This window comes from Halomonas sp. B23F22_20, from assembly GCF_043496985.1.
Lineage (GTDB): Bacteria > Pseudomonadota > Gammaproteobacteria > Pseudomonadales > Halomonadaceae > Halomonas.
This window is the reverse complement of sequence record NZ_JBIEKH010000003.1, coordinates 1-219,155: the sequence shown is the minus strand read 5'-3', so window position 1 is coordinate 219,155 and position 219,155 is coordinate 1. Positions and strand designations below refer to the sequence as shown.

The window sequence follows — 219,155 nt, the reverse complement described above, 5'->3', positions numbered from 1 at the left end:
ACCGACGTGACACGCCTGAGCTACGAAGACGCTGACGGCAACAGCCACACCGTGGCGACGCTGGAAGACGACGGCCTGCGCTTCTCGGGCAACGACAACAGCACCACCGCCGACGGCTACGTGACGCATCATCTGAACGAAGAGATGCAGATCGTGGGTGGCGCCAATGCCACGAATGCCGATGGCACCGACTCCGATTACTCCTCGGACAATATCCGCACGGTGGCCACGCAGGACGGCGGCATCGAAATACAGCTCGCCGAGTCACCGACTTTCGGTGGCGACCTGACGGTGGAAGGTGACACCTACCTGGGTGACAACTTCGAGGTGGTCAACAACGAGGCGTTCTACGACGGCCCGATCACCGAGAACACCCATATCGTCAACAAGGAGTACGTCGACAACCAGGGTGATGCCAGCGAAGGCGGTGGCTTCGGCCTGGCCGATGCCGGCGACGCCGAGGTCAAGCAGGACCTGGGCGCGACCATCAAGGTCTTTGATCCGGACGGCGACATCACCACCACGGCTGACAACGCCAACGGCGAACTGCTGCTGGGCCTGTCCAGCGACCTGAGTGTCGGTGGCCCGGGTGAGCCTGGCGAGCCAGGTGAAGACGGCTATATCGGTGTCGACGGCGCCGACGGCGTGGCCGGCGTGGGCATCGACGGCTCGGACGGCTCCATCGGCCTGACCGGGTCGGCGGGTGCCGACGGCGTCAGCCCCGAGCTGACCATGCGCCCGACCATCGAGCCCGGCGACGTAGTGGCCGATACCACCGACGTGACACGCCTGAGCTACGAAGACGCTGACGGCAACAGCCACACCGTGGCGACGCTGGAAGACGACGGCCTGCGCTTCTCGGGCAACGACAACAGCACCACCGCCGACGGCTACGTGACGCGTCATCTGAACGAAGAGATGCAGATCGTGGGTGGCGCCAATGCCACGAATGCCGATGGCACCGACTCCGATTACTCCTCGGACAATATCCGCACGGTGGCCACGCAGGACGGCGGTATCGAAATACAGCTCGCCGAGTCACCGACCTTTGGCGGAGACCTGACGGTGGAAGGTGACACCTACCTGGGTGACAACTTCTCGGTGGTCAACAACGAGGCGTTCTACGACGGCCCGATCACCGAGAACGCCCATATCGTCAACAAGCAGTATGTCGATGGGTTGGAGACCCACTACTACAGCGTCAACGATGGCGGCACTCAGCAGGACAACTACGCCAACGATGGGGCCGAGGGCGTAGACTCTCTGGCCGCTGGGGTGGCGGCGTTCACCGGGGCTGAGCGCGCTGTGGCGCTCGGCTACAACACCAGTGCCATTGGCGTGGACAGCGTGGCCATCGGCCAGTACGCCAGTGCCACAGCGGAGGGCTCGGTGGCCATTGGGCGTGATGCCACCGCCAACGGTGGCAAGGCGGTTTCCATCGGCTACGGCAATACCGCCACGGGTGATGGGGCGGTGGCGATCGGTGACCCGAGTACTGCCATCGGCGACGGTGCCCTGGCCTTGGGCAAGGATAACTATGCCGAGGGCACCGGGGCCGTGGCCTTGGGCAATACCAACACCTCCGAGGGGGATGGTGCCCTGGCGATCGGTGACACCAACATCTCGAGTGGCAATGGCGCTATCACCATGGGGGTCAACAACCAGGCCATCGGCGAGGGTGCTGTGGCCATGGGTAACGACAACCTGGTGAGCGGTGACGGGGCCTTCGCGGTGGGCAACAACGCCACCAGCGGGGCGCTCGATACCCTGGCACTGGGGACCCAGGCCTCGGCTACGGCCCAGCATGCCATGGCGCTGGGCAATAGCTCCGAGGCTTCGGGATTGAATTCCTTCGCCGCTGGCAATACTGCCGTGGCATCGGCAAAAAACTCGATGGCTCTCGGTCAGATGTCGCTGGCCACGGGGCTGCGTGCCTCGGCAATCGGGCTTGAAGCCGTTGCCTCGGCGGAAGGCGCCCTGTCGGTGGGTACTCAGACTGAAGCCAGCGGATTACGCAGCACGAGCATCGGCAATCGAAGTGTTGCCGCCGGTCAAGGCTCATCGGCCATAGGTTCGAATGCCGATGCCCAGGCGTTCGGTAGCATGGCGATCGGGGCTCGATCCACGGCGATGCATGAACAGAGCATCGCCCTGGGCGGCGCTTCCCAGACGGTGAGAGGACCGCAGGACGACTATGTCGCGTACGGCCTGGACGCGCTGCAGACCTCCAAGGGTGAACTGGCCATCGGCCAGGTCGCCGTCTTCGACGAGGATGGCAACCAGCTGACGGAGCCGGGTGAGCGTCAGATCACCGGCGTCGCGGCGGGCAGTGCCGATACCGATGCCGTTAACGTCTCGCAGCTCAAGGCAGTTAACGAAACGGCCAACGCCGGTTGGGACCTGAGCGCCCAGGACGGTACGGCCAGCAACGTGGCGCCGGGAGGCGAGGTCAACCTGCGCAATGCCGATGGCAACCTGACGGTAACGCAGGCGACCAACAACGGCCGGGAGGAGGTGACCTTCGACCTGGCCAATAGCCTCGAGGTGGACAGCGTGACCACCGGTGACAGCGTGATGGATACCGATGGCCTCACCGTCGACGATGGCGCGGGTAATGTGGTCACCACCACCGCTACTGGCACCACCGTGACCGACGGCACCACCACCACCGAGGTCACAGCCGGTGGCGTGACCAGCGGCAACATCACCGTGGATGGCAGCAGCAACAAGATCACCGGTGTGGCTGATGGCGACGTCAATGAGACCAGCACCGATGTGGTGAACGGCAGTCAGCTGTGGGAGACCCAGCAGGCGCTCGAGGCAGGACAGGTGCACTACTACAGCGTCAACGATGGCGGCACTCAAGGCGGTAACTACGACAACGACGGTGCTGACGGCAACAACGCCATCGCCGCCGGCGTCAATGCCTCTGCCACGGCGGATGGCGCCATCGCCATGGGCGACGGTGCCACGGCCAGCGAAGCGAATAGCGTGGCGATCGGTGCGGGCGCGACAACCGAAGCTGCGGTTGGCACGGCCGATATCACGATCGGTGGTCAGACCTATGTATTTGCTGGTATCTCGCCGATTGGCACCTTCAGCGTAGGCTCTGCGGGCGCCGAACGTACCATCACACATGTGGCTGCGGGACGTGTGACGGCAGACAGCACGGATGCCGTTAATGGCAGCCAGCTGTATGCCACCAACCAGGCTGTGGGAGGGATCGACGATCGCGTGACCAACGTTGAGGGTGATATCACCAATCTCGACGGTCGGGTGACCAATGTCGAAGGTGATGTCACTCAACTGGACAATCGGGTGACCAATGTCGAGGGCGATATCACCAACCTCGGCGATAATCTCGCAGAGCTTGATGACCGTGCCGTGAAGTACGACATCGAAGAAGGCAACGTCAACTACGACTCGATCACCCTGGCGGGGGATGACGGTACCACCATCACCAACGTGGCGGACGGTGATGTTTCCGAGGACAGCAGCGATGCCGTCAACGGTAGCCAGCTGTGGGAAGTTCAGGAGCAGCTCACCACCATCAACGAGGGGGGCAGCAAGTACTTCAAGGCCAACTCCGAGGCGGCAGCTGCCCAGGCGGAAGGCGCCGAGAGCATCGCCATGGGGCCGGAAAGCGTGGCTCAGGGCGATCACAGCGTGGCAGCCGGCGATGGCGCGGTGGCCGAAAGCGAAGGTGGAGTGGCCCTGGGGGCCGGCTCCCAAGCGACCCGCGAAGGGATGAATGGTGCAGAGGAAGCCTTCTCGGGTGAGTCCGTGGCATCGACCCAAGGAGCGGTTTCGGTCGGTAGCGAAGGCGGTGAACGCCAGATCACGAACGTGGCGGGCGGCACTGAAGCCACGGATGCGGTCAACGTTCGCCAGTTGGAAGCGGTACAGGCCGGCGCGGTGAACTACGACCGCAACGAAGACGGCAGCCTGGACTACGGCTCGGTCACCCTGGGCCAGGAAGGCACGCCGACGCAGATTCACAACGTCGCCGCGGGTGAACTGCCGACGGATGCGGCCAACGTGGGGCAGCTGCAAGCGTTGAACCAGCAGTTCCAGCAGCAGATCGGTGGGCTCAACAATCGCATCAAGGATGTCCATGATCAGGCCAATGCAGGCACGGCGAGTGCGATCGCGGCGGCTTCCGTGCCCCAAGCGTATCTGCCCGGCAAGAGCATGATTTCTGCTGGTGCGGGTACCTATAACGGTGAATCGGCTGTCTCGGTGGGGGCTTCGCGCCTCTCCGATAACGGGCGCTGGGCGGTCAAGCTCAACTTCACCGGGGATTCGCAGGGCAACTTCGGTGCCGGTGTCGGTGCTGGCTTCCACTGGTAATCACAGGGATATCGAACATGCATAACAGTATTCGACGCAACATGGTTCGAGCCCTCGGCATTGCCGGCTTGACGGTGCTCGGTCTGCAGGGGTGCGCAACGGAAAACGCTCGGGAAGGCATGGCCTTCCCGGACCCAGGCGATGCTTGGGTCGAGGGTGGTACCTATGCCAATCTCGATAACTTGCGCAAGATGCGGGTGGGGGCTTCCAAGGACCAGGTCCGAGACTTGCTGGGGAGCCCACACTTTTCTGAGGGATTGATCGGCGTTCACGAGTGGAACTATGTGTTCCACTTGCCCCAAGGGGATGGCTCTTATCGAGTTTGCCAGTATCAGGTGAAATTCGATAACGACATGCTGGCCGAGGGGCTGCATTGGCGGGATGGAGAGTGCGCAGCATTGCTCGAGCCTCCATCGCCCGAGGCACCGCCTGAGCCGCAACGCATGACGCTAGCGGCAGATACGCTGTTCGACTTCGACAGCAGCGAGTTGACCCACGAGGGGCGGCAGGAGGTCGTCGCGTTAGCCGAGCGGATACGCGAGGCCTTCGCCTCTCCGGACATCGTCGTGACTGGATACACCGATCGAATCGGTAGCGAAGCCTATAACCTGACGCTTTCCGAGCAGCGAGCCGCTTCGGTGCGCAGGGCGCTGATCAGTCAAAACGTCTCACCCAGTGCGGTGCGTAGCATGGGGCTCGGGGAAGGGCATCCAGTCGTCGACTGTCCGGCTTCCCGCGTTACGCCGCAGGTCAAGGCCTGCTTGAGGCCGAATCGTCGAGTTGAGGTGGAAGTAACGGAACGGTAGCTGCTTTGATCGCCCATAACGCGGCCCCTCTACTATCGGGGCCGTGTTATGGCGAAGTCGATATTAGCCCTTGGGAGCATGCAGTGTCGCAAGAAAGCGGGAGGCGAGAGAGGGGAGCACACACCGGCCAATGTAAGGCATAGACCGGTGGTCCCGATGCATCAGGAGACTGGTAGCGTCTGGGTGTGCGGGTAGCGGATGGCCTGATGGGCGGGCATGGGTTTTCCGAAGTAGTACCCTTGCAGGCCGTGAATTTCGAAGTCCTGGAGCAGTGCCAGTGAGGCTTCTGACTCGATGCCTTCGAGAACGACCTTCTTGCCTAGTCCATTGAGCAAGGCCAGTATCCCTTCCAGGAGTCTAAGATCGAATGTGTCAACGGCGGCAGACATGACGAGCGCGGGGCTGATCTTGACGATATCGATAGGAAGCATTCTCAAGTAGGACAGGCCTGCATAGCCACTCGCGAAATCATCCAAGGCGAACAGCATGCCGGCACGCTTGAGACGGTCGAGCCGCTCGGCAACTAGATTCAGGTTTCGTATGGCCGAACTTTCCAGAATCTCTATTTCAATGCCACGAGCGCGCTCTTCATCATCGAGTAGCCAGCCCAGCATGCTTTCGTAAACTTCGTTGCGTTCGAGCAGGTGTCCGGGAAGGTTGAGGCTGATCGTCAGAGAATCGGGATTGCCCAGTTTCCGCATGAACCCTGTTGCGGTATCCAGCGCCCACATGAAATGCTCGTGTGACGCCAGTTGTGCGCGTTGCATCGACGGTAGTTGGGCGGGGCACAAGGCCTCGCCGGATGGCGTGACGGAGCGAAAAAGGCCTTCATACCCGATGAGTTGAAATGCACTCTCGACGAGCTGCACTTTAGGCTGGTAAAAGAGATGGGGCGTTGTGGACATCTGGTGTTCTTCGCAGACCCGTTGATAGAAGCTCGTCGAGCATTCCTATTCTTTACCCTAGCGGTGGAAGGTCTCAAGCCGAGAGGCATGAACAACAGTGACGTATCGAGTGACAACACAGGAGGGTAGCCAGATTTAATTGGCAAGGGCTGACACGAGGCCATGTCCTACCTGTTATTTAATCCTAGAACTGTCCCCTTGAGGCTGATGATGCCGTGGTGTTGGAATTTCCCCGAGAGGCCGAGCGCTCATTCGGGGAAACCGCTCGTGTCTCGGGCTCCAGGCAGGGGGGCCTCGGAGAGCACAAGTGCATCCGGATCTCACCAGAATGGCACGGCCGGGTTGAATTATGGGTATAAATACCCTCATGATAGCGAAACTCTCACACTAGGAGCTGCAATCCGATGTTCATTGCTATCCTCGAGGACGATCCTGTGTGTCTCCAGCAGCTGTCCAGCTTGCTGCTTGTGGCGTCAGAACAGAGTGAAAAGCACCGGATCGCTGGGGGTGGCGAGCGGGAGTGGCAAATCGACAGCTACCGGAATGCCAGGGACTTCATGCGTGGTGCCAAGCGCAATACCTATGACCTTGTGCTGCTCGACTGGATGCTGCCGGATATTACAGGTATCGAGGTCCTGAACTGGGTGCGTGAGTATTTCCAGTCCCCCCCTCCCGTGATTATGGTGACCAGCCGGGATGCCGAAAAAGATGTCGTCGAGGCTTTGATGGCGGGTGCGGAAGACTTCGTCAGCAAGCCATACCGTGGCGGGGAGCTTATTGCGCGAGTGCTGACGACGCTGAGGCGTTTTCAGGTAAGCGATAAATATCGCCATGAGCCTTTTCGGCAGGGTAACCTCACTATATATCCTAAGGATGAGTCCATTTCTGTCGAGGGAAAGGCCGTCAAGCTGACCAATCAAGAATATCGCTTGGCTTTACTCCTGTTGCGTAACCTGAATCATCCTCTGAGCCGTTCTTATCTTTATGAAATGGTGTGGGGGCAGGAAGACAGTCCGATGACCAGGACGTTGGATGTGCATATTTATCGGCTCAGAAGAAAGCTTAGCCTCAACAAGGAGAATGGGTGGAATCTTTCATCTGTGTATCGTTACGGCTATCGTCTTCAACGCACTGACGAAGAGGTACCGGCCTGATATAGGATGCATGCCTTGATGAATGATCAAGTTCTCGCATGTAAGGATGCGAGAATGACAACGGTCAGTGGTGCCGGGCCTTCTCGTGGCATATCGTATTATGTCGAGCCCTCTTCCGGATGAACGGCGGTCGTTCACGCCGAACAGCATAACCGTTGGTCCCTTGTTTGCTACCCGTAAGGCCTCGGAGGGAAGAGGTCTTCGCGTGTGACAGCCATATCGTCGACACCGGACGAGGCCTGGGCTCTCGGTGTTCTGCCATTGGTCGATTTGGTGGGCATGCGCGTCGTGTTCAGGTTTCTTGATATCTTGTGGGGAGAGCGATTTTTCGTTTCGTTGCTGCAAGTGGTTTTTCTTTTGTCGCTTGCTTCAGGGGTGGGGCTAAGGTGTTGAGTAAGGCTTTTCTATAGCGGCCGTTTTTGAAGTTAAAGTCCAAAATGTTTGTTAGGCCGGCATGAAGGCATGAACGAATGGTTGGTTGAACAGCGCTTGGCTTCTCTTGGGGGGCGGCTTGGCAGTGAAAGAGATTTTATGTTTCTTGAAGTTCGAGTTTTGCGTATGTGTGGTGAAGAATATTTGTTCTGAGGGTGGCGCTGGAGGAGTTTCCTGCGTGATGGTCTTGTCCATCATGAAAAAAGGCCTGGCGTGTGCCAGGCTAAAGCAGGGAGCCATGGTCCAAGGGGGGTAGGACTCATGACATATACAATGGTAATTTATAAGGTGCAGTCTTGTTAATGTGAGAATTGTGAACCAGTGTTAAATGCGGCAATTTCTAGTGCGGTATGTATTGTTGTCGGCGTGAGCCAGGGGCAGCTTTCTTTTATGTTCCGCGTAGACTTTCATTGGTGCTCGTCAGGCTAGCGTCTTGTGAGGTCCGGCATTCATGAGTCGGCGTCCTTGTCGGAAGCTTGCAGATGGTTGATTGAGGGGGCTGCCCATCGGGCAGGCCCCAGGCTGCCTTCCCCCTACCTGAGCCTGCGCCGAGGTCTCGGCTTGGGTCGCTGTGACGCTGAACGGGAGCGCCTCGGTGATCCGTAGGGGTCAGCCGGCCACGTCCAACTTCTCGCGGGTCGTGCGGTAGACGCTGTCGAGGTGTGACAGCATGGCGCGTTCTGCGGCATCCGGGTCGCCGGCGCGTAGCGCCTCGACAATCCGGCCGTGCTCCCGATAGCTCTGCTCGATGGAGCCTGTCTCCACCATAACCTGGCGGCGAATGTTTAACCCGTAGGCGTACAGCTCTTCCGAGTAGCGCAGCAGGATGTCGTTGCGAGCATATTCCGAGATCAGCTTGTGGAAGTTCTGGTCCGAGAGCTGGAAGTGCACCGGGGAATCGAACAGCTGGCTTTGGGCTTCCAGTAGCCGATCCAGCTTTGTCAGGCCGGCGTCGTCGATGTAGCGGGCGGCGCGCCGGGCGATCGCCGCCTCGACGACCAGGCGACTCTCGAAGACGCTGTCCACATCGTAGCGATTGACCTCGGCTTCTTGCCGATGGCTGGGATGATGCTGGAAACGTTCGATGACCGCCTCGTTGGCACAGATTCGTGACTTGCTGCCATGTGAAACGTTGGCCAGGCCATGTGCCGTCAACTGGGCCAACGCCCCTCTAACGGTTTCCCTGCTCACCCCGAACAGCTGCGCCAGCTCACGCTCGCTGGGCAGTTCGTCCCCATCCCTCAGCAGTCCTGTCAGTACCATGTCGGTTAGCTTGTCGGCCAGGATTTCTTTCTTGGTCCGGCTTTTCAGTGCCTGTTCGTCGGCAAAGGCCCGTAGCGTCATGGGTCTATCCTCATCAGCAGTCTACAACTGGTATGGAGTATATACCAATCATGACGGTCCTGACGCCATGATCCGGATTGTGCGTTGGTCGCATGCCCACCCTGCGACTTTGGTCATAGCTGGAGTGATACATGCTTGACCGGCAAGCGGGGGCTGTCTAACTTCTAATACGCCATCTGGTCCGGTGGGCGTACCAGCAAACCAGAAGGTTCAAATAATGCCAACGACAAACCGCAAGCTCACAGGAGTCGTCATGTACAAGAAGCTACTCGGTCTTTCCGCACTCGGCCTCGCGATCGCCTCATCTCAGGTGCAGGCCGACGAGATCGTCTTCGCTATCGGGGGGACGCCGCAGAGTCTCCAGGGGCAGACCGCCCAGGAGTTCACGCGTCGCCTCCAGGAACGACTCGGCGACGAGCATCAGGTAGAGCTCTATGACAGTGCCCAGCTCGGCAACGAGCAGCAGCTGGTGCAGAAGCTTCGGCTGGGCACCGTCGACCTGGCCGCCATCTCCTCGATCATGTCCTCGATCGACGCCAAGTTCGCTCTCTTTGACATGCCCTTCCTGGTCAAGGATCGCAACCATCTCAAGCGTATTGATCAGAACATCGTCATGCAGGACCTGGCCGATAGTGCCGCATCCAAAGGGCTGAATATCGTTTCCACCTGGGAAAACGGCTTCCGGCACATCACCAACAACGAGCATCCGATCGAGACGCCCGAGGATTTGGACGGGTTGAAGCTACGCACGCCTCAGAGCGAGTGGCGCACCATGATGTTCGACACCTGGGGCGCGAACCCCACGCCGATGGCCTTCTCGGAGGTGTTCGTGGCGCTACAGACCGGTGTGGTCGATGGACAGGAGAACCCGCTCAGCAATATCAACGGCGCCAAGTTCCAGGAAGTGCAGGACTACCTGTCGCTTTCCAACCACGTCTATTCGCCGATCTGGCTGACCGCCGGCCAGGGTAACTGGGAGAAGCTGCCCGAGGATGTACGCACCGCCATCACCGAAGTTGCGGCCGAGACACAGGATTGGGCTCTGGCCAAGGGCGCGGAACTCGACGGCAACCTGATCGGAACCATGCGCGAGGCCGGCATGGAGATCAATCGTGTCGATCGCGATGCCTTCGTCGAGGCCAGCGCTCCGGTCTACCAGGCCTATGCCGACCGTGTCGACGGCGGTCAGGCACTGATCGACCGGGCCATGGCGCTGGCCGAGGAGTAAGTGGCCATGCCGATGATATCGGGCGCCCAGCGGGCGCCCTTCCCATCCCACACCGAGGAGAGTCCGCCCATGCTCTTGCTGGATCGTTGCCGACTCGGCCTGGAGCGTCTGCTGGAAGCGTTCACCGTGGCCCTGTTGCTGGCCCTGACCGCCATCGTGCTGGGTGCCGTGATCTTTCGTACGGTGGGTAGCTCGATCCCCTGGTACGACGAGGTCGCATCGGTGGGGCTGGCCTGGCTGAGCTTCTACGGTGCCAACCTGGCGGCCCTCAAGCGAGCCCACATGGGCTTCCCCGGTCTGGTCGCCAAGGCGCCGCCCCCAGTGCGTACCACTCTGTTTCTGTTCTCTGAAGTCATCGTGATCGGCTTCTTCCTGGTCGTAGGCTTCTACGGCTATCGGGTGCTCGATGTGCTGGCCTGGGACACCCTGGTGGCGCTGCCCGCCGTTCACCTCAATGTCACCCAGTCGGTGATTCCCATCAGCGCCGCGCTGTTCATCCTCTGCGAACTGCTTAGCCTGCCCATGGCCTGGCGCAAGATGCGCAGCGGCGTGAACAGCGAGGAAGAAGAGATCGAGGCCGCCATCCGTCAGGCCGAGGACGACCTCAAGGAGCACCGCGCATGATTCTGCTGATCATCATTGCCGCCCTGTTCGCCCTGGTGCTGATCAACGTCCCCATTGCCGTGGCCATCGGCGTGGTCGGTGTCGTGGGCGTCTACTTCAACATGGGAGCCGACGCACTGGTCAACCTGCCGCTGACGCTGTTCAACGGCGCCACCAAGTTTCCGCTGATCGCGATCCCGCTGTTCATCTTCGCCGGGGCGCTGATGAACACCTCCGGCATCTCCTTGCGCCTGATCAACCTGGTGACCGCCATGGTCGGTTTCGTGCGCGGTGGACTGGCGATGGTCAACGTCGGCGTGTCGCTGTTCTTTGCCGAGATCTCAGGCTCGGCGGTGGCCGACGTGGCCGCCACCGGCTCGGTGCTGATCCCCGAGATGAAGCGCCGCAAGTACCATCCCGACTTCACCGCCGCCATCACCTCCTCTTCGGCGTCGCTGGCGATCATCATCCCGCCGTCGCTGTCGATGATCCTCTACGGCGCCATCGCTGACACTTCCATCGTCAAGCTGTTCGTGGCGGGTATCGTGCCGGGCCTGCTCGGTGCCCTGGGGCTGGCCGGCGCCTGCTATTACTACGCTGTGAAGTACGACCTGCCCCGCGAAGCGGCCTTCTCGCTGGCCACCCTGGGCAAGGCGTTCCGCGAGGCCTTCTGGGCCCTGCTGCTGCCGGTGATCATCCTCGGTGGCATCTTCGGCGGCTTCGTCACCGCCACCGAGGGCGCCGGCATCGCCGTGCTCGCCGCCCTGCTGATCGGCGGGCTGGTCTATCGCGAGCTGAACCTCAAGATCCTCTACCGTGCGGTGATCGAGGGCGTGGTCCAGACGGCAGTGGTGATGCTGCTTGTGGCTACCTCGGCGGTATTGGGGCTGTTCCTCACCGAGATGCAGCTGCCTCAGCAGCTGGCCCAGCAGATCACGGCCATCACTCAGGATCCGGTGCTGGTACTGGCGCTGCTCAACGTGTTGCTGCTGCTGCTCGGCATGTTCCTGCATGGTGCCGCTGCCATCATCCTGGTGGTGCCCATCGTCATGCCGCTGGTCCAGCAGATCGGCATCGACCCGATCCATTTCGGCCTGATCCTGACCCTCAACCTGGCCATCGGCCAGCAGACGCCGCCTGTTGCCTCGGTGCTCGCGACGTCCTGCTCCATCGCCAAGACCGATATCTGGAACACCACCCGCGTCAACCTGCCGATGATCCTGGTGCTTTTCATCGTGCTGATGCTGGTCACCTACGTGCCGGCCATTCCCATGACGCTCGTTAACCTCTTCTACTGAACCGGAGTCCGTTCATGACAAGCACACGTCCCGTCATCGCCGTCACCCTGGGCGACCCGTCCGGCATCGGCCCGGAGCTGATCGCCAGGCTGTTCGCCGAGCCCCCGCTGTTTGCCGACGTGCATACCGTGCTGGTAGGCGATCGCTGGCTGTGGCAGGAGGGTCAACGCGTCGCCGGCCTCTCGCACCCGTTACCCGAGGTTTCGGGCTTCGCCGCCGCCCGCGATCACGCCGGGCCGGTCTTCCTGCCGGTCGACAGCGTCGCCGAGGGCGAGGTCGGCTATGCCGAGGAGACCGCCGCCGGCGGCGCCTCGGTACTGGCGATCCTCGATCGTTGCCTGGCGGCCGCCCAGGCCGGCGAGGTGGATGCCATCTGCTTTGCGCCGCTCAACAAGCTGTCGATGAAGAAGGGCGGCCTGCAGCACGAGGACGAGCTGCACTTCTTCGCCGAGCGGCTGGGTGTGGAGGGGTACTTCTGTGAGTTCAACACCCTGGGCAGCCTGTGGACCTCGCGGATCTCTTCGCATATTCCGCTCAAGGACGCCGCCCGGTACGTCACCAAGGAGCGCATCGTCGCCGCCAGCCGGCTGATCCATGACTCCCTGAAGCTGGCCGGCTTCGATGCCCCGCGGATCGCCGTGGCGGCGTTCAACCCCCATGGCGGCGAGGGCGGCACCTGCGGTCGCGAGGAGATCGACGTCATTGCGCCTGCCGTCGAGGCGTGCCGGGCTCAGGGATACCCCATCGACGGCCCTTTCCCTGCCGACACCATCTTTCTCAAGGCCCGCGACGGCGAGTACGACGCCATCGTCACCATGTATCACGACCAGGGGCAGATCGCGATCAAGCTGCTGGGCTTCAAGCAGGGCGTCACCGTCCAGGGCGGCCTGCCGATTCCCATCGCCACGCCGGCCCATGGCACCGCCTTCGACATCGCCGGGTTGGGCAAGGCCGACGTGGGGCCGACTCGCAACGCCTTCGAGATCGCCTGCCGCATGGGCGCCAATCTGCGCCGCCAGCGTCTCGCCGACGCCGCCACCCACGCCTGAACCTCTCCGTACAAGGAACACCGCACATGAAGATCAGCAACGTCCGCACCCGCATCTTCGAATGGAAGGGGCACACCGTCCCCCCCACCGCCCACTTCTGCTCCAATGCCATGGACGAGCTGTGGGACAAGGGCGATTCCATGGGCACCTTTCGCTTCCACGGCTGGACCACCGTCGAGATCGAGACCGACACCGGCTTGGTGGGCCTCGGCAACGTGGCCCTGGCGCCGCGTATCGCCAAGGCCATCATCGACCAGTACCTGGCGCCGCTGGTGATCGGCCAGGACCCGTTCGACTACGAGTACCTATGGCAGCGCATGTATCGCTCCACCCATGCCTGGGGCCGCAAGGGCATTGGCATGGCGGCGATCTCCGGTGTCGACATCGCCATCTGGGACATCATGGGCAAGGCCGTCGGCCAGCCGGTGTTCAAGCTGCTCGGCGGGCGCACCAAGGAGAAGATTCCCTGCTATGCCTCCAAGCTCTATCGCACCGACCTGAAGTCGATGCAGGAGGAGGCCCAGTCCTATCTCGACCAGGGCTTCACGGCGATGAAGATGCGCTTCGGCTATGGCCCCAAGGATGGCCCCGCTGGAATGCGCGCCAATCTGGACAGCGTCGCCGCGGTGCGTGAGGTGATCGGCGAGGACGTCGACCTGATGCTCGAGTGCTACATGGGCTGGAACCTGGAGTACACCAAACGCATGCTGCCGAAGCTGGAGCGTTTCCAGCCGCGTTGGCTGGAGGAGCCGGTGCTGGCCGACGACATCGACGGCTATGCCGAGCTCAACCGGCTGACCAGCATCCCCATTTCCGGCGGCGAGCACGAGTTCACCCACTATGGCTTCCGCCAGCTGCTCGAGAAGCGTGCCGTCTCGGTGGTGCAGTACGACACCAACCGAGTCGGCGGCATCACCGCGGCGCGCAAGATCAACGCCATCGCCGAGTCGTTCAGCGTGCCGGTGATCCCTCACGCCGGCCAGATGCACAACTATCATCTGACCATGGCGACCCTGGCCTCGCCGATGGCCGAGTTCTTCCCGGTCCACGACGTCGAGATCGGCAACGAGCTGTTCTACTACCTGTTCGAGGGCGACCCTGAGCCGGTCGACGGCTTCCTCGATCTGGACGACGAAACCCCGGGCCTCGGCCTCACGCTCAACGAGCGTTACTTCGACCAGTTCCATATCACCGAGTGAGGCCCCGGCCATGCGACTGATCCAGTATCTCGAGGAAGGGCAGCCGCGAGCGGCCCTGGTGGAGAGCGACGACGCGGTGAGGCCGATTCGCCTCGCCGGCGGCACCTACGCCCTGGCGCGGATGGCCATCGCCAGCCGGCAGTCATTGTCGGCGGTGATCGAAGTGCGGCTCGATGATGACCTGATCGACTATCAACAGCTGGTCGACGAGCGCCGCCTGCTGCCGCCGCTGACCCACCCTGACCCGGCCCACTGCCTGGTGACCGGCACCGGTCTCACGCATCTCGGCAGTGCCGACACCCGCTCGGCCATGCATGCCCAGGCCGATGAATCCGAGCTGACCGACTCCATGCGCATGTTCAAGCTCGGCGTGGAGGGCGGCAAGCCGGCCGCCGGCGAGGCCGGCGCCCAGCCGGAGTGGTTCTACAAGGGCGACGGCGACTGCGTGGTGGCCCCCGAGGCGCCGATGCCGGTGCCGGCCTTCGCCGAAGATGCCGGCGAGGAGCCGGAACTCGCCGGGCTCTACGTCATCGGCGACGACGGCCGGCCCTGGCGCGTCGGCTACGCCATCGGCAACGAGTTCTCCGATCACGTCACCGAGCGTTTCAACTACCTGTGGCTGGCCCACTCCAAGCTGCGCCACTGCAGCTTCGGCCCGGAGCTGTTGATCGGTGAACTGCCCGAGCACCTCGAGGGCAACAGCCGCATCGTGCGCGACGGCGAGACCCTGTGGGAGAAACCGTTTCTCACCGGCGAGGCCAACATGGCCCACAGCGTCGCCAACCTCGAGCAGCACCACTTCAAGTACCCGGGCTTCCGGCGCCCCGGCGACGTCCACGTGCACTTCTTCGGCACCGCGACGCTGAGCTTCGCCGATGGCATCCAGACCCGCGACGGCGATCGCTTCGAGATCGCCCTGCCGGCCTTCGGCCGCGCGCTGCGCAACCCGCTGGCGTTCGAGGCCGACACCACCGATACCCCCGTTCAATCCCTGTGACCTCAGGAGGCCCCATGACCCTGGAAGGCAAGCAACTGATCGGCCAGCAGGCCGTGACCAGCGACGGCAAGCCGATCCACGCCGTCGACCCCGCCACCGGCGAGACCCTGTCCCCGGCCTATCCCGCCGGCGGCCAGGCCGAGGTCGAGCAGGCCTGCGACCTCGCCTGGGCCGCCTTCGATAGCTACCGCGAGACCGGCCTCGAGGCCCGCGCCGCGTTCCTCGAGACCGTGGCCGACGAGATCGAGGCCATCGGCGATGAGCTGATTGTTCGTGCCATGGCCGAGTCCGGCCTGCCACGCGCCCGGCTGGAGGGCGAGCGCGGCCGCACCTGCGGCCAGCTGCGCCTGTTCGCCAACGTCGTGCGCGCCGGCGAGTGGCTCGACGTGCGCCTCGACCCGGCGCTGCCCGAGCGTCAGCCGATGCCGCGGGTCGACCTGCGCCAGCGCCATATCGCCCTGGGCCCGGTGGCCGTGTTCGGCGCCTCCAACTTTCCGCTGGCGTTCTCGGTGGCCGGCGGCGACACCGCCTCGGCACTCGCCGCCGGCTGCCCGGTGGTGGTCAAGGCCCACGCCGCCCACCCCGGCACCTCCGAGCTGGTCGGCCGCGCCGTGCAGCGCGCGGTGGCCCGCTGCGAGCTGCCCGAGGGCGTGTTCTCGCTGCTCTACGGCTCCGGCCGCGAGCTCGGCCAGGCGCTGGTGCGCGATCCGCGCATCAAGGCGGTGGGCTTCACCGGCTCGCGCAGCGGCGGCACCGCGCTGATGCAGGCGGCCCAGGCGCGCCCCGAGCCGATCCCGGTCTACGCCGAGATGAGCTCCATCAACCCGGTATTTCTGCTGCCCGCCGCCCTGGAATCTCGTGGCCAGGCGCTGGGCGAGGCCTTCGTCGGCTCGCTGAACATGGGCGCCGGCCAGTTCTGCACCAATCCCGGCCTGGTGATCGCCGTCAAGGGCGAGGCGCTCGATGCCTTCGTGGCCGCCGCCGGCGAGGCGGTGAAGGCTTCCGCGGCCCAGACCATGCTGACCCCGGGCATCTTTGAGGCCTACGTGCAGGGCGTCGACGGCCTGGTCGCCAGCAGCAAGGCCCGCGAGGTCGCCCGCGGCGCCGCCGGCGAGGGCCCCAACGCCTGCCAGACCGGGCTGTTCGTGGCCAGCGCGCCGGACTTCATGAGCGACGAGGCGCTGCAGGCCGAGGTCTTCGGCGCCACCTCACTGGTGGTCGAGTGCGCCGACCTCGACAAGGTCAAGCGCGTGGCGGAATCCCTGGAAGGCCAGCTCACCGCCACCCTGCAGATGGACGACGGTGACCTGGACGCCGCCCGTGCGCTGCTGCCGACCCTGGAGCGTCGCGCCGGCCGGGTGATGGCCAACGGCTGGCCGACCGGCGTCGAGGTGTGCCACGCCATGGTCCACGGCGGCCCGTACCCGGCTACCTCCGACGCGCGCACCACCTCGGTGGGCAGCGCGGCGATCCATCGCTTCCTGCGCCCGGTGTGCTACCAGAACCTGCCCCAGGGCCTGTTGCCCGAAGCGCTGCGTGACGGCAACCCGGCCGGCGTCAGCCGCCTGGTCGACGGCAAGCGCGAGGTCTGAGCGCTCCCATCGCAAGGTCCAACAGTCCGGTCATTCGGTTTTGTCTGCCGGCGGCCATCGGGGGATAATGGCGGCTCCACTCTCGACCGGTACGCCAGCCATGTCCGATGCCGACCGCCGCCGCGCCCCCCGGGCGGCCCACACCCGTCGCGAGCCGATGCGCCGTGCCCGCGAGCCCCGGGCGAACGTCGGCGAGGTCGTCTACCTGCCGGTGGTGACGGTCAACGAGACCGGCGCCTTTCTCGATTGGGGCCACTCCCGGGACCTGCTGCTGCCCTTCGGCGAACAGCGCTTTCGCCCCACGGTGGGCCGCCGGGTGCTGGTGATGATTCAGGAGGACGACCGCGGTCGCCCCTTCGCCAGCCAGCGACTCGACCGTTACCTGTCCGATCACGCCGAGGGCCTGGCCGCCGGCAGCGCCGTGGCGCTGGTGATCGCCGATCAGACCGATCTGGGCTACAAGGCGGTGGTAGACGGTCGTTTCTGGGGCCTGCTCTACCATGACGACGTGACCCGGCCGCTGCGCCGCGGCCAGCGTCTGGACGGCCACGTGAAGCGGGTCCGCGACGACGGTCGCCTGGACCTGTCGCTGCTGCCGCCGGGCCCGGCGCGGCTCGACGTGGTCGGCGAATCGGTGCTCAAGGCGCTGCGCGAGAGCGGCGGCTACTTGCCGCTTTCCGATGCCAGCCCGGCTGGCGAGATCAAGGCCCGGCTCGGGGTCAGCAAGAACGCCTTCAAGCAGGCCATCGGCCGGCTCTACAAGCAGCGCCGTATCGTCATCGAGGCGGGCGGCATCCGCATCGCTCCCGGTGGCGGTCAGGATTGAGCATCTTGGTCTCCGCCATGGCCGTGCGGCATACTGCGAGCCATCATTCCCCGCCGGACCGCTCCGGCGCAGACGAGTAGACCGATGAGCCAACGCCCCCTCAAGGTCGGCGTGGTGATGGATCCCATCGCCGACCTCAGCTACAAGAAGGACACCAGCCTGGCCATGCTGTGGGCCGCCCAGGACTGCGGTGCCGCGCTGTACTACATGGAGCAGGAGGACTTGTTCCTGCGCGATGGCCGGGCCCACGCCCAGCTGCGCGAGCTCGAGGTGTTCCGCGACCCCGAGCGCTGGTTCGCCCTGGGCGAGGTCGCGTCGCGTCCGTTGGCCGAGCTCGACGTCATCCTGATGCGTAAGGATCCGCCGGTGGACGGCCACTTTCTGAATGCCGTGCACCTGCTGGGCTTCGCCGAGCGCGAGGGCGTGCTGGTGGTCAATCCCACCCGGGCACTGCTGGAGTGCAACGAGAAGCTGTTTGCCCAGCAGTTTCCCGAGTGCTGCGCGCCGACCCTGGTGTCCTGCCGCGAGACCGAGCTGCGCGCCTTCCACGCCGAACACGGCGACGTCATCCTCAAGCCGCTCGACGGCATGGGCGGCAGCGGCATCTTTCATGTCCAGCCGGACGGCCGCAATCTGGGGGCGATCATCGAGACCCTCACCGAACAGGGGCGTCGCCAGATCATGGCCCAGCGTTACCTGCCGGAGATCAAGGATGGCGACACACGCATCCTGCTGGTCGACGGCGAGCCGGTGCCCTATGGCCTGGCTCGGGTGCCGATGGCCGGCGAGACTCGCGGCAACCTGGCCGCCGGTGGCCGCGGCGTCAGCCGCGAGCTCACCGACCGCGACCGTTGGCTGATCGCCCAGGTACAGCCGATGATCCGCGAGAAGGGCCTGATGTTCGTTGGCCTCGACGTGATCGGCGACTATATCACCGAGATCAACGTGACGAGCCCGACGTGCGTGCGCGAGATCGACGACCAGCGCGGCACCGACATCGCCGGCCAGCTGATGGATGCCATCGAGCGTCGTCTCGCCGAGCGCCGCCGGAGCTGAGTCGGGAGGGCAGCATGACCGCCCCCGTCAACGACCCGATGCGCTACGTGCCGGTGACTCGGCCCTACCGCTACTGGTTGGCCTGGGCGGCGTCGCTGCTGCTGCATCTGGTGGTCATCGGCGCGGTGGCGAGCCGTCAGTTCGCTCCGGCGCCACCCGAACGCACCGGTCTGGATGTGGTCTTGGTGAGCCGACCCGCCGAAAGTCCGGTGGCGGCGGAGGCGCTGGCCGAGGCCGCGCAGCTTGCCGCCGGCACCGCGGCTGAAACGCCCCCCGCCGAGTCCCGCGCTGCCCCGCGGGCCCGGCCGGCCGCGACGCCGGCGACGGTCCCGGCCGGAGCGCCGGCCACCCCGACCGAGCCCGACGTGGCCGCTCGACCCGAACCCGAGGTGCGGCCCGAGCCGAGTGCTCCGCCTGCCGTCGAGCCGGAGCCCCCGCCAGAACCTCTGCCGGAAGCCCTGCCGGAACAAGAGGCCGTTGAGGCCGCTGAATCCCGTCCCAGTGTGGCCCAACCGGTAGCGACCGTTGCGCCTGCGGCAACCGACACTCCCGTGTCGGGGCGCGACCTACTGGCGCAGGCCACGGCCAGCATCCGCGAGCAGGGGCTGTCCGCCGACTATGCCGGCGACGCCTCTGGGGCAGCGCGGCCGGCGGCCCAGCAGGCCGCCGAGGCTCGCTATATCGATGATTGGACGCGGCGGGTCGAGGATTACGGCAACCGGGTCCATCCGGCGCCGCCTGAACTGGAAGGCCAACTGCGCATCCGGGTGGTGATCGGCCGCGACGGTCAGGTTCGGCGAGCGGAAGTGATACAATCCTCGGGACATTCCGAACTCGACCAGGCGGCCCTGGACACCGTCCACGGCGCGGCGCCCTATCGCCCCTTCGATGCGGGCATGGGCGATCTGGACAGCTTGTCCATCACTCGCATCTGGCGGTTCGGTGAAGGTAACGATTACGGCGTGCGCTAGGCTCCGGAAGGCGGCGCGCGCTGACATTTTGCGGACCGCGCCGGTGGCGCGCCGCATTCCGCTGGGGAGCTCCATGCAAAGCTTGAAAAATCACTTCCTGATGGCGATGCCGCACCTGGAAGATCCCAATTTCGCCGGCACCCTCAGCTACCTCTGCGACTACGACGACAAGGGCACCATGGGGGTGATCGTCAATCGGCCTCTGGAGCTGACTCTCGATGCCCTGTTCGAGCAGCTCGAGCTGGAGTGCACCGGCAGCCCGCACCTCAATGCGCCCGTCTACTATGGCGGCCCGGTGCACAAGGATCGCGGCTTCATCCTGCATCAGGGCGACAGCCAGGAGTGGGACTCGAGCCTTCAGGTGGCCGATGACATCGCGCTGACCACGTCCATGGACATCCTCCAGGCCCTGGCCGAGGGCCGCGGTCCGGAGAAGTTCCTGGTCTGCCTGGGCTGTGCCGGTTGGGAATCCGGCCAGCTCGAGCAGGAGCTCAAGGACAACGCTTGGCTGACCGTGGAAGGCCGCGCCGACATCCTCTTCGAGGTGCCGCCGGAACAGCGTCTGGGGGCCAGCGCCAACCTGCTGGGGATCGATCTGAACCTGATGACCCGCGAGGCGGGGCACTCCTGATGACGGGAACGGACTTTGTTTGCTCGGTGTGCTCGCCGGTCGGGTGCCGCATCGTGGAGCGATGCCGATGAGTGGCAGCGGCCAGCGTTTGATCCTGGGCTTCGACTTCGGCACCCGGCGCATCGGCGTGGCAGTGGGCAACGAGCTTACCGCCAGCGCCAGGGCCCTGGAGCCGCTGCCGGCTCGCGACGGTATTCCCGACTGGGAGCGTGTGGCGCGACTGGTGGACGAGTGGCGGCCGGACCTGTGCGTGGTCGGCCTGCCGCTCAACATGGACGGCAGCGAGAGCGTGATGAGCACCCGCGCCCGCAAGTTCGGCAAGCGTCTGTACGGCCGCTACGGCATCCCCTGCGAGATGGCCGACGAGCGCGGCTCCACCCGCGAGGCCAAGAGCATCGCCCGGGAGGCGGGCCATCGCGGCAACTATCGCGACGACAGCGTCGACGGCCTGGCCGCGGTGTTGATCCTGGAAGGCTGGCTGGCCGACCGGGAAGGGCTGCCGCGCTAGGCCGTATCCGGCTCGTCACGATACTTGGCCACGAAATCCCGCACCTCAATGCAGGTGAACGTCTCGATGAAGCCGGCAAGCGTCGCGGGGCGCCGGAAGCGTTGCTCGAAGCGTTCCTCCGCATCGCCTTGGCCCCGCACCACGCAGGCACGGTAGTGATCGCCCTCGCGGCAGACGTTGACGCTGGCGGGGCGAGATGCATCACGCTTTTCTACCTGCAGCTCTCGCCTGCGCTCGAGCAGCTCATTCAGGGCCCGGCCGCCTGCGAGCTCGGCCGGCGAGGCCCAGAGATCCTGGTCGCGATCACCGTAGCGGAACAGCAGCAGGGCTGGTAACGAGGTGAAGATGACGTTGGCCAGCAGCCAGGTGAGCTCAGTGCCGGAGGGCGACGTCGTGAACAGTAGCCAGATGTTGGTGGCGATGCCGACGACGAGCACCCCGGCGAAGGGGCGCCAGGTTCGCCAGCTCATTACCTGGCGGCCCAGCAGATAGCCCCATAGGCCGATGAGGGTCACCGCGCCGATGGCCAGCTGTAACAGCGAGAGCGGCGTGCCACCCCCCATCACGACAGCGAGAACACCGACCGCCAGCAGCACGGTGTAGAACATCGCCAGCAGAGCATAGGCACGTTGCAGGTTCATCGGCTTGATTCTCCCCTGTCGCTTGCGCTTCCAGCCTGACCGATCGGCTGTCTTTCTGCAGCGTAGGCGAAACTCGTCGACCGAGCTCAGAGGGCGATGCCAACGGTGCTCAGCTTTCCCTGTCATCCACGCCGACGGTGCTGGGCACGAACCAGGGCACGTCGCGCATGTCCTTCTCGACCAGGTGGTCGACCTGCAGCAGGGTGGCGAAGATCGCCATGCGCATGGTGAGCCCGTTGTCGGTCTGGCGGAAGATCGCCAGGCGCGGGTCACCGTTGAGGTCCACGTCCAGGTCGTTGGCATCGGATCGGCTGTCGCGAGGCAGCGGATGCATGACGATGGTGCGATCGTTGCAGCGTCCGTCCATGAAGGCCTTGTCCACGGTATAATCTCGCGACAGGCTGAAACCCTCGGTCATCTCGGCGGTGAAGCGCTCCTTCTGGATGCGCGTGGTGTAGACCACGTCCGCGTCGGAGAAGTCGTCGGCCAGGCTCTCGCGGACCTGCACGTCCAGCCCCTGACGCGCCACGTGCTCGATCAACGAGTGCGGCATTTCCAGCCCCGGCGGGGCCACCAGGGTGACGCGCATGGGAGCATAGAGGGCCAGCAGCTTGATCAGCGAATGCACGGTGCGCCCGTACTTGAGGTCGCCGGTCATCAGCACGTGGGCTCCCTTCAGCGGCTTGCCCTGGCGGGCGAACTCCTTGTGGATGGTGTAGATGTCGAGCAGCGCCTGGCTGGGGTGCTCGCCGGGGCCGTCGCCGCCGTTGATCACCGGCACGTTGGTGGCACGGGCGAACTCGGCCACCGAGCCCTGTTCCGGATGACGCATGACGATCGCATCGCAGTAGCCGCTCATTACCCGGCTGGTGTCGTAGAGCGACTCGCCCTTGGCCATGGAAGAGAAGGTGAAGCCGGTGGTGTCGCAGACGCTGCCGCCGAGCCGGCAGAAGGCGGCATGGAAGCTGACTCGGGTACGGGTGCTGGCCTCGAAGAACAGGTTGCCGAGCACCGCGCCCTCCAGCACCCGGGTGACCTTGCGGCGCTGGGCGACGGGTTCCATCCGCGCCGCCACGCGCATCAGGTGATCGACATCGTCTCGGGACAGGGAATCGACGGAGAGCAGGTGAGAACTCATGCGCGGGCCTCGGCTGGCGATTGGGGTGGAGATGGTGCCTTAGTTTACTCTCCGTGGTGCCTGGCTTCAGCCTTCTCCATCGAGCAAATCCCCGGCAATCTCACCGATACGGCGTACGGCCGCCTCCAGCTCGGCGGTCGGGGAGGCCGCATAGCTGAGTCGCAGGCAATGCCGATACTTGCCGGAGGCCGAGAACATCGGGCCGGGCGCCACCTGAAGGCGCTCCGAGGCCAGGCGCTCGTTGAGTTGCAGGCTATCGAACCCCTCCGGCATCTCCAGCCACAGCTGGAAACCGCCCTGGGGATGGCTGATGCGCGTCGCGGCAGGGAAGTGGCGTGCCACCCATTCGATCATGATATCCCGCTGGCGCCGGTATCGGCGGCAGATCTCGCGCAGGTGGCGCTGGTAGCGGCCCTTGTCGATAAAGGCGGCGACTGCGCGCTGAGGCGGGGACGCCGAGGCGCCGGTCGACACGTATTTCTCATGCAGGGCCTGGTCCCGGTAACGGCCCGGGGCGATCCAGCCGACGCGCAACCCCGGTGCCAGCGTCTTGGAGAAGCTGCTGCAGAGCAGCACCCGTTCCTCCTTGTCGAACGCCTTCAGGGCCGGGGGGCGAGGGCTGTCGAAGGCCAGATCGCCATAGATGTCATCTTCGATGATGGCCACGTCATGGCGGCTGGCGAGTGCCACCAGGTCCCGCTTGCGGTCGTCGGGCATGGTATAGCCGAGAGGGTTGTTGCAGGTCGGCGTGACCAGGATGGCGCGCACCGGCCACTGCTCCAGCGCCAGTTCGAGTGCCTCCAGGCTCATGCCGAGGCGTGGATCGGTAGGAATCTCCAGCGCTTTCAGCCCATGGGCCGCCAGGATCTGCATGGCGCCGTAGAACCCCGGTGAGTCCACGGCCACCACGTCGCCGGGTGAGGTGAGGACACCCAGGGCGATGGCCAGGGCCTCCTGGCAGCCGGTGGTGACCAGGACATCGTCGGGGTGCAGCAGACAGCCCGAGGCCGTGGCCAGGCGTGCAACCTGCAGGCGCAGCGCCGGATCGCCGGCCAGACTATCGTAGCCGAGGTGGCGAGCGTCAGTGGCGTGGTAACGGTCAGACAGCAGCTGAATCAGCGGCCTGAGTGTCGCGGCATCCAGGGCCGGCGTGCCAGAACCCAGTCGGTGCAAGGGCTGAAAACCGGGAACCGGTTCGACGATCGTCAGTACCTGATCCCATTGCGATACCTCGAGCGGGCGCTGGGCGGGGCGCGAGACCCTTGGCAGCTGCTCCAGGCGGCGTTGTGGCAGCACATAGTAGCCGGAACGAGGGCGCGCCTCGGCCAGCCCCGACTCCTCCAGGCGCGCGTAGGCGGCCTGCGCGGTGGTGATGCTGATACCTTGCTCACGGCACAGGGCGCGAATCGAGGGGAGCCGGTCGCCAACCGGGTAGATGCCTTGGGCCATGCGCTGGGCGAGGAGGTCGGCGATCTGCTCGTAACGTCTGGGAGCGCTCATCGTTCGGAGTTCCAGGAGTCGGCGGTACAGAGAGAGGTATTGCTTGCGGTACAGTGCCGCCAGCGGCAAATTTGTACCGCATATAAACTTATATCCTGAATCTGTACCGATCAAGACGCCGGACTTAGCCTGTTGAAACACTCGAGTTCGACAGGAGCCCGACCATGATCCGCAATCCACTGAAGGCCTGGGTGCAGGCATGGCGTCGCCAAGCCTTTCGGCATCGTACCCGCCGTCATCTGAGCCGTCTTGATGAGCGTTTGCTCAAGGATGCTGGCATTAGTCCGGCTCAGGCTCGATGTGAGGCTGGCAAGCCGTTCTGGCGGCGCTGAGTCACTGAGCATCGGGTCTTACCCCTGCCGCGCCAGGATCTTGCCGTCTTCCGGCGTCGGGCCGCACTCGCTGAAGATCCGCTTGTGGCAGGTCTGGCAGGTTCCCGGATCCAGCCCCGGGGCGATGGCGGCGATGGCGGCTTCGGGCGTCTCGAAGAAGCGCCCTTCGCCGAGCCGACCCAGGTCGCCGCGGCGACGCAGCTCGTCCAGCACCGTGCCCTTCAGCGAGCTGATCATCAGCTCGCCGCCCTGGTCGCGCAGCCGCCGGGCCTCCTGGAGCAGCATCTCGGTGCCGGCGGTGTCGATGAAGTTGATGCCCTTGCCGATGATCAGCATTCGGGTGCCCGGTGCAGCGCTGAGCGCCCGCAGGCGGCGCTGCACGTGGTCGGTGGCGCCGAAGAACAGCGAGCCGTCGATACGCAGGATCTTCAGCTGCGGGCACTGGGCGAGGTCGTAGCGCCGGACGTTGCGGATATGGCGGCGCGGGTGATCCTGGCGTGGTGCCACCTCCATGACGGTCGGCCGCGAGGTGCGCTTGAGATAGAGCACCAGCGACAGCAGTACCCCCACGTAGATGGCGAACTCCAGCGCCACCAGCAGGGTAGCGGCGACGGTGGCCGCCAGGATCAGCGCCTCATGGCGGCTGGCGCGTACCAGGTGGGCGATGTGGTGGCCATCGATCAGGTTCCAGGCGATCAGCAGGATGCCGCCGGCCATGGCGGGGAGCGGCAGGTAGGCGGTGATGCCCGGGGCCAGCACCAGGATCAGCGCCAGCAGGGCGGCGGCGAACACCGACGCCAGTGGGGTGCGGGCACCGGCATCGTAGTTGGCGCCGGAGCGGGTGAAGGACCCGGAACTGGCGTAGCAGGAGAAGAAGCCGCCGACGATGTTGGACAGCCCCTGGCCGATGAATTCCTGGTTGCCGTCGATCACCTGCCCCGAGCGCAGGGCGATGGCGCGGGCGATCGAGACGGCCTCGATCAGCCCCAGCAGGGCGATGGCGAAGGCACCGGAGGTCAGGGTACGCAGGCTGTCCGGCGACAGCTCCGGCAGCGACAGCGGCGGCAGGGTACCGGGCAGGGCGCCGACCAGAGCGACGCCGTGCACCTCGCCGTCCAGCAGCCAGCAGGCCAGGCTCCCGGCGGCCAGCCCCAGCAGCAGGTGCGGCGCGCGGCGGTGGAGGCGTCGCACCACCAGTGAGGTCACCAGCGAGATCAGGCCGATGGCCAGGGCGTAGGGGTTGGTCTCGGGCAGCGCCCGAATCAGCTGCGTCAGTTCCACCAGGAAGCCCTGACCGTCGACGGCGACGCCGAGCAGGTGCTTCATCTGGCTGGTGGCGATCAGGATCGCCGCCCCCGTCGTGAAGCCGATCACCACCGTGTGGGAGATGAAGCTCACCAGGCTGCCTAGTCTCAGCAGCCCCATGCCTAGTTGGATGACGCCGACCAGCAGGGTCACGGTCAGCGCGGCGGCGAGGTACTCCGAGGGCGACAAGGCGCCCAGGCTGCCGACCACGCTGGCCAGCACGATCGACAGCGCCGCGGTGGGCCCCGAGATCATGTGCCAGGAGCTGCCGAACAGCGCGGCCACGCTGGCGGCGACGATGGCGGAGTAGAGGCCGACTTCCGGCGGCAGGCCGGCGATGAAGGCGTAGGCGACCCCCTGGGGTAGCACCAGGATAGCGCCGGTGAGTCCGGCCATCAGGTCGGCGCCGAGCATCCGGCGATCGAGGGCATGGCTCCAGCTCAGGAAGGGCAGAAAACGCGAGGGTCTGGGCGCCATGGGGAAAACCTCGAGATATGCATGAGGGAGGCCAGCCTAGGGAAAAGCTGTCATGCTGGAAAACAAAATTTTTTGGGCCTCATGAACAGAAAAACCGAAGGTGGCTCCCATGGACACCCAACTACTGGAAACCTTCCTCGAGGTCGGCCGACTGCGCAACTTCGGCAGGGCCGCCGAGAGTCTGTGCGTATCCCCCTCCACGGTCAGCGCACGCATCCGCCAGTTGGAAGAGCACCTGGGGTTGGCGCTCTTTACCCGCGGCCATCATCGGATCGACCTGACGCCGGCCGGAGAGCGCATGGAACGCCACGCGCGCTTCATTCTCGGCGCCTGGGAACGGGCCTTTGAAGACACGGCGCTCAGCGAGCGGCATCAGCGGCGCCTGGTGGTGGCCGGGGTCGCCAGCCTGTGGGACATCTTCCTGCAGGACTGGCTCACGGAGATCTATCGCGCCCATCCGACGCTCGGGCTGCGCGCGGAGGAGAGCACGCCGCTGCGCGTGGTCGAGAAGCTGGAGCAGAACATGATCGATGTCGGCTTCCTCTACGACACGCCGCGCCTGCGCGGAGTGGGGGTCGAGGAAGTGGCTAGCATCCCGCTGGTGATGGTCGCGAGCCGGTCCGGCATCGAGGCCGAACGGGCGGTCGGCGACGGCTATATCCGGGTGGAGTGGGGGACAGCCTTTGCCAGCGTCCACGAGAGCCGTTTCCCCCAACGCCTGCTCGCCCGGGGGCGGGTCAACAGCGGGCGCATCGCTCTTAACCTGCTGCTGGAGTGCGGCGGGGCGGCCTACCTGCCGCGGGACATCGTGGCCCCCTGGTGCCGCCGCGAGCGGCTGTTCGTGGTCGAGGACGCGCCGACGATCGAACTCAAGGCTTACGTGGCCTATCACCTGCACGGCGAGCACCGCGAGCTTATCCGAGGGCTGCTGAAGCGGCTGCGGTGAGCGAAGGGCGCCCGGCGCTCCGGGGTGGTAGAGGGTTTCCGAGGAGGCGAATGTGCCTTACGCCGCCGACGGCGCCGTCTCGGTTTGCCAGCGTCGCAGTTTGAGCGCGAAAGCCAGCCCCAGCACGAAGAGCCACAGGCCGGTCGCGGCGAGCAGGACCTCGGCCCCGGCCAGTCGCAGCACCACGCCACCCAGGCCGACGCCCAGCGATTGGCCGAGGAACAGGCAGCCGGCAAACACCGCCATGGCGGTGCCTCGGGCGCTGGGAGCCATCTGGGTGGCATGCGTTTGCAGGGTGCTGTGCAGCATGTAGAACCCCAGCCCCGCGCTGAAGGCCGCCATCGCGGCCGGAAGCGGCAGCGGGGCCAGCGCCAGCCCGGTGAAACCGGCGCCCATCAGGCTACCGCCGAGGATGGCCAGCCCGACTTCTCCCAGGCCGCTCACCAGCCGCCTGGCCAGCATGGCGAACAGCAGGCCGCCGGCGCCGAACAGTGCCACCATCAGTCCTGCCTGAGTCAGTGTGACGCCGAGCCGGGCATGCAGGTGGCTGGCCACGAAGGCCAGGGAGCCGAAGGCGGCCGTGCCTTCCAGAAACACCAGCACCAGGATGCATCTCGCCCTCGAGATGGCCAGGATACCGGAGAGGCGGGCGATGAAGCTGACTCGCTCCAGGCCGCCCTGGTGCGCTGTCTTCACCGCCGGGCGCCGACGCAGGGCAACGAGCATGCCGCCGCCGACCAGCAGGAACAGCCCGGTGAGCAGCAGGAAGGCCGAGCGCCAGCCGATGGTCTCGGCCAGCCAACCCCCCAGGGACTGTCCGGCGACCAGGCCCAGCACCGTGCCGGAGAGCATGTGCACGAGCGTGACCTGGCGTCGTTCGTAAGGCACGTTGTCGCCGACCCAGGCCATGGAAAGGGGAATGATGGCGGCCGCGGTGGCGCCGTTGAGGGTGCGAAAGATCAGCAGTGCCGGCAGTGACCCTGCCAGCGCCGAGCCCAGGGCGCCGATCGCGCAGGCCAGGGTTGTCAGGCCGATCACCCGTAGCGCGCCATAGCGGTCGCCGAGCGGGCCATAGACGAGCTGCATCACCCCGTAGGCGATGGCGAAGGCGGTGATGTTCTGGGCGACCTCGGCCACCGGGCGGTCGAAGGCAGTAGACAGGGCGGGAAGCATGGCGTCGGTAAGCCGCATCGAGGCCATGCTGGCGAAGCCGGCCAGCGCCAGCAAAGGCACCCAATAGCGTGTCATCGGCATGCTCATCGTGTCTGCGTGCCGGCAACGGCCGGTACATCCGTTCGACGCGATCTGGCCAGGCAGACGTAGGCCGCCAGGGCCAGCACCCCGGACAGCCCGATGGCCAGGGCCATGGTGTGTGAGGTGCCGTCGTGGAACTGGCCGACCATGGCCCCGCCGAGGGCGGCGATGGTCATCTGCAGGAAGCCGAACAGCGAGGAGGCCGAGCCGGCGCACTGCGGGTTGGGCGCCAGGGCCCCGGCCATGCTCTGCGGCATGACGATGCCGAAGCCGATCATGTAGACGATGTGCGGCAGGATGATGGCCCAGGTGGTATGGACGCCGAGCAGCGCCAGGGCGGCCATGACCACGCCGCCCAGCGCGCATAGCAGGGTGGCGCGTGACAGCAGTCGGTCGCGCCCCAGCCGCCGGCTATAGCGCCCGCTGAGCATGCTGCCGGTGAAGAAACCGCCGACGATCAGCGTGAACAGCACGCCGTAGAGCCCCGGCGATACCCCCAGGTATTCGATCAGCACGAAGGAAGAGCCGGACAGGAAGGCGAACATGCCGGCGAAGGCCGCGGCGTTGGTCAGCGTGTAGCCGACGAAGGCGCGCTGGCCGAGCAGCATCCGGTAGTTGGCCAGGATGGCGCCCGGAGCGATGGACTGGCGTTGCTCGGCGGGCAGCGACTCGGGCAGCCACCAGGCCAGGATCGCCAGCATCAGCACCGCGTAGATCGCCAGCAGCCAGAAGATCGCCTCCCAGCCGAACACTGCCAGCAGCCCCGCTCCGATCACCGGCGCGAGGGCCGGCGCGAGGGCCATGACGCTGCCCATGTAGGAGAGCACCCGCCCGGCCTCGACCGGGCCATGGATATCGCGCACCGCGGCCCGGGCCAATACCGGCCCGGCGGCGCCGCCCAGCGCCTGCAGGAAGCGGCCCAGCAGCAGCCATTCGGTGCTCGGCGCCAGGGCACACAGCAGGCTGGCCACCAGAAAGAGGCCGAAGCCGGCGATCATCACCGGGCGGCGCCCGAAGCGGTCGGAGACCGGCCCGCAGATCAGCTGGGCCAGGGCGAAGCCGGCCATGTAGAGGCTGAGCGTGAGCTGGATTCGCTCGGGGCTGGCGCCGAGCGCCTCGGCCATGGCCGGCATGGCGGGCAGGTACATGTCGGTGGCCAGCGGCCCCAGTGCAGTTAGGGCGGCGAGCACGGCGACGGTAGCGGCGGAAGTCGGTCTCAGCACGGTGGCTCCTCGGTGAGTGAACGATCACCAACGGCGACGGGCGTCGCCAAGGCCACGCCCGTCGTCGTCGGGGAGGCACCGACCGGTGCTTCCTTAGCCCGCTTATTGTACCTCAGCTCGCGTCGGGCTGCTCCTCGGGGGCCGCTTTCCGGAACGCCTCCAGGGCCCGGGCATTCCCGGCGATGCGCCGGATCCGTGGATAGGCCGAGAGATCGCATTCGAAGCGCTCGGCGTTGAACACCTGGGGTACCAGGCAGATGTCGGCCAGGGTCGGGGCGTCGCCGTGGCAGAACTCGCCGCTGCCGGCCTCGCGGCTGAGCTGGGTCTCCAGGGCGGCGAACCCGTCATGGACCCAGTGCCGGTACCAGGCCAGCTTGGCCGCGTCGTCGACGCCGAGCTCGCCTACCAGATACTTGAGCACCCGCAGATTGTCGAGCGGATGGATCTCGCAGGCCACCAGCTGGGCCAGGGCACGCACCCGAGCGCGATCGGCGGGGTGTTCGGGCAGCAGCGCCGGGGTCGGGTGGCATTCCTCCAGATACTCGCAGATCGCCAGCGACTGGGTCAGCCGCAGCCCATCGTCGGTCTCCAGCACCGGAACCAGGCCCTGGGGGTGGCGCACCAGATGGGCCTCACCGCGCTGTTCGCCCCTGACCAGGTTGACCGGGGCCTGGTCATACGCCAGACCCTTGAGGTTCAGCGCGATGCGCACCCGGTAGGCGGCCGACGAGCGAAAATAGCCGTAGAGCGTCGTCATTTGCCTGTCTCCTGGGACTTACTTGTCCTGATATTGCACGACCTGCTGATCGATGGCGCCGAAGATGCTCTTGCCGTCGCGGTCGAACATCTCGATGCGCACTCGGTCGCCGAAGCGCATGAAGGGGGTCCTGGCGCTGCCGTGGAGGATCGTCTCGACCATCCGCACCTCGGCCAGGCAGCTGTAACCCACGCCGCCGTCGGCCACCGGCTTGCCGGGGCCGCCGTTGGCGTCAGGATTGGAGACGGTGCCGGACCCGATCACCGCGCCGGCGCCCAGGTAGCGGGTGCGGGCGGCATGGGCGACCAGCTCGGGGAAGCCGAAGATCATGTCCGGGCCGGCCTCGGGGGCGCCGAACTTCTCGCCGTTGAGGTGCACGGTCAGAGGCAGGTGGACGCGGCCGTCCTTCCAGGCCTCACCCAGTTCGTCCGGGGTCACGCAGATCGGCGAGAAGCTGGAGGCCGGCTTGGCCTGGAAGAAGCCGAAGCCCTTGGCCAACTCGCCGGGAATCAGGCCGCGCAGGCTGACGTCGTTGACCAGCATGATCAGCTTGATATGGCCGGCGGCCTTCTCCGGGGTCACCGCCATCGGCACGTCGTCGGTGATCACCGCGATCTCGCCCTCGAAATCGATGCCGTGCTCCTCGCTGATCGCCTCGATGTCGGCGCCCGGGGCCAGGAAGCAATCGCCACCGCCCTGGTACATCAGCGGGTCGGTCCAGAAGGTTTCGGGCATCTCGGCGTTGCGCGCCTGGCGCACCAGCTGGACGTGGTTGAGGTAGGCGGAGCCGTCGGCCCAGTGATAGGTGCGCGGCAGCGGCGAGTGCAGGGTGCCGTGGTCAAGGTCGAAGGCGCCCTCGGCGCGGCCCTCGTTGAGCGCTGCGTAGCGCTCTTCCAGGCGCGGGGCGAGCGTGTCCCAGTGCTCGATCGCCTGCTGCAGGGTGGAAGCGATTCCGGTGGCGCTCACGGCACGGGTCAGGTCACGGGAGACCACGATCAGTTCGCCGTCGCGGCCGACGTTCAGGGTAGCCAGTTTCATGGAGGCGGTCCTCTTGTCGTCGACGAGGCTTTTGGCCTCGTCAGTGTCAGGGTGTCAGGGCGTGTTCGGGTCGAAATGGGCGCGCAGGGTCGACCAGACATCCACGTAGTCGCGCTGGCGGAAGTCGGCGGCAAGCGCGGCCTCGGTGGGGTGGAAGACGTAGCGGCTCTCGAACATAAAGGCCAGGGTGTTGCCCTGGTACTGGGGCGTCAGCTCCGCCTTGCTGGCCTTCTCGAAGGTGTCGGCATCGGGCCCATGGGGCGACATGCAGTTGTGCAGGCTGGCGCCGCCGGGCACGAAGCCCTCCGCCTTGGCATCGTACTCGCCGTGGATCAGGCCCATGAACTCGCTCATCAGGTTGCGATGGAAGTAGGGCGGGCGAAAGGTGCCTTCGGCGACCATCCAGCGCGGTGGAAAGATCACGAAGTCGATGTTGGCCGTGCCCGCGGTGTCTGACGGCGAGGTCAGCACGGTGAAGATCGACGGGTCCGGATGATCGAAACTCACGCTGTTGATGGTGTTGAAGCGTGCCAGGTCGTACTTGTAGGGCGCGTAGTTGCCATGCCAGGCCACCACGTCCAGCGGTGAGTGGTCGAGCCGGGTACTCCAGAAGCGGCCGGAGAACTTGGCCACCAGCTCGATATCGCCCTGGCGGTCCTCGTAGGCGGCCACTGGCGTCAGGAAGTCGCGCGGGTTAGCCAGGCCGTTGGCGCCGATCGGCCCCAAGCCAGGCAGCTCCAGCGGGCTGCCGTAGTTCTCGCAGACATAGCCCCTGGCCTGAGTTTCGCGAGAACCGTCGCTACCCCCGGCCAGGCGCACCTGGAACTTGATGCCACGCGGGATCACTGCGATCTCGCCGCTGCCCACTTCCAGCTCGCCGAGCTCGGTGCGCAGGCGCAGGGTGCCTAGCTGGGGCACGATCAGCAGCTCGCCGTCGGCGTCGTAGAAGAAGCGCTCGGTCATGTCGCGGTTGAAGGCGTAGACGTGCACCCCACAGCCGCTCTGGGTGGCGGCGTCGCCGTTGACGGCGACGGTCAGCAGGCCGTCGATGAAGTCGGTGGGCGCCTCCGGCAGCGGCGCGGGATCCCAGCGCATCTGGTTAGGGTCGGCGGCGGGGCGGGCCGGCGGCGCGGTGGCCACATGGCCCGCCTCCAGCGGCCGGTAGGCGCTCTGCACCACCGAGGGGCGGATGCGATACAGCCAGCTACGTAGGTTGTGATGGCGCGGGGCGGTGAAGGCCGACCCGGATAGCTGCTCGGCATAGAGGTCGTAGGGGCAGCGCTGGGGCGAGTTCTGGCCTTCGGGAAGCGCGCCGGGCAGAGCCTCGGTGGCGACGTGGTTCCGGAAGCCCGGCTGATAGTCGAGCGATGTTGTCATTCTTTACGACCTCCTGGGCAAGATGGTTTCAAGTGAAACTATGGCAAGGCTAGACCCTGTTAGTTTCATATGCAACCATTTCTCGGCCCTTCCCGAACCGACTCACAGAGTGATGCCCATGCCCATCGACGATGCCGCGCCGACGAGCTTCGATCTCGACCGTTTCTTGCCCTATCGCCTCAACAGCCTGGCCGATCGCATCAGCCAGGCCCTGGCACGCCTCTATGAGACGCGCCACGACCTGAGCGTGGCCCAGTGGCGGGTGCTGGCCTGGCTGCATCACCGTGAGCAGTTGACCGCCAAGCAGATTCGCGAGGCCACGCGCATGGACAAGGCGCGGGTATCCCGGGCGGTGCAGGCACTCGAGGATCGCGGGCTGATCCGCCGGCGGCCATCGCCCGAAGACCAGCGTCGTCACGAGCTGCGGCTTACCGAGGCGGGGTTGGCGCTGCTGGAGGAACTGATTCCCGAGGCGCGGGCCTGGGAGGCGGAGCTGGTCGCGCCGCTGTCGGTGGAGGAGTATCGTCAGCTGCTCGAGTTGATGAGCAAGCTGGAGGGGCAGCTGGAGCGGCTGGAAGGGGGGTGAGGAGAGGGGCCCGGCGGCGCCGCCGGGCCCGGGTCAGGCCAGGGCCTCGTCGTGGGCGGGGATCCGGCCGCCCAGCCGGGAAGTGATCTCCTCGGCGGCGTCACGGACCTGCTCGCCGAGCTCGGTGAGACGTTCCTCGGGAATCCGCGCCATGGGGCCGGAGACCGAGATGGCCGCCAGCGGAATGCCCTGCTCGTCGTGGATGCAGGCGGCCACGCAGTGCAGGCCGATAGCGTGCTCTTCGCGATCGCAGGCGTAACCCTGGCGGCGGATCTCGGCCAGGCTTTCGCGTAGCGCGACGGTATCGTGGATGGTGTTGGTGGTCACCCGCGCCAGGCCACGCTCGTCGAGCACCCGCTCGAGCTCGTCGTCGGGCAGCCATGCCATCAATGCCTTGCCGACACCGGAGGCGTGAAGCGGGGCCCGTGAACCCAGGCGGGTGATCATGCGCATCATCTGCGGCGACTCGCTCTGGGCCAGGAACACCGCGGTACTGCCATCGCGCACGCCGAGGTTGGCGGTCTCGCCGGTCTGGGCGGTAAGCCGGCGCAGGAAGGGCCGGCTGGTGCCGACGAAGTCGCGGGCCTCGAGGAAGCTGTTGCCGATGCGAAAGGTCTTGACGTCGATCTTCCACATCCCCAGCTCGTTGTCCTGGGTGACATAGCCCTGGCTTTGCAGGGCCTGGAGCAGCCGGTGGGTAGTGGAAGGGGCGAGTTCCGCCTGTTCGGCGATCTCCGACAGCGCCAGGCCGCCGGGGCTGCCCGCCAGGCGCTCCAGCAGGTTCAGCCCGCGCACCAGGGACTGGCTGTGGCCGCCACTGCTCTTGCCCGATGCCGGTCGTCCCGCCGTTCTGCGCTTGCCTTCGTTCACCTCGTCGTCTCCCGCGTCACTGCCGCTGTTGAGTCATCAGCATACCGTTTCGTTGCCGTTCTGTCTCGCTTTCGGAAATGGTTTCCAGACCCGTCTTTGGTGGTAGGGACGTCCGCCAGACCCTTCGGTTGGCTTATCATCTATTGCCCGCGTCGTTATTAAGGGGAGTGGCAATGCCAGACGACGAGCAGAAACAGGGAAATGAAGGGCATCAGGACGAGTTGACCGAGCTGCTGGTTCGGGCCGCCGTGCTGGTGATCGACGACGAGCCGGGCATGCGCAATTTCCTGGTGAAGACGCTGCGTCTGTATTGTCGTGAAGTCGTCGAGGCCGAGAATATCGAGCAGGCCGAGATCTGGATGCGACAGATGAGTTTCGACGTGGTCTTGCTCGACAATGTCATGCCTGGGCGCAATGGTATCGAATGGCTGGGAGAACGGTATCGCCAGGGAGCTATCGCCGACACCATCGTGGTCACGGCCTATGCCGACCTGGATACCGCCATCGAGGCCATGCGAGCCGGCGCACGTGATTTCATTCTCAAGCCGGTGCGTTCCAACCAGGTGTTGAATGCCGTCCGTCGCTGCATCGAGTTGGGGCAGCTCAAGCGAGAAAATGTCTTGCTGCGCCATGAGTTGCAGAGCATCGATATCTGGCGCCGCCGCCGCAGCGAGCTCATCGGCGACTCCGAGGAGATCGAAGAGGTGCGTCGAACCCTGGGGCGGGTGGTCAATATGCCGACGCCGGTTCTGGTTTGCGGTGAGTCCGGCACTGGTAAGGAAGTGGCGGCGCGGCATCTGCATGCTGCGTCGGAACGCGCAGTTCATCCCTTTGTGGCGGTGAATTGCGCGGCGATTCCCGCCGACATGCTGGAGACCGAACTGTTCGGCCATACGCGCAATGCTTTCGCTGGTGCCGAGGGATATCGCGAAGGGCTGCTGGTGTCCGCCCAGGGAGGTACGGTCTTTCTCGATGAGATCGGGGAGCTGTCGGCCGCCGCACAGCTGGCGCTGACGCGAGTGCTCGAGGATCGCAGCGTGCGGCCGGTGGGTGGCGAGCAGGAGGTGCCGCTGGACCTGCGTTTCGTGTGTGCTACCTCCAAGGATCTGCTCCGTGAAGTGGCCGAGGGGCGTTTCCGGGAGGATCTCTATTTCCGGGTCAATGTCATCGAGATCAAGATGCCGCCGTTGCGGTGTCGTGGAGCGGATACCCTGGCACTGGCCGAGCTGTTCATGTCCGAGATCGCCCGTCAGCTTGGCCTGGCGCGCCTGGAAATCGACTCCACCACGCGAATGGCCATTCTGCGCCATCGTTGGCCGGGGAATATCCGGGAGCTGCTGAACTTCGTCGAGCGCTCCTTGATCTTTGGTCGCTTCCCGCTTGAGACGCTGGCGCCACCACCCGAGGCCGAGATCGAGACGCTCGAGGCCGTCGAGCGACGCCAGATACTCGATGCTCTGGAGGCGACTCATGGCAACCGTGCCGAGGCCGCCCGGCGGCTAGGTGTTTCGCGCAAGACCGTGGATCGAAAGTGCGCCGCCTGGGGCATCTGACATGAGGCGGGTGCTGCCATCCTGGACACGGTCGGTGCGCGTGCGATTGCTGGTCATCGCCCTGTTGCCGATGCTGGTGTTGCTGCCTTTGTTGCTGGGCATGGCCGTATGGCGTTGGTCCGGCAAGGTGGATGACTTGCTGACGGTAAAGGTCAATGGCGATCTGACCATTGCCCATCAGTACATAGCGCGGTTACGCGAGAATTTGGGAGGACGCATCGAGTCGCTGGGGGCATCCGTTGCCTTCGCCGATGGCATGGCGCAGCCGGGCCCCGCGTCGGATTTTCTCGAGCGCCGACGCCGTGCGCTTGGGCTCGACGTCCTGTACGTGGTCACGCGCCGTGGGCGCATCATTCCATCCGGCACGCCTTCCGCGCCGGATTTTAAGGCTCGTGCCTGGCCGGTGGTGCGTGCGGCGCTCGATGGCACGACCCGGAGTGCGGTCGATGTCTTCGATAATGCGCAGTTGACGGGGCTGTCGCCCTTCCTCGCCGAGCGTGCGAGGGTGCCGATCGTGCCGACACGTGCAGCGGTGCCTACTTCCCGCAGCGTGGTGGAGAGCGGCATGATGCTGCACGCGGCGGCGCCGGTCCAACTGCCGAGCGGCCAGCGCGCGGCCCTGGTCGGCGGGCAACTGCTGAACCGCAACCTCGACTTTATCGATACCATCAATGATCTGGTTTATCGCGATCGCAGCTTGCCCGAGGGTAGCCAGGGCACGGCTACCCTGTTTCTCGATGATGTCCGGGTGTCGACCAATGTGCGCTTGTTCGAAGGTGAGCGTGCACTGGGCACCCGGGTCTCGGCAGAGGTCCGATCACAGGTGCTGGAACGGGGCGAGGTCTGGCTCGATCGTGCCTTCGTGGTCAATGACTGGTATATCTCGGCCTATGAGCCCATCGTCGACAGTCGCGGCGAGCGGGTCGGCATGCTCTATGTCGGTTTCCTCGAGGCTCCGTTTCGCGAGGCGCGAACCTCCAGCACCATTCTCATTGCTTTGCTCTTCCTGGCGATCACCGTTATCTCGGTGCCGATCTTCCTGCGCTGGGCGCGACGCATTTTCCGTCCGCTGGAGCGCATGAACGAGACGATCGGACGCGTCGAGGCGGGGGATTTCGGGGCTCGCATCGGTGCGGGCGGCGGTCATGGCGAGATCAGCCGAGTGGCCCGCCATCTCGATGACCTGCTCGACCAGGTACAGGAACGAGATTGTCGCCTGCGTGGCTGGGCGAGCAAACTGAACGCCCAGGTCGAGGAGCGCACCCGTGATCTTCGGGACGCCAATCGCCGTCTGGAGCGCACCACCGAGCAGCTCGTGATGTCTGAGAAGCTCGCCGCTGTCGGCGAAATTACCGCCGGCGTCGCCCACGAGATCAACAATCCCGTGGCGGTCATCCAGGGCAATCTGGATGTTGCCCGCCAGACGCTCGGCTCAGGGGCCGACGAGGTCGCTACCGAGTTCGACCTGATCGACGATCAGGTACACCGCATTTCGGCGCTTGTCGCCAAGCTGTTGCAGTTCGCCCGGCCCGGTGAGTTCTCGGGATCGGCCAATCGCCTGGTTCCCTCCGAAGTGATCGATGACTGTCTGGTGCTGACTCGCCACCTGTCGAGAAAGGCCGAAATCGCCGTCGAACGGGATGATCGCAGCACGGCGGCCATCCTGGTGGAACGGACTGAGCTGCAGCAGGTCATCATCAACCTGGTGGTGAACGCCCTTCATGCCATGCCCGAGGGCGGCACCCTGACCCTGGAAACCGAGGATCGCGACGTCGAAGGCGTACCGGGAGTGGCGGTCCTCGTCACGAATACCGGGAGAGGAATGGCGCCCGAGGTGCTCAAGCATATCTTCGATCCCTTCTTCACCACTAAGCGCTCCCAGGGCACGGGGCTGGGACTCTCGATCAGTCAGACGCTCATGGCCCGCGCCGGTGGCTGGATTGAGGCGGTGAGCGAGCAGGGTGCCGGAAGCCGGTTTACCGTCTGGGTGCCCTCTTGTCCGTGAGAAGGTCAGAATGTCCCGTTTCGCCGTGGTCGTCCGGTGGCATCGAGAACAATTCGGCCACATTCATGCCGGCTCAGGTGCAGTGATTGCGACAGGATGTCCTTGTATCTCTCTGATAATAAAGGGTTTTTGTTTGACGCCGATGGGGCGGAGTCCCATTCTTCCGTGGGTGTGACGGCTTGTCGCATCACGACCTTCAAGCGCGCTCGAGAAGGACGCGCGGTCAACATGGGAGACACTACAACAATGAGTAACGCCAACTCTCGCGGCATATTCTCCTTCCTGCTGAAGGAGCACATCGTCGCCAAACCCGGGTTCAATCGCTGGCTGGTGCCGCTGGCCTCCATCGCGATTCACCTTTGCATCGGGTCGGTGTACGCCTGGTCTGTCTTCAATCCGGCCCTGACCCGGCAGCTCGGGGTATTGGCACCGGCCGCCGGTGACTGGAACTTATCATCCGTCGTCTGGATTTTTTCCGTGGCCATCTTCACCCTCGGGCTCGCTGCAGCGTTCGGCGGCAAGTGGCTCGAGGAGGTCGGGCCACGCATGGTCGGCGTAGTCTCCGCCTTCTGCTGGGGCGGGGGCTTCCTGGTCGGTTCCGTGGGCATTGTCAGTCATCAGCTCTGGCTGATCTATCTCGGCTATGGCGTCATCGGTGGCTGTGGGCTGGGACTGGCCTACGTCTCGCCCGTCTCGACCCTGATCCGCTGGTTCCCCGACCGGCGGGGCATGGCAACCGGCATGGCGATCATGGGCTTTGGGGGCGGCGCCATGATCGGGGCGCCGCTGATCGGCTACCTGCTGAACACCTTCGCCGAAGCGCCGACCTACCTCGGCGGCGTGGATTCCGTGGAACTGATGACCGAGGCGGGGCGCCGTTTCGCCGAGACGGCCAATGGCCAGATCGAGGTGGTCGTTGCCTCGGCGGCCCAGGCTGCCGAACTGCCGGGCGGAGGCGAAGCCGGTGTCTATGCGGTGGGCACGGGAGATACCGGGGCCGCGTCGACCTTTGTCACCCTCGGGGTCGTCTATTTTGTCATCATGTTGATCGCGTCCTTCAGTTATCGGGTGCCGCCGGTGGGCTGGAAACCGGAGGGCTGGACACCGCCGGATAAACAAAACGCTAGAAGTATGATCACCAGCCACCACGTGCACATCAATCAGTCCCTCAAGACACCGCAGTTCTGGCAGATGTGGGTCATGCTGTGCTTCAACGTGACCGCGGGGATCGGAGTCATCGGCGTGGCCAAGACCATGATGACCGAGATCTTCGGCTCCACGATGCCGGGTATCGTCACGGCATCCTTCGCCTCGGCTTATGTGCTGATGATTTCGGTCTTCAACATGGTGGGGCGCTTCTTCTGGGCTTCAACATCGGATTACATCGGCCGCAAGAATACCTATCACTGTTTCTTTGTTCTGGGCACCTTGCTTTACATGTCGATTCCGTTTCTGGCCTCGGCTGTCAGCAGCAACCCGAACATCATATATCTGTCCGGCTTCTATGCGGCGACCATGGTGATCTTCACCATGTACGGAGGTGGTTTCTCGACCATTCCAGCCTATTTGGCCGATGTCTTCGGCACCCTGCACGTGGGCGGCATCCATGGCCGCATTCTCACCGCCTGGTCGACCGCCGGCATCCTGGGGCCCTTCGCTATCACCTTCCTGCGTGACATGTCACGTCACAACGCCATCACCGAGCTGGTCGCCAAGGTTGATCCCGCGGCGTTCCGAGAAGCCTTCGGCGCGCCGGTGGCTCAATTGGAGGCACTGGTGGAGGCGAACACGGTCACTATCGCGCGATTGATGGAGATCGCACCGCCTGGGACGGTGGATCCGACGTCCAGCCTCTACAACACCACCATGTATGCCATGGCGGCATTGCTGATGATTGCCTTTCTGGCCAACCTGTTCATTCGTCCGGTGGGGGAGCGGCATCATGTGGAGAACACCCATCCAAAGGTGGCGCCAGCACGGTAGCAGCATCGCTTGTCAAGGCGCGTGAAACGGCATGACACAAGACGGGGCCTCGCATGTGCGAGGCCCCGCTGCGTCGAGAGTGTTGGAGGATGGCCGTTCAGACGTCGTCGCGGAAGGTGCGGTCGTGCTTGGGCAGCACCAGGTTGAGGATGATGGCGCACAGCGCGCCGGGGATCAGCCCGGACTCGATGATCGCCCGGACGTTCTCGGCGAGGCCGGCGTAGAGGCCCTCCTGGGCGGGCAGGCCGATGGCCGCCGACAGCGACACGCCGATGATCACCATGTTGCGCTTGTTGAAGTCGATATGGGAGAGCATCTTGATGCCGGCGCTGGCGATCATGCCGAACATGATCAGCACGGCGCCGCCCAGCACGGCATTGGGGATGCTCGAGATCAGTCCGCCCAGCTTGGGCAGCAGGCCGGCCAGCAGCAGGAAACCGCCGCCGATGGCCACCACGAAGCGGCTGACCACGCCGGTGAGCGCGACCATGCCGACGTTCTGGCTGAAGCTGATCTGCGGGAAGGCGTTGAAGACGGCGGCGAACACGCTGGCCAGGCCGTCGGCCATCACCCCGCCGGAGAGTTCCTTGTGGGTAGGCTCGCGGTCCATGCCGCCGGCGGTGGTGCCGACGATGTCGCCGATCGACTCGGCGCAGGTCACCACGGCCAGCAGCACGACCGGGATGATGGCGGCCAGGTGGAACTCCAGGCCGATGGTCAGCGGCATGGGCAGCGAGACCCAGTCGGCGGAGACGATCTGGCCGAAATCCACCAGGCCGAAGGCCATGGCGGTGAAGTAGCCGATGACTAGCCCGGCCAGCGGGGCGGCCTCGGACCAGATGCCGCGGCCGAACTGGTGCAGGCCCAGGGTGACCAGCAGCACCAGGGTGGCCAGCAGGATGTTGTGTAGCGCACCGAAATCCTCGGCGCCGAAGCCGCCGCCGGCGTAAGCAAAGCCCACCGGCATCAGCAGGGTGCCGAGCATGATCACGAAGCTGCCGGTGACCACCGGCGGGAACAGGAAGCGGAACCAGGGCAGGAAGAGCCCCACCAGGGCCATGGCGACGCCGCCGCACAGCGCGGCGCCGAGCGCCGCCGGCAGCCCCATGCCCACGGCGATGGGGATCAGCACCGGCACGAAGCCGAAGCTGGTGCCCATGACGATCGGCAGCCGGGCGCCGATGGGGCCGAGGCCCAGCGACTGCACCAGGGTGGCGATGCCGGCCACGAACATGGCTGCCTGGATCATGAAGGCGGTCTGGTCCTCGGGGAGGTCGGCGGCGCCGGCGATGATGATCGGTACGGTCACGTTGCCGACGAACATCGCCAGCACGTGCTGAAGCCCTAACGGAATCGCCCGGCCGAGCGGCGGCATGGCATTGACGTCGTGGGTACTGCGCACCTTCGGCGCCTTGGCCTCGGTGGCGGTATCGGGTGTCGACATGGGTGGTCTCTCCTGTTGTCGTTGTTGGAAACCCGTTCGAACTAGACGGCGCTGCGTAGCGCCTTGGCAGCCTGGTCATGCCTGGCCAGCAGGGCGTCGAGATCGACGCCGACCGGCCGGCCCTCGGTCACCCGCCACTGCCCGGCGACCATCACGCGGTCGGCGCGGTGGGCGCCACACAGCAGCAGGGCGGCGATGGGATTCTCCGCGCCGGAGAAGCGTGGCTCGTCGAGGCGGAACAGTGCTAGGTCGGCCTGCTGGCCGGGCGCCAGGCCGCCGATGTCGTCGCGGCCCAGGCAGCCGGCCGAGCCCTGGGTCGCCCAGCGGATCACGTCATCGTGAGTGACCCGGCTCGGGGCGTAGCGCAGCCGCCCCAGCAGCAGCGCCTGGCGCATCTCCTCGGCGAGGTTGGAGTGGTCGTTGGAGGCGGAGCCGTCGACCGCCAGGCCCACCGGACAGCCGGCGGCTTCCAGCTCCAGGGTGCGGCAAAGCCCCGAACCCAGCACCATGTTAGACGACGGGCAGTGGGCGATGCCGGTGCCCGCGGCGCCCAGTCGAGCCACTTCCTCGTCGTTGAAGTGGATGCCGTGGGCCAGCCAGGTGCGAGCGGACAGCCAGCCGGTGGCCTCCAGGTAGTCCAGCGGGCGCATGCCGAACAGCCGCTCGCAGTAGGCGGTCTCGTCCTCGGTCTCGGCCAGGTGGGTGTGCAGGCGCACGTCCTTCGCTTCGGCCAGGCTGGCGCTCTCCTGCATCAGCTCGCGGCTCACCGAGAACGGCGAGCAGGGTGCCAGGGCGATGGTGGTCATGGCGCCGTCGCCGCGCTGGTGATAGGCATCGATCAGCCGCGCGCTCTCGTCGAGGATGGTGGCCTCGTCCTGCACCACCGACTGCGGCGGCAGGCCGCCGTCATCGCGGCCCACGCTCATCGAACCGCGGGTCAGGGCAGCGCGTACGCCGAGGCGCTGGGCGGTTTCCACCTGGACGTCGATGGCCTGGGCGAGGGCGCCGGAGAACACGTAGTGATGATCGGCCACGGTGGTGCAGCCGCTCATCAACAGCTCGACCATGGCCAGCTCGCTGGCCACCGCCAGCTGCGACTCGTCGAGGTGGGCCCAGACGTCGTAGAGGGTGGTCAGCCAAGGAAAGAGTTCCTTGTTCAGCGCCGGTGAATAGGCTCGCGTCAGGGTCTGATAGAAGTGGTGATGGGTGTTGACCAGGCCCGGCAGCAGCACGTGATCCGAGGCGTCGAAGCTCGCGTCGACCGGGGTGTCGGGCGTGCCGCCCGCGGGCACCGCCTCGACGATGCGCTCACCGCGCACCACCACTCCGCCGGCGGCGCTGGGGTCGCTGCAGGCGCGGGGATGGCGGATCCACAGGGTCTTTGCGTTCTCGGTCATGATTGTCCTCCTGAAACGCCGCCGGGGGCGGCAGGGTGGACAAAGGGTTACCCAAGTCTGGTCAGGACCGGAGCCTTGGTTCAGGTGCCTTTGTAGTGTTGTGTACGACGGTGTGTCGTGGATGAATCAAGGATTGTGTACAAAATGAGAGGGTTTTGCGCGACTGTCAAGGCGCAAGCTCAACGGCGTTCGTCGGTCGTCTGCTCTCGGGCAAGTGCCGCGGCCTTGAGCCGGCTCAGGCGGTCGCCGAACAGATAGGCGCCCAGTGCCACCAGGATCAGCGCGGCGCCGATCAGCATCGAGGCCGAGGGGCGTTCCTGGTTCAGCAGCATGCCGAGGCCCAGCGCCAGGATTGGCGTGATCAGGGTCACCAGGGCCACGGTGGCGGCGTGCAGTCGCGAGAGGATCAGGTAGTAGCAGAGGAAGCCGATCAGTGAGCCGAACACCGCCAGGTAGAGCACTGCCCAGCGGCCACGCTCGCTGAGCGGGATAGTCAGCGGCTCGCCGCTGGTCAGCCACAGGGCCAGGAAGCAGGGCAGGCTCAGCGCCAGGGCGCCGACGGTCTGTTCCAGGGGGCCGAGGCCGGCTGCCACGCGCTGCACGGCGATGCCGCTGCCGCTGAACAGGGTGACCGCCGCGAGCATCATGACCAGGGCGCCGAGCTGACCGCCGCCCACGCCGAGGCCGTCGAGGAATACGACGCCGAGCCCCACCACGCCCAGGGCACAGCCGAACCAGTGCCAGCGGCGCAGCTTGCGGGCCCCGGGCAGCGCCTGGAGGATCAGCCCCGAGATCAGCGGGGCCATGCCGAACATCACTGAAAGCAGCCCCGAGGGCAGCTGCTGAGAGGCGTGATAGCTCAGTGCCATGGCGCCGAACACCCCGGGGACCGCGGCCGCGTAGCTGGCCAGTGCTCGGCGGTCGCGGCGAAGCCCTCGGCGCAGTACGGCGAGGATCAGGGCGCCGGCGACCAGGGCGATCAGCATGCGCAGCATCACGCTGCCGATCGGCGCGCCGGCCTCGGCGCTCCACTTGATGCCCAGTGGCGTGGTGGCCCACACCAGTACCACGATGAGATAGGCCGGTCCGGTCGGCATGGCGTCATTCCTGAAGCGAAGGGGGGATGGCGAGCGATGTATCGCCAGCTCATCATTATCGCGAAAAAAACCGCCGCGTCGATGACGCGGCGGTGGTCGAGGTCTGGTGCCGTGCGAACGGCCGGGGCGGCCTCAGCCCTCGTAGCTGGACTCGGAGTAGAGCACCCGCACCCGCTTGGTATGGGCGACCTGGCTCAGTGCTTCCAGGGCCTGGGGACCGTAGTCCTTGTCGACGTCGATGACCACGTAGCCGATGCGCTCGTTGGTCTGCAGGTACTGGCCGAGGATGTTGATGTCGTTCTCGGACAGCACCTTGTTGATCTCGGACATCACGCCCGGCACGTTGTCGTGGATATGCAGCAGGCGATGCTTGCCCGGGTGGGCCGGCAGCGCCACCTCGGGGAAGTTGACCGAGGTGATGGTGGTGCCGTTGTCGGAGTAGGTGACCAGCTTCTCGGAGACCTCGATGCCGATGTTCTCCTGGGCCTCCAGGGTAGAGCCGCCGATGTGCGGGGTGAGGATGACGTTGGCCAGGCCGCGCAGCGGGCTGACGAACTCCTCGTTGTTGCCCTTGGGCTCCACCGGGAAGACGTCCACCGCGGCGCCGTTAAGGCGGCCGGCCTCGAGGGCCTCGGCCAGCGCCTCGATGACCACCACGCTGCCGCGGGAGGCGTTGATCAGGATGCTGCCCGGCTTCATCAGCGCGATCTGCTCCTCGCCGATCATCCAGCGGGTGGAGGGCAGGTCCGGCACGTGCAGGCTGACGATGTCGGCGCGGGCCAGCAGCTCCTCGAGGCTGCCCACCTGGCGGGCGTTGCCCATGCCTAGCTTGGTGACCACGTCGTAGTAGATGACGTCGAAGCCGAGCGATTCGGCGAGCACCGAGAGCTGGGCGCCGATGCTGCCGTAACCGACGATGCCCAGGGTCTTGCCGCGTGCCTCGTGGGAGTTCTTGGCCGACTTCAGCCAGCCGCCCTGGTGGGCACGGGTGCTCTTCTCGGGGATGCCGCGCAGCAGCATGATCGATTCGGCCAGTACCAGCTCGGCCACCGAGCGGGTGTTGGAGTAGGGCGCGTTGAATACCGGGATGCCGCGCGCCAGCGCCGCGTCCAGGTCGACCTGGTTGGTGCCGATGCAGAAGCAGCCCACGGCCACCAGCTTCTCGGCGGCGTCGAAGACGCGCTCGTTGAGCTGGGTCCGGGAACGGATGCCGATGAAGTGGACGTCGCGGATCTTCTCGATCAGCGTTTCCTCGTCCATCGAGGTCGGCAGGTGCTCGATGTTGGTGTACCCGGCGTTGAGTAAGTTATCCACCGCGCTCTGGTGGATGCCCTCGAGCAGCAGGATCTTGATCTTGCTCTTGTCCAGGGACGTCTTGGCCATGGTCGAATCAACCCCTTCTTAGGTGTGCGCCGCTTGCGGTTCAAGGTGGGGGAGCGATGGAACCCGCCAGGTCGCGGAGGCCTGGACCGGTGCCGGCTCGAAATGAGGCCACATATGTTACCACAGCCGCGGGGCGCCAAGATGAAAATGCTGCGCTGCCGATATGAGGCGCTTGCATGACACACCCCGGCTCGCGTGGCCTGGGCCGCGATCCTGACGGGGCAGACGACCCCCGGGGGAGAGCGTGTATACTGTCGCCCTCATGGTGGGAGCGACCGACGAGGAAAGCCATGGCGGAACAGCACAGCGAGCCCCGAGACGAGGCCGCCCCGGCGGACTTCGCTGCGACCGTCGAGCGTCTGGAGGCGCTGGTGTCGCGGCTGGAGTCCGGCGAACTGACGCTGGAGGGCTCGCTTGAGGCCTTCGAGCAAGGCGTGCGATTGACCCGCGACGCACAGCGCCGCCTCGACGAGGCCGAGCTCAAGGTTCGCACCCTGACCGAAGGCGAAGACGGTGGCATGGACCTCCAGCCTTTCGCCCCGCCCGCGGAGGATGATGGTGAACGCTGATAATCTGGCGGCGCGACTGGCCGCCGATCGGGCGCGGGCCGATGCCACCCTGGAGCGCCTCTTCGCCGAACGCTCGGCGCCGTCGCCGCGTCTCGAAGCGGCGATGCGCCACGGCGTGCTGGTGGGCGGCAAGCGCCTGCGGCCGGTACTGGTGTACGCCGCCGGCCGTGCCTTGGGCGCCGACGAGACGGCGCTGGACGCACCGGCGGCGGCGCTGGAGCTGATTCACGCCTACTCGCTGGTTCACGACGACTTGCCGGCGATGGATGATGATGACCTGCGGCGCGGTCAGCCCACGGTGCATCGGGCCTATGACGAGGCCACGGCGATCCTCGCCGGCGACGCCCTCCAGGCGCTGGCCTTCGAGGTATTGGCCACGACGGCCCATCCGCGGTTGCCGGCGATGATCGCCTCCCTGGCCCGCGCCGCCGGCCGAGATGGCATGGTGGCGGGACAAGCGCTGGACCTGGCCGCGGTGGGCGGCCACCCTGACGTGACGGCGCTGGCCACCATGCATCGCCACAAGACCGGCGCGCTGATTCGCACCGCAGTCAGGCTGGGTGGCCTGGTCGCGGTAGCCGAGGACGACCCGCGGCTGGTCGCTCTGGAACGCTACGCCGAGGCCATCGGTCTGGCCTTCCAGGTCCACGACGACGTGCTCGACGTCACCGGCGACACGGCGACCCTGGGCAAGGCCTCGGGAGCCGATGCCGCCCGCGACAAGCCGACCTATCCCAGCCTGCTGGGGTTGGAGGGCGCTCGGGCCCGGGCCGCCGAGCTGGTCGATGAGGGCGTGGCGGCACTGGCGCCGATGGGCGATGCCGCCGCGCCGCTGGCCGCACTGGCCCGATACATGATCGAGCGTGACCACTGAGGAGGCCCATGTCGGCTTCCCTGACAGATAGAGTCTTCATGAAGCTGTTCGATGACATTCCGGTCGAGCGTCCGGCGACGCCGCTGCTCGACACCCTGGAGACGCCGGCCGCCCTGCGAGCCATGGACGATGCCCAGCTCGCCCAGGTGGCCGACGAGTTGCGCGCCTACCTGCTCTACAGCGTGGGCGTCTCGGGCGGGCACTTCGGTGCCGGCCTCGGCGTCGTGGAGCTCACGGTGGCGCTGCACCATGCCCTGGAAACGCCCTACGACCGCCTGGTGTGGGATGTCGGCCACCAGGCCTATCCCCACAAGATCCTCACCGGGCGCCGCGAGGCGATGATCGGGATCCGCCAGTACGGCGGCCTGGCGGCCTTTCCGCGGCGCGCCGAGTCGGAGTACGACACCTTCGGCGTCGGCCATTCCAGCACCTCGATCTCCGCGGCGCTGGGCATGGCGCTGGCCGCGCGCACCCGCGGCGAGAAGCGCCGGGCCTGCGCGGTGATCGGCGACGGAGCGTTGACCGCCGGCATGGCCTTCGAGGCCCTGGCCCATGCCGGCCACGTCGACGCCAACCTGCTGGTGGTGCTCAACGACAACGAGATGTCGATCTCCGAGAACGTCGGCGGCATCGCCAGCTATCTGGCGCGGATCCTGGCCAGCAAGCCCTATACCAGCATGCGTGAGGGCGGCAAGAGGGTGCTCTCGCACCTGCCTGGGGCCCTGGAGCTGGCGCGGCGCACCGAGGAACACATGAAGGGTATGGTCAGCCCGGCCACCCTGTTCGAGGAGATGGGCTTCAACTACATCGGTCCCATCGACGGCCACGACCTGGCGACCCTGACCCAGACGCTGCGCAACATGCGCGACCTGGAGGGCCCGCAGTTCCTGCACGTGAAGACCCGCAAGGGGCGCGGCTTCCTGCCCGCCGAGGCCGACCCCATCGGCTACCACGCGATCACCAAGTTGGAAAAGAACGAGCCGGAAAAGAACGGCGACACCCCGCCGCCGCTCAAGCCCTCCACGCCGCCGGCAAAGAAAAAGCAGAAGTACTGCAACGTCTTCGGCGACTGGCTGTGCGACATGGCGGCGGCCGACGAGCGGCTGATCGGCGTCACTCCGGCGATGCGCGAGGGCTCGGACCTGATTCGCTTCTCCCAGGAATATCCCGAGCGCTACTACGATGTGGCGATCGCCGAACAGCACGCCGTGACGCTGGCCGCCGGCCTGGCCTGCGAGGCCATGAAGCCGGTGGTGGCGATCTACTCCACCTTCCTGCAGCGCGGCTACGATCAGCTGATCCACGACGTGGCGGTGCAGGAACTGGACGTGACCTTCGCCATCGACCGCGCCGGCCTGGTCGGCGAGGACGGGCCCACTCACCACGGCGCCCTGGACCTGTCCTACCTGCGCTGCGTGCCGGGCATGGTGGTGCTGGCGCCGGCAGACGAGGCCGAGTGCCGGGCCATGCTCAGCGCCGCCTACCATCATCCGGGGCCCGCCGCGGTGCGCTATCCGCGCGGCACCGGGCCGGGCGTCGAGATGCCCGAGCACCTGGAGCCGCTGCCGATCGGCGAGGCGCAGCTGCGTCGCCGCGCCGGCAGTCAGGGCCCGAAGATCGCGCTGCTGGCCTTCGGCAGCCTCAATGGCCCGGCCGCCGAGGTGGCCGAACGGCTCGATGCGACCCACCTCAACATGCGCTCGGTCAAGCCGCTGGACCGCGAGGCGGTGCTGGCCGCGGCCGCCGACCATGACCTGCTGGTGACCCTGGAGGAGAATGTGGTGGCCGGCGGCGCCGGCAGCGGCGTGGGCGAGCTGCTGGCTGCCGAGGGGCTCGGCGTCGCGCTGCTGCAACTGGGCCTGCCGGATACCTTCGTCGAGCACGGCAAGCCGGCGGAGCTGTTGATCGAATGCCGCCTCGACGCCGAGGGCATCGAGGCGGCGATTCGCCGCCGGCTGGGGAATGACCCCGCCGCCACGGAACAGGGAGAGACGCCATGATGATGGCCATTATTATCGGTGCGCTGCTGGGCCTGTGGATCGGCGGCCCCCTGGGGCTTTTGATCGGCGGCGGCCTCGGCTACTGGCTGGTGCAGCGCCTGCGCAAGAGCATGCTGGGCAAGCTGGCCGGGGTGCAGGCGCAGTTCCTCGAGTCGACCTTCGCGGTCATGGGCTGCCTGTGCAAGGCCGATGGCCGGGTCTCCGAGGACGAGCTCGAGGCCTCGCGCAAGCTCTGGGATCGCCTGCGTCTCGGCGAGACCCAGCGCGCCAAGGCGCGGGCCGACTTCACCCGTGGCAAGAGCGCGGATTTCGATCTGGACGCCGAGCTGGCCAAGGTACGCCAGATCGTCGGCTCCCAGCCGGCCCTGCGCCAGGTGTTCCTGCAGGTTCAGCTGGCGGCGATCGCCGCCGACGGACAGCTGCACCCCGCCGAGCAGGAGATGCTGATGCGGGTGATGCGCGGGCTGGGCTGCTCCGAGGCCGAGATCGCCCAGATCGAGGCGATGCTGCGCGGTGGCCCCGAGGCTGCGGGTGACTCGGGCCCCTCCCTGGAGGACGCCTATCAGGTGCTTGGGGTCTCGGCCGAGGCCAGCGACGCCGAGATCAAGAAGGCCTATCGGCGCCTGATGAGCGAGAATCACCCCGATAAGCTTGCCGCCAAGGGCATGCCCGAGAGCATGCGCGAGGTCGCCAAGGAGCGTACCAGCGAGATCGGCAACGCCTACGAGCGCATCCGCAAGGCTCGCGCCACTGCGGCCTGATCGCGCCGCGTTCCACAAGCACCCTCCTTACCCTCTGAATTTCCAGAACTCTCCCCCAGGCGCCGTATCGCGGCGCTTGCGGTATTTCGGCCGCGGCTTGTGGGGATGTGACATTGCCCTTGCCGGAGCGCCCCGGGGCACCTAGGATGCCCGGCTGCTCTACGCCGTAGCCGCTTACTGGGTGGCCGGGCGACGGCGATGCGGGGCCCCGGATATCCCGGCGGTGACCGACATGCATTCTCTGGAGATTCCCTGATGTCATTCGGAGCCTTTTCCCTGCTGCCGCCCGTGCTGGCCATCGTGCTGGCGTTGGCGACGCGCAACGTGATTCCGGCGCTGTTCTGTGGCGTCTGGCTGGGCGCCACCATGCTGGCCGGCGGCAACCCCGCGGCCGGCCTCTACGCGAGTTTCGGCGACTTCATCATCCCCAGCGTCGGCGACGAATGGAGCGTCACGGTGCTGATCTACTGTGGCCTGTTCGGCGTCTTGATCGGCGTGCTGCAGCGCACCGGCGGCGCCCAGGCCATCGCCCGCTCGATCTCCGCCCGGGTGGCCTCACGGCGTGGCGCCCAGGGCGCGACCCTGGGGCTCGGGGTGCTGATCTTCTTCGAGGACTACTTCAATGCCCTGACCGTGGGCAGCGTGATGCGCCCGATCACCGATCGCATGCGCGTCTCCCGGGAGAAACTGGCCTATATCGTCGATTCCACCTCGGCACCAATGTGCCTGCTGGGACCGGTCTCCACCTGGGTGGTGTTCGTGATGGGCCTGATCGGCACTCAGCTTTCGACCATGGAGATCGATGGCTCCGAGTACCTGATCTACCTGTCGTCGATTCCGCTCAACTTCTACGCCTGGCTGGCGCTGGGGCTGATCGTCTTCCTGGTCGTCACCCAGGGGGATTTCGGCCCCATGGCCCGGGCCGAAGCGCGGGCCCGAAGCACCGGCGAGGTGATGGCCGAGGGCGCTAACCCGCCCTCCGGTCACGAGGTCGAGGAGATGGCCACGGTGCCGGAGCACCAGGCCCGCAAGCGCAACATGCTGGTGCCGATCGGCGTGCTGGTGGGCATGATCCCGCCGCTGTTCCTGTGGACCGGCAACTTTCCCGAGAATGACCTGGTCACCGCGGTGGGCGAGGCCGACGGCGGCCAGTCGATCCTGATCGCCACCTTCGTGGCCGTGGCCGTGGGGCTCACCATGGGCATGGCTCAGCGGCTGTTCGACTTCCGCGAGGCCATGGAAATCGTGGTCGATGGCATCAAGAGCATGACCCTGGTCTACATCATCCTGACCCTGGCCTGGTCGATCGGCAGCGTGACCACCGAGCTTGGCACCGCCGACTACCTGGTGACCCTGGCCGAGGCCAGCATCTCTCCCAGCCTGGTGCCGGTGCTGCTGTTCTTGATCGGCGCCCTGGTGGCCTTCACCACTGGCACCTCCTACGGCACCTTCGCCATCCTGATTCCCATCGCCATGCCGGTGGCGGTGGCCATGGACCTGCCGCTGGCGCTGGCCATCGCGGCGGTGCTTAGCGGCGGCATCTTCGGCGACCACTGTTCGCCGATCTCGGACACCACCATCCTGTCCTCGGCGGGCTCGTCCTGCGACCACATCGATCACGTGCGCACCCAACTGCCCTATGCGGTCACTGCGGGCCTGGCCGGGATCCTGGCGTTCTTCGTCGCCGGCCTGTCCGGCAGCGCCCTGATCGGTGGGGCTTCCGGCGCCGTCGTACTGGTGGCCACGGCCCTGGTGTTGCGCCGCGTCTGGGGCGAGCCGGCCGAGCGGCGGGCAGTGCGGCAGCCCTGATTGCCCGGCGACACGAGGCTCGCGCCACTGCTTGAGCCGGCTCCTGGCGCGGAAAACCATGCGCCATCGCAAGAAGCCCCCGACCTCGGTCGGGGGCTTCTTGCATTCGGCGCGCCGGCGGCGCGTTAGCTGCCGCGGTAGGTCGAGTAGCCGTAGGGGCTCAGCAGCAGCGGGATATGGTAGTGCTGGTCGGTGTCGTCGACCTCGAAGGGCACCGGGATCTCTGGGAAGAAGGTATCGGTGTCGCGCTCGGCGAACCAGTCTCCGGTCTCGAAGGTGACGCGATACAGGCCCGGGGTGAAGGGCTGATCGTCGGGATAGAGCGCTGAGATGCGGCCCGACTCCGCCGTGGTGCCGGTGGCCAGGGTCTCCCAGCCGCTCTCGGTCTGCTTCTCCAACTGGACCTCGACGCCCGGCGACGGCTGGCCGGACTGGATATTGAGCACGTGCACGCTCAGCGGATTGTCGGCGGCCAGGACCGGGGCGGCGGCGCACAGGCCGAGGGCGGCGATCAGCGTTCGGGATAGGCGCATGGAAGGCTCTCCTGTGGTGATGGAGATGCCAGCCTGACAGCGTCTCGCCGTCGCCCTCCTGTCGAGAGGATTACGGCTTTGTAATGGGCATCGTGGCCGTCTCCCGCTAGCCTGTCCCGGTATTTGTCGAGGACACCGTGATGCGTATTCTACTGGTGGAAGACGAGGACAAGACCGCCGACTACCTCGCCAAGGGGCTCGGCGAGTCCGGCTATCGGGTCGAAGTGGCCCGGGACGGGCTGGATGGCCGGCACCTGATCGAGGAAACCGACTTCGATCTGATCATCCTCGACGTCATGCTGCCGGGGCTCGACGGCTGGGAGCTGCTGCGGCTGATTCGGCGCCGCAGTCAGGTGCCGGTGCTGTTCCTGACCGCGCGGGACGCCGTGGAGTATCGCGTCAAGGGGCTGGAGCTGGGCGCCGACGATTACCTGGTCAAGCCCTTTTCCTTCGTCGAGCTGCTGGCCCGGGTGCGAACCCTGCTGCGCCGGGGCCCGCCCCGCGAGCGGGAGCGCTTCCAGGTGGCCGATCTGTACATGGACGTGCTGAAGCGGCGGGTGACCCGCGGCGAGACGCGGCTTTCGCTGACCAATCAGGAGTTCGCGCTGCTGCAGCTGCTGCTCGAGCGCGAGGGCGAGGTGCTGTCGCGGACCCTGATCGCTTCCGAGGTGTGGGGGATGAACTTCGACAGCGACACCAACGTGGTCGAGGTGGCCGTGCGGCGGCTGCGGGCCAAGGTCGACGACCCCTACCCCTGCCGGCTGATCCATACCGAGCGCGGCATGGGCTACGTGCTGGAGGATCGTAGCTGATGCGAGCGCCGTCCTCCCTGTCGCTGCGGCTATCGCTGCTCTTCGCCCTGGTGACCATGGGGCTGCTCGGGGGCCTCGGCGCCTATCTCTATCACGCCCTGGGCGAGCAGATCGCCTGGCGCGACGACCAGATGCTGCAGGGCCGCCTCGAGCGCATGGAGGCGCTGCTGGATGACGGCGAGAGCATCGCGGCGCTGCGCCGCCGGCCGCTGCTCTACGCCAACATGATGGGCAATCGCGAAAGCCTGCTGTGGATACTCGACGCACAGGGCGCGCCGCTGATCGAGGTCAATCCGCCGGGCCTGCCGGTGCCCGAGCTTTCGCCGGCGCCGATGGGGCGCCTCGGCGAGCACCCCGCCGTCGAGGCGACGCGCCTGGCCTGGCGCAGCCTCGAACATGAGGGGCGACGCCTGACCCTGGTGGCCGGCAAGACGCTCGACGAGCGCGAGCGGATGCTGGCCGCCTATCGGCTGCGGCTGTGGTTCGCCATGGGAGCGGGGGCGGTACTGGCCTGTGTGCTGGGCTGGGCCGTCGCTCGGCGCGGGCTGCGCCCGGTCAGGCGGCTGGCCGATCGTGCGCGCACGATCGACGTGGCGCACCTGCATCAGCGGCTGGAGGCGAGCGACGAGACGACGGAGCTGCGGGATCTAAGTGGTGCGCTCAACCAGATGCTGGCGCGACTGGAGGAGGGCTTCGCCCAGCTATCACGCTTCTCCGAGGATCTGGCCCACGAGATGCGCACGCCGCTGGGCAACCTGCTGGGGGCGACCCAGCAGGCCTTGCAGCGTGAGCGCGCGCCGGAGGAGTACCGTCAATTGCTGGGCTCCCACGTCGAGGAGTACGAGCGGCTGTCGCGCATGATCGAGACCATGCTGTTTCTGGCGCGCACCGAACAGCCGTCGAGCACGCTGCCCCGCGAGGCGCTCGACCTGGGGCCCCTCGTCGATCAGCTGTGCGACTACTTCGAAGGCATGGCCGAGGACGATGGCCGCGAGCTGGTCAACCGCACGCAAGGGCGGGTGACGGCCAATCTCGACCTGCTGCGCCGGGCGCTTGCCAACCTCATCGACAACGCGCTGCGCCATGGCGGCAGTGGCACCGAGATCCGCCTGGTATCGCGGTCGGAGGTCGGACGCCTCCGCATCGGGGTGATCAGCCACGGGACGCCGATTCCCGATGCGGAGCGGGAGCGGCTCTTCGAGCGCTTTTATCGCGGCGATCCGGCGCGCTCGCGGCCGGTGGGTACCGGTGGCCTGGGGCTGGCCATCGTGCGTTCCGTGGCGCAGCTGCACGGCGGGGAGGCGTGGTGCGAAAGTGATGCGGCCGCCACCGTCTTCTGGCTGAGTCTGCCAGCGGACGGCGGCGGCCGCGTCTGACCAGGCCGGCCCGTGAGGGGGCGGCCATGCCTTCGATCCGGCGCTATCAGCCCTGCGTCGCCTGGCGGGCCAGATCGATGGCGTCGTCGCTGGCGACGATCTGTGTCGCCTGGGGCTGGGCGTTCAGGCTCAGGCGGGCCTGGGCCATGGCCTCGCTGCCACCCCAGTCGGTCTGCGCCTCGCGGGAGACGCTGTCGGCGACAGTGTGCTGGGATGCGGGCGCGGCGGACAGCGGCTCCTGGTGAAGCTGTAGTGCCCGCTCGGTGGCCGGGTCGGCCTGGGCGGCCAGGGGCAGGGCGGCGAGCAGCAGGCTAGCGGTGATCAGCTTGAGTTTCATGTGAGATTCCTTCGTCTGGCGTGTTCGATAGCGATAACAGTAATAGCTGGCTAACAATTAGCAAAGCCAAACGATGCTATAGCGTCGATAACGCCTGACTATGTCTCGGTCGGGTGTGGCGCCTCAGCCCGGGTAGGGCAGAACGTCGGTGACCACGGCGGCGTAGTGGCAGGCGCTGCCGCCCATCACGCACAGGTGCCAGGCGGCGTGGTTGAAGGGGATGGCGCGGACCGCAAAGAATACCAGTCCCAGGGAGTAGGTCAGGCCGCCGGCGACCAGCAGGCCGATACCGGTCATTGACAGGGCGCCGTCGAGTTCGCCGGCGGCGACCAGGATCAACCAGCCCATCAGCAGGTAGATGGCCATGTGCAGACCGCCCAGCTTCCAGGGACGCCATAGCTTGAGGGCGATGCCGGCGACGGCGAGGGTCCAGATCACTGCCAATAACGGTTCGCCGAGGGAGTCCTGCAGGTTGACCATCAAGAAGGGCGTATAGGTACCGGCGATCAGGGTATAGATCGCGCAGTGATCGAGTAGCCGGAAGGCGCGCTTGAGGCCGGGGTGGCGCGTGCCGTGGTAGAGCGTCGAGGCGGTGTAGAGCAGCACCAGCGTGCTGCCGTAGAGGGAGACGGCGGCAGTCTTGTGGGGGCTGACCGCCAGGTCGCGGCTGCTGATGGCGACCAGCGCTACCATCCCGGCGACGCTCAGCAGCGCTCCCACGCCATGGCTGACGCTGTGCAGCAGCTCCTCGAGAAGCGAATAGTCGGGGTCGCCGGGGTGCCGAGCCATGACGGATCCTCCCTTTGTGCTTCGACGTCGGCGTCGAAGCGGAGGTTCCCGTCAGTCGGGACAGTCATCCAACGCAGGGGGAAAGCAGGGGCATCGCGTCGGCCCTGAGCGATACCGCTCCCTCCGCTCAGGGCTTGTTGCGTTCGATATCCACGTCGCTGGCCTGCGTAAAGTCGCCCAGCACCATCATGTGTCCGAGCTTGCCGGCCTTGGTGGAAAGATAGTGCTCGTTGTGGGGGTTGAGGCCGGTGGTCAGCCCCACGCGCTCGCTGACCTCGACGCCTGCCCGGGTCAGGGCATCGACCTTGCGCGGGTTGTTGGTCATCAGCCGCAGTGCGCCGATGCCCAGGTGCTCGAGCATCGGCAGGCAGAGATCGTAGCGGCGCAGGTCGGCGGCGAAGCCGAGCTGTTCGTTGGCTTCCACGGTGTCGGCACCCTGGTCCTGCAGGTGGTAGGCGCGGATCTTGTTGAGCAGGCCGATGCCCCGACCCTCCTGGCGCAGGTAGAGCAGCACCCCGCGGCCTTCCTCGGCGATGCGCTTGAGCGCTTCCTGGAGCTGATAGCCGCAGTCGCAGCGCATGGAGAACAGCGCATCGCCGGTCAGGCATTCGGAGTGGACTCGGCCCAGCACCGGGGTGCCGTCGCCGACGTCGCCCAGGGTCAGCGCGATGTGGTCCTTGCCGGTGGCTTCGTCCTCGAAGCCGTGCATGGTGAAGGTGGCCCAGGGCGTGGGCAGCCGGGAGGCGGAGATGTAGCGAATCGTCACGATGTACCTCGATGCATGACCATGGCGTGGCCGATGGATATGTCCGCATTCTATCAGGACGATGACGGGCTCACGAGCAGCCCGTGCGGTGTCGATGGGGTACAATGTGGCCCACATTTCCCGTGGATGAGCGCCCGCATGGAACTCAACAACGATCGCCTTCTGCGCGCCCTGGCGCGGCAGCCCGTGGACCGCACCCCGGTGTGGATGATGCGCCAGGCCGGCCGTTACTTGCCGGAATACCGCGAGGTGCGTGCCCAGGCCGGCAGTTTCATGGACCTGTGCCGCGACCGTGATCGTGCCTGTGAGGTCACCCTGCAGCCGCTGGAGCGCTATCCGCTGGATGCCGCCATCCTGTTCTCGGACATTCTCACCATTCCCGACGCCATGGGGCTGGGGCTGTACTTCGAGACCGGCGAGGGACCCAAGTTTCGCAAGCCGGTGCGCAGCACCGAAGCGGTGGAAGCACTCAGCGTGCCCGATGCCGAGCGCGACCTGGACTACGTGATGAACGCGGTCTCGACCATTCGTCGGGAGCTGAACGGCCGGGTGCCGCTGATCGGCTTCTCCGGCAGTCCTTGGACGCTGGCCACCTACATGGTGGAAGGCGCCTCGAGCAAGGACTTCCGCCACGTCAAGGCGATGCTCTATGACACGCCGGACACCATGCACCGGCTGCTCGACACCCTGGCCCATGCGGTGACCGACTATCTCAACGCCCAGATCCGCGCCGGCGCTCAGGCCGTCCAGATCTTCGATACCTGGGGCGGGGCGCTGTCCACGCCGGCCTATCTGGAGTTCTCGCTGCGCTACATGGAGCAGATCGTCGCTGGGCTGATTCGCGAGCACGAGGGACGCAAGGTGCCGGTGATCCTGTTCACCAAGAACGGCGGCCAGTGGCTCGAAGATCTGGCGGCGACCGGCGCCGATGCTCTGGGGCTCGACTGGAGCACCGAGCTGGCCGGTGCTCGACAGCGGGTCGGCCACCGGGTTGCCCTGCAGGGCAACCTGGATCCCAACGTGCTGTTCGCCCGGCCTTCGGCGATCCGCGCCGAAGTGGCCCGCATTCTCGACAGCTATGGCGAGGGGCCGGGCCACGTGTTCAACCTGGGGCACGGTATCAGCCAGTTCACCGACCCGGAGCGTGTCACCGCCTTTCTCGACGCCCTGCACGAACTGAGCCCGGCCTATCATCAGCGCATCGCGCATGACTGACCCCGGTTGGCTGCGGCGCTGGCATGACCGCCGCCGGCTGTGGGCGGTGCTGGCCGCGGTGGCGGCGCTGTTGGTCGCCTGGGGCAGCCTGATGCCGGGCGACGAGCTACCCGATGCGTTGTCCTGGGACAAGGCCAACCACTTCCTCGGCTATGCGGTCATCGCCGGGCTGTTCGGGCTCGCCGGGCTGCGACCCTTGACGGCCTTCGCCGCCGGCTGGGGATTTGGGGCAGTGCTGGAGTTCGCCCAGCTACTGGTTCCCGGCCGCGCCGGCGGAGATCTCGCCGACCTGCTGGCCAACGCCCTGGGAGCGGCCTGCGCCGTCCTGGCCCTGGCCGGTGTGCGCCGGGGCTTTCTTCGCGCGCCGTCTTAGGCTACCTTGCCGGCCGCCAGCCTCGCTGGCGGCTTGGTCTTCCCACTCGTTACCCTGAGGGTCCACGATGAGCTCCTCTCTTGATTCCGGCCCCGATGCTGTCCTCGGCTCTGGTTCCGGCTCCGGCTGGTTCACCGAAGTCTTCGATAGCCACGGCAGCGCCTTCTCGCTGAAGGTCACCGAGAAACTGCACGAGGTGCAGAGCCCGTATCAGCACCTCGAGGTCTATGCCACCGAGACCTACGGCAACCTGATGGTGCTCGACGGCTGCGTGATGCTGAGTGATCGCGACAACTTCCTCTATCACGAGATGATCGCCCATCCTGCGCTGTTCACCCACGCCGCTCCGCGGCGGGTGGTGATCATCGGCGGCGGCGACTGCGGTACCCTGCGCGAGGTGCTGCGTCACCCCGGCGTCGAGAAGGTCACCCAGATCGACATCGACGAGGAAGTGACCCTGGCCGCCGAGCGCTTCTTCCCGTCGCTCACCGCGTCCAACGACGATCCCCGCGCCGAGCTCATGTTCGCCGACGGGGTGCAGTGGATCGAGGAGGCGGGCGACGAGAGCGTCGACGTGCTGATCATCGACTCCACCGACCCGGTGGGGCCCGCCGAAGGGCTGTTCAAGACCGACTTCCTGCGCCGCTGTCATCGCGTACTGCGCCCCGGCGGCGTGCTGGTACAGCAGAGCGAGTCGCCGCTCTATCACAGCGCTAACATCATCCGCGAACTTCGTCGTGACATGCGCGAGGCCGGCTTCGACAGCGTAGCCACGCTGCCCTTCCCGCAGCCGGTCTATCCATCCGGCTGGTGGAGCGTGACCCTCGCCGGCAAGGCGCTCGACGTCACCGCGTTCCGCGAGACGGATGCCGCGGCGCACGAGTTGCCGCTCGACTACTACACCGTCGAGGCCCATCGCGGCGCCCTGGCGCTGCCGCCTTTCATGCGTCGCTTGTTGAATGAGTGAGCCGGTTCTCTCGATAGCGAACGGATGACAGCGACGAACCCCGGCCAAGGCCGGGGTTCGTCGTTTCGAGCGAAATGTTGTCACAGCCGCGGCTCGTTGGCGGGCGCCGGTTCGGCGTGTCCTCCGGCCAGGTCCAGGCTCGGTTCGTCCTGGCGGCGACGCGGGGCCTGGCGCGCGACGCGGGCCGGGCTCAGCACCGCATCCTCGCCGTCGATCTCGCGCCCGCCGGCGGTCCAGGCATGCTCCTGGTCATGGACCGCGGGGCGGCGTTCGACCGAACGGGTGACCACGGCGCCGGGGGCGAAGCCCGGGCGCTGGGCCGCCAGGTGATGAGGGAGCAGCCACAGCTCGGCCAGCAGGCGGGTGGCGACCATCGCCAGCAGCATCACGCCGCCGCCGAGCGCCAGCTGGGGCCAGGCCGTCGCCCAGTCGGTATCGGCCAGCCAGGGCGTGCGCGGTGCCAGCCACAGGCCGCCGGCGGCCAGCAGGCCTAGCTGAATGGCCGCGTGGCAGAACAGCAGGGTAGAGCGCGGCAACGGTTGCCGCGGGAACAGGAAGTGGCGCATGTCGTGTCCTCCGGGGGTCGGCCTTGGGGATGCCGCTCGCTGTTGTCGGGGCTCCGTGCCGATGAGTCGGGCATCCTACCCCAGCCGGCGGTCGCGCGGCAGTGTCCGCGGATGCCGACGCCAGGTGTCGCCGTTTGACGCTTGAGAGGGGCTTGCCAATGCTGAGAGAGTGGGCGAGGGAGCCCCTCTCGCCCCACATCCCTCAAGGAGCGACTATGACGACCTATATCGTGGTGGCCGATGCCGCCAGGGCGCGGGTCTTCACCCGTGACGCCCTCAAGCTCGAAGAGAAGGACAGCCTGGTGCATGCCGAGGGCCGCCTGCACGAAGGTGACCTGGTGACCGACCGCGAGGGCGACGTGCACGAGTCGACATCCACCACCGCGCGTTCCTCCGGCGGAGAGAGCGTGGCGTCTGCCCATCACGAGACCCTGTTTGCCCGTGAGGTGGCCGATCGTCTCTATCGGGCCCGGGTCGACAATACCCTGGAGAAGCTGATCCTGGTGGCGCCGCCGCGCTTTCTCGGCCTGCTGCGCAACAAGCTCGATGCCCCGACGGCCAAGCGAGTCATCCACACCCTCGCCAAGGACCTCACCAAGGCCAGCATCGAGCACATCCAGGAGGCGGTGAGCGACCTGCGCTGATCGTCCGGCGACATCCGCGAAGCGAGGTCGATCCCGGGGCGTCAAGTCGGCGGGCGGCGTGCCGATAACACGAATCCCTTGTCCCGATTCGCGAGTGTCTTCCATGACGATGCTTTCCCCGATGCGCGGGGCGGCCCGCCCGCCCCGCGCCCCCCTGGCGTCTGCCTGGCCCCCCTTGCCCCATCATCCTCAATCGCGGGAGGCCGGCCATGCGCTTTAAGTCGTTGCGTACCCATGTCGCGCTGCTGGTCGGGCTGTGCATCCTGACGGTGGCGGCGGTGCTGGTCGGCTATGCGACCTGGGCCGGCTCACGCTCCCAGTCCCTGGTAGCGCAGCACGCCGGCGATCTGATCGAGGCCAATGCCCGACAGCGCCTCGAGGCCCTGGCCGAGGCACGCTCAGAGGCGATCCGGCGCCAGCTCGAGGGCGCCCTGGGGGTGGCCCGCGGCCTGGCCGACACCAACGCGCTGATGGGCGAGCGTGATGACGAGGAGCGGGCCCGCCTGACCCTGGGGCGTCGCGAGCTGTCCAATCTGGCCCGCGACGCGGTGGCCGAGCACCCCGACCTGCTGGATGCCTTCATCGGCTGGGAGCCGGATGCCTTCGGCCCCGATGACTACTTCATCGACATCGAGGACGGCGGCTACGGGCCCGACGGCCGCTTCATGCCCTGGTGGTATCGCACCGCCGATGGCGACATCGAGGTGCTGGCGCTAGGCGACGGCATGGAGAGCGAGACGCGCAACGCCCAGGGCATTCGCGAGGGCGAGTATTACCTGTGCCCGAAGGAAACCCGACGCACCTGCATCATCGATCCCCACTACTACGACTACGGCGGCGAGCGGAAGCTGGTGACCTCGTTCAACGTACCGATCCTGGTGGACGACGAGTTCCGCGGCATCGCCGGCGTGGATCTGGACGTGGAGTTCCTGCAGGGCATGCTCGCCGAGGCCAACCAAGGGCTCTACGACGGTGTGGGCGAGATGGTGCTGGTAGCCTCCCGTGGCGTGGTCGCCGCGGCCACCGACGCCGATGCCTCCCTGGGCGAGCTCGCTGCCGATACCCTCGACGAGACGCTACAGGCGCCATTGGCCGCGGCCCGCGACGGCGAGTCGAGCTATCGTTTCGACGAGGATGCTGGGCGCTTCGAGCTCTATCGGCCTTTCACCATCGGCGACACCGGCGAGCGCTGGGTGCTGGCGATTCGCCTGCCCGAGCAGGCCGTGCTGGCCGGGCTGCATGGCCTGGAGGCGCGGTTGGCCGAGCAGCGTCGGGCCGATTTCTGGGGCATGACCCTGGTGGGCTTGCTGGTCGTCGGCCTGGGCCTGCTGGCGAGCTGGCTGATGGGCGGCAGCATTGCCAGGCCGCTGCGCCTGCTGGCCGAGCGCATGCGTGACATCGCCTCCGGTGACGGCGATCTGACGCGGCGCCTGCCGGTGCGCGGCCGCGATGAGACGGCGCGATTGGCCATCGAGTTCAACGCCTTCGCCGACAAGGTCAACGACGTGCTGGTCGACGTTCGCGACAGCAGCGAGTCGGTGAATGTGGCCGCCACCGAGATTGCCCAGGGTGGCCAGGACCTGTCGCGGCGCACCGAGAACGCCGCTTCCAGCCTGCAGCAGACCTCGGCCTCCATGGAGGAGATCACCGGCACCGTGGAGCACACCGCGGATGCGGCGCGGCAGGCCAGCGGCCTGGCGGCGTCGGCCAGCGAGGTGGCGAGCCGCGGCGGTGCCGCCATGGGCCAGGTGGTGGAGACGATGCAGGGCATCAGCGAATCGTCGCGCCAGATCGGCGAGATCGTCACCCTGATGGACAGCATCGCCTTCCAGACCAACCTGCTGGCGCTCAACGCCTCGGTGGAGGCGGCCCGGGCCGGCGAGCAGGGTCGCGGCTTCGCGGTGGTGGCCGGCGAGGTACGCCAGCTGGCCAGCCGCAGCGCCGAATCGGCCAAGCAGATCCGTGCGTTGATCGACACCTCGGCCAGCCGCACCGAGGAGGGCGAGCGCCAGGTGCGCGCCGCCGGGAACACCATGGAAGAGCTGGTGGGAAGCGTTGCCCGGGTGGCCGATGTGCTGGGCGAGATCACCGCCGCCACCGGCGAGCAGCGCGACGGCATTGGCCAGGTCAACGTGGCGGTCTCCGAGCTCGATAACATGACCCAGCAGAACGCGGCGCTGGTGGAGGAGTCGACCACCGCCGCCGAGCGGCTCAAGGAGCAGGCCGACCATCTCGCCGAGCTGGTCGGCGGCTTCACGCTGAAGGCGCGCGATGCCTCGGCGCCGGCCCTGCCGGCGGACCGCCCCCGGCGGGCCGAGCTCGCCCTGCTGGAGGACTGAGCCCAGCCGGCCGCGGCACAGGGACGTGCCGCATGGCCGGTCAATAGTGGGGCAGATCGAGCTGGTCGCTACGACGGATGCCTTCGGTCATCTGCCGGCATAGCTTGAGGAACTCGCGCATGCCGGGCGCTAGGTACTTGTGCCGGTGCCAGATGAAGGCGAACTGACGGCTCAGGTCCAGGTCGGGCGTGGGGATCGGCACCAGGCTGCCGCGGCGGAAGGCGTCGCGCAGCGCCAGTCGCGATACGCAGCCGACGCCCAGGCCGGATTCCACGGCGCGCTTGATGCCCTCGGTGTGCTCGAGTTCGAGCAGGGTATTGAAGCGCCCGCGACGATGCCGGGCGGCCTGTTCCAGGGTCAACCGGGTGCCGGATCCCTCCTCACGCATGATCCAGGCTTCCCGCAGCAGCCGGTCGAGCTCCACCGGGCCTTGGCCGGCCAGCGGGTGACGCGGGGCGCAGAACACCGCCAGCTCGTCCTCGACCCACGGCTGGGTGATCACGTCCTCGTCCTCGCACTGGCCCTCGATCAGCCCCAGGTCCAGTTCGTGGTGCCGCACGCTCTCGATGATGGTGCGGGTGTTGCGCACCTGCAGGCGGATGCGGCTGCCCGGGTGCTGTTGCATGAAGTCGCTGATCAGCAGGGTGGCCAGGTAGTTGCCGATGGTCAGGGTGGCGCCGACGTCGAGGGTGCCGATGCCCTGCTGGCCGCGCAGCAGCTCCTCGACTTCCTCGGCGCGATCGAGCAGCGCCACCGCCTTTGGCAGCAGCTGGAAGCCCAGGGCGTTGAGCTTGAGCCGCTTGCCGATCCGGTCCAGCAGCCGGCAGTCGAACTGGCGTTCGAGCTCGGCCAGGGCGGTGCTGGCCGCCGACTGGGACAGCGACAGGGCGCGGGCGGCATGGGAGACGCTCTCGTGCTGGGCGACGGCCACGAACACCTCGAGCTGGCGCAGGGTATAGCGCATCCGGCAGGCTCCGATCTGGTTTATCCGTATTATAGATAAGCTTTATCCATACAATCCATTTAACAGATATCTCGCCGTCTCTTAGAATCATCTGCAAATACCGATCGACGCAATTATGCGTTTACGGAATATATGTTTTCGGAATAGACGGGAGCCGGCATGAGCAAGTTCGCCCTGGAAGAGGTCCTCAGCGTTCATCACTGGAACGACACCCTGTTCAGCTTCAAGACCACCCGCGAGCGCAGCCTGCGCTTCAAGAACGGTCAGTTCGTGATGATCGGCCTGGAGGTGGACGGCAAGCCGCTGATGCGCGCTTATTCCGTCGCCAGCCCCAACTACGAGGACCACCTGGAGTTCTTCAGCATCAAGGTGCCGGACGGTCCCCTGACCTCGCGTCTGCAGCACCTCAACGTCGGCGACCAGATCATGGTCAGCCGCAAGCCTACCGGTACCCTGGTGACCGACGACCTGCTGCCGGGCCGCAACCTCTACCTGCTGTCCACCGGTACCGGCCTGGCGCCGTTCATGAGCCTGATCCAGGATCCGGAAGCCTACGAGCGCTTCGAGAAAATCGTGCTGATCCACGGCGTGCGCACCGTCAGCGAGCTGGCCTATGCCGATTTCATCACCAAGGAGCTGCCGGCCCACGAGTACCTGGGTGAGGAAATCAGCGAGAAGCTGGTCTATTACCCCACCGTGACCCGCGAAGAGTTCCACACCATGGGGCGTCTGACCGATCACATCCGCACCGGCAAGCTGTTCGAGGATACCGGCCTGCCGGCCCTGGACCCGAAGCAGGATCGCGCCATGATCTGCGGCAGCCCGGCGATGCTCGACGAGACCAGCTCACTGCTCGACGAGCTGGGCTTCAATATCTCGCCGCGCATGGGCGAGCCCGGCGACTACGTGATCGAGCGCGCCTTCGTCGAGAAATAACCCGGCAGCGCCGGGAGCCGTAAGCCCTGAGCTGTAAGCTGTAAGCTGTAAGAAGAACCCCGTCTGGCAGATGCCAGATGGGGTTTACTATTTCTAAGCTCTGCGCTTACGGCTTACGGCTTACGGCTTCGAGCTTCTGGCCGGGCCTGCTAGAATCCCCGCCTTCATTCCCGTCACAAGGCGCCGCCGTGCTGACTCTGCTGGCCGATCGTGTCGCCAGGCACCTCGAACGTTCTCCCAGGTCGCCCAAGTACCTGTGCATGCGCGATGCGATCATCGAGCTGATCGTCGAGGGTCGGTTGGAGGAGGGCGCGCGCCTGCCCACCGAGCAGGCGTTGGCCGAGGCGCTGCCGCTGAGTCTCGGCACGGTGCAGAAGGCGCTGCGTGACCTGGTGGAGAGCGGCGAGCTCTATCGTCAGCGGCGCCTGGGCACCTTCGTCGCCGGCGGTGACCATCGCCGCGAGATCACCACTCCCGCCTTTGGCTTCCTGCGCCCCGACGGCGCCCGGGTGCGCATGGTGTTCATCCGCCTGCTCAAGCGCGAGCGCTTGAGCCGCCAGGGGAACTGGCGCGAGATCCTGGGGCCGTGCGAGGAAGGCCATGTGCGGCTGGTGCGCCAGGATCGCATCGACGGCGCCTTCGACTGCCATACCGAGATCTACCTGCGCGCCGACATGGCGGCGCCGCTGCTCGAGGTCGAGGCCGAGGCGCTGGAGCACGAGAGCGTGCTGCCGCTGCTCGAGGCTCGGGCCCGGGTAACGGTCAGCCATGCCGAGAATCGGGTACGGCTGGTGCGGCTGCCCAAGCCCGCGGCCCGGGTCATGCTGCCCGACCAGGCCGATGACCCGCCGCTGGGGCTGCGCCTCGAGACCTTCTATCGCCTGGCCGACGACACCACCGTGGCCTGGCAGATCATGCACATTCCCGCCAACGATTATCGTCTCTCCCTGCGCACCGAGCTGCGTTAGGTTCTGTACGAAAACTGTCTGCGCTCGCCCATACGGCGTCAAAAATCGGCTCAAAGTACTCATTTACAACGCGTAAACTCCGTCTTTTCGCCGATTTTTTCCTTGTCTGGCCATCGCTCGCCGACTTTTCGCACAAAACCTAGGCAACGCCCACCGGTCTCTCGAACTCGCTCCCATGCCGCCTGCCTATGCTGTAGGCAGGTGACGCTGTCGTTGTGTCGATCCAATACTATATAGTATTTGACAGCCGACCCGGCGTGCCTATACTGGCGCCAAGGATCATATAAAAAACTCCGTCTCAAATAAGAGATTCGTCAGGGATGAACCATCCCCCGACCGATGAGGACCGAGCCATGAGTTGGACCACCGTCTGCAAAACCGATCAGGTACAGGAAGACTTCCCCTATTCCGCCAAGGTCGACGGCAAGGAGATCGGCGTCTACGTGCTCGACGGCGAGTACTACGCCCTCGAGGACGTCTGCCCCCACGCCTATGCCCTGCTGTCCCAGGGCTTCGTCGAGGACGGCCAGGTGGAGTGTCCGCTCCACGAGGCGACCTTCGACATCAAGAGCGGCAAGTGCCTGCGCGAGCCCGCCGACCGTGACCTCCACGTCTACCCGGTGCGGATCATCGACGACGAGGTACAACTCGAGACCAGCGAGGAGAGCTGAACCATGGCCCAGCAAGACTACAACCCCCAACTGAAGCAGTGGCAGCGCATCATTCCCTCCAGCGAGCCGGGCCAGGGCCACATCGAGGCGCCGGGCGGATTCGCCAACCCCGTGTGGCAGACCCGCGCCAGCGCCCCGGGCGCCTTCGAGCATGCCCTGGTGTCGGCCCTCGAGGAGGTCTTCGCCGACGGCGCGACCGAGCTGGACGCCGTGGTCGAGGGCCTCAACGCCCGCCATCGCCATGATCGCAACGGCCAGGCCTGGACCCAGGAAAGCTTCCTTCAGGAGATGGCGGTGCTCGGGCAGTGATCCGCCCGGGGCGCGTCCCCTTGCCAGTACAAGACATAACGAGGTCGAGACATGACTAGTGCATCCTCCGTCGACACCGCCGTCCAGGACTATCTGGACAGCGGCCTGCGTTCCCTCTGGTATCCCGTCGCCGCCAGCTGGGAGGTCGGCAGCAACCCCGTCGGCATCACCCGCCTGGGCGAGAACCTGGTGCTGTGGCGCGGCTTCGACGGCACCCTGCATGCCGTCGAGGACCGCTGCCCCCACCGTGGCGCCCGCCTGTCCAAGGGCTGGAACCTGGGCGATCGCCTGGCCTGCTGGTATCACGGCGTCGAGGTCAACGGCGAGGGCGAGGTCTGCGACGTGCCGGCGATCAGCAACAGCCCGCTGGTCGGACAGGCTTGCGTGCGTCGCTATCCGATCCAGGAGGCCCATGGCGCCATCTTCGTCTACTTCGGCACCAGCCCGGACGAGGAGCCCGGCGAGCTCGAGCTGCCCGAGCAGCTGACCGACGGCGAGACCTACGGCCATTTCCTGTGCACCGCCACCTGGAAGTGCAACTACCAGTACGCCATCGACAACGTCATGGACCCGATGCACGGCACCTACCTGCACTCGGACTCGCACTCCATGGCCGAGGGCGACCGTCAGGCCGAGATGGTGCTCGAGCCCACCGAGAGCGGCTTCATCTTCAAGAAGACCGGCCAGACCGGGGTCAACTTCGACTGGGTGGAGTTCGGCAACACCAATGCCCTGTGGCTGCGCCTGTCGATCCCCTACCAGCAGCGCTTCGGCCCGGGCGGTCCGTTCTGGATCGTCGGCATGGCGGTGCCCGAGGACAAGGAGCACACCCGGGTGTTCTTCTGGCGGGTGCGCAAGGTTGACGGCTGGCAGCGTCAGGTGTGGCGCTTCTTCTACCGCACCAAACTCGAGCAGCTGCACTGGGACGTGCTGGAGCAGGATCGCATCATCCTCGAGAACCTGGCCCCGCAGGCCCGGACGCACGAGAATCTCTACCAGCACGACGTGGGCCTCTCGCGGCTGCGCCGGGTGATGTTGAAGATGGCCAAGAAGCAGCTGGCCGAGCGCCAGCAGGCGGCCTGACATGGCCGAGATGCTGAAGGGCAAGCGGATCCTGGTGACCGGGGCCGCCCGCGGCCTGGGCCGCAGCGTCGCCGAGGCCGCCGCCGCCGAGGGCGCGCGGCTGGTGATCAGCGATATCCTCGAGACCGAGCTTGCGCAGACCGCCGAGGCGCTGCGCGAACGTGGCGCCGAGGTCGAGGCGCTGGTCATCGACCAGGCCGATCCCGCCTCCATCGAGGTGGGCATGGCACGGATCGCCGAGGGCGGTGCCCTGGACGGGCTGGTCAACAATGCGGCCATCGCCACCGGCGTCGGCGGCGAGACCATGATGGACTACGACATGGCCCTGTGGGACCGGGTGATGGCGGTCAACGTGCGCGGCACCTGGCTGATGACCCGCGCCGCGGTGCCTCTGCTCGAGGCCGGCGGCGGTGGCCGGGTGGTCAACCTGGCCTCGGACACCGCCCTGTGGGGCGCACCCAGGCTGATGGCTTACGTCGCCAGCAAGGGCGCGGTGATCTCCATGACCCGCTCCATGGCCCGCGAGCTGGGCGAGCGCCGCATCGGCGTCAACGCCGTGGCCCCGGGGTTGACCCACTGCGAGGCCACCGAGTACGTGCCCCAGGAGCGCTACGACTACTACGCCCAGGGGCGCGCCCTGAAGCGCGAGCAGCAGCCCGACGACGTGGATGGGACCATCCTCTACCTGCTCTCGGATTGGTCGACCTTCGTCACCGGCCAGGTGATCCCGATCAACGGCGGCTTCGTCTTCAACTGAGGTGGTGCACATGGCAAGCGATATCCAGCACATCGTGGTGATCGGCGGCGGCCAGGCCGGCGGCTATGCCTGCAAGGCGCTGCGCGGCGAGGGTTTCGAGGGCCGGCTGACCGTGGTCGCCGACGAGCCCCACGACTTCTACGAGCGGCCGCCGCTGTCCAAGGGCGTGGTCACGGAAAGCGAACCGCTGCCGCGGCTGTTCCCGAAAGAGAGCCTGGCGGCGCTCGACATCGACTGGCGGCGTCCGCGCCGGGCCGTCGAGATCGACCGCGCGGCCGGCGAAGTGGTGCTCGACGACGGCGAGCGGCTGCCCTACGATCGCCTGTTGATCGCCACCGGCAGCCGACCGCGGCTGCCGGTGGCCGAATGGGCGAGCCTCGCCAACGTCATGACCCTGCGCACCTGGGACGACGCCACCCGACTCAAGGCCAAGCTCGAGGGCAGTCGCCGGGTCGGCATCATCGGTGGCGGCTGGATTGGCCTCGAGGTCGCTTCCAGTGCCCGCAAGCTGGGCGTCGAGGTGGATGTCTTCGAGCGCGCCCCGGCGCTGTGCGGCCGCAGCGTGGGGCCCGAGGTGGCCGAGGCGATCCGCGAGCTTCACGAGCGCCACGGCGTCGGCCTGGAACTCGGTCGCCAGGACATCGCCCTGGACGAGGAGGATGACGGCCGGGTGAATGTCGTGGCCGATGGCGAGCCCCGGGAGCCCTACGATCTGGTGGTGGTGGGGACCGGCGTCGAGATCAACCTGGAGCTGGCCCGCGAGGCGGGGCTTGCCACCGAGCAGGGCATCGTCATCGATGCCGCCGGGCACACCTCTGACCCGCGGATCTTCGCCGCCGGCGACGTGGCCCAGCACCCCCACCTGGGGCTCTGCCTGCAGTCCTGGGCCTACGCCCAGAACCAGGCCCGAGTGGTGGCCGACGCCATGCTCGGCAAGGACGCCCACTACGACGAGCCGGCCTGGCTGTGGTCCGACCAGCACGGCGTCAACATCCAGATCCTCGGCGTGCCGAGCGGCGAGCTGCACTGCGTGGTGCGCCGCGATCCCCAGGGGCCGGTGTTCTTCTACCTGGACGACGAGAATCGCCTGGTGCAGATGGTGGCCTTCGACCAGCCGCGCGCCATCAAGCTGGGCAAGCGCTGGCTGGCCGCCGAGCGCGTGCTCGACCCCGAGGCGCTGGGCGATCCTGACTACAACCTGATGCAGCTGCGCTGAACCGACCGTCCCTGACGACACAACGATAAGGTGAACCGATGTCCGATACCGCCGCCCCGGCCTTGACGGCCGGGGCCTCGCCCGATGCCGGGGCATCGAGCGGCGCGCGGCGCTGGCTGGTGCCCCTGGCCCTGCTGGCCTGCGTGATCCTGTCGTTCTTCGACAAGATCAGCGTCGCCGTACTGATCTCGAGCCCGGCCTTCCAGGCCGACCTGGGGCTCGTTGGAGAGTCGACCAAGCTGGGCCTGCTGATGACCGGCTTTCTGCTCTCCTACGGGGCCTCGTCGATGTTCCTGGGCTTTCTCGGCGACATCTTCAGCCCCCGCAGCTGTCTCTACGGCATGCTGATCCTGACTGCCAGCATCATGGCGGTGATGGGCTTCGTCGACGATTACGGCTTGATGCTCGGCCTGCGGGTGCTGCTGGGCATCGCCGAGGGGCCGATGTTTGCGGTGGCCTATACCATCGTCAAGCGGCTCTTCCCGCCGCGCGAGCAGGCCCGAGCGACCATGCTGTGGCTACTCGGCACGCCGATCGGCGCCACCCTGGGCTTTCCCTTCACCATCTGGGTCATTGACCAGTTCGGCTGGCGAGCCAGCTTCTTCGCCATCGCCCTGCTGACGGTACCGGTGATGCTGCTGGTCTACCTGGTGTTCCGGCGCCTCGACGTCAGTACCCGCTCCCCGGCGCTGCAGCACAGCGACAAGCAGCACGTGCCGCTGGCGACCCACCGCGCCGCCACCGGTCGGCTGCTCAAGCGCTGGACCTTCTGGTCGATGTGCCTGTTCAACGTCGCCTTCCTGGCCTACCTGTGGGGTCTCAACAGTTGGCTGCCCACCTATCTGGTTCAGGACAAGGGCATCGATCTCGACCAGGCGGGGATTTTCTCCTCGCTGCCGTTCATCGCCATGCTATTGGGCGAGGTGATCGGCGCCATCGTCTCCGACCGCTTCGACCGGCGCGCGCTGATGTGCTCGATCGCCATGCTCGGTGCGGGCCTGGGGCTGGCGATGGTGCTGTCCATCGAGGACTCCAACTGGGCGATGATCGCCGCCATGTCGTTCAGCGCCGCCATGTGGGGCGTCGGTGCGCCCAACGTCTTCGCGCTGCTGGCCAAGGCCACGCCCTCCGACGTCAGCGCTACCGCCGGCGGCATCTTCAACGGCCTGGGCAACTTCTCCGGCGCCTTGGTGCCGGTGCTGATCGGCGCGCTGATCGTCGCCACCGGTGACATGACCGCCGGGCTGATGTTCATGATGGCCATGGCCTTCCTCGGCGCCGTGGTGCTCCTCCCCCTGATTCGCCGCTACTGAGCGGCCGGCGCCGCCCCGTTCCGGGTCGGCGCCGCCCTTTTCGTACGCATCCTGTTGATTATCCAAGGGTCGTTGATCGGCCTCTGGCGACCGCTCGGGCGACGTTTGACAAAGCTCGACGGCGAGCCTACATTGCTATCATCAAATAATAAACAAAGTTTCAAATATGGCACGCCAAGCGGCGCGCCGTCTGGGATGGCAACAAAGGTAATAACAGCATGACAAGCCTGAAGATCGGTATCTGCGGCGGGGGTGTCGGCGGTCTCTGTGCAGCTCTGGCGCTGCGTCAACAGGGCCACGAGGCCATCGTCTTCGAACGTGCCAAGCAGTTCCTGCGCATCGGTGCCGACGTCAACCTGACCCCCAACGCCGTGCGTGCCCTGGATCGCCTGGGCGTGGGCGAGGTGCTGCGCGAGACCGCGGCGCGTCCGACCCACCGCATCAGCCGTACCTGGGACACCGGTGAGGAGACCTCGCGGCTGCCCATGAGCGAGGCCGCCGAACAACGCTACGGTGCCCCGCAGCTGACGATCCATCGCGGCGACCTGCTCCAGGCCCTGGAGAAGGCGTTGCCCGAGGAGGCCATCCGGCTGGGCAAGCAGGCCGAACGCATCGAGCAGGGCGAGCCGATGCGCATCCATTTCGCCGACGGCACCAGCGAGGAGGTCGACCTGGTGGTCGGCGGCGACGGTATTCACTCCGCCGTGCGTCGCGAGCTGTTCGGCGCGGACCAGCCCGAGTTCACCGGCCTGGTGTCCTATCGCTCGGTGGTGCCGCGCAGCGCGGTGCCGGAGGTCGAGAATCTGGACGCCTTCACCAAGTGGTGGGGTCCGAGCGCCGACGTCCAGGTGGTGGTCTTCCCGCTGACCCGCGGCGAGGAGGTCTTCGTCTTCGCCACCACCCCGCAGGACGACTGGCGCGAGGAGTCCTGGACCCTGCCCGGCGACGTCAATGAGCTGCGCGAGGTCTACAAGGACTTCCATCCCGACGTGCGGGCCCTGCTGGCCGCCTGTGACGGCGTGACCAAGTCGGCGCTCTATGTGCGCGAGCCCATGGAACGCTGGTCGGTGGGGCATGCCACCCTGATCGGCGACGCCGCCCACCCCATGGTGCCCTTCATGGCCCAGGGCGCGTGCATGGCCATCGAGGACGCGGTAGTGCTGTCGCGCTGCCTGGAGGGCGTCGACCGCGCCGGGCTCTCTGCGGCGCTGGAACGCTTCGAGTCGGCCCGCAAGGAGCGTACCGCCAAGGTACAGCGCGGCTCCCGGGCCAACGACTGGCTCAAGGGCGAGGGAAATGCCGACTGGGTCTACGGCTATGACGCCTGGGGCGTGGCGCTGGCCTGACGCCAGCGACTGCTCCCGAACGCTTCAATAACAACATCCGAGGAAATCCCCGCATGACCAAGAAGCTCCTGACCACGTCCCTGCTGGGCCTGTCCCTGGCGACCGCCGCCGGGGCCGCCCAGGCCGAGGAAATCACCCTCAACGCCGTTTCCTTCACGCCCAAGAGCGCGGTGGTCTCCCACGGCTTCGAGGCCTTCGTCGAGGCGATCAACGAGAAGTTCGACGGCGAACTGCAGATCAACTGGCGCGGCGGCCCCGAGGTGATGCCGCCGTTCCGCCTGGCTGACGCCGTGCGCAATGGCTCCATCGACATGGCGCTGACCAGCCCGAGCTACTATTCTGGCCTGGTGCCGTCGGCCACCGCCTCCAACCTGTCGTTCAAGACCTATGACGAGATTGCCCAGACCGGCTACCTGGATCTGATGACCGAGATTCACGCCGAGCGAGGCCTGCACTACCTCGGCGAGATCCCGGCCAGCCCGGTGAAGTTCTTCCTGTTCTTCAAGGAAGAGGTTGGTGGTCTCGACGACATCGCGGGCAAGCGCATCCGCGTCTTCCCGACCATCCTGCCGTTCGTCGCATCGCTCGGTGCCGAGCCCCTGGTGTTGCCCATGGGCGAGATCTACACCGCCATGGAGCGCGGCGTGATCGACGGCTTCGCCCAGAGCAACCTCGGCTGGGTCGACCAGTTCGAGGACGTGGTCAATTACTACATCACGCCCTCCTACTACCGGGCCGGCTTCAACGTGCTGGTCAACCCGGAGGCTTGGAGCGAGCTGCCCGACGATCTTAAGGGCCGCCTGCAGGCCTACCTGCGCGATGAGCTGGCACCCGAGATCGACGCCAGCTGGGACGAGATCATCGCCGACGGCTATCAGCAGATGGACGATGCCGGCTTCCAGGAGGTCGAGCTGACCGGTGACGACGCCGACCAGTATCTCTCGACCGCCATCGAGGCGGCATGGGACAAGCTGGCCGAGGATGTGGATCCGGAGCTGCATGCCGAGCTCAAGGCCATGCTGGTCGACTGATCGACCCTGCGTCCCCGGCGTCCTCTCCCCCGGATGCCGGGGCCCGACCACCTTTCGGGACCCCCGCTATGGATGACTCCCTTTCCGTCTCGCGCCCATCGTCTTCGGCGTTCATGCGCGGCGTCAGCCGGCTGAACCTGTGGCTGGCCTGGCTCAGCGGCCTGGTGCTGGTCGCCGCCACCGCCCTGGTGTTCCTGGAGATTCTCTCTCGGGTGCTGTTCGACCACTCCCTGGTCTGGGTCATCGAGCTCAGCGAATACTCGCTGCTCTATATGACCTTTCTCGGCGCACCTTACCTGCTGGAGAAGCATCGCCATGTGGCCATCGATCTGATCACCGACGCCCTGCCCGAGTGGCCGCGGCGCGTGCTGGTCGGCGTGCTGTGCGCCCTGGCGGCGGTGGCCTGCGGCTACTGCACCTGGGTCGGCGGCCTGGTGACCCTCGACCAGTTCGAGTACGGGATGCGCGAGACCACCCTGATGCGACCGCCGAGCTACCTGATCACCATGGTGTTCCCCCTCGGCATGCTGCTGCTCACGATCCAGTTCGTGGCGCAGACCCTCGACAGTTTCAAGCGCTGAGCCCAAGGCCTGCGCATAGACAATACTCCCCTGGAGGCTGATATGGACTGGTGGCTGACGCTGCTCCTGCTCATGGGTCCGCTCCTGCTGCTGATGATGCTCGGCATGCCGGTGGCGTTCGCCTTCCTGGTCGTCAACCTGGTCGGTGCCTATGTGCTGCTGGGCGGCATGTCGGGCGTCGAACAGCTGGTGATCAACACCACCGGCGCGCTGACCAGCTTTACCCTGGTGCCCATCGCCATGTTCATGATCATGGGCGAGGTGATGTTCCGCTCGGGCATCGCCAACGACCTGCTGGATACGCTGGATAAATGGTTTGGAAAACTTCGCGGAAGACTGGCCTTCATGGCCGTCGGCGGCGGGGTGCTGTTCTCCACCCTGACCGGCAACAGCATGGGATCCATCGCCCTGCTGGGCTCGAGCCTGGTGCCGGAGATGGAGAAACGCGGCTACAAGAAGCCGATGTCGCTGGGGCCGATCCTCGGCTCCGCCGGCCTTGCGATCATGATTCCGCCGAGCTCGCTGGCCGTGGTGCTGGGCGTGGTGGCCGAGCTGCCGATCGGGCGCCTGCTGATCGCCATCATCCTGCCGGGCCTGCTGATGGCGGTGCTCTACACCGTCTACATCCTCGGTCGCTGTACCCTGCAGCCGGAGGTGGCGCCGTCCTTCGACGTCGCGCCCACGCCGATGCGGGTCAAGCTCGAAGCCGGGGTTCGCAACATCCTGCCGATCGGTGTCATCGTGTTTGCCGTGGTCGGGGTAATCTTCCTGGGCCTGGCTACGCCTACCGAGGCGGCGGCCTCCGGTGCCGTGGCCACGGTGCTGCTGGCGCTGGGCAAGCGCCGGCTGAGCCTCGACATCTTCAAGAACTCGATGTTCGAGAGCGCCGCCATCTCGGTGATGGTGCTGCTGATCGTCGCTGGTGCCATCGCCTTCACCCAGCTGCTGTCCTTCACCGGGGCGACCTTCGGCCTGATGGACGCGGTGCTCGGCCTGCCGTTCGGCGACAAGACCATCGTGCTGGCCATGGTACTGACCATCGTGGTGCTGGGCATGTTCATGGGCCCGCTGCCGATCATGATGATCACCCTGCCGATCTTCGTGCCGGTGGTGGAGCAGTTCGGCTTCGACCCACTGTGGTTCGCGGTGCTGTTCCTGATCGCCATCGAGACCGGCTCCACCTCGCCGCCGCTGGGCGCCGCGCTGTTCGTGATGAAGGCCGTGGCGCCACAGGGCACCGGCATGGGCAGCATCTACAAGGCGGCGGTGCCGTTCCTGGTCTGCGACTTCCTGGCCATCGCCATCGTCTTCGCCTTCCCCGAGATCGTCACCTGGCCGGTCGGCCTGATGTTCGACTGAGCCGGCGACCCCGAGCGAGGAGGCAGAGATGCGACGCCCGAACTTCATCGTCTTCATCACCGATCAGCAGCGCGCCGAGCACCTTGGCTGCTACGGGGATCCCACCGTGCGCACGCCACATCTGGATGGTCTGGCCGCGAAGGGGGTGAGATTCACGCGCTTCCACGTGGCCACGCCGATCTGCCAGCCCAACCGGGCCTGCCTGGTCACCGGGCAGCAGCCGTCGGTCAACGGTGTGCGCCAGAACGGCATTCCGCTGGATCTGGACAGCGTGACCTTCGCCGACGCGCTGCGCGGGGCCGGCTATCGCACCGGCTACATCGGCAAGGCGCACTTCCAGAACGTCACCGACATCCCGGCGCCCGAGCGGCGGCAGGGCGGCGAGGGCGAGACGCTGCCCGACGCGCTCGGGCACAGCCTGCGCCGCCAGCGCGACGGCGACGCCTACCGCTGGGAGGTGCGCCGGCGCTGGGCCGAGACGCCGGACCTCGAGCTGCCCACCCCCTATTACGGCTTCGACCACGTGCGGCTGTGCATCGGCCACGGCGACCAAGTCGAGGGGCATTACAGCGGCTGGCTGCGTGAGCGGCATGCCGATCCCGATGCGGTGCGCGGGCCGGCCAATGCCCTGCCGGACGCGAATATCAGCGCGCCGCAGTGCTGGCGTACGGCGCTGCCCGAAGGCGCCTATCCGACCGCCTACGTCGCCGACCAGGCCTGCGCCTTCCTCGACGACCAGGACGACGAGACGCCCTTCGTGCTGGTGGTGTCCTTCCCCGACCCGCATCACCCCTTCACCCCGCCCGGGCGCTACTGGTCGATGTACGACCCCGACGAGGTAGTGCTGCCGGCCACGGCGGAGCGCTCGGTCGAGGCCATCGCCGACCTGCCGGATTCGGCCCTGGCGGCCTACCGCTGGGGCCGCGACGAGCCCGACAGCCACTGGCCGCTGAGCCTGTCCGAGCGCCAGCTGCGCGAGATCATCGCCCTCAACTACGGCAGCATCTCGATGGTCGACGATGCCGTGGGCGAGGTGCTGGGCCGGCTCGACGAGCGGGGGCTCGCCGACGACACCGTGGTGGCCTTCACCTCGGACCACGGCGACTACATGGGCGATCACGGCACCGTGCTCAAGCTCGGCCTGCACTTCCAGAGCGTGGTGCGGGTGCCGCTGATTTGGCACGACCCGCGCTCGCCCGAGCGGGGCGGGCGCGTCTCGGGGCGGCTCGGCAGCGCCATCGACCTGGCGCCGACGCTGCTGCAGCGGGCCGGCCTGAAGACGCCGGTCGGCATGCAGGGCCGCGACCTGTTCGACGCACAGCGGCCGGCGCCGCCGGTGTTGATCGAGGATGCCGGCATCCAGGTATTCCGTGACGGCGACGCCGACAGCGGCATCACCACCCTGGTCACTGAGGACTGGCGGCTCAGCCTGTTCGAGGGCGAGGCGGGTGGCGAGCTCTATCACCTGGCCGAGGATCCCCACGAGACCCGCAACCTGTGGGGCGACCCGGTCCACCAGGACACCCGGATGGCGCTGCTGGAGGCCCTGGCGCGACGCATGATCGAGCTGCGCGACAAGCGACTGTCGGCCACCGCCAGGGCCTGATCCGCCCCTTGCTCGCTCCTTGGGCGTCCGGGCGCGAAAACGGCCCGGGTGAGCGGATTTTTTCCTTATTAATATCAGATAGTTGAAGGCTCCTTCTGACGCTTCCAACGGACCTTGACAAACAGCGGTCCGACGTCTATCTTCATTCTGTATCAAATAAGAAATATAGTTTAATATTTGAAATTACCGGCGACGCCGAGTCGCCAAGGGAAGCCGAGGCGCAATCGGCTCCCGGGTCCCGATCCGGTATCGTAGGCGCAAGGGCGCCAGGGCTCAGAGAGGAGCCCGCCAGCCGGCGCGGAAACCGACCCACACCAAGAGGCGATGACGCGATGAGCGACACCGAGAAGGACGCAAGGAAGTACCTGATCCCGGGCCTGGAGCGCGGCCTGATCATCCTGATGGAGCTGAGTCGCAGCCACCGGGAGATGAGCTTCGCCGAGATCGTCAAGTGCGTCGATATCCCCAAGGCGACGGCCTATCGCGCCATCCAGACGCTGGAATACATGGGTTTCATCCGGCGTCACCCATCCACCGGGCTGTATTCGCTCGGGGTCAACGTGCTGCGGCTCGGTTTCGAGTACGTCGCTTCCCTGGACGTGGTCCAGGTCGGCCAGCCGGTGATCGAGTCGCTGCGTGACAAGACCGGCTGCTCGAGCCATATCGCCATCCGCGACGGCCGCGACGTCATCTATGTGGCCCGGGTCAGCGCTGCCAACGCCACCGTGCGCCGGGTCAGCGTCGGCACGCGGCTGCCGGCGCACCGCACCTCCCTGGGGCGGATGCTGCTGACCGGCCTGAGTCGCCAGGAGTTCGAGGCGCTCTACCCGGAATCGACGCTGCCGGACGCGGAGCCCGGCGCTCCCGCCGACCGCGAGGCGCTGTGGCAGCTGGTTCAGGAGGATCGCGAGCGCGGCTACGTGATCGCCGAGTCCTTCTTCCAGTTCGGTATCTCCTCGATCGTCTACCCGCTCTACAACCATGACGGCGAGGTCGAGGGCGTGGTCAGCATCATGGTGCCGGTGCACGAGATTCCCGAGCAGGACCGCGAGCGCCTGCGCCTCGAGGTTGCCGAGGCGGCCAACGGCATCTCCAACCTGCTGGGCTACCAGGGCAGCGCCGGAGGGCAGCGTCAGATGAGATGAAGACGCCCTGATCCAACCCGCCGGACGCTTAGTCATTCCGCGTCCGGTTCGAGCCAACACGGCAATCAGACGACTGTCGCGAGGCCTTTGCTTCGCGAGCGGGGACCCTTTGTGTCCGTGACATCGCCCAGCGTGAGGGTCGACGTCACACAGAAGCAGGAGATCGACATGAATATCGTGGGTATCGAAGCATTGGAGTTCGGCGCCGAGGACGTCGAGGCCGGCAAGCAATTCGTCGAGGACTTCGGTCTGGCGCCGGTCGACGGCGAGGCGGGAGCCGCGACCTTCGAGACGCTCAACGGCGCCCGCCTGTCGGTCCGCGCCATCGACGACCCGGCGCTGCCCGCGGCCTTCGAGGAGGGCTCGACCCTGCGTCGCATGACCTGGGGAGTGGCGAATCTCGAGGCCCTGGAGCCGCTGCGCGAGCGCCTGCGCGACCAGCCTGGCTACGTCGACCACGGCGATCGTCTGGAATGCCGCGATCCCAACGGCCTGACGGTGTGCATCCGGTCCACTCGGCTGCACGACGTCGAACTGGAGGTCACGCCGATCAACCAGTGGGGCGACATGCAGCGCGTCGACCAGCCGAGCCCGGTCTACGAGCGGGCCACTCCGGCGGGCATCGGCCATGCGGTGTTCTTCGTCGACGACCTGGAGGCCAGCGAGCGCTTCTACCGCGAACTGCTGGGCTTCTCGGTCTCCGATCGCTACATCGACCGCGCCGTCTTCCTGCGCATGCAGGCGCGTGGCGGCCATCACAACATCTTCCTGCTCAAGCTGCCGCACCGCGGCGCGGGCCTCAACCACGTGGCCTTCACCGTGCGCGACATCCACGAGGTGATCGGCGGCGGCCTGGCGATGAACCGTCGCCAGTGGAGCACCTTCATCGGCCCCGGCCGCCACCCGATCTCCTCGGCCTACTTCTGGTACGTCAACAGCCCGCTGGGCGGTGCCTTCGAGTACTACACCAACGAGGACTACCTGACCGAGGCCTGGGTGCCGCGCGAGATGCAGCACTCCCTGGAATCGTTCACCGAGTGGGCCATCGAGGGCGGCATCGACGCCGAGACCCGGCGCCAGAAGAAGGCCGACGCCTGAGCCACGGCCGGGCCCCGGGTCCGGCCGATCGAGCAGCACTCAAGTTTCACCATCGAGGCCGGTCGCCTGCAGGCGGCCGGCACGGGGACCCCTCGTCCTGAATCCGGCCGTCGGCCGGGCGACACGCGCAACGAGGCCTCCCCGACACCCAAGCGCGATCCCGAGGAGAGACACCATGTCCGAACAGTTCGCTACCTGGAGTAAACCCGACGATCTGTCCTTCGAGGACTGGATCGAGTCCCGCATCGCCCGCTTCAAGGGTCGCAAGTACGACTGGAACGCCCTGAAGTTCCAGGCCGACTTCGATCCCAAGTATCGCCGTGCCCAGATGCGCTACATCGGCACCGGCGCCACCGGCGTGGCCAACGACACCAACACCATCCCGGCCGAGCACTTCACCTTCTCGACCATGGTGCTGCCGTCCAAGTGCGAGGGGCCGCTGCACGTGCATGACGACGTCGAAGAGGTGTTCTTCGTCCTCAAGGGCTCCATTCGCCTGTTCCTCAAGGATGGCGACCACTACACCGAGACCGTACTCGGGGAGCGTGACGTGGTCTCCGTGCCGCCGGGCATCTACCGCGGCCTGCTCAACGAGAGCGAGGAAGAGGCGCTGATGTGCGTGATGCTGGGTACGCCCAAGCCGCAGATCCCGACCTATCCGGACGATCATCCGCTGTCCAAGGTCAAGCGCAACGGATGAGTGGGCCGGCCATGACACCCCAGACCCTGGCGCTCGACGCCGGCCTCCAGGCCTACCGCGAGACCGGCGAGGGCCCCGCCATCGTGCTGCTCCACGGCATCAGCTCCGGGGCGGCCTCCTGGGCGCCGCTGGCCGCGCACCTGGCTGGCTATCGGCTGCTGGCCTGGGACGCCCCGGGCTACGGCGACAGCCAGCCGCTGGCCGCGGACGAGCCCACGGCGGCCGACTACGCCGCGCGCCTCGAGGCCTGGCTCGACGCCCTGGGCGTCGAGCGCTGCGTGCTGGTCGGCCACTCGCTGGGGGCGATGATGGCCAGTGCCTTCGTCGCTCGGCGGCCCGAGCGGCTGGCCGGGGTGATCCTGGCCGACCCGGCCCTTGGCTATCGGGATGCCGACGACGCCAAGCGCGACAGCGTCTACCGCAGTCGCTGGACGATGCTGGTCGAGCAGGGCCATGAGGCCTATGCCGCGGCCCGTGCCCCGCGCCTGCTGTGTGATGGCGCCGATGATGCCGATGTCGCCCGGGTCCGCGAGGGCATGCAGCGCCTGCACGTCGAGGGCTTCGCCCAGGCCTGCTGGATGCTGGCCAATGACGCCCTGGAGGGCTACCTGCCCGAGGGGCTGCCGGTGCCGGCCACGGTGCTGTGCGGCGACGAGGACGCCATCACCACGCCCGAGGCCTCACGGGCCCTGGCCGAGCGCCTGGGGCTGCCCTATCGCGGCCTGCCGCGTGCCGGGCATGCCAGCTACATCGATGCGCCCGAGGCCTTCGGCGCGGCCGTTGCGGCCTTCGCCGGGCCGCTGCTGGCGACATCCACCCGGAACTGAGACGAGGACGACACCATGAGCTTTATGATCGAAGACCGGGTGGCGGTGGTCACCGGCGGATCCTCCGGGATCGGCCTCGAGGCCGTACGCCTGCTGCTGACTCATGGCGCCCGGGTGGCGCTGTGCGGCCGCAACCCCGAACGGCTCGAGGCGGCCCGCGCCGCCCTGGTCGAGGAATTTCCCGCCGCCGAGCTGCTGGCCGAGACCTGTGACGTGCTCGACGAGGCCTCCTGCCAGGCCTTCGCCGAGGCGGTGCGCGGCCGATTCGGCGGCGCCGACATGCTGATCGCCAACGCCGGCCAGGGTTACGTGGCCCATTTCGACGACACCCCGCGGGAGGCCTGGCTGTCCGAGGCCAACCTCAAGCTGTTCGGGGTGATCAATCCGCTGAGCGCCTTCCGCGAGCAGCTGGCGGCGTCCGAGATCGGCTCGCTGACCTGCGTCAACTCGCTGCTGGCCCTGCAGCCCGAGCCGCACATGATCGCCACCTCGGCGGCGCGGGCGGCGCTGCTCAACATGACTCACTCGCTGTCCCACGAGCTGATCGGCGACGGCATCCGGGTCAACTCCATCCTGCTGGGCATGGTCGAGTCCGGCCAGTGGCGCCGCCGCTTCGAGCAGCGCGACGACACCTCTCAGAGTTGGGAGGAATGGACCGGCGCCATTGCCGCCAAGCGTGGCATCCCCATGGGTCGCCTGGGCCGCCCGCAGGAGCCGGCCCGCGCGCTGGTCTTCCTGGCTTCCCCGATGGCTTCCTTCACCACCGGCGCCGCCCTGGACGTCTCCGGTGGCTTCAACCGCCACCTGTGACGACATGGAGAACCCCATGACCAAACGACTGATGATGATCGGCTACGGCGCCATGGGCAGCGAGGTGCACCGCCTGCTGCCCGAGGGCCTGGAACTGGCCTGGGTGGTAGTGCCGGAGGCCTTCGCCGCCGGGGTGCGCGACCGCCTGGCCGGCCAGGCCGAGGTGCTGACCGCCATCGACCAGTGCGCCGCGCGTCCCGACCTGGTGGTGGAATGCGCCGGCCAGCCGGGCCTCGCCGAGCACGGCGAGGCGGTGCTGCGCCGCGGCCTGACGCTGGCGGTGGTGGCCACCGGTGCGCTGTCCGACGAGGCGCTTTACGAGCGGCTCGCCACCGCGGCCCGCGAGGGCGGCGGGCGCATGCAGCTGCTGTCCGGCGCGGTGGCCGGCATGGATGGTCTGTCGGCGGCCCGCGAGGGCGGCCTGGACGAGGTCACCTACGAGGCCTGCAAGGCGCCGCGCAGCTGGAAGGGCAGCCACGCCGAACAGCTCGTCGACCTCGATGCCGTCGCCGAGAAGACGGTGTTCTTCGAGGGCGACGCCGGCGAGGCCGCGCGGCTGTTCCCGGCGAACTCCAACGTCGCTGCCACCATCGCCCTGGCCGGCGTGGGCATGCGCGACACCCGGGTGAAGCTGACCGTCGATCCGGCGACCACGCGCAACACTCATTGTATTCATGCCAGGGGCCGCTTCGGCGAGTTCACCATCGAGCTCAACGGCTACCCCCTGGAAAGCAATCCCAAGACCTCGACCCTCGCCGCCCTGTCGGTGGTGCGCGCCTGTCGCCAGGCGCTCGAGCCGGTCTCGTTCTAAGGGAGGTGTCCGAGATGACTCTGAAGATTTTCGTTGCCGGCGAATGGCGCGAGGGCCGCGGCGACCCCATGGTGTCGCGCTTTCCTGCCGACGGTTCGGTCAACGCCGAGCTCAATGCCGCGAGCCTCGACGACGTCGAGGAGGCGATCGCCGCCGCCGACGCGGCCTGGCGCGCCCCCGCCTGGCGCGAGCGCCTGCCCCATGAGCGGGCCGAGGTGCTGTATCGCGTCAGCGACCTGATCCGCGAACGCCTCGACGAGCTCGCCGCGCTGCAGACCCGCGACAACGGCAAGCCGCTGGCCGAAGCCCGTGGCCTGGTCGCCAGCGCCGCCGGTACCGCGCGCTACTTCGCGGCGGCCTGCGAGACCCTGGAGGGCGAGCTGCCCACCCGTCGCAACGCCGAGTTCCTGACCCTGAGCCAGTACGAGCCGCTCGGGGTGATCGCCGCCATCACGCCGTGGAATTCGCCGATCGCCAGCGAGATGCAGAAGGTCGCCCCGGCGCTGGCCGGCGGCAATGCCGTGGTGCTCAAGCCCGCCGAGGCCACCCCGCTGATGGCGCTCAAGCTCGCCGAGCTGTTCGAGGAAGCCGGCCTGCCCAAGGGGCTGCTCAGCGTGCTGCCGGGCCGCGGCCGGGTGATCGGCGAGGCCATCGCCCGCCATCCCAAGGTGCGCAAGATCTCCTTCACCGGCGGCACCAGCACCGGTCGCCACCTGGCCCACGTGGCCGCCGACAAGCTGATCGGCACCTCCCTGGAGCTGGGCGGCAAGTCGCCGACCATCATCCGCGAGGACGCCGACCTGGAACAGGCGGTGAAGGGCGTGGCCTACGGCATCTTCAGCTCCGCCGGCCAGGCCTGCATCGCCGGCTCGCGGCTGTTCATCCACCGCAGCCGCTATGACGAGGTCATGGCGCGTCTCGAGACCATCGCCCGCGAGCTGCGCGTCGGTCATCCCGAGACCCCGGGCGTGCACCTGGGGCCGCTGATCAGCGAGGCGCACCGCGACGGCGTGGCGGCCTACGTCGAGCGGGCCCGCGAAGAGGGCGGCCGTATCCGCGTCGGCGGCGTGATTCCCACCGAGGGCGAGCTGGCCGCGGGCAGCTTCTATCCGCCGACCCTGATCGAGGGCCTGCCCCACGACAGCGCGGTCTGCCAGGAGGAGATCTTCGGCCCGGTGCTGGTGGCGCTGCCCTATGACAACGAGGACGAGTTGGTGGGCCTGGCCAACGACAACGTCTACGGCCTGGCGGCCGGCATCTGGAGCGCCGACTACCGCGCGGCCCTGCGCCTCGCCGACCGGCTCGAGGCCGGCACGGTGTGGATCAACACCTACAAGAAGTTCTCCATCTCGACGCCCTTCGGCGGCTACAAGGAGAGCGGCCTGGGCCGCGAGAAGGGCCGCCAGGGCATCCAGGCCTATATGCAGCAGAAGAGCCTGTACCTGGGCCTCGACGCGAATCCCAACAGCTGGTGCGACTGAGCGCCCACGGTTACAGAGGAAAAGCATCATGACGACCATCACCGTGGGCGAAGCCGTCGCCCGCACCCTGGAAGCCCACGCGGTCTCGGCCGTGTACGGCGTGATCTCCATCCACAACCTGCCGATCGCCGACGCCATCGGTCAGCGCGAGCGGGTGCGCTTCGTGCCCTCCCGCGGCGAGGCCGGGGCGGTGACCATGGCCGACGGCCATACCCGCGTCGGCGGGCTCGGCGTGGCCCTGACCAGCACCGGCGCCGGTGCCGGCAATGCCGTGGGCGCGATGCTCGAGGCGCTCAACGCCGGCACCCCGCTGCTGCACATCACCGGCCAGGTCGAGAAGGCCTACCTGGATCGCGACGCCGGCTTCATCCACGAGACCCGCGACCAGATGGGCTTCCTCGAGGCCTGCTCCAAGCGTGCCTACCGCGCCTGCACCCCCGAGCAGGTGGTGCCGCTGCTGCATCGCGCCATCCAGGAGGCGATGACCCTGCCGCGCGGTCCGGTGAGCCTGGAAATTCCCATCGACATCCAGGCCAGCCAGGTCGAGTGGATCGAGACCGCGCCGGCGTCTCCTGCCGCGCCGGCCCGGGTCGCCGACGCCGAGGTCGACGCCCTGGCCGAGCGGCTGCTGGCCGCCAAGCGGCCGGTGCTGTGGATCGGTGGCGGCTGCCTGGAGGCCGGTGAGGCCGTGCGTCGCCTGGCCGACGCCGGCATTCCGGTGGTCTCCAGTACTCACGCCCGCGGCGTGTTGCCGGACAGCCATCCGCGCAGCCTGCGCGCCTTCCACAGCGCTCCGGCGGTGGAGGAGCTGTTCGCCGCCAGCGACCTGATGCTGGTGGCCGGCTCGCGGCTGCGCAGCAACGAGACCCGCACCTACTCGGTGGCCCTGCCGAGGCCGCTGGTGCAGATCGACGTCGACCCGGCGGCGGCTCACCGCAACTATCCCGCCGATGCCTTCCTGTGCGGCGAGTGTGGCGACGTGCTGTCGCGCCTGGCCGATCGCCTGGGGGGCAAGCGTGCCCCCGACGCCGAGGTCGACCGCGAGGTCGCCAAGGCCGTGGCCGCCGCCGAGCGAGCGCTGCGTGACCAGGTCGGCGAGTACGCCAAGCTCTGCGACGCGGTGCGCGAGTCGCTGCCTGCGGACGGCATCTTCGTGCGCGACATCACCGTCTCCGGCAGCACCTGGGGCAGCCGGCTGCTGCCCATCGAGCGCCCGCTGACCAACATCCATTCGCTGGCCGGTGCCATCGGCCAGGGCCTGGCCACCGGCATCGGCTGCGCGGTGGGTGGCGAGGGCCGCAAGGTGGTCACCGTGGTCGGCGATGGTGGCCTGATGCTGATGGTCGGCGAGCTGGCCACCCTGGCCCAGGAAGGCCTCGACATGACCCTGGTGGTGATGAACGACGGCGGCTACGGCGTGATGCGTGGCATCCAGGACAAGTACTTCGAGGGTCGCCAGTACTACAACGACCTGCACACCCCGGACTTTCAGGCCATGGCCGATGCCCTGGGCCTGCCGCGCTGGAAGGTCGGCCACGGCGACGACTTTCAGGCCGTGCTGGCCGAGGCCGTGGGCCGTGCCGGTCCGGCGGTAGTCGAGGTGGACATGGCCAGCGTCGGACCGCTGGAGTTCGCCGGCCCGCCCCAGAAGACCCTCTACTGATGCATGGCGTCACCGGTCAGCCGGTGACGCCTCATACCACCAACGCTGCCGATGGAGGAGAGGCGAGGGAACATCGAGAGAACCTGAACGAAAAAAACAATTTTTTAGCTTCCGTTTCATAACAACGAATCAAGAGAGACTCCTATGCAAGCCAAGAAGACCCTGATGCTGGCCCTGCTGCCGGCAGGATTCCTTGCGGCCCAAAGTGCCTATGCCTTCGACGTGGTCGAGGCCGGTCAGCCCGTCGTCACCGGCGAGCCGAGCCGCGTGGGCGCGCCCTGGAACCACCGCAGCACTTTCAACATTCCGGGCACCAACACCGATGTGGCCTTCGGCGGCTACGTCAAGTTCGACGCCCTCTACGACTTCGACTATGACCTGGGCGAGATCACCGACCCGCTGGCCGCCGCCAGCGAAGCCAACGCCACCGACGGCAAGACCACCTTCACCGCCCAGGAGACGCGGCTGAACTTCCGCACCCAGACTCGCTTCGGCGACGAGATGCTGCGGACCTACTTCGAGGGGCACTTCGCGCCCGACAACAAGTTCAACCTGCGCCACGCCTACGGCGAGTACAACGGTTTCCTGGCGGGCCAGACCTGGACCAACGCCATGTTCTTCCTGGGGACGCCGCGGATTCTCAAGCTGGGCGGGCCGATCGGCTACGCCACCGGGCGCCCCGAGCAGGTGCGCTACACCTACCAGTCTGGCGCCAACACCTTTGCGGTGGCCCTGGAAAACCCCGAGTCCTCGATCTCCGATCTCGGTCCCGGCGGCGCCGCCGACGAGAACACCGAGCTGCCGGACCTGACCATGCGCTATCGCTACAAGCGCAACTTCGGGATCTCCGGGGTGGTGCGTCAGTTCTCCTCCGACTCGAAGGTGAGCGGCCAGGACGAGAGCGCCACCGGCTATGGCGTGATCGCCCAGGCGGCGCTGCCGATGGGCAGCACCACCCTCAAGGGCAACATGATGGTGGGCAGCGGCCTGGGCGGCTATCTGGACTACGTGCCGGCCTCGGGCGCCAAGTTCCGGGCCCCGGACGCCTACCTGGACGCCGACGGCAATCTCGAGACCGTCGACCTGCAGAGCTACGGCATCTCCCTGGACCACCAATGGAACGACGCCTGGATGAGCTCCATCGGCACCTCGGTGGTCAGCCAGGACCTGCCGGACGATGCCCCGGCCTTCCAGGGCATGACCGACACCGTGCAGTTCTCCCACGTCAACCTGATCTGGGACGTCAACTCACGCATGACGGTGGGCCTGGAATACCAGTACGTCGACCTGGAGAAGATCAGCGGCGACGAAGTGGACGCCAGTCGGCTGCAGGCCAGCGCCCAGTTCCACTTCTGATCGCTCGTACCCCCTTTTGACCTGGCCTTGCCTGTTGAAAGGCGAAGGATTTGCCGGCCCCCGTGGCCGGCTTTTTTGTGCCTGCCATCCGGCTGCGCCGGGAGCTGTAAGCCATAAGCGAGAAGTGCGGCGCTGCACGCCTGGAAGAACCGGGCTTCGCCCGGAGCGTGAAGAAGGAATAAAAAAACCCTCCGAGGGGATGTCTCGGAGGGTTTGACGTTTCATGGGAGGAGTTCATGCTGCCTTCGAGCTTCGAGCTTCGAGCTTCGAGCTTCGAGCTTCGAGCTTCGAGCTTCGAGCTTCGAGCTTCGAGCTTCGAGCTTCGAGCTTCGAGCTTCGAGCTTCGAGCTTCGAGCTTCGAGCTTCGAGCTTCGAGCTTAGACGGCGTCCTTGTCCGTTTCGCCGGTCCGGATGCGGATCACCTGTTCCAGGGCGGTGACGAAGATCTTGCCGTCGCCGATCTTGCCGGTATTGGCCACCTGGGTGATGGCATCGATCACCTGCTCTGCCATGGACTCGTCCACGGCGACCTCGAGCTTCACCTTGGGCAGGAAGTCGACCACGTATTCGGCGCCGCGATACAGCTCGGTGTGGCCCTTCTGGCGACCGAAGCCCTTGACCTCGGTGACGGTGATGCCCTGGACGCCGATCTCCGAGAGCGATTCGCGTACGTCGTCGAGCTTGAACGGCTTGATGATGGCGGTCACCAGTTTCATGGTCATGTCCTCGCGTTGTCCGTATCCGATGGCGACGCTCGCCATCCGTCTGGGGTCATTGTGCCAGAGCATACACCCGCTGCGGGCGGAAAAAAAAATGGCCCCGCGTGGGGGCCATCTTCGTGGGGCGTCGTGAGTGGGTCACTGGGGACGCGGTGTCATGGGCTGGGGCTGGCCCAGGCCTTCGGAGCGGCTGCGGCCGGTACCGCCGCTGTGCACCTTGGAGGTGGTGAACTCGGGGTAGGCCTCGAGCCCGCACTCGGCCAAGTCCACGCCTTCGTATTCCTCTTCCTCGCTGACGCGCACGCCCATGATCGCCTTGATGATCAGCCACACGACCAGGCTGGCGGCGAAGACCCAGGCGAAGATGCCGACGATGCCGATGAGCTGCGGCCCGAAAGAGGCGCCGTCGTTGGTCAGCGGCACCGCGAGCACGCCCCAGATACCGGCCACGCCGTGGGCGGAGATGGCACCGACCGGGTCGTCGAGCTTCAGCTTGTCGAGGCCGACGATGGCGACCACCACCAGCAGGCCACCGATGGCGCCGATCAGGGTGGCCCCCAGGGCGCTGGGCGACAGCGGGTCGGCGGTGATGGACACCAGGCCGGCGATGGCGCCGTTGAGGGCCATGGTCAGGTCGGCCTTGCGGAACCAGGCCTTGGCCAGGATCAGCGCGGCGATTACCCCACCGGCGGCGGCGGCGTTGGTGTTCACCAGCACCTGAGCCATGTTGTTGGCCGAGCTCACGTCGGACACCTTCAGCTCGGAGCCGCCGTTGAAGCCGAACCAGCCCATCCACAGGATGAAGGTACCCAGGGTCGCCAGCGGCAGGTTGGCGCCGGGGATGGCGAAGATGCTGCCGTCCTTGCCGTACTTGCCCTTGCGCGGGCCGAGCACCAGCACGCCGGCGAGCGCCGCGGCCGCGCCGGCCATGTGCACGATGCCGGAACCGGCGTAGTCGGAGAAGCCAATCTCGGACAGCCAGCCGCCGCCCCAGGTCCAGTAGCCGGACACCGGGTAGATGACACCGGTCATCACCACGGCGAAGGCCAGGAAGGCCCACAGTTTCATGCGCTCGGCCACGGCACCGGAGACGATGGACATGGCGGTGGCCACGAACACGACCTGGAAGAAGAAGTCGGCGCGCATGGAGTAGTAGGGCGCATCGTCGCCGCCGGCGGTCACCGCCTCCACGGTATTCTCGCCGCCGAGCAGGAAGCCCAGATTGGGCAGAATGCCGCCCGCGGGGCTGGAGTACATCAGGTAGTAGCCCAGCAGCAGGTACATGGTGCAGGCAATGGCGAACAGGGCGATGTTCTTGGTCAGGATCTCGGCGGTGTTCTTGGAACGTACCAGCCCGGCCTCGAGCATCGAGAAGCCGGCGGCCATCCACATCACCAGGACACCGCAGATCAGGAAGTAGAAGGTGTCGAGCGCGTAGCTCAGCTCGGTCAACTCACTCATGACGGTCACTCCTCATGAAAGGGTAAGGGCGGTCGGCTTAGACGGCGTCGGCGCCGCGCTCGCCGGTCCGAATTCGGATGACGTCCTCGAGCGGGGTCACGAAGACCTTGCCGTCGCCGATCTTGCCGCTGTTGGCGGCGCTGCAGATGGCATCCAGCACGGTGTCGAGCCGGCCGTCGTCCACGGCGATCTCGACCTTGACCTTGGGCAGGAAGTCGACCACGTATTCGGCCCCCCGGTAGAGTTCGGTGTGGCCCTTCTGGCGGCCGAAGCCCTTGACCTCGGTGACGGTGATGCCCTGCACGCCGTTGTCGGCGAGCGCCTCGCGCACGTCGTCGAGCTTGAAGGGCTTGATGATGGCAGTGATCAGCTTCATCCCGGATCTCCCCTGTTGGATGAGCGCGGTTCTCGCGCCGCGCAGTGGATGTGCATGTCTGCCATGCTGCTGCTTAAACCATGCCACTTTTCCTGATATCACTTTTATTTCATTGGTTTGTGAGGCGGCGGGGAGGCCGCGGCGCTTCGCTGGTGCAGACTGGTCATGGCCTTTTGCACCGTTCTGGTGCTTGTGCGCCGTTGGGCTGCGCTATCCGGGGGCGAACCTTGTGACGCGCCGGGAATGCGTCCACCGAGTGGCTTGCGTATCCTTGTGGTCAGCCCCCTACCGTGAGGAGAAAGAGCATGGTCAACCAAGACCGCATCGGCCGTCTGGCCCAGCAGATCGGCGAACGCCTGCAGGGCGCTTCCCAGGCGCCGGAGGAAGTGCAGAAGGGCATTCAACAGGTGGTGCGCGGTGCCTTCGATCGCCTCGAGCTGGTGTCGCGGGAGGACTTCGACATCCTGATGGATGTCCTGCAGCGCACTCGGGGCCGGGTCGAGGCCCTGGAGAAGCAGGTCGCCGCCCTGGAGGAGGCGCTGGACGCGTCGCGTTCGGGCGGAGAGGGCACGCCGCCGGCGGTCGGCGAGGAGGCGGCCATCCCCGCGGACCGTCCCTTGTCGACGCCCGCGGAAGATGCCGGCGCCAGCGAAACCGACCGCTAAGGCGACGAGCGGTCCCCGCTGCGCTGGACTAGCCTTGAGGGCAGACAACGTGCGAGGGACCGCCGATGACCCTGTCGATCGTGCGCACCCGGGCCGGCCTTGGTCTCGAGGCGCCCGAGGTGCTGGTGGAAGTCCATCTGGCCAATGGCCTGCCCGGTATCACCCTGGTCGGGCTGCCCGAGACCGCGGTCAAGGAGAGCCGCGAGCGGGTGCGTAGTGCCCTGGTCAATGCCGGCTTCGACTTCCCGCTGCGTCGCATCACTCTCAATCTCGCGCCCGCCGATCTTCCCAAGGACGGCGGGCGCTTCGACTTGCCCATCGCCCTGGGGCTGCTGGTCGCTTCCGGACAGATTCCGCCGGAGGCCCTGGCCGATACCGAGTGCGCGGGGGAGCTGGCCCTGGATGGTGCACTGCGCCCGGTGACCGGCGTCTTGCCGATGGCTTTGGCCACCCGCCGCGCCGGACGGCGGCTGATCGTGCCGCAGGCCAACGCCGACGAAGCGGCGCTGGCCGGAGAGCTCGAGGTGCTGCCCGCCGAGCACCTGCTCGAGGTAGTGGCACATCTGCTGGGGAAGACACCGATCTCGCCCCATCGGGCCTCGCGGCCACCCGCGAACCCTCGGGCGACTGCCGATCTCGACGAAGTGCGCGGCCAGCACCAGGCGCGACGCGCCCTGGAGGTCGCCGCGGCCGGTGGCCACAATCTGTTACTGGCCGGCCCGCCGGGAACCGGCAAGACCATGCTGGCCAGTCGCCTGCCCGGCATACTGCCGCCGCTGACCGAAGACGAGGCCCTGGAGGTGGCGGCGGTGCGCTCGGTGTGTGGCATGCCGCTGCGCGAGCACTGGGGCCAGCGCCCCTTTCGCGCGCCTCATCATACCGCCAGCGCGGTGGCCCTGGTGGGAGGCGGCTCGCGGCCGCGTCCCGGCGAGATCTCGCTGGCCCACCAGGGAGTGCTGTTCCTCGACGAGCTGCCCGAGTTTTCGCGCCAGGTGCTCGAGGTCATGCGCGAACCCATGGAGTCGGGGCGAATTCATATCGCCCGTGCCAATCACGAGCGTCGCTATCCGGCGCGTTTCCAGCTGGTGGCGGCGATGAATCCCTGCCCCTGTGGCCATCTCGGCGATCCGCGCCAGGCCTGCCACTGTACCGCCGCGCAGATCCAGCGCTACCAGGCGCGCCTCTCCGGCCCGTTGCTGGATCGCATCGACCTGCAGGTGGAAGTGCCGGCCCTGCCGCCGGCGCAGTTGACGTCACGGGAAGCCGGCGAGTCGTCGGCCGCGGTGCGCGAGCGGGTATTGGCGGCCCGCGAGCGCCAGTGGGCGCGCGGGGCACTGAATGCCCACCTGGGCGGGCGCGAGCTCGAGGCGGCCTGTGCGCTGGGCGGCGATGATCGGGCCTGGCTGGCCGGCGTGCTGGAGCGGCTGCAGCTCTCGGCGCGGGCCTTTCATCGGGTATTGCGGGTGGCACTGACCCTGGCCGACCTGGCGGGGGAGCCGCGTCCAGGCCGCGAGCAGCTGATCGAGGCCATCGGCTATCGTCAGCTCGATCGCCTGCTCAAGGGGTGAGGGGCTTGGCCGAGTCACGTCATGCCTCGAGCCCAGGGAAATGGTGCTGTGCTGCCCGCGCGCGAGGCATGTCGAATTGTTCCAGAAGGTTGGCAAGTCTTGACAGGATGACACCTTTATCTTTCGGACTCGTTCCCTAATGCTTCAGTCGAGTCAGCCAATCGGCCACCTGAGCCCGCGCCACAAGTTCGGCGTTTTCCACAGCGGTTTTCATCACCTTTCCCAGGGGAATGCCAGGCTCATGAATGCCAGGCCGACATCTCGGGTGGGTGGCGATCAAAAGCCCATGGAAGGGGGCGGAAGAAATGGAGAGTCGCATAATGAACAATCCTTTCCGGTCAATCTTCGACCGCCAGAAAGAGGCCTTCTTGACGGACCGTTCCAAGTCGCGCGAGTGGCGGCTGGATCAGCTGGCAAGGATGGAGCGCATGCTGCTGGATCACCAGGATCGCTGGTGTGAATCTCTCTACGAAGATTTCCGTAAACCGGCCTTCGAGCAGCGGTTCGAGATCACGGTGCCGATGGGCAATATTGCCTACTATCGTGACAACCTCGATCGGCTGATGGCGCCGGAGGAGGTGGAGATTCCAGAAGGCCTGGCCAAGCTGGGACAACGCGGCGTGATTCGGCGGGAGCCCTATGGTGTCACCCTGGTGATCGGGCCCTTCAATGCCCCCATCCTGCTGCTGCTGGACCCGGCCATTGCCGCGTTGGCGGCGGGCAATCCGGTGATCCTGAAGCCCGCGAACACCACGCCGGCTACGGCGGCGTTGTTCGCCGAGCTGATACCGCAATACTTTGCTTCCGAGGATGTATCGGTGGTCACCGGCGGGCGCGAGCAGATATCGGCGCTACTGGAATTGCCCTTCGACTTCATCTTTTTCACGGGCAGCGCGACGGTGGGCAAGATCGTCATGCGAGCCGCGGCCGAGCATCTGACCCCCGTGCTGCTGGAGCTGGGAGGGCAGAATCCGACCATCGTGGACTCGACCGCCGATCTCGATCGCGCCGCTGACGCCATCGCCTGGGGCCACAATGCCATCTCCGGGCAATGGTGCATTGCGCCTGGTTTCGTCTGCGTGCATGACAGTGTCGCGGAGGCTTTCGTAGAGAAGCTGAAGGCTTCGGTGACGCGGATGTACGGTGAAGATCCCGTGAAAAGCCCCGATTTTGCACGAATGATCAGCGAAAAGGATGCGGCTCGGGTTCAGTCCTACATCTTGCCGGAAAAGACCGTGCTAGGCGGTCGCTCCAATCAGGCAGAACGCTATGTCGAGCCTACACTGCTCTATCCGTCTGACTGGTCCGATCCTGCGATGCAGCAGGAGATATTCGGCCCGGTACTACCGATCCTACGCTTTGACGATCTGGAGGCGTTGATCGCCCGCCTGAAGACCCGGGATAAACCTCTGGCTGCCTATATCTTCAGTCAGGATGAGGCGACGATCGAGCGATTCCTCCATGCGTTCTCGTTCGGTGGAGGCTGCGTGAATCTGACCAATCTGCACTGCTGGGTTGGCTCACTGCCCTTCGGTGGCGTCGGGATGTCCGGCATGGGCAAATATTATGGCAAGGCGGGGTACGAGGCGCTGAGCAATGCCAAGTCTCTGCTGATTTCACCGGCCGACAAGACGCTCGACGTCTACCCGCCCTACGCGGATAAGGATATCGACGCCATGCTGGCGCCATTCTCCTGACGCCCTGCAGCGGCCCCTTTACCCGTGAGCCACGCTCGGCCAACGGGCCCGACGCACGGTGCACGAGGTCTACAGGGCCGTGGCGTCCAGGGCGCCGTCCAGCTGCGATTGCCACAGCGGGGTCTGGCTGCCGGGGCGTCTCAGGGTCAGCTGCAGGCGGTAGGGCAGCAGGGTGCGGTCGGACAGCGTGAGCTGCGGTCCGGCGGCGATCAGCCGGCTGTCCAGGCGCCATTGGTTGGCGCCGGCCCCCTGGGAGAGCGATGGCTGCCAGTCGAGTACCTGGGGGCTCTGGTTGCGGCCCAGCAGGGCACGGGTCAGGCTCTCGAGCAGGCGATCCTGTGCCACGCCCAGTTGGGCGTCGACCTCCGGCATCGCCAGCAGCAGTACCTGGTCAGTGGCGGGACGTGGCAGGGTGGGGGCCGCCACTACCGCCTCTGCGGCTCGCTCGCCCAGGCCAAACAGGGCCTGACGAACCGTCTGCGGGCGTTCCGGAGGGCCGGCAGCACAGCCGGCGAGCAGCAGGATAAGCAGCAGGGTCAGCGCGCGAGATGTCATCGGTAGCTGGCTCCCGAAGGCGTGATGTCGTGACGCTCCTCCAGGCCAGCGATGAAGCGCTCGAGCTCCTCGAACAGCACACGGCGGATCGGCTCGGCCTCGTTGACCAGATGGTGCCTGGCCTCTGGATGGCGATGGATCTCGGCCCGCGGAAACTTGCGTGCCAGGACCTCAAGGTTCCACTCCCAGTCCACCGTCAGGTCCTGTTCTCCCTGCAGGATCAGCGTCGGCAGCTGGCTGGCCGGCATGGCCAGCAGCTGGGGCATCCAGCGTCGCATCGCGTCCACCCATTCCATGGCTAGGCGGTCCGGCTGCAGGGGATCTCCCTCGCGCAGGAAGGCGGCGAAGTCGCTGTCGGTAGAGTTCTCGCGGAAGCGGCGGGGAATCGAGCGCACGAAGGGGCCCACCAGGCGGTGGAGCCAGCTCGACTGGGTCCAGCCCCAGGGGCGCACCAGCGGCGCCAGCAGGGCCAGGCCGTTCCAGTGGCCGTCATCGCCTCGGCGCAGGGCATCGGTGGCCAGGATCGCCGCCCCGGTACTCTGTCCGATGCCCAGCCAGGGCCGCGGGGCCAGGTCGCGAACCGCCAGCTGGGACTGCAGGCTGCGCAAGCAAGCGCCGTATTCGTCGAAGTCGGCGATGGTGGCACGGGCACCGCTGGACAGGCCATGCCCCGGCAGGTCCCAGAGCACGACCTGCCAGCCGCGTTCGAGCAGGCACTCGAGCAGGTGACGATACAGGCCCAGATGGTCATAGTAGCCGTGAACCACGAAGATGGTGCCGCGCGGAGTGGGTGGACGCCATACTTGGGTCCACAGGCGAAAGCCCTGCGCGTCCACATATCCCACATGGAGACCGACCCGCTCGGCCAGCAGGGGCGCCAGGCCATAGTGGCCCAGATAGCCCTGTAGCGGGGTGCCGGACGGGTCGGCTGGCGCAATGGGCCCCAGGGCCTGTAAGGGGGTGAAGTCGCTCATGGGATCCTCCGCAATGCCTGCCCATGCTAGCGTTCCGTCATGATGGTCGCCAGCGTGATGACGAGCGGCTCATCCAACGCCAGGGTCTCGTCTATTGGTCTAGTCTGCGGGGTTGTTCGCAGGCTTTGGGTTTACATGTGGAAGTATTTTCCACAAAATTGTCATTACGCAGTCACCTTTCCCTGTCCGGCTGTTCGGTGCCAGGGGAGCGCCGAAACGCCCTGCATAGGAGAACGACCCATGACCCAACGCATCACCCGCCACCGCCTGCAGGTGGCCGCCGAGCTGGACCGGTTCATCAACGAGCAGGCCTTGCCGGGTTCCGGCATCGATCCCGAGGCCTTCTGGGCCGGCGTCGACGCCCTCTTTCATGATCTGACACCGAAGAACCGCGATCTGCTCGCCGAGCGCGACCGTCTGCAGGCCGAGCTCGATGGCTGGCACCGCGAAAACAGCGGCCCGGTGCGCGACATGGCGGCCTATCGCGGCTTCCTCGAGCGTGTCGGTTACCTGCAGCCGGCGCCCGCCGAGGTGGCCGTCACGACCGTCAACGTCGATCGCGAGATCGCCGTGCAGGCCGGTCCGCAGCTGGTGGTGCCGGTGAACAACGCCCGCTATGCGCTGAATGCCGCCAATGCTCGCTGGGGCAGCCTCTATGATGCCCTCTATGGTACCGATGCCATCGGCGAAGAAGACGGCGCAGAGAAGGGCGATAGCTTCAACCCCAAGCGCGCCGAGAAGGTCATCGCCTACGCCCGGGGCGTGCTCGATCGTGCCGCACCGCTCGCCACCGGCTCCCATCGCGAGGCGGTCAAGTACGCGCTGCGTGACGGCCACCTGGTGGTGACCCTGGAGGGCGGACGTGAAACCGGCCTCAAGGAGCCAGGCAAGCTGGTCGGCTACCTTGGCGACGCGGCGGCTCCCTCTTCGGTGCTGCTGGTCAACCATGACCTGCATCTGGAGATCCAGATCGATGCCGGCCACCCGATCGGCAAGACCGACCCGGCCGGGGTCAAGGACGTGATCGTCGAGGCCGCGCTGACCTCGATCATGGACTGCGAGGACTCCGTGGCAGCGGTGGATGCCGAGGACAAGGTCGGCGTCTACGCCAACTGGCTGGGCCTGATGAAGGGCGACCTCGAAGAGCAGATCGAAAAGGGCGGCAAGAGCTTCACTCGCAGGCTGGCGGCGGATCGTACCTGGACCACGCCGGATGGCGGCGAGGTCACGCTGCCCGGACGCTCGCTGCTGTTCGTTCGCAACGTCGGCCACTTGATGACCACCCCGGCGGTGCTGGATGCCGAGGGCAACGAGCTGCCGGAGGGGATTCTCGACGGCATCGTCACCAGCCTGATCGCCATCCGCGATCTGCAGAAGGGCACCGACGAGGCACGCAACTCCCGCGAGGGCTCGGTGTACATCGTCAAGCCCAAGATGCACGGCCCGGCGGAAGTGGCCTTTGCCAACGAGCTGTTCGGGCGCGTCGAAGACCTGCTGGGCCTCGAGCGCGATACCCTCAAGATGGGCATCATGGACGAAGAGCGCCGCACCTCCGTCAACCTCAAGGCCTGCATCAACGAGGCTACCTCCCGGGTGGTGTTCATCAACACCGGCTTCCTCGACCGCACCGGCGACGAGATGCACACCGCGATGCAGGCCGGTCCCATGGTGCGCAAGGGCGACATGAAACACGCCGCCTGGATCGGCGCCTACGAGCGCAACAACGTCCAGACCGGCCTGGCCTGCGGGCTGCGGGGCCACGCCCAGATCGGCAAGGGCATGTGGGCCATGCCGGACCTGATGGCGGCCATGCTCGAGCAGAAGATCGGCCATCCTAAGGCCGGTGCCAACACCGCCTGGGTGCCGTCACCGACCGCCGCCACCCTGCACGCCCTACACTACCACCAGGTCAGCGTGACCGACGTGCAGCGTGAGCTGGAGGCCCAGGGTGAACCGGACTTTCTGGATGACCTGCTCAGCGTGCCGGTGGCCGAGTCCCCGACCTGGAGCGACGAGGACATCCAGCAGGAGCTGGACAACAATTGCCAGGGCATCCTCGGCTACGTGGTGCGCTGGGTCGAGCACGGCGTCGGCTGCTCCAAGGTGCCGGACATCCACGACGTGGGCCTGATGGAAGACCGCGCTACCCTGCGTATCTCCAGCCAACACGTGGCCAACTGGCTGCATCATGGCGTGGTGGATGCCGATCGCGTGCGAGCGACCCTGGAGCGCATGGCCAAGGTGGTTGACGACCAGAACGCCGGCGATCCGGCCTATCGGCCGATGAGCGCCGACTTCGCTGCCTCGAATGCCTTCCAGGCCGCCTCGGACCTGATCTTCAAGGGCCTCGAGCAGCCCTCCGGATACACCGAGCCGCTGCTGCATCACTGGCGCGCCGTGCACAAGGCGGGATAATCGGCTGCGGGCTGCGGGCTGCGGGCTGCGGGCTGCGGGCTGCGGGCTGCGGGCTGCGGGCTGCGGGCTGCGGGCTGCGGGCTGCGGGCTGCGGGCTGCGGGCTTATGCCCCGGGCTTCGATGAGCCCGAGGTAGGGGCTTAGACTGAGGCTCGTGGCTCGTGGCTCGTGGCTCGTGGCTCGTGGCTCGTGGCTCGTGGCTCGTGGCTCGTGGCTCGTGGCTCGTGGCTCGCGCCGACTGTGCGCGGGCGTTGGCCTGGGCTATCTTGGGGCCATCGTCGACTCGCCGCAGGGAGTGCGCCCATGACCGTGATGACTGCCGCCGCCATCGAGGAATTCCTCGACGAGGTGTTTCCCCAGCGTGCCGGTACCATCGAAGGCGTCGGCGACTGCCGCGCCACCATGAGCCTGGCCATCGAAGACGAGCACTTGCGCCCCGGGGCCAGCGTCTCCGGACCGACCCTGATGGGACTCGCGGACGTTTGCCTCTATGTGGCGATACTGGCCCAGATCGGCCCCGAGCCGATGGCGGTCACCAGCGATCTGCACTGCCGCTTCCTGCGCCGTCCGAGGGGCGATCGTGACCTCATCGCCAATGCCCGATTGCTGAAGCTGGGGCGGCGGCTGGCGGTGGGTGAGGTGCAGCTCTTCTCCGACGGCGAGGAGGAGCCGGTGGCGCTGGTCACGGCCACCTATGTGTTGCCGGACGCTGATTGATGCCGCCAGGCAGTGGCGGCCAGTGCCAGCCAGCCGCCGATCAGCAGCCCGCCGCCGAGCGGCGTGATCGCCCCCAGCACCTTCACGCCGGTGAGTGCCAGGGCATACAGCGAGCCTGAAAACAGTCCCGTACCGGCCAGCCACAGGCTCAGGGTCAGGCGCTGGCCGGACAGTGGCTGGCTGGCGCGCCAGGCGAGCACGCCGAGCATCGCCAGCGTGTGCCAGGCCTGGTAGCGCACAGCGGTTTCGTAGACCACCATCAGCCGCGCGGACAGCGTTCCGTTCAAGGCGTGGGCGCCGAAGGCCCCGGCCATCACCATCAGGGCGCCGCACAGCGCCACCACCAGCCACCAGCCTCGATCCCGCATTGCGTCTCTCCGGTCGTCTCACGCGCTTACCGTACCCGGGCGGGCCTCGAGGCGCTACAATATGGGCCCGCGAAATCGCAGCCCCGGAGGATGCCATGCAGATCCAGCTCAATGGCGAGTCCCGCCACCTGGAGGCCGAGGCCTCGGTGGCCCAACTGGTCGAGACCCTTGGCCTGGCCGGACGGCGCATTGCCGTGGAGGTCAACGAGGAGATCGTGCCCAGGAGCGCCCACGGCGAGACGCGCCTGGCCGACGGTGACCGGGTGGAGATCGTCCATGCCATCGGCGGCGGCTGAACCGCCGGCTGCTGAGACCCTTGCACAGGAGCACAACAAGATGACTGACTTCTTCCAGGATGCGCCGCTGCGCGTCGCCGGCCGCGAATTCGCCTCGCGCCTGCTGGTGGGGACCGGCAAGTACCGCGACTTCGACGAGACGGGTGAGGCCATCGCCGCCAGCGGGGCCGAGGTGGTGACCTTCGCCGTGCGGCGTACCAATCTGGGGCAGGACGCCTCGGCGCCCAACCTGCTCGACGTGGTCTCGCCGGATCGCTACACCCTGCTGCCCAATACCGCCGGCTGCTACACGGCCCAGGATGCGGTGCGCACTTGCCGTTTGGCCCGCGAGCTACTCGATGGCCACAACCTGGTCAAGCTCGAGGTACTGGGCGATGACACCACCCTCTATCCCAACGTCGTGGAGACCCTGGCCGCCGCCGAGACCCTGGTCGACGACGGCTTCGACGTCATGGTTTACACCAGCGACGACCCCATCGTCGCGCGTGAGCTGGAGCGGATCGGCTGCTGCGCGGTGATGCCGCTGGGCTCGCTGATCGGCTCCGGTCATGGCATCCAGAACCCGCACAACATCCGCCTGATCATCGAGCAGGCCGGCGTGCCGGTGCTGGTGGACGCCGGCATCGGCACCGCTTCCGAGGCTGCCCTGGCCATGGAGCTGGGCTGTGACGGCGTGCTGATGAACTCGGCCATCGCCCATGCCCGCCAGCCGGTGTTGATGGCCGGTGCCATGAAGCAAGCCGTCCAGGCCGGCCGTGAGGCCTTCCTCGCCGGGCGCATGCCGCGCCGCCAGGGCGCCGATCCGTCCTCGCCGCTGGCCGGGCGCATCAACGCCTGATGCCTCTTTCTTCCTGAGTTTCGACCTTCACGAGTTTCGACGCCGCGCATGAACGACGAACAGAGCCCCGACACCTCCTCGACCACCGGTCCCGAGAGTCCCGACGCCCCGCTGCATCGCCGTGGCATCAAGAGCTACGTGCTGCGTGCCGGGCGCATGACCGCCGCCCAGACCCGCGGCCTCGAGGAGGTCTGGCCGCGGCTGGGGTTGACGCTCGCCGACGGCCGCCAGGATCTGGAGGCGCTGTTCGGGCGCCGTGCGCCGGTAGTGGTGGAGATTGGCTTCGGCATGGGCGCCTCGCTGATCGAGCAGGCCGAAACCCATCCGGATACCGACTTCATCGGCATCGAAGTGCATGCCCCCGGCGTCGGCAAGCTGCTCGACGAGGCCGACAAGCGCGGCCTGACCAACCTGCGGGTCTATCGTGAGGACGCTTTGGCGGTGCTCGAGCAGTGCCTGCCGGCGGGCAGTCTCGCGACCCTGCAGCTGTTCTTTCCCGACCCCTGGCCGAAGAAGAAGCACCACAAGCGGCGCATCGTCCAGCCGGCCTTCGTCGAACTGGTGCGTACCCGTCTCGCGCCCGGTGGCACGCTGCACATGGCCACCGACTGGGAGGCCTACGCCGAGTGGATGGCCGAGGTGATGGCCGAGGCCCCGGGTTACGAGAACACCGCCGCCGCTGACACCGCGCCCTACGTGCCGCGTCCCGAATTTCGCCCGTTGACCAAGTTCGAGAAGCGCGGCGAGAAGCTTGGCCACGGCGTGTGGGACCTGATCTTCCGTCGCGTCGACTGACTTTCCCGACCGGCGTTCAGCCCCGGCGTGTCGTCGGGGCGCTCGGCCTGACCACGCGCCGCGGCTTGCGCCGCACCGTCGGGCTGGCAGTAGCGACATGACCGCCGGCACCCCGGCCGTGCCGGCGGCCGCTCGCCAGGGCCGCTCCCGCTCCGAGCAGGCCCATGGCCATGCCGACGATACCCAGTGCGCCTGGCCACTCGCCGAACATCAGGGCCGTGGCGGCGAGCGTTGCGGCCGGCGTCAGGGCGACCAGGGCCGCACTCTGGCTCACCCCGAAGCGCTGCAGGCTGGCGTTGAAGAAGCCGTAGCCGCCGAAGGTGGCGAGCACGATCAGCCAGGCCAGCACGGTGAGCGTCTCCACGGACGGCCGCGGGGCCGGCAACCCGTCGCCGCGCCACAGGGCAGCCACTCCGAAGACCGCGGTGGCCGCCGCCAGTTGGGCGGTCAGTCGCACCGACATGGGCAGGCTTGCCGGTCGCCCGGCGCTCAATACGCTGCCCAGGCTGACCGCGGCCACCGCCAGCAGCGGCAATCCGTAGGCCCAGAGTGCTGCGCTGCCGAGACCTTGCAGGTCATCCACCACGCTCAGTCCCGCTCCTAGGGTCGCCGCGGCTAGCCCCAGCCACTGCACCGGCCGCGGACGCTCACCGAGCAGTCCTCCGGCCAGCAGCGTTGCTGCCAACGGCTGCAGGGCGCCGATCAGCGCTGCCACTCCGGCGCTTACCCCGCTCTCTATCGCCAGTAACATGGCCAGCAGGTAGCCGCCCACCGTGAGGCTGCCGACCAGTGCCTCGAAGCCCAGGGCCCGGGGGCGCCAGCCCCCCCCGTTCCGTCGACCGGTCGCGGCAAGGGCCCACGCGCCGGCCAGCAGGGTGGCCAGGGCGAAGCGCCAGGCGTACAGCGACAGCGTGGGCGTGTCGACGGCCAGGGCTAGCCGGCTGCCCACGAAGCCGCTGCTCCAGCACACCACGAAGCCCAGCGCGACGCCGAGGACGGCCAGGTATCGAGGCTGCCGGAAGCGCGGGAGTCGAATTTGTGGTATCGCCAGCATGGGGTTGCCTCCTCCTTCGAGCTTGCGGGAGCGAGTCTGGACCGGATAACGTCTTCAGAGAATCGAAACTTTTTTCATCGAGAGTTCAATATGGCTGAAGTCTCACCGCAAGCCCTGGATCTGGAGGCCCTGCGCAGTTTCGTGGCGGTGGCTCGTCTGGGGTCGTTGGCCGCGGCGGCGGCGGAGCGTCATCGCACCGTCAGTGCCCTGAGCATGCAGATCAAGCGCCTCGAGGCGCGTCTGGAGAGCCGGCTGCTGGTGCGCGGCGCCCGCGGCATGACGCTGACCGCCAGCGGCGAGGCGCTGCTCGGAGAGGCACGGGAGCTGCTGCGCCACCACGATGGCCTGGTGGCACGTATCAGCGGTCGAGGCCTGACGGGGCGGGTACGCTTCGGCATGCCGGAGGACTATGCCAGCCGACTGGTGGGTCGCCTGCTGCCGGATTTCCTGGCCCGGCATCCCGACGTGGTGCTGGAGGCGGTGACCGCCACCAGCGGTGAGCTGGCCAGGCGTCTGGAGCGTGGCGAGCTGTCGCTGATCGTGGCCCTGGATCGCCCCCACCGGCTGGTCGGCGGTGAGCCGCTGTGGCGGACCATGCCGGTATGGGCCGGTGCCCGTGAGCTGGCGCTGACGCCGGATGCCCCGCTGCCGCTGGCGCTGCACCCGGTGGACTGCCCCTATCGACAGCTGGGTGTCGAGACCCTGGAGGGCAGTGGACGGTCCTGGCACGCGGTGTTCACCAGCACCAGCATTCACGCGGTGGAGACCGCGGTGGAGGCCGGCCTGGCGGTGAGCATTCTCGAGCGCGATCGGTTGACGCCGGCCATGCGTGAACTCGGCGAGGCCGACGGGCTATCGCCGCTGCCCGGCTGTCAGGCCGAGCTGCACTATGGACGCCGGGTGACCGCGGCCTCCTGGCCGGCCGTGGAGGCGCTGGGCACGCTGATCAAGGCGCGGCTGGGCCAGCGCGAGTGAATAAAAAAAGGCCGCCATGTCGGCGGCCGAGGCACTCCCCTGAGGGTATCGCAAAAGAAAGCCGCCCTGGGCGGGGCGGCAAGAGACCGTGACTAGCAATGAGAAGGAGAAACCGGCGCGAGGCACTGGCTGGGCCCCGTCCGGGATGGCGCCTCATCAACGCCATGCAGGTAAGGTAAATCATTCTCATCTCATTGGTCAATACAAACGAGAATTTTTTTTATTTATGCCGTGGCGTTCTCGCAACGGCTTCCCCGTAACGAAAAAGCCGCCCCAGGTGGGGCGGCAAGAGACCGTGACTAGCAATGAGGAGGAGAATTCCCGCAGGAGACTGGGTCGGCTCCCTTGGGCCATGGCGCCTCATCCGCGCCATGGCCTCAAGGTAAGTCAGGCGGCGGCGGACTGTCAATGAAAACGAGAATATTTTTTATTTAGTCAGGCGGCCAGGCGTAGCCACAGGGGGAGGCTGAGCATGGCGAACAGCGTCTGGCCGGTGATCAGGGCGGCCATCAGTTCGGCATCGCCGCCTAGCTGGCGCGCCAGGATATAGGCCGACGTGGCGGTGGGCAGGGCGGCGAAAAGCAGCGCCACGTCGCGGCTGATCGGGTCCAGGCCGAGCAGTAGTGCGATGCCCAGCACCAGCGCCGGCAACACGGCCAGCTTGATCAGGTTGGCTGCCCAGACGCCGGCATCGCGGCGCAGCAGGGCCTGCGGACGCAAAGCGACGCCCACCGCGACCAGGCCCAGTGGCAGGGCCGCTCGGCCTAGCAGGCCCACCGCCTCGCGGCTCCAGCCGGGTAGGCCGAGGCCCGAAAGGTTGAGGGCGATCCCGGCCAGGCAGGCCAGAATCAGCGGATTGCGGGCCAGTGCGGCGAGGCTTTTCCCCATGCCGCCCGCGCCGAGAGTGCCGGCGGCCAGGAACGTCAGCACGCACAGTACGTTGACGACCGGTACCATCAGGGCGACGGCTACTGCCGCCACGGTGGCGCCGGCTGGGCCATGCAGGGCGGCGGCACCGGCCACGCCGACATAGGTGTTGAATCTCAGGGCTCCCTGGAACACCGAGGTGAAGGCTGGCGTGTCCAGGCCCAGGCGATGGCGCAGCGCCCAGAGTCCGGCACCCAGCACCAGCATGGCGCCGAGAAGCGCGAGAGCGAGCCGCGTGACCGGTACGGCTTGAATGTCGGCTTCGGCCAGGGTGGCCAGGAGCATGGCGGGAAACAGCAGGTAGTAGATCAGCCCTTCCAGGCGCGGCCAGAAGTCGCCGCCCGGCCAAGGGCCGCGGCCCAGGATCGCGCCCAGCAGGATCAGCAGGAATAGTGGACCGAGGGCCCCCGCGACGCCTTCCATGACGTTTCCTCCTCGATGGGTGGTAGGCCTGGGGCCTCAGTCGCTGTCGGGGGCGGCCTGGAGGCGGTCGAGCATGGACATCAGGGCTTCGACCTGGCTGCCGTCGCGGGAGTCGTGCAGTGGGTCCAGTTGCCAGGCGCTCTCGGCAAAGCCCCACCAGTCCCAGCAACCTTTTGGGTTGGCCAGGCTCGGCTCCGCCTGAGGGTAGAGCACGATTCTCCGCTTGTCGGCGGCCCGGGCGTTGAGGCCGCTGTAGCGAACGAAGCGCTCGTCGCCCGCGGCGGCGCTCATCTCGCAGCCGTGCAGGGCGATGGTGACCGGACAGCCGCCGGCCTGGCAAGCCTCGGGAATGAACACATAGCCGGCGTCGGCCAGCCCTCGGGCGTCCTGTGCCGACTGGTCGAAGCGTACCAGCCGGCCGGCCGTCACGTCGGACTCGCTCTCAGGGCCGCCGTGCAGCCAGGTCATGGCCTCGGTGGCGAGGTCGCGGTCGCAGGCCAGCAGGTGGCCACCGCCGCCCTTCTCACAGTCGGCCAGGGCGGCCGTCGGTGCCCGGGTGTCGGCGCCCACCGGCCAGCCGTGGGCGGCGTGCCCGTCACGCACGACACGCAGCTGCTCGTCGGGCGAGGCCAGCCAGCCGTTCAATTGCTCGATCAGGGCGTCGCTCAGCGTCGGGTCGACGATGCGGTCGCTGCCGCCATGCCAGACGAAGGCGCGCAGCCTGGCCAGGGCCCCGTCCGGGCCGGCCAGGTCGCGTGCCTGGTAGCCCTCGTGACGGGCTTCGATGGCATCCAGGTCCGGTGGGCCCAGGCGGGTGAACATGCACTGGCCGAGTGCCAGGCCAAGCTTTCCTTGGGCACAGCCCCAGGGGCCGGCGGCCACCACGCCCAGCCCCGCGAAGCGCGAGGGCCAGGCCACGGCCAGTTGGGCGGCCATGTAGCCGCCGGAGGAGACGCCGATCACGCTCGCCGCCTCGCGACTGGCAGCCAGGGCGGGCAGCGTGCCCGGCGTTTCCTGCGCCTGAAGCGCGGCGGCCGGCCCCAGGCAGAGGCCGGCCGCCAGCAACGCGGTCTTGAGCGTCATGCGCGTTGGATCACCCTTCCCCGTTGTCGCCTTGTGCCTCGTCGGCGGGGGTGACGTCGAGCAGTTCGACCTTGAACACCAGGGTCTCGTTGGGACCGATCGGGCCCTGGCCGCGGGCGCCATAGGCCAGATCGGCGGGGATCACGACTTCCCAGGTGTCGCCGACGCTCATCAGCTGCAGGGCTTCCTGCCAGCCTTCGATGACCTGGCCGACCCGGAAGCTGACCGGCTCGCCGCGCTCGTAGGAGCTATCGAACACGGTGCCGTCGATCAGCTTGCCTTCGTAGTTGACCTCGACGGTGTCCTCGGCGCCCGGAGTGGCGCCGTCGCCGGATTCGAGCTCGCGATACTGCAGGCCGGAATCGGTGACGGTCACGCCGTCCTGCTCGGCGTTCTCGGCCCGGTAGGCCTCGCCTTCGGCCTGGTTGGCCTCGGCGCGCTTCTCGGCCTCGGCGGCCTGCTTTTCCATGGCCTGCTGCTGGAAGGCTTGCATGGTCGAGGCCATTTCCTCGTCGGTCATCTCCAGCTCCTCGCCGGCGAAGACGTCCTGGACGGCTTGGGTGAAGGCGTCGACGTCGAGATCCTCGACGTCCTGCTGGATGCTCTTGCCCAGCGTCGCGCCGAGGCTGTAGCCGAGTTTCTCTGCGTCGGTCTCGGGCGCGGCGAGGGCCAGCGGCGCGGCGGTCAGCAGAGCCGTCAGGGATGCAGTGGTCAGCAGTCTCTTCATGAAAATGCCTTGTGTTCTGGCGTCTTGGCGCCAAAGTGGATGGAGTCCTTGGGACTCTAACAGGGCCGGGTCGGTTCCGCACCCGTCACGATGAGGCGGAGCCGACCCGGCTGGGGGAAGAGAAAAGAGGGAAGTGTGGGCTCAGACGACCAGTGTCGGGCAGTGAGCCGATCCCGCCACACGCTGGGAGACGCTGCCCAACAGCAGGCCCTTGTCGCCGTTGGTGCCCTGGGCGCCGATCACGATCAGGTCGCAGTCACGCTTGCGGGCGAAACGGACGATGGTCCGCGAGGGGCGTCCGCCCTTGACGAAGGCGCGCACCTTGTCTGCAGGCACGCCGAGTTCTGCGGCATGGGCCTTGGCCTGCACGGCGACCTCGGAAGCATACTCCTTGAGAGCATCGTCGGGGATGTCGAGCTTCTCGGGCCGGACCATGGACAGCGAGGCCTCGAGCAGGCTGTGATGCTTGAACACGCACAGAATATACAGTTCGGCGCCGGTGAGCTGCTGGAGGGCAATGGCCTTGTCCAATGCCTTGATCGCGCCCTTGGAACCATCCACCGGCACCATGATCCGTTTGAACATCATGACCTCTCCTCTAGGTGTCAGGGTCAGCCGCTGAAGGCCACGTCGCGCAGGAACAGGGCGATCTGCGGGAACATGATCAGCAGGGCGGCGGCGAGGATCAGCAGGAACACGAACGGCGGGGTGCCCTTGATCACGTCCAGATAGGGCCGCTTGAAGATCGCGATAGCGGTGAAGATGTCACAGCCGAAGGGCGGCGTCGCCGAACCGATGGCGACCTGCAGGGTGATCAGGATCCCGACCAGTACCGGGTCAAGACCGGTGGCTTCGATGGCCGGCGCGAATATCGGCGTCAGCACCAGGATGACCACGATGGGGTCGACGAACATGCAGGCCACGAAGAAGGCGATGCAGATCGCGATCAGCACCCCGGTGGGGCCGGCCTCGTTGATGCCCACGGCCTCGAGGATCGCCTGGGGGATCTGGGCGAAGGAGATGATCCAGGAGAAGCCGTTGCCCACCGCCACCAGGATGAACACCACCGCGGTGATTAGGCCGGTGGACTTGGCGATGGCGTAGATGTCGTTGACCTTCAGCGAGCGGAAGACCACGAACTCGAGCAGGATGGCGTACAGCACGCAGGCTGCGGCGGCCTCGGTGGGGCTGAAGATGCCGCCGTAGATGCCACCGACGATGATCACCGGAAAGCCCAGCGGCCATAGTGCCATGCGCACCGCGCCGAAGCGCTCGCCCCAGCTGGCCTTGGGTTCGGTGGGCACCTTGCGGATTACGGCATAGGCCACGCAGTAGAGGGAGAACATGCACAGGATCAGCAAGCCGGGACCGATGCCGGCGATGAACAGCTCGCCGATGGAGGTGCCGGAGATGACCCCATAGATGATCATGCCGATGCTGGGCGGGATCAAGAAGGCGATATCGCTGGAGTTGATGATCAGCGCCAGGGTAAAGGAGTCCGAGTAGCCGGCCTTGAGCATGCGCGGACGCAGCGGCGAGCCTACCGCCACCACGGTGGCCTGAGTGGAGCCAGAGACGGCCCCGAAGAGAGTACAGGAGGCGGCGGTGCTGACCGCCAGCCCGCCCTTCACGTGGCCGATGAAGGACATCACCATATTGATCAGGCGCTCCGCCGACTGACCGCGGGTCATGATGTCGGCGGCGAGGATGAACATCGGTACGGCGATCAGCGAGGCCGGTCGGATGCCCGCCATCATCTGCTGGATCAGGGTCTCCATCTGACCCAGGCCGTTGAACATCATGAAGAAGCCTATGACCGCCGCGGTGATCAGCGGGATCATCATCGGAAAGCCCAGCAATAGCAGGGCGATCATGGTTACTACCATTATTGTCGTCATCTTGCTTTCCCCCGGGCAATGCCCTGCGTCAGACTTCCGTTTCCGTATCCTTGTAGCCGTCGAGCACCGAGGTCGACAGGTAGACGTCCCGCGACGTCATGTTCTTGATGGCGGTGAGCAGGTACTGGATGCCGGTGATCAGAAAGCCAAGCGGAACCCAGATGTAGATGATGAAGATGGGAAAGCCCAATGCCGGCAGGATGCGTCCCTTGTCGTAGAGATCGAGAATATAAAGCACCGAATAGTAGAGCAGGAAGAACATCACCAGGGAGGTGAACAGCGAGATCGTGATCATCAAGGCGCGGCGACCGCCGACCGGCAGGGCATCGTAGATCGCCGACATGCGGATGTGGCGACCGTGACGCGCCGCATAGCCGATACCGGCGAAGGTGATCATGATGATCAGGATGCGGTTGACCTCACCGGAGAAGAAGATGCTTTCGCCAAGGGCGAAGCGACCGATGACGTTGGCGATGGTGTTGAAGGCCATCAGCAGCACGCCGACGGCCAGGATGACCGACTCGACCTTGCTGATGAAGGTGTCGATGACGCCGAGAAAGCCTGGCAGGCCCGAGCGATAGTGCTTTTCGGAATCTTCTTCAGTCATGGGCTTACTCCCTTTCAGCGGATATGGCGACGAAGCGACGTCCCTGTCGAGCAGCGTAATGGCTCGTCGCCATGCCGAGCACCTGCCGGGTCAACGTTGGGTGAACGTTGCCGCCGGTGTTGGAAACAAATCGGGGGCAGCCAGGCTGCCCCCGTCACGACGATCTGTGGGATCGCGCTTAACCTTCTTCTTGCTGCACGGCCTCGAGGTCGGCCTTGAACTGCTCGAGCAGTGCCGCACCGTCTTCGCCGGTCATCTCGAGGAACTCTTCCTCGACCTGCGGTGCGCGCTCCTTGAAGGCATCGATCTGCTCGTCGGTCAGGCGGGTCACGGTGACCTCGTCGGAGGCTTCCTGGATCTTGGCCAGGGATTCCTCGGCCAGGCCTTGGATGTGCTCGATGGTATGGTCATAGGCCGCGTCGGTGGCGTCCTGCACCAGCTGCTGATCCTCGTCGGACAGCCCTTCGTAGAAGTCCATGTTGGCCATCATGGCGGTGGTGAACCAGCCGTGACCGGTGAAGGTCAGGTTCGGGGAGACCTCATAGAGGCCGCCGGACTCGATCCAGAAGATCGGGTTCTCCTGGCCGTCGATGATGCCGGTCTGAAGGCCGCCGTAGACCTCGCCCCAGGGCAGCGGAGTCGGGGTAGCGCCGAAGGCGTTGTAGGTCTCGGCGAGCAGCGGATTGGTCATTACGCGGATCTTCTTGTTATCGAAGTCCGCGGGCTCGGTGATCGGTTCGTCGGCGGTGACCACCATCTCGCCTTCTGGATACATCTGCAGCAGCTTCAGGCCGTGCTCGGCGTAAAGCTCCGGGAACATCTCGTTGATGGCTTTGCTCTCGTCGAAGAACTCGAGCACGGTGTCCATGTCGGTCGGCATCAGATAGGGAATGAAGAAGATCTGAGCCGCCGGGATCAGGGCGCCGGTGAAGCCGGGTGACTGGTTGACGAACTGCAGGATGCCGTTCTGGGTCTGCTCCATGATGTCGTCGGACTCGCCGAGCTCACCGAAGCGATAGACCTGAACGCTGTGGTCGGAGTTTTCTTCCACATAGCGCTTGAATTCCTGGGCAAACACGTCCTGTACATCGCCCTCGTACTCCTCGTGGGCGTAACGCCAGTTGTCCGAGTAGGCGGCGGTGGACATGCCGAGCATCAGGGCGCCGATGCCGGCGGTGGTCAACAGCTTGTGTGCCTTCATTATTACGCTTCCTCTGCAGGTATTGTCGGCGAAAGCGGGACGATTCGCGCGACGAAACGAAGGTTTTGTTTTTACAGTGTTTATTCAGGCTAGCCGGCAGATTAGGAGGGGTCAAGCTGGGCTTTTAACCTTCTCAACGCCGACAGATGTGATTTTTTCTGTTGCCGTGTGCAAAAAGGCAGCACATTTTCTAGTGAGACTTCCCGGGAGGGCAGGCAGTGCACGGCGTTGCCGGCAAGACTGAGGGCTTCCAGCCGGACCAGGGCCTCGCGCTCGGCCGCAAGCTCGGCGTCCTTGAGCCGCTGGCGCAATGCGGCGACACTCTCGCGTTTGCCGGCTTCCGCCTTGAGGCGGCGGCGCAGCCGACGCAAGGGGACGGTGACCTCGTCCTGCCACTGCCTGATCGCCTCGGGAAAGTCGCCGGCGGCCAGGCCATGGCGAAACAGCCATAGCCGCCACAGCAGCTCGAGTACGTCGACGCCGGCGTCGTCCTGCAGGTGCAGGCAGGCGGCTTCCACGCCGGGGCGGCCATAGAAGGCCAGGGCGAAGTCCCAGAGCGGATCGGCCGCCAGCCGTGCCCGCAGAGTCGCCAGCAATTCGGTAGAATCGGACTTCATGATTCGGCTGTCGTCACGGCGGCGGCCCTATGCCTTCCTGTGGAGCCTTCATGATTGCACTGCGCCAAGTTTCCCTGCAACGCGGCACCCAAGCGCTGCTCGAGAACGCCGACCTGACCCTGCACGCTGGCCACAAGGCGGGCATCGTGGGTCCCAACGGGGCCGGCAAGTCGAGCCTGTTCGGCCTGCTGCGCGGCGAATTCGCCCCCGATCGCGGCGAGCTCGAGATGAGCGGCGGCCAGCGCATCGCCCACATGGCCCAGGAGGTCGAAGCGCTCGGACGCAGCATCCAGGACTACGTACTGGACGGCGACCGGTCCCTGCGCGAGGCCGAGGCGGCGCTCGAGGCGGCCCAGGCCGCCGGCGAGGCCCATCGCGAGGCGGAACTGCACGGCACTATCGAGGCCCTCGACGGCTACAGTGCCCCGGCCCGGGCCGCCCAGCTCCTGGTCGGGCTGGGCTTCGAGCAGGCCGACCTGTCCCGACCGCTGTCGGACTTCTCCGGCGGCTGGCGGATGCGCGTCAACCTGGCGCGCACCCTGTTCATGCCGTCGGACCTGCTGCTGCTCGACGAGCCCACCAACCACCTGGACCTCGATGCGCTGCTGTGGCTCGAGCAGTGGCTGACTCGCTACCCGGGCACCCTGCTGTTGATCTCCCACGACCGCGACTTCCTGGATGCCGTCTGCGATCACATCGTGCACTTCGATCGCCGCTCCCTGGTGCTGTATCGCGGGAACTATACGACCTTCGAGCGCACTCGCGCCGAGAAGCTGGCCCTGCAGCAGGCCGAGGCGGCCAAGCAGCAGGCGCGCAAGGAGGAGATCGAGCGCTTCGTGGCGCGCTTTCGCTACAAGGCCACCAAGGCTCGCCAGGCCCAGAGCCGGCTGAAGATGCTCGAGCGCATGGGCGAGATCGCCGTGGCCCACGTCGACTCGCCTTTCCACTTCACCCTGCCGTCCGCCGACCGCACCTCCCATCCGCTGCTGGTGCTGGACGAGGCGCGGCTCGGCTATCGCGGCGAGGAGGGCGAGGCCGTCCAGCTCGAGGGCGTCGACCTGACGCTTCAGCCGGGCCAGCGCATCGGCTTGCTGGGCCCCAACGGCGCCGGCAAGTCGACGCTGATCAAGTCGCTGACCGGCGAGCTGCCACTGCTCGGCGGGCGCCGGGTGCCCGGCGAGCACCTGGCCATCGGCTACTTCGCCCAGCACCAGTTGGAAGGGCTCGATCTCTCGGCCACGCCCTTCCTGCACGTCCAGCGGCTCTCGCCGCGGGCTGCCGACCTGGATATCCGCAAGTTCCTGGGGGGCTTCGGCTTCCACGGCGACGACGTCTTCGCCGAGGTGGGACGCTTCTCCGGCGGCGAGAAAGCGCGTCTGGCACTGTCCTTGGTGGCCTGGCAGAAGCCCAACCTGCTGCTGCTCGACGAACCCACCAACCACCTCGACCTGGAGATGCGCGAAGCGCTTACCGAGGCGCTGGCGAGCTTCGAGGGCACGGTGATCGTGGTCTCGCACGACCGCCACCTGCTGAGGGCCACCGTGGACGAGTTCTGGCGAGTCGCCGATCACCGCGTCACGCCCTTCGACGGCGACCTGGACGACTACCGGGCCTGGCTGCGCACGCGGCTCGAGCACGAGCGTCGCGAGGCGCGGGCCGACAAGGCCGAGCGCCAGGAGGCCGCCGAGACGCCCAAGGAGGATCGCAAGGCCGCGCGCCGGGCCGCCGCCGAGCTGCGCGACAAGCTGCGTCCGTTGAAGCGCGAGCGCGACGTCGCCGAGCGCGAGATGGACAAGGTGCAGGTGTCGCTCGCCAAGGTGGAGGCGGTACTGGCCGATGCCGAGCTCTACACCGACGAGGCGCGCAAGGACGAGCTTACCGCCCGGCTGGCCGATCAGGCCGAACTGGCGTCCCGGCTCGGCGAGCTGGAGCAGGAGTGGCTGGCCGCGGAGGAGGCCCTGGAGCGGCTGCAGGCCGAACTCCAGGACGGCTGATCGAGGATCAGGAAGAGGTGCGGGCTTCCCCCAGCGGCGCGGCGCCGTCGCTCTCCTCCTGCATCCTGGCGGCGATCGCCTCGCGTTCGCGACGCTCATCGGCGAGGCTCTTGCGGGGCAGAGCCAGGTTGAGGCCGACCGCGACCAGGGCGGCGACGACGATCGGCGAGCCGCCGATGATCAGGCGCACCAGCTCCGGAAAGCCGGCGATGGCCTCCGGCGCGGCGTAGAGCCCCAGGCTCAGGGCCAGCGCCAGGCTGGCGATGGTAATGTTGCGCGATGACAGCTCGTCGCGGGTCAGCAGCTGGATTCCGGTCATGGTGATCATGCCGAACACCGTGATGGTGGCGCCGCCGAGCACCGGGTAAGGGATAGTGGTCATCAGCGCGCCGACCTTGGGCATCAGCCCGGCCAGTAGCATGAAGCCTGCCGCCAGCGCCAGCACGGTGCGGCTGACCACCTTGGTCATCGCCACGATGCCCACGTTCTGGCTGTAGGAGGCGGTGGGCAAGGCCCCGAACAGCGAGCCCAGAGTGGTGCACAGGCCGTTGCCCAGCAGCCCGCCGGCGAGCTCCTTGCGCCCCAGCTCGCGGTCCAGGCCGCCCACGGTGGTGGCCGAGAGATCGCCGATGGTCTGCACCGAGTTGATCACGCAGATGATCACCAGCGAGACGATGGCGGCCGGGGGAAATTCCAGCTCGAAGGGCAGCAGCCGCGGCGGGCTGAACCAGGCCGCCTCGCGCACCGGCGCGAAGTCCACCATGCCCATCGCCAGCGCCAGGCCATAACCGACCAGGATGCCGCAGATGATCGCGGCGAGCTTCAGGAAGCCGCGCCCGAACTGGGACAGCACCAGCACCACGGCCAGGGTCACCATGGCCAGCAGCCACTGGCGCGGCTCGCCGTATCCCGGCTGGTCGATGCCGCCGCCCATGTAATTGACGCCGATGTCGTAGAGCGACAGGCCGATCACCAGCACCACGGTCCCGGCGACCACCGGCGGGAAGAAGTGGCGGATGCGCTGGATGCCCAGCCCCACCAGAATCATCGCCAGCCCGCCGATTACCTGGGCGCCGAGAATGCCCTCGATGCCGTACTGGGCGCCCACTGCGGACAGGGTCGGCACGTAGGCGAAGCCCACGCCGAAGATCGCCGGCAGACGCGCGCCGAAGCGATGCACGCCATACAGCTGGAGCAGCGTGGAGAGGCCTGAAGCGAGCAGCGATATCTGGATCAGTAGCAGGGTGTCGGCGAGGCTCGCTCCGACGGCGCCGGCGACGATGATCGGCACCGTCACCGTGCCCATGATCATGGCCAGGATGTGCTGGAGGGAGAGCGGCAGGGCCCGGGTCAGGGGCGGGCGCCCCTGGAACTCGAAGACCGAGGTGGTGTGGTTAGGCATAGGGGACAATCACCGCTTGTTTTTGTACACAACTTGAGGCGGGCATTGTCCACTATGCGCAAAATATTTCCAAATTCTGAGACTAAGACCAAAGGAGGGGGGCGTTGGCGCCCGGGCCGGCGGGGCTAACGGCTCTCCAGCAGGAAGGTTACCGGGCCGTCGTTGACCAGGGCTACCTGCATGTCGGCGCCGAACTCGCCGGTGGCGACCCGCGGCCAGGCGGCGCTGGCCCGCTCGACCAGGTAGGCGAAGAGTCGTTCGCCCTCGGCCGGCGGCGCGGCGCTGGAGAAGCTCGGGCGCAGGCCCTTGCGGGTATCGGCGGCCAGGGTGAACTGGGAGACCAGCAGCAGACCTCCTTCGGCCTGCTGAAGGTTGAGGTTCATCTTGCCTTGCGCATCGGAGAACACGCGATAGTGCAGCAGCTTGTGCAACAGCCGCTCGGCCTGCTGCTCGTCGTCCTCCTTTTCGACGCCGACCAGCGCCAGCAGGCCGTGGTCGATGGCGCCGGTCTCGCGGTCGTCGACCGTCACGCTGGCATGGCGAACGCGCTGGATCAGGGCTTTCATGGCACTTTCCCTCTCTTTCCGCCCTCGGCGGCTGGCAAAAGCCGGCAGCCTAGCACGCCCGGCTTCAGCGCCCCAGCAGGTCATCCCGGAAGTCCTCGCCCAGCGGCGCCTCACCGAGCCAGATGCCGAACAGGGCGTCGGCCAGCGCCGGCTCCGCTCCTTCGTAGAGCGGGTCGCCGTTGAGCGACAGGCGCAGGGTCTCGTCGTTCCAGGTCAACGCGTAGCGATCGCCCGGTGAAACGTCCCGGTAACGAGCGTTGAAGGCCGACAGCGCCGGCTCCAGTGCCTGGAACTCGGCCGCGCCGAGCTGCTCGCGCAGGGTGTCGCGGGTGACCTCGGCGAAGTCGTCGGCCTCTATGGCGTGGAAGTACTCGAGCTCCAGGCGCCGGGGGACGTTGGCCGACTGCGGCGCGGGCCGCGGATAGCCCCTGGCCTGGTAGTAGGCGCCGGCGTAGGCGTCCCAGATCATGTAGCGGAACAGCCCGTGGCCGATCAGTTGGAAGGGGCGTCCGTTGACCTCCTGGGTCGCGGCGAAGCGGGCCCCCTTGACCGAGACCTCGGCGACGGCGGGCGTGGCGCCGAGGGTCAAGGTCAGTAGCAGGGCGGCGAGGGGGAGATGTCGAGTCGGCATGGGCGGTCTCCTTGGCGGATGCACTTACCTATGCCGACATCGTCGTTATGTAAAGGTTCTGTATAGGGTGTGGCGCTACCAGGCTCGACACAGCATGATGTCGCAGTGTGGCTCGGCCAGCAGGCGCTCGGTGATCTGGCTCTGGCGGCCCAGCTGGCCGCGGCTGCCCAGCGCCAGCAGGTCGGGCGGCTGGCGGCGCAGGCGCGTCATCAGCACCTCCAGGGGGTCGCCCTGCTCGAGTTCGAGCTCCAGCTCGGGGACATCATCCAGCTCGCTCATCAGCTGCTCGGTCTCCTGCTCCAGGTGGCGGCGCAGCTTGGCCACCTCCTGGTCCCGCCAGCGGGCATAGTCGCTGTCGGAGCCCAGCTCGCGTTCGCCGGGGATGTTCCAGGCGTGCAGCAGGGTGAGCCGGCCCTCGGGGAAGCGTTTGAGGGTCTCGCGCAGGGTGTGGCGGCAGGTCAGCGAGAAATCCACCGGTACCAGGATGTCGTGCCAGGCCTGGGTGGCGGGATGGCTTACCGAGAGTACCGGGCAGGGCGCGCTGCGCAGCACCCGCGCCAGGGTAGTGCCGCCGACCAGGTCCGGTTGGCCGCGCTTGCGGTGAGCGCCGAGGACGATCATGTCGGCCTCGCGCTCGTGGGCCTCGCGAATGATCTCGGCATAGGGCGAACCGGCCACCGTCTGGATCAGGCTGGCCGGCTCCGACAGGGCGTAGTCCTCGCGGATATCGGTCAGGGTGGCGGCGATGTCCGCCACCACGGCCTCCTCCAGGTCGTGAAGGACCCGCCGAGGCAGGTAGGGGTCGAGCACGTGGACGATGTCGAGCCGGGCGCCAGTCTCGTTCGCCAGCCGAATGGCGCGGGCGAAGGCGGCGCGGTTCTCGGCGGAGAGGTCACAGGCGAACAGCAGGGTGCGGGACATGGCACAACCCTCGTACGGCCGGAAGATGACCGTTTCAGGATGGGCGCCCCCGGCTTCCCCTGCAAGCAGATCTCGCTACCACAAGGCGTGGAAGTGATGCACCGGACCGCGGCCGTGGCCCACTGCCAGCCGGTGGCTGGCGTCCAGGGCGGCGTGCAGCCAGCGCTTGGCCTCGCCGATGGCCTCGACGATGGCTGGGCCCGTGGCATCGGGGGGCAGGTGAGCGAGGTGGGCGGCGATGGCCGAAGACAGCGCGCAGCCGGTGCCGTGGAGGTTGTCGGTGGCGATGCGCGGCGCCGGCAGCCACTGGCTGCCCTCGGGGGTGGCCAGCAGGTCGGGGCAGGATTCGCCGCTCAGGTGGCCGCCCTTGAGCAGCACATAGGGGGCTTTCAGGGCCTGGAGGCCGGGCAGCATGGCCTCCATGGCGTCCGGGCTGCGCGGCGCCTCTGCCTCGAGCAGTACCGCCGCCTCGGGCAGGTTGGGCGTGATGACGTCGGCCAGCGGGACCAGGATGTCGCGCACCGCGGCGATGCCCGGGGCGTCGACCAGCACGTCGCCGCTCTTGGCCACCATCACCGGGTCGAGTACGATCCAGCGCGGTCGGCGCCGCTCGAGCGTCTCGGCCAGGGTCTCGGCGACCGCGCGGTCGGCGACCATGCCGATCTTCACCGCATCGATGCGCACGTCGTCGAGCAGGTTCTCGAGCTGCTCGCCGATCACCGCCGCCGGTACCGGGTGCACGGCCGCTACGCCGCGGGTGTTCTGGGCGATCACCGCGGTGATCACGTTGGTGGCGTAGGTGCCCAGCGCCGAGAGGGTCTTGAGATCGCCCTGCAAACCCGCGCCGCCCGAGGGGTCGGAGCCGGCGATGGTCAGGGTATGGGGGATGGGAGACATGATGTTGTCGTCTTGTGGCGTGAATCCGGCGACTAGCATACGCCAGGGGGGCGCTCGACGGCCATGCTGAGCCTCTTTATGATCGCCCTGGCCAGCGCCACCCTGCTGCCCGGTGGCTCGGAGGCCTGGTTGGCCCGACAGTGGTGCCAGGGTGGCGCGCCGCTGGCGCTGTGGGCGGTGGCCACCGCAGGCAACGTGCTGGGCAGCCTGGTTAATGTGGGGCTGGGGCGATATGCCCTGCACTACCGGGATCGGCGCTGGTTTCCGGTCTCGTCCACCGCGCTGGCGCGGGCGGAACGTTGGTATCGCCGTGGCGGCGAGGCCAGTCTACTGCTGGCCTGGACGCCGGTGATCGGCGACCCGCTCACCGTGCTGGCGGGAATCTTCCGGCTGCCTTGGTGGCGGGCTGCGCTGTGGATCCTGGTCGCCAAGGGCGGGCGCTATGCCGTGGTGCTGGCGATGGCCGAGGCCTGGCTGGCGTCCTACTGCGGCTAACCCGCCGCCCTTGACGCAAAAGGGCCGCCCGAAGGCGACCCTGTTCTTCCCTGCGATGGGGCCTGCTGGCTTACTCGGCGGAGGTGGTGTCGCCCTCCGGATTGCGGGCGTTGTAGTAGGCCTGCTCGGAGATGGCGTGGTAATTCACCACCTTCTCCTGGAAGGCGCTGTAGGACTCGTAGATCTTGCCTGCCATCTCGCTGGACTCGGCGAGTTCGGCGACCACGTCCGCGGAATGCTCCTTGGCCTGGGCCAGCACGTCGTCCGGCAGTCGGCGCAGCTCGACGTCATGCTCGTTGACCAGGGTCTCGAGGGCGTCGTTGTTACGCGCGGTGTATTCGTCCAGCACGTCCTGGTTCACGTCGCGGATCGCGGTGCGCAGGATCGCCTGGAGATCGTCCGGCAGCGAGGCCATGGCCTCGTCGTTGACGATGGCTTCGAACATCACCGTCGGCTCGTGCCAGCCGGGATAGTAGTAGTAGTCCGCGGCCTGATGCAGGCCGAAGGCCAGGTCGTTGTAGGGGCCGATCCACTCGGTGGCGTCGATGGCGCCGGATTGGAGGGAGGTGAAGATCTCGCCGCCCGGCATGTTGACGATAGCCACGCCCATGCGGCTCATGACCTCGCCGCCAAGCCCCGGCATGCGCATCTTGAGGCCGTCCAGGTCGTCGACGGAGGTGATCTCCTTGTTGTACCAGCCGCCCATCTGCACGCCTGAGGCACCGGCGGCCATGACGCCGACCCCGAAGTCGTCATAGAGCTCGTTCCACAGCTCCAGGCCGCCGCCGTAGTGTAGCCAGGCGTTCATCTCCTGGGCGTTCATGCCGAACGGCACGGCGGCGAAGAACTGGGCCGCCGGCGCCTTGCCTTTCCAGTAGTAGGAAGCGGAATGGCCCAGCTCGGCGGTGCCCTCGGCGACGGCGTCGAACACCTCGAAGCCGGGTACCAGCTGGCCGGCACCGAACACCTCGATGGTCAGCCGGCCGTCGGACATCTGCTCGACCAGCTCGGACAGGCGTTCCGGACCCTGGCCGACGCCGGGGAAGTTCTTCGGCCAGGAGGTGACCATCTTCCACTCGAAGGTGTCCTGAGCCTGGGCGGCGCCCGAGACCAGCATCAGGCCGGCGGCGGCGCCGGTGACGGCCATGGCGAGTGCTTTCGGTTGCATGCGTTTCCCTCTCTTGTGTGCCTTGTCGGGAGTGGCCCCGCGGGGCCGGGCGACCCGGGAGGACGCCCTGCCCTCCCGGTGGTTGCGGATTGCGAGTCACTATAGCCGCCCCGCCGTGAGCGGGGCGCGACTCCATTCCACGCTGTGCTTAGAACACGCTCGGCAGCCAGGTGGCGAGCTGTGGGAAGAACGACAGCGCGATCAGCATGGCCAACTGCAGGGCGATGAATGGCATCACCCCTCGATAGATGGCGGAGGTGGGCACCGACTCCGGGGCCACCCCGCGCAGGTAAAAGAGCGCGAAGCCGAACGGCGGCGTCAGGAAGGAGGTCTGCAGGTTGATGGCGATCATGATGCCCAGCCAGATCGGGTCGAGGCCCATGGCCAGCAGGATCGGGCCGACGATCGGCACCACCACGAAGGTGATCTCGATGAAGTCGAGGATGAAGCCGAGCAGGAAGATCACCAGCATCACGATCAGGGTCGCACCGACCACGCCGCCGGGCATGCTGTCGAACAGATGGGTGACCAGCTCCTCGCCGCCGTAGGCGCGGAACACCAGCGAGAACAGCGCCGCGCCGATCAGGATCAGGAATACCATGGTGGTGACGTCGACCGTGGAGCGCAGCACCTCCTTGAGAGTAGCGAGGTCCAGGCGGCGATAGCCCAGGGCCAGCATCAGGGCGCCGAAGGCGCCTACCGCCGAGGCCTCGGTGGGCGTGGCGAAGCCGCCGAGGATCGAACCCAGCACTACCACGATCAGTACGATCGGCGGCACCAGTCCCTTGAGCAGCAGCAGGCCCAGGCCGCCCTCATGGCCGAGCTCCTCCATCAGCTCGCGGCGATCCACGGCCGGGGCGGCGGACGGCTTTAGCCAGGCGGTCACGGCGACATAGATGATGTAGAACACCACCAGGATCAGGCCGGGCACCAGGGCGCCCATGAACAGGTCGCCGACCGAGACGGTCTTGGGACTGAAGATGCCCATCGACAGCTGCGCCTGCTGGTAGGCCGAGGACAGCACGTCGCCCAGCAGCACCAGGGCGATGGAGGGCGGGATGATCTGGCCCAGGGTGCCGGTGGCGCAGATGGTGCCGGTGGCCAGTGGCACGCTGTAGCCGCGCTTTAGCATGGTGGGCAGCGACATCAGGCCCATGGTCACCACGGTAGCGCCGACGATGCCGGTGGAGGCAGCCAGCAGCATGCCGACCAGGGTCACCGAGATGCCCAGGCCCCCGCGCAGCGAGCCGAACAGCAGCGCCATGGCCTCGAGCAGCGTCTCGGCCACCCGGGACTTCTCCAGCAATACGCCCATCAGCACGAACAGCGGCACCGCCAGCAGCGTCTGGTTGGTCATGATGCCGTAGAGACGGTTGGGGAAGGCGGCCAGGTAGCCGCCGTCGAAGTTGGCGTCGATGCCCAGTGACTCCAGGCCGAAGCCCAGACCGGCGAAGGCCAGCGCGGTGCCCGCCAGCGACAGGGCGACCGGATAGCCGAACATCAGGACGGTGCAGATCACGGCGAACAGCACCAGTGGCATGAACTCCAGCATCACAGGTGCTCCTCGTGGTGGTCGGGGGTGTCGGCGTCGGGGTCGAGGCGGCCGGTGATGATGAGTACCTTGCGCCAGGCTTCGACCAGCCCTTGCAGGATCATCAGGCCGGCGAACATCGGGATCAGCGTCTTGAGCAGGAAGACCGCAGGAATGCCGCCGGTGTCCGGTGAACCCTCGAGGATCGCCCAGGACTTGCCCACATAGCCCAGGCTGGACAGGATCACGAAGACCATGAACGGCAGCAGCAGGCAGAGCGTACCCAGCAGGTCGACCAGCGCCTGACGCTTCGCCGTCATGCCCCGATAGAAGATATCCACCCGCACGTGGCCGTCATGGCGCAGGGTGTAGCCGGCGGCGAGCATGAACACCGCGGCGTGCAGGTACATCACCGACTCTTGCATGGGAATGCTGTTGACGCTGAAGGCATAGCGCAGCACCACGATCAGGAACTGGATCAGCATCATCACCAGGACCAGCCAGGACAGGCAGCGACCTAGCCGTTCGGAGAAACGGTCGAGCCGGGCCAGCAGGCTCGGCAGCTCGTGGGATTGGGGCATGGGCGAACGCTCGGAGTTGCAGTGTCGTCTTGATGATAGCGCGGTGTGGTTACACGGCACTGACGACTATACGGCAATTCGCAAACGCCTGTTACAGCGCGGCGGTCGACATTGGTCTTACCCCTTGCCCAGCGAGGCCAGGCAGGGCTGGGGGAGGTGGATATCGATGGCCACTGGCAGGTGATCAGAGAACAAGTGGTCCAGCACCTCGACCCGATCGGCCTCCAGGGCGTTGGAGAGCAGGATGTGGTCCAGGGCGCGGCGGGGCTGCCAGGAGGGGTAGCTGAGCGGTGGGCGGACCGGATGCAGCGGCAGGGAGTCGCGGAACCGCGAATGGGCGTGGATCTGCTCCGGGGTGCAGTTGAGGTCGCCCATCACTACCACATGGCGCAAGGGCTGGATCAGTTCGCTGAGGTAGTCGAGCTGGCGCACGCGGCCACGATGGCTCAGCGCCAGATGGGCGACGAAGACGTGCAGGGCATCGGGACCGTCACCGAAGCGGGCGTGGATGGCGCCGCGGCCGGGCAGGGGGCCGGGTAGGCGGTGCTCCTCGACGCGGGCCGGGGCCAGCCGCGACAGCAGGCCATTGCTGTGCTGGGCGACTCGTCCCAGGTTGCGATTGAGCTGCTGGTAGTGGTGAGGAAAACCGGCCCGGCCGGCCAGGTACTCCACTTGATTGACGTGGCCGGAACGGAAGCTGCCACCATCCACTTCCTGGAGGCCGACGATATCGAAGCCCCGCAGTACCTCGCTGATGGCATCGAGGCGCTCGCTGCGCCGTGGGTGAGGCAGCAGGTGCTGCCAGCCCCGTGTCAGGTAGTGGTGATAGGCCGAGGTCTGGATGCCCACCTGGAGATTGAAGGTCAACAGCTTCAGGTGGCCCTTGCCCCGGAGTCGACCTCCATCCTCGGCCCGAACGCTCATGTCACTCCGACCGCTCGTCGCGGACCTTGTCCACCAGGGCGCCGGCGATCTTCGGCATGTTGTCGAGGCTCCCGGCGCTGCTCGGGGTCACCACATAGCGGCCGTCGACGATAAGCGCCGGCACGCCCATCAGCTGCATGTTGCGCATGCGGGCATGGGCCTGGTTGACCTGGGACTTGACGCCAAAGGAGCCGAGAGCGTCCAGAGCCTCCTGCTCGCTGACCCCGTACTCGCTGAAGAAGGCCGCGATGTCCTTGTCCTCTGTCAGCTGGGCACCCTGTTCGTGGATGGCGTCGAAGAAGTCGGCGTGGAGGTCCTGCTGGATGCCCAGCTCTCGGGCGGCGTAGAAGGCCGTGGCGTGGCGGTTCCAGGCCCCGCCCATGGTCGCCGGCATGCGCTGGAAGACGACGTCCTCGGGAAGCTCGGCGACCCAGGCGTTGAGGGTATCTTCCATGGCATAGCAGTGTGGGCAGCCGTACCAGAAGGCCTCGGTGACCTCGATCTTGCCGTCGGCGACCTGGGTCTTTACCGGCTCGTCGAGCACGCTGTAGTGCTGACCGGCGACCAGATCGGCGGCGGAGGCGAGGGTGGACAGGCCGAGGCCGGCCACGGCGACCAACAGTGACTTGAACATGCGGGGAGTCTCTCCTTGAGTGGGATATGATCCGGAAACCGTCGTTCGGGGAACGGCGTTCGCGGCCTTGGAGTCGTCGGCAGGCCGCTGGGTTCCCGAAGACAGCGAGGGCGGCACGCGGCCGCCCTCGTCCATTGTCCTGGTGTCAGTGCAGGCCGTGGACGTAGTTGGCCACGGCGTTCATGTCGCGGTCGCCCATCTTGGCAGCGATATCACGCATGATGGCATTGGGGTCGTTGGCTCGCTCGCCGGCGGCGAAGGCCTGCAGAGTCGTGACCACATAGTCACGCTGCAGTCCCGACAGTGCCGGGTAGGCGGCACTGCCGATGCCGCTGCCGGTCGGCGAGTGGCAAGCGGCGCAGGCAGGCAGGCCGCTCTCCAGGTCGCCGGCGCGATACAGCTCGCGACCTTGCTCGACGAGTTCGGGGTCGGGATCTGCCTGGCCCAGGGCCGGCTCCATGTCGGCGAAGTAGGCGGCCACGTCCCAGGCATCCTGGTCGGAGAAGTCATCCACCTGGCCGGCCATCTGCGGCACGCTGCGGCGGCCATCACGGATGTCCATGATCTGCTTGGCCAAGTAGGAGGCCTGCTGGCCGGCCAGGTTGGGGAAGGCGGGGGAGATGCCGATGCCGTTCTGGCCGTGGCAGGCGGCGCAGACTCGGGCCTTGTCGCGCCCGGCGGCGGCGTCCGCGTCTGCCAGGGAGGCGGCGTGGGCGGCGCCGGTAGCGCCCAGGAGGATGACCAGGCTTGCCAGTAGCTGTCTCATTGCGAATCCACAGTGCCGGTTGTTATTGAGCGGTCGGGTTCGCCGGCCGATGCCGGTCGCTGGCGGCGCACGCACGGTGGTATACTGCCGGCCCGGCCGCAGACCGAATCGACTGCAGTATATAAAGGAACACCGGTGCCGTGGAAATGCAACCCGCGGCGACCTTGATCGACGTCAGGAACCCCGCCATGTCGCGCCTCAACTACCAGGCCGCCCGCTTTCTCACCAGTGCTCCCACCCTGGCGAAGTGCCCGGCCGACGCCGGGGCCGAGGTCGCCTTTGCCGGCCGCTCCAATGCCGGAAAATCCAGCGCTATCAATGCCCTGACGCGCCAGAAGGCGCTGGCTCGCACCTCCAAGACACCGGGGCGGACGCAGCTGATCAATTTCTTCTCGCTGGACGAGGGCGACGAGCATCGCCTGGTGGATCTGCCGGGCTACGGCTATGCCAAGGTCCCCGAGCAGGTCAAGCGCGAGTGGCAGCATCATCTGGCCGACTATCTGCGGCGGCGCGCCTCGCTGCGCGGCTTGGTGCTGTTGATGGATGTGCGTCATCCACTCACCGAGTTCGACCAGACCCTGCTCGGCTGGGCCGACGAGGCGGACATGCCGGTGCAGATCCTGCTGACCAAGGCCGACAAGCTGAAGCGCGGGGCCGCGAAGAGCGCCCAGCAGCAGGTGCGTTCGCGGCTGCGCGAGTGGGAGGACCTGGTGACCGTACAGCTGTTCTCGGCGCTCAAGAAGGAAGGCATCGAGGAGGTGCATCAGCGCCTCGATGACTGGCTTCTCGCCGAATCCCGGTAAAAACGGACTGCGCTTGGCCAGGCGGCGGCGTTAACCGCTGCCTTGGAATGCTCATTTACTGCTCGTCAACTCCGCTTCTGCGGCGTCGGTTGCCTAGCCTGGCCGTCGCTCGCCGCGTTTTTCCTCGGGGTGCCCGGTTCCCACGCGGATCACTCCCGCCCCAGCTTCTCCAGCAGTGCCGGCAGCTCGCGGATATGCGAGAGCCGGTGCACGCCGGCCGGCATTGCCTCGCCGTGGGGCGTGTCGCCGGCGATCCAGGCCGCCTGCATGCCCAGCCGCACCGCCGGGAGGATGTCCTCCTGCCAGGAATCGCCGATATGCATCGCCCGCTCGGGAGTGGCGCCGAGCTTGGCCAGCGCCATTAGGAAGCTGCGCGGGTCCGGCTTGGGGGCATGCATCTCGCCGGCGGCGATCGAGACCTCGAAGTGGCGCGACAGCGGCAGCCGATGGAAGGCCAGGTTGCCGTTGGTGATCGAGGCCAGCCGGTAGTGCCGGCCCAGCTCGGCGAGCATCGGCTCCACCTCCGGATAGGGGGAAACGCGAAGGCGCAGGGCATGGAAGCGTTCCATGGCCGCCAGCGCCCACAGCCACGAGGCCGCACGCGGCAGGCCGAACTCCTCCAGCAGCGCGTACAGGGCCTGTTCGCGAATCCAGGTGAAATCGCCGCGGCGCAGCGGATGGCGCTCGGCTAGCTCGCGCCGGCGGCGCTGATAAGCCTCGATCGGCAGGCGCTCGGCGAAGCGTCCCAGCTCGCTCTCGTCGCGGGCGGCCAGCCATTCGGCGATCCGCTCGTCGAGCCAGTCGTAGTGTCCCTCTTCGGTGAGGGCCATCACTCCGTGGTTGTCCCACAGGGTATCGTCGAGGTCGAAGGTCAGCGCCTGGAGGGGGTGTCGGGAAGAGGGTCGTGTCATGAGGAAGTGTCGCTGTCGTCGGGCCGGCGGCGGCGTGCCCGGGGATGGGCGGCGTCGTAGCCGGCGGCCAGGTGCTGCCAGTCCAGCCGGGTATAGATCTGGGTGGTCGAGAGATGCGCATGGCCGAGCAGTTCCTGGACGGCGCGCAGGTCCTGGCTGGACTCGAGCAGGTGACTGGCGAAGGAGTGGCGCAGCCGGTGCGGATGCAGGTGCTCGTCCAGGCCGCGCGCCCGGGCTTGCTTGACCAGTCGCTGTTGAATCGCCCGGTGCCCGAGACGTCCGCCGCGGGCGCCAACGAACAGCGCCGTCTCGCCGTCGCTTGCCAGGGCGCCGCGCACGCCGAGCCAGGCGTCCAGAGCCTGGCTGGCCCGCCGCCCTACCGGCATCTGGCGAGGCTTGGCGCCCTTGCCGAGCACCCGTACCCGTTGGGCCTGAAGATCGCTCAGGTCCAGCGCCGCCAGCTCGGCGAGGCGCAGCCCGCTGGAATAGAACAGTTCCAGCATGGCCTGGTCGCGCACCGACAGTGGCGAGCCGTCGTGGGGGGTATCGAGGAAACGCGCCAGGGCATCCACGTCCACCGGCCGTGGCAGGTCCTTCGGCGCCTTAGGCGTGCGGACTAGGTCTGCCGGGTTGTGCGCCAATCGCCCATCGCGGCGCAGCCGCTCGGCGAAGCGGGCGATCGCCGCCCGCCGCCGAGCCAGGCTGCGCGGTGCCAGCCCGCGGGCCCGCTCGCCGCCCAGGAAACGGCGCAGCAGGGCGACGTTGAGTGCGCCGCCGTCATCTATCCCCTGGGCGTCGAGGAACTCGAACAGCGCCGCCAGGTCGCGCCGGTAGGCGTCGATCGTGGCCGGGCTGGCGGTCTGGGCAAGCTCGGCGAGGAAGGCCTCGACCTGGCGCATCAGGGGCGTGGTGTCAGCCATGACGCGGCGGGGCCAGGCACACCAGCAGCCGGGCCACCACGTCGCCGACGTACTCGGTGAACAGGGTGTCCATGCTGGCGCGGAAGTGGTCGGGGTCGGGGCTGGCCAGCACCAGATAGCCCAGCGGCTCGCCCAGCGTCAGGCGTGCCAGGGCGCAGGAGCCGGCCTTGTCGGGAGGCGGTGCGTGGGGCAGCAGTCGCTTCCAGTCGGTGGGCGTGAGTCGCGCACAGCGGCTGACCCGTCCATCGAGCAGCGCGCCCAGTCGTTGGGCGGTGTGATCGTCGAGCACGTGGCGGGGCGCCTGGGGCGGCCGTGGCTCGTTGTCGGTCAGCGTGGCCGGACACCACAGCGCCAGCGCCGGGGTCTGGAAGCGCTCGCTGAACTGGGTCGCCAGCGCCTGTCCCAGGGCATCGCCGTCCTCGGCCTCGAGCAGCGCCAGCACCAGCTCGCGGGTGCGCCGGTACTGGGCCTCGTTGTGGCGGGCCGACTCGAGCAGCTGCTCGAGCCGCCATTCGGCCTGCTCGGCGCGGCTGCGCAGATCGGCGACCAGGCGCTCCAGCAGCGAAGTGGCGCCCCGGGCCTCGGGGTGCGGCACCCGGAGCTGCTGCAACAGGCCCTCGCGGCCGACGAAGAAGTCCGGGTGGCGGGCCAGCCACTGGGCGACGACGTCGGGATCCAGGGTCTTGCGCGGCTCGGGGGCGGCATGGCTCATGGGCATGTTCTCCTCTGCGTTGGGCGCGCGATTATTTTAGCGGCACGCGTCCCTCGAAGACCCGCGCGGCGGGTCCGGTCATGGTCAGATGGGCTTCGCCGCCGGGCCAGGCGACTTCCAGGTCTCCGCCAGGTAGATGCACCGTGACCGGGCTCTCGAGCCAGCCCAGGCGGATGCCGGTGGCCACCGCGGCGCAGGCGCCGGTGCCGCAGGCCAGGGTCTCACCGCTGCCCCGTTCAAAGACGCGCAGGCGAATTTCATGAGGCGACACCACCTGCATGAAGCCGGCGTTGACTCGGCGGGGAAAGCGCGGATGGTGTTCGATGGCGGGGCCGAGGGTCGCCACCGGGGCGCTGTCGGCGTCGTCGACTCGCAGCACCGCATGGGGATTGCCCATCGACACCACGCCAACCTCGAGCGATTGGCCCTCGACCTCGAGTCCATGCAGCAGGCGGTCCTCGTCGGCCTCGAAGGGCAGGGCGTCGGGGGCGAAGCGCGGCCGCCCCATGTCGACGCGGACCCGCTCGTCATCCTCGACCACCAGGGTCAGGGGGCCGCCGGCGGTCTCGACGTGGATCTCGCGCTTGTGGGTCAGGCGCTGGTCGCGCACGAAGCGGGCGAAGCAGCGGGCACCGTTGCCGCAGTTCTCCACCTCGCTGCCGTCGGCGTTATAGATTCGGTAGCGGAAATCCATATCCGGGTCGCGAGGCGGCTCCACCACCAGCAGCTGGTCGAAGCCGATGCCGAAGCGCCGGTCGGCCAGCTCGCGGATCTGCTTGTCGCACAGCCGCGCACGCTGGGTGATCAGGTCGACCACCATGAAGTCGTTGCCCAGGCCGTGCATCTTGGTGAAGTGCAACAGCATCAGGGCGTCTCCGCGCTGTCGTCGGGCAGCGTCGCCTCGCCGGCCCACAGATCCTCGAGCCGCTCGCGACGACGCACCAGGTGGGTGCGGTCGCCGTCCACCATCACCTCGGCCGGGCGTGGGCGGCTGTTGTAGTTGGAGGCCATGACGAAACCGTAGGCGCCGGCGGAACGCACCGCCAGCAGGTCGCCGGCGGCGATGGCAAGTTCGCGATCCTTGCCCAGAAAGTCGCCGGTCTCGCAGACCGGCCCGACCACGTCATAGATGCCGGTCTCGCGCTGCGCCGTGGTGTCGACCGCCAGGATCGCCTGCCAGGCCTGATACAGCGAGGGCCGGATCAGGTCGTTCATGGCGGCGTCGACGATGGCGAAGTTCTTCGTCTCGCCTGGCTTGAGGAACTCGACGCGGGTCAGCAGTACGCCGGCATTGGCGGCGATGGAGCGGCCCGGCTCGAACAGCAGGGTCAGCCGCTCGCTGCCCGGCCAGCGCGACAGCCGCTCGAGCAGCGCGGTGGCGTAGTCGAAGGGCTGCGGCGGGCGCTCGTCGCGGTAGGTCACGCCGAGGCCGCCGCCCAGGTCGAGGTGTTCGATCTCGATGCCGTCTTCGCGGAGTCGCTCGAGCAGCACCAGCAGCCGGTCCAGGGCGTCGAGGAAGGGGGCGGTATCGGTGAGCTGGGAGCCGATATGGCAATCCAGCCCCACGACACGGATGTGCTCCAGACTCGCGGCCTGGCGATACACCTCGTGGGCCTCGTCCACCGGGATGCCGAACTTGTTGTCCTTGAGCCCGGTGGAGATGTAGGGATGGGTGCCGGCGTCGACGTCGGGATTGACCCGCAGCGAGACCGGGGCGACATTGCCCATGCCTCGGGCCACCGCGGCGAGGCGCTCGAGTTCGGCCCGCGACTCGACGTTGAAGCACTTGATGCCTATCGACAGCGCCCGCTCGAGCTCGTTCTCCTCCTTGGCCACGCCGGAGAACACCACTTTGGCCGGGTCGCCGCCGGCCACCAGCACCCGCTCCAGCTCGCCCACCGAGACGATGTCGAAGCCGGCGCCAAGCCGTGCCAGCAGGTTGAGCACCGCCAGGTTGGAGTTGGCCTTCACCGCGTAGCAGATCAGGTGCGGATGGCTGCCCAGGGCCTCGGTGTAGGCCCGGAAGTGGCGCGCCAGGGTGGCCTTGGAATAGACGTAGCAGGGGGTGCCGAACTCCTCGGCCAGGCGCGGCAGCGGCACGTTTTCCGCGTGAAGCACGCCGTCGCGATAGTCGAAATGGTCCATCTCAGTCGTCCTCGTCGGCGCTGCGGGTGTCGTCGGCGTTGGCATCGTTGCCTTGGGAATCGTCGTTGCCCTGGCTGTCGTCGTCCTGCTGGGCGTCGCGGGGGCCGTAGCGCTCGGCCGCGGCCTCGTCGCCGGGCAGGTAGAGCGGGCCCTTCTGGCCGCAGCCGGTCAGCAGCACGAGCGTCAGCAAGGCGAGGGGCGCGAGGCGGCGCATCAGCCCTGGCCTCCCTGGGCACCGGTGGCGTTCAGCGCGGCCAGGGCGTCGCGGGCACGCTGGGCGGCGGCGCGCACCTGGTCCGGGGCGGTGCCGCCGATGTGGTTGCGGGCGGCCACCGAGCCCTCGAGGGTCAGCACCTCGAAGACATCCTGCTCGATGACGTCGGAGAACTGACGCAGCTCCTCGAGGCTCATGTCGGAGAGGTCCTTGCCTTCGCGCAGCCCGAAGGCCACGGACTGGCCGACGATCTCGTGGGCATCGCGGAAGGCTACACCGCGGCAGACCAGGTAGTCGGCCAGGTCGGTGGCGGTGGAGAAGCCCTTGCGTGCGGCCTCGCGCATGTTGTCGGCCTTGGCCTCAATGGCCGGCACCATGTCGGCGAACGCCTTGAGGCAGTCCTGAACGGTGGCCAGGGCATCGAACAGCGGCTCCTTGTCCTCCTGGTTGTCCTTGTTGTAGGCCAGCGGCTGGGACTTCATCAGCGTCAGCATGCCCATCAGGTGGCCGTAGACCCGGCCGGTCTTGCCGCGCACCAGCTCCGGCACGTCCGGGTTCTTCTTCTGCGGCATGATCGAGGAGCCGGTGCAGAAGCGGTCGGGCAGGTCGATGAAGTCGAACTGGGCGCTGGTCCACAGCACCAGCTCCTCGCTCATCCGCGACAGGTGCATCAGCAGGGTGCTGGCGAAGGCGGTGAACTCGATGGCGAAGTCGCGATCGCTCACGGCGTCGAGGCTATTCTCGGCGGGGCGGTCGAAGCCCAGCAGCTCGGCGGTCACGTGGCGGTCGATCGGATAGGTGGTGCCGGCCAGTGCCGCGGCGCCGAGCGGCAGCACGTTGACCCGCTTGCGACAGTCGAGCAGGCGCTCGTGGTCGCGGGACAGCATTTCCTGCCAGGCCAGCAGGTGGTGGCCGAAGGTCACCGGCTGGGCGGTCTGCAGGTGGGTGAAGCCGGGCATGATGGTGTCGGCCTCGCGGTCGGCCAGCGCGATCAGCCCCTGGCGCAGCCGGGTCAGCTCGGCGGCGACGGTGTCGATCTCGTCGCGCAGGAACAAGCGGATGTCGGTAGCGACCTGGTCGTTGCGCGAGCGACCGGTGTGCAGCTTCTTGCCGGTGATGCCTATCTTGTCGGTGAGCCGCGCCTCGATGTTCATGTGCACGTCCTCGAGCGCGACCGACCACTCGAAGGTGCCGGCCTCGATCTCCGCCTGGACCTCGTCGAGGCCGGCCAGGATGGCGTCACGCTCGTCCTCGGTGAGCACGCCGACCCGGGCCAGCATGGTGGCGTGGGCGCGCGAGCCCTGGATGTCGTGGTGGGCCAGGCGCCGGTCGAAGTCGACCGAGGCGGTGAAACGGGCGACGAAGGCGTCGGTGGGCTCGCTGAAGCGACCGCCCCAGGACTGGTTGGTGCTGGTGTTCGTCGGACTTTGGCTCATCGGGCTGACATCCTGCATGACTGAAGGTGGGAGTGAGGCGGCGGGCGGCGCCGGCTTGACATGGCGGAAAGTGTACCAGAGTCCGGGTGCCAGGCGAGGGACGCCGAGCTGCGTGGGACGCGGCGATTTTTCCTGGCCTCCCGGGTCCTTTATGATGACGGAACATCAGAGATCACCGGGCGCCCGCGCGAAGGCGCCGGCGCAACGAACCGGTACGGGAGAAACACGTGCAAGCCATGACAACGCTGCGTATCGCCACCCGCAAGAGCCAGTTGGCCATGTGGCAGGCCGAACACGTCCGCGAGCGCCTGATGGCGACGCATCCCGGCCTCGAGGTAGAGCTGGTGGCGATGGCCACACGAGGAGACAAGATCCTCGACACGCCGCTGGCCAAGGTCGGCGGCAAGGGCCTGTTCGTCAAGGAGTTGGAAGAGGCGATGCTCGACGGTCGCGCCGACATCGCGGTGCACTCCATGAAGGACGTGCCCATGCATTTCCCCGAGAGCCTGGGGCTGTCGGTGATTCTGGAGGGCGCCGAGCCCACCGACGCCTTCGTCTCCAACCACTACGCCTCGCTGGACGAACTGCCCGAAGGTGCGCGCATCGGCACCTCCAGCCTGCGCCGTGGCCTGCAGATGCGCGAGGCGCGTCCCGACCTGCAGGTACTGAATCTGCGCGGCAATGTTCAGACCCGACTCGGCAAGCTCGACGACGGCGAGTTCGAGGCCATCCTGTTGGCGACCTCGGGCCTCAAGCGCCTGGGACTGGCGGATCGCATCACCATGGAGCTGCCGCCGGAGGTCTGCCTGCCGGCCTGCGGCCAGGGTGCGTTGGGCATCGAGTGCCGCATGCACGATGCCGAGCTGATCTCGCTGCTGGCGCCGCTCGACGATTCGGCCACCGCCACCCGAGTGCGCGCCGAGCGTGCCATGAACACGCGTCTCGAGGGTGGCTGCCAGGTGCCGATCGCCGGCCATGCCATATTCGAGGACGATGGCCAGACCCTGTGGCTGCGTGCCCTGGTCGGCAATCCCGAGGGCACCGAGGTGCTGCGCGCCGAGGGGCGTGGCTCGATCCACGAGCCCGAGGCGTTGGGCATCCGGGTCGCCGAGGAGCTGCTGGACATGGGCGCCGGCGATATCCTCGCCGAGGTCTACGGCGCCGGCTGATGTCCATGGCGCCGGTACTGATCTGCCGTCCCGGCCCTCGGGCCGCGGCGCTGGCCGAGGCCATGGCCGCGCGAGGCTTTGCCGTCGAGCACGGCGAAGCCATGGCGCTCGAGCCTTTGTCGGAGGATGCGGCGCAGCGTGCTGCCTGGCTGGACTTCGACCAGTTCCGTCGAGTGGCGGTGGTCAGCCCCTTTGCCGCCGAATGCATGGCCGAGGCCCTGGATCGCTATTGGCCGCAGTTGCCGGTCGGCATCGACTACTATGCCGTAGGTGCGGCGACGGCCGCGACGCTGCATCGGGAGCTGGGCGTTCGCGTGCACCTGCCGCCGGCCGGCGTTGGCGACACCAGCGAGGCATTGCTCGCGCTGGGATCTCTGCAGCGTCTCGATGAACAGCGAGTGCTGCTGGTGGCGGGCGAGGGCGGTCGGCCGTTGCTGGCCGAGACGCTCGCCGGGCGGGGCGCCCGTCTCACCCGATTGGCGGTCTACCGACGCCGTCTGCTCGAACCCGCTGAGCCGCTGCGGCAGCGATTGACCGCGGGTGACTACCGGGCTCTGGTGGTCACCAGCGGAGAAATCCTCGAACATCTGGCAAGATGGTGCTCGCACACCGCCTTGCACCAACCGCTAATCGTGTCCAGTACCCGGTTGGCTACACTGGCCGGCACGCTGGGGTTTCGTCGCCCCGTCGTGGCGTCTGGGGCCACGCCCGCTGCGCTGGCAGACGCCGTGACCAAGGGAGACCCGGAGAAGGCCGATGTCGATCATGACGATCTCGAAAAGGGCTAGCGACAGATGAGCAAGCAATACAACGATCAGGACGAACAACAGACGCCCTCCGGCGCTCAGCCAGACGCCGAGGCGGCGAGCCAGGGAGGCCAGTCTGAGGCAGGCAAGCCGAGCGGCTCGTCATCGAGGCGATCTCGGCGTCGAGGCAAGGGAGGCAGTGCCTCTCAGGCCAAGGGCGGCGAAACGACGGGCCAGACGGCGTCATCTTCCTCGGCCGCCACTGCCACGTCGGAAAAGGCGCAGGAGAGTGAAGTGGCATCGACCGAGGCCACCAGAGACGATAGTTCCGCCAAGGCCTCCGGCACCTCTGAGTCGACCAAGTCGTCGGGCAACAAAGGCGCCTCCGCCACGAAAGCGACGGGGAACAAGGGCGCGGGTGGCAAGACCTCGTCAAGCGGGTCAGGCGGCAGCCAGGCGGGAGCTGCGTCCGGCGGGGGCGATGGCCAGTCGCGCGGCAAGGGCGGCGGCAAGGCCGGTGCCCTGGCGCTGGGACTGGTAGTCCTGTTGGGTGCCGGGGGCGTCTATTTCGGCTGGCAGGTCTGGCAGCGACTGGATGCCCAGCAGCAGCACCTGGCCGCGCTACCCGAGCAGCCCGCCACCCAAGGCGCGCTGGACGACCTGGCGAGCCGGTTGCAGAGCGGGCAGAGCGAGCGAGCGTCAGCCATCGAGGCGCTGCGCGGTGAATTCTCCGACTATCGTGCCAGTGTCGACCAGACCCTCGACAAAGTGCTGGAGGACTTGTCCCGACAGCAGCAGACCGACGAGCGCGACTGGCTCCACGCCGAGGCCGCCTACCTGCTGCGCCTGGCCAATCAGCGCCTGCAGCTCGAACGTGACGTCGAGGGAGCGGCGGCGCTGCTGCGCACCGCCGATGCCCGTCTCACGGAAGCGGACAATCCCGCACTGATGCCGGTGCGCCGCGAGATCGCCTCCGAGCTGGCCGCCCTGTCCTCCGTGCCCCGGGTCGACCGCACCGGTCTCTACCTGGCGCTCAATGCCCAGCAGGAGCAGATCGCCAGCCTGCCGCTGGCCCAGGACATCGAGGAGATCGCCGCCAACTCGACCATCGAGGAAGCGCCCAGCGGTGCCTGGCAGCAGCAGCTGGCGCGCTTCGGCCAGGAGCTCAAGGACCTGGTCACGGTGCGCAAGCATGACGAGGCCATGGAAGCGCTGATCTCGCCGGAGCAGGAGTCCTACCTGCGCCAGAGCGTACGGCTTATCCTCGAGCAGGCGCAGCTGGCGCTGCTCAAGGAGGAACAGGATCTCTATGAGGCCAGCCTCGACAAGGCATTGACCCTGATCCGCGGCTACTACGACACCGATAACGGCGGCGTTCAGGCGGTGCTGTCGCGGCTCGAGGAACTCGAGGCCCGTACCATCCGTCCCGAACTGCCGGATATCAGCGGCTCCCAGCAGGCGCTGGCGAGCTTCATCGAGCACCGCTTCGAGGCCGGCACTGACGGCCAGGGAGATGAGGCATGAGAAAGCTGATTCTGCTCGTGGTCCTGGGCCTGGCGCTCGGGGCCCTGTTCGGCCAGTTGATGATGTCGGTGCCCGGCTACTGGCTGGTGCGGGTGGGCGATACTTCGTTCCAGACCTCCTTCTGGTTCGGTTTAGTGCTGTTGCTGGCCGCCTTCATCGTGCTGCACTTCGTGCTGCGCCTGCTGATGCGCATGACCCGGCCGGTGTCACGCTTCAAGGTGTGGAACAGCCGCTCGCGCAACCGCACCGCCATGCGGCGTACGGTGCGTGGCCTGGTGGCACTGGCCGAGGGGCGTTGGAAACGCGCCGAGAAGTCGCTGGTCAAGGCCGCTGACGACTCCAGCACGCCGCTGGTCAACTACCTTTCGGCGGCCCTGGCGGCCCACTATCAGGGCCGCTACGAACAGGCCGATACCCTGCTCAAGCGCGCCCACCTGAGTACCGAGGGGGCCGATACGGCGGTCGGCATGATGCAAGCCCAGCTGATGCTGGATCGCCAGCAGTACGAAGAGGCCCTGGCCATCCTCACCCGCCTGGATCGCCACTTGCCCAACCATCCCCAGGTGCTCAAGCAGCTCAAGCAGGCCTATATCAGTCTCAGTGACTGGGACGGCCTGCGTCGCCTCACGCCGCGGCTGGGCGCACAGCAGTTGATCTCTCGAGAGGAGCGCGAGCAGCTCGAGCTGCAAGCCTATCGCGAGCTGATCTCCCAGGAGGCTCGTCAGCCGGGTGACATCGAGCGTGTCCGCAACCTCTGGGCCGACATGCCCGATCATCTGCGCACCAACGTCGAGCTCATCGTGCTCTATGCCGAGGCCCTGGTGCGCGGCAACGAGCAGGGCATCGCCGAGCGGCTGCTGCGTCACTCGCTCAAGGAGCAGTGGGATAACCGCCTGGTGCTGCGCTACGGCCTGCTCGAGGTGGATGCGGCCCGTCAGCTGGTGGTGGCCGAAAAGTGGCTGCAGGAGCGGCCCAATGATCCGGACCTGCTGCTGACGCTGGGTCGCCTATCGCTGCGTAACGCCTACTGGGGCAAGGCCCAGGAGTATTTCGAGGCTAGCCAGCGCCAGCGTCCCAGCGGAGTGGTGTGTGCCGAGCTGGCGCGGCTTTATGCCAATCTGGGCGAGCACAACAAGAGCCAGCTCTACTATCGCCAAAGCGTCGAGCTGCTCGACAAGTCGCTGCCTTCCCTGCCCCAGCCCACCGAGCCGGAAGACACCCTGGCGCGAAGCAACGGTACGCGCCAGGCATCCTGAAGGCATCGAGCCGACGCCAGAGATCGAAAGACGAGGCAAGGAACAGGGGGCTGCCGAATGGCAGCCCCCTTCGCGTTGCCGAGGTGTGGGTGTTGACCGGCGTCCGACTCGCGCGGTCTCGATGGTGGGCCTTCGAGGCAATGTCGTGGGCGAAAGCATGGCGTGGGTGTCGACGTTTTGCCCGCCTTATCCTCCAGTGGTGATAGGGCAACTCTCGCCCGGGCGGCGCAAGACCCTTGCCTCAAGATCCATACTCGAAGCCCGAAGCCCGAAGCCCGAAGCCCGAAGCCCGAAGCCCGAAGCCCGAAGCCCGAAGCCCGAAGCCTCAAGAACGACAACGCCGGCCCGAAGGCCGGCGTTGTTCCACGGAAGTGGAGGGGCGTCGTTAGCTACGCGATACCCCGGGACTGGTATCCTCCACGTGGAACGGTGCCTCGGGATCGACTTCCAGGTCCGTTTCCTTGAGAGCCTCCTCGGGCGGGGCCATGCCTTCATGGGTCGCCTGATTGCGAGCCTCATAGGCGTCTGCCCCCACCGGCATGGACTGGTAGTGGGTATAGATGCTCGACAGCATCAACTTGCGATCCTTGCGCAGCTCTCTCAGCAGCACCACGATCATCAGATAGAGGATGAAAGTGAAGGGCAAGGCCGCCAATACCGATGCTGCCTGAAGCCCTTTCAGCCCGCCCGATGCCAGCAGCGTGAAACAGATAGCAGCCATCAACACTCCCCATAGCACACGCTTGAACAGCGGGGGATTGATGGAACCGTTATCGGTCATCTGCGCAATGATGTAGGTGGCCGAGTCGGCGGAGGTGACCAGGAAGATGAAGATCAGCACCATCGCCATGATAGACAGCAGCCCCGAGAAGGGCATCAGGTCGAACATCTTGAACAGTGCCACGGTGATGTTGTCCTGAGTGGCTGCGGCCAGGCCCAGGCCGTCGCTGGCCAGTTCCATATGAATGGCCGTGCCGCCGAACACGCCCAGCCACAGGCACGCGAGCAGCGGTGGCACGAACAATACGCCGAAGACATACTCCTTGATGGTGCGCCCACGCGAGATGCGTGCCACGAAGGTTCCCACAAAGGGAGACCAGGCGATGACCCAGGCCCAGTAGAAAACGGTCCAGCCCTGTGCCCACTGGTTGTCATTGTAGGGTGACATGCGCAGGCTCATGGCGAAGAAGTTCTGCAGGTAATCCCCCAGGCCCATGGTGATGGTCTCGAGAATTTTCAGCGTCGGGCCGGTCACCAGCACATAGAGCATCAATAGAATGCACATGATCATGTTGAGATTGGAGAGGCGCTTGATGCCCTTGTCCAGTCCCGACCAGGTCGACAGCATATAAGCGCAGAACATGCAGAACAGAATGATGAATTTCCACAAGGCATTTTCTGGTGTGCCGAAGACCGCATGCAGGCCACCATTGGTCTGCAACACGCCAAAGCCGACGGAAGTAGCGACCCCCATGACGGTGGCCACGACGGCAAATACATCGAGGGCACCATTGAAGTAGGGCTGTATAGTGGGACGCTTGGCGGTCAGTGGGCGCAGGACGACCGACACCAAGCCAGGTTGGTCTTTGCGGAATTGATAATAGGCAATGATCAGGCCCACCAGTGCGAAACCGGCCCACTGATGAATGCCCCAGTTGAAGAAGGCGTACTGGATGGCATAACGGGCCGACGCCTCTGTTTCACCAGGCATGTCGCCATAGGGTGGGGCAATGTAATGGGTCATTGGCTCGGCCATGCCATAGAAAACCAGGCCAACGCCGAAGCCTGCCGCCAGCAGCATGCTGACCCAGGAGAAGAAGCTGTATTCCGGCCGTTCGTCCTGTGGCCCGAGACGTACCTTGCCGTACTTGCTGCAGGCAAGGCCGATCAAGAAGACCACGATAAAGAACACGGAAAGAAGATAGAACCACCCGAAAAGTTTGGTGGCACCAGTGAGCAACTTGTCGGCGACTTCGCCGAACCCGGTGGGGAATATGGCGCCTAAAGCTACCAGCACCAGAATAATGCCAGCAGAGACATAGAAGACCTGCTGACTCTGTCCTTCTTTTTGTTGCATATCGCCTTCCTGAATTATTATCAATGACGTTTATTGGAAGGCCTGTGCAGCGCTGCTCCGGCATTGATCCCGTACTCGGACTCTCCGTGTCATGAGATCCTGCTCGGGGGTCAATTCCGAGCAGCCTTTGCAGACCCATTGTTGCTTGGTATCCCTCGGCACCGGCAAAGAGGCGCCCAAAGACCGCTCAAGTGGAGGGCTGCAATACCCTGCTAGAGCGCGACTTCGAGTCGATTATAGTCATCAATGCCTCCATGCCTAGTCACTCGCACTGTACATGACAGTATTTGCATGACTTATGCTCGAATTTCGCCTAATGGCGTAAGTATTCACCTACGGTTTTTCGGAAAAATGTCAGATATCCGCTCGCTCAAAGCTATTTTTCGATGCCGAGTCTGGCGTCGACCTTTGACGCCGGTGCCGATCACTTGGATGTAGGGGGGATGAACATGTCCCTGACCGACGTCCGGATATCGATCCCAGCGTTGAGCCGCCGGGAGGTGGCAGAGGAGCCCCGAGACTTGGTGTGGAGGCGCTTTCAGAGGGGGCGGTCAGTATTGAAACGGAAATCAGGCGCTGAAAAGCACAAGGGGGCTGCCGAGTGGCAGCCCCCTTGGGGTGGCGGGATGGAGATGGCGACGTCGTCAGCCTTCGTCGTCCTGGTTGTGTACCTCGGTGGGAGACGAGGTGTCGGCAGGGGCGAAGCGGTCGTCCACGGGATCGCCGTGTTGCCGTGGCTGGCCGGCCGGGCTGCCGTCGATGGTGAAGTTCTGCTGCATGACGCGCAGGTTGGCCGGCGGCGCGGCGCCTTCCTTGTCCGCTCCGAAGTAGAGGGTGGTGTGCGGGAAGGGAATCTCGATGCCAGCGGCGTCGAAACGCAGCTTGACCAGCCGGTTGTAGGCGCGGCCCACGGCCCACTGGTTGCCCGGAGTGGTCTTGATGCGCACTCGGATGTTGACCGAGCTGTCGGCCAGGGCGATCACCCCGGCCACCTCCAGCGGCTCGAGCAGGTTGATGTTCTGCTCTTCGTCGGCGGACAGGTCGTCGAAGGCATCGCGCAGCGCCTGGATCGCTTCGTCGATATCCTCACGGTAGGCGATGCCGTACTCGCCAACGTGATAGGCGAAGTCACGCATGTAGTTGGAGACGGTATCGACGCTGGAGAAGGGCACGATGTGATAGGTGCCGCTCAGGTCGCGGATGCCCACGGAGCGGATGCTCAACCGCTCGGCAGTGCCGGTGATGCCGCCGACGGTGATCACATCGCCGGTATTCATGGCGTTTTCCACCTGGATGAAGACCCCGGTGATGATGTCCTGAACCAGCTTCTGGGCGCCGAAGCCGATCGCCAGGCCCAGTACCCCGGCGCCGGCGATCAGCGGACCGATATTGATGCCGATCTCGGCGAGCACGATCATCGCCGTCAAGGTGATCAAGACGATGGCCAAGGCGTTGCGGAACAATGCCAGCAATGTCTGGGCACGGGCCGTGGGGACGCCGCTGCCGGTCTCTGGATTGAGCTTGTGCTCGATCAGGCTGGCCAGGCCCAGCCAGACGGTGGCGGCCACCACCAGGATAACGAACACGTTGATCAGCTTGCTGACCAGGCCGCGGCCCGCCTCCGAGGCATACCAGCCGGCCAGATCGAAGGCGCCCCAGGCGCTTAGGACCACCATGATGACGGCGATCAGGATCACGGCGCGAATTGCCCTCAGGGCGCTGGGCACGTAGCGATTGAGGCGCGGCTCGAGCAGCGGCAGCTTGCGCCGCAAGTCGTCACCCAGCCGGATGCGCCGGCCAATGGTCTGGGTCAGGAAGGAGGACACCAGCATGCCCACCAGCACCGCCACCAGCGTCTGCAGGGTGGCCAGTAGCACAAAGGGCAGGGCATCCTCGGGACGCGTCAGAGTCAGCACCAGCACCATCGAGAAGTAGGCCAGGGCGAACAGATGCCAGGTACGGGCGAACAGTTGCAGCGAGACGCGGCTGGCGGTCATGGTCGTCTGTCTCGCCTTGTGGTTCAGGGCGTCGCGCAGACGCTGGCGGTTGCGCAGCACCACGGTCACCGCGTAGGCGAAGGCGCCGAGCATGATCAGGTTGCCCACGGCGGCGCCGAGAGTTGGCGACAGATAGGCGTTGACCAGTGGTACCACCACCATCAGGCCGTAGCCGGCCAGGCCGATCAGTCGTGCAATCCAACGGTTCCAGTAGGAGGCATCGGCAGCACTGATGGGCAGCAGCCGCAGGCCCTCGTAACGCGAAGCGAACAGCATGCGTACGGCGGCCTTGAGCAGCTCGATGACCAGGAAGGCATTGAGGAACAGCGAGGCGCGAGTCGTGAGGTCACCGCTTTCGCCAACCGCAAAGGTGGCCACCAGGTTGCCGCCCACGTAGGCCAGGGTTACGACCAGCACGTCGATCAGCGCCGCCAGGCCCACGCTGAGCACCAGCCGCAGCAGCGGCTGCAGTCCCGGGCCATTCAGCGACCACTGGCTGAGCCGGGTGAACAGCGACCGGGCGAGACGACGAATAGCGACGAACAGCGCGAACGTCGCCAGGATCACCAGCCCCAGGTTGATGGTGGCACTGGTGAAGGCTGCCATGTCGAAGGTGCCGTCGGCGAGCCCGCCGCCGAACAATCGGCCAAGGGTGTCGACCAGGCGGCTGAACTGGTTGCCCAGGTCGCCCGCGACATGGCTGGTGGCTTCGGCCAGCCGGCGGGGCAGGGAGGGTTCGTTTACTGCACCGGCGGCTTGTGGCGCTGCGGTGTCGGCCTGGGCGCGCAGTTGGTCGATGAGTTGCTGGCGCGTCTCGGGATTCTCGAGCAGCTCGGCCAGGGTGGCGTTGGCCGTCTGCTGGGACTCGGGCGTCTGTGCTTGCAGCGGGCCCGAAGCCAGCAACAGGCAGGCCAGCAGCCAGCCACTGACCAGGGTGAAGAGTCGTCTGTGATGCACGCGATTGGCCTCCGTGTCTGGGCGTGGATGGGTGTCGGTCGTTGATCTTCCCAGTCTGAACCGGGAGCGTCGAGCCCCGGGCGATATTGCAATGGTGTACGAAAATTGTACATATGTCGAAAGTTGTGTCATTTTAATCATAAGGCATCGAATGATGCCCCCTGCTAGGCAAGCATTTCCTGACGCCATCCGCCTGGATGGCGTTTTTTTGTGGCCAGTGCCGTGCTCCGCTAGCATGGTGGCGAATTGGCAGGGAGACACATCATGAGTGTCGGCATCGTCAGCCTGGGACTGGTGGCAATGGGGGGCGCGCTGGGTGGCATGTCGCGCCTGGCGATGAGCGAGCTGGCAGGGCGCTGGCTCGGTCGAGCCTTTCCGTGGGGCACCCTGGCGGTGAACGTGCTGGGCTGTCTGGCGGTCGGCGCCCTGGCGCCGGCCCTCGACTGGCCGATGACGACCTCTCCGGCCTGGTTGGTCCTGGCGGTCGGTGGGCTGGGGGGCTTCACGACGGTCTCCTCCTTCAGTCTGCAGACGCTGAGCCTATGGCAGGAAGGGCGTCACGGGCTGGCTGCCACCAATGTGATGGCCACGTTGCTGGCGGGGCTCGCCGCGGCGGCCCTGGGCTGGTGGTTGGTGGGTGGCAACGCATGACGAGCTGGCGGAGCTATCTGGCGGTGGGCCTGGGCAGCGGCCTGGGAGCGCTGGCCCGACATCTGGTCGGGCTGGGGCTGATCAAGGGGCTCGGCAGCGCCTTCCTGTGGGGTACCTTGGCCGTCAACCTGGTTGGTTCCTGGCTGATCGCCGCTTTTGTCGCCCGGGCGGCGCACCGCATCTCAGGCCGTGCCGCCCGTTGGCAGCCCTTTCTGGTGGCCGGGTTCTGCGGCGGTTTTACCACCTTTTCGCTGTTTGGTCTGGAGACGCTCTATCTGCTGGAGACGGCCCGGCCGGGCCTGGCGCTAGCCTATGGCTTGGGCAGCGTGCCGCTGTGGCTGGCCGCCGCCTGGTGGGGGCAGAAAGCCGGGCGCCGCGCTTCATAGGCGCCCGGAGATGCGCCGCTAGATGCCGCCGGGCGGTACCGGCCCGACGGCCCCCTTCTGGTCTCAGGAAGAGGCCTTGCGGCGCTTGCTCCTGGGTTTGGCGGGCTCGGCGGCCGGGGTGTCCCGCGGCGCGCTGCCCTGGCCCGGGAAGTGTGCCCGCACCAGGTTGAGCAGGCCCTGGGTGGAGCCATCGAAGTCCTGGCTGTGCTCGTCGATGCGTTCGCTGATTTCGCCGGCGATGCGCTTGCCGAGCTGTACGCCCCACTGGTCGAAGGAATTGATGTTCCAGATCACTCCCTGGACGAACACCTTGTGCTCGTAGAGCGCGATCAGCGCGCCGAGGTTGCGCGGCGTCAGCTCGTCGAGCAGCAGGGTGCTGGAGGGACGGTTGCCGGGGCAGCTGTAGGGGTCTAGATCGCTGCCCTTTTGACTGCCCTCCATGAAGGCGTTGGCCTGAGCCAGCATGTTGGTCAGCAGCGCGAAGTGGTGATCCTCCACGCCTGGCTCCGGCTTCAGGGAGGCGATGAAGTCGATCGGTACGTAGCGGGTGCCCTGGTGGAGCAGCTGGAAGAAAGCATGCTGGCCGTTGGAACCGGTCTGCCCCCAGACGATCGGCCCGGTTTTGTAGTCCACCGGGTGGCCGAAGATGTCCACCGACTTGCCGTTGGACTCCATGTCGAGCTGCTGGAGGAAGGCCGGTAGCTGATGCAGTGCCTGGTCGTAGGGCACGATGGCCTGAGTCTCGGCGCCGGTGAAATTGATGTACCAGATACCGATCAGCGCCATCAGCACCGGCATGTTGGCGGCGTTGGGCGCGGTCAGGAAGTGCTGATCCATCTCATAGGCGCCCTCCAGCATCTCCATGAAGCCTTCGAAGCCGATGGCCAGGGCGATCGGCAGGCCGATCGACGACCACATGGAGTAGCGGCCGCCGACCCAGGCCCAGAATTCGAAGACGTTCTCCTCGCGTATGCCGAACGCCATGGCCGCCTTGCGGTTGGTGGAGGCGGCGACGAAGTGGGCGCCGACGTCGGCGTCCTCGCCGGCCTGCTCCAGGAACCAGCGCCTCGCAGTCTTGGCGTTGAGCAGCGTTTCCTGGGTGGAGAAGGTCTTGGTGGAAACGATGAACAGCGTGGTGGCGGGGTCGAGCCCCCGCAGCACCTTCTGGATGTGGGCGCCGTCGACGTTGGAGACGAAGTGGAAGTTCAGCTCCGCATGGCGGTATTTGAGCAGCGCCCGGCAGGCCATGTTGGGGCCCAGGTCCGAGCCGCCGATGCCGATGTTGACCACGTCCTTGATGCGCTCGCCGCTGTAGCCCTTCCATTCGCCGCTGCGTACCGCCTCCGAGAAGCGCTGGATCTGCTCGCGAGTGCGCTGGATTTCCGGCATCACGTCCTGGCCGTCGACCATCAGCGGTCCCTCGCCGACGTTGCGCAGGGCGGTATGCAGTACCGGCCGGTCTTCGGTGACGTTGATGATGTCGCCTGAAAACATCTGCGCGCGACGCTGCACCAGGGCCGAGTGATCGGCGAGCTCGAGCAGCTTGTCGAGCACGGCGTCGGAGATGTGATGCTTGGAGTAGTCGAGGAACAGGCCTCCGACGCGCAGGCTCATCTTGTCGAAGCGCTGAGGGTCGGCGGCGAAGTAGTCGGCGATGCGGTCACCGGCGGTGTCGTCGTGGAGGCGCTTCAGAGCCTGCCAGGTGACGCTGCGAGTAAGCTGGAACATGCGGAGTATACCTCGTCGTGGTCTTGTTCTCGGCGGTCAGCCGGTGCGCTGCGAGATCCAGCTCCCGGCATCGGGAATGGTCATCTCGAAGTCGCGGTCGAGCCAGGGGGAGCTGAGCAGGAAGTCGGCGCTGGCCGGATTGCAGGCCACGGGAAGGTTCCACAGCGCGGCCAGGCGCAGCAGCGCCTTGACGTCGGGATCATGGGGCTGGGGAGCGAAGGGATCCCAGAAGAATACCAGCAGGTCCAGGGCCTGCTCGGCGATCCGTGCGCCGATCTGCTGATCGCCGCCCAGCGGGCCGCTCATCAGCGCCTCCACCTCCAGCCCTAGCTGGCCTGCGATACGGCGGGCAGTGGTGCCGGTGCCGATCAGTTCGTGGCGTGCCAGGGTGTCTCGCCAGCGTTCGGCCCACTCCAGCATCTCCTCCTTCTTGCCGTCGTGGGCAATCAGGGCGATGCGCTTGCGGGCCGGCAGGGTGCGGCGGACGTCGCGCCGCGGGCGTGTGTCACTCATGCTGGGCTTCCACCTCGAGAATCCGCAGGGTATTGGTGCCGCCGTGGGCGTTCATGTGGTCGCCGCGGGTGAGGATGACGTGATCGCCCGGCTCGGCGATGGCGCGCTCCACCAGCAGCGCCATGGCCCGGTCGTTGAGCTCGTCGGCGCTCATCTCGCTGGTGTCGAAGGGCAGCGAGATCACCCCACGATACAGCGCCATGCGCCGCTGGGCGACGGGGTTGTGGGCCAGCCCGACGATCGGCAGCCCCGAGCGAATCCGGGAGGCGATCAGCGGCGTGTAGCCGGTGGACGTCATGCAGGCGATGGCGGCCACCCCGGTCAGGTGGTTGGCGGCGTACATGGCGGACAGCGCGATGGTCTCGTCGATCCGCGAGAAGCCCTCGTGGATACGGTGCCCGGAGGACTGGGCGATGCGCTCGCGCTCGGCGCCCAGGCACACCCGCGCCATGGCCTCCACGGTCTCCACCGGGAAGTCGCCGGCGGCGGTCTCGGCGGACAGCATCACCGCGTCGGTGGCGTCGAGCACCGCGTTGGCCACGTCGAACACCTCGGCGCGGGTCGGCAGCGGCGCCTCGATCATCGACTCCATCATCTGGGTGGCGGTGATCACTGCCCGGTTGAGGCTGCGGGCGTGCTTGATGATGCGCTTCTGGGTGCCGATCAGCGCCTCGTCGCCGATCTCTACGCCGAGATCGCCGCGGGCCACCATCACCGCCTCGCTGGCCTCGATGATGGCATCCAGCGTGGCATCGTTGGCCACCGCCTCGGCGCGCTCGAGCTTGGCCACCAGGCCGATTTCCTTCCCGGCCTCGCCCAGCAGCTCGCGGGCCTCGACCATGTCAGCGGCGCTGCGCGGGAAGGACACCGCCAGATAGTCGACGCCGATGGCCACGGCGGTCTCCAGGTCGGTCTTGTCCTTGTCGGTCAGTGCCGGGGCGGACAGCCCGCCGCCCTGCTTGTTGATGCCCTTGTTGTTGGACAGCTCGCCGCCCACCACCACGGTGGTGTGGATGGCGCTGCCGTCGACTTTCACCACGTCGAGCACCACCCGACCGTCGTCGAGCAGCAGGCGGTCGCCGGCGGCCACGTCATCGGCCAGGTCCTGGTAGTCGCAGCCGACGCGCTGGGCGTCGCCGGCCTCGCGTCCGAGGGCCACGTCGATGACGAAGGGCGCGCCCTCGGTGAGGCTGACCTTGCCGTCACCGAAGCGGGCGATGCGGATCTTGGGCCCCTGGAGGTCGCCCAGGGCGGCGACGCTGCGCCCCTGGCGGGCGGCGATTTCGCGCACCGCGGCCAGCCGGCGGCGGTGGTCGTCCGCCGAGCCGTGGGAGAAGTTGAGGCGCACCACGTCGACGCCGGCGGCGATCATCGCCTCCAGCACGCCCTCCCGGTCGCTGGCGGGGCCCAGGGTGGCGACGATCTTGGTGCGGCGGACGGGGGCGGTGCGATCAGACATGCCGATTCTCCTGTGAACGCGGGCGGGTGCGTCGAGCAAAGAGACAAGATAGCGCAATGGTGGTGATATTACGAAACTATGCGCCTTCGACCAAAGTCTATCCGCTATCAGGTGACGTACCGAATTTAGGGATAACTCCTTTATTAAAGGCCATTTTACTCGGGTGGCGTCAGGGTGGCGAGTCATGACGTGTTGTAAAATTACTAAAAAATACCTTGTCTCACGATCGATCCTGAGCCACATTGGGGGAAAGACGAGCCGTCGGCCCGCTTGTTCGGTCGATGCACGGCCCGGTGAGGGCATGCTGTCCTTCGGCTCGACCCCTTCCCAATCCGACAAGACGGCAACAGGTTCGAGAGGAAGACGCCATGACACTCAAGATCGCCATCAACGGTTTCGGTCGCATCGGTCGCAATGTATTTCGCGCCCTCTATGAGGGTGGATATCGTGGCCGGGTACAGGTCGTCGCCATCAATGACCTGGGCGATCCGGCGCTCAACGCCCATCTGCTGCGTCACGACACCGTGCACGGCCATTTTCCGTTTGAGGTCTCCCATGACGAGAGCAGCCTCACGGTCGATGGCGACCGTATCGAGATCATTTCCGAGCGCGATCCGGCTCAGCTTCCCTGGCAGCGCCTGGGCGTGGATTTGGTGATGGAGTGTACCGGCCTGTTCACCAAGCGTGCGGACGCGGGCAAGCATCTCGAGGCCGGCGCCGGCCGCGTGCTGGTTTCGGCGCCGAGTCCGGATGCCGACGCCACCGTGGTCTTTGGCGTCAACGAGGACGTGCTGACCGCTGCGCACAAGGTGGTGTCAAACGCCTCCTGCACCACCAACTGCCTGGCGCCGGTGGCCAAGGTGTTGCACGAGACGGTGGGCATCGAGAACGGCCTGATGACCACGGTACATGCCTACACCAACGACCAGAACCTGTCCGACGTCTATCACAAGGATCCCTACCGGGCGCGCAGTGCCACCCATTCGATGATCCCGACCAAGACCGGGGCCGCCGCGGCGGTGGGGCTGGTGCTGCCGGAGCTCAACGGCAAGTTCGACGGCCTGGCGGTGCGCGTGCCGTTGATCAACGTCTCGCTGGTGGACCTGACCTTCACCGCGAGCCGCGACACCACCAAGGAAGAGATCAACGCCATCGTCGCCGAGGCGGCTCAGGCGTCGCCGGTGCTGGCGGTCAATGCCCAGCCGCTGGTGTCCATCGACTTCAACCATGATGCCAACTCGTCCACCTTCGATAGTAACCACACCCGTGTGAACGGTCGGCTGGTCAAGGTCATGGCCTGGTACGACAACGAGTGGGGCTTCTCCAACCGCATGCTGGATACCGCTCTGGCGATGCACGCCACGGGCTGATCCTCCGCTGGATGCCGCACCGAACGACGCCGGGCCATGTGAGTGGCCCGGCGTCGTCGTGTCTGGAAGTCGTCACTCGATGCCGCTTCGGTCGAGGGTGACATGCTCGATCAGAGCTGACGCCGCCAGCGGCTTTCGATGGTATCCAGCTCTGCCGGCCCGTAATACGCGTTGTCGTGGCCACCGTAGTAGGCCCAGAGTTGATCGCCGAGATCGAAATGCCACCACTCGCTTGGCAAGTTGGTGAAGCCCTGGGCAAGCATGGCGTGATAGAGCAAGCGCCGGTTTTTCCGGGCCTGGTGACGCCTATCGCTTTCTCCCGGCTCGATCTCCAGCGCAGCGGCATGCGATGCAGGAACGGCTTCATCGAACAGCGTGCCCATGTCCAGCGGCAGGCCATCGGCGTCACACAGGGTCACGTCCACGGCGCCGCCGGTCAGATGCGGGCTGGGCGCCATGGGCGCGGTGCTGGGTTGAGCAACGAACTCGCGAGTGCGCTCCAGCAAGGCTTGATCATCCAGTTCGGGATGATGAGCCTGGATAGTAGCCTGTAGGGTGTCGAAGAGGTATTGCTGGACCCGCCAGGGGCGCCAGCCATCCAGCACCAGCAGGCTTAATTCCTCGGGCAGAGCGCGAGCCACCGCCAGCAGGCGCCGATAGACGCCCTCGCGAACGTAGCACTCGTTCACGGCACCGGGGATACCCATGCGGGCATAGGCCGGGAAGACCTTGATAGGGGGCGGCGCGAGGCTCATCGGTACCAGCGGCTCGTCGCACTCGACGATTGGCTGGCGACCGATCGCAGCCCAGTCGTGGGGTGGGTGGGGCGGGATCGGTGGCAGGTGGTCAAACATGAGGGGCTCGCGTCTGGTAGGGCGTTGCCATCATATCGCAGAGGCGTGGTGTGTGAGTACGAGCCACCAGATGTGAGGGTCGACGTGCTGTCGGTGATCCTTGTGCCCGAAACGAAAAACGCCACCCGGGTGTGGGTGGCGTTTCTCTGGTGTTGGTGGAGGCGGTGGGGATCGAGCCCCTGTTGTCCGAGAGAGGGCCGACACGTGGTCGGGCGATCCTTGTGCTTGAAACGAAAAACGCCACCCGGGTGGGTGGCGTTTCTCTGGTATTGGTGGAGGCGGCGGGGATCGAACCCGCGTCCGCCGACACTCGCCCATCGGCTCTACATGCTTAGTTCCGTCATTTGCTTTAACGTCGCTGGCTCCGACGGGCAGGATCCAGAAACGCGATTCCTCTAAGATTTAACGGTTGACGCGAGGACGGAGCCAACCGCGATCCCATCAGTCTGAGCTCGTGCCCTTTGGCGATGAATGGGCACATCGTCGCCGGGTAGGACTAGAAGCTAGCGGCGTTTAAGCTGCCAGCGCGCCCTGAGCGTAGTTGTCGTCGTTTGCGACTATTTAATCGTGATGTTGGATTTACGAGATACATCACGCTCTCGGCATGCACCTCAGGGGTTGTCATCGGCGTCGAAGCCATGTCGCCCCCGTAACGTGACCATCTTATCAGGATGGTCGGATCTATGACACCTCAGCCGCGGTTTTGTTCGCGCATGATGCGACCCTTCTGGCGCTGCCAGTCGCGGTCCTTCTCGGTGGCCCGCTTGTCATGCAGCTTCTTGCCGGTCACCAGCGCCAGTTCGCACTTGACCAGATTGCCCTTCCAATAGAGCTTCAGCGGTACGCAGGTGTGGCCCTTGTCCTGGGTGCGCGAGAAGATCCTGGCGATTTCCTTCTTGTGCAGCAGCAGCTTGCGTGTACGGGTCGGGTCGGCCACCTCGTGGGTGCTGACCGTGTTGAGCGGCGTCACGTGGCTGCCCAGCAGCCAGGCCTCGCCGTTCTTGACCAGGATGTAAGTGTCGGTGAGCTGCGCCTTGCCCGCCCGCAGGCTCTTTACCTCCCAGCCGGACAGCGACAGGCCGGCCTCGAAGGTCTCGTCAATGTGGTATTCGAAGCGGGCCTTCTTGTTGAGGGCGATGACGTTGTTGCCGGGACCCTTGCCCTTGCCTTTCTTGCTGGCCATGGAACCTCGTGTCTTTGCTTGCCGGTGGCGGCCTGCTCCCTCCGATATGAGGGGAAGCGTGATACCATTCAAGGCCGAAATAACCGCTCATGATACGCCTTGGGCCCCTTGAAGTCAGCGGAGAGGTCAATGCCAACGGTCAATCGGTCCGCCTTGGTGCGCCACACCCCTCAGGAGATGTTCGATCTGGTCAATGATTTCGAACGCTACCCGGAGTTTCTGCCCGGCTGCCGTCGTGCTCGGTTGATCGAGCGTGATTCGTCGCATCTGGTTGGCGAGATGACGCTGGGCCGCGCCGGCATCGAGCAGAGCTTCACCACGCGCAATGATCTGCATGAGCCCGAGCGAATCGAACTGTCGCTGGTCAATGGGCCCTTCAAGCGGCTGCGTGGCCGATGGTTGTTTCTGCCTATGGGAGACGGCGCCTGCAAGGTGAGTCTGGAGATGGAGTTCGAGTTCGCCAGCCGGCTGCTGGGCATGGCCTTCGGCAAGCTCTTCCAGCAGGTCGCCGGTCAGTTGGTCGATTCTTTCACCCGCCGCGCCGACGAGCTCTATGGCCATGGCCGCTACTGACCAGCCCACGCTGAGGGTCGAAGTGGCCTTTGCCCTGCCACACCGGCAGCGTATCGTCGTGCTGTCGGTGCCGGAGGGAACCACGGCGCGGCAGGCGGTGGCCTTGGCGAGGCTGGAAGAGCAGTTCCCGGAACTGTCAGTAGCGACATTCGCCGAGGCTGATCTGGGCATCTTTGGCAAGGCGCTGCGCGATCCTGATGCCCATGTGCTGCGCGAGGGAGATCGGGTCGAAGTCTACCGTGGGCTCGAGGTCGATCCGAAGGCGGCGCGGGCGGCCAGGGCCGCCCGCGCCAAGCAGCGCTGATCCTGAGGCGTCGAGACTACTCTTCTTCGCTGGGCGACACATTGAGCAGGTTGCCGGGACTCTCGTCGGGGCTGTCAGAGGGGCCGATGCCGCGCTCCGAAATCAGTGCCGGCGGACGCGAGAAGTCACCGTGATGCTCGACGGAAGCCAGGCGATTGCCGTTGAAGGTCAGCGTAAGGCGGCGCTGTTCGACGCCGCCGTAAGCCTCGTCCAGGCGATAGACATAGTCCCACTGGCTGGCATTGAAGGGCGCCTCGAGCAGCGGGCTGCCCATCAGGTCGATGACCTGCTGGCGGCTCATACCGGGGTGCAACTGGTCGGCCATGGCGGGCGTCACCAGGTTGCCCTGGGCCAGGTCGCGCTTGTAGACCCCGAAGTAGCTGCAGCCACTGATCAGTGTCAGGGCGAGGGAAAGGGTGACAATTCTGCTCAGCTTTTGCATTTGCGGCCATTCTTCACTATCGTGGTTTCGGTCGATCATAACCGACCCTACCCGATACTGCGAAGAGCAACCATGGCCGACCAGAACCATGAACTGCGCAAAGCCGGTCTCAAAGTGACCCTGCCGCGCGTCAAGATCCTGCACATTCTCGAGAACGCCACCGGTCAGCATCACCTGAGCGCCGAGGATGTCTACAAAACCCTGCTGGACTCGGGCGAGGACGTGGGGCTTGCGACCGTCTACCGCGTGCTGACCCAGTTCGAGTCCGCCGGCCTGGTGACGCGTCATAACTTTGATGGCGGCCACGCGGTCTTCGAGCTGACCCAGGAAGAGCATCACGATCACATGGTGTGCCTGGACAGCGGCGAGATCGTCGAGTTCTTCGACGAGACCATCGAGCGTCGCCAGCAGGAAATCGCCGAAGAGCATGGCTACGAGCTCGTCGACCATGCGCTAGTGCTTTACGTGCGGCCCAAGGGGTCCAAGGCGACTCGCCAGGAACTGTCGCACAAGAAGTGACCGGCATCGCCGATGCGAGACATGACGGCCCCGATCCTGAGGATCGGGGCCGTCTTCGTTTAGGCGCTGTTGAAGTGTTCAGTGGCGAGGGCGCTGACTGGCGTCGAGCATTTCCCGGGCATGGGCGAGGGTCTGGTCGGTCAGCTTCATGCCGCCGAGCATGCGAGCCAGTTCGCCGACGCGCCCGGCCTCATCGAGCAGCGCCATGCGCGTCAGAGTGGTGTCATCCTCGGCCTGCTTGGCGATGTGAAGGTGTTGGTGGGCCTGGGCGGCGACCTGGGGCAGGTGGGTCACGGTCATCACCTGACCGTTCGCGCCCAACCGACGCAGCAGTTGGCCGACGATCTCGGCGGTGGCGCCGGAGACGCCCACGTCCACCTCGTCGAACACCAGGCTGGGGATGGTGGAGTGCTCAGCAGCGACCACCTGGATGGCCAGGCTGATGCGTGACAGTTCGCCGCCGGAAGCCACCTTGGCCAGAGGGCGCGCCGGCTGTCCGGGATTGGCGCTGATCAGGAAGCGCACCCGGTCGAGTCCTTCGGGGGACGCAGCCTCGCGCTCGCCAACCTCGGCGGCGAAGGTCGCCTTGCCCATGGCCAGGAAGGCCAACTGATCCTGCACCGCGGCGCCCAGGCGTGCGGCGGCCTCGCGCCGTGCGGTGCTCACCGCCAGCGCCTGCTCCCGCCAGCGTACTTGCAGGGTTTCCGCCTCGGCGGATAGCGCCTCCAGGTCGTCGTCGCCGCCGTCGAGCTCGGCGAGCTCTTCACCGAGGCGCTGGTGCAGGTCGACCAGTTCCTCGGGCGGCACGTGATGCTTGCGTGCAATGCGATGCACCTCACCGAGGCGTTCCTCCACCCAGGCCAGGCGCTCGGGGTCCAGCTCGACACCGGCGGCGAAGTGGCTGAGTTCGCGGCCGGCCTCCTCGACCTGGATGCAAGCGTCGCCAAGCATCGAGAGAACTTCGGCCAAGGCGCCGCGCTCGCTACCGGGCAGGGCGGACAGTCGGCTCACCGCCTGGTTGAGCAGCGGCAGGGCGCCGCCGTTCTCGCCATCACAGCATTCGACGGCGAGCTGAGCCTCGCGCAAGCGCTCCTCGGCATGGGCCAACTCTTCCTGCTCGGCCTCGAGCCCTGCCAGCTCGTTCTCGGCCAGGGCCAACTGGTCGAGTTCCTCTACCTGGTAGCGCAGCAGCTGGCGACGGGCACGCTGTTCGTCGCCATCCTCGGCCAGCCGCTTCAGGCGGCGACGCACCTCGCGCCAGGCATGAAAGGTTTCGGCCAGTTCGGCCACCGTGTCGGCGTGACCGGCGAAGTCATCGAGCAGCCGCAGGTGCGTGTCCTCACTGAGCAATGCCTGATGGGCATGCTGGCCATGGATCTCGATGAGGTGTCCACCGAGGGCCTTGAGATCCGCCACCGTGGCGGGCTGACCGTTGATCCAGGCTTTCGAGCGCCCGGCGCGCGTCACCACACGGCGCAGCAGGCAGTCGTCGGCGGGCAGTTCGCGCTCGGCCAGCCAGGCGCGTGCGGCGGGCAGGAACCTGATGTCGAAGCGGGCGCTGAGGTCGGCGCGTTCGCGGCCGTGGCGTACGCTGCCGGCGTCGGCGCGCTCACCGAGGCAAAGCCCCAGGGCGCCGAGCAGGATGGACTTGCCGGCCCCGGTCTCGCCGGTAATGGCGGTCATGCCGCCGCCGAGCTCGAGCTCCAGATGGTCGACGATGGCGAAGTCACGAATGGCGAGCTCTGTCAGCATGGTGCCTCCCGGTGGCCGGTGCGGAACGACTCTCGAAACTACTGGCTATTCATCCACTATCTTGTGCGTTTATACAGTAGTCGAGGGGGCGGAACAACGCACGGTCCGATTCCCGTGGCCCATCTCCCTTGAGATCGCTGCGACCAGCCCCATATACCTGGCAACATCGGTTTTACATCGACATTCAGTCCTGCAGGCGGCCCAGGGCCGCCGGTGGGCATTCAGGAGAACAGCATGGCCAAAGACCCGCAGACCCCGCTGGACGACGAGCTGGCTCGCCAGCAAGACGAAGCCGATACCCAGGTCGAGCTGGAGCCTGTCGAAGGCGAGCTGGAAGACGCCGTCGAGCAGGCCGAGCAAGGCGCCGAGCCGGTATCGGACAACCCGGAGGCCGAAGTGCTGGCGGCCAAGGTCGAGGAGCTCGAGCAGGCCCTTAGCGACGCCAAGGACCAGTCGCTGCGTGCCGCCGCCGAAGCTCAGAACGTGCGTCGTCGCGCCGAGCAGGAGACTGACAAGGCGCGCAAGTTCGCGCTGGAAAAGTTCGTCAAGGAGCTGCTGCCAGTGGTCGACAGCCTGGAGAAGGCGCTCGAGGCCATGGGCGAGGATGCGACCGAGGCCCATCGCGAGGGCGTGTCCATGACCCTGAAGATGCAGCTCGACGTGCTGGACAAGTTCGGCGTCGAGGTGGTCGAGCCGGCCGGCGAGCCCTTCGACCCTCAGTATCACGAGGCCATGGCCATGGTGCCGAACCCCGAGCTGGAGCCTAATACCGTGATGGACGTCATGCAGAAGGGCTACCTGCTCAACGGCCGCCTGGTGCGCCCGGCCATGGTGGTGGTCAGCCAAGCCGCGGAGTGATATTTCGCGGCCAAAAGCGACCGAGGCCCTTGAAAAGGCGTCGAGGGCCCCCAGATAGACGGCAACCCCGCGGCAAACGCCGCACATGAACGAATTGGCAACCGAATTTTCGAGGATTTCCTATGGGACGCATCATCGGTATTGACCTGGGGACCACCAACTCCTGTGTAGCCGTGCTCGACGGCGATCAGTCCAAGGTGATCGAGAACGCCGAAGGCGCGCGCACCACCCCGTCCATCATCGCCTACACCGAGGACGGTGAGACCCTGGTGGGCCAGGCGGCCAAGCGCCAGGCGGTCACCAACCCCCAGAACACCCTGTACGCCATCAAGCGCCTGATCGGTCGTCGCTTCAAGGACGACGTGGTGCAGAAGGACATCAAGATGGTGCCCTACACCATCACCGAGGCCGACAACGGTGACGCCTGGGTCGAGGTGAAGGGCAAGAAGCTGGCACCGCCGCAGGTCAGCGCCGAAGTCCTGAAGAAGATGAAGAAGACCGCCGAGGACTACCTGGGCGAGACCGTCACCGAGGCGGTCATCACCGTGCCGGCCTACTTCAACGACAGCCAGCGTCAGGCCACCAAGGATGCCGGTCGCATCGCCGGCCTCGAGGTCAAGCGCATCATCAACGAGCCCACCGCGGCGGCGCTGGCCTATGGCATGGACAAGTCTCGCGGAGACAAGACCATCGCGGTCTATGACTTGGGTGGCGGCACCTTCGATATCTCCATCATCGAAGTGGCCGACGTCGACGGCGAGACCCAGTTCGAGGTGCTGGCCACCAACGGCGACACCTTCCTGGGCGGCGAGGACTTCGACCTCACGCTGATCAACTACCTGGTCGATCAGTTCAAGGCCGATAGCGGTATCGACCTGTCCGGCGACAACCTGGCCATGCAGCGCCTCAAGGAAGCCGCCGAGAAGGCCAAGATCGAGCTGTCCAGCGCCCAGCAGACCGAGGTCAACCTGCCCTACATTACCGCTGACAACACCGGTCCCAAGCACCTTAACGTCAAGGTGACCCGGGCCAAGCTGGAAGCGCTGGTGGAAGAGCTGGTGACCCGCTCGCTGGCGCCCTGCAAGACCGCGCTGGCCGACGCTGGGCTGTCCGCCTCCGAGATCGACGATGTCATCCTGGTCGGTGGCCAGACCCGCATGCCGATGGTCCAGTCCAAGGTCGCCGAGTTCTTCGGCAAGGACGCCCGCAAGGACGTCAACCCGGACGAGGCCGTGGCCGTGGGCGCCGCCATCCAGGGCGGTGTGCTGGGCGGCGACGTCAAGGACGTGCTGCTGCTCGACGTCACTCCGCTGACCCTGGGGATCGAGACCCTGGGTGGCGTGATGACCCCGCTGATCGAGAAGAACACCACCATCCCGACCAAGAAGACCCAGACCTTCTCGACCGCGGATGACAACCAGACCGCCGTGACCATTCACGTGCTCCAGGGTGAGCGCAAGCAGTCCAGCGGCAACAAGTCGCTCGGTCGCTTCGACCTTGCCGACATTCCGCCGGCGCCGCGCGGCGTGCCGCAGATCGAGGTCGCCTTCGACCTGGACGCCAACGGCATCCTCAACGTGTCCGCCAAGGACAAGGCCACCGGCAAGGAACAGTCGATCGTCATCAAGGCCTCCAGCGGCCTGTCCGAGGAAGAGATCGATCAGATGGTCCAGGACGCCGAGGCCCACGCCGACGAGGATAAGAAGTTCGAGGAACTGGTGGCCCTGCGCAACCAGGCCGACGGCATGGTCCACGCCGCTCGCAAGACCCTCGAGGAAGCCGGCGACAAGGCCACCGAGGAAGAGAAACAGGCCATCGAGAGCGCTGCCTCCGACCTCGAGGAAGCTCTCAAGGGTGACGACAAGGACGACATCCAGGCCAAGCTCGACAAGTTGACCGAAGCCTCCGGCAACCTGGCACAGAAGATGTACGCCGAGCAGGGCGAGGCCGCCCAGGGCGCCGACGCCGCGAGCGAGGCCGGTGCCAAGCAGGAGGAAGACGTGGTCGACGCCGAGTACGAGGAAGTCAACGACGACCAGAAGAAGCAGTAAACCACGACGCCTGAATCAGGGATGACGCCAGCGCGGGGGGATGACTCCCGCGCTGGTGTTTCCGCAGCAGCGTCGCTACGGAGGCGGACAGACACATGTCCAAGCGTGATTACTACGAGGTGCTGGGCGTCGAGCGAGGGGCCGACCAGAAGGACATCAAGAAGGCCTACCGGCGCCTGGCCCAGAAGTTCCACCCGGATCGCAATCCGGACGACGAGACCGCAGCCGAGAAGTTCCGTGAGGTCTCCGAGGCCTACGAGGTCCTGACCGACAGCGAGAAGCGTGCGGCCTACGACCAGTTCGGCCATGCCGGCGTCGACGGTCAGGCCGGCGGCGCGGGCGGCTTCGGCGGCGCGGGAGCCGGCGGCTTCAGCGACATCTTCGGCGATGTGTTCGGCGACATCTTCGGCGGGGGCGGCGCGCGACGCCATCCCAATGCCCCGCAGCGCGGCAGCGACCTGCGCTACAACCTCGAGCTCGATCTCGAGGACGCGGTGTCCGGCACCAGCGTCGACATCCGCGTGCCGCGTCACGTGGAGTGCGAGCGCTGCGACGGCGACGGCGCCGAGCCAGGCTCCAGCAAGGAGACCTGCCCGACCTGTGGCGGCCACGGTCAGGTGCGCATGCAGCAGGGCTTCTTCGCCGTGCAGCAGACCTGCCCGACCTGCCACGGCAGCGGCCAGCACATCAAGGTGCCGTGCCATGGCTGCCACGGCGAGGGCCGGGTGCGCGAGACCCGCACCCTGTCGGTGAAGATCCCGGCGGGCGTCGACACCGGCGACCGCATTCGCCTCAACGGCGAGGGCGAAGCGGGCATCAACGGCGGGCCGCCCGGCGACCTCTACGTGCAGGTGGCCATCAAGCCGCACCCGATCTTCGAGCGCGAAGGGCGCCACCTGCAGTGCGAGGTGCCGATCAACTTCGTCGACGCGGCCCTGGGCGGCGAGCTCGAAGTGCCGACCCTGGACGGCCGGGTCAAACTCAAGATTCCGCCCGAGACCCAGACCGGCAAGCTGTTCCGGCTCAAGGGAAAGGGCGTCAAGCCGGTCCGCGGCGGCCCCGCCGGCGACCTGCTGTGCAAGGTGGTGGTCGAGACCCCGGTCAAGCTGGGCGAAGAACAGAAGGAGTTGCTGCGCCGCTTCCAGGACAGCCTGGAGGGCAGCAACAGCCACCACTCGCCGAAGAAGACCAGCTTCTTCGACGGCGTGAAGCGGTTCTTCGAGGACATGAAGCCTTGAACTAACTAGGCGTAGACGTGTACTTATAAACCTCCATCACCTAGCGGTGACGGGGGTTTTTTTATACCCTATATACTAAGTTCCTATACAGTTAAAGCCTGCTTCTTGGTGGTGTTTGATAATGTATGAAAATAGCCAGCATGTATATTTCTTGAGGGCAGAGGATTTTTATAGAATACCATCCTCAGCTAGAGGGGTATATGCGTGGTATATAGCGCCACCTTCTGATCTTTCAGATAATTATCTCGAAGAAGTTAATAACTATTATTCTTCTATACATGCTGCGGCCATGGGTGAAAAGATTTCAGGCTCAAGGTACTCGGTTGAGATAAAGCGCCAGCCGATTGGTATCACAGAAGCTGTTTTTAATAACTCTGTTCGCAAAAAGCATGTTGAGACGGCGCTAAAGTACCTATGTGAGTTTACGGCTCCTTTGTATGTCGGAATGGCTGTAGGTCAAGATGGAATTAGGGATAGGATAAAAAACGAGTTCCTTAGCGTGGAGTTTAAAAGGAGGTTTGTCTCTCTTGCTGAAAAGGCTGGGGTATCCCTTGATTTTAACTTTGAGGATTCTTTAATAAAGTATTTGGATGTTGACGAGATGTTGGGAGGTGATGCTGGTGAAGAAGAAGTGAAAAATATATCTGGGTTTTTAGAGGTTGTTAGTTTTTGGGCAGAGTTTCCGGCACTTAATGCAAAGAAAGGGAATTGAAGATGAGTGATGATATGACGAGTGAGCTTTCAGAGGAACTGGACTTCGGAAATGTTCACGAAGAAAAGTTTTCAGAAGACTACTGGTGCTCCTACACAAAGCAGAATATAAATGCTCAAAATGATGTCCATGTTTTTATTGGAGCCTGCCCGGTTGAGCAGCTTAAGAAAAACAAAGATATCATGCTGGTGGATGATTTAAGAGGTGAAGAGCTCTGGGGGATGCATAAGATTGTTCAAAGGAATATATCAGTTGAAAGAGTAGATTCGATAGTAAAGGAGTATTTGAGGACTAAAAACAAGCCTATAAAGTTTTTCCCTGCCATTACAGTGGTTCTTTTGCCTGTTGAAAACAATCAGCCAAAAGAGTATTACTCTAATGATGAAGAAGGCTTTTTAAGCATTGATGGTATATATGCGAAGAATCCGCAAAAAAATGTTGGTGGGGTTTTAAAGAACTTTCCAGCCAAGCTGAAATGGTCAGTAAATAAAATTGCTGCCCTAGTGGTTGATGGGCAGCATAGGGTAAAAGCGGTTAGAGATTATTACGACACGTCCGGCCAAGGAGCTGGGTCTGAGAATAGTCTTCCAGTAGCTTTTGTAGTATTTGATAACAAACATGATTTGTCGGTTATTGACTCAACTAGGCAGCTTTTTATTGATATAAACAATACTCCTAAGCGGGTTTCAGAGCAGAAGTTGATATTTATAGATGATAGGAATATTCTAAGAAGATTGACAGCTAAAACGCTGGGTGTCTTGGATGCTGGGGATCAGTCAGATGATCCATATCAAGAGTTTGAAGATAAGCAATGTTTTTTTGATACGGGTGATGTGAGTTTTCTTAACAAGTATCTTGTGGGTGAGGATGGAAATGACGATGAAGAGTTGAAGATTAGATACAGAAGCCATGACTCTCTTTTCCCATGGGAAGTCACTCATATAATGACTTTGCATGAAGAGGTCATAAAAAAAATACTGCTTGCAGATAAAGAAATAGTTGATGGGCTCCCGAGCTTAAGAAAGCTTTCTAGAATAATTCATAGAAATACTGGGAGTTTTGTTGAAGCTGCCGCTGCAGATGATCTTACAGATGTAAAAATAAAAAATAAAACGGATGACTTGAGAAGTAAAGGTTTGCCAGAGGGAGAGGTGGAAGTCCTTAGAAGGCTGATGTACATCAATCAAGACTTTAGGCAGCAACTAGAGCTTGTTGATAATGATGCTGAGGGGGCTTCAGAAGAGATCGATGAAAACAAGGTGAGGTTGGAAAGAGCTTTAAATTCCGAGAAGTCTTTTGAGTACCCTGTTAAAAGTGCAATGGAGATTGCTAACGGAGAGACTAAAAAAGTCATTGAGATTGTTGCCGGAGTGTTTGGGCGCCTCAAATTTGTTCGTGAAATCAATGATCTTTTTTTCAATGGTGATTCTGGGGTTAGCAAGACTCAGTTGTTTAGATATGTGGCTCACTCCAAGCAAAAGTATTCTGGCTTGGCTAGTAGTGAAAATGAAAAAAGAGCCATCTCCCTTGAAGGTTTTTTTGAATCCAATGACGTGGCGGATAAGGAGGCTGACGCCCTACGTGCTAAAACTCAAGAAATGCTAGATAAGAAGAATGATAATATTCTTTCGATGTTGGTCGGGCAGCAGGCTCTTTTTGGGTGGCTGGCACTTAAAGATAATGAAAACAGAGGTAATCTAAGCTTTCTCCATGAAAACTATTGCGGTTTAGTGGATAAAGTCAATAGTCTATATGACAGTGGATTTTTTTCGAAAAGTAAAAAGTTGTCTTTGTCCTTGTTTGGTGAGGAGTTTAAGTTTTCTGCTTTTGAAGGGCTTTTGTTGAAAGGAGAGAGGATGGCGCCAGGAGCTAATAATGCAAAAAAAGCAGCTTATTTTATAGACATGGTATGTAATGGTAGTTGCAAAAGAAAGCAGGTCGAAGAAAGTCCGGCAGGATCAGTGAGGCAGTTTGAAAATATAATAAAAAGCATGGGTAGCCGAGGTTATGGTTTCTTTTCAGACAAAAAGAATGTGCAGGAAATTAGCGAGGAATTAATCTCTACTTTTGACATTTCGCAGTTAATAAGAAGTGATGATGTTGAAAAATTAAATTCTGAGGATGTGACAATTGCAGTCAAGGAGTCAATGGCCAAGAAGGCACTTGGAGCACTTATGTTAGAAAAAGTTGTTGATGAGTACTATCCAAGTGCTAAGCTTCCAACTAGTTAGATAGTCCAGATTCAACATGAAGAGCAAAAAGGATTGCATGCTCATCTGGAGTTCTGTCTGGGTATTTGTTTAGCAGTATGGTTTCAGTTGCGGTCTGGCTTTCACCTAGCCAGACCGTTTTTTCTAGGTGCATTTTGCCCGGCTCGATGTTCTGGGTAACCTCTAATTCTTCGCCTCTTTCGATGGATCGCCAAAAAAGCAACCTCGAGGCAATGTTGGTTGAAAGTCCTGTGACGGCTTTTTCTCGTTTTAGTCGCTCTTCTGCTTTTTGTGTTATTGAGAATCTATTTGGCAGCATCAGAAGTATCCTTCTTTGATGAAAGTGTTTCCCGAGGTGTTTGAGTAATCTAGCTCATGCTTCTTTGAAATGGAGTTCTTGAAAGATAATGGTGCTTCGTTTAAGCGAATTTCTGTGTCGGTTGATAAAATTACTACTTGATGGCTGGCACTAGGGAAATAGTTGGCGATAAGGTTTTTGCGATGCTTTGAGTCGAGCCGCCCTAATGGCGTGTCAATAATAATTGGCAGTCTGCGTCCAGATGTTTTCCCCAGAGCTTCTAACATTGCTGTCGCATAAACTTGCTTCTCACCAGCCGAAAGCTGTTCACGATCTAGCTGTCGCCCGTCGGCATAAGCGAGTTCGACACTAAATGTCTCCGGGTCGATTTTAGGTGTCAGACCTTGATGATCCTTGCGAGCAAGGCGAATAAAAGATTCGTAAAAGTAGTGCTCAAGCTGGCTGACTTTATTCCTCTTCGCGCGATCAGCATAGTCATTAAGCATGTTGCGAAGCGTTTTAGCTATATCGATAGCATGCGCATTGTCGGACTGGCGCTGATGCTCTTCTTCCAGCTTCCGAAGCTTGCGGATACAATCCATCGCATCGCGCAGCTCACGTTTCGCCGTCTCTCGCTTCTCTTCGATTTGGTTGTTGAGCCGACCTTGTGTCAGCGTGGCCTCATGCAGCTGCTGGTACAGCGGTTTGATTCGTTCCTCATCCGGTGTGCGCTCGAGATTGGCCGCGCACTCACTGATTTGGTGACGAAGTGCTTCCAGCTTCTCTTCTAGGCTGTCGACTTCTTCTTTCTGCTTTGGGGCCTCGACGGTAATCTGATGGCGAAGCTTTTCTATCTCGCTATCAGACAGATCATGCAGCATCTCCACCCTCTTTGGGGGTTTAAGGTGCTTGCCAAAAGCCTTTTCAATGGCATGGTCGAGCACGGCTTCTTGACCGGAAAGTGCTTTCTCGAGCTCTTTTCTCAATGCTTTAGCTTGTTTCTTAGCCGCTCGGTGTGTCACCAGCTGCTTACGATAGGCGCTTTCTGCATCGAGCTGTGCCAGTAGGCCTTTGAGTGTTTTGGGGGCTAAAGAGAGTGGATAAAGCGAGCCCTTAAGAGTACGAATACGGCTCCTGATGCTTTCCTGTTCAGCGAGCAGTCGCTCCATCCGCTCTTTTTCGGTCGCTTGGTTCTCGTACCAAGCGCCACCATGAGCTTCAATCTTTTGTTCCAACTGTGAAATTTCCGCATTCAAGTAATGCCGTTGGTCTTCTAGTATCCCCTTGGCGTCAAGCGAGCGCTCGTAGCTTTCGTAGTATTGATGATATTTCTTCTCTAGATTCTCGGCTTCCTCACGAATGGCATCTGGCAAACGCCCCTTGGAGTGGTTACGGACGTAAACACCGAGATCGGCGCGCAGCTTATTGACCAGATCAAGGCCAAGAAGGCGCTGGATCGCATCGCTAAGAGCAGCGTTACCCTTAGACTCCGCCAGTTCGGAAATCTTTTCGCCATCGAAGAAGAAAAGGTCTGCAATCCCATAGGGAATTAGATCATTCAGAAAACTTTGGCTCTGTTCGGGTGAGAGGTTGGAAAGCACCTCATCATCTCGTGTGATCTGCAGGTTTTCACTAATGGCACCACTGGTGTCGCGGAACCAGCTACGTACGATGTCATAGCTATGTTGTTCACCCGCAGTGCTATCAGTGAAAGAGAGCCGAACATAGGCACTATTGGGCACACGGCCATCACCACTCGGCTTATGTATGCTGTCGGCTAGAAAACGGTGGTAGGTTTCAGTGCCTACCTTCGGTCCGAGAATACGGCGACCATATAAGGCGAGGCGGACTGCCGTCAGAATCGAGGTCTTTCCGGCACCATTGAGTCCGCCAAACAAGATGATGGGCTTGTTTTTGCCGGTCTCGTTCAGGGTTAGATCAATTTCGTGGTCACCCTTGTAGACCCTGAAATTGCCAAGTCTTAGTGTGTTCAGGATCATTAATTCAGCGCCTCGTATTGCATTTCAAGGCCTGCCAAAAGCTCATCGTAGACACTCTTGGCGTTGCGGACCTTGCCTTGGTATTTCTCGTTTTCCTGAAAAAGGTCTGTTGCTTTCGATTTCGCAGAGCCCATGTTGTGGAGTGTCATGGCCGCTTCGTGCTTCTTGGCATGCAGTGTGCCGAGATCCCCCCAATCCTGATTCAGCAAAGTATCAATACGCTTGAATACGCCATGACGCTTGCTGAGGCCATCCAACGATTGCTCAAGCTGCAGGAGCTTGACGGCGAGGTCTACCGGTGCGCCATGCTCAAGGCAGGCGGCATTCAGCGCCTCTGCATCCTGTTGGGTTAGTACGCCGGCAGAATCCTGCATCCAGTCGAGCTTGTAACCGTACACGCTGGCATAGATGGCAGGCATGGCATCCAAGGCATCTGGCTCATTCGGGTCATTAAGCCATTCCCGGCGGATATGCTTCAGCTCATCCTCATGGATAAGGCGAATCGGGTTTCCGCCATCGTTCAGGTTCTTCTGTATTTCAAGAAGCTTCTTGAGCCATGCTTGGCGGTATGCCATCCAATAGGGGCCGGGGATGACCTTCTTTTCAACGGTGCTGTCGTCATCGATTTGCCCACGAGCGTACTGAACCTTGCCCGTACGGCGCTTATGGTTACGGTACTTCGACTTGTTGTGTGGCAGCGTGGTCCGGTATAGCAGGTCACGGAAGGCCTTGAGACGCTTCATCCACAGCTCGCCGGATTCGATCAGCCCCTCCATTGCCCGGTCCTTGGTGACGACGGTGCAAGTCCAGCAGCCGAATCGAGAGTTTCCGCACGAGGGTGTCTTGGTGTCGATCACGATGGGGCATTCTCCAGCGTTCGAGTCTTTGTAAAGCTCGAAAAGCTGGTGGTGAGTCCCGCCCCAGGGCGTCGGCGCGCCTAAGAGATACATCCAGACCTCATCGAAGGTCCAGTCCTCGATGGGCATGTAGGTATAGGCGCCCGGCAGGGAGGAATGCTTGGAAAGCAGTGAGCCATCTACTTTGTGCTTGGCTATTACCTGGGCACGAGATGCGCTTTCCTGGCTACGAGCGCCAAGTACCACGACGACTTCGCCGTGCCGAGTGACCTTGTCCAGGATGAAGCTGCTGACGGGGTCAATTTTCATCCGCTCCGTACACCAGCGGAAGCTTTGGGTGGGCGCGGGATACCCCTTGCCCAGAAGGTTTACCCAAAAGGTATCGTTCGGCTCCGGTGTCACCTGATGGCCGGAGAAAGGTAAACCCTGTTCTTCCGCATTGTTATTGATGCGCTCCAAGGTGGAGGACACCATGTCCACAACGATGGGTGTCTCTACCAGCGTGTCAGAGCTGACGACATAGACATGTTTGTGTCGCTGCTGTGCAGGTAGCTTCTCGATCGCCGTATAGATCAGCGACAAAACGGCCGTTGAGTCCTTTCCACCGCTGAAACCAATGACCCAAGGGCGGTCATCTTCCAGGTATAGGCTCTGAACCTCGGCTACTAGGTCCGGCAGGGGGCGGCCGGCGATACTTTGTTCCGCCAGCATCTCATCCTGGCTGGCAAAAAGCGTGGCTTCGCTCATGGTGTTAGTGCTCCCTCGAGCTCGTTCTGCTTCTCGGTCAGCGGTATGCTCAAGCGTTGCTTGAGATAGCAAGCCAGCAGTTCGACAGATGTGTGTGATTTGGAAATACGGCCATCTCGCAGGCAGCGACCTTCCCACTCCGGATTAGTCCTGCACCAGTCCACATGCGCCAACGGTTGTAGGCGTTCGGTATACCACTCGATGCTCGGTTGTTCTGTCTCGTGACGAAGCGGGGTGCAGCATACAGCGAGTGCTTGCAGGAAAACGCCATGCGCATGGATGGTGCCCTGGCGAAGTTGCGCTGGCAGCTGTGGATCATGGATGGCATTGAGCCATCCCGGCATGACCTGGCTCGCGGCCACCCAGAAGGCGATGCAGTGAACATGTTCGTCTGCTGTGGCATCGTCTCGCTTCCGCTTGTCGAGGAATCGCCAGCTCGCGCTCTTGATACTGCTTAAGGTAAAGAGCTTGCGAGATCGCAACGGCAGCGAGCTTTTTTCTACGTCGGTTAGGGCCTTGAAGCAGGGAACTTCTTGCATGACGCACCGAGCAAGCTCGGAAGCCGCGTCTCGCTTATCGAAGAGGGTGTTCAAGGATGTGTTGGGCCGAATGGCATGCCGGTTCAGGTCGGCAAACATCTGTTGGCTGCGTCTCAGTCCCTCGTCGATGAAGAGAAGCACCGGGATGCTGTCATGGCCTAGCTCCCGTTTCTTCGTTACCGCACGTTCAATCGCAGCACGGCGATGCTGGCCGTCGTTGATCAGGAGCCGTGCCTCGCGAGGAATGCGCAGCGTGCCTACGAGGGGTACGAGCTCATCTCCGCTCGGGGTGAACTCGGCCTCTTGATCTAGCGAGGCCGTCAGCGCCGGGAGGATGTAGTTCTCGTGGTTCTCTGTGAGGTAATCCGTGAGCTCGGGAATGCGTCCCAGGTTGATGGCACGCTGGGCTCGCTGCTCTGGTGGTAGCCCGGAATCGTCGTAGTGGAACAGCCGTGGAATCAGCCGCAAGGGACACATGATGGTGTAGCATGCGCGCCCACCCTGCATCCCACGTAGGGCAGGGAAGTCATGCGTGGCCACGTCTGATGAGCTGGTCTGCATCATTTTTACGTCAAAATAAGCGTAAGAGTACGTTGATTTTAACGTACAGCCCCCGTGTTCGCCTAGGTGCTCATGCTGTCATGTGTAAGGTCGCCAAGGTGATTGTGCCGGCTGCGTCACAGGTAGCGTTGCTGTACTTAAATACAGTTTATGAGCTCTGGGCTCGCGTATCCAGGCTTGTGCGTTTGTGTGATCTGCAGGGGGGATGAGAATCGTTCCCGATTCTGCTGTGCCGTGTTAGGCTTCCGGCTTATCTTGAGCTTGAGCTGGGCACTGTGTCCTGCTGCTCATAGATCGGCCTCAGTCGCTCGGCCAAATGACGTCGGTGTCTGGTCAGAGATCGATCACGCTCGCTTTTCTTGAAAGACTCGCAAGGATATTCATGGATAACGCCACGGATCGGCCACTGGCCGGCATTCTACTCCGGCTGCTGTCGGGCATCCTGTTCACGGGCATGATGGTGTGCGTCAAGGCGGTGAGCACTGAGGTGCCGCTGGGGCAGACGGTGTTCTTCCGCTCGGCCTGCGCGCTGCTGCCGATCGTGATCTTCATGGCCTGGCGGCGGGAGTTCCCGAGGGCGCTGTCGACCCGGCGCCCGCTGGGGCATCTGCTGCGTTCGGGGCTGGGCGCGGCGGCGATGTTCGCCTCCTTCGCCGCGGTGGCGCGGTTGCCGGTCGCTGAGGCGACGCTGCTGGCGCAGCTGTCTCCGGTGGCCATGGCGATAGGCGGCGTGCTGCTGCTGGGCGAGCGCTTCACCCTGCATCGGGCGGCGGCCTTCGCGCTGGTGCTGGCGGGCGTGGCGGCGCTGGTGGTGCCCGACCTGGGCGAATCCCGGGGGCAGGTGCTGGGCTACGGCCTGGGCGTCCTCGCCGCGTTACTGACGGCCGGGGCGCTGGTCACGGTGCGGCGCATCTCGCGCACCGAGACGGCCGCCTCCATCGCCTTCTACTTCGTGCTGGTCACGGCCCTGGCGGGGCTTGCCACCTTGCCGCTGGGCTGGGTGGCCGTATCCGGGGAGACGCTGGCGCTGCTGGTCATGGCGGGGCTGTTCGGCGGTGCCGCCCATATCTGCATGACCCTGGCGCTGCGCTATGCCGAAGTCTCCCGCCTGGCCCCCTTCGAGTACGTGGCACTGGTCTGGCCGGTGCTGGCCGACCTGCTGATCTTCGGCCTGGCGCCATCCAGCGGCTTCCTGGTGGCCCTGCCCCTGGTGCTGGGGGGCGCGGGCCTGGCGGCGCTCGAGGGGCGTCGCTTCAGACGGCCGCTTCGACAATGAGCTGGGGCTCGCCCCTCGAGCAGCGTTCGATGCGGGCGGCCACCCGGTAGACGCGATGCAGCAGCTCGGGGGTGACCACGTCCTCGGTCGGCCCGCAGGCGATCAGCTCGCCGCGCTTGAGGACCATGGCCTGGTCGGTGAAGCGCAGCGCCTGGCCAAGGTCGTGCAATGCCGCGATCACCAGCATTCCGCGTTCCTGCGCCAGTCGGCGCAGGATCGACAGCAGCTGGATCTGGCGATGCAGATCCAGCGCCGAGGTGGGCTCGTCGAGCAGCAGGATCTCGGGCGCCTGTACCAGCGCCTGGGCGGCCCCGACCAGTTGTCGTTGCCCGCCGCTGAGGTCGCCGATGTCGCGCTCGCCGAGGTCGGCGATGCCCAGGTCATCCAGGGCGCGGTCGACCTCGGCCATGTCGTCGGTCTGGACCTTCAGGCGGCGCCCCTGCATGCGTGCCAGCAGCACGGATTCATAGACTGTCAGCACCGCGTTGGCGCCGTTGTCCTGAGGCATGTAGGCCAGCGGGCGATCCGTGAGGGCGCCGTCGATGCGCACCGAGCCGTCGCCCTCGAGTAGCCCGAGGATGCGGCGGAAGAGAGTGGACTTTCCCGCGGCATTGGGGCCGAGCAGGGCCACCACCTGGCCGCCCGTGAAGCTGGGCGTGCTGATCTCGGAGAGAATCCGGCGGCGGCCGTAGCGGGCCGACAATCGGTCTAGCGTGAGCGTTACCATGAGGCCTTCTTGTGGCTGAGGACGAGGAACAGAAAGAAGGGGATGCCCACCAGCGAGGTGATGATGCCGATGGGAATGATGGTGCCGGGCAGGATGATCTTCGATAGCACCGACCCGACGGAGAGAATCAGCGCGCCGCACAGCGCCGCCCCCGGCAAGAAGAAGCGCTGATCCTCGCCCAGCAGCAGGCGAGCGATATGCGGCCCGACCAGGCCGATGAAGCCGATGGTGCCGACGAAGGCCACGGCGATGGCGGCCAGCAGCGAGACCAGCACCAGGACTTCCAGGCGAAGCCGGCGGGGCTTCACCCCCAGGCTCTCGGCCTTGGCGTCGCCCAGGCGCATGGCGGTCAGTGCCCAGCCGTGGCGGGCCAGCAGCGGCATCACCACGGCCAGCACGCCAAGCGCGATCCACAGCTTGGGCCAGGTGGCCTTGGTCAGGCTGCCCATGGTCCAGAACACTACCGCGGACACCGCCTGCTGGCTGGCGAAGAACTGGATCAGCGCCATCAGGGCGTTGAAGATGAACACCATGGCGATGCCCAGCAGCACGATGGTCTCGATCGTCACCCCGCGCCGCATGCTCAGGGCATGGATCGCGAAGGCGGTCAGCATGGCCATCACGAAGGCATTGATCGGAATCACGTAGTCGACCGCGGCGGGCACGATCGCCACACCGAAGGCCAGTGCCAGGGCGGCACCGAAGCTGGCGCCGGCGGAGATGCCCAGCGTGAAGGGGCTGGCCAGCGGGTTGCTGAGGATGGTCTGCATCTGGGCGCCGGCGACCGACAGGCTGGCGCCCACCACCAAGGCCATCAGCGCCACCGGCATGCGGATCTCCCAAAGGATCACTCTTGCCTGCTGGCTGACGGCCTCCGGGGTGAAGAGGGCGGCTACTACCTCGCCCAGGCCGAAGCGGGCCGGACCCAGGGCCAGGTCGACGCATAGGCTCAGGCAGAGGGCCAGCGTCAGGGCGGCGAGGATCAACTGGCGGCGCAGCACCAGGGCGCGATAGAAGCCTCTTCCCCGGGGAGCGGGGGACGCGGTGTCGGTGGTCGAGGCATTCATGCCGGCCTGCATCCTAGCGGTCCTTCAGCGAGAGCCAGTAGCCCGGGGCGTAGTCTACCGGCAGGAAACGCTCGTGCAGCGTCTGCAGGGTGGCCTCGGGATCGAGATCGGCAAACAGTTCCGGATGCAGCCACTTGGCCAGCCGCTGGACGGCGACGAAATAGTAGGGACTGTTGTAGAACTGGTGCCAGATAGCGTGGAAATTGCCGGTCTCCACGGCCTCGATGCCGGTCATGGCGGTACGCTCGGTCAGTGCCTGGAGCTTGGCCCGGGCGGCGTCCATGTCGGCGCCGGGCCCCACGCCTACCCAGGCGCCGCCGGGCACATAGGCGTCCCAGTTGCCGCCGGTCACCACCACGTGTTGCGGGTCGGCGGCGATGATCTGCTCGGGGTTCAGCGTGCCGAAGGTGTTGGGAATGATGCCGTCGGCGATGTTGGTGCCGCCGGCGATCTCGACGTATTCCCCGAAGTTGCCCGGGCCGAAGCTCATGCAGCATTCCTCGGAGTAGCCGCCGGCGCGGTCGATGAAGACGCGCGGGCGCTCGGGATCGGCGGCAGCGATCGTCTCGGTGACGCGCGCCATCTGCTCCCGGGAAAAGGCGATGAAGGCCTCGGCATCGTCCTCCTCGCCCAGCAGCTCGCCCATCAGCCGCATGGAGGGGATGGTGTGCGCGAGCGGCTCCTCACGAAAGTCCACGTAGACGATGGGGATGCCGAGCTCGGCCAGCTTGTCGTCATAGCCGGCGTCCTCGGTGGCCGTTCTGGCCTCGAGGTTCATCAGCACCACATCCGGCTCCAGCGCGGCGGCCTGCTCCACGTCGAAGGTGCCGTCCTTGAAGCCGCCGAAGGTCGGAAGCGCCTCCATTTCGGGAAACTTCTCGGCATAGGCAGCGTAGTTGTCCGGGTCGGCCTGGGAGAAGTCCTCGCGCCAGCCCACGACATGCGCGAAGGGGGCGTCGGGCTGCAGGGCGCCCAGCAGGTAGACCTGGCGGCCCTCGCCAAGGATCATGCGCTCGACCGGGGCGTCGACGGTAACCTCGCGGCCGGCGACATCGGTGACGGTGATTTTCTCGGCCAGGACGGCCGAGGATGCGAGGGCGAAGGCCGTGCCGCCGACGGCGTTGAGCAGGGATTTCAGCATGGGGGATCTCGTTGATGGCGGTGCTGCGAAGACCGGGCGCGTCTGGCCGGCACGGAGGAGCGGATGCCTCTCGCCGTGTCTCTGCGTGTGTTTTCCGGAAGGCCCTGTCGCCAGCTTTTCTCGTTCGTCCTTGCGTATCGTTACTATTCGCAAGCGGCGGCTAGTATGGCCGATTCGTCAGGCACCGTCGAGACGGCGTCTACAGCCAGCCGGTGCGCCGGAAGCGCCGGTAGAGGGCGCCGCATGCCAGCCCCATCATCAGCAGCGCCAGGGGATAGCCGTAGCGCCAGTCGAGCTCCGGCATGTGGGCGAAGTTCATGCCCCAGACCCCGGCGAGGATGGTGGCCACGGCGAAGATCGCCGCCCAGGCCGCCAGGCGCTTGTGCACCTCGCCCTCGTCGATGGCCACCATCGACAGGTTGACCTGGATCGCGGTGATGATCATCTCGCGTATGGTGTCCACCGCCGCCTCGAGGCGGTGCAGATGGTCGTAGACATCGCGAAAGTACTCGCGGGTCTTGCGGCAAAGTGCCGGCACCCGGCCGCCGAACAGGTGGCTGACGGCGTCGCCCAGCGGCATGGCGGCATGCTTGAGCTGCATGGTCTGGCGCTTGAGCTGGTAGAGGCGCTCGAGGCTGGTGCGTGCGGAGCCGCGCACGAAGATCTGGTCCTCGATGCTTTCCAGCTCCGCCTGCAGCGCCTCGACCACCGGGAAGTAGCGGTCGACGACGGCATCCAGCAGGGCATAGAGCACGAAGGCCGGGCCCTGCTTGAGCAGCTTCGGCTCGCGTTCGCAGCGGCGGCGCACGGCGGTGAAGCCCTGGCACGAGCGCAAGCGTACCGAGAGCACGTAGCCGGGGCCGGCGAACACCGCTACCTGTCCCGACTCCAGCCGCTCGTCGCGCATGGTGATCATGTGCATGATGACGAACAGCGTCTCGCCGTACTCCTCGACCTTGGGGCGCTGCTCGCCGCGCAGGGCATCCTCGATGGCCAGCTCGTGAAGACCGAAGATGTCCTGAAAGGGGGCCAGTTCCTCCGGGTCGGGGTCGTGCAGTGCCACCCACACGAAGCAGTTCGGTCGGGCCATGTGCTCGGCGACCTCTTCGGGCCGGATGTCGCGCAGTCGGCGCCCCTGCTCGTAGGCAACGCAGTTGACGATCATGACGCTTCCTCCCTGTCGTGAACGGAGCCTCCTGCTAGAGAGCATAGCCGTCTCGCTACGTCGAACGCGTGGTTGTCGGCATGGGGCTGGCGCTGGGAGGGGGCGACGTCATAGGCTGGAGGCCCATGACCAAGGAACACGGAGTCCGATATGCCGATTTCACGTGCCGAGATTGCCACCGAATCCGGCGACAAGCTGATCAACCGGCTCTGCAAGCACTGGGCCCACAAGCTGGAGGTTGAGCAGAGCGAGGGCGAGGGGCGGGTGACCTTCGACGCGGGGAGCTGCCTGATGCGGGCCGAGCCCGGCAAGCTGCACGTGGCCGTCGAGGCTCTGGACGAAGAGGCCCTTGATCGACTCGAGGGCGTGGTGGCCAGCCACCTCGAGCGCATGGCCGGCAAGGAATCGCTGGAGATCGTCTGGGAGAATTGACGATCGAGCGGTCGTCGGCGCGCGGCGCCCACCTCGGCCTGCTGGCGTGGTCGGTGCTGGTGGGGCTGTCATTTCCCGCCGTGGGACTGCTCAGCGAGCTGCCGCCGCTGTCGTTGACCGCACTGCGTTTCGCCATCGCCTGCCTGGGGCTGTGGGGGCTGGTGCGTCGAGCGCCGGACTTCTGGCCCGGCTGGCGAGCCCTGCCGTGGTTTGCCGCCATGGGGCTTTGCCTGGCGGGTTTCTTCGGTGCCATGTTCTGGGCGGCCCATCATGCCACGGCGCTGTCCATGGCCACCCTCTACGTCAGCGTACCGCTGCTGGCCTATGGCATGGGGCTGGGGTTCGGCGTTGAGCGACTGTGCTGGCAGCTGCCAGCGATTCTCGCCCTGGGCGCGGTGGGTGCCCTGGGGCTGGCCGCGGCGGAGGCCCTGCAGCGCGGCGGCCAGTGGCAGCTTGGGATGGGAGAGGCCGTCTTCTTCCTCGGCTGTGTGTGTTCGGCACTCTATCCGGTGCTGTCGCGGCGCGGCCTGGTCAGCGGCCGGCTGCCCGCCTCGGCGGCGGTGCGCACCTTCTGGAGCCTGGGGCTCGGTGGCCTGCTGATCGGGGCACTGGGGCTGGCGGTTGAGCCGGTGGGCCGCCTGGCGGCCATGACCTGGCGCGACGGCCTGCTGATCGTCTACCTGGGGCTGTGCTCCAGCGCCCTGACCTTCTGGCTGATGCAGCGGGCCACTGCGGTACTCGGCCCGGGCACCGTCACCGCCTACGGCTACCTGGTGCCTTTCGTCTCCATGCTGCTGCTGTTCCTCGAGTCGCCGTCGCGCATCGGCTGGGTCTGGCTGCCGGGCAGCGCCCTGGTGCTGTTGGCCATCGTCCTGCTGCTGGTTCAGTCCTCCGCGCCCGCCGAGTCCGCTTCCGGCGCGCGACGAGACGGCTGACAGGCGGCGTCGAGCTCGGCATACAGAGCCGCGGTATCTCCGGCGTGGCGTCTCGAGAAGTGAAAGGGCACCAGCTGCGCCACGCCGGCGGCGGCGGCGATCTCGCCGCAGGCCCTGGCGGTGAGGTGGCCGGTGTCGCGAGCCTGGTCCGCTTCCCGTTCGAGGAAGGGCGCCTCGCAAACCAGGGTGTGCGCCTCCCGCGCCAGCGTCACCAGTCGCTTTCGATTGTCCGGCGTGTCGGCCAGGTCGGTGGCGTAGACCAGCCGCTGGCCCGGCGAGACGACGAGCAGCTCGGTAGCCAGTTCGCCCGCGGGGCGCACTTGGCCGCCGGGCAGGGCGATCGGTGCCTCGGGCTCGCCGGCCAGTACCCGGCGCTTGAGCTCGCCGAGCCACGGGCCCGGAGAAACGCCGCGGGCCGCCAGTTGTTCCCGGCGAACTCGGGCATGCGCCGCGGGCTCCAGGGCGAAGGCGAGCACCGGCGTGCCGTGATCCAGGGTGACGGCACGCACCCGGAAGCCTGGCTCGGCGAGCAGCACACCGTCAGGCGCGGGGGCGTCGGGCAGCCGACGGGTGTTGCGGCCGGCGATGACGATCCAGCGCTCGAGCCGGGCGCCGTGCAGTTCGGCGACCTCGAAGCGCGGTGCCTTGTCGCCGACCCGGTCCCACAGCACGCCGTCGACCTGTGCCGCCACGTGGCCGGCGAGCCCCGGCGGGCCGAATAGCCGGCAGGGCGGATAGTCGCCGATTCGCGAGCGCAGCAGCCAGGGAAAGCCGCCGATGTGATCGAAATGGGCGTGGCTGATGAAGACATCGCCGACCCGGTGGGCGAGCCGCGCCGGCAGCCGTCCGGCATCGCCGAGATCGAACAGCAGCTGGCGCCGCTGCCGATGCAGTCGCAGGTGCAGCAGAGGATCGCCGAACACGCCGTTGATCAGGGTGGCCGTGGCCGCCTCGAGGCGGATCACCGGGCGATGATTGTCCGAACGGGCCGTCGATGGCAGGGCAACGCTCAGCTCGGGTGGCGCGGGTGCCGCAGGGATCGGGCGATAGGGCGCTGCGGTGGCCAGTCGGCCCTCGCCGTCGCGATGCGCATCGCGGACGACGAGGGCGTGCATTCGCCCCTCGAAAGGTGGAGTGCGCAGGCGCAGCCGGTCGCCCTCCAGGGCGATGCTCTCGCCCAGGGTCAGGGTATTGCCATGAGCGTCCAGCAGCCCGATCTGCCGCCCCCGCCAGGCCTCGGGGGGCTCCCGGGGCGGCGGGGTGCCAAGCACCGCCAGGTCGTCGAGGGATAGCGTGCTCTCGATGGCATCGGCCAGCCAGGCATTCCAGGCCGCACTGCGTTGCAGCCGACGCTGTCGCTTGCCCGAATGGCGCGCCGCGGAGGCGGGCGCGAGCCGCTCGAGTGGCAAGCCCAGGCCCCGACACTCGTCGGTCAGCGGCAGCGGGGCGTCTGCCGGGGCGATCGCCAGCAGGGCGCGGGCATCGGCGGCGGTCGCGAGGGCCATCAACAGTTCGGCGGCCCCGCCGCCGCGGATCAGGCCTGGGGCATCGACCAGCAGCAAGCCGGGCGGCGCCTCCCCGGCCAGGCGGCGGGCGGCTTCCGCCAGCGGCAACCGAAAGCGCGACGCGTCGAGAGTGCACAGTGCTACCAGTGCCTCGAGGCGCCAGTGATCGCCGTTCCAGGCGCCCAGCCCCAGCGCCCCGGGAGGCCCGACGCCCGGCAGGCCCGGATCGGCGCTCAGGCAGCGGCAGGGGCATCCCTCCTCAGCGAGTCGTGCGGCGGCCGCCTTGGCCAGGGTGGTCTTGCCGCTGCCGGGAGCACCGAGCAGCAGCACCCGCCGGTGACGGCGAAGCAGCGCGGGTAGCGGGTGGTCGGCGGCCAGTGGGGCGAGGGGCGGAGTCATGGCGCGTCTCCTGTGCGGCTCCTCCCAGTGTGGGTCAAGTATCGGCCGTCCCCAACGGGCCGTCCCCAACGGGCCGTCCCCAATAGGCCGTCCGCTGCGGGCGCGCCGTGACGCCCCAGCCGCCCTCGGGCCTCTGGTATACTCCGGGCATCTTCAGGCAAGTCACTTTCAGGAGTTCCCGCATGACTCGTATCGCCATCGTCGGTGTCGCCGGCCGCATGGGCCGCACCCTGGTCAACGCCGTGCAGCAGGATGCCGAGGCCAGCCTGGCCGGCGGCGTCGTCGAGCCGGGCAGCTCGCTGGCCGGCGCCGATCTCGGCGAGCTGGCTGGGCAGGGTCGGCTGGGGGTGGCTGCTGCCGACTCCCTGGCGGCGATCGTCGACGACTTCGATGTGCTGATCGACTTCACCGCCCCGAAGGTGACGCTGGCCAACCTGGCCTTCTGCGCCGAGCATGGCAAGCGCATGGTGATCGGCACCACCGGCCTGTCCGATCAGGAGCTGGCCGAGCTGGACGGCTACCGCGACCGGGTACCGATGATCTTCGCGCCCAACATGAGCGTCGGGGTCAACCTGACGCTCAAGCTGCTCGAGACGGCCGCCAAGGCACTGGGTGACGAGGGCTACGACATCGAAGTGATCGAGTCTCACCACCGCCACAAGGTCGATGCCCCCTCCGGCACCGCGCTGAAGATGGGTGAAGTGATGGCCGAGGCCCTGGATCGCCCGCTCAAGGAGTACGGCGTATTCGAGCGGGTCGGCCAGTGCGGGCCGCGCACCGACAAGGAGATCGGCTTCGCGACCGTGCGTGCCGGCGACATCGTCGGCGAGCACACCGTGATGTTCGCCACCGAGGGCGAGCGCATCGAAATCACCCACAAGGCCAGTAGCCGCATGACCTTCGCCAAGGGCGCGGTGCGTGCCGCGCGCTGGGTGGCCGGCCAGCCGGTGGGGCGCTATGACATGCAGGACGTGATCGGGCTGAACTGAGTCATCAGCTTGAACCGCTGAGCCATTAGCCTGAAGTGAGCCTTTGGTCTGCGCCGAGGGGTAGCCGATCGAGGCTCGATGCTTTAAAATCCTACAAATTTTGGCCGGGCGACGGCCCATCGCCGCGCAAGCGCTTGTTGCGTCGGCCCTGCGTTCCGAGCGAATGACAACAAGCGGGATGAAACCGGTCTTTACTGTCGGGTTTCGTCCCGCTTTTTTACGGGCCGAAAAGCCGTGGGTCGAATCGCCCGTCGGGTGCCAGCCGAGCCCTATTCCTGACGAGCTGTCTCTTTACACCTGGGAGGACGTTGCATTGAACAAACCCGCGATACTGGCCTTGGAAGATGGCAGTGTGTTTCATGGCACCGCCATCGGTGCCGACGGACAAACCAGCGGTGAGGTGGTGTTCAATACGGCCATGACGGGCTACCAGGAAATCCTCACCGACCCCTCCTATACCCGTCAGATCGTCACCCTCACTTATCCCCATATCGGCAATACCGGCATCAATGCCGAGGACGTCGAATCCGGCGCCATCGCTGCCGCGGGCCTGGTGATCCGTGACCTGCCGCTGCTGGCCAGCAGCTTCCGCTCCGAGCAGTCGCTCTCCGACTACCTGGCGAGTCAGAACGTGCTGGGCATCGCCGATATCGATACCCGCCGCCTGACGCGCATCCTGCGCGACAAGGGGGCCCAGAACGGTGCCATCCTGGCCGGCGCGGAGGCCGAGGGCGAAGACGCCGTTGCACGCGCCCTGGACGCGGCAAAGGCCTTTCCCGGTCTCAAGGGCATGGACCTGGCCAAGGTGGTGTCCTGCCAGTCCCCCTACGAGTGGAGCGAGGGCGAGTGGACCCTGGGTACGGGCTATGCCGACGCCGGCGAGAGCGAACGGCCCTATCACGTGGTCGCCTACGATTACGGCGTCAAGCGCAACATCCTGCGCATGCTGGCCTCCCGCGGCTGCCGGCTGACCGTGGTGCCGGCCCAGACCCCGGCCAGCGAGGTCATGGCGCTGAATCCGGACGGCATCTTCCTCTCCAACGGCCCCGGCGATCCCGAGCCCTGCGAGTACGCCATCGCCGCCATCAGCGAGTTGCTCGAGACCGGAGTGCCGATCTTCGGCATCTGCCTGGGGCACCAGCTGCTGGCGCTGGCCAGCGGGGCCAGCTCGGTGAAGATGAAGTTCGGCCATCATGGCGCCAACCACCCGGTCCAGGACCTCGGCACCGGGCATGTGATGATCACCAGCCAGAACCACGGCTTCGCCGCGGACGAGGCAACCCTGCCCGACACCCTGCGCGCGACCCATCGCTCGCTGTTCGACGGCACCCTGCAGGGCATCGAGCGCACCGACCGTCCGGCCTTCAGCTTCCAGGGTCACCCGGAGGCGAGCCCCGGACCGCGCGACGTCGCGCCGCTGTTCGACCGCTTTATCTCCATGATGAAGGAACGCCGCTAAGCGTTGATCCTCAGTCACCATCGAGTCCGTCTTTACACCGATTAGCCGCGGGAACCGTCATGCCAAAACGTACCGACATCCAGAGCATCCTGATCATCGGCGCTGGCCCGATCGTCATCGGCCAGGCCTGTGAGTTCGATTATTCCGGCGCCCAGGCCTGCAAGGCCCTGCGCGAAGAGGGTTACCGGGTCATCCTGGTCAACTCCAACCCGGCCACCATCATGACCGACCCGGTGATGGCCGATGCCACCTACATCGAGCCGATCACCTGGCAGGCGGTGGAGAAGATCATCGAGGCCGAAAAGCCCGATGCCGTGCTGCCGACCATGGGTGGCCAGACCGCGCTCAACTGCGCGCTCGACCTGGACAAGCACGGCGTGCTCGACAAGCACGGTGTGGAGATGATCGGCGCCAACGCCGACGCCATCAACATGGCCGAGGATCGTGATCTCTTCGACCAGGCCATGAAGCGCATCGGCCTGGAGTGCCCCAAGGCCAAGGTCGCCCACACCATGGACGAGGCCTGGGAGATCCAGGGCGAGCTCGGCTTCCCGGTGATCATCCGTCCGTCCTACACCATGGGCGGCTCCGGCGGCGGCGTGGCCTACAACAAGGAGGAGTTCGAGGAAATCTGCACCCGCGGCTTCGAGCTCTCCAACAACCACGAGCTGCTGATCGACGAGTCGCTGCTGGGGTGGAAGGAATACGAGATGGAGGTCGTTCGCGACAAGAACGACAACTGCATCATCGTCTGTGCGATCGAGAACTTCGACCCCATGGGCGTGCACACCGGTGACTCCATCACCGTGGCCCCGGCCCAGACGCTGACCGACAAGGAATACCAGAACATGCGCGACGCCTCTCTGGCGGTGTTGCGCGAGATCGGCGTCGAGACCGGCGGCTCCAACGTCCAGTTCGGCGTCGACCCGAAGACCGGCCGCGTGGTGGTCATCGAGATGAACCCGCGCGTCTCGCGCTCCTCGGCGCTGGCCTCCAAGGCCACCGGCTTCCCGATCGCCAAGATCGCCGCCAAGCTGGCCGTCGGCTACACCCTGGACGAGCTCTCGAACGACATCACCGGTGGCCGCACGCCGGCATCCTTCGAACCGTCCATCGACTACGTCGTCACCAAGATTCCGCGCTTTACCTTCGAGAAGTTCCCTCAGGCCAACGACCGCCTGACCACCCAGATGAAGTCGGTGGGCGAGGTGATGGCCATTGGCCGCACCTTCCAGGAGTCGCTGCAGAAGGCGCTGCGCGGCATGGAGACCGGTAACGACGGCCTCGATCCCAAGGTCACCCGCTTCACCGACGAAGCCATGGCCCACATCAAGGGCGAGCTTCAGGCCGCAGGTGCCGACCGCATCTTCTACGTCGCCGACGCCATGCGCGCCGGCATGAGCGTCGAGGACGTGTTCGCGCTGACCAACATCGATCGTTGGTTCCTGGTCCAGCTCGAGGACCTGATCCTGACCGAGCAGGCGCTGGCCAAGCGCTCGCTCTCCGAGCTGGACTCCCGCGAGCTGCTGCGCCTGAAGCGCAAGGGCTTCTCCGATGCTCGCCTGGCCCGGCTGCTCGGCGTGGCCGAGAAGGAATTCCGCAAGACTCGGCAGAAGGCCGGTATCCGCCCGGTCTACAAGCGGGTCGATACCTGCGCGGCCGAGTTTGCCTCCGATACCGCCTACATGTACTCCACCTATGAGGAGGAGTGCGAGGCCGAGGTGAGCGACAAGAAGAAGATCATGGTGCTCGGCGGCGGTCCCAACCGCATCGGTCAGGGCATCGAGTTCGATTACTGCTGCGTCCACGCCGCGCTGGCCATGCGCGACGACGGCTATGAGACCATCATGGTCAACTGCAACCCGGAGACCGTCTCTACCGACTACGATACCTCCGACCGCCTCTACTTCGAGCCGGTGACCCTGGAGGACGTGCTGGAGATCGCCGACAAGGAGCAGCCGGCCGGCGTCATCGTGCAGTTCGGCGGCCAGACGCCGCTCAAGCTGGCTCGCGAGCTGGAGGCCGCTGGCGTGCCGATCATCGGCACCACCCCGGACGCTATCGACCGCGCCGAGGACCGCGAGCGCTTCCAGCAGATGATCGACAAGCTGGGGCTCAAGCAGCCGCCCAATGCCACCGCGCGCAGCTTCGACGAGGCCTTCGCCAAGGCCGAGACCATTGGCTACCCGCTGGTGGTGCGCCCGAGCTACGTGCTTGGCGGCCGAGCCATGGAGATCGTCTACGACGCTTCCGAGCTGGAGAACTACATGACCCACGCGGTCAAGGTCTCCAACGACTCGCCGGTGCTGCTGGATCACTTCCTCAATGCCGCCGTCGAGGTCGACATCGACGCGGTGTCCGACGGGGCGCAGGTGGTGATCGGCGGCATCATGCAGCACATCGAGCAGGCCGGCGTGCACTCCGGCGACTCCGCCTGCGCGCTGCCGCCCTATTCGTTGCCCGCCGACGTGCAGGACGAGATGCGCGACCAGGTCAAGCGCATGGCGGTGGAGCTCGGCGTCAACGGCCTGATGAACGTGCAGCTGGCCTGGCAGGATGGCGAGATCTACGTCATCGAGGTCAACCCGCGCGCCTCGCGTACCGTGCCCTTCGTCTCCAAGTGTATCGGTACCTCGCTGGCCCAGGTGGCGGCGCGCTGCATGGCCGGCATCAGCCTGGTCGACCAGGGCTTCGTGGCCGAGATCGTGCCGCAGACCTACAGCGTCAAGGAAGCGGTCTTCCCGTTCAACAAGTTCCCGGGTGTCGATCCCATCCTGTCGCCGGAGATGAAATCCACCGGCGAAGTGATGGGCTCGGGCGACACCTTCGCCGAGGCCTTCTACAAGGCGCAGCTGGGCGCCGGCGAGGCGATTCCGGCGTTGACCGGCGAGCGCAAGGCCTTCCTCTCGGTGCGCGAGCCGGACAAGGCGGGTGTTATCGAGGTGGCCCGTTCTCTGTTAACATTGGGCTTCACCCTTTGCGCGACCCGTGGCACGGCGACGGCCCTTCAGGCGGCCGATCTGCCCGTGGAGATCGTCAACAAGGTTTATGAGGGTCGTCCGCACATTGTCGATCTGCTCAAGAACGACGAGGTCGCCTACATCGTCAATACCACCGAGGGCCGTCAGGCCATCAATGATTCCTCGGTGATCCGCCGCACTGCACTCGCCCGAAAGGTTCCCTATGCCACCACCCTGGCAGGGGCCAAGGCCGTTTGTCTGGCGCTCGAGTACGGTAATGCCATCACCGTGCGGCGGTTACAGGAACAGCATGCAGGAGTCAGTCAATGAACAAGGTTCCGATGACCGTCGTCGGTGAGCAGCGTCTTCGCGACGAGCTCGATCATCTCAAGAGCGAGGCCCGCCCGAATGTGATCGCGGCCATCGCCGAGGCTCGTGAGCACGGCGACCTCAAGGAGAACGCCGAGTACCATGCGGCCCGCGAACAGCAGGGCTTCATCGAGGGGCGGATCCAGGAGATCGAAGGCAAGCTCTCCAACGCGCAGGTCATCGACGTCACCAAGCTGCCCAAGACCGGCAAGGTCATCTTCGGCGTGACCGTGGGTCTGCTCAACCTGGAGACCGACGATGAAGTGACCTATCGCATCGTCGGCGAGGACGAGGCCGACATCAAGGCCGGCCAGATCTCCGTCACCTCTCCCATCGCCCGTGCCCTGATCGGCAAGGAAGAGGGCGACGTGGCGCTGGTGCGTACCCCTGGTGGCGAAGTCGAGTACGAGATCTCGAGCGTCGAGCACCTGTAGCCCTTCGGGCAGCTGTAAGCCATAAGCTTTAAGCTGTAAGAAAACACCCCCGAGGCAGAACCTCGGGGGTGTTTCGGTTTGACTTACAGCTTACGGCTCGCGCGAAGCGCGGTGGCTCAGCGCCGGCCGTGGTGCTCTTCGAAGCGCTTGATGTTGGACAGCTTCGGGTTGGCCTTGGGGTTGTGGCGGTAGAAGAGGGCGACCTTGCCGATCTTCTGTACCAGCTCGGCGTCGCTCTCCGCGACCAGCGCCTCGAGCATGGCGGCGCGATCTTCGCGCTCGGTCAGGGCCAGCTTGACCTTGACCAGTTCGTGATCGGACAGGGCGCGGTCGAGCTCGGCGAGCACGCCCTCTGAGAGGCCGTTCTCGGAGACCGTCACTACGGGGTCGAGATGGTGGCCGATGCTGCGAAATGCTTTCTTTTGTGCCTGTGACAAGCTCATGGTATCGTGCTTCTTCCCGGTTGGCGCGCAGCGTTCCATGGTACGGCGAATCGCCTCGCGGCGAAAGCGCGGCCACCTTCACAGCCTCCCCGACCGGGTCGCAGGTCAGCACCCCTTCCCCGATGTCCGGAATTCGCTCGACCGCCTGTCATCCAGACCATCCACAGGTGATGCCGTGGCCTCTTCCCATGATTCCCGTGCCAAGGGCGGCGCCAAGCGGCGCAGCGCCAGCAAGAGCAGTGCTGGCTGGCTGAAGGAACACTTCGACGACCGCTACGTCCAGCAGAGCTGGCAGGACGGCTATCGTTCGCGGGCAAGCTACAAGCTGCTGGCCCTGGACGACAAGGACCGCCTGCTGCGCCCCGGCATGACGGTGATCGATCTGGGGGCCGCCCCGGGTGGCTGGAGCCAGGTTGCCGCCGAGAAGGTCGGCGACCGAGGCGTGGTCATCGCTTCCGACATCCTCGAGATGGACGCCCTGGCCGGCGTCGACTTCGTGCAGGGCGATTTCACCGAAGACCACGTGCTCGACGAGATCCTCGCCTGTCTGGGGAATCGTCCGGTAGACCTTGTGATGTCAGACATGGCCCCCAATATGAGTGGTATGGCTGCCATCGACCAGCCACAGGCCATGTACCTGGTAGAGCTGGCGCTGGATCTGGCACGCCAGACCCTGTCGCCCGGGGGGACTTTCCTGGCCAAGGTGTTTCAGGGGGAAGGGTTCGATGCCTACCTCAAGGAGCTGCGCGGCAGCTTCAAGCGGGTGGTGACCCGCAAGCCGGAGGCTTCCCGGGCGCGCTCCCGCGAGGTCTACCTGCTGGCGGAGGGATTCCGCGGCTGAACCGGCCGATGCCGATTCGGCCCTCCAGGGCGCTTTGGCGCCCTGATAGTGTCAGCCTAACGATGCAATGGCCAGACACGGTGGCGTGTCTGTGTCACAGTGTGGGCACGTGCGGGTATTTCACCCGCTGGCCGAACATGTACTGCTAGGGTAGTGTCGAAGGGCCAGGCCTGTTCGGCCGACAGATTCTTGCAATTGAGGGTAGTCCCTTGAACGACATGGCGAAGAACCTGATTCTGTGGTTGGTCATCGCGGCGGTGCTGCTGACGGTGTTCAACAACTTCAGCGTCGAGAACACACCGCAGACGATGAACTATTCGCAGTTCGTCCAGCAGGTGCAAAACGAGCAGGTCAAGAGCGTGACCATCGATGGCTACACCATCAATGGCGAGCGCACCGACGGCTCCCAGTTCCAGACCATCCGGCCGGCGGCGGAAGATCCCAAGCTGATGGACGATCTGCTGGCTCACGACGTCACCGTGGTGGGCAAGGAGCCGGAGCAGCAGAGCCTGTGGACGCGGCTGCTGATCGCCAGTTTCCCGATCCTGTTGATCCTGGCCATCTTCATGTTCTTCATGCGCCAGATGCAGGGCGGCGGCAGCGGTAAGGGCGGACCGATGAGCTTCGGCAAGTCCAAGGCCAAGCTGCTTTCCCAGGACCAGATCAAGACCACCTTCGCTGACGTGGCCGGCTGCGACGAGGCCAAGGAAGAGGTCGAGGAGCTGGTCGACTTCCTGCGCGACCCGACCAAATTCCAGCGCCTGGGCGGTACCATCCCGCGCGGGGTGCTGATGGTGGGCCCGCCCGGTACCGGCAAGACGCTGCTTGCCAAGTCGATCGCTGGCGAGGCCAAGGTGCCGTTCTTCTCGATTTCCGGTTCCGACTTCGTCGAGATGTTCGTCGGCGTGGGCGCATCAAGGGTGCGCGACATGTTCGAGCAGGCCAAGAAGCAGGCGCCTTGTATCATCTTCATCGACGAGATCGATGCCGTGGGCCGCTCCCGCGGTGCCGGCATGGGCGGGGGCAACGACGAGCGCGAACAGACGCTGAACCAGCTGCTGGTGGAGATGGATGGCTTCGAGGCCAATGAAGGCATCATCGTCATCGCCGCCACCAACCGCCCCGACGTCCTCGACCCGGCGCTGCTGCGCCCGGGCCGCTTCGACCGCCAGGTCACCGTGCCGCTGCCCGACATCCGTGGCCGCGAGCATATCCTCAACGTGCACCTGCGCAAGGTGCCGCTGGCCGACGACGTCAAGCCGTCCTACATCGCTCGCGGTACCCCTGGCTTCTCCGGTGCCGACCTGGCCAACCTGGTCAACGAGGCGGCGCTGTTCGCCGCGCGCGGCAACAAGCGCCTGGTGGGCATGGATGAGCTGGAGATGGCCAAGGACAAGATCATGATGGGCGCCGAGCGACGCTCCATGGTCATGACCGAGAAGGACAAGCTCAATACCGCCTATCACGAGTCGGGCCATGCGATCATCGGTCTGGTGATGCCGGAGCATGACCCGGTCTACAAGGTCACCATCATCCCGCGTGGCCGGGCGCTGGGCGTGACCATGTTCCTCCCCGAGGAGGATCGTTACAGCCTGTCGCGCCAGCAGATCATCAGCCAGATCTGCTCTCTGTTCGGCGGCCGCATCGCCGAGGAGATGACACTGGGGCCGAACGGGGTGACAACCGGCGCCTCCAACGACATCAAGCGTGCCACCGAGCTGGCCCACAACATGGTCGCCAAGTGGGGCCTGTCCGAAGAGATGGGGCCGATCATGTACGACGAGGACGAGTCCCACCAGTTCCTCGGCGGTCCTGGCCAGAGCGGCGGAAAGCTCAAGTCCGGCGAGACGGTCACCAAGCTCGACAAGGAAGTGCGCCGCGTCATCGATGAATGCTACGCCCAGGCCAAGCAGATCCTCGAGGACAACCGCGACAAGCTGGATGCCATGGCCGAAGCGCTGGTGCAGTACGAGACCATCGACGCCGACCAGCTCAAGGACATCATGGCCGGCCGCACGCCGCGTCCGCCCAAGGACTGGGACGAGGGTGGTCCGGGGACCGGCGCGCCGATCGGCGAGGCCCCGAAGGGGGACACCAAGCCGGCCGACGATGCCGACGACGAGGAGGAGTCCTCGGGTCGTCGTCCCTCCGACCCTCTCGGCGGGCCGGCCGGCAGCTGACGCCATGCGGCATCGATGATCACCGGGCGCCCCGCGGGGCGCCCTTGCCGTGGCGGGGGTGTCTCCGGCCCCCGTCGATCCCAGAACGCTTCCAGGACGACGATGCATAACAGCGCCCCGACTTCCCTCCAGTGCGGCCGGCACCGGCTCGATCTCTCCTTTCCCCGCGTCATGGGGATCCTCAACGTCACCCCCGACTCCTTCTCCGACGGTGGCCGTCACGTGGCCCTCGACGATGCCCTGCGGCGTGCCGAGCAGATGCTTGCCGAGGGAGCGGCGATCATCGACGTAGGCGGTGAGTCCACGCGCCCCGGGGCCGATCCCGTCTCGGCGCAGCAGGAGATCGACCGCGTGGTGCCGGTGGTCGAGGCGCTGGTGCGCGAGCTCGACGCTCTGGTGTCGGTGGATACCAGCACGCCCGAGGTGATGCACGAGTCGGCGCTGGCCGGTGCCGGGATGCTCAATGACGTGCGCAACCTGCGCCGCGAAGGAGCCCTGCGCGCGGCAGCCACCAGTGGGCTGCCGGTGTGCGTGATGCACATGCTCGGCGAACCGGGCGACATGCAGCAGGCGCCGCATTATGACGTGCCGGTGGAGGAGGCGGTGGCCGAGTTTCTCGAGCAGCGTCTGGCAGCCTGCGAGGCCGCCGGGCTGCGTCGCGAGCGGTTGATCCTCGATCCCGGTTTCGGCTTTGCCAAGACCGTCGAGCATAACCTGCGCCTGCTCAATCGCATGGAGCGTCTGCAGCGGCTCGGCCTGCCGCTGTTGGTGGGCATGTCGCGCAAGAGCATGATCGGCAAGGTGCTGGAGCGGCCGGTCGAGGAGCGCCTGTCCGGCGGCCTGGCGCTGTCGGCGCTGGCCGTCGAGCGCGGTGCACGGATACTGCGCGTCCATGATGTGGGGCCCCACGTGGACGCGGTGAACATGACCTGGGCCGTGCTTGAGGAAGGATGCGAGAATGACTAAGCGTTACTTCGGGACCGACGGTATCCGCGGCACCGTGGGTGAGGCGCCCATCACCCCTGACTTCATGCTCAAGCTGGGCTGGGCCACCGGTCGGGTGCTGGTGCGTGAGAGCGGTCGAGCCCGGGTGCTGATCGGCAAGGATACCCGCATTTCCGGCTACATGTTCGAGTCGGCCCTGGAGGCTGGCCTGTCCGCGGCCGGCGTCGATGTCATCCTGCTGGGACCCATGCCCACCCCGGGGATCGCCTACCTGACGCGGACCTTTCGCGCCGATGCGGGCATCGTCATCTCGGCCTCCCACAATCCGTTCGCCGATAATGGCATCAAGTTCTTTTCCGCCGCCGGGGCCAAGCTCGATGATGCCGTCGAGGAACGCATCGAGGCGATGCTCGACGAGCCGCTGACTACCGTGGCACCGGATGCCCTGGGCAAGGCGCGGCGGGTGGACGATGCGGCCGGTCGCTACATCGAGTTCTGCAAGTCGACCATTCCTGATCGGGTCGACTTGCATGGCCTGAAGATGGTGATCGACTGCGCCCATGGCGCCACCTACCACATTGCGCCCAACGTGCTGCGCGAACTGGGCGCCCGGGTGGACGTGATCGGCGCCGAGCCCGACGGGCTCAACATCAATCACGAGGTCGGCTCCACCCATCCCGCGGCCTTGCGGGCGGCGGTGATCCAGCGTGGCGCCGACCTAGGCGTGGCCTTTGACGGCGACGGCGACCGGGTGCTGATGGTGGATGCTGACGGTCGCGAAATCGACGGCGATGACATCCTCTACCTGATCGCGCGCGACCGCCACGGGCGCGGCGATCTGGGCGGGGGCGTGGTCGGCACCCTGATGAGCAATTTCGGGCTGGCCGCGGCGCTCGAGACGCTGGGCATTCCCTTCGAGCGGGCCAGGGTCGGCGATCGCTACGTCATGGAACGCCTGACGGCCAATGGCTGGCAGCTGGGCGGCGAGTCCTCAGGGCATATTGTCTGTGGCCATGTGCAGACCACCGGCGACGGCATCGTCTCGGCCTTGCAGGTGCTGTCGATCATGGTTCGTGAGGGCCGGGCGCTGGGGCAACTGCTCGATGGCCTGGAGAAGGCGCCGCAGTCGCTGGTCAACGTGCGCCTGACGCCGAACGCCGATGCTCGGGCCCTGATGGACGAACCCGCGCTCAAGTCGGCGGTGGCGGCGGTCGAGGCCGAGCTTGGCGACCAGGGGCGGGTGCTGCTGCGTCCTTCCGGCACCGAGCCACTGATCCGGGTGATGGTCGAGGGGCGTCCGCACCTCGATGTGGATGGTCTGGCTCGACGCTTGGCCGATGACGTCGAGGGGCTGCTGTCCTGACCTCAAGAGCCGGTCGCCCCAGGCTCACGAGGCGACGGGATGTCGAGACATGCTTATCGACCTCGTGAGGCGAATCGCCCGCTATTCAGCGAACCAGGTTTAATGACACATCTTGGCTGAAAGCCATGTGTCGCGCTGGATCGGCGTTGAGGTCGACAGGCTTACGGCCCTGGTTGTGTTGACAGGGCCGCTCCTATACCATTTCGCTCCACCTTGAAAGAGGGAAGTTGCATGCCTACGCCGCTGATCGCCGGCAATTGGAAGATGAACGGATCCCGGGCACTGGTCGAAGAGTTCGGCCGTGCCTTCCATGATGCCGACCTGCCGGAGTGCGTAGCGGTGGCATTGATGGTGCCCTTTCCCTATCTGGATGCCGCCGTGCGCGCCTTCGATGGTTCGCGCCTGTCGTTGGGCGCCCAGACCCTGAGCGATCAGCCCGCGGGAGCCTTCACCGGCGAGGTCAGCGGTGAGATGCTGCGCGAGTGTGGCGCGCGGATGGTGCTGGTGGGCCATTCCGAACGTCGTACCCTGTTCGGTGAGGACGATGCCGCCGTTCTGGCCCGCGTGCGGGCTGCCCTGGCGGTTGAACTCACCCCGGTGCTGTGCGTGGGCGAAACCCTCGAGGAGCGTGACGCCGGGCGCACCGAAGCCGTGGTGCTCGGTCAGCTCGAGGCGGTGTTCGACGCCCTGAAGCCTGCCGAGCGTGCTCGGTTGGTGATCGCCTACGAGCCGGTGTGGGCCATCGGTACCGGCCGCACGGCGACGCCTGATCAGGCCCAGGCCGTACACGGTGCCATCAGGGAGCGCCTCGCTAGCTATGACACCGAGCTCGCTGCCGCCATGCAGGTGCTCTACGGCGGCAGCATGAAAGCCGCCAATGCCGCCGAGCTGCTCGCTCAGCCCGATATCGATGGTGGTCTGGTGGGCGGCGCTTCCCTGAAGGTCGACGATTTCCTAGCCATTTGCCAGTCAGCAGGTTGATTCCATGCAAGTTGCCATTCTCATGATCCATGTGGCGATCGCCATCGCCCTGGTCGCCCTGATCCTGCTGCAGCAGGGCAAGGGCGCCGATGCCGGTGCCTCTTTCGGTGGCGGCGCCTCCCAGACCGTGTTCGGCTCGCGCGGCAGCGGCAATTTCCTGTCCCGGGCCACCGGTGTGCTGGCTGCGGCCTTCTTCGCTACCTCCCTGACCCTGGCGTATTTCGCCTCCCAGGCCGGTGAGGCACCGGAAGACATCGGCATTCCCGATGCCGAATTGATCGAACAGCAGCAGAATGCCGTGCCGACTCTTGACGAAGAGGGTCAGAGTATGGATAATACTGCGCCAGTGCTGGAGGAGAGCGGCAGCAATTGAGTCGCGAATCCGGCCTCCCCTGATGCCGAAGTGGTGGAATTGGTAGACACGCTATCTTGAGGGGGTAGTGGCCTTACGGCCGTGCGGGTTCAAGTCCCGCCTTCGGCACCATCTTGAAGCCGTTCCGGCGAACATCGTTTGCCGTGCTCGGGCCTTCATAGCAGGATTGGCGATACGGTGTGATGTGGCTTGACGCAATCGCCGAGTCGACATAGAATCACCGACCTAGATTGATGCGGGGTGGAGCAGTCTGGTAGCTCGTCGGGCTCATAACCCGAAGGTCATCGGTTCAAATCCGGTCCCCGCTACCATCTTCCTGGCAGGCATGCAGGTACTCATAGGGGCATGCCAGACCTTAGAAGTGGTATACAGGTTTCTTGTAAAAGCCCCTTCCTGTGAAGGGGCTTTTTGTTAGCGGCCAGCCCGCCGGCCGTGGTCGGCGGCGCTGATCCGGGCAACGCCAATCAGCCACCTGACTTTCCTGTTCACTCCCGGCCAGGTGCCTGATGCAACGGCTGTAGGAGCTTTCTTCCGTGGCAACCAAGGATGCTGCGCTGCACGCGCTGATCGAACCGGTGGTTTCGGCCATGGGCTTCGAACTGTGGGGCATCGATTATCTGTCCCAAGGCAAACACTCTCGTCTGGTGGTCTTCATCGATCATCCGGACGGTGTGAGCGTCGATGACTGTGCCGACGTCAGCCGTCAGGTCAGCGCGGTGTTCGACGTCGAGGATCCTATCCACGGCGAATACCGACTCGAAGTTTCCTCCCCCGGGATGGACCGCCCCCTGTATACCCTCGAACAGTTCGCGCGTTATGCCGGCCATCAGGTGGCCGTGAAGCTGCGCGTGCCCTTCGACGGGCGGCGCAAGTTTCAGGGGCTGCTGGCCGGGGTCGAGAACGACGAGGTGCTGGTGCGGCTCGACGGCGAGGAATATTGCTTTCCCATCGAGAGCATCGATCAGGCGCGGGTCGTGCCGCAGTTCGAAGACTGAGGTCGATGCACAAGGACGGGTTTTCTGGCGAGGCTAAGGCATGAGTAAAGAGATTCTGGCGGTCGTCGATGCGATCTCCAATGAAAAGGGGGTCCCCCGCGAGGTGATCTTCGAAGCCGTCGAGGCGGCGCTGGCCAGCGCGTCACGCAAGCGCTTCGAGGACGAGGAAGCCAGCGTGCGGGTGCACATCGATCGCCGTACCGGTGACTACGATACCTTCCGTCGCTGGGAGGTCGTCGAGGACGATGACTTCGACGGCCCCGATGCCCAGATCAAGTTGTCGTTCGCCGAGCGCCGCGATCCGCCGCTGGGCCTGGGCGATGTCGTCGAAGAGCAGATCGAGAATGCCGCTTTCGGGCGTATCGCGGCCCAGACCGCCAAGCAGGTCATCGTGCAGAAAGTGCGCGAGGCCGAGCGCGCCGAGGTGGTGCGGCTCTACGCCGACCGCGAAGGTGAGCTGGTTGCGGGCATCGTCAAGAAGACGACACGCGATGGTCTGATCATCGATCTTGGCGACAACGCCGAGGCCTTCCTGCCGCGCAGCGAGATGATTCCCGGCGAGCGCTACCGCATGAATGAGCGGGTGCGCGCGCTGTTGACCAAGGTCGACCCGGAGGCTCGCGGCGCGCAGCTGATCCTGTCGCGGACCTGCCCGGAGCTGATCATCGAGCTGTTCCAGATCGAGGTGCCGGAAATCGCCGAGCAGCTCATCGAGATCAAGGGCGCGGCCCGCGATCCGGGCTCGCGGGCCAAGATCGCGGTGAAGACCAATGACCGTCGCATCGACCCGGTAGGCGCCTGCGTGGGCATGCGCGGTTCGCGGGTTCAGGCGGTGTCTACCGAGCTGCAGAACGAGCGGGTGGATATCGTGCTGTGGGACGACAACCCCGCTCAGTTGGTGATCAACGCCATGGCGCCGGCGGATGTCGCTTCCATTCTCGTCGACGAGGACGCCCATGCCATGGACGTGGCGGTCGCCGAGGACAACCTGGCCCAGGCCATCGGTCGTAGTGGCCAGAACGTGCGCCTGGCCTCCGAGCTTACCGGCTGGCGTCTCAACGTCATGACCGAGGACGAGGCCGAGGCCAAGCGCGACCAGGAAATCGATAGCCTGGTCGAACATTTCATTCAGCACCTGGACATCGACGACGACGTGGCGCGCCTGCTGGTCGAGGAAGGCTTCACCTCCTTGGAGGAGGTCGCCTATGTCCCGGCGGAAGAAATGCTGGAGATCGAAGAATTCGACGAGGATCTCGTCGAGGAGCTGCGCGCTCGCGCCAAGGATGAGTTGTTGAACCTGGCCATCGCCTCCGAGGAGGAACTCGATGGGGCCCAGCCGGCCGACGACCTGCTCGAGATGGAGGGCATGGAACGTCACCTGGCCTTCATTCTGGCCAGCCGGGGCATCAAGACCATGGAGGACCTCGCCGAACAGTCCGTCGACGATCTGACGGATATCGAGGAGCTGGACGAGGAGCGCGCCGCGGCACTGATCATGACTGCCCGTGCGCCATGGTTCGAGAGCGAACAGTAAACGGGTCACGGGCTGAGGAGGGTCGTAATGTCAGAAATGACCGTTAAGGATTTTGCAGTGAAGGTGGGGCGCGATGTCCCCCGCCTGCTGGAACAGATGAAAGAAGCCGGGCTGGGGCACAAGGCCGAGGGCGACGCCGTGTCCGAGGAGGACAAGCGTCAACTGCTGGACTACCTGACCAAGAGCCACGGCGGCAGCGCCGAACAGGCCGCGCCCAGGAACCGCATCACCCTGACTCGCAAGACGCGTAGCCGCATCAAGACCGGTGATCGCGGCAAGAGCATCGAGGTGCAGGTGCGCAAGAAGCGCACCTACGTCAAGCGCGAGGAAGAAAAGCCCGCCGAAGAGCCGCAGGTCGAGGATCACGGTCCACGTCAGCTGGTCGGCGACATGGCCGAGGCACAGGCCAAGCGTAAGGCCGAGGAGGCCGAGGAAGCCAAGCAGCGTGCCGCCGAACAGGCCGCGCGTGAGGCCGAGGAGAAGGCCAAGGCGGAAGCCGAGGCCGCGGTGCCGACCGAGCCGGAGATCCCGGTGCCCGAGCTCGAGGCTGCTCCGTCTCCGGCGGACGCGCCGGCTCCGCCCAAGGAGGGTCGTCCCGACCGTCGCAGTGCGCCTGCCAAGAAGAGTGGCAAGAAAGGTCGGCACGACCGTGAGGAAGATCGTGGCGATCGCGAGGAGCGCCGTCGCGGCGGCAAGAAGGCCAAGCGTGCCGAGCGTCGCGGCGGTCGCCGCGGTGGCAGCCAGGGCGGCGGCAAGCACGGTTTCCAGAAGCCGACCCAGCCGATCGTCCGCGAGGTCTCGATCCCCGAGTCGATCAGCGTCGCCGAACTGGCCGACAAGATGTCGATCAAGGCGAACGAGGTCATCAAGACCATGTTCACCATGGGCGCGGCGGTGACCATCAACCAGACCATCGATCAGGACACCGCGGCGATCGTGGTCGAGGAGATGGGTCACAAGCCCAAGCTGGTCAAGGACGATGCGCTGGAGACCGAGGTTCTCGAGAATATCTCCTACGAAGGTGAGGAGATCACCCGCTCGCCGGTAGTGACGGTGATGGGTCACGTCGACCACGGTAAGACCTCGCTGCTCGACTACATCCGTCGTGCCAAGGTCGCCACCGGCGAGGCTGGCGGCATCACCCAGCACATCGGTGCCTATCACGTCGAGGACGACCACGGCGGCGTGACCTTCCTGGATACTCCGGGCCACGCGGCATTCACCGCCATGCGTGCCCGCGGTGCCAAGGCCACCGACGTGGTGGTGCTGGTGGTGGCCGCCGACGACGGCGTCATGCCCCAGACCATCGAGGCCATCGAGCACTCCAAGGCTGCCGGCGTGCCGCTGGTGGTGGCGGTCAACAAGATCGACAAGCAGGGCGCCGATCCGGACCGGGTCAAGAACGAGCTGTCCCAGCACGGCGTGATCTCCGAGGAGTGGGGTGGCGATACCCAGTTCGTGCACGTCTCCGCCAAGTCCGGCGAAGGCATCGAGGGCCTGCTCGAGTCGATCCAGCTGGTCTCCGAAGTGCTCGAGCTCAAGGCCGTCCCGGAAGCGCCCGGCAAGGGTGTGGTGGTCGAGTCGCGTCTGGACAAGGGCCGTGGCCCGGTGGCCACCGTGCTGGTTCAGAACGGTACCCTGAAGAAGGGCGATATCGTGCTCGCCGGCCTGCATTACGGCCGCGTGCGTGCCCTGACCAACGAACTCGGCAAGCAGGTCGACGAGGCCGGTCCCGCCATGCCGGTGGAGATCCAGGGCCTGGACGGCACCCCCGAGGCGGGTGACGACTTCATGGTCCTCGACGACGAGAAGAAGGCGCGCGAAGTGGCCAACTTCCGTCAGGGCAAGTACCGCGAAGTGCGCCTGGCTCGCCAGCAGAAGGCCAAGCTGGAGAACATGTTCTCCCAGATGGGCCAGGAAGAGGTCGCCAAGGTCAACATCGTGCTCAAGGCCGACGTCCAGGGTTCCCTGGAGGCCATCAAGGGCGCGCTGGAAGAGCTGTCCACCGATGAGGTGCAGGTCGCCGTGGTGTCCTCCGGCGTTGGCGGTATCACCGGTACCGACGCCAACCTGGCACTGGCCAGTGACGCCATCGTGGTCGGCTTCAACGTGCGTGCCGATGCCGCCGCTCGCGAGATCATCGAGCGCGAAGGCCTCGACCTGCGCTACTACAGCGTCATCTACCAGCTGATCGACGAGGTCAAGCAGGCGATGAGCGGCATGCTGGCGCCGGAGTGGAAGGAAGAGATCGTCGGCGTGGCCGAAGTTCGCGACGTCTTCCGCGCGCCGAAGATCGGCGCCGTGGCCGGCTGCATGGTGGTCGAAGGCACCGTCTATCGCCACAAGAAGATCCGCGTGCTGCGCGAGAACGTGGTGATCTACGAGGGCGAACTCGAATCCCTGCGCCGCTACAAGGACGACGTCAACGAGGTTCGCAGCGGTATCGAATGCGGTATCGGCGTGAAGAACTACAACGACGTCCAGGTCGGCGACAAGATCGAGGTCTTCGATCAGGTCAAGGTCGAGCGGACGCTCTGACCGCGAGGAGCCGATCATGCGCGAGTTCAAGCGTACCGACCGGGTAGCCGACCAGCTCCAGAAGGAGCTGGCGGTACTCATCCAGCGCGAGATCAAGGATCCGCGCCTGGGCATGGTCACCGTCAGCGGGGTCACGGTCAGCCGTGACCTCGGCTATGCCGACATCTACGTGACGCTGCTCGGCGAGCAGGATGCCGAGCGCATCAAGGAGAATCTGGCGGTGCTCAAGCGTGCCGCCGGTTTCCTGCGCAGCCAGATCGCCCGGCGCATCAAGCTGCGCCACGTGCCCGAGCTGCGTTTCCACTACGACGAGAGCGTGGTGCGTGGCCAGCGCCTGTCCTCGCTGATCGACGAGGCGGTGGCGAGCGATCGCGACCGTCACGACGATGAGATCGAAGGTGAAGGCGGTGAGCGCGGCGAGGGAGAGCGCGACTGATGGCGCGTCGGCGTCGCGGGCTGCCGGTCAACGGTGTGCTGCTGCTGGACAAGCCCCAGGGCGCGTCCAGCAATCACGCGTTGCAGCGGGCCCGGCGCCTGTTCCAGGCGCAGAAGGCCGGCCACACCGGCACCCTCGACCCGATGGCCACCGGCCTGCTGCCAGTGTGCTTCGGCGAGGCCACCAAGTTCTCGGCCTTCCTGCTCGATGCCGACAAGACGTATCGCACCCGGGTCGAGCTCGGGACGATCACCGACTCCGGCGACGCCGAGGGCGAAGTGGTCGAGCGCCGCGAGGTGCCACGCCTCGAGGAGGCCGACCTGTGCGGCGTGCTCGAGCGTTTCACCGGCCATATCGAGCAGGTACCGCCGATGTACTCGGCGCTCAAGCACCAGGGACGCAAGCTCTACGAGCTGGCCCGAGAGGGCAAGACCGTAGAGCGTGCAGTGCGCCACGTGACGGTGTATGATGCGCGCCTTCTTGCGTTCGAGGGCCATGCCTTCGAACTCGAGGTGCGGGTGAGCAAGGGCACTTACATCCGCACCCTGGCCGAGGACATCGGCGAGGCGCTCGGCTGTGGCGCCCACATCAGCGCCCTGCGGCGGCTGGCCACCGGCCCCTTCGGCGTCGAGGGCATGCTGACGCCGGAGGCCCTCGAGGCGTTGCCGGACCAGGCGGCCCGCGAAGGCGTGCTGCTGCCGGTGGACGTGCTGGTGGCCGACCTGCCCAGGCTGGCCCTGGACGAGCAGGCGGCGAGTCGCCTGCTGCATGGCCAGAGCGCCAGGTGTGACACCGGCGAGTTGCCGGTCGACGGCCTGGCCAGACTCTATCGCGACGAGACCTTCCTGGGGCTCGGCGTGGTGAGAGCGGTGGGGGAGATCGCCCCGCGCCGCCTGCTGAGCACCGCCGAGGCGGACTCGGCATGATCCGTCCCTTCGGGGACGGCGTGGAGACTGCAAATATGCGTGGTCTCCGACATTCACATCATTCAGGCATATTGCTGACTGGAGAGACAGATGGCACTGACCGCTGAGCAGAAGGCCGAGATCGTCAACGAATACGGCCGTGGCGATAACGACACCGGTTCCCCCGAGGTGCAGGTGGCCCTGCTGACCGCCAACATCGACGGCCTGCAGGATCACTTCAAGACCAACAAGCAGGATCACCACTCCCGTCGTGGCCTGATCCGCATGGTCAACCAGCGCCGCAAGCTGCTGGATTACCTGAAGCGCAAGGACTTCGAGCGCTATCAGTCGCTGATTCAGCGCCTCGGCCTCCGTCGCTAAGCGACGGCGTCCAGGACGACGTGAAACGGGCAGCCCTCCGGGGCTGCCCGTTTTGCGTTTATGGTCAGTGCACTGTTTGACCGGTGGCCCTCGCGAGCGTCAACCCCTAAAATGGTCGCCGAGTCGAAACGACCCGAACATGAATCGAAAAGTTGAAGGAAGTCGCCGTGAACCCGGTCAAGAAAACGTTTGAGTACGGTCGCAGTACCGTCACCCTGGAAACCGGGCGCATCGCCCGCCAGGCCTCCGGTGCCGTGATGGTCACCATGGACGACACCGTGGTGCTGTGCACCGTGGTGGCGAAGAAGGACGTCAACCCCGCCCAGCCGTTCTTCCCGCTGTCCGTCCACTACCAGGAGAAGACCTACGCGGTCGGCAAGATTCCCGGCGGCTTCTTCAAGCGCGAGGGGCGTCCCACCGAGAAGGAAACCCTCACCTCGCGGCTGATCGATCGCCCGATTCGCCCGCTGTTCCCCAAGGGCTTCATGAACGAGGTCCAGGTCATCTGCACGGTGCTTTCCACCGACCGTAACCAGGACCCGGACATCGCCGCCATGATCGGTACCTCCGCGGCGCTGGCCGTCTCCGGGGTGCCCTTCAACGGCCCGATTGGCGCCGCTCGCGTCGGCTTCACCGAGGACAAGGGCTACTTCCTCAACCCCACCGTCGAGGAACTCACCACTTCCGAGCTGAACATGGTCGTCGCCGGCACCGAGAAGGCCGTGCTGATGGTCGAGTCCGAGGCCAACGAGCTGCTCGAGGACGAGATGCTGGGCGCCGTGCTCTACGGCCACCAGGAGATGCAGGTTGCCGTCTCCGCCATCAACGAGCTGGCCGCCGAGGCCGGCAAGCCGCGTTGGGACTGGCAGCCGGCCGCCGAGAACACCGCTCTCAAGGACGCCGTGGCACTGGGCTTCGAAGCCAAGGTCGGCGAAGCCTATCGCATCACCGACAAGATGGCCCGCCAGGATGCCTTGTCCGCGCTGAAGGACGAGGCCGTAGCGCAACTGGCCGGCGAGGAAGAGGGCCAGTTCGCCGCCGACGAGGTCAAGGGTGCCTTCGCCGGCCTCGAGAAGCGCGTGGTGCGCTCCCGGGTCATCAAGGGCGAGCCGCGCATCGATGGCCGCGACCACAAGACCGTGCGCCCGCTCGACATCGAGGTCGGCAGCCTGCCCAAGACCCACGGCTCGGCGATCTTTACCCGCGGCGAGACCCAGGCCGTGGTCGTGGCCACCCTCGGCACCCTGCGCGATGCCCAGCTGATCGAGTCGCTGGAAGGCGAGCGCAAGGACCGCTTCCTGCTGCACTACAACTTCCCTCCCTACAGCGTGGGCGAGGCCGGCTTCATGGGCGGCCCGAAGCGTCGCGAGATCGGCCACGGTCGTCTGGCGCGTCGCGGCGTCCAGGCCATGCTGCCCGCAGAGGATGATTTCCCCTACACCATCCGCGTGGTCTCCGAGATCACCGAGTCCAACGGCTCCAGCTCCATGGCTTCCGTGTGCGGCTCCTCGCTGGCGCTGATGGATGCCGGTGTGCCGATGAAGGCTCCGGTGGCCGGCATCGCCATGGGCCTGGTCAAGGACGATGACGGCTTCGCCGTGCTGACCGATATCCTCGGCGACGAGGACCACCTCGGCGACATGGACTTCAAGGTGGCCGGCTCGGCCTCCGGCGTTACCGCCCTGCAGATGGACATCAAGATCGAGGGCATCAACGAGGAGATCATGGAGCAGGCGCTGCAGCAGGCCAACGAGGCCCGCCTGAGCATCCTCGAGCAGATGAACACGGTGATCGCCCAGAGTCGTGCCGAGGTCTCCGAGAACGCGCCCTCCATGGCCACGATCAAGATCGATCCGGAGAAGATCCGCGACGTCATCGGCAAGGGCGGCGCCACCATCCGCAAGATCTGCGAGGACACCGGCGCTTCCATCGACCTGGACGACGACGGCACCGTGCGCATCTACGCCGAAGATAAGTCGGCGGCCAAGGCGGCCATCGACACCGTGCTGGCGATTACCGCCGAGCCGGAGATCGGCAAGCTGTATCGCGGCAAGGTGGTGCGGATCGCCGACTTCGGCGCCTTCGTCAACATCATGCCGGGCACCGATGGCCTGGTGCACATCTCCCAGATCGTGCCCGAGCGCGTCAACGACGTGCGCGACTTCCTCAACGAGGGAGACGAGCCGGTGGTCAAGGTGCTCGATATAGACAATCGCAACCGGGTGAAGCTGACCATCAAGGAGATCACGCCGGAAGAGAAGAGCGCCTTCGAGGCCGAGGAAGCCGCGACCGAGCTCTGATCGCGCGATAAAAGAGCCGAACGCCCCCGTGGCTCACGCCGCGGGGGCGTTCTCGTTCCGGGGCCTGCCCCGCCATCGATCAAGGACGACCCATGACGCGCCACGATTCCGACACGTCAACCTCCGCCGCCAAGGCCATTACCCAGCGTCGCGACTGGCTGGGCGTGGGCGCGGTGATGATCGGCATCTTCCTGCTGGTCACCGCCGAGCAACTGCCCATTGGGCTGCTCTCCCAGGTGGCCGATTCGCTTGCCGTCACGCCGGGGATCGCGGGCTTGTTGATCACCGTGCCCGGCGTGGTGGCGGCGTTTGCCGCGCCGCTGCTGCCGGTGGCGGTAGGGCGCCTGGATCGCCGCTGGCTGCTCACCGGGCTGATGGCGTTGATGACCCTGGCCAGCTTGCTAGGCGCGGTGGCCGAGGGATTCGCCATGCTGTTGGCCACCCGGGTGCTGGTGGGCGTGTGCATCGGCGGCTTCTGGGCCATCGCCGGGGGGCTGGCCGGGCGTCTGGTGGCACTGCCACAGGTGCCTCGCGCCATGGCGCTGATCTTCAGCGGTGTGGCAGGGGCGTCGGTGCTGGGCGTGCCGGCGGGCACCTGGCTCGGCGAGCATACCGACTGGCGTATCGCCTTCGGCTCGCTGGCGGGGCTGAGCCTCGTGGTGACGATCGCTCTGTGGTGGCTGTTGCCATCGCTGCCGGCGCAGCAGCCGGTGCGGCTCTCCAATCTGGCCGGCCAGTTCGCCAGCCGAGGGGTACGGGTCGGGGTGGCCGTCACCGCACTGATCGTGATGGGGCACTTCGCCGCCTACACCTTCGTCAGTCCGATCCTGCAGCAGATCGCCGGCATTCCCCTGGCCAGCGTCAGCGCCCTGCTGCTGTGCTACGGCGGGGCGGGGCTGCTCGGCAACTTCCTCGCCGGCAGCGCCGCCGGACGACACCCCTATGCCACCGTGCTGGTGATTCCGCTGCTGCTCGCCGTGGCGACCTTGGCGTTTCCCTGGCTGGGTCGCGAGTCGGCCACCGCGATCGGATTGCTGATGCTGTGGGGGGCCGTGTTCGGCAGCATCTCGGTCAGCTTGCAGACCTGGATCCTCAAGAGCGCCCTGAATACCGAGGCCGCCACCGCGCTGATGGCCTTCGTATTCAACCTGTCGATCGGTATCGGCGCCATGGCCGGCGGCCGGGTGGTGGATGCCATCGGGCTGAGCGGCGTGCTGCTCGGCGCCGGGGCGCTGTTCGCCCTGGCCGCGGCGCTGGTGGCCTGTACGCCCTCGAGGGTGGTGGGGCCGCCGCAGGGTTGAGAGTGAGAGAGACGCTAGGCAGAACGCGAAAGCCCCCGCTCAGATGAGCGGGGGCTTTTGCATTCAGCGGTTGGCACCCTTCATGCGAAGTCGCCGAGCGCCGGCAATTCCACTCTTAGCGTTCGATGGCGAGTGCCACGCCTTGGCCACCGCCGATGCACAGCGTGGCCAGGCCCTTCTTGGCATCGCGGGCGATCATCTCATGCACCAGGGTCACCAGGATACGGCAGCCGGAGGCGCCGATCGGGTGGCCCAGCGCGATGGCGCCGCCGTTGACGTTGATCTTCGAGGCGTCCCAGCCGAGTTCCTTGTTGACCGACAGCGCCTGGGCGGCGAAGGCCTCGTTGGCCTCGATCAGGTCCAGGTCGTCGAGGCTCCAGCCGGCCTTCTCGAGGCAGCGACGGGTGGCCGGTGCAGGGCCGATGCCCATGATCGCCGGATCGACGCCGGCGTTGGAGTAGGCCTTGATGCGGGCCAGCGGCTCGAGGCCCAGGGCCTTTGCCTTCTCGGCGGAGCACAGCATCACCACGGCGGCGCCGTCGTTGATCGATGAGGCGTTGCCGGCAGTGACGGTGCCGTCCTTCTTGAACGCCGGGCGCATGCCGCCGAGCTTGTCGGCGGTGACTTCGCGAGGGTTCTCGTCGGTGTCGAAGACCACCGGGTCACCCTTGCGCTGGGGAATCTCCACCGGAACGATCTGGCCCTTGAACTTGCCCTCGCGGATGGCAGCGGCGGCCTTCTGCTGGGAAGCGGCGGCGAACTCGTCCATCGCCTCACGAGTAATGGCGTACTTCTCGGCCAGATTCTCGGCGGTGATGCCCATGTGGAAGTTGTTGAAGGCATCCCACAGGCCGTCGTGAACCATGGAATCGACGGCTTTCCAGTCACCCATTCGCTGGCCGGTGCGCGAGTTGGGCAGCACGTGCGGGGACAGAGACATGTTTTCCTGGCCGCCTGCCAGAATTACGTCGGCGTCGCCGAGCATGATCGCCTGGGCGCCCAGGTGCAGCGCCTTGAGGCCGGATCCGCAGACCTTGTTGATGGTCATGGCGGGCACCGTGTCGGGCAGTCCGCCCTTGATAGCGGCCTGGCGAGCGGGGTTCTGGCCGACTCCGGCGGTCAGTACCTGACCGAGCAGTACCTCGTCGACCTGATCGGCGGCGACGCCGGTGCTGGCCAGGATGTCCTTGATGACATGGGCGCCCAGGTCGCTGGCGGGAATGCCTGCCAGGGAGCCGCCGAAGGCACCCACGGCGGTACGACGGGCGGCAACGATCACCACTTCTTGCATGAGGCTTACTCCTGAAGTTCGCGGACGAGCGTCCGCTCAGCATAGGGGACTTTTGTGCGCTGCGGCAATCCCCCGCTGAGGTAAAAGAAATGGAACTTCAGTATAGGCGAGTGGGCGGGAGGCAGCCGGGGCGATGCCCCGGCGCGGATCAGGCGAGCTGGACGGGAATGGCGTTGCTGGTGTGGCTGACGACGTTGCCTTCCTGCAGGTAGACCAGGGAGGGCTCGTGGGCGTCGAGCTCGGCCTCCGTGTACTGAGCATAGCTGCAGATGATCACCCGCTGGCCCTCGGTGGCCAGGTGGGCGGCGGCGCCGTTGACCGAGATCACCTTCGACCCTTCCTCGGCGCGGATCGCGTAGGTAGTGAAGCGCTGGCCGTTCTCGACGTTGTAGATCTGGATCTGCTCGTTGTCGCGGATGCCGGACATGTCCAGCAATTCGCCGTCGATGGCGCAGGACCCCTCGTAGTTCAGGACGGCGTGGGTGACGCGGGCCATGTGTAGCTTGGCCTTGAGCATGGTGGTCAACATGAACGGGAAACTCCTTTGTTGGCGGTGGCCGGGCCCTCAGCGAGGGAGGGTCAGCGACAGGTTGTCGATCAGTCGGGTCGGGCCCAGGCGCGCCGCGACGAGCAGCACGGCGTCGCGTGTGGTCTCGCCGACGGGGCCCAGGTCGGCGGCACGCAGTTCCAGGTAGTCGGGGGCGAAGCCCGCCTCGCGCAGGCGTACAAGGCCGTGCGCCAGGCTATCTTCGACCGGCTCGCCGGCTTCCAGGGCCTCACGCAGCTGGCACAGGGTGCGATGGAGCTCGGGTGCCATGGCACGCTGTGCCGCATCCAGATAGCCATTGCGCGAGGACAGTGCCAGACCGTCCTCGGCGCGCTCGATGGGCACGCCGACGATCTCGATCGGCAGGTGCAGGTCGGCCACCAGGCGGCGGATCACCGCCAGCTGCTGGTAGTCCTTCTCGCCGAAGCAGGCGAGATCGGGCTGCACCAGGTTGAAAAGCATGGTGACGACGGTCGCTACGCCGTCGAAATGACCGGGGCGATCGCCGCCGCACAGGCCTTCCGAGACCTCGGGCACGCTGACCCGGGTCTGGGCGTCGAGGCCGCGTGGGTAGATGGTGGACACGTCGGGGGCGAACAGCAGATCGCAGTCGGCCGCCTCGAGCTTGGCGCGATCTTCCGCCAGGGTGCGCGGATAGGCGTCGAGGTCCTCGTTCGGCCCGAACTGCATCGGGTTGACGAAGATGGTCGCTATCACCACGTCGGCGCGGCGGCGTGCGGCGGCGACCAGCGCCAGGTGGCCGGCATGCAGATTACCCATGGTCGGCACCAGGCCGATGGTGCGACCGGCCCGACGATGCGTCGCCAGGGTCTCGCGCAGCGCAGCGATATCGTGCAGGGTGCGCATCAGAAACAGTGCTCCTCGGCGGGGAAGCGTCGCGCCTTGACGTCCTCGTGATAGCGGCGGAACGCCGCCTGGATGTCATCGGCCTCCGCCATGAAGTTTTTCACGAAGCGCGGGGTGCGCCCGGCGGTGATGCCGAGTACGTCGTGCATCACCAGGATCTGACCGTCGGTGTCGGGGCCTGCGCCTATGCCGATGACCGGCACGTCCAGGGCCTCGGCCACGGCGCGACCGAGGCTCGCCGGCACGCACTCGAGCAGGATTACCGAGGCACCGGCCTCGACCAGCGTGCGGGCGTCTTCGAGGATGCGGCTGGCCTGATCGGCATCGCGGCCCTGTACCTTGTAGCCGCCTAACTGGTAGACGGTCTGCGGCGTCAGTCCCAGGTGGGCGCACACCGGTACGCCACGACGCGTCAGCTCGCGAACGCCATCGGCCATCCAGGCTTCGCCTTCCACCTTGACCATTTCGGCCCCGGCACGCATCAGCGCCCCTGCATCTTCCAGCAGGCGCTCGGTGGTGGCATTGCTCATGAACGGCAGGTCGGCCATCAGCAGGCTCGCGCCCTTGGCGCGGGCCACGCAGCGGGTGTGATAGCAGACCTCTTCCAGGGTGACGGGCAGCGTGCTGGCGTGACCCTGCAGGACCATGCCCAGGGAGTCGCCTACCAGCAGCACCTCGACGCCCGCCTCACTGGCGGCATGGGCGAAGGTGGCATCGTAGGCGGTCAGGCAGCTGAAGGCCTCACCGGCGCGCTTGGTGGCCTGCAGCGTGCTCAGGGTGACGGTTTTCATGGCGTGCTCTCGTGTCGTTATCGGGGCGGCATCGGCGGGCCGGGCCCTCGTGTAACCCGCAATTGTTACCCGATCCGGGCAAAGGTGTCGATAGGTAACACCGTAGTGTCAATCTCGGGGCTCGGGTAACACCCGGCGCAGCCCGGTCTGGTCCAGTGACTGCGCCAGGGCAGCGACGTGCCGGCCGTCCGGCAGCTCGAGCTCGGGAGCGAGCTCGGCCAGTGGTACCAGCACGAAGGCGCGTCGGACCATTTCCGGATGGGGCAGCGCCAGGCGTGGCGATGCCAGTCGGCGTTGGTCGAACAGCAGCAGGTCGAGGTCGAGGGTGCGTGGTCCCCAGCGTCGGCCACGCACCCGACCGTGGCGCTGTTCCAGCGCCTGCAGCTGGTCGAGCAGTGCCAGCGGCGACAGTTGGGTCGACAGCTCGGCTACGGCGTTGACGAAGTCGGGCTGATCGGCGGGCCCCACCGGGCGGCTGGCATAGCGCGATGAGGCTCGACGACGTCGCGTCAGCGGCAGGGCGTCGAGCTCGGCCAGGGCGCGCTCGACGTGGCCGTGGGGATCGTCGAGGTTGCTGCCGAGCCCGATCCAGGCACGATGCGGGCGGCTCAGGCTCATGAGTCGTCGTTGGAAGGCTTGCGACGGCGACGCCGGCGGCGTCGCTTGTTGCGTGGGGCGGGGGTGCCGGCCGGATCGGCGTCGACCTTGCCCAGCAGGCGGCGCTGTTCGTGCTCGTCGGCGTCCTGGAAGGCAGTCCACCAGTCGCCGAGGCCGGGAGACAGCTCGCCCGCGGCTTCTCGGACCAGCAGGAAATCGTAGGCGGCGCGGAAGCGCGGATGTTCGCGGGTCTGGAAGGCTCTCTTGCCGCGGCGCAGCGGCAGGCGCTGTTGCAGATCCCAGATATCGCGCATCGGCAGGCTGAAGCGCTTGGGAATGGCCACATGCTGCAGCTGGCGCGAGATGACTTGCTGGGAGGCGGCCTGCAGCGCCGGAATGGGAGGCATGCCTTCGGCCTCCAGGGTTTGCTGGCGCTGTTGCACCGGGCCCCATAGCAGGGCGGCGAACAGGAAGGCTGGCGTTACCGGGCGTTCTTCGTGGATGCGGCGATCGGTGCTAGCCAGGGCGCGCTCGATGACCGCCTCCGCCCACGGCAATTCCTCCATGGCTTCATCGGCCTCGGGGAACAGCATGGCGAACAGGCCGTAGTCGCGTAGCAGCCGGAAGGTCTCGACCCCATGGCCACCCATGAACAGTTTGAGCACCTCGTCGAACAGTCGCGCGGGGGGCACCTGTAGCAGCAGTTCGGCGAGCTCGGCGATCGGCGCCTCGGTGGCCGGCTCGATATCGAAGTCGAGCTTGGCGGCGAAGCGCACCGCGCGCAGCATGCGAACCGGGTCCTCGCGATAGCGGGTCGCCGGATCGCCGATCAGTCGCAGGGTGCGCGCCTCGATGTCCCGCACGCCGTCGGCGAAGTCGTGGATCGAGAAGTCGGCGATGTTGTAGTAGAGGGCATTGATCGTGAAGTCGCGCCGGATGGCGTCTTCCTCGATGTTGCCCCAGACGTTGTCGCGCAGCAGCATGCCGTCGTCGGACTGCTGGGCGATGTGGTCGGCATGGTCGTCGCCGGGCTTGCCGCGAAAGGTGGTGACCTCGATCACTTCGCGGCCGAAGCGCACGTGGACGATGCGGAAGCGGCGGCCGACGATGCGTGAGTTGCGGAACAGCTCACGGACCCGCTCAGGGGTGGCGTCGGTGGCCACGTCGAAGTCCTTGGGCATGCGACCGAGCAGGGAATCGCGGATGCATCCTCCTACCAGGAAGGCTTCGTGGCCGGCGTTGTGCAGCCGGTACAGCACCTTGAGGGCGGCATCGCTGAAGTGCTGGCGCGAGACCGGATGCTCCTGGCGGGGAATGACGCGCAGCTCGGGGCCGGCGGCCGACGCGTCCTGAGGACCGAACAGCGACCGGAGATGCTCGCCCGGACTCTGCAGAAAGCGGGTAAAACCTTTGATCATGCGGCGTTGTCGACTCGCGAGGATTCGAAAAGCGTTGAGTGTAGCGAACACCCGACACCTTGCAAAGCATTGGGCCTTCTGGCAACCGGCCCTAAAGTAGAAAGGGGAGGCCACTGGCCTCCCCTGTCAAGCAGGATGCAGCATCCCTGCTGCTGATTCTTCTTCGTGATGGCGCATCGCCTTGAATACGCACCACAGTCACCAAGGAATTCAGGCAAGCAATGTTGTTGTCTTTGTAAACGTTCCTGAAGGCGACCGCCTCGTATTCAAAACAATAATCCAACCACGACGGCAGATGATTGCCTCCCCCCGACGTGTTGTCGTTGTTGACGGGGGTGCACCTCTGACGGCCTTTGTTGTTGTTGGCGGCCGGTATGGTGCGTCGCGTCCTGATTCCGGACTTCGAGCATCTTGTTGTTGTTGCCTCGAAGGACTTGCGCCTGCTTGCCGCTGTTGTTCTTGTTGTCGGCATGGCGCTCAGTGTCTGTGGCCCGGGATCTTGTTGTTGTTGTCGGGTCGGGCCTGTCACCGCTCGCGTGCCTTGTTGTTGTTGTTGGCCGCGGGTGGCATCCGGCGTTGTTTTTCTTGCTCTGTATGTAGCAGAGGTCGTGCCATTTTCTTAAAAAATGAACAAAAACAATAATTTGCTCTTGTGTCGTGTTGTGTCGTCTCTCGGGGCCGGGTGGAGTGTTACCCGATATGCCCACCCATGGGGCAGAGGTTGTGTGGGAAGGTAACAAATGGTGCGTCATGCCGTGCCGGGACCCTAACGACAACGCCCGCGGCCGAAGCTGCGGGCGCTAGTGCTTTGGTCGTAGGTGAGGCGGCGCCTAGCCGGCGTTGCGTCTCGGGCCCTTCTTGCGCGGGATCCCCAGGCGCTGGCGTCGCTCCCACAGACACTTGCGGCTGATCCCGAGCTTCTGGGCCAGCTCGGTCTCGCTCATCTGGTCCTGGTGCTCCAGCACGAAGTGTTGGAAATAATCTTCCAGCGACAGATCCTCTTCCTCTTCGTCCGGTGACGTCTCGGCGATCTGTCCGTGGGGCACTTCATCGCCCCCTGGCGCTATCGGCTCGATCGCTGGGGGCGGTGGGCTGGGCCTGGGGGTAGTCGGCCCGAGTCCCAGGTCGTCGGGGTGGATGAGGTGGCCTTCGGCGAGGATGACGCCGCGCTCCAGGGCATTCTCCAGTTCACGCACGTTGCCTGGCCAGGGAAAGTCGCGGATCACCCGGCGCGCGGCACGCGACAGGCGGAGGCCATCGCGCTCGTGCCGGCGGCAGGCCTTATCCAGCAGGACATCGGCGATTTCCAGAATGTCGTCCTCGCGGTCGCGCAGCGGCGGCAGGTCGATCTGCATGACGTTGAGACGGTAATAGAGGTCGAGGCGGAACTCGCCGGTTCTCGACAGGACGCGTAGATCGCGGTGGGTGGCGGCGATCAACCGTACGTCCACGTGGCGAGTTTCCACCGAGCCGATCTTGCGAATCTCGCCTTCCTGCAGCACTCGCAGCAGGCGGGCCTGGGCGTCGAGGGGCAGCTCGCCGATCTCGTCGAGGAACAGAGTGCCGCCGTCGGCGGCTTCCACCAGGCCGGTGCGCGCAGCGCTGGCGCCGGTGAAAGCCCCTTTCTCGTGACCGAACAGCTCCGACTCGATCAGCGTCTCTGGGATCGCCGCGCAGTTCACGCATATCAGCGGGGCCGCAGCACGCTGGCTCTGCTGATGGAGGGCGCGGGCCACCAGCTCCTTGCCGGTACCGGATTCGCCCTGAATCAGCACGGTAACGTCGGCCGGCGCGGTCTTGCGGATGCGGGTATAGACCGCCTGCATGGCCGGGCAGTTGCCGATCATGGTCTGGCGTTCACCGCCAGGTTCGGTGATGTCCGGGGGCTCGCCCTGCTGCAGCGCTCGTTGATGAAGCACCCGGGCCACGGTCTCGAGCAGCTCGTCGTGATCGAAGGGCTTGGCCACGTAGTCCACGGCGCCGAGCTTTAATGCCTCCACCGCCGAGCGCATGCTGGCGTAGCTGGTCATGATCAGCACCGGGACCGGGGCGGCGCGGGCGATCAGCTCGGTGCCCGGCTCGCCCGGCAGGCGCAGGTCGCTGATCACCAGGTCGAAGCCCTGGGGCTCAAGGGACAGCGCCTCGTCCACCGAGCCGGCCTCGCTGACTCTGTGGTCATGGCGTTCCAGCAGCCGCCTCAGGGCGCTGCGGATGATGGCTTCGTCTTCAACGATCAGGATCCGGCTCATCGGTACTCTCAGCATCCTCTCGGTTGAGGGGCAGCCACAGCTTGATGCGGGTGCCGTTGGCCCGCCCGGCGGGAGGGGACTCGATGTCGATCTGGCCACCGTGCTCGGCGATGATGCTGTAGACCAGCGGTAGGCCGAGTCCCGTGCCCTCACCGGCCGGCTTGGTGGTGGTGAAGGGCTCGAAGAGATGGTCGCGCACGCGCTCATCAATGCCGTGCCCCTCGTCGGTGACGGTGACCAGCAGCGACTCGCCCTGTGGTTCGGCGTCGACGATCACACGGCCTCCGGGTTCGCTGGCGTCCCGGGCGTTGCCGAGCAGGTTGATCATCACCTGTTGAAGACGCTGGGCGTCACCGTCCACTCGAGGGGCGGGCGGGCAGTGGTTCACGTATTGAACATCCTCCCCCGAGCGGGCGAGGTGGATCAAGTGCAGCGCCTCATCGGTGACATCGGCCATCGACACCGCCTCGAAGGCCGCACCGGTGACGTGGCGGCCGCCATGGGCGAAGCCGACCAGCGAGCCGACGATGCGCGATACCCGGTCGGTGAGCTGCTGGATCTGGTCGGCGGTCTCCAGCAGGGCCGGGTCGTCGGTGTCGTAGCGCAGGTTCTGGGCCAGCGACGAGATGCCTGTGATGGGGTTGCCGATCTCATGGGCGACGCCTGCCGCCAACTGGCCGATCGAGGCCAGCCGGGCGGCATGCACCAGCTCGTCTTCCAGCCACTTCATCTCGCTGTGGTCTTCGACCAGGATGACGTTGCCGCCGGGGTCGTCATGGTCGCCATGCAGCGCGGCCTTGTGCAGGCTGAGGAAGCGCTGGCCGCGGGCCAGAGCCACCGGCTGCTTGTAGAGCTGGCTATGGGGCTCGGCGAGGATACGGCCCAGCAGTTCGTTCCATGGCGGTGGCAGGGTGTCCCGGTGGGCGCCGATCACCGATTCGCCGGGGATGCCGGAGAGTTCGGCCAGGGCGTCGTTCCACATCAGCAGCTCGCCGTCCTCGCCGAAGGCGCACAACCCTACCGGCAGCCGGGTCAGGGTACGGCGGTGATAGCGGCGCAAGCCGTCGAGTTCTCGAGCCAGGCCGGTGAGCCGCGAGCGGTAGGCTTCCAGGCGGCTCTCGACGAAGTGGATGTCCTCGGTAGCGACGGGACCGTCCTGGCGATAGGGCAGGAAACGGTCGACGATGTCCTGAGCGACCGAGGGGCCCATCAGGCCTGAGAGATTGGCCTGGATGCGGTCGCGAAGACGACGCAGGGCGTAGGGGCGGCCGTCCAGCGGCGACATCTTCAGTGCCACCAGGGCACGTTCCACCTCACGTTCGGCGACGTCTTCGCCCAGCGCGCGCGCCAGGTGCTGCTTGATCTCCATGCCGTTGCCGGCCACCAGCGGCAATCGCATCGGGCGCACCACGGCGTCCACGGAGCAGGCCTCGGCGGCGGCGCGCTCGCCGGCCGAGGTGCGAGTCGCCAGCGAGACCAGAATGAAGCTGAGCACGTTGGCCGCCAGCGAGACCAGCGTGATCAGGTACCAGTCGGGTTCGTCGGCCAGCACCTCCAGGCCGGGCGGGAGCAGCACCACCCCGGTGGGTGCCCCGAGCAGCGGCGGCCACAAGCCAGCCAGCCAGATCGACACGCCGACCACGAGCCCGGTGACCATGCCCTTGCGGTTGGCACCCGGCCAGTAGAGTAGGGCGAGCATGCCCGGCAGACATTGGGCCATGCCGACGAAGGAAGCCATCGCCAGGGTCGAGAGGTCGTGATGCACGCCCACGGTGCGGTAGAACAGCCAGCCGCCGACGATCACCGCGGCGATCAGGCCGCGTCGTAGCCAGCGCAGCCAGCGGTAGAGGTCGGGCTGGGCGATCGGTGGATGGGCCACCAGCACCAGGTGGTTGAGGATCATCCCCGACAGCGCCAGGGAGATGATGATCATGGTGCCGCTGGCCGCGGCCAGGCCGGCGATGAAGGCCAGTGCACCGACCCACCACGAGGAAGACAGGCCGAAGGCCAGGTAGGCGGTGCCGGTGGCGGAGGCGTCGATCCCGAGGCGTTGGGCGCCCCACAGGATCAGCGGCACTGGCAGGGCCATCAGCAGCAGGAACAGCGGCAGTACCCAGCCGGCACGCAGCAGAGTGCGTCGGTTCAGAGGCTCGGCGAAGGTGATGTGGAACATGTGCGGCATCAGGAAGGCCGCGGCGAAGAACAGCATCAGCAGGGTGCGCCAGTGGGCCGGAGCCAGCGGATGCGTTTCGGCCTGAGCGAGATGTCCGGGGCCGTCGAGCCAGGCCTGGAGATCGCCGGGGCCGTCGAAGATGCCGTAGAGGGCGAAAGCGCCGAGCGCCAGCATGGCCCCGAGCTTGACCACCGACTCGAAGGCGATCGCCGCCAGTAGGCTGTCATGGCGGGCATTGAGATGGGTATGGCGGGCGCCGAAGAGGATCGCGAACAGCGCGATCAGGCCGCTGAATCCCAGTGCCAGCCACTCCTGCGACCCGCCGCCGGACAGCAGTTGGATGGCATTGCCCATGGTCTGCACCTGCAGCGCCAGCAGTGGCAGCACCGCCAGCAGGCTGACCAGGGTGATCAGGGTGCCGACCCAGCGCGAGCGGAAGCGGAAGGCGAACAGGTCGGCCAGCGACGCCAGCTGATAGGTGCGCGCCATGCGCTGGATCGGTACCAGCAGCACCGGCGCTAGCAGGAAGGCCCCGGCCGCGCCGAGGTAGTAGGCCAGGTAACCGTAGCCGCTGCGTCCGGCCTGCTCGAGGCTGCCGTGAATCGCCCAGGCGCTGGCGTAGACGCCCAGCGCCAAGGTGTAGATCGCCGGATGGCGGGTCAGGCGTGACGGCAGCCAGCCGCGCTCCACCGCGAGAGCGCACAGGAACAACACCAGCATGTAGCCGATGCCCAGGACCATGAGGCCGGTCAGACTCATCGCGAGAGCTCCCTAACGTCGTTCATCGAGCTTGCGCTTGCGTTCCAGCCACAGGGTCAGCGCGATCAGCACGCCCCAGATCAGGAAGGGCCGATACCAGGCGGCCCCCGGGCTGCCCCAGCCGCTCATCAGCAGCGGCGAGAGCAGGTAGCCGCCGAACACCAGGAACAGCACGATGCGATAGACGTACATGGCGCCTCCTCAGTCGACGGTGTCGTGCGTCAAACGGCGCTCGGGGTCGGCGCGCAGCCGGCCCGGGGCCCAGTGGGCGATGGCCCAGGCAAGCTGCTCGGCCACCGGCGCCGCGGCGAGCTCGGTAGGGGGCGCCTGGTCGAGCAGGGCCAGGGCGCGGTGCAAGAGCGGCCGCGCCTCGGCTTCGGTGTCTGGCAGCGCTGGGGCGAGATTCTGCTTGGACAGCTTCTGGCCGTCGTTGCCGAGGATCAGCGGCAGGTGCAGGTAGCGGGGCTCGGGCAGTGCCAGGGCGTGCTGCAGCTGGCGCTGCCAGGGCGTGTTGTCGAGCAGGTCGGCGCCGCGCACCACCTCGTTGATGCCCAGGTCGGCGTCGTCCACCACCACGGCGAGCTGGTAGGCCCACAGGCCATCCTTGCGCTGGAGCACGACGTCGCCAAGTTCGGCGGGGTCGAAGGCCTGGGGGCCGAATAACCGATCCTCCCAGTGTACCGGGCGCAGGCCGAGGTCACTGCGCAGCCGCCAGGCCACCGGCTTGTGCGGCTCGCACACGCCGTCGCGACACCAGCCGGGATAGACGGGATGATCGCGCCACTGCTTGCGCGAGCAGCTGCAGGGATAGGCCAGACCTTGGGTCTCGAGGCGAGCCAGGGCGGAGGCATAGGCGTCGTGGTGTTGGCTCTGCCAGACGACCGAGCCGTCCCACTGCAGGCCGAAGGCCTCGAGCTGGCGCAGTATGGTGTCGGCGGCGCCGGGTGGACAGCGCGGTGGATCGACGTCCTCGATGCGTAGCCCCCAGTACCCGGCCGCATGGCGGGCGTCCAGGAAGCTGGCCAGGGCGGCGATCAGCGAACCGAAATGCAGGGGGCCCGAGGGGGTCGGGGCGAAGCGGCCACGGTAGGGACGCATGGACGTCTCCGGGGCGAGGGACGAACAGGCGGATGGGCACCCCAGGATGCCCATCACGGGAGCGGTGCGAACTGGGGCTTAGCCGCCCAGCTGCTTCTCCTTGAGCTCGGCAAGGGTCTTGCAGTCGACGCACAGGGTAGCGGTGGGACGCGCCTCGAGGCGACGGATGCCGATCTCCACGCCGCAGGCCTCGCAGAAGCCGTAGTCGTCCTCGTCGATCTTTTCGATGGTCTCGTTGATCTTCTTGAGCAGCTTGCGTTCGCGGTCGCGGGTGCGCAGCTCGAGGCTGAAGCCCTCCTCCTGGGTGGCGCGATCCGCCGGGTCGGCGTAGTTGTTCGCCTCCTCCTGCAGATGTCGCACCGTGCGATCCACTTCCTCCATCAGCTCCTGTTTCCAGCCCAGCAGGATCTGGCGGAAGTGCTCGAGCTGCTTGTCGTTCATGTACTCTTCACCCGGTGCCGGCTCGTACGGGGTGAATTTCTTGGGCGCTTCCATCTTCTTTTCTGCTACTGGCATGGGACTGCCTCGTTACTTGTGTGACTGCTGATCAATACCCGATGCACTGCTTAAGGTATCTCACGCCAAAGGGATGCTTGTTTAGCGAAAAAACGCCGCCTTTGCAACACCCCGACGGCAGCGGACTGCGTCGTCGCGCCAAAAGTCGTAACATGCGGCCTTTGACTATGGCAGGCCGAAAAGATGCCCGCCATGTGTTGCCGTGCAGAGGAGACATCCATGTCCTGGAGCTCGCGACTCGATGCCGTCGCCCCTTTCCGCGTGATGCGCCTGCTGGAGGCTGCCCAGGCCCGGGAGGCCGCCGGCCACGACGTCATCCACCTGGAGGTGGGCGAGCCCGACTTCCCCACGCCCGAGCCGGTGCTGGCCGCCGGCCAAGGTGCGCTGGCCGAGGGGCGCACCCGTTACACCCCGGCGGCGGGCCTGCCGGCGCTGCGCGAGGCGATTGCCGGTCACTACGCGCGGCACTTCGGCGCCGACGTCGACCCGGCGCGGATCATCGTTACCCCTGGGGCCTCCGGCGCGCTGCTGCTGGGCAGCCAACTGCTGGTCGAGGGCGGCGATCGGGTGCTGATGGCCGATCCCACCTATCCCTGCAATCGCCACTTCATGGCGCTGGCGGGCGCCGAGGTCGATGCGGTGCCGGTGGGGCCGGAGAGCGGCTGGCAGCTCGACGCAGAATGCATCGCCCAGCACTGGCGCGACGACACCCGGCTGGCGATGCTGGCGACGCCTTCCAATCCCACCGGGCATATGCTCGATGCATCGGCACTGGGCGCCGTGGCCGATACGGTCGCCACGCGGGGCGGCCATCTGCTGGTCGACGAGATCTACCAGGGGCTGTGCTACGACCTGGCGCCGCTCTCCGCCGCCTCGGTGGCGCCGGAGGCCTTCGTGGTCAACAGCTTCTCCAAGTACTTCGGCATGACCGGCTGGCGTCTGGGCTGGCTGGTGGCGCCCGAGGCGGCCATCGAGCCGCTGACCCGGCTGGCCCAGAACGTTTTCCTGTCGGCCCCCACTCCGGCCCAGTACGCCGCCCTGGCGGCCTTCGAGCCCGAGTGCCGCGATATCCTGGAAGGTCGACGCGAGGAGCTGGCTCGGCGCCGTGATGCCCTGCTCGCGGGGCTCGAGACACTGGGGCTGGTGCCCGACCTACCGCCCCAAGGGGCCTTCTATCTGTGGCTGGACATCTCCCGTTACAGCCGCGACAGCGAGGCCTTCTGCCAGGCGCTGCTCGAGGAAGAGAACGTCGCCATCACCCCGGGCACCGACTTCGCCCTGGTGGGTGGCGAGCATCACGTGCGCATCGCCTTCACCACCGGCGTCGAGCGGCTGGAGGAGGCCGTGGCGCGGCTGGGTCGCTTCCTGTCACGTCGCGAGGGCGTCTGATGGACTATCCCGAGCCGCTGGTGCCGGGCGTGCTGCTGCGCCGTTACAAGCGATTTCTGGCCGATGTGCGCCTCGACGATGGCCGCGAGGTGGTTGCCCATTGCCCCAACACCGGCTCGATGCGGGCGGTCAACGTGCCGGGGTGCCGGGTGTGGCTGGCACCCAGCAACGATCCTCGGCGCAAGCTGGCCTGGACCTGGGAATTGATCGAGCTGCCCCAGCCGGACGGCAGCACGGCGCTGGCCTCGGTGCACACCGGTCGTGCCAATCGTATCGTCGAAGAGGCGTTGGCGGCCGGGAGGGTCCAGGAACTGGCCGGGGCGGGTGGGCTGAAGCGCGAGGCCCGCGTGGAAGGCGCGCGACTGGACTTTCGGCTGGAGGGCGACGCCGGCGTGGCCACCTACGTGGAGGTCAAGCAGGTCACCTTGCGCGAGGTGGACGGCCACGGCTATTTCCCGGACGCGGTCAGCGAACGAGGGCGCAAGCACCTCGAGACCCTGGCCGGGCTCGCCGCCGAGGGCCATCGTGCCGTGCTGCTGTTCTGCGTGGCCCACGAGGGCATCTCGGCGGTCGCCCCGGCCGCCCACCTGGATCCCGCCTACGCCGCCACCCTGCGCCGAGTGATCGAAGAGGGCGTGGAGGTGCTGGCGCGAGGGTGTCGCTTCGAGCTTAGCCAGGGTCGGCCGGTGGGCGTCGCCCTCGGCGAGGCGCTCCCGGTCGTCCCCGGACGCGACCTGGCGAGATGATGGCGCGGATCAGTCACGGGCATCGGGCCGGCGGAGATGGCGTCAGCGATCGATATAGAAGCGCTGGATGAAGCCGATTTCAGTCGGCGGCCGGTCGGGATCTGGCGACACCACCAGGGTGAACTGCATCGGCTCGCCCTCGCGGATGCGGAAGGTGGCGATGTGCGAGATCCCGCCGCCGTCGCGCACGGTGCGGAAGTCCAGGGGGCGGCCCTCGCCGCCCAGGACGCCGACGCGGCCGTCGACCCGGGCGTTGACCGCCCGCGCCGTGCCGTCCTGGCGCGACTCCAGCACGCTGACATTGAGCAGGCCGAGCCCCGGGCTGCGCTGGATGCCGGCGGCGCGGGCCATCTCGGGCGCCAGGAAGGTGGTGTTCAGGGCGTTGTAGTGGATCTGGACGTCGCCGACCTGCTCGTACTGCTGGGCCTCGGCCGCCGGCGCGGCCAGCAATACGCCGGCCAGCAGGGCACCGAATAGTCGTCGAATCCTCATGCTGTACCCTCCCTCCAAAGCCGGGAAGCGGCGTTGCTCGGTCAGCGCTGGCGCCGCGTCACCCGGAAGATGGCGATCTCGCCGAACAGGTTCGGCCAGCGCCGAGAGGCCCAGTTGCCCGAGCGTCCGCCGATGCCTACTGCGCGGTCGATGATGATCAGACCCTTGTCCCGGCACAGCCGTTCAAAGTCGTTGAAGGTCGACAGGTGGATGTTGGGCGTGTCGTACCAGGCATGTGGCAACGACTTGGAGACCGGCATGTAGCCGCGCAGGCCCAGGTAGGCCCGGTGGCGCCAGTAGGCGAAGTTGGGGAAGGTGATGATGCACTCGCCGGCCACCCGCAGCATCTCGTCGAGCATGCGATCCGGACGGCGCAGCGCCTGGAGGGCCTGGGTCATCACCACCAGGTCGCAGGCGTCGTCCTCGAAGTTGGAAAGCCCCTCGTCGAGGTTCTGCTCGATGACGTTGACGCCGCGCGCCAGGCAGGCGGTGATGCCGTCGGGATCGATCTCCAGGCCATAGCCGGTCACGCCCTTGTCCTTTGCCAGGGCGGCCAGCAGGGTGCCGTCGCCGCAGCCCAGGTCGAGCATTCGGGCGCCTTCAGGCACCCAGTCGTAGATCCGTTGCAGGTCGGCGCGCATCATGAGCGGTCCTCCAGTCCCTGGTCGCGGGCCACGCGGCCCATGAAAGCGGAGAAGATCGCCTGGTAGCGGGGCTCGGGCAGCAGGAAGGCATCGTGGCCGTGTGGCGAGTCGATGTTGGCGAAGCTGACCGACTTGCCGGCGCGCACCAGGGCGTTGGCCAGCTCCTTGGAGCGCGACGGCGGGAAGCGCCAGTCGCTGGAGAAACTGACCACCAGGAAGGGGCAGTCCGCCGGAGCCACAGCCGCCGCCAGGTCGCCGCCGTGGGCCGCCGCCGGATCGAAATAGTCCAGCGCCTTGGTCATCAGCAAGTAGCTGTTGGCGTCGAAGGAGGTGGAAAAGGTATCGCCCTGGTAGCGCAGGTAGGACTCCACCTGGAACTCCACGTCGTAGCCGAAGTTGAAGTCTTCGCTGCGCAGGTCGCGGCCGAACTTGCTGCCCATGGCGTCTTCCGACAGGTAGGTGATGTGACCCACCATGCGCGCGAGCTTGAGTCCACGGCGGGGCAGCGCGCCGTGCTCGGCGTAGTGGCCATCATGGAACTCGGGGTCGGAGCGGATGGCCTGGCGGGCCACTTCGTTGAAGGCGATGTTCTGCGCCGACAGCTTGGGAGTAGCGGCGATCACCGCGGCGTGGGCGATGCGTTCCGGATAGCTCAGCGCCCACTGCAGCACCTGCATGCCGCCCAGGCTGCCACCGACCACGGCGGCGAAGCGCTCGATGCCCAGCCGGTCCGCCAGGCGGGCCTGGCTGTGGACCCAGTCGATCACCGTCATCATCGGAAAGTCGGGGCCCCAGGCGGTGCCCGTCTCGGGGTTCGCGCTGGTTGGCCCGGTGCTGCCGTGGCAGCCGCCGAGGTTGTTCACCGACACTACGAAGAAGCGTTCGGTGTCGATCGACTTGCCGGGCCCGATATGGGCGTCCCACCAGCCGGGCTTGCGCTCGTCCAGCGAGTGGAAGCCGGCGGCGTGGTGGTGGCCGGACAGGGCATGGCAGATCAGCACGGCGTTGGTGCCCTCGGCGTTGAGGGTGCCGTAGGTCTCGTAGACGAGGTCATAGGCCGGCAGCGTCCTGCCGCAAGCCAGGTCCAGGGGGTCGTCGAAGTGCGCCGTCTCGGGCGTCACCAGGCCGACCGAATCGCGGGGCAGCTCGGTCATCTAATGTATCGTGTCCAGTCGTTTTCGTTGGTGTTCGGAGCGTGCCGGGAGACGCGATGCGAATATCGCCGGAGATGAACCGGCGCGAAGGGGCCATGGATAGGTTCATAGCGCCCTCGCGACGGCTGGTCGCCGGACATCACCGCGAATCCCGCATCAGGATGATGCGTCCTCTAGAGCCCGACCAGGGCGCCGACGACGCCGGCAGCGCGGATCAGCGAGCCCACCACGATACCATCGAGCAGGCTGATGGCGATGAACACCACGATCGGCGAGAGGTCGAGCATGCCCAGCGGCGGAATTACCCGGCGCACCGGGGCCATGATCGGTTCCACCAGCTGCATCACCAGAATGGCGCCCGGATGGCTGGCGCGCGGCGCTACCCAACTCAGGATGATCATCACAATCAGCGCGAAGAAGTAGATCTTCAGGATGGCGTTGGCCAGCGACGCCACAGTGCCGATTGCCAGGCTGTCGATCGGCGCCATGCCGTAGCCGGCGATCTGCAGAATCGCGATGATGGCCACCAGCTTGAGCACGAACCCGGCGGCCAGCGTCGCCAGGTCGAAGCGCCCCATCACTGGCCCCAGAAAACTCTGGAAGGGGCGCACCACCGGCTGGGTGATCTTCACTACCGACTGGCTCAAGGGATTGTAATAGTCGGCCCGGGATGCCTGCAGCAGAAAGCGCAGCATCAACAGGAACAGGTAGATGTTGACGAGGGTGTTGACCAGCAGCAGGCCAGCGTTTCCCAGTTGACTGCCCATCGGGGCTCCTCCGTGTCTTGTGAACCAGCCCGGTTAGTGCTTGCCGAGCTCGGCGGCCATCTCGCGGGCGCGTTCGGCGCAGGCGTCCATGGCCTCGGCCATGATGCGGCGCAGGCCGGCGTCTTCCAGGTGAGAGATGGCGCGCTCGGTGGTGCCGCCGGGCGACATCACGTTGCGCTTGAGCTCGCCCGGCGTCTTGTCACTGTCCATGGCCATCCGCGCCGCGCCGAAGGCGGTCTGCATGGCCAGGCGGCGTGCGGTCTCGGCGGGCAGGCCGAGCTTGGCGCCGGCCTCTTCCATGGCTTCGAACATCAGGAAGAAGTAGGCCGGCGCGCTGCCGGACACCGCCGTCACGGCCTCCAGCAGGGCCTCCTCATCGACCCACTCGACCAGCCCCACGGCTTCGAGAAGCTCCGTGGCCAGATGGCGCTGTGCGTCGTCGACGCGTGCATTGGCATACAGCCCGGCGGCGCCGGCGCCGACCAGCGAGGGGGTGTTGGGCATGCAGCGCACCACGGCGAGATCGCCGCCCAGCCAGGCCTCCAGCGTCTCGGCGGACAGTCCGGCGGCCACCGAGATGATCAGCGGCTTGCGCGCCTGGACGGCATCTCGCATGGCGCGGCAGACGTCCTGCATGATCTGCGGCTTGACCGCCAGCACTACCACGTCGGCCTTGGCCACGGCGGCGGCGTTGTCGGTGGACGTATGGATGCCGTGCTTTTCCCGTGCCGGCGCGAGCATCTCGTCGCTGGGCGAGGTGGCGGTGATGGCATCGCGCGGATAGCCGCTGTCGATCATTCCGCCGATGATGGCGCCGGCCATGTTGCCGGCGCCGATGAAGGTGACTTGGCTTGCCATGCGTTCAGTCCTGTCTGTGTCGACGTGGAGGCGCCGTCGACATGCCGTCGGCGCCGTGGTTGATCAGGCGGAGCGGTCGCGTGCCCCGAAGATAGCGGTGCCGAGCCGCACCTGGGTGGCGCCTTCCAGAATGGCGGCCTCCAGGTCGCCGCTCATGCCCATCGACAGCGTGTCCAGCTCTGCCTCGGGGAAGCGTTGGCGTAGTGTCGCCAGGGCCTCGCGCAGTCGCGCGAAGGGTGTGCGCTGTGCGGTCGGGTCGTCGGCCGGGGCTGGAATCGCCATCAGCCCGCGCAGTCTCAGGCGAGGCATCGCCATCACCGCCTCGGCCAGCGCCGGCAGCTCGGCGAGGGAGACCCCGGACTTCGAGGCCTCATCGCTGATGTTGACCTGCAGGCAGACGTTCAGCGGCGGCAGATCGTCGGGGCGTTGCTCGCTGAGACGCCGGGCGATCTTCTCCCGGTCCAGGCTGTGTACCCAGGCGAAGTGGCCGGCCACTTCGCGGGTCTTGTTGGATTGCAGCGGCCCGATGAAGTGCCAGACGATGTCGTCCAGGTCGGCGAGCTCGGCCTGCTTGTCCAGCGCCTCCTGCAGGTAGTTCTCTCCGAAGTCGCGCTGGCCCAGGCGGTACGCCTCGCGGACCATGGCCGCGGGTTTGGTCTTGCTGACCGCCAGCAGCCGCGCCGCGTCGGGCGCACGGCCGGCATCGTCAAGCGCCGCCGCGAGACGGCGTCGAGCAGTGTCGAGCGAATCGGAAAGTACCAGATCCGTCATGTCGAGAGGTCTGTCATACTGAGAACACCTTATCCCGGGAGCAGGGGGAACCCGCATGGATATTACCGAACTGCTGGCATTCTCGGCAAAACAGAACGCCTCGGACCTCCATCTCTCGGCGGGGCTGCCTCCGATGATCCGGGTCGACGGTGATATCCGCCGGCTCAACGTGCCGGCCATGGAGGACCGCGAGGTCCGCAGACTGATCTACGATATCCTCGCCGACCGCCAGCGTCGCGACTTCGAAGAGTTCCTGGAGACCGACTTTTCCTTCGAGGTGCCCGGCGTCTCGCGCTTTCGCGTCAACGTCTTCCACCAGGCCCGCGGCGCCGGGGCGGTATTTCGCACCATCCCCTCCGAGGTGTGGACCCTGGACGACCTGGAGTTGGGTGAGGTGTTCCGTCGCCTGGCCATGCTGCCGCGCGGCCTGGTGCTGGTGACCGGGCCGACCGGCTCGGGCAAGAGCACGACGTTGGCGGCGATGATCGACTACATCAACGACAACCGTTTCGAACACATCCTCACCATCGAGGATCCGGTGGAGTTCGTGCATCGCAGCAAGCGTTGCCTGATCAACCAGCGTGAGGTGCATCGCGACACCCATGGCTTCGCCCCGGCCCTTCGCAGCGCGCTGCGCGAGGACCCGGACGTGATCCTGGTAGGCGAGATGCGCGATCTGGAGACCATCCGGCTGGCGCTTACCGCGGCGGAGACCGGCCACCTGGTGTTTGGCACCCTGCATACCACCTCTGCGGCCAAGACCATCGACCGTATCATCGATGTTTTTCCCGGCGACGAGAAGGCCATGGTGCGTTCGATGCTATCCGAGTCGCTGCAGGCGGTGATCTCACAGACGCTGCTCAAGCGCCAGGGCGGCGGGCGGGTGGCGGCCCACGAAGTCCTGATCGCCACGTCGGCAGTGCGCAACCTGATCCGCGAGGACAAGGTGGCGCAGATCTACTCGGCGATCCAGACCGGTGGCAACCTGGGCATGCAGACCCTGGATGCGGCCCTGTCACGGCTGGTGACCGACAACGTGGTGGCCCGCGAAGAGGCACAGGCCAAGGCGAAGGCCGTGCTCCCCGGCTGAGGATGCCCACGCAGCAGGAGACGCTGAATGACCGCAAGAGAATGGCTGTATCAGCTGCTCGATATCATGATCGACAAGGATGCCTCCGACCTGCTGATCTCGGTGGCCGCGCCGCCGACGCTGAAGATGGCCGGCACGCTGGTCCCCATGGGCGAGGAAGTACTGTCCATGGCCCAGGTCGATGAGCTGGTGGTGGCGGCGATGCCGGACAGCCATCGGCAGCGCTTTGCGGACGAGCAGGAGGCCAATTTCGCCCTCAGCCTGTCGGGGCGTGGCCGCTTCCGCGTCAGCGCTTTCCGCCAGCGCAGTCAGGCGGCCATGGTCATTCGGCGCATCGCCTTCGATATCCCGCACCTGGAAGAGCTGTCACTGCCGGAGGTGCTCGGCGAGCTGGTCAGTCTCAAGCGCGGCCTAGTGTTCGTGGTCGGCGGTACCGGCACCGGCAAGTCGACGACCCTGGCGTCGATGATCCAGCGGCGCAACGAAACCGTCGGTGGCCATATCATCAGCGTCGAGGACCCCATCGAGTACGTGCACCCGCATCGCCGGGCGATCATCAATCAGCGCGAGGTGGGCATCGACACCGAGTCGTTCGAAGTGGCGCTGAAGAACACCTTGCGCCAGGCGCCGGATGTGATCCTGATCGGCGAGATTCGCACCCGTGAAACCATGGAGCATGCCCTGGCCTTCGCCGAGACCGGCCACCTGTGCCTGGCGACGCTGCATGCCAACAACGCCAACCAGGCGCTGGACAGGATCATTCACTTCTTCCCCCACGAACGCCATGACCAGGTGTGGCTCGACCTGTCGCTTAACCTGCGGGCCATCGTCGCCCAGCAGCTGCTGCCCACGGTGGACGGTGGCCGCTGTCCGGCCATCGAGGTTCTGCTGAAGTCGCCGTTGGTCGCCGACCTGATCCGCAAGGGCGAGGTCTCCGAGGTCAAGAACGTCATGGGGCGCTCCCGCGACCTGGGCATGCAGACCTTCGATCAGGCGCTCTACGACCTATACATACAGGGGCGAATCAGCGAGGAGGTGGCGCTGGTGCACGCCGACTCGGCCAACGACCTGCGCATGATGATCAAGTACGGCGACGAGAGCGGCGTGGGGCTGGCCGAGGCCAAGGAGGCGGCCAGCCATCTTTCGCTGCGCGGCGAGGACGACTATTGAGTCATCCCGTTTTGCGTGGCTTTCAGAAGCACGTATCCGGCGACAAAGCATCGCGAGGGCGCTATGAACCCATCCCTGGGCGCTACTTTGGCCATCCATGGCCAAAAACCCCTCGCGCTGCTTCGTCCCCGATGTGTCATTAGCAAGGCATTCGGCGGTGACGACTAAGGTGCGAATAGTCCGCCCAGCACCCGCGGGCCGGCGGCGCCGGTGACCGAGGGCAGGTTGCCGGGTTGGCCCTCGAGGCGGCACCAGGCCAGCCAGGCGAAGGCCGCGGCCTCGAGCCAGTCGGGCGACCAGCCGAAGGCCTCGGCGGTTTCCAGCCGCGTGTCGGGCATGCGGCGCGCCAGACGGGCCAGCAGGTCCGGGTTGTGGGCGCCGCCGCCGCAGGGGATCAGGCATTCGGCGCTCGGCGCCGCATAGCGCTCCCGGGCCATGTCGATGCCCAGGGCCACGCTGGCGGCGGTGAGTTCGGCCAGGGTCGCCTGCACGTCCTCGGGGCGTTCGTCCCCGCGCAGGTGTGCTTTGAGCCATTCCAGGTGGAAGACCTCGCGCCCGGTGCTGCGTGGCGGCGGGCGATGGAAGAAGGGCTCGGCGAGCAGCCGCTCGAGCAGGGCCTCGTCCACGCGGCCCGAGGCCGCCCAGGCGCCGTCCACGTCGAAGTTGCCGCCGCGATGTCGGGCGTGCCAGGCATCCAGCAGCGCGTTGGCCGGGCCGGTGTCGAAGCCCAGCGGGTCGCGGCCATCCTCTACCGGCGGGAGCAGCGTCAGGTTGGCGAAGCCGCCCAGATTGAGCACCAGGCGCCACTGGCCGGGGGCGCGAAACAGCGCCTGATGGAAGGCCGGCGCCAGGGGCGCGGCCTGGCCGCCGGCGGCCAGGTCGCGGCGACGGAAGTCGGCGACCACTGTGCAGCCGGTGAGCTCGGCCAGTCGGCTGGGATTGTCGAGCTGCAGGGTATAGGCGGGCCCGCCGTTGTGGCCCCAGGGCGCGTGCTCGATGGTCTGGCCATGGCTGCCGACCGCGGCGATGTCTGCGGCCGCCAGGCCGGTCTCGGCCAGTAGCCCGACCACGGCCTCGGCCTGCAGGGCGCAGAAGGCGTCTTCCGCCGCGGCCAGCTCGGCAAAGCTCGCCTGCTCGGCGTGGCACAGCTGCCACAGGCCATCGCGCAGCGCAGGGGGCATCGGCGCGCCGCGGGTCGCGACCAGGCGCGGCGGGCCCGAGGCCGATATGTCGACCAGGGCAGCGTCGACACCGTCGAGGCTAGTGCCGGACATCAGGCCGATGAAGTAAGGCATAAGGGCTCCCGGTGGGGCTCAACCGTTGGTGGCTGGCATGGTAACATCCTCGACCATTCCCAACGTCCATCGTTGGCCCGGACGGGCCGCCCTGCCGAGTGGAGAGGAGAGCATGACCGATGTCGCCGACGCGCTAGCGTTGCTCAAGCGTGGTACCCACGAGATCCTGCTGGAAGACGAGCTGGAGAAGAAGCTGGCCTCCGGCCGCCCCCTGCGCATCAAGGCGGGCTTCGATCCTACCGCCCCGGACCTGCACCTGGGGCATAGCGTGCTGCTGACCAAGATGCGTCAGTTTCAGGACCTCGGTCATACGGTCATCTTCCTGATCGGCGACTTCACCGGCCGCATCGGCGATCCCACCGGCAAGAACGTCACGCGTAAGCCGCTCACCGAGGAGGAGGTCAAGGTCAACGCCGAGACCTACAAGGCCCAGGTGTTCAAGATCCTCGATCCCGAAAAGACCGAGGTGCGCTTCAATGCCGAGTGGTTCTCCGCCATGAGCGCCGCCGACATGATCGAGCTGGCCGGGCAGAGCACCGTGGCACGGATGCTCGAGCGCGACGACTTCGAGAAGCGCTACCAGGCCGGCCAGTCGATCTCCATTCATGAGTTCCTCTACCCGCTGGTGCAGGGCTATGACTCTGTGGCCCTGGAGGCCGACGTCGAGCTAGGCGGCACCGATCAGAAGTTCAACCTGCTGATGGGACGCGAGGTGCAGAAGCATTTCGGCCAGTCTTCCCAGGTGGTCATCACCATGCCGCTGCTCGAAGGCCTGGACGGCGTGCAGAAGATGTCCAAGTCGCTGGGCAACTATGTCGGCGTGGACGAGGCGCCGGGCGCCATGTTCAGCAAGCTGGTGTCGATGCCCGACAGTCTGATGTGGCGCTACTTCGAGCTGCTCTCCTTGAAAAGCAACGAAGAGCTCGAGGCGCTCAAGCGCGACGTCGAGGCCGGAGCCAACCCCCGCGACGTGAAGATGGAGCTGGCGCGTGAACTGATCGCTCGCTATCACGGCGATGAAGCCGCGGCCAATGCTCACCGCAGTGCCGGCAACCAGCTGGCCGATGGAGAGCTACCGGAAGACTTGCCCGAGGTGGCGGTCGACTTCGAGGGTAGCGAGCAGGCGCCCATCGCGGCGGTACTCAATCGCGCCGGTTTGACCAAGAACAGCGCCCAGGCCAAGGACATGCTCAAGAATGGTCGGGTCAAGGTCGATGGCGAAGTCGTGGAGCCGAGTACCATGCTGGATACCGGCAAGAGCTTCGTGATCCAGGCCGGCAAGAAACGCTACGCCAAGGTCTCCATCGCCTGACCGACTGTCGGGTCTGGCCAGAACGGACGCCCGCCTCGTGCGGGCGTTCGCGTCTCTGGCCGGGGCGCACGATTATCCACAGCCGGTTCATTGTCGGGGTGGTTGTGGATAGCTGGAATGGAGCAATGTCACCGACTCCTCATGCTTTCGACACGATTCGGTAAAAAAGTCCTTGCGCGGTGCCGGGAGAATCCGTAAAGTACGCATCCGCTGCCGGCGACGGGCAACGTTGCAGGCGGTGATGAGTGGCAAAAGTGCTTGTTTTGCCGAGGGTTTTTCGAAAGACATCGAAAGCGCCTGGTTGACAAGCTCAGCGGATTCGGTAGAATGCGCCCCACTCGATCGGAGGTTGGCTCGGGTAGCTTGAGCCAATGCATCGGTCGCCCGGTTCGCTTCGAACGCAGCGAAACGCAGGGTTGACACGAAGCGCCGGTCACGTAGAATACGCCTTCCTTGCGAGGCGCCGGGGCAGCCGCCACGGCAACGCAAGACGCTCTCTCCAAGTGAAAGAGCAGCTCTTTAACAATCGATCAGGTAATTCATGTGGGCGCTTGTCGGGATGTCGGTGACCAGTCACTGAATATCAAGACAAGCGACTCGTCAAGAGACGTTTGAATCTTGAACCAAGTTTGGT

The 219,155-nt window shown here is 66.0% G+C and carries 200 protein-coding genes, 2 tRNA genes, 1 other RNA gene and 1 pseudogene; 110 read left to right on the top strand and 94 right to left on the bottom strand.

Features of this window, described 5'->3' with window-relative positions:
* Positions 1 to 4,350, top strand: a 4,350-nt coding sequence (locus ACGTN6_RS03395) for a YadA-like family protein (RefSeq protein ID WP_394589843.1), incomplete at its 5' end; no start/stop codon positions are given.
* A 17-nt stretch (positions 4,351 to 4,367) separates the two neighbouring features.
* Positions 4,368 to 5,156, top strand: a complete 789-nt coding sequence (locus ACGTN6_RS03390; protein ID WP_394589842.1) for an OmpA family protein — start codon at positions 4,368 to 4,370, stop codon at positions 5,154 to 5,156.
* A gap of 161 nt (positions 5,157 to 5,317) precedes the next feature.
* On the opposite strand, the gene ACGTN6_RS03385 is transcribed toward ACGTN6_RS03390, so the two are convergent.
* Complete coding sequence (locus tag ACGTN6_RS03385; protein WP_394589841.1) at positions 5,318 to 6,061, bottom strand: EAL domain-containing protein; 744 nt, start codon at positions 6,059 to 6,061, stop codon at positions 5,318 to 5,320.
* A 404-nt stretch (positions 6,062 to 6,465) separates the two neighbouring features.
* Between ACGTN6_RS03385 and ACGTN6_RS03380 the strand changes: the two genes are divergently transcribed.
* Positions 6,466 to 7,215 (top strand): response regulator transcription factor, encoded by a 750-nt coding sequence (locus ACGTN6_RS03380; RefSeq protein ID WP_394589840.1) that lies wholly within the window; start codon positions 6,466 to 6,468, stop codon positions 7,213 to 7,215.
* Between the two features lie 444 nt (positions 7,216 to 7,659).
* Here ACGTN6_RS03380 and ACGTN6_RS03375 read toward each other — a convergent pair whose 3' ends face one another.
* On the bottom strand, positions 7,660 to 7,845 hold the full coding sequence (locus ACGTN6_RS03375; protein WP_394589839.1) for a hypothetical protein: 186 nt from the start codon (positions 7,843 to 7,845) through the stop codon (positions 7,660 to 7,662).
* A 411-nt stretch (positions 7,846 to 8,256) separates the two neighbouring features.
* Positions 8,257 to 8,991 carry a FadR/GntR family transcriptional regulator gene (locus tag ACGTN6_RS03370; protein ID WP_394589838.1) on the bottom strand — a complete coding sequence of 245 codons (735 nt, stop codon included), beginning with the start codon at positions 8,989 to 8,991 and terminating at the stop codon, positions 8,257 to 8,259.
* A gap of 253 nt (positions 8,992 to 9,244) precedes the next feature.
* Here ACGTN6_RS03370 and ACGTN6_RS03365 point away from each other — a divergent pair, with 253 nt between their 5' ends.
* The 12 genes from ACGTN6_RS03365 (at position 9,245) to ruvX (ending at position 20,949) form a co-directional block, all read left to right on the top strand.
* Positions 9,245 to 10,219, top strand: a complete 975-nt coding sequence (locus ACGTN6_RS03365) for a TRAP transporter substrate-binding protein (protein ID WP_394589836.1) — start codon at positions 9,245 to 9,247, stop codon at positions 10,217 to 10,219.
* 6 nt (positions 10,220 to 10,225) lie between these two features.
* Positions 10,226 to 10,843 carry a TRAP transporter small permease gene (locus tag ACGTN6_RS03360; RefSeq protein WP_394589834.1) on the top strand — a complete coding sequence of 206 codons (618 nt, stop codon included), beginning with the start codon at positions 10,226 to 10,228 and terminating at the stop codon, positions 10,841 to 10,843.
* A complete protein-coding gene (locus ACGTN6_RS03355) occupies positions 10,840 to 12,120 on the top strand; it encodes a TRAP transporter large permease (protein ID WP_183389812.1) in 1,281 nt (426 codons plus the stop codon). Before ACGTN6_RS03360 ends, ACGTN6_RS03355 begins: the two co-directional genes overlap by 4 nt.
* A gap of 14 nt (positions 12,121 to 12,134) precedes the next feature.
* Positions 12,135 to 13,169: a 4-hydroxythreonine-4-phosphate dehydrogenase PdxA gene (locus tag ACGTN6_RS03350; protein WP_394589833.1), complete on the top strand. Its 1,035-nt coding sequence runs from the start codon at positions 12,135 to 12,137 to the stop codon at positions 13,167 to 13,169.
* A gap of 26 nt (positions 13,170 to 13,195) precedes the next feature.
* The gene (locus ACGTN6_RS03345) at positions 13,196 to 14,368 is read left to right on the top strand and encodes an L-rhamnonate dehydratase (protein ID WP_394589831.1); all 1,173 of its coding nucleotides are present in this window, start codon (positions 13,196 to 13,198) and stop codon (positions 14,366 to 14,368) included.
* Between the two features lie 10 nt (positions 14,369 to 14,378).
* The gene (araD1, locus tag ACGTN6_RS03340; RefSeq protein ID WP_394589830.1) at positions 14,379 to 15,365 is read left to right on the top strand and encodes an AraD1 family protein; all 987 of its coding nucleotides are present in this window, start codon (positions 14,379 to 14,381) and stop codon (positions 15,363 to 15,365) included.
* A gap of 14 nt (positions 15,366 to 15,379) precedes the next feature.
* Positions 15,380 to 16,957, top strand: a complete 1,578-nt coding sequence (locus ACGTN6_RS03335; RefSeq protein ID WP_394589829.1) for an aldehyde dehydrogenase (NADP(+)) — start codon at positions 15,380 to 15,382, stop codon at positions 16,955 to 16,957.
* Positions 16,958 to 17,057: 100 nt separating this feature from the next.
* Positions 17,058 to 17,783 carry a CvfB family protein gene (locus ACGTN6_RS03330; RefSeq protein WP_394589828.1) on the top strand — a complete coding sequence of 242 codons (726 nt, stop codon included), beginning with the start codon at positions 17,058 to 17,060 and terminating at the stop codon, positions 17,781 to 17,783.
* 84 nt (positions 17,784 to 17,867) lie between these two features.
* Positions 17,868 to 18,839 (top strand): glutathione synthase, encoded by a 972-nt coding sequence (gshB, locus tag ACGTN6_RS03325; RefSeq protein WP_394589826.1) that lies wholly within the window; start codon positions 17,868 to 17,870, stop codon positions 18,837 to 18,839.
* A gap of 14 nt (positions 18,840 to 18,853) precedes the next feature.
* Positions 18,854 to 19,810: an energy transducer TonB gene (locus ACGTN6_RS03320; protein ID WP_394589825.1), complete on the top strand. Its 957-nt coding sequence runs from the start codon at positions 18,854 to 18,856 to the stop codon at positions 19,808 to 19,810.
* A 73-nt stretch (positions 19,811 to 19,883) separates the two neighbouring features.
* On the top strand, positions 19,884 to 20,441 hold the full coding sequence (locus ACGTN6_RS03315) for a YqgE/AlgH family protein (RefSeq protein ID WP_394589824.1): 558 nt from the start codon (positions 19,884 to 19,886) through the stop codon (positions 20,439 to 20,441).
* A 67-nt stretch (positions 20,442 to 20,508) separates the two neighbouring features.
* The gene (gene ruvX / locus ACGTN6_RS03310) at positions 20,509 to 20,949 is read left to right on the top strand and encodes a Holliday junction resolvase RuvX (protein WP_394589823.1); all 441 of its coding nucleotides are present in this window, start codon (positions 20,509 to 20,511) and stop codon (positions 20,947 to 20,949) included.
* Here the strand turns inward: ruvX and ACGTN6_RS03305 are convergent.
* From ACGTN6_RS03305 to ACGTN6_RS03295, 3 genes are all read right to left on the bottom strand, one after another.
* The gene (locus ACGTN6_RS03305) at positions 20,946 to 21,590 is read right to left on the bottom strand and encodes a hypothetical protein (protein WP_394589821.1); all 645 of its coding nucleotides are present in this window, start codon (positions 21,588 to 21,590) and stop codon (positions 20,946 to 20,948) included. The genes ruvX and ACGTN6_RS03305 overlap by 4 nt on opposite strands.
* A gap of 109 nt (positions 21,591 to 21,699) precedes the next feature.
* A complete protein-coding gene (gene pyrB / locus ACGTN6_RS03300; protein WP_394589820.1) occupies positions 21,700 to 22,728 on the bottom strand; it encodes an aspartate carbamoyltransferase in 1,029 nt (342 codons plus the stop codon).
* A gap of 66 nt (positions 22,729 to 22,794) precedes the next feature.
* Entirely contained in the window at positions 22,795 to 24,228 is a 1,434-nt protein-coding gene (locus ACGTN6_RS03295) for an aminotransferase-like domain-containing protein (RefSeq protein ID WP_394589819.1), read from the bottom strand.
* A 164-nt stretch (positions 24,229 to 24,392) separates the two neighbouring features.
* On the opposite strand from ACGTN6_RS03295, the gene ACGTN6_RS03290 reads away from it, so the two are divergent.
* Complete coding sequence (locus ACGTN6_RS03290) at positions 24,393 to 24,560, top strand: DUF1127 domain-containing protein (RefSeq protein ID WP_394589817.1); 168 nt, start codon at positions 24,393 to 24,395, stop codon at positions 24,558 to 24,560.
* A gap of 18 nt (positions 24,561 to 24,578) precedes the next feature.
* Here ACGTN6_RS03290 and ACGTN6_RS03285 read toward each other — a convergent pair whose 3' ends face one another.
* On the bottom strand, positions 24,579 to 26,342 hold the full coding sequence (locus tag ACGTN6_RS03285) for a SulP family inorganic anion transporter (protein WP_394589816.1): 1,764 nt from the start codon (positions 26,340 to 26,342) through the stop codon (positions 24,579 to 24,581).
* A gap of 109 nt (positions 26,343 to 26,451) precedes the next feature.
* Between ACGTN6_RS03285 and ACGTN6_RS03280 the strand changes: the two genes are divergently transcribed.
* On the top strand, positions 26,452 to 27,288 hold the full coding sequence (locus tag ACGTN6_RS03280; RefSeq protein ID WP_394589815.1) for a LysR family transcriptional regulator: 837 nt from the start codon (positions 26,452 to 26,454) through the stop codon (positions 27,286 to 27,288).
* A gap of 57 nt (positions 27,289 to 27,345) precedes the next feature.
* Here ACGTN6_RS03280 and ACGTN6_RS03275 read toward each other — a convergent pair whose 3' ends face one another.
* The 5 genes from ACGTN6_RS03275 to hmgA all read right to left on the bottom strand — a co-directional run bounded on the left by ACGTN6_RS03275 (position 27,346) and on the right by hmgA (position 32,937).
* Complete coding sequence (locus ACGTN6_RS03275; protein WP_394589813.1) at positions 27,346 to 28,536, bottom strand: MFS transporter; 1,191 nt, start codon at positions 28,534 to 28,536, stop codon at positions 27,346 to 27,348.
* Positions 28,537 to 28,544: 8 nt separating this feature from the next.
* Positions 28,545 to 29,765, bottom strand: a complete 1,221-nt coding sequence (locus ACGTN6_RS03270; RefSeq protein WP_394589812.1) for a multidrug effflux MFS transporter — start codon at positions 29,763 to 29,765, stop codon at positions 28,545 to 28,547.
* Between the two features lie 112 nt (positions 29,766 to 29,877).
* A complete protein-coding gene (gene maiA, locus ACGTN6_RS03265) occupies positions 29,878 to 30,522 on the bottom strand; it encodes a maleylacetoacetate isomerase (RefSeq protein ID WP_394589811.1) in 645 nt (214 codons plus the stop codon).
* Positions 30,523 to 30,540: 18 nt separating this feature from the next.
* Positions 30,541 to 31,560: a fumarylacetoacetate hydrolase family protein gene (locus ACGTN6_RS03260; protein WP_394589810.1), complete on the bottom strand. Its 1,020-nt coding sequence runs from the start codon at positions 31,558 to 31,560 to the stop codon at positions 30,541 to 30,543.
* A gap of 54 nt (positions 31,561 to 31,614) precedes the next feature.
* Complete coding sequence (gene hmgA, locus ACGTN6_RS03255) at positions 31,615 to 32,937, bottom strand: homogentisate 1,2-dioxygenase (RefSeq protein WP_394589809.1); 1,323 nt, start codon at positions 32,935 to 32,937, stop codon at positions 31,615 to 31,617.
* 118 nt (positions 32,938 to 33,055) lie between these two features.
* Between hmgA and ACGTN6_RS03250 the strand changes: the two genes are divergently transcribed.
* Positions 33,056 to 33,523 carry a MarR family winged helix-turn-helix transcriptional regulator gene (locus ACGTN6_RS03250; RefSeq protein ID WP_394589807.1) on the top strand — a complete coding sequence of 156 codons (468 nt, stop codon included), beginning with the start codon at positions 33,056 to 33,058 and terminating at the stop codon, positions 33,521 to 33,523.
* Between the two features lie 33 nt (positions 33,524 to 33,556).
* Here the strand turns inward: ACGTN6_RS03250 and bhcR are convergent, their stop codons facing one another.
* Positions 33,557 to 34,393 carry an HTH-type transcriptional regulator BhcR gene (gene bhcR, locus ACGTN6_RS03245; protein ID WP_394589805.1) on the bottom strand — a complete coding sequence of 279 codons (837 nt, stop codon included), beginning with the start codon at positions 34,391 to 34,393 and terminating at the stop codon, positions 33,557 to 33,559.
* 173 nt (positions 34,394 to 34,566) lie between these two features.
* Here bhcR and ACGTN6_RS03240 point away from each other — a divergent pair, with 173 nt between their 5' ends.
* From ACGTN6_RS03240 to ACGTN6_RS03230, 3 genes are all read left to right on the top strand, one after another.
* Positions 34,567 to 35,946, top strand: coding sequence for a sigma-54-dependent transcriptional regulator (locus tag ACGTN6_RS03240; RefSeq protein ID WP_394589804.1), 1,380 nt, complete (start codon positions 34,567 to 34,569; stop codon positions 35,944 to 35,946).
* 34 nt (positions 35,947 to 35,980) lie between these two features.
* Positions 35,981 to 37,951, top strand: coding sequence for a sensor histidine kinase (locus ACGTN6_RS03235; protein WP_394589801.1), 1,971 nt, complete (start codon positions 35,981 to 35,983; stop codon positions 37,949 to 37,951).
* Between the two features lie 246 nt (positions 37,952 to 38,197).
* Positions 38,198 to 39,934: an OFA family MFS transporter gene (locus ACGTN6_RS03230; RefSeq protein WP_394589799.1), complete on the top strand. Its 1,737-nt coding sequence runs from the start codon at positions 38,198 to 38,200 to the stop codon at positions 39,932 to 39,934.
* A gap of 97 nt (positions 39,935 to 40,031) precedes the next feature.
* Here the strand turns inward: ACGTN6_RS03230 and ACGTN6_RS03225 are convergent, their stop codons facing one another.
* From ACGTN6_RS03225 to serA, 4 genes are all read right to left on the bottom strand, one after another.
* Positions 40,032 to 41,378, bottom strand: coding sequence for a uracil-xanthine permease family protein (locus ACGTN6_RS03225; protein WP_394589797.1), 1,347 nt, complete (start codon positions 41,376 to 41,378; stop codon positions 40,032 to 40,034).
* Positions 41,379 to 41,419: 41 nt separating this feature from the next.
* Positions 41,420 to 42,775 (bottom strand): 8-oxoguanine deaminase, encoded by a 1,356-nt coding sequence (locus ACGTN6_RS03220; RefSeq protein ID WP_394589795.1) that lies wholly within the window; start codon positions 42,773 to 42,775, stop codon positions 41,420 to 41,422.
* A 179-nt stretch (positions 42,776 to 42,954) separates the two neighbouring features.
* The gene (locus tag ACGTN6_RS03215; protein ID WP_394589793.1) at positions 42,955 to 43,872 is read right to left on the bottom strand and encodes a DMT family transporter; all 918 of its coding nucleotides are present in this window, start codon (positions 43,870 to 43,872) and stop codon (positions 42,955 to 42,957) included.
* A 132-nt stretch (positions 43,873 to 44,004) separates the two neighbouring features.
* A complete protein-coding gene (gene serA / locus ACGTN6_RS03210) occupies positions 44,005 to 45,255 on the bottom strand; it encodes a phosphoglycerate dehydrogenase (protein WP_394589792.1) in 1,251 nt (416 codons plus the stop codon).
* Between the two features lie 290 nt (positions 45,256 to 45,545).
* Between serA and ACGTN6_RS03205 the strand changes: the two genes are divergently transcribed.
* The 5 genes from ACGTN6_RS03205 to ACGTN6_RS03185 all read left to right on the top strand — a co-directional run bounded on the left by ACGTN6_RS03205 (position 45,546) and on the right by ACGTN6_RS03185 (position 51,268).
* On the top strand, positions 45,546 to 45,824 hold the full coding sequence (locus ACGTN6_RS03205) for an exodeoxyribonuclease VII small subunit (RefSeq protein ID WP_394589791.1): 279 nt from the start codon (positions 45,546 to 45,548) through the stop codon (positions 45,822 to 45,824).
* Positions 45,811 to 46,698 carry a (2E,6E)-farnesyl diphosphate synthase gene (gene ispA / locus ACGTN6_RS03200; protein WP_394589789.1) on the top strand — a complete coding sequence of 296 codons (888 nt, stop codon included), beginning with the start codon at positions 45,811 to 45,813 and terminating at the stop codon, positions 46,696 to 46,698. The genes ACGTN6_RS03205 and ispA overlap by 14 nt, the downstream gene beginning before the upstream one ends.
* Before the next feature lie 38 nt (positions 46,699 to 46,736).
* Positions 46,737 to 48,698, top strand: a complete 1,962-nt coding sequence (dxs, locus tag ACGTN6_RS03195) for a 1-deoxy-D-xylulose-5-phosphate synthase (RefSeq protein WP_394589885.1) — start codon at positions 46,737 to 46,739, stop codon at positions 48,696 to 48,698.
* A complete protein-coding gene (gene djlA, locus ACGTN6_RS03190; RefSeq protein WP_394589787.1) occupies positions 48,695 to 49,459 on the top strand; it encodes a co-chaperone DjlA in 765 nt (254 codons plus the stop codon). The genes dxs and djlA overlap by 4 nt, the downstream gene beginning before the upstream one ends.
* Before the next feature lie 255 nt (positions 49,460 to 49,714).
* Positions 49,715 to 51,268, top strand: a complete 1,554-nt coding sequence (locus ACGTN6_RS03185) for a Na+/H+ antiporter NhaC family protein (protein ID WP_394589786.1) — start codon at positions 49,715 to 49,717, stop codon at positions 51,266 to 51,268.
* Between the two features lie 125 nt (positions 51,269 to 51,393).
* On the opposite strand, the gene uraH is transcribed toward ACGTN6_RS03185, so the two are convergent.
* Positions 51,394 to 51,801, bottom strand: coding sequence for a hydroxyisourate hydrolase (gene uraH, locus ACGTN6_RS03180; RefSeq protein ID WP_394589785.1), 408 nt, complete (start codon positions 51,799 to 51,801; stop codon positions 51,394 to 51,396).
* A gap of 140 nt (positions 51,802 to 51,941) precedes the next feature.
* Between uraH and ACGTN6_RS03175 the strand changes: the two genes are divergently transcribed.
* Together ACGTN6_RS03175 and ACGTN6_RS03170 are read left to right on the top strand one after the other, a co-directional pair.
* Positions 51,942 to 52,613: a heavy metal response regulator transcription factor gene (locus ACGTN6_RS03175; RefSeq protein WP_394589784.1), complete on the top strand. Its 672-nt coding sequence runs from the start codon at positions 51,942 to 51,944 to the stop codon at positions 52,611 to 52,613.
* Positions 52,613 to 53,989, top strand: coding sequence for a heavy metal sensor histidine kinase (locus ACGTN6_RS03170; protein WP_394589783.1), 1,377 nt, complete (start codon positions 52,613 to 52,615; stop codon positions 53,987 to 53,989). Before ACGTN6_RS03175 ends, ACGTN6_RS03170 begins: the two co-directional genes overlap by 1 nt.
* Before the next feature lie 46 nt (positions 53,990 to 54,035).
* On the opposite strand, the gene ACGTN6_RS03165 is transcribed toward ACGTN6_RS03170, so the two are convergent.
* From ACGTN6_RS03165 to ribA, 3 genes are all read right to left on the bottom strand, one after another.
* A complete protein-coding gene (locus ACGTN6_RS03165) occupies positions 54,036 to 54,326 on the bottom strand; it encodes a hypothetical protein (protein WP_394589781.1) in 291 nt (96 codons plus the stop codon).
* A gap of 123 nt (positions 54,327 to 54,449) precedes the next feature.
* Complete coding sequence (gene trhA / locus ACGTN6_RS03160) at positions 54,450 to 55,115, bottom strand: PAQR family membrane homeostasis protein TrhA (protein WP_394589780.1); 666 nt, start codon at positions 55,113 to 55,115, stop codon at positions 54,450 to 54,452.
* A 127-nt stretch (positions 55,116 to 55,242) separates the two neighbouring features.
* A complete protein-coding gene (ribA, locus tag ACGTN6_RS03155) occupies positions 55,243 to 55,881 on the bottom strand; it encodes a GTP cyclohydrolase II (RefSeq protein ID WP_394589778.1) in 639 nt (212 codons plus the stop codon).
* 138 nt (positions 55,882 to 56,019) lie between these two features.
* On the opposite strand from ribA, the gene hemE reads away from it, so the two are divergent.
* The 3 genes from hemE to speE all read left to right on the top strand — a co-directional run bounded on the left by hemE (position 56,020) and on the right by speE (position 58,436).
* A complete protein-coding gene (hemE, locus tag ACGTN6_RS03150) occupies positions 56,020 to 57,096 on the top strand; it encodes a uroporphyrinogen decarboxylase (protein WP_394589777.1) in 1,077 nt (358 codons plus the stop codon).
* Positions 57,089 to 57,469 (top strand): VanZ family protein, encoded by a 381-nt coding sequence (locus ACGTN6_RS03145; protein ID WP_394589775.1) that lies wholly within the window; start codon positions 57,089 to 57,091, stop codon positions 57,467 to 57,469. Before hemE ends, ACGTN6_RS03145 begins: the two co-directional genes overlap by 8 nt.
* Positions 57,470 to 57,536: 67 nt before the next feature.
* Positions 57,537 to 58,436, top strand: coding sequence for a polyamine aminopropyltransferase (speE, locus tag ACGTN6_RS03140; protein ID WP_394589774.1), 900 nt, complete (start codon positions 57,537 to 57,539; stop codon positions 58,434 to 58,436).
* An 80-nt stretch (positions 58,437 to 58,516) separates the two neighbouring features.
* On the opposite strand, the gene ACGTN6_RS03135 is transcribed toward speE, so the two are convergent.
* Positions 58,517 to 59,002 (bottom strand): hypothetical protein, encoded by a 486-nt coding sequence (locus tag ACGTN6_RS03135; protein WP_394589773.1) that lies wholly within the window; start codon positions 59,000 to 59,002, stop codon positions 58,517 to 58,519.
* A 215-nt stretch (positions 59,003 to 59,217) separates the two neighbouring features.
* Here ACGTN6_RS03135 and ACGTN6_RS03130 point away from each other — a divergent pair, with 215 nt between their 5' ends.
* Both ACGTN6_RS03130 and ACGTN6_RS03125 read left to right on the top strand, forming a co-directional pair.
* Positions 59,218 to 59,646 (top strand): host attachment protein, encoded by a 429-nt coding sequence (locus tag ACGTN6_RS03130; RefSeq protein WP_394589772.1) that lies wholly within the window; start codon positions 59,218 to 59,220, stop codon positions 59,644 to 59,646.
* Between the two features lie 209 nt (positions 59,647 to 59,855).
* Positions 59,856 to 61,985 (top strand): methyl-accepting chemotaxis protein, encoded by a 2,130-nt coding sequence (locus ACGTN6_RS03125; RefSeq protein WP_394589771.1) that lies wholly within the window; start codon positions 59,856 to 59,858, stop codon positions 61,983 to 61,985.
* A 40-nt stretch (positions 61,986 to 62,025) separates the two neighbouring features.
* On the opposite strand, the gene ACGTN6_RS03120 is transcribed toward ACGTN6_RS03125, so the two are convergent.
* Entirely contained in the window at positions 62,026 to 62,949 is a 924-nt protein-coding gene (locus ACGTN6_RS03120) for a LysR family transcriptional regulator (RefSeq protein WP_394589770.1), read from the bottom strand.
* A gap of 159 nt (positions 62,950 to 63,108) precedes the next feature.
* Here ACGTN6_RS03120 and ACGTN6_RS03115 point away from each other — a divergent pair, with 159 nt between their 5' ends.
* The 22 genes from ACGTN6_RS03115 (at position 63,109) to ACGTN6_RS03010 (ending at position 86,016) form a co-directional block, all read left to right on the top strand.
* Entirely contained in the window at positions 63,109 to 63,885 is a 777-nt protein-coding gene (locus ACGTN6_RS03115; protein ID WP_394589769.1) for a ferredoxin--NADP reductase, read from the top strand.
* A 188-nt stretch (positions 63,886 to 64,073) separates the two neighbouring features.
* Entirely contained in the window at positions 64,074 to 64,853 is a 780-nt protein-coding gene (locus ACGTN6_RS03110) for a GntR family transcriptional regulator (protein ID WP_394589767.1), read from the top strand.
* A gap of 353 nt (positions 64,854 to 65,206) precedes the next feature.
* A complete protein-coding gene (gene nirD, locus ACGTN6_RS03105) occupies positions 65,207 to 65,524 on the top strand; it encodes a nitrite reductase small subunit NirD (protein ID WP_111382319.1) in 318 nt (105 codons plus the stop codon).
* A 3-nt stretch (positions 65,525 to 65,527) separates the two neighbouring features.
* Entirely contained in the window at positions 65,528 to 65,833 is a 306-nt protein-coding gene (locus ACGTN6_RS03100) for a recombinase-like helix-turn-helix domain-containing protein (protein WP_394589766.1), read from the top strand.
* 51 nt (positions 65,834 to 65,884) lie between these two features.
* Positions 65,885 to 66,916, top strand: coding sequence for a Rieske 2Fe-2S domain-containing protein (locus tag ACGTN6_RS03095; RefSeq protein WP_394589765.1), 1,032 nt, complete (start codon positions 65,885 to 65,887; stop codon positions 66,914 to 66,916).
* 1 nt (position 66,917) lies between these two features.
* Positions 66,918 to 67,673: an SDR family oxidoreductase gene (locus tag ACGTN6_RS03090; RefSeq protein WP_394589764.1), complete on the top strand. Its 756-nt coding sequence runs from the start codon at positions 66,918 to 66,920 to the stop codon at positions 67,671 to 67,673.
* A gap of 10 nt (positions 67,674 to 67,683) precedes the next feature.
* Positions 67,684 to 68,889 carry an NAD(P)/FAD-dependent oxidoreductase gene (locus ACGTN6_RS03085; protein WP_394589763.1) on the top strand — a complete coding sequence of 402 codons (1,206 nt, stop codon included), beginning with the start codon at positions 67,684 to 67,686 and terminating at the stop codon, positions 68,887 to 68,889.
* 38 nt (positions 68,890 to 68,927) lie between these two features.
* Positions 68,928 to 70,202 carry an MFS transporter gene (locus tag ACGTN6_RS03080; protein WP_394589762.1) on the top strand — a complete coding sequence of 425 codons (1,275 nt, stop codon included), beginning with the start codon at positions 68,928 to 68,930 and terminating at the stop codon, positions 70,200 to 70,202.
* Between the two features lie 218 nt (positions 70,203 to 70,420).
* Positions 70,421 to 71,548 carry an FAD-dependent monooxygenase gene (locus tag ACGTN6_RS03075; RefSeq protein ID WP_394589761.1) on the top strand — a complete coding sequence of 376 codons (1,128 nt, stop codon included), beginning with the start codon at positions 70,421 to 70,423 and terminating at the stop codon, positions 71,546 to 71,548.
* Positions 71,549 to 71,601: 53 nt separating this feature from the next.
* Positions 71,602 to 72,579 (top strand): TRAP transporter substrate-binding protein DctP, encoded by a 978-nt coding sequence (dctP, locus tag ACGTN6_RS03070; RefSeq protein ID WP_394589760.1) that lies wholly within the window; start codon positions 71,602 to 71,604, stop codon positions 72,577 to 72,579.
* A 68-nt stretch (positions 72,580 to 72,647) separates the two neighbouring features.
* Complete coding sequence (locus tag ACGTN6_RS03065) at positions 72,648 to 73,160, top strand: TRAP transporter small permease (protein ID WP_394589759.1); 513 nt, start codon at positions 72,648 to 72,650, stop codon at positions 73,158 to 73,160.
* 42 nt (positions 73,161 to 73,202) lie between these two features.
* On the top strand, positions 73,203 to 74,519 hold the full coding sequence (locus ACGTN6_RS03060; RefSeq protein ID WP_394589757.1) for a TRAP transporter large permease: 1,317 nt from the start codon (positions 73,203 to 73,205) through the stop codon (positions 74,517 to 74,519).
* Between the two features lie 28 nt (positions 74,520 to 74,547).
* Positions 74,548 to 76,125, top strand: a complete 1,578-nt coding sequence (locus ACGTN6_RS03055; RefSeq protein ID WP_394589756.1) for a sulfatase family protein — start codon at positions 74,548 to 74,550, stop codon at positions 76,123 to 76,125.
* Between the two features lie 332 nt (positions 76,126 to 76,457).
* Complete coding sequence (locus ACGTN6_RS03050; RefSeq protein WP_394589754.1) at positions 76,458 to 77,270, top strand: IclR family transcriptional regulator; 813 nt, start codon at positions 76,458 to 76,460, stop codon at positions 77,268 to 77,270.
* Positions 77,271 to 77,438: 168 nt separating this feature from the next.
* Entirely contained in the window at positions 77,439 to 78,368 is a 930-nt protein-coding gene (locus tag ACGTN6_RS03045) for a VOC family protein (protein ID WP_394589752.1), read from the top strand.
* A gap of 175 nt (positions 78,369 to 78,543) precedes the next feature.
* The gene (locus tag ACGTN6_RS03040; protein ID WP_111382332.1) at positions 78,544 to 79,068 is read left to right on the top strand and encodes a cupin domain-containing protein; all 525 of its coding nucleotides are present in this window, start codon (positions 78,544 to 78,546) and stop codon (positions 79,066 to 79,068) included.
* Between the two features lie 11 nt (positions 79,069 to 79,079).
* Positions 79,080 to 79,895 carry an alpha/beta fold hydrolase gene (locus ACGTN6_RS03035; RefSeq protein WP_394589750.1) on the top strand — a complete coding sequence of 272 codons (816 nt, stop codon included), beginning with the start codon at positions 79,080 to 79,082 and terminating at the stop codon, positions 79,893 to 79,895.
* Positions 79,896 to 79,910: 15 nt separating this feature from the next.
* Positions 79,911 to 80,705 (top strand): SDR family oxidoreductase, encoded by a 795-nt coding sequence (locus tag ACGTN6_RS03030; protein WP_394589749.1) that lies wholly within the window; start codon positions 79,911 to 79,913, stop codon positions 80,703 to 80,705.
* A gap of 16 nt (positions 80,706 to 80,721) precedes the next feature.
* Positions 80,722 to 81,516, top strand: coding sequence for an aspartate dehydrogenase (locus ACGTN6_RS03025; RefSeq protein WP_394589748.1), 795 nt, complete (start codon positions 80,722 to 80,724; stop codon positions 81,514 to 81,516).
* A 14-nt stretch (positions 81,517 to 81,530) separates the two neighbouring features.
* Positions 81,531 to 82,997, top strand: a complete 1,467-nt coding sequence (locus tag ACGTN6_RS03020) for an aldehyde dehydrogenase (RefSeq protein ID WP_394589747.1) — start codon at positions 81,531 to 81,533, stop codon at positions 82,995 to 82,997.
* Positions 82,998 to 83,025: 28 nt separating this feature from the next.
* Positions 83,026 to 84,660, top strand: coding sequence for a thiamine pyrophosphate-binding protein (locus ACGTN6_RS03015; RefSeq protein ID WP_394589745.1), 1,635 nt, complete (start codon positions 83,026 to 83,028; stop codon positions 84,658 to 84,660).
* 144 nt (positions 84,661 to 84,804) lie between these two features.
* Positions 84,805 to 86,016, top strand: coding sequence for a DcaP family trimeric outer membrane transporter (locus ACGTN6_RS03010; protein WP_394589744.1), 1,212 nt, complete (start codon positions 84,805 to 84,807; stop codon positions 86,014 to 86,016).
* 377 nt (positions 86,017 to 86,393) lie between these two features.
* Here ACGTN6_RS03010 and glnK read toward each other — a convergent pair whose 3' ends face one another.
* The 3 genes from glnK to ACGTN6_RS02995 form a co-directional block, all read right to left on the bottom strand.
* Entirely contained in the window at positions 86,394 to 86,732 is a 339-nt protein-coding gene (gene glnK, locus ACGTN6_RS03005) for a P-II family nitrogen regulator (protein WP_183383023.1), read from the bottom strand.
* A gap of 141 nt (positions 86,733 to 86,873) precedes the next feature.
* Positions 86,874 to 88,196, bottom strand: coding sequence for an ammonium transporter (locus ACGTN6_RS03000; RefSeq protein ID WP_394589742.1), 1,323 nt, complete (start codon positions 88,194 to 88,196; stop codon positions 86,874 to 86,876).
* Positions 88,197 to 88,233: 37 nt separating this feature from the next.
* Positions 88,234 to 88,572, bottom strand: coding sequence for a P-II family nitrogen regulator (locus ACGTN6_RS02995; protein WP_016855902.1), 339 nt, complete (start codon positions 88,570 to 88,572; stop codon positions 88,234 to 88,236).
* Positions 88,573 to 88,877: 305 nt separating this feature from the next.
* On the opposite strand from ACGTN6_RS02995, the gene ACGTN6_RS02990 reads away from it, so the two are divergent.
* The 3 genes from ACGTN6_RS02990 to ACGTN6_RS02980 all read left to right on the top strand — a co-directional run bounded on the left by ACGTN6_RS02990 (position 88,878) and on the right by ACGTN6_RS02980 (position 92,502).
* Positions 88,878 to 89,237, top strand: coding sequence for an accessory factor UbiK family protein (locus ACGTN6_RS02990; protein ID WP_394589741.1), 360 nt, complete (start codon positions 88,878 to 88,880; stop codon positions 89,235 to 89,237).
* A 65-nt stretch (positions 89,238 to 89,302) separates the two neighbouring features.
* Entirely contained in the window at positions 89,303 to 90,805 is a 1,503-nt protein-coding gene (locus ACGTN6_RS02985) for a YifB family Mg chelatase-like AAA ATPase (RefSeq protein ID WP_394589740.1), read from the top strand.
* A 320-nt stretch (positions 90,806 to 91,125) separates the two neighbouring features.
* A complete protein-coding gene (locus ACGTN6_RS02980) occupies positions 91,126 to 92,502 on the top strand; it encodes an aldehyde dehydrogenase family protein (RefSeq protein WP_394589739.1) in 1,377 nt (458 codons plus the stop codon).
* A 69-nt stretch (positions 92,503 to 92,571) separates the two neighbouring features.
* Here the strand turns inward: ACGTN6_RS02980 and ACGTN6_RS02975 are convergent, their stop codons facing one another.
* Together ACGTN6_RS02975 and ACGTN6_RS02970 are read right to left on the bottom strand one after the other, a co-directional pair.
* On the bottom strand, positions 92,572 to 93,057 hold the full coding sequence (locus ACGTN6_RS02975) for a hypothetical protein (RefSeq protein ID WP_394589738.1): 486 nt from the start codon (positions 93,055 to 93,057) through the stop codon (positions 92,572 to 92,574).
* Positions 93,054 to 94,031, bottom strand: coding sequence for an alpha/beta hydrolase (locus tag ACGTN6_RS02970; protein WP_394589737.1), 978 nt, complete (start codon positions 94,029 to 94,031; stop codon positions 93,054 to 93,056). The genes ACGTN6_RS02975 and ACGTN6_RS02970 overlap by 4 nt, the downstream gene beginning before the upstream one ends.
* A gap of 240 nt (positions 94,032 to 94,271) precedes the next feature.
* Here ACGTN6_RS02970 and ACGTN6_RS02965 point away from each other — a divergent pair, with 240 nt between their 5' ends.
* Together ACGTN6_RS02965 and ACGTN6_RS02960 are read left to right on the top strand one after the other, a co-directional pair.
* The gene (locus tag ACGTN6_RS02965) at positions 94,272 to 96,446 is read left to right on the top strand and encodes a malate synthase G (RefSeq protein WP_394589735.1); all 2,175 of its coding nucleotides are present in this window, start codon (positions 94,272 to 94,274) and stop codon (positions 96,444 to 96,446) included.
* A 302-nt stretch (positions 96,447 to 96,748) separates the two neighbouring features.
* Entirely contained in the window at positions 96,749 to 97,162 is a 414-nt protein-coding gene (locus tag ACGTN6_RS02960) for a PaaI family thioesterase (protein WP_183387751.1), read from the top strand.
* Here ACGTN6_RS02960 and ACGTN6_RS02955 read toward each other — a convergent pair.
* The gene (locus ACGTN6_RS02955) at positions 97,138 to 97,530 is read right to left on the bottom strand and encodes a DUF423 domain-containing protein (RefSeq protein WP_394589734.1); all 393 of its coding nucleotides are present in this window, start codon (positions 97,528 to 97,530) and stop codon (positions 97,138 to 97,140) included. The two genes, ACGTN6_RS02960 and ACGTN6_RS02955, sit on opposite strands and share 25 nt — an antisense overlap.
* A gap of 95 nt (positions 97,531 to 97,625) precedes the next feature.
* Between ACGTN6_RS02955 and thiS the strand changes: the two genes are divergently transcribed.
* The 3 genes from thiS to trmB are packed head-to-tail and all read left to right on the top strand — an operon-like array spanning position 97,626 to position 99,459.
* Entirely contained in the window at positions 97,626 to 97,826 is a 201-nt protein-coding gene (thiS, locus tag ACGTN6_RS02950; protein WP_183387749.1) for a sulfur carrier protein ThiS, read from the top strand.
* Between the two features lie 40 nt (positions 97,827 to 97,866).
* Positions 97,867 to 98,664 (top strand): thiazole synthase, encoded by a 798-nt coding sequence (locus ACGTN6_RS02945; protein ID WP_394589733.1) that lies wholly within the window; start codon positions 97,867 to 97,869, stop codon positions 98,662 to 98,664.
* A gap of 48 nt (positions 98,665 to 98,712) precedes the next feature.
* Complete coding sequence (trmB, locus tag ACGTN6_RS02940) at positions 98,713 to 99,459, top strand: tRNA (guanosine(46)-N7)-methyltransferase TrmB (protein ID WP_394589732.1); 747 nt, start codon at positions 98,713 to 98,715, stop codon at positions 99,457 to 99,459.
* 16 nt (positions 99,460 to 99,475) lie between these two features.
* Here the strand turns inward: trmB and ACGTN6_RS02935 are convergent, their stop codons facing one another.
* Complete coding sequence (locus tag ACGTN6_RS02935) at positions 99,476 to 100,513, bottom strand: DMT family transporter (RefSeq protein WP_394589731.1); 1,038 nt, start codon at positions 100,511 to 100,513, stop codon at positions 99,476 to 99,478.
* 90 nt (positions 100,514 to 100,603) lie between these two features.
* On the opposite strand from ACGTN6_RS02935, the gene ACGTN6_RS02930 reads away from it, so the two are divergent.
* A complete protein-coding gene (locus ACGTN6_RS02930) occupies positions 100,604 to 101,488 on the top strand; it encodes a LysR substrate-binding domain-containing protein (RefSeq protein WP_394589730.1) in 885 nt (294 codons plus the stop codon).
* Positions 101,489 to 101,923: 435 nt separating this feature from the next.
* Here the strand turns inward: ACGTN6_RS02930 and ACGTN6_RS02925 are convergent, their stop codons facing one another.
* From ACGTN6_RS02925 to ACGTN6_RS02890, 8 genes are all read right to left on the bottom strand, one after another.
* Positions 101,924 to 102,838, bottom strand: a complete 915-nt coding sequence (locus ACGTN6_RS02925; RefSeq protein WP_394589729.1) for an AEC family transporter — start codon at positions 102,836 to 102,838, stop codon at positions 101,924 to 101,926.
* Positions 102,839 to 102,874: 36 nt separating this feature from the next.
* Positions 102,875 to 103,921: an alpha/beta hydrolase family protein gene (locus ACGTN6_RS02920; RefSeq protein ID WP_394589728.1), complete on the bottom strand. Its 1,047-nt coding sequence runs from the start codon at positions 103,919 to 103,921 to the stop codon at positions 102,875 to 102,877.
* Positions 103,922 to 103,931: 10 nt separating this feature from the next.
* A complete protein-coding gene (locus ACGTN6_RS02915) occupies positions 103,932 to 104,648 on the bottom strand; it encodes an FKBP-type peptidyl-prolyl cis-trans isomerase (RefSeq protein WP_394589727.1) in 717 nt (238 codons plus the stop codon).
* Between the two features lie 141 nt (positions 104,649 to 104,789).
* Positions 104,790 to 105,233, bottom strand: a complete 444-nt coding sequence (locus ACGTN6_RS02910) for a universal stress protein (protein ID WP_394589884.1) — start codon at positions 105,231 to 105,233, stop codon at positions 104,790 to 104,792.
* 26 nt (positions 105,234 to 105,259) lie between these two features.
* Entirely contained in the window at positions 105,260 to 106,546 is a 1,287-nt protein-coding gene (locus ACGTN6_RS02905) for a TRAP transporter large permease (protein ID WP_394589726.1), read from the bottom strand.
* A 28-nt stretch (positions 106,547 to 106,574) separates the two neighbouring features.
* Complete coding sequence (locus ACGTN6_RS02900; RefSeq protein WP_394589725.1) at positions 106,575 to 107,153, bottom strand: TRAP transporter small permease; 579 nt, start codon at positions 107,151 to 107,153, stop codon at positions 106,575 to 106,577.
* Positions 107,154 to 107,331: 178 nt separating this feature from the next.
* A complete protein-coding gene (locus ACGTN6_RS02895; RefSeq protein WP_394589724.1) occupies positions 107,332 to 108,354 on the bottom strand; it encodes a TRAP transporter substrate-binding protein in 1,023 nt (340 codons plus the stop codon).
* A gap of 101 nt (positions 108,355 to 108,455) precedes the next feature.
* Positions 108,456 to 108,971 carry a TIGR02444 family protein gene (locus ACGTN6_RS02890; RefSeq protein ID WP_394589723.1) on the bottom strand — a complete coding sequence of 172 codons (516 nt, stop codon included), beginning with the start codon at positions 108,969 to 108,971 and terminating at the stop codon, positions 108,456 to 108,458.
* A 50-nt stretch (positions 108,972 to 109,021) separates the two neighbouring features.
* Between ACGTN6_RS02890 and ACGTN6_RS02885 the strand changes: the two genes are divergently transcribed.
* Positions 109,022 to 110,965 carry an ABC-F family ATP-binding cassette domain-containing protein gene (locus tag ACGTN6_RS02885; RefSeq protein WP_394589722.1) on the top strand — a complete coding sequence of 648 codons (1,944 nt, stop codon included), beginning with the start codon at positions 109,022 to 109,024 and terminating at the stop codon, positions 110,963 to 110,965.
* A gap of 7 nt (positions 110,966 to 110,972) precedes the next feature.
* Here the strand turns inward: ACGTN6_RS02885 and ACGTN6_RS02880 are convergent, their stop codons facing one another.
* The 5 genes from ACGTN6_RS02880 to thiD all read right to left on the bottom strand — a co-directional run bounded on the left by ACGTN6_RS02880 (position 110,973) and on the right by thiD (position 115,382).
* A complete protein-coding gene (locus ACGTN6_RS02880; protein ID WP_394589721.1) occupies positions 110,973 to 112,367 on the bottom strand; it encodes a uracil-xanthine permease family protein in 1,395 nt (464 codons plus the stop codon).
* A 125-nt stretch (positions 112,368 to 112,492) separates the two neighbouring features.
* The gene (gene dtd / locus ACGTN6_RS02875; RefSeq protein ID WP_394589719.1) at positions 112,493 to 112,933 is read right to left on the bottom strand and encodes a D-aminoacyl-tRNA deacylase; all 441 of its coding nucleotides are present in this window, start codon (positions 112,931 to 112,933) and stop codon (positions 112,493 to 112,495) included.
* 64 nt (positions 112,934 to 112,997) lie between these two features.
* On the bottom strand, positions 112,998 to 113,564 hold the full coding sequence (locus tag ACGTN6_RS02870; RefSeq protein WP_394589718.1) for a chalcone isomerase family protein: 567 nt from the start codon (positions 113,562 to 113,564) through the stop codon (positions 112,998 to 113,000).
* Positions 113,565 to 113,639: 75 nt separating this feature from the next.
* On the bottom strand, positions 113,640 to 114,485 hold the full coding sequence (locus tag ACGTN6_RS02865; RefSeq protein WP_394589717.1) for a universal stress protein: 846 nt from the start codon (positions 114,483 to 114,485) through the stop codon (positions 113,640 to 113,642).
* Positions 114,486 to 114,560: 75 nt separating this feature from the next.
* Positions 114,561 to 115,382, bottom strand: a complete 822-nt coding sequence (thiD, locus tag ACGTN6_RS02860) for a bifunctional hydroxymethylpyrimidine kinase/phosphomethylpyrimidine kinase (protein WP_394589716.1) — start codon at positions 115,380 to 115,382, stop codon at positions 114,561 to 114,563.
* A 63-nt stretch (positions 115,383 to 115,445) separates the two neighbouring features.
* On the opposite strand from thiD, the gene ACGTN6_RS02855 reads away from it, so the two are divergent.
* A complete protein-coding gene (locus ACGTN6_RS02855) occupies positions 115,446 to 115,877 on the top strand; it encodes a YqaA family protein (protein WP_394589715.1) in 432 nt (143 codons plus the stop codon).
* Positions 115,878 to 115,947: 70 nt separating this feature from the next.
* Here ACGTN6_RS02855 and ACGTN6_RS02850 read toward each other — a convergent pair whose 3' ends face one another.
* From ACGTN6_RS02850 to ACGTN6_RS02825, 6 genes are all read right to left on the bottom strand, one after another.
* Positions 115,948 to 117,045, bottom strand: coding sequence for a TRAP transporter substrate-binding protein (locus tag ACGTN6_RS02850; RefSeq protein ID WP_394589714.1), 1,098 nt, complete (start codon positions 117,043 to 117,045; stop codon positions 115,948 to 115,950).
* 148 nt (positions 117,046 to 117,193) lie between these two features.
* The gene (locus ACGTN6_RS02845; RefSeq protein ID WP_394589713.1) at positions 117,194 to 118,597 is read right to left on the bottom strand and encodes a TRAP transporter large permease; all 1,404 of its coding nucleotides are present in this window, start codon (positions 118,595 to 118,597) and stop codon (positions 117,194 to 117,196) included.
* Entirely contained in the window at positions 118,597 to 119,157 is a 561-nt protein-coding gene (locus ACGTN6_RS02840) for a TRAP transporter small permease subunit (protein WP_394589712.1), read from the bottom strand. Before ACGTN6_RS02840 ends, ACGTN6_RS02845 begins: the two co-directional genes overlap by 1 nt.
* A 117-nt stretch (positions 119,158 to 119,274) precedes the next feature.
* Positions 119,275 to 120,081: an endonuclease/exonuclease/phosphatase family protein gene (locus tag ACGTN6_RS02835; RefSeq protein WP_394589711.1), complete on the bottom strand. Its 807-nt coding sequence runs from the start codon at positions 120,079 to 120,081 to the stop codon at positions 119,275 to 119,277.
* Between the two features lies 1 nt (position 120,082).
* Positions 120,083 to 120,715 (bottom strand): thiol:disulfide interchange protein DsbA/DsbL, encoded by a 633-nt coding sequence (locus tag ACGTN6_RS02830; RefSeq protein ID WP_394589710.1) that lies wholly within the window; start codon positions 120,713 to 120,715, stop codon positions 120,083 to 120,085.
* A gap of 145 nt (positions 120,716 to 120,860) precedes the next feature.
* Positions 120,861 to 121,481, bottom strand: coding sequence for a c-type cytochrome (locus tag ACGTN6_RS02825; protein ID WP_394589709.1), 621 nt, complete (start codon positions 121,479 to 121,481; stop codon positions 120,861 to 120,863).
* Positions 121,482 to 121,669: 188 nt separating this feature from the next.
* Here ACGTN6_RS02825 and yihA point away from each other — a divergent pair, with 188 nt between their 5' ends.
* On the top strand, positions 121,670 to 122,284 hold the full coding sequence (yihA, locus tag ACGTN6_RS02820; protein ID WP_394589883.1) for a ribosome biogenesis GTP-binding protein YihA/YsxC: 615 nt from the start codon (positions 121,670 to 121,672) through the stop codon (positions 122,282 to 122,284).
* A 149-nt stretch (positions 122,285 to 122,433) separates the two neighbouring features.
* Here yihA and ACGTN6_RS02815 read toward each other — a convergent pair whose 3' ends face one another.
* From ACGTN6_RS02815 to argH, 7 genes and pseudogenes are all read right to left on the bottom strand, one after another.
* A complete protein-coding gene (locus ACGTN6_RS02815) occupies positions 122,434 to 123,195 on the bottom strand; it encodes an HAD family hydrolase (RefSeq protein ID WP_394589708.1) in 762 nt (253 codons plus the stop codon).
* Complete coding sequence (locus ACGTN6_RS02810) at positions 123,192 to 124,115, bottom strand: tyrosine recombinase XerC (RefSeq protein ID WP_394589707.1); 924 nt, start codon at positions 124,113 to 124,115, stop codon at positions 123,192 to 123,194. Before ACGTN6_RS02810 ends, ACGTN6_RS02815 begins: the two co-directional genes overlap by 4 nt.
* Entirely contained in the window at positions 124,108 to 124,827 is a 720-nt protein-coding gene (locus tag ACGTN6_RS02805; protein ID WP_394589706.1) for a DUF484 family protein, read from the bottom strand. Before ACGTN6_RS02805 ends, ACGTN6_RS02810 begins: the two co-directional genes overlap by 8 nt.
* 31 nt (positions 124,828 to 124,858) lie before the next feature.
* Positions 124,859 to 125,692 (bottom strand): diaminopimelate epimerase, encoded by an 834-nt coding sequence (dapF, locus tag ACGTN6_RS02800; RefSeq protein ID WP_394589705.1) that lies wholly within the window; start codon positions 125,690 to 125,692, stop codon positions 124,859 to 124,861.
* The gene (gene lysA / locus ACGTN6_RS02795) at positions 125,692 to 126,972 is read right to left on the bottom strand and encodes a diaminopimelate decarboxylase (protein ID WP_394589703.1); all 1,281 of its coding nucleotides are present in this window, start codon (positions 126,970 to 126,972) and stop codon (positions 125,692 to 125,694) included. Before lysA ends, dapF begins: the two co-directional genes overlap by 1 nt.
* A 103-nt stretch (positions 126,973 to 127,075) precedes the next feature.
* Positions 127,076 to 127,186 (bottom strand): annotated as a pseudogene (gene lptM / locus ACGTN6_RS21140) (LPS translocon maturation chaperone LptM); the annotation flags it as partial.
* Entirely contained in the window at positions 127,186 to 128,622 is a 1,437-nt protein-coding gene (gene argH / locus ACGTN6_RS02785) for an argininosuccinate lyase (RefSeq protein WP_394589700.1), read from the bottom strand. The pseudogene lptM and the gene argH, both read right to left, overlap by 1 nt.
* Positions 128,623 to 128,858: 236 nt before the next feature.
* Between argH and hemC the strand changes: the two genes are divergently transcribed.
* Genes hemC through ACGTN6_RS02765 form a run of 4 tightly spaced genes read left to right on the top strand, consistent with a single transcriptional unit; the run spans position 128,859 to position 133,317 of the window.
* Positions 128,859 to 129,791 carry a hydroxymethylbilane synthase gene (hemC, locus tag ACGTN6_RS02780; RefSeq protein ID WP_394589882.1) on the top strand — a complete coding sequence of 311 codons (933 nt, stop codon included), beginning with the start codon at positions 128,859 to 128,861 and terminating at the stop codon, positions 129,789 to 129,791.
* Positions 129,791 to 130,579: a uroporphyrinogen-III synthase gene (locus tag ACGTN6_RS02775; protein WP_394589699.1), complete on the top strand. Its 789-nt coding sequence runs from the start codon at positions 129,791 to 129,793 to the stop codon at positions 130,577 to 130,579. Before hemC ends, ACGTN6_RS02775 begins: the two co-directional genes overlap by 1 nt.
* Before the next feature lie 6 nt (positions 130,580 to 130,585).
* A complete protein-coding gene (locus tag ACGTN6_RS02770) occupies positions 130,586 to 132,061 on the top strand; it encodes a uroporphyrinogen-III C-methyltransferase (protein WP_394589698.1) in 1,476 nt (491 codons plus the stop codon).
* Positions 132,058 to 133,317 (top strand): heme biosynthesis HemY N-terminal domain-containing protein, encoded by a 1,260-nt coding sequence (locus ACGTN6_RS02765; protein WP_394589697.1) that lies wholly within the window; start codon positions 132,058 to 132,060, stop codon positions 133,315 to 133,317. The genes ACGTN6_RS02770 and ACGTN6_RS02765 overlap by 4 nt, the downstream gene beginning before the upstream one ends.
* A 385-nt stretch (positions 133,318 to 133,702) precedes the next feature.
* Here the strand turns inward: ACGTN6_RS02765 and ACGTN6_RS02760 are convergent, their stop codons facing one another.
* Both ACGTN6_RS02760 and ybiO read right to left on the bottom strand, forming a co-directional pair.
* On the bottom strand, positions 133,703 to 135,394 hold the full coding sequence (locus tag ACGTN6_RS02760) for a BCCT family transporter (protein ID WP_394589696.1): 1,692 nt from the start codon (positions 135,392 to 135,394) through the stop codon (positions 133,703 to 133,705).
* A gap of 644 nt (positions 135,395 to 136,038) precedes the next feature.
* Positions 136,039 to 138,348: a mechanosensitive channel protein gene (gene ybiO, locus ACGTN6_RS02755; RefSeq protein WP_394589695.1), complete on the bottom strand. Its 2,310-nt coding sequence runs from the start codon at positions 138,346 to 138,348 to the stop codon at positions 136,039 to 136,041.
* 264 nt (positions 138,349 to 138,612) lie between these two features.
* On the opposite strand from ybiO, the gene crcB reads away from it, so the two are divergent.
* The gene (crcB, locus tag ACGTN6_RS02750; RefSeq protein WP_394589694.1) at positions 138,613 to 138,999 is read left to right on the top strand and encodes a fluoride efflux transporter CrcB; all 387 of its coding nucleotides are present in this window, start codon (positions 138,613 to 138,615) and stop codon (positions 138,997 to 138,999) included.
* A complete protein-coding gene (locus ACGTN6_RS02745) occupies positions 138,996 to 139,385 on the top strand; it encodes a fluoride efflux transporter FluC (protein WP_394589693.1) in 390 nt (129 codons plus the stop codon). The genes crcB and ACGTN6_RS02745 overlap by 4 nt, the downstream gene beginning before the upstream one ends.
* A 63-nt stretch (positions 139,386 to 139,448) precedes the next feature.
* On the opposite strand, the gene pgi is transcribed toward ACGTN6_RS02745, so the two are convergent.
* Genes pgi through pyk form a run of 3 tightly spaced genes read right to left on the bottom strand, consistent with a single transcriptional unit; the run spans position 139,449 to position 143,085 of the window.
* Positions 139,449 to 141,113, bottom strand: coding sequence for a glucose-6-phosphate isomerase (pgi, locus tag ACGTN6_RS02740; protein WP_394589691.1), 1,665 nt, complete (start codon positions 141,111 to 141,113; stop codon positions 139,449 to 139,451).
* Positions 141,114 to 141,149: 36 nt separating this feature from the next.
* Entirely contained in the window at positions 141,150 to 141,626 is a 477-nt protein-coding gene (locus tag ACGTN6_RS02735; protein WP_394589689.1) for a methylglyoxal synthase, read from the bottom strand.
* Positions 141,619 to 143,085 (bottom strand): pyruvate kinase, encoded by a 1,467-nt coding sequence (pyk, locus tag ACGTN6_RS02730; RefSeq protein ID WP_394589688.1) that lies wholly within the window; start codon positions 143,083 to 143,085, stop codon positions 141,619 to 141,621. Before pyk ends, ACGTN6_RS02735 begins: the two co-directional genes overlap by 8 nt.
* A gap of 368 nt (positions 143,086 to 143,453) precedes the next feature.
* Here pyk and gap point away from each other — a divergent pair, with 368 nt between their 5' ends.
* Complete coding sequence (gene gap, locus ACGTN6_RS02725; RefSeq protein ID WP_394589687.1) at positions 143,454 to 144,455, top strand: type I glyceraldehyde-3-phosphate dehydrogenase; 1,002 nt, start codon at positions 143,454 to 143,456, stop codon at positions 144,453 to 144,455.
* A 110-nt stretch (positions 144,456 to 144,565) separates the two neighbouring features.
* Here gap and ACGTN6_RS02720 read toward each other — a convergent pair whose 3' ends face one another.
* The 3 genes from ACGTN6_RS02720 to smpB form a co-directional block, all read right to left on the bottom strand.
* Positions 144,566 to 145,309, bottom strand: a complete 744-nt coding sequence (locus tag ACGTN6_RS02720; RefSeq protein WP_394589686.1) for a M15 family metallopeptidase — start codon at positions 145,307 to 145,309, stop codon at positions 144,566 to 144,568.
* Between the two features lie 270 nt (positions 145,310 to 145,579).
* Positions 145,580 to 145,958, bottom strand: a transfer-messenger RNA (tmRNA) gene (ssrA, locus tag ACGTN6_RS02715).
* Between the two features lie 42 nt (positions 145,959 to 146,000).
* A complete protein-coding gene (smpB, locus tag ACGTN6_RS02710) occupies positions 146,001 to 146,492 on the bottom strand; it encodes an SsrA-binding protein SmpB (protein WP_183388902.1) in 492 nt (163 codons plus the stop codon).
* Positions 146,493 to 146,621: 129 nt separating this feature from the next.
* Here smpB and ACGTN6_RS02705 point away from each other — a divergent pair, with 129 nt between their 5' ends.
* Entirely contained in the window at positions 146,622 to 147,065 is a 444-nt protein-coding gene (locus ACGTN6_RS02705; protein ID WP_394589684.1) for a type II toxin-antitoxin system RatA family toxin, read from the top strand.
* Positions 147,052 to 147,369, top strand: coding sequence for an RnfH family protein (locus ACGTN6_RS02700; protein WP_394589682.1), 318 nt, complete (start codon positions 147,052 to 147,054; stop codon positions 147,367 to 147,369). The genes ACGTN6_RS02705 and ACGTN6_RS02700 overlap by 14 nt, the downstream gene beginning before the upstream one ends.
* Before the next feature lie 16 nt (positions 147,370 to 147,385).
* On the opposite strand, the gene ACGTN6_RS02695 is transcribed toward ACGTN6_RS02700, so the two are convergent.
* Positions 147,386 to 147,811, bottom strand: coding sequence for an outer membrane protein assembly factor BamE (locus ACGTN6_RS02695; RefSeq protein WP_394589681.1), 426 nt, complete (start codon positions 147,809 to 147,811; stop codon positions 147,386 to 147,388).
* 72 nt (positions 147,812 to 147,883) lie between these two features.
* Here ACGTN6_RS02695 and fur point away from each other — a divergent pair, with 72 nt between their 5' ends.
* Positions 147,884 to 148,330: a ferric iron uptake transcriptional regulator gene (fur, locus tag ACGTN6_RS02690; protein ID WP_183388898.1), complete on the top strand. Its 447-nt coding sequence runs from the start codon at positions 147,884 to 147,886 to the stop codon at positions 148,328 to 148,330.
* 78 nt (positions 148,331 to 148,408) lie between these two features.
* On the opposite strand, the gene recN is transcribed toward fur, so the two are convergent.
* Positions 148,409 to 150,082, bottom strand: coding sequence for a DNA repair protein RecN (gene recN / locus ACGTN6_RS02685; protein WP_394589680.1), 1,674 nt, complete (start codon positions 150,080 to 150,082; stop codon positions 148,409 to 148,411).
* 234 nt (positions 150,083 to 150,316) lie between these two features.
* Between recN and grpE the strand changes: the two genes are divergently transcribed.
* The 5 genes from grpE to ACGTN6_RS02660 all read left to right on the top strand — a co-directional run bounded on the left by grpE (position 150,317) and on the right by ACGTN6_RS02660 (position 157,172).
* Entirely contained in the window at positions 150,317 to 150,940 is a 624-nt protein-coding gene (gene grpE / locus ACGTN6_RS02680; RefSeq protein ID WP_394589679.1) for a nucleotide exchange factor GrpE, read from the top strand.
* 122 nt (positions 150,941 to 151,062) lie between these two features.
* Positions 151,063 to 152,991, top strand: a complete 1,929-nt coding sequence (dnaK, locus tag ACGTN6_RS02675) for a molecular chaperone DnaK (protein ID WP_394589678.1) — start codon at positions 151,063 to 151,065, stop codon at positions 152,989 to 152,991.
* Positions 152,992 to 153,086: 95 nt separating this feature from the next.
* Positions 153,087 to 154,229 carry a molecular chaperone DnaJ gene (gene dnaJ, locus ACGTN6_RS02670; protein WP_394589677.1) on the top strand — a complete coding sequence of 381 codons (1,143 nt, stop codon included), beginning with the start codon at positions 153,087 to 153,089 and terminating at the stop codon, positions 154,227 to 154,229.
* A 121-nt stretch (positions 154,230 to 154,350) separates the two neighbouring features.
* A complete protein-coding gene (locus tag ACGTN6_RS02665; protein WP_394589676.1) occupies positions 154,351 to 154,941 on the top strand; it encodes a hypothetical protein in 591 nt (196 codons plus the stop codon).
* Positions 154,942 to 154,943: 2 nt separating this feature from the next.
* On the top strand, positions 154,944 to 157,172 hold the full coding sequence (locus ACGTN6_RS02660; RefSeq protein WP_394589675.1) for a DNA sulfur modification protein DndB: 2,229 nt from the start codon (positions 154,944 to 154,946) through the stop codon (positions 157,170 to 157,172).
* Here the strand turns inward: ACGTN6_RS02660 and ACGTN6_RS02655 are convergent.
* From ACGTN6_RS02655 to dndB, 4 genes are read right to left on the bottom strand one after another with little or no spacing between them, the layout of a single operon-like run.
* Positions 157,165 to 157,470: a DndE family protein gene (locus tag ACGTN6_RS02655; RefSeq protein WP_394589674.1), complete on the bottom strand. Its 306-nt coding sequence runs from the start codon at positions 157,468 to 157,470 to the stop codon at positions 157,165 to 157,167. The genes ACGTN6_RS02660 and ACGTN6_RS02655 overlap by 8 nt on opposite strands.
* Positions 157,470 to 159,449: a DNA sulfur modification protein DndD gene (gene dndD, locus ACGTN6_RS02650; protein ID WP_394589673.1), complete on the bottom strand. Its 1,980-nt coding sequence runs from the start codon at positions 159,447 to 159,449 to the stop codon at positions 157,470 to 157,472. Before dndD ends, ACGTN6_RS02655 begins: the two co-directional genes overlap by 1 nt.
* Positions 159,449 to 161,053, bottom strand: coding sequence for a DNA phosphorothioation system sulfurtransferase DndC (dndC, locus tag ACGTN6_RS02645; RefSeq protein WP_394589672.1), 1,605 nt, complete (start codon positions 161,051 to 161,053; stop codon positions 159,449 to 159,451). The genes dndD and dndC overlap by 1 nt, the downstream gene beginning before the upstream one ends.
* Entirely contained in the window at positions 161,050 to 162,156 is a 1,107-nt protein-coding gene (dndB, locus tag ACGTN6_RS02640) for a DNA sulfur modification protein DndB (protein ID WP_394589671.1), read from the bottom strand. Before dndB ends, dndC begins: the two co-directional genes overlap by 4 nt.
* Positions 162,157 to 162,535: 379 nt before the next feature.
* Here dndB and ACGTN6_RS02635 point away from each other — a divergent pair, with 379 nt between their 5' ends.
* Positions 162,536 to 163,429 carry a DMT family transporter gene (locus ACGTN6_RS02635; RefSeq protein ID WP_394589670.1) on the top strand — a complete coding sequence of 298 codons (894 nt, stop codon included), beginning with the start codon at positions 162,536 to 162,538 and terminating at the stop codon, positions 163,427 to 163,429.
* On the opposite strand, the gene ACGTN6_RS02630 is transcribed toward ACGTN6_RS02635, so the two are convergent.
* The 4 genes from ACGTN6_RS02630 to corA form a co-directional block, all read right to left on the bottom strand.
* Complete coding sequence (locus tag ACGTN6_RS02630; RefSeq protein ID WP_394589669.1) at positions 163,407 to 164,156, bottom strand: ABC transporter ATP-binding protein; 750 nt, start codon at positions 164,154 to 164,156, stop codon at positions 163,407 to 163,409. The two genes, ACGTN6_RS02635 and ACGTN6_RS02630, sit on opposite strands and share 23 nt — an antisense overlap.
* Positions 164,150 to 165,223 (bottom strand): FecCD family ABC transporter permease, encoded by a 1,074-nt coding sequence (locus ACGTN6_RS02625; RefSeq protein WP_394589668.1) that lies wholly within the window; start codon positions 165,221 to 165,223, stop codon positions 164,150 to 164,152. Before ACGTN6_RS02625 ends, ACGTN6_RS02630 begins: the two co-directional genes overlap by 7 nt.
* A 13-nt stretch (positions 165,224 to 165,236) precedes the next feature.
* A complete protein-coding gene (locus ACGTN6_RS02620) occupies positions 165,237 to 166,364 on the bottom strand; it encodes an ABC transporter substrate-binding protein (RefSeq protein ID WP_394589667.1) in 1,128 nt (375 codons plus the stop codon).
* 199 nt (positions 166,365 to 166,563) lie between these two features.
* On the bottom strand, positions 166,564 to 167,529 hold the full coding sequence (corA, locus tag ACGTN6_RS02615; RefSeq protein WP_394589666.1) for a magnesium/cobalt transporter CorA: 966 nt from the start codon (positions 167,527 to 167,529) through the stop codon (positions 166,564 to 166,566).
* A gap of 150 nt (positions 167,530 to 167,679) precedes the next feature.
* On the opposite strand from corA, the gene ACGTN6_RS02610 reads away from it, so the two are divergent.
* Together ACGTN6_RS02610 and ACGTN6_RS02605 are read left to right on the top strand one after the other, a co-directional pair.
* Positions 167,680 to 167,961, top strand: coding sequence for a DUF2218 domain-containing protein (locus ACGTN6_RS02610; protein ID WP_183388888.1), 282 nt, complete (start codon positions 167,680 to 167,682; stop codon positions 167,959 to 167,961).
* On the top strand, positions 167,958 to 168,896 hold the full coding sequence (locus ACGTN6_RS02605; protein WP_394589665.1) for an EamA family transporter: 939 nt from the start codon (positions 167,958 to 167,960) through the stop codon (positions 168,894 to 168,896). The genes ACGTN6_RS02610 and ACGTN6_RS02605 overlap by 4 nt, the downstream gene beginning before the upstream one ends.
* Here ACGTN6_RS02605 and ACGTN6_RS02600 read toward each other — a convergent pair.
* Positions 168,845 to 170,800: an MBL fold metallo-hydrolase gene (locus ACGTN6_RS02600; protein ID WP_394589664.1), complete on the bottom strand. Its 1,956-nt coding sequence runs from the start codon at positions 170,798 to 170,800 to the stop codon at positions 168,845 to 168,847. The genes ACGTN6_RS02605 and ACGTN6_RS02600 overlap by 52 nt on opposite strands.
* Positions 170,801 to 170,982: 182 nt before the next feature.
* On the opposite strand from ACGTN6_RS02600, the gene dapB reads away from it, so the two are divergent.
* From dapB to greA, 4 genes are all read left to right on the top strand, one after another.
* Complete coding sequence (gene dapB / locus ACGTN6_RS02595; RefSeq protein ID WP_394589663.1) at positions 170,983 to 171,789, top strand: 4-hydroxy-tetrahydrodipicolinate reductase; 807 nt, start codon at positions 170,983 to 170,985, stop codon at positions 171,787 to 171,789.
* 313 nt (positions 171,790 to 172,102) lie between these two features.
* A complete protein-coding gene (gene carA, locus ACGTN6_RS02590) occupies positions 172,103 to 173,248 on the top strand; it encodes a glutamine-hydrolyzing carbamoyl-phosphate synthase small subunit (RefSeq protein WP_394589662.1) in 1,146 nt (381 codons plus the stop codon).
* 59 nt (positions 173,249 to 173,307) lie between these two features.
* Positions 173,308 to 176,538 carry a carbamoyl-phosphate synthase large subunit gene (carB, locus tag ACGTN6_RS02585; protein WP_394589661.1) on the top strand — a complete coding sequence of 1,077 codons (3,231 nt, stop codon included), beginning with the start codon at positions 173,308 to 173,310 and terminating at the stop codon, positions 176,536 to 176,538.
* Positions 176,535 to 177,011 carry a transcription elongation factor GreA gene (gene greA / locus ACGTN6_RS02580; RefSeq protein ID WP_183388883.1) on the top strand — a complete coding sequence of 159 codons (477 nt, stop codon included), beginning with the start codon at positions 176,535 to 176,537 and terminating at the stop codon, positions 177,009 to 177,011. The genes carB and greA overlap by 4 nt, the downstream gene beginning before the upstream one ends.
* A 116-nt stretch (positions 177,012 to 177,127) precedes the next feature.
* On the opposite strand, the gene yhbY is transcribed toward greA, so the two are convergent.
* Positions 177,128 to 177,454, bottom strand: coding sequence for a ribosome assembly RNA-binding protein YhbY (yhbY, locus tag ACGTN6_RS02575; protein ID WP_394589660.1), 327 nt, complete (start codon positions 177,452 to 177,454; stop codon positions 177,128 to 177,130).
* Positions 177,455 to 177,629: 175 nt separating this feature from the next.
* Here yhbY and rlmE point away from each other — a divergent pair, with 175 nt between their 5' ends.
* From rlmE to ACGTN6_RS02495, 16 genes are all read left to right on the top strand, one after another.
* Positions 177,630 to 178,295: a 23S rRNA (uridine(2552)-2'-O)-methyltransferase RlmE gene (gene rlmE / locus ACGTN6_RS02570; RefSeq protein ID WP_394589659.1), complete on the top strand. Its 666-nt coding sequence runs from the start codon at positions 177,630 to 177,632 to the stop codon at positions 178,293 to 178,295.
* Positions 178,296 to 178,504: 209 nt separating this feature from the next.
* On the top strand, positions 178,505 to 180,475 hold the full coding sequence (gene ftsH, locus ACGTN6_RS02565) for an ATP-dependent zinc metalloprotease FtsH (protein ID WP_394589658.1): 1,971 nt from the start codon (positions 178,505 to 178,507) through the stop codon (positions 180,473 to 180,475).
* Between the two features lie 102 nt (positions 180,476 to 180,577).
* Entirely contained in the window at positions 180,578 to 181,441 is an 864-nt protein-coding gene (gene folP / locus ACGTN6_RS02560; protein ID WP_394589657.1) for a dihydropteroate synthase, read from the top strand.
* Complete coding sequence (gene glmM / locus ACGTN6_RS02555) at positions 181,434 to 182,783, top strand: phosphoglucosamine mutase (RefSeq protein WP_394589656.1); 1,350 nt, start codon at positions 181,434 to 181,436, stop codon at positions 182,781 to 182,783. The genes folP and glmM overlap by 8 nt, the downstream gene beginning before the upstream one ends.
* A 231-nt stretch (positions 182,784 to 183,014) precedes the next feature.
* On the top strand, positions 183,015 to 183,764 hold the full coding sequence (gene tpiA, locus ACGTN6_RS02550) for a triose-phosphate isomerase (protein ID WP_394589655.1): 750 nt from the start codon (positions 183,015 to 183,017) through the stop codon (positions 183,762 to 183,764).
* Positions 183,765 to 183,768: 4 nt separating this feature from the next.
* Positions 183,769 to 184,137, top strand: a complete 369-nt coding sequence (gene secG / locus ACGTN6_RS02545) for a preprotein translocase subunit SecG (protein ID WP_394589654.1) — start codon at positions 183,769 to 183,771, stop codon at positions 184,135 to 184,137.
* Between the two features lie 24 nt (positions 184,138 to 184,161).
* A tRNA-Leu gene (locus ACGTN6_RS02540) sits at positions 184,162 to 184,248 on the top strand.
* Between the two features lie 123 nt (positions 184,249 to 184,371).
* Positions 184,372 to 184,448, top strand: a tRNA-Met gene (locus ACGTN6_RS02535).
* A 222-nt stretch (positions 184,449 to 184,670) separates the two neighbouring features.
* Positions 184,671 to 185,132 (top strand): ribosome maturation factor RimP, encoded by a 462-nt coding sequence (rimP, locus tag ACGTN6_RS02530; protein ID WP_394589653.1) that lies wholly within the window; start codon positions 184,671 to 184,673, stop codon positions 185,130 to 185,132.
* A 40-nt stretch (positions 185,133 to 185,172) separates the two neighbouring features.
* Positions 185,173 to 186,666, top strand: coding sequence for a transcription termination factor NusA (gene nusA, locus ACGTN6_RS02525; protein ID WP_394589652.1), 1,494 nt, complete (start codon positions 185,173 to 185,175; stop codon positions 186,664 to 186,666).
* Between the two features lie 27 nt (positions 186,667 to 186,693).
* The gene (gene infB, locus ACGTN6_RS02520; protein ID WP_394589651.1) at positions 186,694 to 189,204 is read left to right on the top strand and encodes a translation initiation factor IF-2; all 2,511 of its coding nucleotides are present in this window, start codon (positions 186,694 to 186,696) and stop codon (positions 189,202 to 189,204) included.
* A gap of 16 nt (positions 189,205 to 189,220) precedes the next feature.
* On the top strand, positions 189,221 to 189,640 hold the full coding sequence (gene rbfA, locus ACGTN6_RS02515; protein WP_394589650.1) for a 30S ribosome-binding factor RbfA: 420 nt from the start codon (positions 189,221 to 189,223) through the stop codon (positions 189,638 to 189,640).
* On the top strand, positions 189,640 to 190,566 hold the full coding sequence (truB, locus tag ACGTN6_RS02510; protein WP_394589649.1) for a tRNA pseudouridine(55) synthase TruB: 927 nt from the start codon (positions 189,640 to 189,642) through the stop codon (positions 190,564 to 190,566). Before rbfA ends, truB begins: the two co-directional genes overlap by 1 nt.
* A gap of 90 nt (positions 190,567 to 190,656) precedes the next feature.
* The gene (gene rpsO, locus ACGTN6_RS02505) at positions 190,657 to 190,926 is read left to right on the top strand and encodes a 30S ribosomal protein S15 (protein WP_016853973.1); all 270 of its coding nucleotides are present in this window, start codon (positions 190,657 to 190,659) and stop codon (positions 190,924 to 190,926) included.
* Positions 190,927 to 191,093: 167 nt separating this feature from the next.
* Positions 191,094 to 193,226 carry a polyribonucleotide nucleotidyltransferase gene (pnp, locus tag ACGTN6_RS02500; RefSeq protein WP_394589648.1) on the top strand — a complete coding sequence of 711 codons (2,133 nt, stop codon included), beginning with the start codon at positions 191,094 to 191,096 and terminating at the stop codon, positions 193,224 to 193,226.
* Between the two features lie 92 nt (positions 193,227 to 193,318).
* Entirely contained in the window at positions 193,319 to 194,527 is a 1,209-nt protein-coding gene (locus tag ACGTN6_RS02495; protein ID WP_394589647.1) for an MFS transporter, read from the top strand.
* A 115-nt stretch (positions 194,528 to 194,642) separates the two neighbouring features.
* Here the strand turns inward: ACGTN6_RS02495 and ACGTN6_RS02490 are convergent, their stop codons facing one another.
* The 11 genes from ACGTN6_RS02490 to dksA form a co-directional block, all read right to left on the bottom strand.
* Positions 194,643 to 195,818, bottom strand: a complete 1,176-nt coding sequence (locus ACGTN6_RS02490; protein WP_394589646.1) for an acetyl-CoA C-acetyltransferase — start codon at positions 195,816 to 195,818, stop codon at positions 194,643 to 194,645.
* Positions 195,819 to 195,966: 148 nt separating this feature from the next.
* On the bottom strand, positions 195,967 to 196,347 hold the full coding sequence (gene panD / locus ACGTN6_RS02485) for an aspartate 1-decarboxylase (RefSeq protein ID WP_394589645.1): 381 nt from the start codon (positions 196,345 to 196,347) through the stop codon (positions 195,967 to 195,969).
* A 36-nt stretch (positions 196,348 to 196,383) separates the two neighbouring features.
* Positions 196,384 to 197,232: a pantoate--beta-alanine ligase gene (panC, locus tag ACGTN6_RS02480; RefSeq protein WP_394589644.1), complete on the bottom strand. Its 849-nt coding sequence runs from the start codon at positions 197,230 to 197,232 to the stop codon at positions 196,384 to 196,386.
* On the bottom strand, positions 197,232 to 198,023 hold the full coding sequence (gene panB / locus ACGTN6_RS02475; protein ID WP_394589643.1) for a 3-methyl-2-oxobutanoate hydroxymethyltransferase: 792 nt from the start codon (positions 198,021 to 198,023) through the stop codon (positions 197,232 to 197,234). Before panB ends, panC begins: the two co-directional genes overlap by 1 nt.
* A gap of 108 nt (positions 198,024 to 198,131) precedes the next feature.
* Positions 198,132 to 198,641, bottom strand: coding sequence for a 2-amino-4-hydroxy-6-hydroxymethyldihydropteridine diphosphokinase (folK, locus tag ACGTN6_RS02470; RefSeq protein ID WP_394589642.1), 510 nt, complete (start codon positions 198,639 to 198,641; stop codon positions 198,132 to 198,134).
* Positions 198,638 to 200,038 carry a polynucleotide adenylyltransferase PcnB gene (gene pcnB, locus ACGTN6_RS02465; RefSeq protein WP_394589641.1) on the bottom strand — a complete coding sequence of 467 codons (1,401 nt, stop codon included), beginning with the start codon at positions 200,036 to 200,038 and terminating at the stop codon, positions 198,638 to 198,640. The genes folK and pcnB overlap by 4 nt, the downstream gene beginning before the upstream one ends.
* A gap of 830 nt (positions 200,039 to 200,868) precedes the next feature.
* Positions 200,869 to 202,287, bottom strand: a complete 1,419-nt coding sequence (locus tag ACGTN6_RS02460) for a sigma-54-dependent transcriptional regulator (protein WP_394589640.1) — start codon at positions 202,285 to 202,287, stop codon at positions 200,869 to 200,871.
* The gene (locus ACGTN6_RS02455) at positions 202,265 to 205,219 is read right to left on the bottom strand and encodes an ATP-binding protein (protein ID WP_394589639.1); all 2,955 of its coding nucleotides are present in this window, start codon (positions 205,217 to 205,219) and stop codon (positions 202,265 to 202,267) included. Before ACGTN6_RS02455 ends, ACGTN6_RS02460 begins: the two co-directional genes overlap by 23 nt.
* Positions 205,220 to 205,231: 12 nt before the next feature.
* Positions 205,232 to 205,411, bottom strand: coding sequence for a hypothetical protein (locus ACGTN6_RS02450; RefSeq protein WP_183388860.1), 180 nt, complete (start codon positions 205,409 to 205,411; stop codon positions 205,232 to 205,234).
* A gap of 9 nt (positions 205,412 to 205,420) precedes the next feature.
* On the bottom strand, positions 205,421 to 206,317 hold the full coding sequence (gene gluQRS, locus ACGTN6_RS02445) for a tRNA glutamyl-Q(34) synthetase GluQRS (protein ID WP_394589638.1): 897 nt from the start codon (positions 206,315 to 206,317) through the stop codon (positions 205,421 to 205,423).
* A 78-nt stretch (positions 206,318 to 206,395) separates the two neighbouring features.
* Positions 206,396 to 206,833, bottom strand: a complete 438-nt coding sequence (gene dksA, locus ACGTN6_RS02440; protein WP_183388858.1) for an RNA polymerase-binding protein DksA — start codon at positions 206,831 to 206,833, stop codon at positions 206,396 to 206,398.
* A 219-nt stretch (positions 206,834 to 207,052) separates the two neighbouring features.
* Between dksA and ACGTN6_RS02435 the strand changes: the two genes are divergently transcribed.
* Positions 207,053 to 208,222, top strand: coding sequence for an aminotransferase class I/II-fold pyridoxal phosphate-dependent enzyme (locus ACGTN6_RS02435; RefSeq protein WP_394589637.1), 1,170 nt, complete (start codon positions 207,053 to 207,055; stop codon positions 208,220 to 208,222).
* Positions 208,222 to 208,968, top strand: coding sequence for a DNA/RNA nuclease SfsA (gene sfsA / locus ACGTN6_RS02430; RefSeq protein WP_394589636.1), 747 nt, complete (start codon positions 208,222 to 208,224; stop codon positions 208,966 to 208,968). The genes ACGTN6_RS02435 and sfsA overlap by 1 nt, the downstream gene beginning before the upstream one ends.
* Positions 208,969 to 209,010: 42 nt before the next feature.
* On the opposite strand, the gene ACGTN6_RS02425 is transcribed toward sfsA, so the two are convergent.
* The 6 genes from ACGTN6_RS02425 to ACGTN6_RS02400 all read right to left on the bottom strand — a co-directional run bounded on the left by ACGTN6_RS02425 (position 209,011) and on the right by ACGTN6_RS02400 (position 213,654).
* On the bottom strand, positions 209,011 to 209,460 hold the full coding sequence (locus tag ACGTN6_RS02425; protein ID WP_394589635.1) for a DUF4426 domain-containing protein: 450 nt from the start codon (positions 209,458 to 209,460) through the stop codon (positions 209,011 to 209,013).
* Between the two features lie 41 nt (positions 209,461 to 209,501).
* On the bottom strand, positions 209,502 to 210,101 hold the full coding sequence (gene metW / locus ACGTN6_RS02420) for a methionine biosynthesis protein MetW (RefSeq protein ID WP_394589881.1): 600 nt from the start codon (positions 210,099 to 210,101) through the stop codon (positions 209,502 to 209,504).
* A complete protein-coding gene (metX, locus tag ACGTN6_RS02415) occupies positions 210,101 to 211,258 on the bottom strand; it encodes a homoserine O-succinyltransferase MetX (RefSeq protein ID WP_394589634.1) in 1,158 nt (385 codons plus the stop codon). Before metX ends, metW begins: the two co-directional genes overlap by 1 nt.
* Positions 211,259 to 211,431: 173 nt before the next feature.
* A complete protein-coding gene (locus tag ACGTN6_RS02410) occupies positions 211,432 to 212,025 on the bottom strand; it encodes a YggT family protein (RefSeq protein ID WP_394589633.1) in 594 nt (197 codons plus the stop codon).
* A 33-nt stretch (positions 212,026 to 212,058) separates the two neighbouring features.
* Positions 212,059 to 212,883: a pyrroline-5-carboxylate reductase gene (proC, locus tag ACGTN6_RS02405; protein WP_394589632.1), complete on the bottom strand. Its 825-nt coding sequence runs from the start codon at positions 212,881 to 212,883 to the stop codon at positions 212,059 to 212,061.
* A gap of 63 nt (positions 212,884 to 212,946) precedes the next feature.
* Positions 212,947 to 213,654: a YggS family pyridoxal phosphate-dependent enzyme gene (locus tag ACGTN6_RS02400; RefSeq protein WP_394589631.1), complete on the bottom strand. Its 708-nt coding sequence runs from the start codon at positions 213,652 to 213,654 to the stop codon at positions 212,947 to 212,949.
* Between the two features lie 55 nt (positions 213,655 to 213,709).
* Here ACGTN6_RS02400 and ACGTN6_RS02395 point away from each other — a divergent pair, with 55 nt between their 5' ends.
* Positions 213,710 to 214,744 (top strand): type IV pilus twitching motility protein PilT, encoded by a 1,035-nt coding sequence (locus ACGTN6_RS02395; protein ID WP_394589630.1) that lies wholly within the window; start codon positions 213,710 to 213,712, stop codon positions 214,742 to 214,744.
* Positions 214,745 to 214,771: 27 nt separating this feature from the next.
* Positions 214,772 to 215,914: a PilT/PilU family type 4a pilus ATPase gene (locus ACGTN6_RS02390; protein ID WP_394589629.1), complete on the top strand. Its 1,143-nt coding sequence runs from the start codon at positions 214,772 to 214,774 to the stop codon at positions 215,912 to 215,914.
* A gap of 164 nt (positions 215,915 to 216,078) precedes the next feature.
* Here ACGTN6_RS02390 and ACGTN6_RS02385 read toward each other — a convergent pair whose 3' ends face one another.
* Positions 216,079 to 217,209 carry an anhydro-N-acetylmuramic acid kinase gene (locus ACGTN6_RS02385; protein ID WP_394589628.1) on the bottom strand — a complete coding sequence of 377 codons (1,131 nt, stop codon included), beginning with the start codon at positions 217,207 to 217,209 and terminating at the stop codon, positions 216,079 to 216,081.
* 112 nt (positions 217,210 to 217,321) lie between these two features.
* Between ACGTN6_RS02385 and tyrS the strand changes: the two genes are divergently transcribed.
* Positions 217,322 to 218,521, top strand: a complete 1,200-nt coding sequence (gene tyrS / locus ACGTN6_RS02380; RefSeq protein ID WP_394589627.1) for a tyrosine--tRNA ligase — start codon at positions 217,322 to 217,324, stop codon at positions 218,519 to 218,521.
* Positions 218,522 to 219,155: the final 634 nt, after the last annotated feature.

Bases quoted from the DNA above. Each gene is read 5' to 3' on its own strand.
- ACGTN6_RS02705 (WP_394589684.1), top strand. From the start codon at position 146,622: ATGCCAACGGTCAATCGGTCCGCCTTGGTGCGCCACACCCCTCAGGAG.
- araD1 (WP_394589830.1), top strand. From the start codon at position 14,379: ATGCGACTGATCCAGTATCTCGAGGAAGGGCAGCCGCGAGCGGCCCTG.
- ACGTN6_RS02850 (WP_394589714.1), bottom strand. From the start codon at position 117,045: ATGCAACCGAAAGCACTCGCCATGGCCGTCACCGGCGCCGCCGCCGGC.
- ACGTN6_RS03000 (WP_394589742.1), bottom strand. From the start codon at position 88,196: ATGAGTGAGTTGACCGAGCTGAGCTACGCGCTCGACACCTTCTACTTC.
- hemC (WP_394589882.1), top strand. From the start codon at position 128,859: ATGACAACGCTGCGTATCGCCACCCGCAAGAGCCAGTTGGCCATGTGG.
- ACGTN6_RS02870 (WP_394589718.1), bottom strand. From the start codon at position 113,564: ATGCCGACTCGACATCTCCCCCTCGCCGCCCTGCTACTGACCTTGACC.
- ACGTN6_RS03220 (WP_394589795.1), bottom strand. From the start codon at position 42,775: ATGACCGAGAACGCAAAGACCCTGTGGATCCGCCATCCCCGCGCCTGC.
- ACGTN6_RS02835 (WP_394589711.1), bottom strand. From the start codon at position 120,081: ATGAGCGTTCGGGCCGAGGATGGAGGTCGACTCCGGGGCAAGGGCCAC.
- argH (WP_394589700.1), bottom strand. From the start codon at position 128,622: ATGAGCCAAAGTCCGACGAACACCAGCACCAACCAGTCCTGGGGCGGT.
- ruvX (WP_394589823.1), top strand. From the start codon at position 20,509: ATGAGTGGCAGCGGCCAGCGTTTGATCCTGGGCTTCGACTTCGGCACC.
- ACGTN6_RS02975 (WP_394589738.1), bottom strand. From the start codon at position 93,057: ATGACATCTCGCGCGCTGACCCTGCTGCTTATCCTGCTGCTCGCCGGC.
- corA (WP_394589666.1), bottom strand. From the start codon at position 167,529: ATGATCGTCAACTGCGTTGCCTACGAGCAGGGGCGCCGACTGCGCGAC.
- ACGTN6_RS03025 (WP_394589748.1), top strand. From the start codon at position 80,722: ATGACCAAACGACTGATGATGATCGGCTACGGCGCCATGGGCAGCGAG.
- dapF (WP_394589705.1), bottom strand. From the start codon at position 125,692: ATGCTGTTGCACTTCACCAAGATGCACGGCCTGGGCAACGACTTCATG.
- ACGTN6_RS03040 (WP_111382332.1), top strand. From the start codon at position 78,544: ATGTCCGAACAGTTCGCTACCTGGAGTAAACCCGACGATCTGTCCTTC.
- greA (WP_183388883.1), top strand. From the start codon at position 176,535: ATGAACAAGGTTCCGATGACCGTCGTCGGTGAGCAGCGTCTTCGCGAC.
- ACGTN6_RS03060 (WP_394589757.1), top strand. From the start codon at position 73,203: ATGGACTGGTGGCTGACGCTGCTCCTGCTCATGGGTCCGCTCCTGCTG.
- ACGTN6_RS03125 (WP_394589771.1), top strand. From the start codon at position 59,856: ATGCGCTTTAAGTCGTTGCGTACCCATGTCGCGCTGCTGGTCGGGCTG.
- ACGTN6_RS02845 (WP_394589713.1), bottom strand. From the start codon at position 118,597: ATGCTGGAGTTCATGCCACTGGTGCTGTTCGCCGTGATCTGCACCGTC.
- folP (WP_394589657.1), top strand. From the start codon at position 180,578: ATGCATAACAGCGCCCCGACTTCCCTCCAGTGCGGCCGGCACCGGCTC.
- ACGTN6_RS03100 (WP_394589766.1), top strand. From the start codon at position 65,528: ATGGCCCAGCAAGACTACAACCCCCAACTGAAGCAGTGGCAGCGCATC.
- ACGTN6_RS02600 (WP_394589664.1), bottom strand. From the start codon at position 170,800: ATGACTCCGCCCCTCGCCCCACTGGCCGCCGACCACCCGCTACCCGCG.
- thiD (WP_394589716.1), bottom strand. From the start codon at position 115,382: ATGTCTCCCATCCCCCATACCCTGACCATCGCCGGCTCCGACCCCTCG.
- ACGTN6_RS03050 (WP_394589754.1), top strand. From the start codon at position 76,458: ATGAGCGACACCGAGAAGGACGCAAGGAAGTACCTGATCCCGGGCCTG.
- ispA (WP_394589789.1), top strand. From the start codon at position 45,811: ATGGTGAACGCTGATAATCTGGCGGCGCGACTGGCCGCCGATCGGGCG.
- ACGTN6_RS02855 (WP_394589715.1), top strand. From the start codon at position 115,446: ATGCTGAGCCTCTTTATGATCGCCCTGGCCAGCGCCACCCTGCTGCCC.
- ACGTN6_RS03275 (WP_394589813.1), bottom strand. From the start codon at position 28,536: ATGACACGCTATTGGGTGCCTTTGCTGGCGCTGGCCGGCTTCGCCAGC.
- glnK (WP_183383023.1), bottom strand. From the start codon at position 86,732: ATGAAACTGGTGACCGCCATCATCAAGCCGTTCAAGCTCGACGACGTA.
- maiA (WP_394589811.1), bottom strand. From the start codon at position 30,522: ATGACGACGCTCTACGGCTATTTTCGCTCGTCGGCCGCCTACCGGGTG.
- ACGTN6_RS02900 (WP_394589725.1), bottom strand. From the start codon at position 107,153: ATGACTGAAGAAGATTCCGAAAAGCACTATCGCTCGGGCCTGCCAGGC.
- gshB (WP_394589826.1), top strand. From the start codon at position 17,868: ATGAGCCAACGCCCCCTCAAGGTCGGCGTGGTGATGGATCCCATCGCC.
- dnaJ (WP_394589677.1), top strand. From the start codon at position 153,087: ATGTCCAAGCGTGATTACTACGAGGTGCTGGGCGTCGAGCGAGGGGCC.
- ACGTN6_RS03380 (WP_394589840.1), top strand. From the start codon at position 6,466: ATGTTCATTGCTATCCTCGAGGACGATCCTGTGTGTCTCCAGCAGCTG.
- recN (WP_394589680.1), bottom strand. From the start codon at position 150,082: ATGCTGACAGAGCTCGCCATTCGTGACTTCGCCATCGTCGACCATCTG.
- ACGTN6_RS02660 (WP_394589675.1), top strand. From the start codon at position 154,944: ATGAGTGATGATATGACGAGTGAGCTTTCAGAGGAACTGGACTTCGGA.
- gap (WP_394589687.1), top strand. From the start codon at position 143,454: ATGACACTCAAGATCGCCATCAACGGTTTCGGTCGCATCGGTCGCAAT.
- ACGTN6_RS03335 (WP_394589829.1), top strand. From the start codon at position 15,380: ATGACCCTGGAAGGCAAGCAACTGATCGGCCAGCAGGCCGTGACCAGC.
- djlA (WP_394589787.1), top strand. From the start codon at position 48,695: ATGATGATGGCCATTATTATCGGTGCGCTGCTGGGCCTGTGGATCGGC.
- ACGTN6_RS03240 (WP_394589804.1), top strand. From the start codon at position 34,567: ATGCCAGACGACGAGCAGAAACAGGGAAATGAAGGGCATCAGGACGAG.
- ACGTN6_RS03015 (WP_394589745.1), top strand. From the start codon at position 83,026: ATGACGACCATCACCGTGGGCGAAGCCGTCGCCCGCACCCTGGAAGCC.
- ACGTN6_RS02840 (WP_394589712.1), bottom strand. From the start codon at position 119,157: ATGCCCCAATCCCACGAGCTGCCGAGCCTGCTGGCCCGGCTCGACCGT.
- fur (WP_183388898.1), top strand. From the start codon at position 147,884: ATGGCCGACCAGAACCATGAACTGCGCAAAGCCGGTCTCAAAGTGACC.
- dndB (WP_394589671.1), bottom strand. From the start codon at position 162,156: ATGATGCAGACCAGCTCATCAGACGTGGCCACGCATGACTTCCCTGCC.
- ACGTN6_RS03355 (WP_183389812.1), top strand. From the start codon at position 10,840: ATGATTCTGCTGATCATCATTGCCGCCCTGTTCGCCCTGGTGCTGATC.
- yhbY (WP_394589660.1), bottom strand. From the start codon at position 177,454: ATGAGCTTGTCACAGGCACAAAAGAAAGCATTTCGCAGCATCGGCCAC.
- truB (WP_394589649.1), top strand. From the start codon at position 189,640: ATGGCGCGTCGGCGTCGCGGGCTGCCGGTCAACGGTGTGCTGCTGCTG.
- ACGTN6_RS03330 (WP_394589828.1), top strand. From the start codon at position 17,058: ATGTCCGATGCCGACCGCCGCCGCGCCCCCCGGGCGGCCCACACCCGT.
- ACGTN6_RS03175 (WP_394589784.1), top strand. From the start codon at position 51,942: ATGCGTATTCTACTGGTGGAAGACGAGGACAAGACCGCCGACTACCTC.
- ACGTN6_RS03135 (WP_394589773.1), bottom strand. From the start codon at position 59,002: ATGCGCCACTTCCTGTTCCCGCGGCAACCGTTGCCGCGCTCTACCCTG.
- ACGTN6_RS02435 (WP_394589637.1), top strand. From the start codon at position 207,053: ATGTCCTGGAGCTCGCGACTCGATGCCGTCGCCCCTTTCCGCGTGATG.
- ACGTN6_RS03260 (WP_394589810.1), bottom strand. From the start codon at position 31,560: ATGAAACTGGCTACCCTGAACGTCGGCCGCGACGGCGAACTGATCGTG.
- pyk (WP_394589688.1), bottom strand. From the start codon at position 143,085: ATGTCTGATCGCACCGCCCCCGTCCGCCGCACCAAGATCGTCGCCACC.
- ACGTN6_RS02450 (WP_183388860.1), bottom strand. From the start codon at position 205,411: ATGTACGTCTATCGCATCGTGCTGTTCCTGGTGTTCGGCGGCTACCTG.
- ACGTN6_RS02805 (WP_394589706.1), bottom strand. From the start codon at position 124,827: ATGAGCCATGCCGCCCCCGAGCCGCGCAAGACCCTGGATCCCGACGTC.
- uraH (WP_394589785.1), bottom strand. From the start codon at position 51,801: ATGCGCCTATCCCGAACGCTGATCGCCGCCCTCGGCCTGTGCGCCGCC.
- ACGTN6_RS02460 (WP_394589640.1), bottom strand. From the start codon at position 202,287: ATGAGCCGGATCCTGATCGTTGAAGACGAAGCCATCATCCGCAGCGCC.
- hmgA (WP_394589809.1), bottom strand. From the start codon at position 32,937: ATGACAACATCGCTCGACTATCAGCCGGGCTTCCGGAACCACGTCGCC.
- ACGTN6_RS02830 (WP_394589710.1), bottom strand. From the start codon at position 120,715: ATGTTCAAGTCACTGTTGGTCGCCGTGGCCGGCCTCGGCCTGTCCACC.
- crcB (WP_394589694.1), top strand. From the start codon at position 138,613: ATGAGTGTCGGCATCGTCAGCCTGGGACTGGTGGCAATGGGGGGCGCG.
- tpiA (WP_394589655.1), top strand. From the start codon at position 183,015: ATGCCTACGCCGCTGATCGCCGGCAATTGGAAGATGAACGGATCCCGG.
- dapB (WP_394589663.1), top strand. From the start codon at position 170,983: ATGACTCGTATCGCCATCGTCGGTGTCGCCGGCCGCATGGGCCGCACC.
- ACGTN6_RS02865 (WP_394589717.1), bottom strand. From the start codon at position 114,485: ATGTCCCGCACCCTGCTGTTCGCCTGTGACCTCTCCGCCGAGAACCGC.
- ACGTN6_RS03095 (WP_394589765.1), top strand. From the start codon at position 65,885: ATGACTAGTGCATCCTCCGTCGACACCGCCGTCCAGGACTATCTGGAC.
- ACGTN6_RS03215 (WP_394589793.1), bottom strand. From the start codon at position 43,872: ATGCCGACCGGACCGGCCTATCTCATCGTGGTACTGGTGTGGGCCACC.
- nusA (WP_394589652.1), top strand. From the start codon at position 185,173: ATGAGTAAAGAGATTCTGGCGGTCGTCGATGCGATCTCCAATGAAAAG.
- ACGTN6_RS02905 (WP_394589726.1), bottom strand. From the start codon at position 106,546: ATGACGACAATAATGGTAGTAACCATGATCGCCCTGCTATTGCTGGGC.
- ACGTN6_RS03090 (WP_394589764.1), top strand. From the start codon at position 66,918: ATGGCCGAGATGCTGAAGGGCAAGCGGATCCTGGTGACCGGGGCCGCC.
- ACGTN6_RS02455 (WP_394589639.1), bottom strand. From the start codon at position 205,219: ATGAGTCTGACCGGCCTCATGGTCCTGGGCATCGGCTACATGCTGGTG.
- ACGTN6_RS02995 (WP_016855902.1), bottom strand. From the start codon at position 88,572: ATGAAGCTGATCACTGCCATCATCAAGCCCTTCAAGCTCGACGACGTG.
- ACGTN6_RS03130 (WP_394589772.1), top strand. From the start codon at position 59,218: ATGACGACCTATATCGTGGTGGCCGATGCCGCCAGGGCGCGGGTCTTC.
- ACGTN6_RS02935 (WP_394589731.1), bottom strand. From the start codon at position 100,513: ATGCTGGCGATACCACAAATTCGACTCCCGCGCTTCCGGCAGCCTCGA.
- panD (WP_394589645.1), bottom strand. From the start codon at position 196,347: ATGTTGACCACCATGCTCAAGGCCAAGCTACACATGGCCCGCGTCACC.
- metX (WP_394589634.1), bottom strand. From the start codon at position 211,258: ATGACCGAGCTGCCCCGCGATTCGGTCGGCCTGGTGACGCCCGAGACG.
- ACGTN6_RS03230 (WP_394589799.1), top strand. From the start codon at position 38,198: ATGAGTAACGCCAACTCTCGCGGCATATTCTCCTTCCTGCTGAAGGAG.
- dndC (WP_394589672.1), bottom strand. From the start codon at position 161,053: ATGAGCGAAGCCACGCTTTTTGCCAGCCAGGATGAGATGCTGGCGGAA.
- ACGTN6_RS03010 (WP_394589744.1), top strand. From the start codon at position 84,805: ATGCAAGCCAAGAAGACCCTGATGCTGGCCCTGCTGCCGGCAGGATTC.
- ACGTN6_RS03295 (WP_394589819.1), bottom strand. From the start codon at position 24,228: ATGAGCGCTCCCAGACGTTACGAGCAGATCGCCGACCTCCTCGCCCAG.
- dxs (WP_394589885.1), top strand. From the start codon at position 46,737: ATGAAGCTGTTCGATGACATTCCGGTCGAGCGTCCGGCGACGCCGCTG.
- ACGTN6_RS02955 (WP_394589734.1), bottom strand. From the start codon at position 97,530: ATGCGGGATCGAGGCTGGTGGCTGGTGGTGGCGCTGTGCGGCGCCCTG.
- grpE (WP_394589679.1), top strand. From the start codon at position 150,317: ATGGCCAAAGACCCGCAGACCCCGCTGGACGACGAGCTGGCTCGCCAG.
- ACGTN6_RS02665 (WP_394589676.1), top strand. From the start codon at position 154,351: ATGTATGAAAATAGCCAGCATGTATATTTCTTGAGGGCAGAGGATTTT.
- ACGTN6_RS02765 (WP_394589697.1), top strand. From the start codon at position 132,058: ATGAGAAAGCTGATTCTGCTCGTGGTCCTGGGCCTGGCGCTCGGGGCC.
- ACGTN6_RS03145 (WP_394589775.1), top strand. From the start codon at position 57,089: ATGACTGACCCCGGTTGGCTGCGGCGCTGGCATGACCGCCGCCGGCTG.
- rbfA (WP_394589650.1), top strand. From the start codon at position 189,221: ATGCGCGAGTTCAAGCGTACCGACCGGGTAGCCGACCAGCTCCAGAAG.
- tyrS (WP_394589627.1), top strand. From the start codon at position 217,322: ATGACCGATGTCGCCGACGCGCTAGCGTTGCTCAAGCGTGGTACCCAC.
- ACGTN6_RS02885 (WP_394589722.1), top strand. From the start codon at position 109,022: ATGATTGCACTGCGCCAAGTTTCCCTGCAACGCGGCACCCAAGCGCTG.
- pyrB (WP_394589820.1), bottom strand. From the start codon at position 22,728: ATGAGTTCTCACCTGCTCTCCGTCGATTCCCTGTCCCGAGACGATGTC.
- ACGTN6_RS03085 (WP_394589763.1), top strand. From the start codon at position 67,684: ATGGCAAGCGATATCCAGCACATCGTGGTGATCGGCGGCGGCCAGGCC.
- ACGTN6_RS03055 (WP_394589756.1), top strand. From the start codon at position 74,548: ATGCGACGCCCGAACTTCATCGTCTTCATCACCGATCAGCAGCGCGCC.
- infB (WP_394589651.1), top strand. From the start codon at position 186,694: ATGTCAGAAATGACCGTTAAGGATTTTGCAGTGAAGGTGGGGCGCGAT.
- ACGTN6_RS03250 (WP_394589807.1), top strand. From the start codon at position 33,056: ATGCCCATCGACGATGCCGCGCCGACGAGCTTCGATCTCGACCGTTTC.
- ACGTN6_RS03320 (WP_394589825.1), top strand. From the start codon at position 18,854: ATGACCGCCCCCGTCAACGACCCGATGCGCTACGTGCCGGTGACTCGG.
- ACGTN6_RS02810 (WP_394589707.1), bottom strand. From the start codon at position 124,115: ATGGCTGACACCACGCCCCTGATGCGCCAGGTCGAGGCCTTCCTCGCC.
- ACGTN6_RS02635 (WP_394589670.1), top strand. From the start codon at position 162,536: ATGGATAACGCCACGGATCGGCCACTGGCCGGCATTCTACTCCGGCTG.
- dksA (WP_183388858.1), bottom strand. From the start codon at position 206,833: ATGCCAGTAGCAGAAAAGAAGATGGAAGCGCCCAAGAAATTCACCCCG.
- smpB (WP_183388902.1), bottom strand. From the start codon at position 146,492: ATGGCCAGCAAGAAAGGCAAGGGCAAGGGTCCCGGCAACAACGTCATC.
- ACGTN6_RS03185 (WP_394589786.1), top strand. From the start codon at position 49,715: ATGTCATTCGGAGCCTTTTCCCTGCTGCCGCCCGTGCTGGCCATCGTG.
- pgi (WP_394589691.1), bottom strand. From the start codon at position 141,113: ATGTTCCAGCTTACTCGCAGCGTCACCTGGCAGGCTCTGAAGCGCCTC.
- dtd (WP_394589719.1), bottom strand. From the start codon at position 112,933: ATGAAAGCCCTGATCCAGCGCGTTCGCCATGCCAGCGTGACGGTCGAC.
- ACGTN6_RS02490 (WP_394589646.1), bottom strand. From the start codon at position 195,818: ATGCAAGAAGTGGTGATCGTTGCCGCCCGTCGTACCGCCGTGGGTGCC.
- lysA (WP_394589703.1), bottom strand. From the start codon at position 126,972: ATGGACCATTTCGACTATCGCGACGGCGTGCTTCACGCGGAAAACGTG.
- gluQRS (WP_394589638.1), bottom strand. From the start codon at position 206,317: ATGCGTCCCTACCGTGGCCGCTTCGCCCCGACCCCCTCGGGCCCCCTG.
- pcnB (WP_394589641.1), bottom strand. From the start codon at position 200,038: ATGATCAAAGGTTTTACCCGCTTTCTGCAGAGTCCGGGCGAGCATCTC.
- metW (WP_394589881.1), bottom strand. From the start codon at position 210,101: ATGCGCGCCGACCTGCAACGGATCTACGACTGGGTGCCTGAAGGCGCC.
- dctP (WP_394589760.1), top strand. From the start codon at position 71,602: ATGACCAAGAAGCTCCTGACCACGTCCCTGCTGGGCCTGTCCCTGGCG.
- ACGTN6_RS03385 (WP_394589841.1), bottom strand. From the start codon at position 6,061: ATGTCCACAACGCCCCATCTCTTTTACCAGCCTAAAGTGCAGCTCGTC.
- ACGTN6_RS02920 (WP_394589728.1), bottom strand. From the start codon at position 103,921: ATGACGCTCAAGACCGCGTTGCTGGCGGCCGGCCTCTGCCTGGGGCCG.
- ACGTN6_RS03305 (WP_394589821.1), bottom strand. From the start codon at position 21,590: ATGAACCTGCAACGTGCCTATGCTCTGCTGGCGATGTTCTACACCGTG.
- ACGTN6_RS02930 (WP_394589730.1), top strand. From the start codon at position 100,604: ATGGCTGAAGTCTCACCGCAAGCCCTGGATCTGGAGGCCCTGCGCAGT.
- ACGTN6_RS02745 (WP_394589693.1), top strand. From the start codon at position 138,996: ATGACGAGCTGGCGGAGCTATCTGGCGGTGGGCCTGGGCAGCGGCCTG.
- ACGTN6_RS02770 (WP_394589698.1), top strand. From the start codon at position 130,586: ATGAGCAAGCAATACAACGATCAGGACGAACAACAGACGCCCTCCGGC.
- ACGTN6_RS03080 (WP_394589762.1), top strand. From the start codon at position 68,928: ATGTCCGATACCGCCGCCCCGGCCTTGACGGCCGGGGCCTCGCCCGAT.
- ACGTN6_RS03370 (WP_394589838.1), bottom strand. From the start codon at position 8,991: ATGACGCTACGGGCCTTTGCCGACGAACAGGCACTGAAAAGCCGGACC.
- dndD (WP_394589673.1), bottom strand. From the start codon at position 159,449: ATGATCCTGAACACACTAAGACTTGGCAATTTCAGGGTCTACAAGGGT.
- ACGTN6_RS03115 (WP_394589769.1), top strand. From the start codon at position 63,109: ATGAGCAAGTTCGCCCTGGAAGAGGTCCTCAGCGTTCATCACTGGAAC.
- ACGTN6_RS02495 (WP_394589647.1), top strand. From the start codon at position 193,319: ATGACGCGCCACGATTCCGACACGTCAACCTCCGCCGCCAAGGCCATT.
- panB (WP_394589643.1), bottom strand. From the start codon at position 198,023: ATGAAAACCGTCACCCTGAGCACGCTGCAGGCCACCAAGCGCGCCGGT.
- ACGTN6_RS02880 (WP_394589721.1), bottom strand. From the start codon at position 112,367: ATGCCTAACCACACCACCTCGGTCTTCGAGTTCCAGGGGCGCCCGCCC.
- ACGTN6_RS03350 (WP_394589833.1), top strand. From the start codon at position 12,135: ATGACAAGCACACGTCCCGTCATCGCCGTCACCCTGGGCGACCCGTCC.
- ACGTN6_RS02760 (WP_394589696.1), bottom strand. From the start codon at position 135,394: ATGCAACAAAAAGAAGGACAGAGTCAGCAGGTCTTCTATGTCTCTGCT.
- yihA (WP_394589883.1), top strand. From the start codon at position 121,670: ATGTCGCGCCTCAACTACCAGGCCGCCCGCTTTCTCACCAGTGCTCCC.
- carB (WP_394589661.1), top strand. From the start codon at position 173,308: ATGCCAAAACGTACCGACATCCAGAGCATCCTGATCATCGGCGCTGGC.
- proC (WP_394589632.1), bottom strand. From the start codon at position 212,883: ATGGCAAGCCAAGTCACCTTCATCGGCGCCGGCAACATGGCCGGCGCC.
- ACGTN6_RS02945 (WP_394589733.1), top strand. From the start codon at position 97,867: ATGACTGACTTCTTCCAGGATGCGCCGCTGCGCGTCGCCGGCCGCGAA.
- thiS (WP_183387749.1), top strand. From the start codon at position 97,626: ATGCAGATCCAGCTCAATGGCGAGTCCCGCCACCTGGAGGCCGAGGCC.
- ACGTN6_RS03290 (WP_394589817.1), top strand. From the start codon at position 24,393: ATGATCCGCAATCCACTGAAGGCCTGGGTGCAGGCATGGCGTCGCCAA.
- ACGTN6_RS02970 (WP_394589737.1), bottom strand. From the start codon at position 94,031: ATGAGCGACTTCACCCCCTTACAGGCCCTGGGGCCCATTGCGCCAGCC.
- secG (WP_394589654.1), top strand. From the start codon at position 183,769: ATGCAAGTTGCCATTCTCATGATCCATGTGGCGATCGCCATCGCCCTG.
- ACGTN6_RS03345 (WP_394589831.1), top strand. From the start codon at position 13,196: ATGAAGATCAGCAACGTCCGCACCCGCATCTTCGAATGGAAGGGGCAC.
- ACGTN6_RS03390 (WP_394589842.1), top strand. From the start codon at position 4,368: ATGCATAACAGTATTCGACGCAACATGGTTCGAGCCCTCGGCATTGCC.
- ACGTN6_RS02700 (WP_394589682.1), top strand. From the start codon at position 147,052: ATGGCCGCTACTGACCAGCCCACGCTGAGGGTCGAAGTGGCCTTTGCC.
- nirD (WP_111382319.1), top strand. From the start codon at position 65,207: ATGAGTTGGACCACCGTCTGCAAAACCGATCAGGTACAGGAAGACTTC.
- ACGTN6_RS03035 (WP_394589750.1), top strand. From the start codon at position 79,080: ATGACACCCCAGACCCTGGCGCTCGACGCCGGCCTCCAGGCCTACCGC.
- ACGTN6_RS02395 (WP_394589630.1), top strand. From the start codon at position 213,710: ATGGATATTACCGAACTGCTGGCATTCTCGGCAAAACAGAACGCCTCG.
- ACGTN6_RS03375 (WP_394589839.1), bottom strand. From the start codon at position 7,845: ATGATGGACAAGACCATCACGCAGGAAACTCCTCCAGCGCCACCCTCA.
- ACGTN6_RS03045 (WP_394589752.1), top strand. From the start codon at position 77,439: ATGAATATCGTGGGTATCGAAGCATTGGAGTTCGGCGCCGAGGACGTC.
- ACGTN6_RS02980 (WP_394589739.1), top strand. From the start codon at position 91,126: ATGAACAATCCTTTCCGGTCAATCTTCGACCGCCAGAAAGAGGCCTTC.
- ACGTN6_RS03165 (WP_394589781.1), bottom strand. From the start codon at position 54,326: ATGAAACTCAAGCTGATCACCGCTAGCCTGCTGCTCGCCGCCCTGCCC.
- ACGTN6_RS02960 (WP_183387751.1), top strand. From the start codon at position 96,749: ATGACCGTGATGACTGCCGCCGCCATCGAGGAATTCCTCGACGAGGTG.
- ACGTN6_RS03225 (WP_394589797.1), bottom strand. From the start codon at position 41,378: ATGTCGACACCCGATACCGCCACCGAGGCCAAGGCGCCGAAGGTGCGC.
- ACGTN6_RS02890 (WP_394589723.1), bottom strand. From the start codon at position 108,971: ATGAAGTCCGATTCTACCGAATTGCTGGCGACTCTGCGGGCACGGCTG.
- rpsO (WP_016853973.1), top strand. From the start codon at position 190,657: ATGGCACTGACCGCTGAGCAGAAGGCCGAGATCGTCAACGAATACGGC.
- ACGTN6_RS02915 (WP_394589727.1), bottom strand. From the start codon at position 104,648: ATGAAGAGACTGCTGACCACTGCATCCCTGACGGCTCTGCTGACCGCC.
- ACGTN6_RS02965 (WP_394589735.1), top strand. From the start codon at position 94,272: ATGACCCAACGCATCACCCGCCACCGCCTGCAGGTGGCCGCCGAGCTG.
- ACGTN6_RS02990 (WP_394589741.1), top strand. From the start codon at position 88,878: ATGGTCAACCAAGACCGCATCGGCCGTCTGGCCCAGCAGATCGGCGAA.
- ACGTN6_RS02735 (WP_394589689.1), bottom strand. From the start codon at position 141,626: ATGAGTGACACACGCCCGCGGCGCGACGTCCGCCGCACCCTGCCGGCC.
- ACGTN6_RS02895 (WP_394589724.1), bottom strand. From the start codon at position 108,354: ATGAAGGCACACAAGCTGTTGACCACCGCCGGCATCGGCGCCCTGATG.
- ACGTN6_RS02400 (WP_394589631.1), bottom strand. From the start codon at position 213,654: ATGACGGATCTGGTACTTTCCGATTCGCTCGACACTGCTCGACGCCGT.
- ACGTN6_RS02695 (WP_394589681.1), bottom strand. From the start codon at position 147,811: ATGCAAAAGCTGAGCAGAATTGTCACCCTTTCCCTCGCCCTGACACTG.
- ACGTN6_RS02815 (WP_394589708.1), bottom strand. From the start codon at position 123,195: ATGACACGACCCTCTTCCCGACACCCCCTCCAGGCGCTGACCTTCGAC.
- ACGTN6_RS03030 (WP_394589749.1), top strand. From the start codon at position 79,911: ATGAGCTTTATGATCGAAGACCGGGTGGCGGTGGTCACCGGCGGATCC.
- speE (WP_394589774.1), top strand. From the start codon at position 57,537: ATGAGCTCCTCTCTTGATTCCGGCCCCGATGCTGTCCTCGGCTCTGGT.
- ACGTN6_RS02825 (WP_394589709.1), bottom strand. From the start codon at position 121,481: ATGAGACAGCTACTGGCAAGCCTGGTCATCCTCCTGGGCGCTACCGGC.
- ACGTN6_RS02385 (WP_394589628.1), bottom strand. From the start codon at position 217,209: ATGCCTTACTTCATCGGCCTGATGTCCGGCACTAGCCTCGACGGTGTC.
- ACGTN6_RS03315 (WP_394589824.1), top strand. From the start codon at position 19,884: ATGCAAAGCTTGAAAAATCACTTCCTGATGGCGATGCCGCACCTGGAA.
- panC (WP_394589644.1), bottom strand. From the start codon at position 197,232: ATGCGCACCCTGCACGATATCGCTGCGCTGCGCGAGACCCTGGCGACG.
- ACGTN6_RS02410 (WP_394589633.1), bottom strand. From the start codon at position 212,025: ATGGGCAGTCAACTGGGAAACGCTGGCCTGCTGCTGGTCAACACCCTC.
- glmM (WP_394589656.1), top strand. From the start codon at position 181,434: ATGACTAAGCGTTACTTCGGGACCGACGGTATCCGCGGCACCGTGGGT.
- ACGTN6_RS03360 (WP_394589834.1), top strand. From the start codon at position 10,226: ATGCCGATGATATCGGGCGCCCAGCGGGCGCCCTTCCCATCCCACACC.
- ACGTN6_RS03205 (WP_394589791.1), top strand. From the start codon at position 45,546: ATGGCGGAACAGCACAGCGAGCCCCGAGACGAGGCCGCCCCGGCGGAC.
- ACGTN6_RS02985 (WP_394589740.1), top strand. From the start codon at position 89,303: ATGACCCTGTCGATCGTGCGCACCCGGGCCGGCCTTGGTCTCGAGGCG.
- ACGTN6_RS02610 (WP_183388888.1), top strand. From the start codon at position 167,680: ATGCCGATTTCACGTGCCGAGATTGCCACCGAATCCGGCGACAAGCTG.
- ACGTN6_RS02425 (WP_394589635.1), bottom strand. From the start codon at position 209,460: ATGAGGATTCGACGACTATTCGGTGCCCTGCTGGCCGGCGTATTGCTG.
- hemE (WP_394589777.1), top strand. From the start codon at position 56,020: ATGGAACTCAACAACGATCGCCTTCTGCGCGCCCTGGCGCGGCAGCCC.
- trmB (WP_394589732.1), top strand. From the start codon at position 98,713: ATGAACGACGAACAGAGCCCCGACACCTCCTCGACCACCGGTCCCGAG.
- ACGTN6_RS03285 (WP_394589816.1), bottom strand. From the start codon at position 26,342: ATGGCGCCCAGACCCTCGCGTTTTCTGCCCTTCCTGAGCTGGAGCCAT.
- ACGTN6_RS02630 (WP_394589669.1), bottom strand. From the start codon at position 164,156: ATGGTAACGCTCACGCTAGACCGATTGTCGGCCCGCTACGGCCGCCGC.
- ACGTN6_RS02720 (WP_394589686.1), bottom strand. From the start codon at position 145,309: ATGTTTGACCACCTGCCACCGATCCCGCCCCACCCACCCCACGACTGG.
- ACGTN6_RS03020 (WP_394589747.1), top strand. From the start codon at position 81,531: ATGACTCTGAAGATTTTCGTTGCCGGCGAATGGCGCGAGGGCCGCGGC.
- ACGTN6_RS03065 (WP_394589759.1), top strand. From the start codon at position 72,648: ATGGATGACTCCCTTTCCGTCTCGCGCCCATCGTCTTCGGCGTTCATG.
- ACGTN6_RS02910 (WP_394589884.1), bottom strand. From the start codon at position 105,233: ATGTTCAAACGGATCATGGTGCCGGTGGATGGTTCCAAGGGCGCGATC.
- dnaK (WP_394589678.1), top strand. From the start codon at position 151,063: ATGGGACGCATCATCGGTATTGACCTGGGGACCACCAACTCCTGTGTA.
- ACGTN6_RS03120 (WP_394589770.1), bottom strand. From the start codon at position 62,949: ATGCGCTATACCCTGCGCCAGCTCGAGGTGTTCGTGGCCGTCGCCCAG.
- ACGTN6_RS03075 (WP_394589761.1), top strand. From the start codon at position 70,421: ATGACAAGCCTGAAGATCGGTATCTGCGGCGGGGGTGTCGGCGGTCTC.
- ACGTN6_RS02390 (WP_394589629.1), top strand. From the start codon at position 214,772: ATGACCGCAAGAGAATGGCTGTATCAGCTGCTCGATATCATGATCGAC.
- ACGTN6_RS02775 (WP_394589699.1), top strand. From the start codon at position 129,791: ATGTCCATGGCGCCGGTACTGATCTGCCGTCCCGGCCCTCGGGCCGCG.
- folK (WP_394589642.1), bottom strand. From the start codon at position 198,641: ATGAGCCTGAGCCGCCCGCATCGTGCCTGGATCGGGCTCGGCAGCAAC.
- serA (WP_394589792.1), bottom strand. From the start codon at position 45,255: ATGGCCAAGACGTCCCTGGACAAGAGCAAGATCAAGATCCTGCTGCTC.
- ACGTN6_RS02620 (WP_394589667.1), bottom strand. From the start codon at position 166,364: ATGCTGAAATCCCTGCTCAACGCCGTCGGCGGCACGGCCTTCGCCCTC.
- ACGTN6_RS03170 (WP_394589783.1), top strand. From the start codon at position 52,613: ATGCGAGCGCCGTCCTCCCTGTCGCTGCGGCTATCGCTGCTCTTCGCC.
- ACGTN6_RS03365 (WP_394589836.1), top strand. From the start codon at position 9,245: ATGTACAAGAAGCTACTCGGTCTTTCCGCACTCGGCCTCGCGATCGCC.
- ACGTN6_RS02925 (WP_394589729.1), bottom strand. From the start codon at position 102,838: ATGGAAGGCGTCGCGGGGGCCCTCGGTCCACTATTCCTGCTGATCCTG.
- ACGTN6_RS02655 (WP_394589674.1), bottom strand. From the start codon at position 157,470: ATGCTGCCAAATAGATTCTCAATAACACAAAAAGCAGAAGAGCGACTA.
- sfsA (WP_394589636.1), top strand. From the start codon at position 208,222: ATGGACTATCCCGAGCCGCTGGTGCCGGGCGTGCTGCTGCGCCGTTAC.
- trhA (WP_394589780.1), bottom strand. From the start codon at position 55,115: ATGGCTCGGCACCCCGGCGACCCCGACTATTCGCTTCTCGAGGAGCTG.
- ACGTN6_RS02625 (WP_394589668.1), bottom strand. From the start codon at position 165,223: ATGAATGCCTCGACCACCGACACCGCGTCCCCCGCTCCCCGGGGAAGA.
- ACGTN6_RS03280 (WP_394589815.1), top strand. From the start codon at position 26,452: ATGGACACCCAACTACTGGAAACCTTCCTCGAGGTCGGCCGACTGCGC.